At 46.0% G+C, this 224,459-nt stretch carries 229 protein-coding genes, 9 tRNA genes, 1 rRNA gene, 7 pseudogenes and 3 riboswitches; of the genes and pseudogenes, 169 read left to right on the forward strand and 77 right to left on the reverse strand.

Annotated elements, in window-relative coordinates; all coding sequences use genetic code 11:
- The 4 genes from ACWJJ5_RS13155 to ACWJJ5_RS13170 all read left to right on the forward strand — a co-directional run.
- A partial coding sequence (locus ACWJJ5_RS13155) for a condensation domain-containing protein (protein WP_454022456.1) occupies positions 1–2,424 on the forward strand: 2,424 nt, incomplete at its 5' end.
- A gap of 34 nt (positions 2,425–2,458) precedes the next feature.
- Positions 2,459–6,295: a surfactin non-ribosomal peptide synthetase SrfAC gene (srfAC, locus tag ACWJJ5_RS13160; protein ID WP_454022457.1), complete on the forward strand. Its 3,837-nt coding sequence runs from the start codon at positions 2,459–2,461 to the stop codon at positions 6,293–6,295.
- Positions 6,296–6,314: 19 nt separating this feature from the next.
- The gene (srfAD, locus tag ACWJJ5_RS13165) at positions 6,315–7,046 is read left to right on the forward strand and encodes a surfactin biosynthesis thioesterase SrfAD (RefSeq protein ID WP_058906554.1); all 732 of its coding nucleotides are present in this window, start codon (positions 6,315–6,317) and stop codon (positions 7,044–7,046) included.
- Between the two features lie 121 nt (positions 7,047–7,167).
- Positions 7,168–8,478: an aminotransferase class I/II-fold pyridoxal phosphate-dependent enzyme gene (locus ACWJJ5_RS13170; RefSeq protein WP_058906555.1), complete on the forward strand. Its 1,311-nt coding sequence runs from the start codon at positions 7,168–7,170 to the stop codon at positions 8,476–8,478.
- Positions 8,479–8,514: 36 nt separating this feature from the next.
- Here ACWJJ5_RS13170 and ACWJJ5_RS13175 read toward each other — a convergent pair whose 3' ends face one another.
- The 6 genes from ACWJJ5_RS13175 to ACWJJ5_RS13200 form a co-directional block, all read right to left on the reverse strand.
- Positions 8,515–9,189 carry a 4'-phosphopantetheinyl transferase family protein gene (locus ACWJJ5_RS13175; protein WP_146276099.1) on the reverse strand — a complete coding sequence of 225 codons (675 nt, stop codon included), beginning with the start codon at positions 9,187–9,189 and terminating at the stop codon, positions 8,515–8,517.
- 98 nt (positions 9,190–9,287) lie between these two features.
- A complete protein-coding gene (locus tag ACWJJ5_RS13180; protein ID WP_440100094.1) occupies positions 9,288–9,899 on the reverse strand; it encodes a YczE/YyaS/YitT family protein in 612 nt (203 codons plus the stop codon).
- 117 nt (positions 9,900–10,016) lie between these two features.
- The gene (tcyC, locus tag ACWJJ5_RS13185) at positions 10,017–10,760 is read right to left on the reverse strand and encodes a cystine ABC transporter ATP-binding protein TcyC (RefSeq protein WP_129092000.1); all 744 of its coding nucleotides are present in this window, start codon (positions 10,758–10,760) and stop codon (positions 10,017–10,019) included.
- A 12-nt stretch (positions 10,761–10,772) separates the two neighbouring features.
- On the reverse strand, positions 10,773–11,477 hold the full coding sequence (locus tag ACWJJ5_RS13190) for an amino acid ABC transporter permease (RefSeq protein ID WP_003156375.1): 705 nt from the start codon (positions 11,475–11,477) through the stop codon (positions 10,773–10,775).
- A complete protein-coding gene (gene tcyA, locus ACWJJ5_RS13195) occupies positions 11,464–12,261 on the reverse strand; it encodes a cystine ABC transporter substrate-binding lipoprotein TcyA (RefSeq protein ID WP_003156373.1) in 798 nt (265 codons plus the stop codon). The genes ACWJJ5_RS13190 and tcyA overlap by 14 nt, the downstream gene beginning before the upstream one ends.
- A gap of 128 nt (positions 12,262–12,389) precedes the next feature.
- Positions 12,390–13,262, reverse strand: a complete 873-nt coding sequence (locus tag ACWJJ5_RS13200; protein WP_070081351.1) for a LysR family transcriptional regulator — start codon at positions 13,260–13,262, stop codon at positions 12,390–12,392.
- Between the two features lie 91 nt (positions 13,263–13,353).
- Here ACWJJ5_RS13200 and ACWJJ5_RS13205 point away from each other — a divergent pair, with 91 nt between their 5' ends.
- Genes ACWJJ5_RS13205 through ACWJJ5_RS13220 form a run of 4 tightly spaced genes read left to right on the forward strand, consistent with a single transcriptional unit; the run spans position 13,354 to position 16,098 of the window.
- Positions 13,354–13,968, forward strand: a complete 615-nt coding sequence (locus ACWJJ5_RS13205) for a non-oxidative hydroxyarylic acid decarboxylases subunit B (RefSeq protein ID WP_109567357.1) — start codon at positions 13,354–13,356, stop codon at positions 13,966–13,968.
- A 2-nt stretch (positions 13,969–13,970) separates the two neighbouring features.
- Positions 13,971–15,392, forward strand: a complete 1,422-nt coding sequence (gene bsdC, locus ACWJJ5_RS13210; protein WP_012116784.1) for a phenolic acid decarboxylase BsdC — start codon at positions 13,971–13,973, stop codon at positions 15,390–15,392.
- 17 nt (positions 15,393–15,409) lie between these two features.
- Positions 15,410–15,637: a non-oxidative hydroxyarylic acid decarboxylases subunit D gene (locus ACWJJ5_RS13215; RefSeq protein ID WP_172614441.1), complete on the forward strand. Its 228-nt coding sequence runs from the start codon at positions 15,410–15,412 to the stop codon at positions 15,635–15,637.
- Positions 15,637–16,098, forward strand: coding sequence for a hypothetical protein (locus tag ACWJJ5_RS13220; RefSeq protein WP_014304330.1), 462 nt, complete (start codon positions 15,637–15,639; stop codon positions 16,096–16,098). The genes ACWJJ5_RS13215 and ACWJJ5_RS13220 overlap by 1 nt, the downstream gene beginning before the upstream one ends.
- Positions 16,099–16,139: 41 nt before the next feature.
- On the opposite strand, the gene ACWJJ5_RS13225 is transcribed toward ACWJJ5_RS13220, so the two are convergent.
- Positions 16,140–17,618 carry a peptide MFS transporter gene (locus tag ACWJJ5_RS13225; RefSeq protein ID WP_003156366.1) on the reverse strand — a complete coding sequence of 493 codons (1,479 nt, stop codon included), beginning with the start codon at positions 17,616–17,618 and terminating at the stop codon, positions 16,140–16,142.
- A gap of 278 nt (positions 17,619–17,896) precedes the next feature.
- On the opposite strand from ACWJJ5_RS13225, the gene ACWJJ5_RS13230 reads away from it, so the two are divergent.
- Positions 17,897–19,642, forward strand: coding sequence for a right-handed parallel beta-helix repeat-containing protein (locus ACWJJ5_RS13230; RefSeq protein WP_454022458.1), 1,746 nt, complete (start codon positions 17,897–17,899; stop codon positions 19,640–19,642).
- A gap of 92 nt (positions 19,643–19,734) precedes the next feature.
- On the opposite strand, the gene ACWJJ5_RS13235 is transcribed toward ACWJJ5_RS13230, so the two are convergent.
- Entirely contained in the window at positions 19,735–19,956 is a 222-nt protein-coding gene (locus ACWJJ5_RS13235; protein ID WP_454022459.1) for a hypothetical protein, read from the reverse strand.
- A gap of 121 nt (positions 19,957–20,077) precedes the next feature.
- Between ACWJJ5_RS13235 and gerKA the strand changes: the two genes are divergently transcribed.
- The 10 genes from gerKA (at position 20,078) to ACWJJ5_RS13285 (ending at position 30,864) form a co-directional block, all read left to right on the forward strand.
- A complete protein-coding gene (gene gerKA, locus ACWJJ5_RS13240; protein WP_003156360.1) occupies positions 20,078–21,718 on the forward strand; it encodes a spore germination protein GerKA in 1,641 nt (546 codons plus the stop codon).
- The gene (locus ACWJJ5_RS13245; protein ID WP_003156359.1) at positions 21,705–22,931 is read left to right on the forward strand and encodes a Ger(x)C family spore germination protein; all 1,227 of its coding nucleotides are present in this window, start codon (positions 21,705–21,707) and stop codon (positions 22,929–22,931) included. The genes gerKA and ACWJJ5_RS13245 overlap by 14 nt, the downstream gene beginning before the upstream one ends.
- A gap of 24 nt (positions 22,932–22,955) precedes the next feature.
- Positions 22,956–24,074 carry a GerAB/ArcD/ProY family transporter gene (locus tag ACWJJ5_RS13250; RefSeq protein WP_025853768.1) on the forward strand — a complete coding sequence of 373 codons (1,119 nt, stop codon included), beginning with the start codon at positions 22,956–22,958 and terminating at the stop codon, positions 24,072–24,074.
- A 168-nt stretch (positions 24,075–24,242) separates the two neighbouring features.
- Positions 24,243–25,568: an LLM class flavin-dependent oxidoreductase gene (locus ACWJJ5_RS13255; protein WP_102422332.1), complete on the forward strand. Its 1,326-nt coding sequence runs from the start codon at positions 24,243–24,245 to the stop codon at positions 25,566–25,568.
- A 12-nt stretch (positions 25,569–25,580) separates the two neighbouring features.
- Positions 25,581–26,072: a GNAT family N-acetyltransferase gene (locus tag ACWJJ5_RS13260; RefSeq protein WP_454022460.1), complete on the forward strand. Its 492-nt coding sequence runs from the start codon at positions 25,581–25,583 to the stop codon at positions 26,070–26,072.
- A gap of 28 nt (positions 26,073–26,100) precedes the next feature.
- The gene (locus tag ACWJJ5_RS13265; protein WP_003156351.1) at positions 26,101–26,892 is read left to right on the forward strand and encodes an amino acid ABC transporter substrate-binding protein; all 792 of its coding nucleotides are present in this window, start codon (positions 26,101–26,103) and stop codon (positions 26,890–26,892) included.
- A 22-nt stretch (positions 26,893–26,914) separates the two neighbouring features.
- Complete coding sequence (locus tag ACWJJ5_RS13270; protein ID WP_003156350.1) at positions 26,915–27,589, forward strand: amino acid ABC transporter permease; 675 nt, start codon at positions 26,915–26,917, stop codon at positions 27,587–27,589.
- Positions 27,590–27,602: 13 nt separating this feature from the next.
- On the forward strand, positions 27,603–28,352 hold the full coding sequence (locus ACWJJ5_RS13275) for an amino acid ABC transporter ATP-binding protein (RefSeq protein ID WP_003156349.1): 750 nt from the start codon (positions 27,603–27,605) through the stop codon (positions 28,350–28,352).
- 17 nt (positions 28,353–28,369) lie between these two features.
- Complete coding sequence (locus tag ACWJJ5_RS13280) at positions 28,370–29,521, forward strand: M20 peptidase aminoacylase family protein (RefSeq protein WP_172614446.1); 1,152 nt, start codon at positions 28,370–28,372, stop codon at positions 29,519–29,521.
- Entirely contained in the window at positions 29,518–30,864 is a 1,347-nt protein-coding gene (locus tag ACWJJ5_RS13285; RefSeq protein WP_070081356.1) for an MmgE/PrpD family protein, read from the forward strand. Before ACWJJ5_RS13280 ends, ACWJJ5_RS13285 begins: the two co-directional genes overlap by 4 nt.
- A 103-nt stretch (positions 30,865–30,967) precedes the next feature.
- Here the strand turns inward: ACWJJ5_RS13285 and ACWJJ5_RS13290 are convergent, their stop codons facing one another.
- Positions 30,968–31,651 carry an ABC transporter ATP-binding protein gene (locus ACWJJ5_RS13290; RefSeq protein WP_454022461.1) on the reverse strand — a complete coding sequence of 228 codons (684 nt, stop codon included), beginning with the start codon at positions 31,649–31,651 and terminating at the stop codon, positions 30,968–30,970.
- A gap of 14 nt (positions 31,652–31,665) precedes the next feature.
- Positions 31,666–33,102 (reverse strand): ABC transporter permease, encoded by a 1,437-nt coding sequence (locus ACWJJ5_RS13295; RefSeq protein ID WP_076851411.1) that lies wholly within the window; start codon positions 33,100–33,102, stop codon positions 31,666–31,668.
- A gap of 212 nt (positions 33,103–33,314) precedes the next feature.
- Between ACWJJ5_RS13295 and ACWJJ5_RS13300 the strand changes: the two genes are divergently transcribed.
- The 4 genes from ACWJJ5_RS13300 (at position 33,315) to ACWJJ5_RS13315 (ending at position 36,822) form a co-directional block, all read left to right on the forward strand.
- On the forward strand, positions 33,315–33,998 hold the full coding sequence (locus ACWJJ5_RS13300; RefSeq protein WP_014416901.1) for a response regulator transcription factor: 684 nt from the start codon (positions 33,315–33,317) through the stop codon (positions 33,996–33,998).
- Complete coding sequence (locus ACWJJ5_RS13305) at positions 33,985–35,418, forward strand: ATP-binding protein (RefSeq protein ID WP_454022462.1); 1,434 nt, start codon at positions 33,985–33,987, stop codon at positions 35,416–35,418. The genes ACWJJ5_RS13300 and ACWJJ5_RS13305 overlap by 14 nt, the downstream gene beginning before the upstream one ends.
- A gap of 152 nt (positions 35,419–35,570) precedes the next feature.
- The gene (locus ACWJJ5_RS13310; RefSeq protein ID WP_003156336.1) at positions 35,571–36,719 is read left to right on the forward strand and encodes a Rap family tetratricopeptide repeat protein; all 1,149 of its coding nucleotides are present in this window, start codon (positions 35,571–35,573) and stop codon (positions 36,717–36,719) included.
- A complete protein-coding gene (locus ACWJJ5_RS13315) occupies positions 36,703–36,822 on the forward strand; it encodes a PhrC/PhrF family phosphatase-inhibitory pheromone (protein ID WP_003156334.1) in 120 nt (39 codons plus the stop codon). The genes ACWJJ5_RS13310 and ACWJJ5_RS13315 overlap by 17 nt, the downstream gene beginning before the upstream one ends.
- 148 nt (positions 36,823–36,970) lie before the next feature.
- Here ACWJJ5_RS13315 and ACWJJ5_RS13320 read toward each other — a convergent pair whose 3' ends face one another.
- A complete protein-coding gene (locus tag ACWJJ5_RS13320) occupies positions 36,971–37,081 on the reverse strand; it encodes a YjcZ family sporulation protein (protein WP_369719092.1) in 111 nt (36 codons plus the stop codon).
- Positions 37,082–37,160: 79 nt separating this feature from the next.
- On the reverse strand, positions 37,161–38,525 hold the full coding sequence (locus tag ACWJJ5_RS13325) for an aspartate kinase (RefSeq protein ID WP_025649998.1): 1,365 nt from the start codon (positions 38,523–38,525) through the stop codon (positions 37,161–37,163).
- 414 nt (positions 38,526–38,939) lie between these two features.
- Between ACWJJ5_RS13325 and ACWJJ5_RS13330 the strand changes: the two genes are divergently transcribed.
- The 4 genes from ACWJJ5_RS13330 to ACWJJ5_RS13345 are packed head-to-tail and all read left to right on the forward strand — an operon-like array spanning position 38,940 to position 42,548.
- A complete protein-coding gene (locus ACWJJ5_RS13330; protein ID WP_003156332.1) occupies positions 38,940–39,893 on the forward strand; it encodes an ABC transporter permease in 954 nt (317 codons plus the stop codon).
- On the forward strand, positions 39,883–40,830 hold the full coding sequence (locus tag ACWJJ5_RS13335) for an iron chelate uptake ABC transporter family permease subunit (RefSeq protein WP_014416905.1): 948 nt from the start codon (positions 39,883–39,885) through the stop codon (positions 40,828–40,830). Before ACWJJ5_RS13330 ends, ACWJJ5_RS13335 begins: the two co-directional genes overlap by 11 nt.
- Positions 40,824–41,582: an iron ABC transporter ATP-binding protein gene (locus ACWJJ5_RS13340; protein WP_022552588.1), complete on the forward strand. Its 759-nt coding sequence runs from the start codon at positions 40,824–40,826 to the stop codon at positions 41,580–41,582. The genes ACWJJ5_RS13335 and ACWJJ5_RS13340 overlap by 7 nt, the downstream gene beginning before the upstream one ends.
- Positions 41,583–41,603: 21 nt before the next feature.
- Positions 41,604–42,548, forward strand: coding sequence for a siderophore ABC transporter substrate-binding protein (locus ACWJJ5_RS13345; protein ID WP_003156329.1), 945 nt, complete (start codon positions 41,604–41,606; stop codon positions 42,546–42,548).
- A gap of 41 nt (positions 42,549–42,589) precedes the next feature.
- Here ACWJJ5_RS13345 and ACWJJ5_RS13350 read toward each other — a convergent pair whose 3' ends face one another.
- From ACWJJ5_RS13350 to ACWJJ5_RS13365, 4 genes are all read right to left on the reverse strand, one after another.
- The gene (locus ACWJJ5_RS13350; protein WP_063636989.1) at positions 42,590–44,014 is read right to left on the reverse strand and encodes an MDR family MFS transporter; all 1,425 of its coding nucleotides are present in this window, start codon (positions 44,012–44,014) and stop codon (positions 42,590–42,592) included.
- A 17-nt stretch (positions 44,015–44,031) separates the two neighbouring features.
- Positions 44,032–44,907, reverse strand: coding sequence for a TetR/AcrR family transcriptional regulator (locus ACWJJ5_RS13355; RefSeq protein ID WP_070081363.1), 876 nt, complete (start codon positions 44,905–44,907; stop codon positions 44,032–44,034).
- Between the two features lie 160 nt (positions 44,908–45,067).
- Positions 45,068–45,814: an oxygen-insensitive NADPH nitroreductase gene (gene nfsA, locus ACWJJ5_RS13360; protein WP_436335394.1), complete on the reverse strand. Its 747-nt coding sequence runs from the start codon at positions 45,812–45,814 to the stop codon at positions 45,068–45,070.
- A gap of 16 nt (positions 45,815–45,830) precedes the next feature.
- Positions 45,831–46,118, reverse strand: coding sequence for a putative quinol monooxygenase (locus ACWJJ5_RS13365; RefSeq protein ID WP_003156323.1), 288 nt, complete (start codon positions 46,116–46,118; stop codon positions 45,831–45,833).
- A gap of 141 nt (positions 46,119–46,259) precedes the next feature.
- On the opposite strand from ACWJJ5_RS13365, the gene ACWJJ5_RS13370 reads away from it, so the two are divergent.
- Positions 46,260–46,574, forward strand: a complete 315-nt coding sequence (locus tag ACWJJ5_RS13370; RefSeq protein ID WP_003156322.1) for an ArsR/SmtB family transcription factor — start codon at positions 46,260–46,262, stop codon at positions 46,572–46,574.
- 27 nt (positions 46,575–46,601) lie between these two features.
- Here the strand turns inward: ACWJJ5_RS13370 and gabR are convergent, their stop codons facing one another.
- Positions 46,602–48,011 (reverse strand): MocR-like transcriptional regulator GabR, encoded by a 1,410-nt coding sequence (gabR, locus tag ACWJJ5_RS13375; RefSeq protein WP_077721799.1) that lies wholly within the window; start codon positions 48,009–48,011, stop codon positions 46,602–46,604.
- 107 nt (positions 48,012–48,118) lie between these two features.
- Between gabR and gabT the strand changes: the two genes are divergently transcribed.
- The 4 genes from gabT to gdh all read left to right on the forward strand — a co-directional run bounded on the left by gabT (position 48,119) and on the right by gdh (position 52,744).
- Positions 48,119–49,426, forward strand: coding sequence for a 4-aminobutyrate--2-oxoglutarate transaminase (gabT, locus tag ACWJJ5_RS13380; protein ID WP_102422336.1), 1,308 nt, complete (start codon positions 48,119–48,121; stop codon positions 49,424–49,426).
- 105 nt (positions 49,427–49,531) lie between these two features.
- Complete coding sequence (gene gabD / locus ACWJJ5_RS13385; protein ID WP_003156319.1) at positions 49,532–50,920, forward strand: succinate-semialdehyde dehydrogenase; 1,389 nt, start codon at positions 49,532–49,534, stop codon at positions 50,918–50,920.
- A 154-nt stretch (positions 50,921–51,074) separates the two neighbouring features.
- The gene (locus ACWJJ5_RS13390; RefSeq protein ID WP_063174364.1) at positions 51,075–51,938 is read left to right on the forward strand and encodes a RhaT/GlcU family sugar-proton symporter; all 864 of its coding nucleotides are present in this window, start codon (positions 51,075–51,077) and stop codon (positions 51,936–51,938) included.
- A 20-nt stretch (positions 51,939–51,958) separates the two neighbouring features.
- Positions 51,959–52,744, forward strand: coding sequence for a glucose 1-dehydrogenase (gene gdh, locus ACWJJ5_RS13395; RefSeq protein ID WP_070081367.1), 786 nt, complete (start codon positions 51,959–51,961; stop codon positions 52,742–52,744).
- 44 nt (positions 52,745–52,788) lie between these two features.
- Here gdh and ACWJJ5_RS13400 read toward each other — a convergent pair whose 3' ends face one another.
- From ACWJJ5_RS13400 to ACWJJ5_RS13410, 3 genes are read right to left on the reverse strand one after another with little or no spacing between them, the layout of a single operon-like run.
- Positions 52,789–53,400: a YcnI family copper-binding membrane protein gene (locus ACWJJ5_RS13400; RefSeq protein ID WP_454022463.1), complete on the reverse strand. Its 612-nt coding sequence runs from the start codon at positions 53,398–53,400 to the stop codon at positions 52,789–52,791.
- A 12-nt stretch (positions 53,401–53,412) separates the two neighbouring features.
- Positions 53,413–55,041, reverse strand: a complete 1,629-nt coding sequence (locus tag ACWJJ5_RS13405) for a copper resistance CopC/CopD family protein (RefSeq protein WP_454022464.1) — start codon at positions 55,039–55,041, stop codon at positions 53,413–53,415.
- Between the two features lie 32 nt (positions 55,042–55,073).
- Positions 55,074–55,646 (reverse strand): DeoR family transcriptional regulator, encoded by a 573-nt coding sequence (locus tag ACWJJ5_RS13410; protein ID WP_070081369.1) that lies wholly within the window; start codon positions 55,644–55,646, stop codon positions 55,074–55,076.
- 176 nt (positions 55,647–55,822) lie between these two features.
- Here ACWJJ5_RS13410 and ACWJJ5_RS13415 point away from each other — a divergent pair, with 176 nt between their 5' ends.
- From ACWJJ5_RS13415 to ACWJJ5_RS13435, 5 genes are all read left to right on the forward strand, one after another.
- Complete coding sequence (locus ACWJJ5_RS13415; RefSeq protein ID WP_003156306.1) at positions 55,823–56,164, forward strand: hypothetical protein; 342 nt, start codon at positions 55,823–55,825, stop codon at positions 56,162–56,164.
- Positions 56,165–56,340: 176 nt separating this feature from the next.
- Positions 56,341–57,780, forward strand: a complete 1,440-nt coding sequence (locus tag ACWJJ5_RS13420; RefSeq protein ID WP_014720723.1) for a PTS mannitol transporter subunit IICB — start codon at positions 56,341–56,343, stop codon at positions 57,778–57,780.
- Positions 57,781–57,805: 25 nt separating this feature from the next.
- Positions 57,806–58,237 (forward strand): PTS sugar transporter subunit IIA, encoded by a 432-nt coding sequence (locus ACWJJ5_RS13425; protein WP_012116817.1) that lies wholly within the window; start codon positions 57,806–57,808, stop codon positions 58,235–58,237.
- Between the two features lies 1 nt (position 58,238).
- A complete protein-coding gene (locus ACWJJ5_RS13430) occupies positions 58,239–59,360 on the forward strand; it encodes a mannitol-1-phosphate 5-dehydrogenase (protein ID WP_176283119.1) in 1,122 nt (373 codons plus the stop codon).
- Positions 59,361–59,429: 69 nt separating this feature from the next.
- Positions 59,430–59,825 (forward strand): 3-hydroxyacyl-ACP dehydratase FabZ family protein, encoded by a 396-nt coding sequence (locus tag ACWJJ5_RS13435; RefSeq protein ID WP_176283120.1) that lies wholly within the window; start codon positions 59,430–59,432, stop codon positions 59,823–59,825.
- Positions 59,826–59,863: 38 nt separating this feature from the next.
- On the opposite strand, the gene ACWJJ5_RS13440 is transcribed toward ACWJJ5_RS13435, so the two are convergent.
- Positions 59,864–60,028 (reverse strand): hypothetical protein, encoded by a 165-nt coding sequence (locus ACWJJ5_RS13440; RefSeq protein WP_003156294.1) that lies wholly within the window; start codon positions 60,026–60,028, stop codon positions 59,864–59,866.
- Between the two features lie 127 nt (positions 60,029–60,155).
- Between ACWJJ5_RS13440 and ACWJJ5_RS13445 the strand changes: the two genes are divergently transcribed.
- The 9 genes from ACWJJ5_RS13445 (at position 60,156) to ACWJJ5_RS13485 (ending at position 67,566) form a co-directional block, all read left to right on the forward strand.
- The gene (locus tag ACWJJ5_RS13445; RefSeq protein ID WP_003156292.1) at positions 60,156–60,905 is read left to right on the forward strand and encodes a Cof-type HAD-IIB family hydrolase; all 750 of its coding nucleotides are present in this window, start codon (positions 60,156–60,158) and stop codon (positions 60,903–60,905) included.
- Between the two features lie 205 nt (positions 60,906–61,110).
- Positions 61,111–61,875 carry a 5-oxoprolinase subunit PxpA gene (locus tag ACWJJ5_RS13450; protein ID WP_063174369.1) on the forward strand — a complete coding sequence of 255 codons (765 nt, stop codon included), beginning with the start codon at positions 61,111–61,113 and terminating at the stop codon, positions 61,873–61,875.
- A 22-nt stretch (positions 61,876–61,897) separates the two neighbouring features.
- Positions 61,898–63,112, forward strand: coding sequence for an NRAMP family divalent metal transporter (locus ACWJJ5_RS13455; protein WP_044053272.1), 1,215 nt, complete (start codon positions 61,898–61,900; stop codon positions 63,110–63,112).
- A 4-nt stretch (positions 63,113–63,116) separates the two neighbouring features.
- Positions 63,117–63,914 carry a putative hydro-lyase gene (locus ACWJJ5_RS13460; protein WP_454022465.1) on the forward strand — a complete coding sequence of 266 codons (798 nt, stop codon included), beginning with the start codon at positions 63,117–63,119 and terminating at the stop codon, positions 63,912–63,914.
- A gap of 25 nt (positions 63,915–63,939) precedes the next feature.
- A complete protein-coding gene (pxpB, locus tag ACWJJ5_RS13465) occupies positions 63,940–64,671 on the forward strand; it encodes a 5-oxoprolinase subunit PxpB (protein ID WP_094247233.1) in 732 nt (243 codons plus the stop codon).
- 2 nt (positions 64,672–64,673) lie between these two features.
- Entirely contained in the window at positions 64,674–65,681 is a 1,008-nt protein-coding gene (locus ACWJJ5_RS13470; RefSeq protein ID WP_094247900.1) for a 5-oxoprolinase subunit C family protein, read from the forward strand.
- Between the two features lie 17 nt (positions 65,682–65,698).
- A complete protein-coding gene (locus tag ACWJJ5_RS13475; protein WP_317461700.1) occupies positions 65,699–66,448 on the forward strand; it encodes an IclR family transcriptional regulator in 750 nt (249 codons plus the stop codon).
- Between the two features lie 64 nt (positions 66,449–66,512).
- Positions 66,513–67,154, forward strand: a complete 642-nt coding sequence (locus ACWJJ5_RS13480) for a GDSL-type esterase/lipase family protein (protein ID WP_102422340.1) — start codon at positions 66,513–66,515, stop codon at positions 67,152–67,154.
- A 196-nt stretch (positions 67,155–67,350) separates the two neighbouring features.
- A complete protein-coding gene (locus ACWJJ5_RS13485) occupies positions 67,351–67,566 on the forward strand; it encodes a YczI family protein (protein ID WP_369719110.1) in 216 nt (71 codons plus the stop codon).
- Here ACWJJ5_RS13485 and ACWJJ5_RS13490 read toward each other — a convergent pair.
- Positions 67,537–67,857 carry an antibiotic biosynthesis monooxygenase family protein gene (locus ACWJJ5_RS13490; protein WP_003156282.1) on the reverse strand — a complete coding sequence of 107 codons (321 nt, stop codon included), beginning with the start codon at positions 67,855–67,857 and terminating at the stop codon, positions 67,537–67,539. The two genes, ACWJJ5_RS13485 and ACWJJ5_RS13490, sit on opposite strands and share 30 nt — an antisense overlap.
- A gap of 156 nt (positions 67,858–68,013) precedes the next feature.
- On the opposite strand from ACWJJ5_RS13490, the gene ACWJJ5_RS13495 reads away from it, so the two are divergent.
- From ACWJJ5_RS13495 to ACWJJ5_RS13535, 9 genes are all read left to right on the forward strand, one after another.
- A complete protein-coding gene (locus ACWJJ5_RS13495; protein WP_278071574.1) occupies positions 68,014–70,017 on the forward strand; it encodes a penicillin-binding transpeptidase domain-containing protein in 2,004 nt (667 codons plus the stop codon).
- A 113-nt stretch (positions 70,018–70,130) separates the two neighbouring features.
- Positions 70,131–71,033, forward strand: coding sequence for an aldo/keto reductase (locus ACWJJ5_RS13500; RefSeq protein ID WP_167859891.1), 903 nt, complete (start codon positions 70,131–70,133; stop codon positions 71,031–71,033).
- A gap of 299 nt (positions 71,034–71,332) precedes the next feature.
- The gene (locus ACWJJ5_RS13505) at positions 71,333–73,417 is read left to right on the forward strand and encodes a BglG family transcription antiterminator (protein ID WP_454022466.1); all 2,085 of its coding nucleotides are present in this window, start codon (positions 71,333–71,335) and stop codon (positions 73,415–73,417) included.
- Positions 73,418–73,638: 221 nt separating this feature from the next.
- Positions 73,639–75,153: a class I adenylate-forming enzyme family protein gene (locus ACWJJ5_RS13510; RefSeq protein ID WP_024084895.1), complete on the forward strand. Its 1,515-nt coding sequence runs from the start codon at positions 73,639–73,641 to the stop codon at positions 75,151–75,153.
- A 158-nt stretch (positions 75,154–75,311) separates the two neighbouring features.
- Positions 75,312–76,172 (forward strand): SDR family oxidoreductase, encoded by an 861-nt coding sequence (locus ACWJJ5_RS13515; protein ID WP_070081377.1) that lies wholly within the window; start codon positions 75,312–75,314, stop codon positions 76,170–76,172.
- 12 nt (positions 76,173–76,184) lie between these two features.
- On the forward strand, positions 76,185–76,688 hold the full coding sequence (locus tag ACWJJ5_RS13520) for a D-lyxose/D-mannose family sugar isomerase (RefSeq protein WP_014304360.1): 504 nt from the start codon (positions 76,185–76,187) through the stop codon (positions 76,686–76,688).
- 86 nt (positions 76,689–76,774) lie between these two features.
- Positions 76,775–77,398, forward strand: a complete 624-nt coding sequence (locus ACWJJ5_RS13525; protein WP_014304361.1) for a GNAT family N-acetyltransferase — start codon at positions 76,775–76,777, stop codon at positions 77,396–77,398.
- A 6-nt stretch (positions 77,399–77,404) separates the two neighbouring features.
- Complete coding sequence (locus ACWJJ5_RS13530) at positions 77,405–77,827, forward strand: pyridoxamine 5'-phosphate oxidase family protein (RefSeq protein WP_003156270.1); 423 nt, start codon at positions 77,405–77,407, stop codon at positions 77,825–77,827.
- Positions 77,828–78,325: 498 nt separating this feature from the next.
- A complete protein-coding gene (locus ACWJJ5_RS13535) occupies positions 78,326–79,135 on the forward strand; it encodes a lipid II flippase Amj family protein (RefSeq protein ID WP_014304362.1) in 810 nt (269 codons plus the stop codon).
- A gap of 37 nt (positions 79,136–79,172) precedes the next feature.
- Here the strand turns inward: ACWJJ5_RS13535 and ACWJJ5_RS13540 are convergent, their stop codons facing one another.
- Positions 79,173–79,463: a DUF3817 domain-containing protein gene (locus ACWJJ5_RS13540; protein WP_003156265.1), complete on the reverse strand. Its 291-nt coding sequence runs from the start codon at positions 79,461–79,463 to the stop codon at positions 79,173–79,175.
- Positions 79,464–79,639: 176 nt separating this feature from the next.
- Between ACWJJ5_RS13540 and ACWJJ5_RS13545 the strand changes: the two genes are divergently transcribed.
- The 10 genes from ACWJJ5_RS13545 (at position 79,640) to ACWJJ5_RS13590 (ending at position 94,099) form a co-directional block, all read left to right on the forward strand.
- Entirely contained in the window at positions 79,640–80,074 is a 435-nt protein-coding gene (locus ACWJJ5_RS13545; protein ID WP_003156263.1) for an Lrp/AsnC family transcriptional regulator, read from the forward strand.
- Positions 80,075–80,137: 63 nt separating this feature from the next.
- Positions 80,138–82,324, forward strand: coding sequence for a DNA topoisomerase III (locus ACWJJ5_RS13550; RefSeq protein WP_029575269.1), 2,187 nt, complete (start codon positions 80,138–80,140; stop codon positions 82,322–82,324).
- 231 nt (positions 82,325–82,555) lie between these two features.
- On the forward strand, positions 82,556–83,650 hold the full coding sequence (locus ACWJJ5_RS13555) for a lipoprotein YdaJ (RefSeq protein WP_278071575.1): 1,095 nt from the start codon (positions 82,556–82,558) through the stop codon (positions 83,648–83,650).
- On the forward strand, positions 83,631–84,479 hold the full coding sequence (locus tag ACWJJ5_RS13560; RefSeq protein WP_063174378.1) for a diguanylate cyclase domain-containing protein: 849 nt from the start codon (positions 83,631–83,633) through the stop codon (positions 84,477–84,479). The genes ACWJJ5_RS13555 and ACWJJ5_RS13560 overlap by 20 nt, the downstream gene beginning before the upstream one ends.
- On the forward strand, positions 84,469–86,196 hold the full coding sequence (locus ACWJJ5_RS13565) for a DUF2334 domain-containing protein (RefSeq protein WP_063174379.1): 1,728 nt from the start codon (positions 84,469–84,471) through the stop codon (positions 86,194–86,196). Before ACWJJ5_RS13560 ends, ACWJJ5_RS13565 begins: the two co-directional genes overlap by 11 nt.
- The gene (locus ACWJJ5_RS13570) at positions 86,189–87,451 is read left to right on the forward strand and encodes a glycosyltransferase family 2 protein (RefSeq protein ID WP_454022467.1); all 1,263 of its coding nucleotides are present in this window, start codon (positions 86,189–86,191) and stop codon (positions 87,449–87,451) included. Before ACWJJ5_RS13565 ends, ACWJJ5_RS13570 begins: the two co-directional genes overlap by 8 nt.
- 5 nt (positions 87,452–87,456) lie before the next feature.
- Positions 87,457–89,562, forward strand: coding sequence for a cellulose biosynthesis cyclic di-GMP-binding regulatory protein BcsB (locus ACWJJ5_RS13575; RefSeq protein ID WP_102422346.1), 2,106 nt, complete (start codon positions 87,457–87,459; stop codon positions 89,560–89,562).
- A 134-nt stretch (positions 89,563–89,696) separates the two neighbouring features.
- Positions 89,697–89,843: riboswitch (cyclic di-AMP (ydaO/yuaA leader) on the forward strand.
- Positions 89,844–89,999: 156 nt separating this feature from the next.
- On the forward strand, positions 90,000–91,820 hold the full coding sequence (locus ACWJJ5_RS13580; RefSeq protein WP_003156252.1) for an APC family permease: 1,821 nt from the start codon (positions 90,000–90,002) through the stop codon (positions 91,818–91,820).
- 53 nt (positions 91,821–91,873) lie between these two features.
- On the forward strand, positions 91,874–92,320 hold the full coding sequence (locus ACWJJ5_RS13585) for an NUDIX hydrolase (RefSeq protein WP_454022468.1): 447 nt from the start codon (positions 91,874–91,876) through the stop codon (positions 92,318–92,320).
- Between the two features lie 57 nt (positions 92,321–92,377).
- On the forward strand, positions 92,378–94,099 hold the full coding sequence (locus ACWJJ5_RS13590) for a pyruvate oxidase (protein WP_014416943.1): 1,722 nt from the start codon (positions 92,378–92,380) through the stop codon (positions 94,097–94,099).
- A 262-nt stretch (positions 94,100–94,361) separates the two neighbouring features.
- Here ACWJJ5_RS13590 and ACWJJ5_RS13595 read toward each other — a convergent pair whose 3' ends face one another.
- The 5 genes and pseudogenes from ACWJJ5_RS13595 to ACWJJ5_RS13615 form a co-directional block, all read right to left on the reverse strand.
- Positions 94,362–94,592, reverse strand: a complete 231-nt coding sequence (locus ACWJJ5_RS13595; RefSeq protein WP_101562719.1) for a hypothetical protein — start codon at positions 94,590–94,592, stop codon at positions 94,362–94,364.
- Positions 94,593–94,975: 383 nt separating this feature from the next.
- Positions 94,976–95,532 (reverse strand): annotated as a pseudogene (locus ACWJJ5_RS13600) (hypothetical protein).
- Positions 95,533–95,627: 95 nt separating this feature from the next.
- Entirely contained in the window at positions 95,628–96,335 is a 708-nt protein-coding gene (locus ACWJJ5_RS13605; RefSeq protein WP_454022469.1) for a hypothetical protein, read from the reverse strand.
- An 88-nt stretch (positions 96,336–96,423) separates the two neighbouring features.
- Entirely contained in the window at positions 96,424–96,690 is a 267-nt protein-coding gene (locus ACWJJ5_RS13610; RefSeq protein ID WP_015416855.1) for a hypothetical protein, read from the reverse strand.
- A 105-nt stretch (positions 96,691–96,795) separates the two neighbouring features.
- Positions 96,796–98,073, reverse strand: a complete 1,278-nt coding sequence (locus ACWJJ5_RS13615) for an Nramp family divalent metal transporter (protein ID WP_088005335.1) — start codon at positions 98,071–98,073, stop codon at positions 96,796–96,798.
- A gap of 657 nt (positions 98,074–98,730) precedes the next feature.
- Here ACWJJ5_RS13615 and ACWJJ5_RS13620 point away from each other — a divergent pair.
- Entirely contained in the window at positions 98,731–99,084 is a 354-nt protein-coding gene (locus tag ACWJJ5_RS13620) for a hypothetical protein (protein WP_007410203.1), read from the forward strand.
- Between the two features lie 58 nt (positions 99,085–99,142).
- On the opposite strand, the pseudogene ACWJJ5_RS13625 reads toward ACWJJ5_RS13620, so the two are convergent.
- From ACWJJ5_RS13625 to ACWJJ5_RS13635, 3 genes and pseudogenes are all read right to left on the reverse strand, one after another.
- Positions 99,143–99,358 (reverse strand): annotated as a pseudogene (locus ACWJJ5_RS13625) (DUF2188 domain-containing protein); the annotation flags it as partial.
- A gap of 57 nt (positions 99,359–99,415) precedes the next feature.
- Positions 99,416–99,823, reverse strand: a complete 408-nt coding sequence (locus ACWJJ5_RS13630; protein WP_025853738.1) for a DUF5360 family protein — start codon at positions 99,821–99,823, stop codon at positions 99,416–99,418.
- Entirely contained in the window at positions 99,820–100,185 is a 366-nt protein-coding gene (locus ACWJJ5_RS13635; RefSeq protein WP_007609539.1) for a DMT family transporter, read from the reverse strand. The genes ACWJJ5_RS13630 and ACWJJ5_RS13635 overlap by 4 nt, the downstream gene beginning before the upstream one ends.
- 166 nt (positions 100,186–100,351) lie before the next feature.
- Between ACWJJ5_RS13635 and ACWJJ5_RS13640 the strand changes: the two genes are divergently transcribed.
- From ACWJJ5_RS13640 to ACWJJ5_RS13655, 4 genes are all read left to right on the forward strand, one after another.
- Positions 100,352–101,158 (forward strand): EcsC family protein, encoded by an 807-nt coding sequence (locus ACWJJ5_RS13640; protein ID WP_173613247.1) that lies wholly within the window; start codon positions 100,352–100,354, stop codon positions 101,156–101,158.
- 100 nt (positions 101,159–101,258) lie between these two features.
- Complete coding sequence (gsiB, locus tag ACWJJ5_RS13645; RefSeq protein WP_012116853.1) at positions 101,259–101,630, forward strand: glucose starvation-inducible protein GsiB; 372 nt, start codon at positions 101,259–101,261, stop codon at positions 101,628–101,630.
- Between the two features lie 134 nt (positions 101,631–101,764).
- Positions 101,765–102,106, forward strand: coding sequence for a cupin domain-containing protein (locus tag ACWJJ5_RS13650; protein ID WP_077721828.1), 342 nt, complete (start codon positions 101,765–101,767; stop codon positions 102,104–102,106).
- Positions 102,100–102,459 (forward strand): YdbC family protein, encoded by a 360-nt coding sequence (locus ACWJJ5_RS13655; protein ID WP_077721829.1) that lies wholly within the window; start codon positions 102,100–102,102, stop codon positions 102,457–102,459. Before ACWJJ5_RS13650 ends, ACWJJ5_RS13655 begins: the two co-directional genes overlap by 7 nt.
- Before the next feature lie 24 nt (positions 102,460–102,483).
- On the opposite strand, the gene ACWJJ5_RS13660 is transcribed toward ACWJJ5_RS13655, so the two are convergent.
- Entirely contained in the window at positions 102,484–103,305 is an 822-nt protein-coding gene (locus ACWJJ5_RS13660) for a manganese catalase family protein (protein ID WP_003156225.1), read from the reverse strand.
- 83 nt (positions 103,306–103,388) lie between these two features.
- Positions 103,389–104,441 carry a TRAP transporter substrate-binding protein gene (locus ACWJJ5_RS13665; RefSeq protein ID WP_182069752.1) on the reverse strand — a complete coding sequence of 351 codons (1,053 nt, stop codon included), beginning with the start codon at positions 104,439–104,441 and terminating at the stop codon, positions 103,389–103,391.
- Between the two features lie 80 nt (positions 104,442–104,521).
- Here ACWJJ5_RS13665 and ACWJJ5_RS13670 point away from each other — a divergent pair, with 80 nt between their 5' ends.
- The 8 genes from ACWJJ5_RS13670 (at position 104,522) to ACWJJ5_RS13705 (ending at position 112,867) form a co-directional block, all read left to right on the forward strand.
- Positions 104,522–106,144, forward strand: coding sequence for an ATP-binding protein (locus tag ACWJJ5_RS13670; RefSeq protein WP_454022470.1), 1,623 nt, complete (start codon positions 104,522–104,524; stop codon positions 106,142–106,144).
- The gene (locus tag ACWJJ5_RS13675; protein ID WP_003156219.1) at positions 106,119–106,790 is read left to right on the forward strand and encodes a response regulator; all 672 of its coding nucleotides are present in this window, start codon (positions 106,119–106,121) and stop codon (positions 106,788–106,790) included. Before ACWJJ5_RS13670 ends, ACWJJ5_RS13675 begins: the two co-directional genes overlap by 26 nt.
- A 109-nt stretch (positions 106,791–106,899) precedes the next feature.
- Positions 106,900–108,156 carry a C4-dicarboxylate transporter DctP gene (gene dctP / locus ACWJJ5_RS13680; RefSeq protein ID WP_058906576.1) on the forward strand — a complete coding sequence of 419 codons (1,257 nt, stop codon included), beginning with the start codon at positions 106,900–106,902 and terminating at the stop codon, positions 108,154–108,156.
- Between the two features lie 185 nt (positions 108,157–108,341).
- The gene (locus tag ACWJJ5_RS13685) at positions 108,342–109,391 is read left to right on the forward strand and encodes an AI-2E family transporter (protein WP_173613248.1); all 1,050 of its coding nucleotides are present in this window, start codon (positions 108,342–108,344) and stop codon (positions 109,389–109,391) included.
- 101 nt (positions 109,392–109,492) lie between these two features.
- Positions 109,493–110,419 (forward strand): ABC transporter ATP-binding protein, encoded by a 927-nt coding sequence (locus ACWJJ5_RS13690; protein ID WP_069013422.1) that lies wholly within the window; start codon positions 109,493–109,495, stop codon positions 110,417–110,419.
- On the forward strand, positions 110,412–111,179 hold the full coding sequence (locus ACWJJ5_RS13695) for an ABC transporter permease (RefSeq protein WP_007410217.1): 768 nt from the start codon (positions 110,412–110,414) through the stop codon (positions 111,177–111,179). Before ACWJJ5_RS13690 ends, ACWJJ5_RS13695 begins: the two co-directional genes overlap by 8 nt.
- A 94-nt stretch (positions 111,180–111,273) precedes the next feature.
- The gene (locus ACWJJ5_RS13700) at positions 111,274–111,609 is read left to right on the forward strand and encodes a hypothetical protein (protein WP_003156210.1); all 336 of its coding nucleotides are present in this window, start codon (positions 111,274–111,276) and stop codon (positions 111,607–111,609) included.
- Between the two features lie 115 nt (positions 111,610–111,724).
- The gene (locus tag ACWJJ5_RS13705; protein WP_173613249.1) at positions 111,725–112,867 is read left to right on the forward strand and encodes an acyl-CoA dehydrogenase family protein; all 1,143 of its coding nucleotides are present in this window, start codon (positions 111,725–111,727) and stop codon (positions 112,865–112,867) included.
- Between the two features lie 28 nt (positions 112,868–112,895).
- On the opposite strand, the gene fbpB is transcribed toward ACWJJ5_RS13705, so the two are convergent.
- Both fbpB and ACWJJ5_RS13715 read right to left on the reverse strand, forming a co-directional pair.
- Positions 112,896–113,042, reverse strand: coding sequence for a Fur-regulated basic protein FbpB (gene fbpB, locus ACWJJ5_RS13710; protein ID WP_003156206.1), 147 nt, complete (start codon positions 113,040–113,042; stop codon positions 112,896–112,898).
- Entirely contained in the window at positions 113,029–113,208 is a 180-nt protein-coding gene (locus tag ACWJJ5_RS13715; protein WP_003156203.1) for a Fur-regulated basic protein FbpA, read from the reverse strand. Before ACWJJ5_RS13715 ends, fbpB begins: the two co-directional genes overlap by 14 nt.
- Before the next feature lie 212 nt (positions 113,209–113,420).
- Between ACWJJ5_RS13715 and ACWJJ5_RS13720 the strand changes: the two genes are divergently transcribed.
- Complete coding sequence (locus ACWJJ5_RS13720; RefSeq protein ID WP_007410221.1) at positions 113,421–114,314, forward strand: cation diffusion facilitator family transporter; 894 nt, start codon at positions 113,421–113,423, stop codon at positions 114,312–114,314.
- Here the strand turns inward: ACWJJ5_RS13720 and ACWJJ5_RS13725 are convergent.
- Positions 114,311–114,628, reverse strand: a complete 318-nt coding sequence (locus ACWJJ5_RS13725; RefSeq protein ID WP_003156200.1) for a thioredoxin family protein — start codon at positions 114,626–114,628, stop codon at positions 114,311–114,313. The genes ACWJJ5_RS13720 and ACWJJ5_RS13725 overlap by 4 nt on opposite strands.
- A 153-nt stretch (positions 114,629–114,781) precedes the next feature.
- Between ACWJJ5_RS13725 and ACWJJ5_RS13730 the strand changes: the two genes are divergently transcribed.
- From ACWJJ5_RS13730 to ACWJJ5_RS13750, 5 genes are all read left to right on the forward strand, one after another.
- Positions 114,782–115,867, forward strand: a complete 1,086-nt coding sequence (locus ACWJJ5_RS13730; protein WP_025853731.1) for a D-alanine--D-alanine ligase — start codon at positions 114,782–114,784, stop codon at positions 115,865–115,867.
- A 76-nt stretch (positions 115,868–115,943) separates the two neighbouring features.
- Positions 115,944–117,314 carry a UDP-N-acetylmuramoyl-tripeptide--D-alanyl-D-alanine ligase gene (locus ACWJJ5_RS13735; RefSeq protein WP_454022471.1) on the forward strand — a complete coding sequence of 457 codons (1,371 nt, stop codon included), beginning with the start codon at positions 115,944–115,946 and terminating at the stop codon, positions 117,312–117,314.
- Between the two features lie 330 nt (positions 117,315–117,644).
- Positions 117,645–119,129: a degradosome RNA helicase CshA gene (cshA, locus tag ACWJJ5_RS13740; protein ID WP_003156196.1), complete on the forward strand. Its 1,485-nt coding sequence runs from the start codon at positions 117,645–117,647 to the stop codon at positions 119,127–119,129.
- Positions 119,130–119,244: 115 nt separating this feature from the next.
- Positions 119,245–119,724 carry a PH domain-containing protein gene (locus ACWJJ5_RS13745; protein ID WP_003156195.1) on the forward strand — a complete coding sequence of 160 codons (480 nt, stop codon included), beginning with the start codon at positions 119,245–119,247 and terminating at the stop codon, positions 119,722–119,724.
- Positions 119,714–121,180 (forward strand): PH domain-containing protein, encoded by a 1,467-nt coding sequence (locus ACWJJ5_RS13750; RefSeq protein ID WP_077721835.1) that lies wholly within the window; start codon positions 119,714–119,716, stop codon positions 121,178–121,180. The genes ACWJJ5_RS13745 and ACWJJ5_RS13750 overlap by 11 nt, the downstream gene beginning before the upstream one ends.
- Here ACWJJ5_RS13750 and ACWJJ5_RS13755 read toward each other — a convergent pair.
- Complete coding sequence (locus ACWJJ5_RS13755) at positions 121,177–121,776, reverse strand: rhomboid family intramembrane serine protease (RefSeq protein WP_003156193.1); 600 nt, start codon at positions 121,774–121,776, stop codon at positions 121,177–121,179. The genes ACWJJ5_RS13750 and ACWJJ5_RS13755 overlap by 4 nt on opposite strands.
- Positions 121,777–121,868: 92 nt before the next feature.
- Here ACWJJ5_RS13755 and acpS point away from each other — a divergent pair, with 92 nt between their 5' ends.
- The 14 genes from acpS (at position 121,869) to ACWJJ5_RS13825 (ending at position 132,641) form a co-directional block, all read left to right on the forward strand.
- Positions 121,869–122,234: a holo-ACP synthase gene (gene acpS / locus ACWJJ5_RS13760; RefSeq protein WP_071392104.1), complete on the forward strand. Its 366-nt coding sequence runs from the start codon at positions 121,869–121,871 to the stop codon at positions 122,232–122,234.
- A 164-nt stretch (positions 122,235–122,398) separates the two neighbouring features.
- Entirely contained in the window at positions 122,399–123,406 is a 1,008-nt protein-coding gene (locus ACWJJ5_RS13765) for a LolA family protein (RefSeq protein ID WP_003156191.1), read from the forward strand.
- A gap of 116 nt (positions 123,407–123,522) precedes the next feature.
- Entirely contained in the window at positions 123,523–124,692 is a 1,170-nt protein-coding gene (alr, locus tag ACWJJ5_RS13770; protein WP_077721837.1) for an alanine racemase, read from the forward strand.
- A 119-nt stretch (positions 124,693–124,811) separates the two neighbouring features.
- Complete coding sequence (gene endB, locus ACWJJ5_RS13775) at positions 124,812–125,093, forward strand: type II toxin-antitoxin system antitoxin EndoAI (protein ID WP_003156188.1); 282 nt, start codon at positions 124,812–124,814, stop codon at positions 125,091–125,093.
- A gap of 5 nt (positions 125,094–125,098) precedes the next feature.
- Positions 125,099–125,449: a type II toxin-antitoxin system endoribonuclease NdoA gene (gene ndoA, locus ACWJJ5_RS13780; protein ID WP_003156187.1), complete on the forward strand. Its 351-nt coding sequence runs from the start codon at positions 125,099–125,101 to the stop codon at positions 125,447–125,449.
- 117 nt (positions 125,450–125,566) lie between these two features.
- Positions 125,567–126,388 carry an STAS domain-containing protein gene (locus ACWJJ5_RS13785; protein ID WP_003156182.1) on the forward strand — a complete coding sequence of 274 codons (822 nt, stop codon included), beginning with the start codon at positions 125,567–125,569 and terminating at the stop codon, positions 126,386–126,388.
- A 4-nt stretch (positions 126,389–126,392) separates the two neighbouring features.
- Positions 126,393–126,758, forward strand: a complete 366-nt coding sequence (gene rsbS, locus ACWJJ5_RS13790) for an RsbT antagonist protein RsbS (RefSeq protein WP_003156180.1) — start codon at positions 126,393–126,395, stop codon at positions 126,756–126,758.
- 2 nt (positions 126,759–126,760) lie between these two features.
- Positions 126,761–127,162, forward strand: a complete 402-nt coding sequence (locus ACWJJ5_RS13795) for an anti-sigma regulatory factor (protein WP_003156178.1) — start codon at positions 126,761–126,763, stop codon at positions 127,160–127,162.
- Positions 127,163–127,173: 11 nt separating this feature from the next.
- Positions 127,174–128,181 (forward strand): PP2C family protein-serine/threonine phosphatase, encoded by a 1,008-nt coding sequence (locus ACWJJ5_RS13800; RefSeq protein ID WP_003156177.1) that lies wholly within the window; start codon positions 127,174–127,176, stop codon positions 128,179–128,181.
- 63 nt (positions 128,182–128,244) lie between these two features.
- Positions 128,245–128,574 carry an anti-sigma factor antagonist RsbV gene (rsbV, locus tag ACWJJ5_RS13805; protein ID WP_003156176.1) on the forward strand — a complete coding sequence of 110 codons (330 nt, stop codon included), beginning with the start codon at positions 128,245–128,247 and terminating at the stop codon, positions 128,572–128,574.
- Complete coding sequence (gene rsbW / locus ACWJJ5_RS13810; protein ID WP_003156173.1) at positions 128,571–129,053, forward strand: anti-sigma B factor RsbW; 483 nt, start codon at positions 128,571–128,573, stop codon at positions 129,051–129,053. The genes rsbV and rsbW overlap by 4 nt, the downstream gene beginning before the upstream one ends.
- Complete coding sequence (sigB, locus tag ACWJJ5_RS13815; protein ID WP_003156171.1) at positions 129,019–129,807, forward strand: RNA polymerase sigma factor SigB; 789 nt, start codon at positions 129,019–129,021, stop codon at positions 129,805–129,807. Before rsbW ends, sigB begins: the two co-directional genes overlap by 35 nt.
- On the forward strand, positions 129,807–130,409 hold the full coding sequence (locus ACWJJ5_RS13820) for a PP2C family serine/threonine-protein phosphatase (protein ID WP_146276154.1): 603 nt from the start codon (positions 129,807–129,809) through the stop codon (positions 130,407–130,409). Before sigB ends, ACWJJ5_RS13820 begins: the two co-directional genes overlap by 1 nt.
- A 72-nt stretch (positions 130,410–130,481) precedes the next feature.
- Positions 130,482–132,641, forward strand: a complete 2,160-nt coding sequence (locus tag ACWJJ5_RS13825; protein ID WP_146276156.1) for a Tex family protein — start codon at positions 130,482–130,484, stop codon at positions 132,639–132,641.
- 9 nt (positions 132,642–132,650) lie between these two features.
- Here the strand turns inward: ACWJJ5_RS13825 and cmpA are convergent, their stop codons facing one another.
- Entirely contained in the window at positions 132,651–132,764 is a 114-nt protein-coding gene (gene cmpA, locus ACWJJ5_RS13830; protein WP_003156164.1) for a cortex morphogenetic protein CmpA, read from the reverse strand.
- Between the two features lie 99 nt (positions 132,765–132,863).
- Here cmpA and ACWJJ5_RS13835 point away from each other — a divergent pair, with 99 nt between their 5' ends.
- The 8 genes from ACWJJ5_RS13835 (at position 132,864) to ACWJJ5_RS13870 (ending at position 134,146) form a co-directional block, all read left to right on the forward strand.
- The gene (locus tag ACWJJ5_RS13835) at positions 132,864–133,313 is read left to right on the forward strand and encodes a SprT family protein (RefSeq protein WP_015416877.1); all 450 of its coding nucleotides are present in this window, start codon (positions 132,864–132,866) and stop codon (positions 133,311–133,313) included.
- A 135-nt stretch (positions 133,314–133,448) separates the two neighbouring features.
- Positions 133,449–133,523: transfer RNA gene (locus ACWJJ5_RS13840), tRNA-Asn, on the forward strand.
- Positions 133,524–133,527: 4 nt separating this feature from the next.
- Positions 133,528–133,618: transfer RNA gene (locus ACWJJ5_RS13845), tRNA-Ser, on the forward strand.
- Positions 133,619–133,637: 19 nt separating this feature from the next.
- Positions 133,638–133,712 (forward strand) — tRNA-Glu (locus ACWJJ5_RS13850).
- Between the two features lie 11 nt (positions 133,713–133,723).
- A tRNA-Gln gene (locus tag ACWJJ5_RS13855) sits at positions 133,724–133,798 on the forward strand.
- 33 nt (positions 133,799–133,831) lie between these two features.
- Positions 133,832–133,907, forward strand: a tRNA-Lys gene (locus ACWJJ5_RS13860).
- Between the two features lie 8 nt (positions 133,908–133,915).
- Positions 133,916–133,997: transfer RNA gene (locus tag ACWJJ5_RS13865), tRNA-Leu, on the forward strand.
- 65 nt (positions 133,998–134,062) lie between these two features.
- Positions 134,063–134,146: transfer RNA gene (locus ACWJJ5_RS13870), tRNA-Leu, on the forward strand.
- Between the two features lie 506 nt (positions 134,147–134,652).
- Here ACWJJ5_RS13870 and ACWJJ5_RS13875 read toward each other — a convergent pair.
- Positions 134,653–135,102, reverse strand: coding sequence for a hypothetical protein (locus tag ACWJJ5_RS13875; RefSeq protein ID WP_077721839.1), 450 nt, complete (start codon positions 135,100–135,102; stop codon positions 134,653–134,655).
- Between the two features lie 686 nt (positions 135,103–135,788).
- On the opposite strand from ACWJJ5_RS13875, the pseudogene ACWJJ5_RS13880 reads away from it, so the two are divergent.
- From ACWJJ5_RS13880 to ACWJJ5_RS13905, 6 genes and pseudogenes are all read left to right on the forward strand, one after another.
- Positions 135,789–135,944 (forward strand): annotated as a pseudogene (locus tag ACWJJ5_RS13880) (tetratricopeptide repeat protein); the annotation flags it as partial.
- Entirely contained in the window at positions 135,901–136,029 is a 129-nt protein-coding gene (locus ACWJJ5_RS13885; RefSeq protein WP_454022472.1) for a hypothetical protein, read from the forward strand. The pseudogene ACWJJ5_RS13880 and the gene ACWJJ5_RS13885, both read left to right, overlap by 44 nt.
- Positions 135,986–136,173: pseudogene (locus tag ACWJJ5_RS13890) on the forward strand (hypothetical protein); the annotation flags it as partial. The gene ACWJJ5_RS13885 and the pseudogene ACWJJ5_RS13890, both read left to right, overlap by 44 nt.
- 66 nt (positions 136,174–136,239) lie before the next feature.
- Positions 136,240–137,034, forward strand: coding sequence for an alpha/beta fold hydrolase (locus tag ACWJJ5_RS13895; RefSeq protein WP_454022473.1), 795 nt, complete (start codon positions 136,240–136,242; stop codon positions 137,032–137,034).
- Positions 137,035–137,670: 636 nt separating this feature from the next.
- Positions 137,671–138,037: pseudogene (locus tag ACWJJ5_RS13900) on the forward strand (BCCT family transporter); the annotation flags it as partial.
- 38 nt (positions 138,038–138,075) lie between these two features.
- Positions 138,076–139,479 (forward strand): MFS transporter, encoded by a 1,404-nt coding sequence (locus ACWJJ5_RS13905; RefSeq protein ID WP_146276160.1) that lies wholly within the window; start codon positions 138,076–138,078, stop codon positions 139,477–139,479.
- A 560-nt stretch (positions 139,480–140,039) separates the two neighbouring features.
- Here ACWJJ5_RS13905 and ACWJJ5_RS13910 read toward each other — a convergent pair.
- Complete coding sequence (locus ACWJJ5_RS13910) at positions 140,040–140,987, reverse strand: alpha/beta hydrolase (RefSeq protein ID WP_070081407.1); 948 nt, start codon at positions 140,985–140,987, stop codon at positions 140,040–140,042.
- Positions 140,988–141,078: 91 nt separating this feature from the next.
- Positions 141,079–141,498, reverse strand: a complete 420-nt coding sequence (locus ACWJJ5_RS13915; RefSeq protein WP_070081408.1) for an organic hydroperoxide resistance protein — start codon at positions 141,496–141,498, stop codon at positions 141,079–141,081.
- Positions 141,499–141,839: 341 nt separating this feature from the next.
- Here ACWJJ5_RS13915 and ACWJJ5_RS13920 point away from each other — a divergent pair, with 341 nt between their 5' ends.
- Both ACWJJ5_RS13920 and ACWJJ5_RS13925 read left to right on the forward strand, forming a co-directional pair.
- On the forward strand, positions 141,840–142,277 hold the full coding sequence (locus tag ACWJJ5_RS13920; protein WP_003156155.1) for a MarR family winged helix-turn-helix transcriptional regulator: 438 nt from the start codon (positions 141,840–141,842) through the stop codon (positions 142,275–142,277).
- Between the two features lie 200 nt (positions 142,278–142,477).
- Positions 142,478–142,606, forward strand: a complete 129-nt coding sequence (locus ACWJJ5_RS13925; protein WP_286674452.1) for a cystatin-like fold lipoprotein — start codon at positions 142,478–142,480, stop codon at positions 142,604–142,606.
- 161 nt (positions 142,607–142,767) lie between these two features.
- On the opposite strand, the gene ACWJJ5_RS13930 is transcribed toward ACWJJ5_RS13925, so the two are convergent.
- Complete coding sequence (locus ACWJJ5_RS13930; RefSeq protein WP_071181553.1) at positions 142,768–143,211, reverse strand: Rrf2 family transcriptional regulator; 444 nt, start codon at positions 143,209–143,211, stop codon at positions 142,768–142,770.
- 198 nt (positions 143,212–143,409) lie between these two features.
- On the opposite strand from ACWJJ5_RS13930, the gene ACWJJ5_RS13935 reads away from it, so the two are divergent.
- Together ACWJJ5_RS13935 and cspC are read left to right on the forward strand one after the other, a co-directional pair.
- Complete coding sequence (locus ACWJJ5_RS13935; protein ID WP_057080632.1) at positions 143,410–144,048, forward strand: NAD(P)-dependent oxidoreductase; 639 nt, start codon at positions 143,410–143,412, stop codon at positions 144,046–144,048.
- 558 nt (positions 144,049–144,606) lie between these two features.
- Positions 144,607–144,810: a cold shock protein CspC gene (cspC, locus tag ACWJJ5_RS13940; RefSeq protein WP_003156143.1), complete on the forward strand. Its 204-nt coding sequence runs from the start codon at positions 144,607–144,609 to the stop codon at positions 144,808–144,810.
- Between the two features lie 601 nt (positions 144,811–145,411).
- On the opposite strand, the gene ACWJJ5_RS13945 is transcribed toward cspC, so the two are convergent.
- On the reverse strand, positions 145,412–145,873 hold the full coding sequence (locus tag ACWJJ5_RS13945) for a CarD family transcriptional regulator (RefSeq protein WP_060563139.1): 462 nt from the start codon (positions 145,871–145,873) through the stop codon (positions 145,412–145,414).
- A gap of 541 nt (positions 145,874–146,414) precedes the next feature.
- On the opposite strand from ACWJJ5_RS13945, the gene ACWJJ5_RS13950 reads away from it, so the two are divergent.
- Positions 146,415–147,095: an aspartate/glutamate racemase family protein gene (locus ACWJJ5_RS13950; RefSeq protein WP_101562754.1), complete on the forward strand. Its 681-nt coding sequence runs from the start codon at positions 146,415–146,417 to the stop codon at positions 147,093–147,095.
- Positions 147,096–147,201: 106 nt separating this feature from the next.
- Here the strand turns inward: ACWJJ5_RS13950 and ACWJJ5_RS13955 are convergent, their stop codons facing one another.
- Both ACWJJ5_RS13955 and ACWJJ5_RS13960 read right to left on the reverse strand, forming a co-directional pair.
- Entirely contained in the window at positions 147,202–147,771 is a 570-nt protein-coding gene (locus ACWJJ5_RS13955; protein ID WP_369614651.1) for a DUF2812 domain-containing protein, read from the reverse strand.
- Complete coding sequence (locus tag ACWJJ5_RS13960; RefSeq protein ID WP_014304415.1) at positions 147,758–148,075, reverse strand: PadR family transcriptional regulator; 318 nt, start codon at positions 148,073–148,075, stop codon at positions 147,758–147,760. The genes ACWJJ5_RS13955 and ACWJJ5_RS13960 overlap by 14 nt, the downstream gene beginning before the upstream one ends.
- A 353-nt stretch (positions 148,076–148,428) precedes the next feature.
- Between ACWJJ5_RS13960 and ACWJJ5_RS13965 the strand changes: the two genes are divergently transcribed.
- Entirely contained in the window at positions 148,429–149,334 is a 906-nt protein-coding gene (locus tag ACWJJ5_RS13965) for a bifunctional helix-turn-helix transcriptional regulator/GNAT family N-acetyltransferase (protein ID WP_102422365.1), read from the forward strand.
- A gap of 20 nt (positions 149,335–149,354) precedes the next feature.
- Positions 149,355–150,644, forward strand: coding sequence for an MFS transporter (locus ACWJJ5_RS13970; RefSeq protein ID WP_454022474.1), 1,290 nt, complete (start codon positions 149,355–149,357; stop codon positions 150,642–150,644).
- A 91-nt stretch (positions 150,645–150,735) separates the two neighbouring features.
- Here ACWJJ5_RS13970 and cotR read toward each other — a convergent pair whose 3' ends face one another.
- Positions 150,736–151,704, reverse strand: a complete 969-nt coding sequence (cotR, locus tag ACWJJ5_RS13975; RefSeq protein WP_454022475.1) for a sporulation hydrolase CotR — start codon at positions 151,702–151,704, stop codon at positions 150,736–150,738.
- A 203-nt stretch (positions 151,705–151,907) separates the two neighbouring features.
- On the opposite strand from cotR, the gene ACWJJ5_RS13980 reads away from it, so the two are divergent.
- The 3 genes from ACWJJ5_RS13980 (at position 151,908) to ACWJJ5_RS13990 (ending at position 153,132) form a co-directional block, all read left to right on the forward strand.
- Entirely contained in the window at positions 151,908–152,384 is a 477-nt protein-coding gene (locus tag ACWJJ5_RS13980; RefSeq protein ID WP_070082684.1) for a DinB family protein, read from the forward strand.
- 35 nt (positions 152,385–152,419) lie between these two features.
- Positions 152,420–152,785, forward strand: coding sequence for a cupin domain-containing protein (locus ACWJJ5_RS13985; protein WP_454022476.1), 366 nt, complete (start codon positions 152,420–152,422; stop codon positions 152,783–152,785).
- A 161-nt stretch (positions 152,786–152,946) separates the two neighbouring features.
- Positions 152,947–153,132: a hypothetical protein gene (locus ACWJJ5_RS13990; protein WP_015388652.1), complete on the forward strand. Its 186-nt coding sequence runs from the start codon at positions 152,947–152,949 to the stop codon at positions 153,130–153,132.
- A 597-nt stretch (positions 153,133–153,729) separates the two neighbouring features.
- Here ACWJJ5_RS13990 and ACWJJ5_RS13995 read toward each other — a convergent pair.
- Positions 153,730–154,416, reverse strand: a complete 687-nt coding sequence (locus ACWJJ5_RS13995; RefSeq protein WP_049627955.1) for an NAD(P)H-binding protein — start codon at positions 154,414–154,416, stop codon at positions 153,730–153,732.
- Positions 154,417–154,815: 399 nt separating this feature from the next.
- Here ACWJJ5_RS13995 and ACWJJ5_RS14000 point away from each other — a divergent pair, with 399 nt between their 5' ends.
- The 5 genes from ACWJJ5_RS14000 (at position 154,816) to ACWJJ5_RS14020 (ending at position 157,868) form a co-directional block, all read left to right on the forward strand.
- Entirely contained in the window at positions 154,816–155,634 is an 819-nt protein-coding gene (locus tag ACWJJ5_RS14000) for an oxidoreductase (protein ID WP_049627956.1), read from the forward strand.
- A gap of 114 nt (positions 155,635–155,748) precedes the next feature.
- On the forward strand, positions 155,749–156,240 hold the full coding sequence (locus tag ACWJJ5_RS14005; RefSeq protein ID WP_049627957.1) for an alpha/beta fold hydrolase: 492 nt from the start codon (positions 155,749–155,751) through the stop codon (positions 156,238–156,240).
- A 44-nt stretch (positions 156,241–156,284) separates the two neighbouring features.
- Entirely contained in the window at positions 156,285–156,584 is a 300-nt protein-coding gene (locus tag ACWJJ5_RS14010) for an alpha/beta fold hydrolase (protein ID WP_156524396.1), read from the forward strand.
- A gap of 293 nt (positions 156,585–156,877) precedes the next feature.
- Positions 156,878–157,435, forward strand: a complete 558-nt coding sequence (locus ACWJJ5_RS14015) for an AraC family transcriptional regulator ligand-binding domain-containing protein (protein WP_454022477.1) — start codon at positions 156,878–156,880, stop codon at positions 157,433–157,435.
- Positions 157,398–157,868, forward strand: coding sequence for a helix-turn-helix domain-containing protein (locus tag ACWJJ5_RS14020; protein WP_454022478.1), 471 nt, complete (start codon positions 157,398–157,400; stop codon positions 157,866–157,868). The genes ACWJJ5_RS14015 and ACWJJ5_RS14020 overlap by 38 nt, the downstream gene beginning before the upstream one ends.
- A 572-nt stretch (positions 157,869–158,440) precedes the next feature.
- On the opposite strand, the gene ACWJJ5_RS14025 is transcribed toward ACWJJ5_RS14020, so the two are convergent.
- A complete protein-coding gene (locus ACWJJ5_RS14025; RefSeq protein WP_049627960.1) occupies positions 158,441–159,007 on the reverse strand; it encodes a TetR/AcrR family transcriptional regulator in 567 nt (188 codons plus the stop codon).
- A 187-nt stretch (positions 159,008–159,194) separates the two neighbouring features.
- Between ACWJJ5_RS14025 and ACWJJ5_RS14030 the strand changes: the two genes are divergently transcribed.
- The 6 genes from ACWJJ5_RS14030 (at position 159,195) to ACWJJ5_RS14055 (ending at position 165,511) form a co-directional block, all read left to right on the forward strand.
- A complete protein-coding gene (locus ACWJJ5_RS14030; protein ID WP_173613263.1) occupies positions 159,195–160,022 on the forward strand; it encodes an oxidoreductase in 828 nt (275 codons plus the stop codon).
- A 116-nt stretch (positions 160,023–160,138) separates the two neighbouring features.
- Entirely contained in the window at positions 160,139–161,338 is a 1,200-nt protein-coding gene (locus ACWJJ5_RS14035) for a cytochrome P450 (RefSeq protein ID WP_049628794.1), read from the forward strand.
- Positions 161,339–161,410: 72 nt separating this feature from the next.
- A complete protein-coding gene (locus ACWJJ5_RS14040) occupies positions 161,411–161,659 on the forward strand; it encodes a ferredoxin (RefSeq protein ID WP_049627962.1) in 249 nt (82 codons plus the stop codon).
- Between the two features lie 134 nt (positions 161,660–161,793).
- Entirely contained in the window at positions 161,794–162,927 is a 1,134-nt protein-coding gene (locus ACWJJ5_RS14045) for a diflavin oxidoreductase (protein WP_454022479.1), read from the forward strand.
- 519 nt (positions 162,928–163,446) lie between these two features.
- Positions 163,447–163,767: a hypothetical protein gene (locus ACWJJ5_RS14050; protein WP_070081414.1), complete on the forward strand. Its 321-nt coding sequence runs from the start codon at positions 163,447–163,449 to the stop codon at positions 163,765–163,767.
- 397 nt (positions 163,768–164,164) lie between these two features.
- Positions 164,165–165,511, forward strand: coding sequence for an FAD-binding oxidoreductase (locus ACWJJ5_RS14055; protein WP_070081415.1), 1,347 nt, complete (start codon positions 164,165–164,167; stop codon positions 165,509–165,511).
- Between the two features lie 77 nt (positions 165,512–165,588).
- Here ACWJJ5_RS14055 and ACWJJ5_RS14060 read toward each other — a convergent pair.
- A pseudogene (locus tag ACWJJ5_RS14060) lies at positions 165,589–165,887 on the reverse strand (VOC family protein).
- Positions 165,888–166,081: 194 nt separating this feature from the next.
- Between ACWJJ5_RS14060 and ACWJJ5_RS14065 the strand changes: the two are divergent.
- The 10 genes from ACWJJ5_RS14065 to ACWJJ5_RS14110 all read left to right on the forward strand — a co-directional run bounded on the left by ACWJJ5_RS14065 (position 166,082) and on the right by ACWJJ5_RS14110 (position 175,574).
- Positions 166,082–167,023 (forward strand): cation diffusion facilitator family transporter, encoded by a 942-nt coding sequence (locus tag ACWJJ5_RS14065; RefSeq protein WP_146276178.1) that lies wholly within the window; start codon positions 166,082–166,084, stop codon positions 167,021–167,023.
- Positions 167,024–167,086: 63 nt separating this feature from the next.
- The gene (locus tag ACWJJ5_RS14070) at positions 167,087–168,124 is read left to right on the forward strand and encodes a flavin-containing monooxygenase (RefSeq protein WP_070081416.1); all 1,038 of its coding nucleotides are present in this window, start codon (positions 167,087–167,089) and stop codon (positions 168,122–168,124) included.
- A gap of 348 nt (positions 168,125–168,472) precedes the next feature.
- Positions 168,473–169,006, forward strand: coding sequence for a cupin domain-containing protein (locus ACWJJ5_RS14075; protein WP_070081417.1), 534 nt, complete (start codon positions 168,473–168,475; stop codon positions 169,004–169,006).
- 434 nt (positions 169,007–169,440) lie between these two features.
- Positions 169,441–169,821, forward strand: a complete 381-nt coding sequence (locus tag ACWJJ5_RS14080; RefSeq protein ID WP_070081418.1) for a hypothetical protein — start codon at positions 169,441–169,443, stop codon at positions 169,819–169,821.
- A 114-nt stretch (positions 169,822–169,935) separates the two neighbouring features.
- Positions 169,936–170,039, forward strand: a riboswitch (TPP riboswitch).
- Positions 170,040–170,116: 77 nt separating this feature from the next.
- Entirely contained in the window at positions 170,117–170,581 is a 465-nt protein-coding gene (locus ACWJJ5_RS14085; RefSeq protein WP_014417011.1) for a TIR domain-containing protein, read from the forward strand.
- Positions 170,578–171,588, forward strand: a complete 1,011-nt coding sequence (locus ACWJJ5_RS14090) for a thymidylate synthase (protein WP_102422376.1) — start codon at positions 170,578–170,580, stop codon at positions 171,586–171,588. The genes ACWJJ5_RS14085 and ACWJJ5_RS14090 overlap by 4 nt, the downstream gene beginning before the upstream one ends.
- Entirely contained in the window at positions 171,585–172,343 is a 759-nt protein-coding gene (locus ACWJJ5_RS14095; RefSeq protein WP_060675335.1) for a class I SAM-dependent methyltransferase, read from the forward strand. Before ACWJJ5_RS14090 ends, ACWJJ5_RS14095 begins: the two co-directional genes overlap by 4 nt.
- 14 nt (positions 172,344–172,357) lie before the next feature.
- Positions 172,358–173,176 (forward strand): bifunctional hydroxymethylpyrimidine kinase/phosphomethylpyrimidine kinase, encoded by an 819-nt coding sequence (gene thiD / locus ACWJJ5_RS14100; RefSeq protein WP_454022480.1) that lies wholly within the window; start codon positions 172,358–172,360, stop codon positions 173,174–173,176.
- A gap of 11 nt (positions 173,177–173,187) precedes the next feature.
- The gene (locus ACWJJ5_RS14105) at positions 173,188–174,423 is read left to right on the forward strand and encodes an HAD-IIA family hydrolase (protein ID WP_070081421.1); all 1,236 of its coding nucleotides are present in this window, start codon (positions 173,188–173,190) and stop codon (positions 174,421–174,423) included.
- Positions 174,424–174,611: 188 nt separating this feature from the next.
- Positions 174,612–175,574, forward strand: a complete 963-nt coding sequence (locus ACWJJ5_RS14110) for an arsenic resistance protein (RefSeq protein WP_367069566.1) — start codon at positions 174,612–174,614, stop codon at positions 175,572–175,574.
- Between the two features lie 58 nt (positions 175,575–175,632).
- On the opposite strand, the gene ACWJJ5_RS14115 is transcribed toward ACWJJ5_RS14110, so the two are convergent.
- Positions 175,633–176,682, reverse strand: a complete 1,050-nt coding sequence (locus ACWJJ5_RS14115) for an NAD(P)-dependent alcohol dehydrogenase (RefSeq protein WP_070081423.1) — start codon at positions 176,680–176,682, stop codon at positions 175,633–175,635.
- Between the two features lie 158 nt (positions 176,683–176,840).
- Between ACWJJ5_RS14115 and ACWJJ5_RS14120 the strand changes: the two genes are divergently transcribed.
- Both ACWJJ5_RS14120 and ACWJJ5_RS14125 read left to right on the forward strand, forming a co-directional pair.
- Complete coding sequence (locus ACWJJ5_RS14120; RefSeq protein WP_007409338.1) at positions 176,841–177,245, forward strand: MerR family transcriptional regulator; 405 nt, start codon at positions 176,841–176,843, stop codon at positions 177,243–177,245.
- A gap of 223 nt (positions 177,246–177,468) precedes the next feature.
- Positions 177,469–178,758, forward strand: a complete 1,290-nt coding sequence (locus tag ACWJJ5_RS14125) for a Na+/H+ antiporter NhaC family protein (RefSeq protein WP_070081424.1) — start codon at positions 177,469–177,471, stop codon at positions 178,756–178,758.
- A gap of 37 nt (positions 178,759–178,795) precedes the next feature.
- Here ACWJJ5_RS14125 and pdxR read toward each other — a convergent pair whose 3' ends face one another.
- The gene (gene pdxR / locus ACWJJ5_RS14130) at positions 178,796–180,178 is read right to left on the reverse strand and encodes a MocR-like pyridoxine biosynthesis transcription factor PdxR (protein ID WP_070081425.1); all 1,383 of its coding nucleotides are present in this window, start codon (positions 180,176–180,178) and stop codon (positions 178,796–178,798) included.
- A 118-nt stretch (positions 180,179–180,296) separates the two neighbouring features.
- On the opposite strand from pdxR, the gene ACWJJ5_RS14135 reads away from it, so the two are divergent.
- On the forward strand, positions 180,297–180,917 hold the full coding sequence (locus ACWJJ5_RS14135; protein WP_060675340.1) for an FMN-binding negative transcriptional regulator: 621 nt from the start codon (positions 180,297–180,299) through the stop codon (positions 180,915–180,917).
- Positions 180,918–180,965: 48 nt separating this feature from the next.
- Here the strand turns inward: ACWJJ5_RS14135 and ACWJJ5_RS14140 are convergent, their stop codons facing one another.
- Together ACWJJ5_RS14140 and ACWJJ5_RS14145 are read right to left on the reverse strand one after the other, a co-directional pair.
- A complete protein-coding gene (locus tag ACWJJ5_RS14140; RefSeq protein WP_070081426.1) occupies positions 180,966–181,325 on the reverse strand; it encodes a hypothetical protein in 360 nt (119 codons plus the stop codon).
- Between the two features lie 216 nt (positions 181,326–181,541).
- Positions 181,542–182,732 (reverse strand): MFS transporter, encoded by a 1,191-nt coding sequence (locus ACWJJ5_RS14145; RefSeq protein ID WP_070081427.1) that lies wholly within the window; start codon positions 182,730–182,732, stop codon positions 181,542–181,544.
- A 245-nt stretch (positions 182,733–182,977) separates the two neighbouring features.
- On the opposite strand from ACWJJ5_RS14145, the gene ACWJJ5_RS14150 reads away from it, so the two are divergent.
- Positions 182,978–183,556, forward strand: coding sequence for a TetR/AcrR family transcriptional regulator (locus ACWJJ5_RS14150; protein WP_102422381.1), 579 nt, complete (start codon positions 182,978–182,980; stop codon positions 183,554–183,556).
- Between the two features lie 71 nt (positions 183,557–183,627).
- Here the strand turns inward: ACWJJ5_RS14150 and ACWJJ5_RS14155 are convergent.
- The 6 genes and pseudogenes from ACWJJ5_RS14155 to ACWJJ5_RS14180 all read right to left on the reverse strand — a co-directional run.
- Positions 183,628–183,705 (reverse strand): annotated as a pseudogene (locus tag ACWJJ5_RS14155) (hypothetical protein); the annotation flags it as partial.
- A gap of 51 nt (positions 183,706–183,756) precedes the next feature.
- Positions 183,757–184,056, reverse strand: coding sequence for a spore coat protein (locus ACWJJ5_RS14160; RefSeq protein WP_016937108.1), 300 nt, complete (start codon positions 184,054–184,056; stop codon positions 183,757–183,759).
- 14 nt (positions 184,057–184,070) lie between these two features.
- Positions 184,071–184,268, reverse strand: a complete 198-nt coding sequence (locus ACWJJ5_RS14165; protein ID WP_003156073.1) for a hypothetical protein — start codon at positions 184,266–184,268, stop codon at positions 184,071–184,073.
- 18 nt (positions 184,269–184,286) lie between these two features.
- Positions 184,287–185,423, reverse strand: coding sequence for a zinc-dependent alcohol dehydrogenase (locus tag ACWJJ5_RS14170; RefSeq protein WP_003156072.1), 1,137 nt, complete (start codon positions 185,421–185,423; stop codon positions 184,287–184,289).
- 18 nt (positions 185,424–185,441) lie between these two features.
- Positions 185,442–185,810 carry a spore coat protein gene (locus tag ACWJJ5_RS14175; RefSeq protein WP_070081429.1) on the reverse strand — a complete coding sequence of 123 codons (369 nt, stop codon included), beginning with the start codon at positions 185,808–185,810 and terminating at the stop codon, positions 185,442–185,444.
- A 17-nt stretch (positions 185,811–185,827) separates the two neighbouring features.
- Positions 185,828–186,073, reverse strand: coding sequence for a spore gernimation protein GerQ (locus ACWJJ5_RS14180; RefSeq protein WP_070081430.1), 246 nt, complete (start codon positions 186,071–186,073; stop codon positions 185,828–185,830).
- Between the two features lie 466 nt (positions 186,074–186,539).
- Between ACWJJ5_RS14180 and ACWJJ5_RS14185 the strand changes: the two genes are divergently transcribed.
- The 3 genes from ACWJJ5_RS14185 (at position 186,540) to ACWJJ5_RS14195 (ending at position 190,580) form a co-directional block, all read left to right on the forward strand.
- A complete protein-coding gene (locus tag ACWJJ5_RS14185; protein ID WP_454022485.1) occupies positions 186,540–187,700 on the forward strand; it encodes a sensor histidine kinase in 1,161 nt (386 codons plus the stop codon).
- The gene (locus ACWJJ5_RS14190; protein ID WP_003156063.1) at positions 187,693–188,328 is read left to right on the forward strand and encodes a response regulator transcription factor; all 636 of its coding nucleotides are present in this window, start codon (positions 187,693–187,695) and stop codon (positions 188,326–188,328) included. The genes ACWJJ5_RS14185 and ACWJJ5_RS14190 overlap by 8 nt, the downstream gene beginning before the upstream one ends.
- A gap of 98 nt (positions 188,329–188,426) precedes the next feature.
- Positions 188,427–190,580 carry an MMPL family transporter gene (locus ACWJJ5_RS14195; RefSeq protein ID WP_454022481.1) on the forward strand — a complete coding sequence of 718 codons (2,154 nt, stop codon included), beginning with the start codon at positions 188,427–188,429 and terminating at the stop codon, positions 190,578–190,580.
- 33 nt (positions 190,581–190,613) lie between these two features.
- Here the strand turns inward: ACWJJ5_RS14195 and ACWJJ5_RS14200 are convergent, their stop codons facing one another.
- The 4 genes from ACWJJ5_RS14200 to ACWJJ5_RS14215 all read right to left on the reverse strand — a co-directional run bounded on the left by ACWJJ5_RS14200 (position 190,614) and on the right by ACWJJ5_RS14215 (position 194,882).
- Complete coding sequence (locus ACWJJ5_RS14200; RefSeq protein WP_173613274.1) at positions 190,614–191,336, reverse strand: gamma-glutamyl-gamma-aminobutyrate hydrolase family protein; 723 nt, start codon at positions 191,334–191,336, stop codon at positions 190,614–190,616.
- 135 nt (positions 191,337–191,471) lie between these two features.
- Positions 191,472–193,100, reverse strand: coding sequence for a ribosomal protection-like ABC-F family protein (gene abc-f, locus ACWJJ5_RS14205; RefSeq protein WP_173613275.1), 1,629 nt, complete (start codon positions 193,098–193,100; stop codon positions 191,472–191,474).
- Between the two features lie 278 nt (positions 193,101–193,378).
- Positions 193,379–193,906: a GNAT family N-acetyltransferase gene (locus ACWJJ5_RS14210; RefSeq protein ID WP_070082686.1), complete on the reverse strand. Its 528-nt coding sequence runs from the start codon at positions 193,904–193,906 to the stop codon at positions 193,379–193,381.
- 118 nt (positions 193,907–194,024) lie between these two features.
- Positions 194,025–194,882: a YitT family protein gene (locus ACWJJ5_RS14215; protein ID WP_454022482.1), complete on the reverse strand. Its 858-nt coding sequence runs from the start codon at positions 194,880–194,882 to the stop codon at positions 194,025–194,027.
- A gap of 282 nt (positions 194,883–195,164) precedes the next feature.
- Here ACWJJ5_RS14215 and ACWJJ5_RS14220 point away from each other — a divergent pair, with 282 nt between their 5' ends.
- Together ACWJJ5_RS14220 and ACWJJ5_RS14225 are read left to right on the forward strand one after the other, a co-directional pair.
- Entirely contained in the window at positions 195,165–196,298 is a 1,134-nt protein-coding gene (locus ACWJJ5_RS14220; protein WP_014304447.1) for a glycerol dehydrogenase, read from the forward strand.
- 146 nt (positions 196,299–196,444) lie between these two features.
- On the forward strand, positions 196,445–197,656 hold the full coding sequence (locus tag ACWJJ5_RS14225) for a Bcr/CflA family efflux MFS transporter (protein ID WP_017419177.1): 1,212 nt from the start codon (positions 196,445–196,447) through the stop codon (positions 197,654–197,656).
- Between the two features lie 28 nt (positions 197,657–197,684).
- Here the strand turns inward: ACWJJ5_RS14225 and fabF are convergent, their stop codons facing one another.
- Positions 197,685–198,920, reverse strand: coding sequence for a beta-ketoacyl-ACP synthase II (fabF, locus tag ACWJJ5_RS14230; RefSeq protein WP_003156054.1), 1,236 nt, complete (start codon positions 198,918–198,920; stop codon positions 197,685–197,687).
- 108 nt (positions 198,921–199,028) lie between these two features.
- Between fabF and ACWJJ5_RS14235 the strand changes: the two genes are divergently transcribed.
- Positions 199,029–199,868 (forward strand): helix-turn-helix transcriptional regulator, encoded by an 840-nt coding sequence (locus ACWJJ5_RS14235; RefSeq protein WP_003156053.1) that lies wholly within the window; start codon positions 199,029–199,031, stop codon positions 199,866–199,868.
- Between the two features lie 40 nt (positions 199,869–199,908).
- Here the strand turns inward: ACWJJ5_RS14235 and ACWJJ5_RS14240 are convergent, their stop codons facing one another.
- On the reverse strand, positions 199,909–200,652 hold the full coding sequence (locus tag ACWJJ5_RS14240; protein WP_146283780.1) for a sulfite exporter TauE/SafE family protein: 744 nt from the start codon (positions 200,650–200,652) through the stop codon (positions 199,909–199,911).
- Between the two features lie 158 nt (positions 200,653–200,810).
- Positions 200,811–201,269 carry an N-acetyltransferase family protein gene (locus tag ACWJJ5_RS14245; protein ID WP_454022483.1) on the reverse strand — a complete coding sequence of 153 codons (459 nt, stop codon included), beginning with the start codon at positions 201,267–201,269 and terminating at the stop codon, positions 200,811–200,813.
- A 132-nt stretch (positions 201,270–201,401) separates the two neighbouring features.
- On the opposite strand from ACWJJ5_RS14245, the gene ACWJJ5_RS14250 reads away from it, so the two are divergent.
- The 3 genes from ACWJJ5_RS14250 to ACWJJ5_RS14260 all read left to right on the forward strand — a co-directional run bounded on the left by ACWJJ5_RS14250 (position 201,402) and on the right by ACWJJ5_RS14260 (position 204,092).
- The gene (locus tag ACWJJ5_RS14250) at positions 201,402–202,223 is read left to right on the forward strand and encodes a MerR family transcriptional regulator (protein WP_146283778.1); all 822 of its coding nucleotides are present in this window, start codon (positions 201,402–201,404) and stop codon (positions 202,221–202,223) included.
- Positions 202,224–202,438: 215 nt separating this feature from the next.
- The gene (locus ACWJJ5_RS14255; RefSeq protein WP_454022484.1) at positions 202,439–203,311 is read left to right on the forward strand and encodes a DMT family transporter; all 873 of its coding nucleotides are present in this window, start codon (positions 202,439–202,441) and stop codon (positions 203,309–203,311) included.
- A gap of 163 nt (positions 203,312–203,474) precedes the next feature.
- Positions 203,475–204,092: an NUDIX hydrolase gene (locus tag ACWJJ5_RS14260; RefSeq protein WP_326359230.1), complete on the forward strand. Its 618-nt coding sequence runs from the start codon at positions 203,475–203,477 to the stop codon at positions 204,090–204,092.
- A gap of 130 nt (positions 204,093–204,222) precedes the next feature.
- Here ACWJJ5_RS14260 and ACWJJ5_RS14265 read toward each other — a convergent pair whose 3' ends face one another.
- Both ACWJJ5_RS14265 and ACWJJ5_RS14270 read right to left on the reverse strand, forming a co-directional pair.
- Complete coding sequence (locus ACWJJ5_RS14265) at positions 204,223–205,128, reverse strand: alpha/beta fold hydrolase (protein ID WP_077721873.1); 906 nt, start codon at positions 205,126–205,128, stop codon at positions 204,223–204,225.
- Positions 205,129–205,149: 21 nt separating this feature from the next.
- Entirely contained in the window at positions 205,150–206,190 is a 1,041-nt protein-coding gene (locus ACWJJ5_RS14270; RefSeq protein WP_454022486.1) for a tartrate dehydrogenase, read from the reverse strand.
- A 197-nt stretch (positions 206,191–206,387) separates the two neighbouring features.
- Between ACWJJ5_RS14270 and ACWJJ5_RS14275 the strand changes: the two genes are divergently transcribed.
- Entirely contained in the window at positions 206,388–207,074 is a 687-nt protein-coding gene (locus ACWJJ5_RS14275; RefSeq protein WP_060386780.1) for a GntR family transcriptional regulator, read from the forward strand.
- A gap of 141 nt (positions 207,075–207,215) precedes the next feature.
- Entirely contained in the window at positions 207,216–208,409 is a 1,194-nt protein-coding gene (locus tag ACWJJ5_RS14280; protein WP_053573708.1) for a macrolide family glycosyltransferase, read from the forward strand.
- A 57-nt stretch (positions 208,410–208,466) separates the two neighbouring features.
- Here the strand turns inward: ACWJJ5_RS14280 and ACWJJ5_RS14285 are convergent, their stop codons facing one another.
- Positions 208,467–208,721 (reverse strand): hypothetical protein, encoded by a 255-nt coding sequence (locus ACWJJ5_RS14285; RefSeq protein WP_015416933.1) that lies wholly within the window; start codon positions 208,719–208,721, stop codon positions 208,467–208,469.
- A 233-nt stretch (positions 208,722–208,954) separates the two neighbouring features.
- Here ACWJJ5_RS14285 and ACWJJ5_RS14290 point away from each other — a divergent pair, with 233 nt between their 5' ends.
- Both ACWJJ5_RS14290 and ACWJJ5_RS14295 read left to right on the forward strand, forming a co-directional pair.
- Positions 208,955–209,224, forward strand: coding sequence for a hypothetical protein (locus tag ACWJJ5_RS14290; protein WP_015416934.1), 270 nt, complete (start codon positions 208,955–208,957; stop codon positions 209,222–209,224).
- Between the two features lie 136 nt (positions 209,225–209,360).
- On the forward strand, positions 209,361–210,719 hold the full coding sequence (locus ACWJJ5_RS14295; protein WP_265210290.1) for a beta-lactamase family protein: 1,359 nt from the start codon (positions 209,361–209,363) through the stop codon (positions 210,717–210,719).
- A gap of 52 nt (positions 210,720–210,771) precedes the next feature.
- Here the strand turns inward: ACWJJ5_RS14295 and ACWJJ5_RS14300 are convergent, their stop codons facing one another.
- Positions 210,772–210,945 carry a hypothetical protein gene (locus ACWJJ5_RS14300; protein ID WP_003156030.1) on the reverse strand — a complete coding sequence of 58 codons (174 nt, stop codon included), beginning with the start codon at positions 210,943–210,945 and terminating at the stop codon, positions 210,772–210,774.
- Positions 210,946–211,141: 196 nt separating this feature from the next.
- Between ACWJJ5_RS14300 and ACWJJ5_RS14305 the strand changes: the two genes are divergently transcribed.
- The gene (locus ACWJJ5_RS14305; RefSeq protein ID WP_070082687.1) at positions 211,142–211,708 is read left to right on the forward strand and encodes a YdhK family protein; all 567 of its coding nucleotides are present in this window, start codon (positions 211,142–211,144) and stop codon (positions 211,706–211,708) included.
- A 51-nt stretch (positions 211,709–211,759) separates the two neighbouring features.
- Here the strand turns inward: ACWJJ5_RS14305 and ACWJJ5_RS14310 are convergent, their stop codons facing one another.
- Entirely contained in the window at positions 211,760–212,920 is a 1,161-nt protein-coding gene (locus ACWJJ5_RS14310) for an MFS transporter (RefSeq protein WP_007409299.1), read from the reverse strand.
- A 54-nt stretch (positions 212,921–212,974) separates the two neighbouring features.
- A riboswitch (purine riboswitch) is annotated at positions 212,975–213,074 on the reverse strand.
- 177 nt (positions 213,075–213,251) lie between these two features.
- Here ACWJJ5_RS14310 and ACWJJ5_RS14315 point away from each other — a divergent pair.
- The 3 genes from ACWJJ5_RS14315 (at position 213,252) to ACWJJ5_RS14325 (ending at position 215,980) form a co-directional block, all read left to right on the forward strand.
- Entirely contained in the window at positions 213,252–213,968 is a 717-nt protein-coding gene (locus tag ACWJJ5_RS14315) for a GntR family transcriptional regulator (protein ID WP_007409298.1), read from the forward strand.
- Between the two features lie 121 nt (positions 213,969–214,089).
- A complete protein-coding gene (locus tag ACWJJ5_RS14320) occupies positions 214,090–214,776 on the forward strand; it encodes a FadR/GntR family transcriptional regulator (RefSeq protein WP_003156026.1) in 687 nt (228 codons plus the stop codon).
- Positions 214,766–215,980 carry a CynX/NimT family MFS transporter gene (locus ACWJJ5_RS14325; protein WP_015416938.1) on the forward strand — a complete coding sequence of 405 codons (1,215 nt, stop codon included), beginning with the start codon at positions 214,766–214,768 and terminating at the stop codon, positions 215,978–215,980. Before ACWJJ5_RS14320 ends, ACWJJ5_RS14325 begins: the two co-directional genes overlap by 11 nt.
- Before the next feature lie 59 nt (positions 215,981–216,039).
- Here ACWJJ5_RS14325 and ACWJJ5_RS14330 read toward each other — a convergent pair whose 3' ends face one another.
- From ACWJJ5_RS14330 to ACWJJ5_RS14355, 6 genes are all read right to left on the reverse strand, one after another.
- On the reverse strand, positions 216,040–216,354 hold the full coding sequence (locus tag ACWJJ5_RS14330; protein WP_102422394.1) for a DMT family transporter: 315 nt from the start codon (positions 216,352–216,354) through the stop codon (positions 216,040–216,042).
- Entirely contained in the window at positions 216,354–216,683 is a 330-nt protein-coding gene (locus ACWJJ5_RS14335) for a DMT family transporter (protein WP_003156023.1), read from the reverse strand. The genes ACWJJ5_RS14330 and ACWJJ5_RS14335 overlap by 1 nt, the downstream gene beginning before the upstream one ends.
- A 72-nt stretch (positions 216,684–216,755) precedes the next feature.
- Positions 216,756–217,337, reverse strand: a complete 582-nt coding sequence (locus ACWJJ5_RS14340; RefSeq protein ID WP_014304461.1) for a TetR family transcriptional regulator — start codon at positions 217,335–217,337, stop codon at positions 216,756–216,758.
- A gap of 115 nt (positions 217,338–217,452) precedes the next feature.
- Complete coding sequence (locus ACWJJ5_RS14345; RefSeq protein WP_003156021.1) at positions 217,453–219,015, reverse strand: APC family permease; 1,563 nt, start codon at positions 219,013–219,015, stop codon at positions 217,453–217,455.
- 237 nt (positions 219,016–219,252) lie between these two features.
- Positions 219,253–220,107: a manganese catalase family protein gene (locus ACWJJ5_RS14350; RefSeq protein ID WP_102422395.1), complete on the reverse strand. Its 855-nt coding sequence runs from the start codon at positions 220,105–220,107 to the stop codon at positions 219,253–219,255.
- Between the two features lie 111 nt (positions 220,108–220,218).
- On the reverse strand, positions 220,219–220,683 hold the full coding sequence (locus ACWJJ5_RS14355) for an SRPBCC family protein (protein ID WP_003156017.1): 465 nt from the start codon (positions 220,681–220,683) through the stop codon (positions 220,219–220,221).
- A gap of 127 nt (positions 220,684–220,810) precedes the next feature.
- On the opposite strand from ACWJJ5_RS14355, the gene ACWJJ5_RS14360 reads away from it, so the two are divergent.
- From ACWJJ5_RS14360 to ACWJJ5_RS14380, 5 genes are all read left to right on the forward strand, one after another.
- Positions 220,811–221,812 (forward strand): NADPH:quinone oxidoreductase family protein, encoded by a 1,002-nt coding sequence (locus tag ACWJJ5_RS14360; RefSeq protein ID WP_039062714.1) that lies wholly within the window; start codon positions 220,811–220,813, stop codon positions 221,810–221,812.
- A 428-nt stretch (positions 221,813–222,240) separates the two neighbouring features.
- Positions 222,241–223,659, forward strand: a complete 1,419-nt coding sequence (locus tag ACWJJ5_RS14365; protein WP_172614489.1) for a sugar porter family MFS transporter — start codon at positions 222,241–222,243, stop codon at positions 223,657–223,659.
- Between the two features lie 303 nt (positions 223,660–223,962).
- Positions 223,963–224,039, forward strand: a tRNA-Arg gene (locus ACWJJ5_RS14370).
- An 8-nt stretch (positions 224,040–224,047) separates the two neighbouring features.
- Positions 224,048–224,121, forward strand: a tRNA-Gly gene (locus tag ACWJJ5_RS14375).
- A 162-nt stretch (positions 224,122–224,283) separates the two neighbouring features.
- Positions 224,284–224,459, forward strand: a 16S ribosomal RNA gene (locus tag ACWJJ5_RS14380); the annotation flags it as partial.

Genomic DNA, 224,459 nt, shown 5'->3' on the forward strand with positions numbered 1-224,459 from the left:
GTGACCATCACCTTCCTGCCGACGCAGCTGGCCGAACAATTTATGGAGCTGGAAAATACCTCTCTCCGCATGCTTCTCGTCGGCGGCGACAAGCTGAAGCGGGCGGTGAAAAAGCCGTACACGATCGTCAACAACTACGGCCCGACGGAAAACACCGTCGTCGCGACAAGCGGCGTCATCAATCCTGAGGAAGGATCGCTTTCGATCGGACGGGCGATTGCCAATACGAGAGCTTATATTCTCGGCGACGGAGATCAGGTACAGCCGGAAGGCATTGCCGGTGAATTGTGCGTGGCCGGCCGCGGTCTGGCACGCGGATACCTGAACCGTGAAGAAGAAACGGCGAAGCGGTTTACCGCAGATCCGTTCGTGCCCGGCGAGCGCATGTACCGGACCGGCGACCTCGTCAAATGGAACGCGCAGAGCGGCATCGAATACATCGGCCGTATCGACCAGCAGGTCAAAGTGCGGGGCTACCGGATCGAGCTTTCAGAAATCGAAGTCCGTCTCGCCCAGCTTGCGGACGTTCATGACGCAGCGGTGACGGCTGTGGAAGACAAAGCGGGCAATACCGCGCTTTGCGCCTATGTCGCGCCTCAGCAGAACGATATTGAAGCGCTCAAAGCCGCGCTGAAAGACACGCTGCCTGACTACATGGTGCCGGCGTTCTGGGTGGAGCTGGCCGAGCTTCCGGTCACCGCAAACGGAAAGATTGACAAAAAAGCCCTGCCGGAACCGGACATTGAAGCGGGAAGCGCCGCGTATAAAGCACCGGAAACGGAAATGGAGACGCTGCTTTCTGACATTTGGCAGGAAGTGCTCGGTCTTGATCAGATCGGCGTAAGCGATAATTTCTTCACGCTCGGCGGTGACTCGATCAAAGGCATCCAAATGGCGAGCCGCCTGAACCAGCACGGCTACAAGCTGGAGATGAAAGATCTCTTCCAGCACCCGACCATCGAAGAGCTCGTCTCTTATGTGGAGCGGACGGAAGGCAAGCAGGCCGACCAGGGACCTGTCGAAGGCGAAGCGGACTTAACGCCGATCCAGCGCTGGTTCTTTGAGAAAAACTTTACCGACAAACACCACTGGAACCAATCCGTCATGCTTCATGCGAAAGACGGCTTTGATCCGGACCTGGTGGAAAAAACCCTGCAAGCATTGATTGAACACCATGATACGCTCCGCATGGTTTACCGTGAAGAAAGGGAAGGCATCATTCAGACATACCTCCCTGTCACAGAATGCAAGGCAAGCTTTGAAATCGTTGATCTGTACGGAACTGACGAGGATATGCTGAAAAGCCAGATTCAGCGGCTTGCCGATCATCTTCAGGGAAATTTTGATCTGGAGAACGGCCCGCTGTTAAAAGCCGAGCAATACCGGACAGAACAAGGCGATCATCTGTTAATCGCGGTTCACCATCTCGTCGTGGACGGGGTTTCATGGAGAATTCTGCTTGAGGATTTCGCTTCAGGTTATAAACAGGCGCAGCAGCAAAACAGCATCGTCCTCCCGCAAAAAACCCACTCCTTTAAAGATTGGGCGGAGGCGCTGAACACGTTTGCGCAATCAGAAGAGCTGAAAAAGCAGGCGGCTTATTGGGCGCAGGCAGATGCGGAAGAACTCCGGCCGCTGCCGAAAGACCATGAGCCGACAAAACGGCTCGTCAAACATACGGCGGCCGTGAAATGTGAATTGACTGAGGAAGAAACGGCACAGCTGCTGACAGATGTTCATCATCCGTACGGAACGGAAATCAACGACATTCTGCTCAGCGCGCTCGGCTTAACGATCGGTGAATGGACGGAAAACGGCAAAGTCGGCATCAACTTAGAAGGACACGGCCGGGAAGAAATCATACCGAACGTCAATATTTCACGGACGGTCGGCTGGTTTACGGCCCAATATCCGTTGATTCTGCAGATCAGCAAGGAAGACGGCGTCTCTTCCATCATTAAAACGGTAAAAGAGACAGTGCGGCGCGTTCCTGATAAAGGTGTAGGATACGGGATTCTCCGGTATCTGTCATCCGATGAAACAGAAAAAGGCGTCACGCCTGAAATCAGTTTTAACTACTTGGGGCAGTTTGACAATGAAGTGAAAACGGAATGGTTTGAGCCGTCTCCATATGATATGGGACGTCAAGTCAGCGAAGAGTCAGAGGCGTTATACGCACTGAGCTTCAGCGGGATGGTTACAGGCGGCCGCTTCGTCATTTCCTGCTCATACAACCAGGAAGAATATGAAAGAAGCACCGTCGAAACACAGATGCAGCGGTTTAAAGACAATCTTTTAATGATCATCCGCCATTGCACGGCCAAAGAGGAGAAAGAATTTACGCCGAGCGATTTCAGCGCGCAGGATCTTGAGATGGATGAAATGGGAGACATCTTTGACATGCTTGAGGAGAATTTAACGTGACAAAAACAGTTAACAGAAGGGGGGAGCGGAGCAGATGAGCCAGTTCAAAAAAGATCAAGTTCAGGACATGTATTATTTGTCGCCGATGCAGGAGGGAATGCTGTTTCATACTCTCCTGAATCCCGGCCAAAGCTTTTACATCGAACAAATGACAATGAAAGTAAAAGGCAGCTTGAATATCAAATGCCTTGAAGAAAGCATGAATGTGATCATGGACCGGTACGATGTATTTCGTACCGTGTTCATTCACGAAAAAGTAAAAAGGCCGGTCCAAGTCGTATTGAAAAAACGGCAGTTTCAGATAGAAGAAATCGATCTGACACACTTAACGGGCAGCGAGCAAGCATCCAAAATTAATGAATACAAAGAACAGGATAAGATCAAGGGCTTTGATTTGACGCGGGATATTCCGATGCGGGCAGCTATATTCAAAAAAGCGGAAGAAAGCTTTGAATGGGTCTGGAGCTACCACCACATCATTTTGGACGGCTGGTGCTTCGGCATCGTCGTGCAGGATCTGTTTAAGGTATACAATGCCCTGCGCGAACAAAAGCCGTACAGCCTGCCGCCGGTCAAACCGTATAAAGACTATATCAAGTGGCTTGAAAAGCAGGATAAACAAGCATCACTGCATTACTGGCGCGGGTACTTAGAAGATTTTGAAGGACAAACGACGTTTGCGGAGCAAAGAAAGAAACAAAAGGACGGCTATGAGCCGAAAGAGCTGCTCTTCTCACTGCCGGAGGCGGAAACAAAAGCATTTACCGAGCTTGCAAAATCGCAGCATACCACTTTGAGTACGGCGCTGCAGGCGGTTTGGAGTGTATTAATCAGCCGCTACCAGCAGTCCGGCGATTTGATCTTCGGCACAGTCGTTTCCGGGCGTCCCGCAGAAATCAAAGGCGTTGAACATATGGTCGGGCTGTTTATCAATGCTGTCCCGAGGCGGGTGAAGCTGTCTGAGGATACCACATTTAACGGCTTGCTCAAGCAGCTGCAGGAGCAATCGCTGGAGTCTGAGCCTCATCAATATGTGCCGCTCTATGACATCCAAAGCCAGGCCGATCAGCCAAAGCTGATTGACCACATCATTGTGTTTGAAAATTATCCGCTTCAGGATGCAAAAAATGAAGAAAACAGTGAAAATGGCTTTGATATGGAGGACGTCCATGTTTTTGAGAAATCGAATTATGATCTTAACCTGATGGCTTCTCCAAGTGATGAGATGCTGATTAAGCTTGCCTATAACGGGAATGTGTTTGATGAGGCGTTTATCCTGCGCTTAAAATCTCAGCTTCTCACAGCGATTCAGCAGCTCATCCAGAAGCCAGATCACCCTGTCAATACGATCAGACTTGTTGATGAAAAGGAAAGAGAGCTTCTGCTTACCGGCTTAAACCCGCCGGCTCAGACTCATCAGGCGAAGCCTCTGACGGATTGGTTTAAGGAAGCGGTGAATGTAAATCCTGATGCACCGGCGCTTACGTATTCCGGCCAGACTCTTTCCTATCGCGAATTAGATGAGGAAGCGAACCGTCTTGCGCACCGTTTGCAAAAGCAAGGTGCGGGTAAAGACACCGTTGTCGCGTTGTACACGAAGCGCTCGCTTGAACTGGTGATCGGCATTCTCGGCGTATTAAAAGCGGGAGCGGCTTATCTGCCGGTTGATCCGAAGCTGCCGGAGGACCGAATCTCGTATATGCTGACTGACAGTGCGGCAGCCTGTCTGCTGACACATCAGGAGATGGAAGAAAAAGCGGCTCAGCTGCCGTATACAGGAACAACACTTATCATCGATGATCAAGCACGGTTTGAGGAACAGGCAAGCGATCCTGCAGCCGCAATTGATCCTGATGATCCGGCGTATATTATGTATACGTCCGGCACAACCGGAAAGCCGAAGGGCAATATCACCACTCATGCCAATATACAAGGATTGGTCAAGCATGTAGATTACATGGCATTTTCTGAACAAGATACGTTCTTATCTGTTTCCAATTACGCCTTTGACGCATTTACCTTTGATTTCTACGCATCAATCCTGAATGCGGCACGGCTCATTATCGCAGATGAACATACACTGCTTGATACAGAACGGCTCACTGATCTGATCCGGCAGGAGAATGTCAATGTCATGTTTGCGACAACCGCACTTTTTAATCTTCTCACCGATGCGGGAGAGGAGTGGCTGAAGGGGCTCCGCTGTGTGTTATTCGGGGGTGAGCGCGCGTCTGTGCCTCACGTCAGAAAGGCGCTTGAGATCATGGGGCCTGGCAAGCTGATTAATTGCTACGGGCCGACTGAGGGAACGGTGTTTGCGACAGCTCACGTCGTGCATGATATACCGGATTCCATTTCCTCATTGCCGATCGGAAAGCCGATCAGCAATGCAAGTATTTATATTCTTAACAGGCAAAACCAGCTTCAGCCGTTCGGAGCTGTCGGTGAACTGTGCATCAGCGGAATGGGTGTATCAAAAGGGTATCTGAACCGTCACGACCTGACGAAGCAAACGTTTATCCCAAATCCGTTCAAGCCGGGAGAAACCCTTTACCGCACAGGGGATTTAGCACGATGGCTGCCGGATGGAACGATTGAATACGCCGGGCGTATTGACGACCAGGTCAAAATACGCGGACACCGGATTGAACTTGAAGAAATCGAAAAGCAGCTGCAGGAATACCCGGGTGTGAAAGATGCGGTCGTTGTTGCAGACCGCCATGAGTCCGGAGATGCATCAATCAACGCCTATCTCGTGAACCGGACGCCGCTTTCAGCTGAAGACGTAAAGAGGCACTTGAAAAAACAGCTTCCTGCTTACATGGTGCCGCAAACCTTTACTTTCTTAGAGGAGCTTCCTTTAACGACAAACGGGAAGGTCAATAAACGGCAGCTGCCGAAACCGGATCAGGCTCAGGCGGCGAAAGAATGGATCGGGCCTCGAAACGAGACGGAAGAAACGATTGCACACATCTGGTCCGAGATTCTCGGCAGACAGCAGATCGGGATTCATGATGATTTCTTCGCGCTCGGAGGCCATTCCTTAAAAGCGATGACGGCAGCGTCACGCATTAAAAAAGAGCTCGGTACGGACATCCCGGTGCAGCTGTTATTCGAAGCGACGACAATCGCAGACATTGCCGGTTATCTGCTTCACGGTGAAGAAAAAGGAATGAAAGATCTCACCATCATGAATAAAAATCAGTCTGACACACTGTTTGCGTTCCCGCCGGTTCTCGGTTACGGGCTGATGTACCAGCCGCTGGCAAAACAGCTGTCCGGCTATAGAATCTGTGCGTTTGATTTTATCGAGGAAGACAACCGCATCGAACGCTACACAGAGCTGATCAATCAGCTCCAGCCGGAAGGACCGGTCAAGCTGTTCGGATACTCGGCTGGCTGCACGCTCGCCTTTGAAACGGCCAAACGGCTTGAATCCGAAGGACGTAAAGTGGAGCGGCTGATCATGGTTGATTCCTATAAAAAACAAGGCGTCAGCGACTTGGAAGGCCGCACCGTAGAAAGCGATGTCCAGGCGCTGATGAAGGTAAACCGGGACAATGAAGCGCTGAATGACGAAGCCGTCAAAGAAGGTCTCGCCAAAAAAACAAACGCGTTTTATTCTTATTTCGTGCATACCATCAGCACCGGCACGGTCAAAGCGGATATAGATCTATTAACGTCAGAACCGGACTTTGCGATGCCGCCGTGGCTCGCTTCGTGGGAGGAAGCCACGACAGGTGAATACCGTGTGAAAAAAGGCTGCGGCAGTCACGCAGAAATGCTTCAGGGAGAATGTCTCGAAAGGAATGCTGCATATTTGCTCGAATTCCTAAGGAAGGAACATCCGAAGCTGACAGCTTCACGATAGAAAAGGAGGAAGCCCGCTAATGGTCCAGCTCTTTAAATCGTTCGATACCACAGAAAAAACGCAGCTCATCTGTTTTCCGTTCGCAGGAGGCTATTCCGCATCATTCCGCCCGCTCCACACCTATCTTCAAGGTGAGTGTGAGATGCTTGCCGCGGAACCGCCGGGACACGGAACAAATCAAATGTCCGCCGTTGAAGATTTTGAACAGCTTGTCAGCTTGTACAAGCAGGAGTTGAATCTCCGTCATGACCGCCCGTTTGTGCTGTTCGGCCACAGTATGGGAGGCATGGTCGCTTTCAGGCTGGCGCAAAAGCTGGAGCGGGAGGGGATTTACCCGCAGGCCGTGATCATCTCAGCCATTCAGCCGCCGCATGTTGAAAGGAAAAAAGTGTCTCATCTTGATGATGAAAAATTTCTCGCCCATATTATCGAGCTGGGCGGAATGCCGCAGGAGTTAGTGGAGAATAAGGAGGTCATGTCATTTTTCCTGCCTTCTTTCAGATCCGACTACCGCGCGCTTGAAAGCTTCCGTCCGTCTGATTCTCACATGATTCAATCACCCGTCCATATTTTTAACGGGCGGAAGGATAAAAAATGTATCAAAGATGCGGACGGATGGAAAAAATGGGCCGACAATCCCGTATTTCATGAGTTTTCGGACGGCCACATGTTCATATTAAGTGAAACTGAAAAAGTGGCGGAACGAATATATGAGATTATTAACAGGAGCACTGCAGGCCAATTGTTATAGGAGATGACAGACAGCATTCGCTGTCTGTTTTTTGTAACAAAATCTGCCCGTGAGTTTTCTCATTTATCAAAAATTTTATGTTATGATTTGATGGAATATAATTTTGAAGGGATTGTCGTACATGAATGATGCAGCAAAAGAGCTGAACAGAACATTATCTGAAGAAAACCCGCACGTGCTTCATATGCTTTCTGATTTGGGCAGAGAGTTGTTTTATCCGAAAGGGGTGCTGACACAATCGGCGGAAGCGAAAGCCAAGGCCGGAAAGTATAATGCCACGATCGGGATTGCCACCTCACAAGGCGAGTCTATGCACTTTTCCCATATTCAAGAGACACTGTCCGCCTATAACCCCGATGATATCTACGATTATGCTCCGCCGCAGGGAAAAGAGCCGCTCAGACAGGAATGGCTGAAAAAAATGCGTCTCGAAAATCCTTCATTAGCCGGCAAAGACATCAGCACGCCGATCGTGACAAACGCTTTAACACACGGGCTGAGCATTGCCGCCGACTTGTTCGTCAATGAAGGGGATGCGCTGCTTCTGCCTGATAAATATTGGGGAAATTACAATTTCATTTTCGGTGTCCGGCGCAAGGCATCCATTGAGACATACCCGCTTTTTCAGCAGGATGGGCGTTTTAATGCGGCGGGGCTGTCCGAGCTGCTGAAAAAGCAGGAAGAAAAGGCGATTGTCGTGCTGAATTTCCCGAATAATCCGACAGGCTATACGCCGGGAGAAGAGGAAGCGGCAGAAATCGTCAGCGTGATCCTGGAGGCGGCGGAGGCCGGCAAAGAGATTGTCGTGCTCGTAGATGATGCGTATTACAATCTGTTTTACGATGAAACAGCCATTCAGGAATCCATCTTCAGCAAACTCGCCCAAGTGCACGACCGGGTGCTTTGCGTGAAAATAGACGGCGCGACGAAGGAAAATTACGCGTGGGGCTTCCGCGTCGGTTTTATTACGTACAGCACAAAAAGCGAAAAAGCGCTGCGCGTGCTCGAGGAAAAAACAAAAGGGATTATCAGGGGAACGATTTCAAGCGCCCCGCATCCGTCCCAAACGTTTATGCTGCGGGCGATGCAGTCACCGGAATACGAGAAAGAAAAATCGCTGAAATATAACATCATGAAAAAACGGGCTGACAAAGTGAAAGCCGTTCTTGCAGAAAACAAGCACTATGAAGACGTATGGACGCCTTATCCGTTTAACTCGGGTTATTTCATGTGTGTCCGGCTGAAAGACATAAACGCCGGCGAATTGAGAGTATCATTGCTTGAAAAGAGAGGAATCGGGACGATATCCATTAATGAAACCGATTTGCGAATCGCATTTTCATGTGTTGAAGAAGAACACATCGCGGATCTGTTCGAAGAAATTTATCAAGAAGCAAAGCAGCTGCAGAAACAGGCGGAAATATCAGGCTGACAAAAAAAGGAGGGGGATACCCTCCTTTTTCTATGCTTACAGCAGCTCTTCATACGTTTTCATCGCAATCCCGTCACAAAAATCGGGATGCGCCGCACAAACGGCCAGCTTATATTCCTCGTCCGCATCATATGTGCGGATGAAACATGGTTCATGTCCGTCCGGGAGCTCAATGGACACATGGCCGTCGTCTTTGAGGCGGACGCTGAATGAATCAAGCGGCAGGGAAAGCCCTTTTCCGGCCTGCTTGATAAAGCTTTCTTTCATCGACCACAGGTGGTAAAAATAATCGGTCTGCTGATCGGGGTGTTTCGCTTGCAGATCACTGTATTCCGTCGGCGAAAAAAAACGTTTGGCGATATCAATCGTGCCGGGCTTCATTTTTTCAATATCAATGCCGATCGGTTTTGAATCAACGGCACACACGATCCAGCGCCCGGAGTGGGAAATATTAAAGTGCATGTCCGGAAGCGCGGGGATGTACGGCTTTCCGTATTCCTGGACGCTGAATGAAATCGCGGCCGGATCAAGTCCGTAAGCTTTCGCCGCAGCGGTGCGGATCAGCATGTCGCCGATCAAGGTGCGGTGAGCATCCTCCTTATGGTAAAAGCGCCGGCATTTTTCCCGCTTTTCAGCGGACACGGCCGTCATCATCCGATCCTCTTCCCCTGCAGAAAGCGGGCGGTCCATATATACTCCGTAAATCTTCATGTCCAGATCCTCCGTCTGAAAATATTGTCAAAACCATCCTATCATATCAAACGAAAGCTGTCCGAAAATAAAAAAACAAAACCGTTTCGGCTTTGTTTTTAATGCACGGACGTTGCCCGCCCGGAGATCGCGTATGTTAACAGTTTAGAGGACTGCGGCAAAGAAAAACGCAGAATCAGCCCCGTCAAAACAGCCGTAATAATGGTTCCGGCGCCGATCGGTCCGCCCATCACCCAGGCTGCGGCAAGAATCGTCAGCTCAATGCCGTTCCGCACCCATTGCACGTTCCAGCCCGTTTTTTCAGATATCAGCATCATCAGAGAGTCCCGGGGGCCCGCGCCGAGCCCAGCCGATACGTAAATACCGACGCCGCAGCCGATCAGCAGCAATCCGATAGAAAAAAACACGGCCGCTAAGGAAAAAGCGTGCGCCTCAGGAAGCAGAAACGAGAAGAAATCAATAAACATTCCCATCAGCACCATGTTTAAGATAGCGCCGATTTTCGGGAGTGTCCTCGTGAACAGGCAGGTTAAAGCCACGATGACCGCGCCGACCAAGATGGACCATTGGCCGACAGATAGCCCGAAATGCTGAAAAAGCCCATAATGAAAGGCATCCCAAGGGCTGATGCCGAGAGCTTTTCCTTTAATGGTTAACGATACCCCGAAAGACAAAATCAACAGACCGGCAAAATAAAACGTCCAGCGCATCAAGAATTCCCGCTTCAAAGAGGTCCCTTCTTTCATAAAATTTCATTAATTGTCATTGTAGCATAACCGCCAAAAAAAAGAAGAAGCGAAATCAGTGTTTCGCTTCTTCTCCGGCTCCTACAAAGGATTCAGTATACGGTTTAAAAACCGCTGCGTGCGTTCTTCTTTCGGCGCGGAAAAAATCTGGGCCGGCGGTCCTTGTTCCACAATGACGCCGCCGTCAATGAAGATGACTTCATCAGCCACTTCCTGCGCGAATTTGATTTCATGGGTGACGACGACCATCGTCCAGCCTTCGTTCGCCAAATCCTTAATCACTTTGAGCACCTCGCCGACCAGCTCCGGATCAAGTGCTGACGTCGGTTCGTCAAACAGCATCAGCTCGGGCTGAATCGCAAGCGCGCGGGCGATGCCGACCCGCTGCTGCTGACCGCCGGAAAGCTGGAACGGATATAAATCCATTTTGTCTTTCAGTCCGACTTTTTCCAGAAGCTCCATCGCTTCTTTTCTGACTTGCTCCTTGTCGCGCTTTTGCACTTGAACGGGTCCTTCCATGACGTTTTCAAGCGCCGTGCGGTGAGGAAACAGATGATACGCCTGGAAGACCATGCCTGATTTGCGGCGGAGGCGGAGAATATCAGCCTGCTTCACTTTTTTGGAGAAATCTATTGAAAAATCGGAGAATGCCAGCTCGCCGCGATTGGGGATCTCAAGCGCGTTCAGACAGCGCAGAAGCGTCGTTTTTCCTGAACCGGACGGTCCCAGAATGGCGATGACTTTCCCTTTTTCTATCTCCATATCTATCTTTTTTAAAATTTCATTCTGTCCGAATGATTTATTTAATCCTTTGACGGAAAGCATATCGAAACCTCCTTATTTGGCCACATAACGGTCGAGACGCCGTTCGATCACATGCTGTACGATTGACAGCAAGAAGCAGATGATCCAATAAATAAAGGCGGCTTCAATATAGATGACCAAGATTTGATCAAGGTTTTGCGCGCCGATTTCCTGCGCTTTTCTGAACAGCTCCGCGACGAGAATCTGTGACGCGAGAGATGTATCCTTGATCAGGCTGATAAATGTATTTGATAATGGCGGAATGGACACGCGAAACGCCTGCGGCAGGATCACGCGGAACAATGTCTTGCGATAGGTCATGCCGATCGTATAACCGGCTTCCCATTGCCCTTTCGGCACGGATGAAATAGATGCCCGGATGATTTCAGAAGCATAGGCGCCCACGTTTAATGAAAACGCGATGACTGCACTTGGGAAAGGGTCCAGCGTAATATTAAATGTCGGGAACAGATAAAAAATGATGAACAATTGAACGAGAAGAGGAGTGCCGCGCACCGCTGATACGTATACGCTGAACACCCATCTCAATGGTTTCATATTTGACATTCTGGCGAGCGCCGTAATCAGCGCGATGATCATTCCGAAAATAAAGGAAAGAATGGTAAGGGGAATCGAGTAATAGATTCCCCCGGAAAGAATCGGCCAGAATGACTGCTGCACCAGATCCCATGGAATGGCTGTTGCAATCACGGGCTCCGGCATGTTACTTAGAAACATCTTCGCCGAACCATTTTTTCGCTATTTTAGAAAGAGTCCCGTCCTCTTTCATTTCTTTTAACGCTTTGTTGACGTGAGTCACAAGTTCGCCGCTTCCTTTTCGGAATGCGAAATACGTCTGCTGCGGCTGGCCTGCTTCAAACGCGATTTTCACGTTTTTATTGCCGGACGTTTTTAAGTAGTTCAGTACGGCAAGCTTATCGTTGTAAGTCAGATCAGCGCGGCCCTGCTGAATGAGCTGAAGGGATTGCGCCATGCCTTCAACGCCTTCAATTTTCGCGCCGGCTTCTTTCGCTAATTTATTGTAATTGCTTGTTAATGACTGAGCCGCTGTTTTTCCTTTGACATCAGCCTCTTTCGCAATCGTGCTGTCTTTTTTCGTCACGACGACTGCATTTGACGTTGTGTATTTATCAGAAAAATCATATTGGTTCTCACGGCCTGTTTTGCCGACTTGGTTGGCGACGACGTCAAACCGTTTCGCGTTTAAACCGGCAAACATGCTGTCCCATTGTGTTTCTTTAAAGTCAGCTTTCAGACCGAGGCGTTTCGCGACTTCTTGAATCACTTCAACATCATATCCGGTCAGTTTGTCAGTCTTTTTATCATGGAAGGTAAACGGTTCGTACGTTCCTTCTGTACCGACGGTCAGTACGCCTTTTTTCTTGACAGAAGCCCAAAGATCGCCGTCTTTTGACTTAGATCCGCTGTCCTGTGAGTTTCCGCAGGCTGCAAGCATTGCGATGCTGACCATCATGAACAAAGCGAATAATGCTTTTTTCATCTTCTTTATTCCCCACTTTTCTGAGTAGTTTTATTGAGAAAAAATAGCTCCCAATTGTAAAGGATAACTTTTTTTTAGTATGAGTCAAGTAATTGGTTTTCATAAGCGGGAATTCATCGTGTTCCGGATCAAAATAATTCCAAGAACTGTCTGACAGGCTTCGGCAGGTAGCTGTCTTTTCTCCAGATGACGGCCGGTGTCATGACAAACGGGTTGTCTTCGATGATAACCGTTTTGACATGCGAGCGCATATGGACGGGAATCATCGTCAAAGGCAGAATTGTGGCGCCGAATCCTGATGATACGAGGCTTAAGAGCGTCGCGGAGTCATGGCATTCACAGACAACCTGGAGGTCGAGACTGTACTGTTCACAAACTTGGAGGACTTGGTCATACACACCTCTTCCATTGACGGTGCGCAAAAGGATCAGAGGCAAAGAGGCGATGTCATTCAGTTTAATCGTTTCTCCGCACAGTCGTTTTGAATGCTCGGACAGCACCAATACACACGGAATGTCTTCGAGCTCCTTCGATTCAATGCCGTCGTTTTTAATCAGGGTGGTGGTGACGGCGGCATCAATCTGCCGGGTTTCCAGAAGCTCCAGCAGTGAGACGGGCTCATCTTCCCAAATGTTAAAGGTGAGATGCGGAAACCGCTCTTTCATCTGTGACACTTTCTCAAGCATGAGCGCTGCGCAGTAAATGGTTGACCCGACGGCAAGTGTCCCGGCCACCTCCTCCTTCAGCTCTTGTACCTCGATTATAGCGTCCTCAAACTTATGAAGAATCTCTTTCGCTCTTTTCAAAAAGACATTTCCTTCATATGTGAGGGTCATTTGTTTCTTTTTATTGCGGTCAAACAGAATGACGCCCAATTCTTCTTCGAGCTGTTTCAGCTGTCTGCTTAAAGGCGGCTGTGCCATATGAAGCTTTTTGGCGGCCGTCGTGATTTTCTGCTCTTGGGCAATGGTGATGAAATAACGCAATTGCCGGATATCCATGAGAACGCGCTCCTTTCTATTATACCTTTAAGGTATGATACATAGATTTAACGAATATTTTTCATATGGATATATCAGGAGTATGATGGATTTGACACCACATTTCAAGCGTAAAGGAGGGGGCAATATGAAGCTCGTCATCGGAATGACCGGGGCAACGGGGGCCATATTCGGGATCAGGCTTTTAGAATATTTACAAGCCGCGGAGATCGAAACCCATCTTGTCGTTTCTCCTTGGGCAAATGTCACCATAACACATGAAACCGATTATACGTTAAAAGATGTCGAGAAACTCGCATCCTATTCGTATTCTCACAAAGACCAGGCAGCGGCGATTTCAAGCGGCTCGTTTGAAACGGACGGGATGATCATCGCTCCGTGCAGCATGAAATCACTGGCAAGCATCCGCACCGGAATGGCTGACAATCTGCTGACAAGGGCGGCTGACGTCATCCTGAAGGAGCGGAAAAAACTTGTGCTGCTGACAAGAGAAACGCCGCTCAGCCAAATTCATTTAGAAAATATGCTAGCGCTTACAAAAATGGGTTCCGTCATTCTTCCGCCGATGCCGGCATTCTATAACAAGCCGGCTGACATGGATGAATTGATAGACCATATTGTGTTCCGGACGCTTGATCAGTTCGGCATCCGTCTGCCGGAAGCGAAACGGTGGTACGGAATTGAAAAACAAAAAGGAGGAATCTGATAATGGCCTATCAGGATTTTAGGGAATTTCTCGCCGCTCTTGAAAAAGAAGGGCAGCTCTTAACCGTCAACGAAGAGGTAAAACCGGAGCCGGACCTGGGCGCCGCCGCGCGTGCAGCCAGCAATCTCGGGGATAAAACCCCTGCGCTTTTGTTTAACAATATTTACGGACATCACCATGCGCAGGTGGCTCTGAATGTCATCGGCTCGTGGCCGAATCACGCAATGATGCTCGGCATGCCGAAAGATACGCCTGTAAAAGAACAATTCTTTGAGTTTGCCAAACGGTACGATGCATTTCCGGTGCCGGTCAAACGGGAAGAAACCGCGCCGTTTCATGAAAATGAAATAACGGAAGATATCAATCTTTTTGACATCCTTCCGCTATTCAGAATCAACCAGGGGGACGGCGGCTACTATTTGGATAAAGCGTGCGTCATTTCCCGCGATCTTGAAGATCCGGACAATTTCGGCAAGCAGAATGTCGGCATTTACAGAATGCAGGTAAAGGGAAAAGACCGCCTCGGCATTCAGCCCGTGCCTCAGCATGATATTGCGATTCATCTTCGCCAAGCTGAAGAACGCGGCGTGAATCTTCCCGTTACGATCGCGCTCGGCTGTGAGCCGGTGATTACGACGGCTGCATCAACTCCGCTGTTATACGATCAATCCGAGTATGAAATGGCCGGCGCGATTCAAGGGGAGCCCTACAGAATCGTTAAATCTAAATTGTCTGATTTAGACATCCCTTGGGGCGCGGAAGTCGTTCTGGAAGGAGAGATCCTTGCGGGAGAACGGGAATACGAAGGACCTTTCGGTGAGTTCACGGGCCATTATTCAGGCGGCCGCAGCATGCCGGTCATCAAAATCAAACGGGTATATCATAGAAACAATCCGATTTTTGAACATTTATACTTAGGCATGCCGTGGACGGAGTGCGACTATATGATCGGCATTAATACGTGCGTGCCGCTTTACCAGCAGCTGAAGGAAGCCTACCCGAACGAAATCGTCGCCGTGAATGCGATGTATACGCACGGGCTGATCGCCATTATTTCTACGAAAACACGCTACGGCGGATTTGCCAAGGCAGTCGGCATGCGCGCCCTGACGACGCCGCACGGACTCGGCTACTGCAAAATGGTCATTGTCGTGGATGAGGATGTCGATCCGTTTAACCTGCCGCAAGTCATGTGGGCGCTCTCAACGAAAATGCATCCGAAACACGATGCAGTCATCATTCCTGATCTGTCCGTCCTTCCGCTTGACCCGGGGTCTGATCCGGCAGGGATGACACACAAAATGATTCTTGACGCCACGACGCCTGTCGCGCCGGAAACAAGAGGCCATTATTCGCAGCCGCTTGATTCCCCGCTGACAACGAAAGAGTGGGAACAAAAACTGATGGACTTAATGAATCAATAAGAAAGGATGAGGTTGCTATGAAAACATGCCCGCGCTGTGAATCGCAAAAAGGAGAAACCGTCAGCCAATCGCCGGTCAAAGGCGCTTGGGAAATATACCAATGCCAAACCTGCTTTTTCACATGGAGATCCTGTGAACCGGAAAGCATCACGAATCCGGCGACATTCAACCCGGCATTTAAAATCGATCCGAAAGAAACGGAGACGGCCACACATGTTCCCGCTGTCCCGGAAAGAAAAGCGTAATGCTGACGGAGCACTTGCCGGAGGCGCTTTACACGCTTTTAGACGGAACGGAGCTTGAAAAAAAGCAGCACGACGCCTTTGTGCTCCAATCCGTGACAAAAGAAGGCCGTCCGCACGCGGCCATGATCAGCGCCGGTGAAATCGCGGCCGTGAGCAGAACAAATCTCCGACTCGCCTTATGGAAAAACACGACGACCGTAAAAAGCCTGCTGCATTCGGGACAAGCTCTTTTCATCGCCTGGCACGGAGGAGCCGCATATTACGTCACATTGGAATGTAAGGCGCTTCCGCCGCTGAAAGAGGCGAAACACGAGCGGGAACGGTTCAGCTGCCGCGTGATCACCGTCAAGGAAGATCGGGCGAAATACGCGGATCTGACATCCGGACCGGCCATCCAGCTCCACGAACCGGAAGATGTCCTGAAGAGATGGAGAGAAACACTTGAGGAGTTAAAACGATAGACGCAAAAAAAAGCCTGCGGACGATTCCGCAGGCTTTTCTTTTATTGTACGCCTTTCATCGCCCGTTTAATGACGGGAGACAGAAGAATTAAAATAATACCGAGAATGATCGAAACAAGACCGATTGAGCCGAAGTAGGCCGCTTCAGAAATCTTATCAAACAAACCGACTACTTTTGCGTTCAGGGCTTGACCGCAGGCGTTTGTTAAAAACCACATACTCATCGTCTGCGCTGAGAAAGCTGCAGGCGCAAGTTTCGTTGTGACGGATAAACCGACCGGTGAAAGGCAAAGCTCACCAAGCACAACCAAAAGGAAGCTGAGCACAAGCCAAAGCGGGCTCACAAGCTCGCCGCTTCCGCCCATAACCGGAAGCACCATGACTAAAAATGATAATCCGGCAAGGATAATGCCGATCGCGAATTTAATCGGTGTTGAAGGCTGGCGTTTGCCGAGCTTCATCCAGATCCATGCGAACACCGGCGCGAAAATAACGATGAATAACGGGTTCAGAGACTGGAACCATGAAGACTCAAGATGCATGCCCGCAAAGGAAAGTCTCGTGCGCTGATCCGCATATAAAGCAAGAATCGTCGCGCCCTGCTCCTGAATCGCCCAGAACATTGCCGCTGCAATAAACAGCGGAACATAAGCCGCAAGCCGTGATTTTTCCGTTTTCGTCGCTTTTTTGCTTGTGAACATCACGATAAAGTAAATAACCGGAATGACAATGCCGAGGATACTGACGGTGTCAATCACACGCTGGATCGTCAGCCAGCCGGTTTGAATCAGAACGATAATAACGGCTGCTGCGATGACCACTCCGATTCCCGTGCCGATCACTGATGATTTAGAAATCGGATTCGGTACATTGGAGCCTGCTTTGCCGAGGTATTTCTTTCTCGTAAGAGCGAAAACAATCAGTCCGAGGAACATACCGGCCGCGGCGCATCCGAAGCCTAAGTGGTAGTTGTACTTCTGTCCGAGTGTTCCGACAATTAGCGGCGCAAGCAATCCGCCGAGGTTGATCCCCATGTAAAAGATGCTGAAACCTGAGTCGCGGCGCTCGTCTTCCTTCGTATATAAATCTCCGACAACGCTGGATACGTTTGGTTTAAGCAGGCCGGTTCCGATAATGATCAGAGCCATGCTGGTAAAAAACGCCGCCGTGCTGCCGGGGAAGGCAAGAGCGATGTGCCCGAACATAATTAAAATTCCGCCGTAAAATACGGTGTTTGCCGTGCCGAATACCCGGTCGGCCAGCCATCCGCCGATGACGCTCGACATGTATACGAGAGACCCGTATATGGACATGATGGCAACTGCGGTCGTTTTATCAAAGCCGAGACCGCCATGAGCGACTTCCGTGTATAAATAGTAAAGCAATATGGCTCTCATACCATAGTAGGAGAAACGCTCCCAAAATTCGGTGAAAAACAGTGTGAACAAGCCGCGGGGATGACCGAAAAAGCCTCGTTGCGGCACAGTTTCTGTTATAGATTCCTTATCAATAGATGCCACCTGAGCCAACCCTTTCTTAAAAAAGTGTATTACAAAAATCATATTCTTATATAATACTTGTGTCAATATAATTTATACTGAATTCAAAAAATTCCAGAATGAAAAGATATTAAAACGTTTAATATAGACGAATTTTCCTGATTCCAATGACTTATTTTGTTATATTATCTGACTAAACTATCTTTATAAACTTTTTTAATAAAATTTAAAGTATGTACAGGCGGAGCGGGATATGGCGGAATAAGATGACAATAAGAGAGGAAGGAGGAGATTATCACTTGCCGAATCGTATATTGGATATTACGGATTGCGGTGTGGCGGCAGACGGAAAAACCGATGTGACGGGCGCCATCAACCAATGCTTGGCCAGGGCCGTCAGCGAAGGCTGTCATACGGTGTTTTTTCCGCCCGGAACGTATAAAATCAACGGCACGCTTGGCGGGGACAGAAGCCAGCCGTTTCGGAACGCCGGGATTAACGTGCCGAGCCATCTCACCATCGTTTTAGATCCGGAATGCACGATTAAAGTGGCGCCGAACAGCTCCTGGGGCTACTCGGCTTTCTATATAGGCAGGCGTGAAAATGTCACCATCACCGGCGGCCGGATCATCGGGGAACGGGATGAACACACGTATACCAATGTCCCTTTGCGGTCGACCCATGAATGGGGGTTTGGAATCTGTATTGAAGGCAGCAGTAATGTGCTGATCGAAAATGTGAAGATTTCGGATTTTACGGGAGACGGCATAATTGTCAGCCCGCTCGGGTTAAAAACAAACAGTGATTACGAAACTTCAGAACAGGTGACCATCCGCCGCTGTGAGATCAGGCAGTCAAGGCGGAACAACATTTCAATCACCGGCTGCAATACCGTTACGGTGGAAGAATGCGTGATTGAAGACGCCGGGCAAGGGAACGGAACGGCTCCGAAATTCGGAATCGATATTGAATCGTACGGAGAAGGCGATATTGATTATGAAGAAGCTCTTCATATTACGGTCCGCAACAACTTCTTTTCCGGAAACGCCGCAAGCTCAGTCACCAATTTTAACGGATATAATGTGTTAATTGAAGGAAATCATTCCGATAACACAATCAGCTACGGGTACGGGGCACATACCGTCATTTCGGGGAATGTCTTCTTTCGGTCAGACGGCGGCTCAAGGACCGCAGTCGCCGGACAAGGTGTGTCACAAGGACAGGACAGCAGCAATGCCGTCATTTCCAACAATCTGATTACCGGGTTTTCCACCGGAATAGATGTAAGGGGAAAAAGCGTCCTCGTCACCCACAACAAAATCAATCAATTTGAAAATACGGGCATTTCCGTCTATCAGGCAGAAGATGTGACCGTTGACGGCAATGTCATTGAAAACGGACGTTCCGAAACGAGACGAAGCACGGGGATGCGGGCGACGCTGTCGGAAAACGCCGTCTTTACGAATAACACTCTGAATCAGGTGACAGACGGAATCACCATGTCGGCCGGCAGTAACATTGTAAAACAAAATGTGCTGAAATCGTTCAGCCGGGGCATATGGGTCACAGGCGGAAATGCCGTTATTGAAGGAAATACGCTCCTTCCGAATGCGTATCAGGGCGCCGCGGAGTCCTATGCCGTATCTGTGACAAATGACGCCAGGGCTGTCATCAAAGGCAATCTCTTTAAGAACTATAAAAACTATCCCGTATTCAGTTCAACATCCTCGGGAACCTCTGTCATCAGCAACCGCTTTGAATCATCACCGCTTATCGTTACCGTGTATCTGAACTCAGGCACGCATGAAGTCATAGACAATACGCTCACGATCAACCGAACAGCGGGCAGCCCGATCGGCATCTATCTGAACGGAGCCTCCAATTCCCTCGTTTCGGGCAATACCATCAACAACCTTTCCGCCGCTTCTGCTTCCGCCATCCAAACCAGCTCCTCCGCAAGTACTAAAATCATCGGCAACCGCATTATCAAAGGCGTCATTGTGAAGCACGCGACAGATACGGAAAGCGGAAATATCGTCATCTGAGAACAGTCTGCGCCGGAAAAATAAAAAGAACACATGAACTCCGAGAGAAGGAGGGATGTGTTCTTTTTTGACACAATACAGCCGTGCGCCTGTCAGGCACCTTTTTTACCTGATTTATATAAAGCGATCATTTCTCTGATTAAAAAGAGGGCGAATAAAAACAGCATCAGCCATTCTGAGAAGGTGGTCAATTTAAAAGCGGACAGGTTGTTTTGGACCGCTCCATAGAAACTGAAACCTTGCAGCATATCCATCGTTACTGAAATGATCAGACAGGCAGTCAGCAAAAAAAATGAAACCCCCAATATTTTCATGCGCATCACTCTCCCTTTTTATACTTTTCGATTACGCAGAACTTATGCAGACTTTCCGCCGTGCATAATCTTTTGCCGTACAGGAAGAATATGAAAAAAACGAGGAAAGGTTTTTTGCGATATGCCGCCATTTTTTAAGCAGAGGAAACAAAAAAAAGCCGATCAAAACGACCGTGACAATGAAGGCAGAAAAGAAGCGGACAGCCAGCCGGACAAAGAGCGGGATGAGCCGATCTCCCTCAGCTTAAAGCAAAATATGAAGAAGCTGTCTGAGAGGTTCGGCAACAGTGCCGATGTCGTCATCCGCCGGCTGAAAATCGGAAAAGAAGAGCTTCCGGCCGCAATTGTGTATATCGCCGGTTTGGTAGACGAACAGCTTGTCAGCCAATCCCTTCTGGAGGATTTAATCGACATCCCGTCCGTTCAGCCGGAACAAGCGGTCTGCCTGATATACGATAAAACGCTTGCGATCGGCGGGGTGAAAGAGGAAGAAAAATGGAAAAGCCTTTATGCCGGGCTGGTGGCGGGCAGCACGCTCATTTTTGTCGACGGTGCTGACAAGGCGCTGATCGCCAGCACGGAAGGGGGCGAGCACCGGTCCATTCAAGAGCCGAGCACTCAGGTCTCTTTCCGCGGCCCGCGGCAGGGATTCACTGAATCTCTGCAAACCAATATTTCCATGATCCGCAGGTATGTAAAAACGCCTGATGTATGGGTTGAAAAAATGGAGATCGGACACGAAACGAATACGGATGTCGCGCTGATGTATATTAACGGAATTTGCGATAAAAAGCTGATTAAGGAAGTCCGCAAGCGGCTGAAGCACATTGACATCGACAGCATTCTGGAATCCGGCTACATTGAACAGCTCATTGAAGACGCGCCGTTTTCTGTGTTCCCCACCGTATATCATACGGAGCGGCCGGACGTCGTGGCGGGGAATCTGCTGGAAGGACGATTTGCGATTATCGTGGACGGAACGCCGTTCGTTCTCATCGCGCCGGCCTTATTTATTCAATTTTTTCAATCCGTTGAGGATTATTATTCACGATTTGATATCGCCACAAGCATCAGGGTGCTGCGGGTTTTGATTTTCTTCATTTCACTGGTGGCGCCGGGGATTTATGTGGCGGCGACGACCTTTCACCAGGAAATGATTCCGACGCAGCTGCTGATTGTCATCGCGGCTCAGCGGGAGACGGTGCCGTTCCCGGCCGTGATTGAAGCGCTGACGATGGAAGTGGCTTTTGAGATTCTCAGGGAGGCGGGTGTCCGGCTTCCGAGAGTTGTCGGCTCCGCCGTTTCCATAGTCGGAGCGCTTGTCATCGGCCAGGCCGCCGTACAGGCCGGCATCGTCTCCCCGGCCATGGTTATCGTCGTCGCGCTGACGGCGATTGCCAGCTTTGCGACCCCGGCTTTTGACATGGCGATATCCGCGCGGCTGATCCGGTTTCTCTTTATTCTGTCAGCGGCGGTCATGGGATTTTACGGGCTGATTCTGGGCATTATCATGATGTTCGTCCATCTGTGCGGCCTGCGTTCATTCGGTTTTCCGTATATGTCCCCGCTCGCTCCTTTGACCCCGGGCGGGCTGAAGGATTCCATCCTCCGCGCTCCGTTATGGGCGGATGAAAAAAGGCCGGAACTGCTCGTGCAGGAAAACAACAGGCGCCAAGGGGAACATCAAAGACCGAAACCGGAGACATCCAGAGGAATGGTTAATAAAGATGTAGAAGAGGGCGACGGTAATGAAAAGACGTAAATGGATACTTATCCTTTGTACGATGGTTTCCCTTATGTTTGTATCCGGATGCTGGGATAAAAGGGAGCTGACTGATTTGGCTGTGATCTCCGCCATCGGTATTGACCGGACCGAAACGGGAAAATACGTCCTTCACTTGCAAATTATCAATCCGGGAAACGTGGCCGGCGGTCTGCAGGGCGGCGGAGCGGGAGACCGGCCTCCGGTTTCCGTCTATTCGGTGTCCGGAGACAATATGACGGAAGCTTTGAGAAAAGGCTCGATGAAAGTGTCCAGAAGGCTCTATTTTGCGCATACGAATCTCGTGGTGTTCAGTGAAAAGCTGGCGAAAGAGGAAGGGCTCAGTTTTATTCTGGACAATCTTGACCGCGACACCGAATTCAGGACGACCGCAACCGCGGTTATCGCGCATAATTGCAAGGCTGAAGACATTATTAAAGTGCTGACGCCGATTGATAAAATCCCTTCCAATAAAGTGAACAAGACGCTCAGCTTCACGCAGGAACAATACGGCAGAGTCATTAAAACCAGCCTTCAGGACGTTCTGATTGATCTCGCTTCTCCGGCCGGGTCGCCGTTTATTCCGGGTTATGAAATGCACGGAGACGATAAAGCCGGTCCTACGATGGAAAATACGCAGACGACTGAACCGAAAGCAGTGCTGTCAGCGGACGGACTGGCGGTGTTCAAAAAGGATGGGAGGCTGGATTACTGGATTGAGGATGACGACAGTGTGGGGGCTGTATGGCTGCTCAATAGGATCAAGCATACGTTCATCAATGCGGATTGGAAGAATGTGAAGCACGCAATCAGTCTGCAGGTCACCCGCCAGAATACAAAGGTGACGGCCACTTTTCCGAACGGAAAACCGCATATTCACGTGCATGCTCAGGTCGAGGGGCTGGTGGACGCTGTCAGATACCCTTTCCATCTGTCTGATCCGCAAGTGCTGATGACGATGCAAAAGGCGCTCAGCGTGCAGCTTGACAAAGATATCACCAAATCAATTGAAGATATAAAAGCCCGTAAGAATGACTTCGTCGGCTTCGGAGACCTGATCTATCGGAAGCATCCGGACAAATGGAAAAAGTTCAAAGGGAAGTGGGATGAAGAATATTTCCCCAATCTCCCCGTAGATGTCAAAACGGAAGTCATTATCAGAAGAACGGGCTTGCGGAATAATCCTCTCTCAGACAAGCTTGAGCATGATTGATGTGAGGGGAAAGGAGCGAAGCGTATGGAAAATGCGAAAATCGGCACGCGTCAGCTGTTTATTATGATCATTTTGTTTGAATTGGGCAGTTCGTTATTGATCCCTCCGGGCACGATGGCCGGGCGGGATGCGTGGCTGTCCGTGCTTCTCGGGTGCGTTACCGGTCTCGGACTTTTCTACGTTTATCAGGCCCTGTATCAATTTTTTCCTGAGTCTTCACCGAGAGATTACATGAACGAACTGATCGGCAGACATCTGAGCTGGGCGGTCTCGCTTCTTTATATTCTCTATTTTTCTTATATCGCGGCCCGCGTATTGCGGGATTTTGGCGAAATGCTTGTCACCTTCGCCTACCAGGACACGCCGCTTTTAATTGTGAATGCCATGCTGATGATCGCCGCGATATTTGCGGTCAGAAAGGGTATTGAAGTGATAGCGAGAGCCGGCGAGCTGCTGTTTGGCATTATGTATTTTCTGACAGCCGTCGGGCTGATCCTCATTATCAGCTCAGGCACGATCAACCTCAGATTTCTCCAGCCGGTTTTAGCGGAGGGTGCAGGAACGGTCATTTATTCTGTGTTTAAACAGACGATGTTCATCCCATTCGGTGAATTAATCGTGTTTGTCATGATTTTCCCTTATTTAAAAGATCGGAAAAAGGTGAAGAAAACCGGATTTCTGGCGATTATCATCAGCGGGCTGTTTTTGGCGATGTCAGTGGCGATTAATATTTGTGTGCTGGACGTCAACTTAATGCTCCGCTCTCAATTTCCGCTGCTGAGCACCATACAGACAATTAAAGTGGAGGAGTTTTTAGACCGGCTGGATGTCTTTTTCATGCTCGTGCTCGTCATCGGCGGTTTTTTCAAAGTCAGCCTTTTTACATATGCGGTTGTCGTGGGCGTGTCCACGCTGTTTAAAGAAAAAAACCCGTCCCAGCTGGCCTTTCCGGTCGGATTGGGGGTGCTGATTCTCTCCATCAGCATCGCAAGCAATTTTTCGGAACACATGAATGAAGGCTTAAACATTGTGCCGATCTATATTCATCTTCCGTTTCAAGTGCTGTTCCCCGTTTTGCTGCTTATCATTGCTGTTATTAAGAAAAAGGTCAAAGGGACCGTCTATACAGTTTCGAAGAAATAACCCGGCCGGTGCGCCGGGTTATTTTAAAAATCATGATTTTTGTCTTAATGCATTGACAAACTTGCGTGACAATTGTACATTTTGATTTATTCTTATAAAATTACTAGGAAATATAGGTTTAGTGGTGTTAATATTTTCTGAACCGTATTTCAGAATAGAAGGAGATCCATCATGACAAAGAAAAAAGAAATCAAACTCGGTGTGTTTCTCGCGGGCACCGGCCATCATGTCGCTTCTTGGAGACATCCTCAGGCACCGGCGGACGCGAGCATGAATTTGGATTATTTCAAAGAACTGGCGAAAACGGCTGAGCGTGGGAAATTGGACATGCTGTTTTTGGCGGACAGTTTATCAATAGACGGCAAATCACATCCGAATGTGCTGACGCGCTTTGAGCCGTTTACGCTGCTGTCGGCGCTCGCTCAGGTCACATCCCGCATCGGTCTGGCGGCGACCGCGTCTACCACATACAGCGAACCGTTCCATATCGCGAGACAATTTGCATCGCTTGATCATCTTTCCAACGGCCGCGCGGGCTGGAATGTCGTCACATCTTCGATTGAATCGACCGCGCTTAATTTCAGCGGCGAAAAGCATCTTGAGCACCATCTCAGATATCAGCGCGCGGAAGAATTCGTGGAAGTCGTCAAAGGATTATGGGATTCGTGGGAGGAAGACGCCTTTATCCGTGACAAAGAGTCAGGAGCATTTTTCGATAAAGACAAAATGCATGAATTGAACCATAAAGGAACATATTTCTCCGTGAGAGGGCCGTTAAATGTCGCCCGCACACCTCAAGGGCGCCCGGTCATTATTCAGGCCGGATCATCAGGAGACGGAAAAGCGCTGGCCGCCAAAACGGCGGAGGTCATTTTCACCGCGCAAAATCATTTGGAGTCCGCGCAGGAATTCTATCAATCTATTAAAGAACAAGCGGCTTCTTTCGGCCGTGATCCTGAAAAAATTGCGATCATGCCGGGGATCTTTCCCGTTATCGCCGATACCGAAGAAGAAGCGCAGGCAAAATATGAAGAGCTCCAAGACCTCATCATTCCGTCTGTCGGACTGAACATTCTGCAAAACTATCTGGGCGGCGTCGACCTTTCCGCCTGCCCGCTTGACGGCCCGCTGCCTGAATTGGATGCGGATGCGTCGAATGCCGTTAAAAGCCGGTTCAAGCTCGTTCAGGAGATGGCCAAACGCGATAACATGACCATCCGCGAGCTGTACAAATATGTGGCGGGTTCAAGAGGCCATCATATCTTTGTCGGAACGCCAGAACAGCTTGCCGATAAGATGGAAGAATGGGTCGGAAAACAAGCTTGTGACGGCTTCAACATCATGCCGCCGCTTTTGCCTGAAGGTCTCACTCTTTTTGTAGACAAAGTGATTCCGATTTTACAAGAACGGGGCGTGTTCAGAAAAGAGTATGAAGGAACGACGCTCAGAGAACATTTCGGACTGGAAAAACCGGCAAACCGATATGCCGACTAAAGGAGGGTCATCATGTCAAGACAATACCGGCTCGCAACGGAGGCAGACGCTGATGAGCTGCTTTCACTGACACTGAAGGCGTATGAACCGATCCGCAAGCTCGGCATCAATTTTGCCGCTGCCACGGCGGATAAAGAACTCGTATTAACTAACATACAGAAAAACGCCTGTTACGTTTTGGAGGAAGACGGACGGATTCTGGCGACGATTTCTCTGCGGATGCCGTGGGGGCCGAATCCCGGGCCGTACGGTGTCCCTCATATTTGGTGGTTCGCCGTCGATCCTGAAACCGGAAAAAAAGGGACGGGCTCAGACATGCTGGCGTGGCTGGAGAACACAGTGCTCCGCGATACATTAAAAGCGCCTTTCGTGTCACTGGGCACAGCGGACAAGCATCCGTGGCTGATCGGTATGTACGAGCGGAAAGGCTACGTCCGCGCAGGCGAAAAGGATTTAGGAAAAGGCCACATCACCATCTATTTAAAAAAACAATTGCAGGATTAACATTTTAATAGGAAAAGGCGGGATTTCAATGAAGAAGAAAACATGGGCTTTGCTGCTGTCTGCCGCGCTTTTGGCGGTCTTAACAGCATGCGGAAACGGAAAAGAAAGCGAAGGCGGCGATAACGTGCTGCATGTCGGCGCCACGGGACAAAGCTATCCGTTCGCATATAAAGAAAACGGCAAGCTGACAGGCTTTGACGTGGATGTCATGGAAGCCGTAGCGAAAAAAATCAACATGAAACTGGACTGGAAGCTGCTTGAATTCAGCGGACTGATGGGCGAGCTCCAGACCGGCAAACTCGACACCATTTCAAACCAGGTCGCTGTCACGGACGAACGCAAGAAAACGTATAACTTCACAGAACCGTATTCGTATGCGGGCACTCAAGTCGTCGTCAAAAACGATAACAAAGACATCAAATCAGTCAATGATCTGAAAGGAAAAACAGTGGCGGCCGTTCTGGGCTCAAACCACGCGAAAAACCTTGAGAGCAAGGACCCGGATAAAAAAATCAACATAAAAACATATGAAACACAAGAAGGCACGCTGAAAGACGTGGCTTACGGACGGGTTGACGCCTATGTAAACAGCCGCAGCGTCCTGATCGCCCAGATTAAAAAGACCGGTCTGCCTCTGAAATTAGCAGGAGACCCGATTGTCTATGAAAAAGTCGCTTTCCCGTTTGCGAAAGATGCGGCTCACGATAAAATCCGCAAAAAAGTAAACAAAGCCATTGAAGACCTGCGGAAAGACGGCACGCTGAAAAAGCTGTCTGAAAAGTACTTTAACGAAGATATCACAAAGGAAGCAAAGCATTAAGAAACGGCGGTGAAAATCGAGAATGAACAGCATTGATTGGGGATTTATGTTTTCAGCTTTTCCCGCGTTAATCGAAGCCTTGCCGATCACATTACTAATGGCCGTCGCGGCCATGGTATTTGCCGTGATCGGCGGCCTTATATTAGCGCTTATCACAAAAAATCGTATTCCTGTGCTTCACCAGCTGTCAAAGGTGTATATTTCATTTTTCCGGGGCGTGCCGACGCTCGTGCAGCTTTTCTTAATTTATTACGGCCTGCCTCAGCTCTTTCCCGGAATGAGCAAGATGACGGCGTTAACTGCGGCGATTATCGGGTTAAGCCTGAAAAATGCCGCCTACCTGGCTGAAATCTTCCGCGCGGCGCTCAACTCAGTCGATGAGGGGCAGCTTGAAGCCTGTCTGTCTGTCGGAATGACAAAATCCCAGGCGTACAGACGGATCATTTTCCCGCAAGCCGTCAGAAACGCGCTTCCCGCGACGGGAAATACATTTATCGGCCTGTTAAAAGAAACATCGCTCGCTTTTACATTAGGAGTGATGGAGATGTTCGCCCAAGGAAAAATGTACGCATCAGGCAACCTCAAATATTTTGAGACGTATTTAGCCGTCGCGGTCATGTACTGGATTCTTACGATTATTTACAGTGTGCTGCAGGATCTGCTCGAACGGGCGATCAGCAAGCCTTATCGCACATAGGAGGAGGCTCAGGATGATACAAGTCAGACATATTCGAAAAGCATTTAAAGACCTTACCGTACTTGACGGGATCGATCTTGAGATCAAAAGCGGCGAAGTCACGGCCATCATCGGCCCGTCAGGCTCGGGAAAATCAACGCTCCTCCGCTGTCTGAATCTGCTGGAGCGCCCGGATGACGGCATCATTGAAATCGGCGATGCAAAGCTGAATGCAGCGTCCTATTCGCGCAAAGACGTACACAAGCTTCGCCAGCAGACGGCGATGGTGTTTCAGAATTACAACCTGTTCAAAAACAAAACCGCCCTGCAAAATGTGACAGAGGCGCTGATCACCGCGCAAAAGAAACCGAAAAAAGAAGCGGAACAGATCGGTATGGACCTGCTGCGGCAAGTCGGTTTAGAACACAAAGCGGACAGCTACCCGATTACGATGTCAGGCGGGCAGCAGCAGCGGATCGGGATTGCGAGAGCCTTGGCCGTTGATCCTCACGCGATTTTACTGGATGAACCGACTTCAGCCCTTGACCCTGAGCTTGTAGCCGGGGTGCTCCAAGTCATCAAATCAATCGCCGAAAAACAGACAACCATGATCATCGTCACGCATGAGATGGCTTTTGCGCGTGAAGTAGCCGACAAAGTTATTTTTATGGCGGACGGACGCATCATCGAACAGGGAACGCCGGAGGAGCTGTTTGACAATCCGCAGAACGAACGGACGAAAAAATTCATTAAGCAAGTGGGAGAGCCTGCCGAACTTGTCTAAGAAGGGAAGAAGAAGAAATGGCAAATGAAACGTATGAATCATTAAACAAACGTTTAATCAATATCCGCCGCGACCTTCATGAACACCCTGAGCTGTCAGGCGAGGAATTCGAAACGACGAATAAAATCCGCCGCTGGCTGGAGGAAGAAGGAATCACGGTTCTTGATGTGCCGAAACTTCAAACCGGAGTGATCGCTGAAATCAAAGGAGACAAAAGCGGCCCCGTCATCGCCGTCAGAGCGGACATCGACGCACTGCCGATCGAAGAGAAAACAAACCTTCCGTTTGCTTCGCGAAACAGCGGCGTGATGCACGCATGCGGCCATGATTTCCATACGGCATCTATTCTCGGCACGGCTTTCTTATTAAATGAGAGAAAGCATGAGCTGAAAGGAACGGTGCGGTTTATTTTTCAGCCCGCGGAAGAAATCGCCGCCGGAGCAAGACAGGTCATTGAAGCCGGCGCGCTTGACGGTGTATCGGCGATATTCGGCATGCATAACAAACCTGACCTCCCCGTCGGCACGGTCGGTCTGAAAGAAGGCCCGCTGATGGCGAGTGTCGACCGCTTTGAAATCACCGTGAAAGGAAAAGGCGGCCACGCCGGAATCCCCGACAACAGCATTGACCCGATTCAGGCGGCAGGACAGATCATCGGCGGCCTGCAATCGGTTGTCAGCAGAAACATCAGCTCGCTTCACAATGCCGTCGTCAGCATCACAAGAGTTCAGGGGGGCAGTTCTTGGAATGTCATTCCGGACCATGTTGAAATGGAAGGAACCGTCCGGACGTTTCAAAAAGAAGCGCGGGAGGCTGTTCCGAAACATATGAAGCGGGTTGCCGAAGGAATCGCGGCCGGATTCGGGGCAGAGGCTGACTTCCGCTGGTTTCCTTACCTTCCGTCAGTGATGAACGATGCCCGTTTCATCCAGGCGGCGGAACAAACGGCTGAAGATCTCGGGCTTCAAACCGTTCGGGCAGAACAGTCGCCCGGCGGTGAAGACTTCGCGTTATATCAAGAAAAAATCCCCGGCTTCTTTGTCTGGATGGGAACAAACGGAACAGAAGAATGGCACCATCCAGCCTTTACACTCGACGAAAAAGCGCTCCCAAAAGCGGCTGAGTTTTTCGCCCGGCTTGCCGTCAATGTATTGGAGCAGACGGAATGAATACGGAAAATCTGACGGCCGGACTTGCTCAGGCCGTCATGTCGTCTGTACCGGAAACATCCGCCGAAGCGATGAAAGAAGCGCGCAAAGGACTGCTTGATTTTACAGCGGCGGCTTTTGCGGGGAGACGGGATAAAGGAGTTGAAAAGCTGGTAAAACTGGCCGAAGAAGAAGGCGGGGTGCCGATAGCGCCGCTTATCGGCAGAAATCAAAAAACCACGCCGTCCCAATCCGCGCTCATTAACGGATTCATCGCACATGCGCTTGATTTTGACGATGTTCATTCTGATGTAAGAGGACATCCGAGCGCGGTCATCCTTCCGGCTTTGATTGCAGCCGCATCAGCCGGCCGGATAGACAAGAGCCGTTTTCTCGGCGCTTATGTGACGGGAATCGAAGTGATGGCGCGGCTCGGCGAGTCAGCTGGAAGGCATCATTACGAGAAAGGCTGGCACAATACAGGAACGTTAGGTGCCATTGCGGCCGCATGCGCCGTCGGATTTGCGGAGAATCTGAATCAAACCCAATTGCAGAAAGCAATCGGGTTTGCGGCTGCCCGTTCCGGAGGCATGAGAATGCAATTCGGGACAGAAATGAAGCCGCTCCACGCCGGCCTGGCCGCTCAAGCCGGGGTGTTCGCCGTAAAGCTTGCAAAGGCCGGTTTCGGCGGCTCAGCTCATGCGCTCGACGGAGAGAAAGGTTTTTTCGGACTGTACGGCGATCTTGAACGGGCAGAAACCCTGCTTGTAAACGGGTGGGGAAACCCTTGGCGGATTGTGAGCCCGGGACTTTGGTTTAAGGTTTATCCGTTTTGCTCGGCGGCCCATCATGCGGCGGACGCCATTCTCAAGCTGAAGGCCGAACATGGTCTCACTTTCGGCCAAACGGAACGGATCGACGTGATTTATCCGCCGGGAGGGGACGCCGCATTGACAGAACGGCGTCCGAAAACAGGCGAAGCGGGAAGATTCAGCGTGGAATATGTGATCACCTTAGCTTTGCACGGTAAGGATTTTTCAGTTGAACATTTCACATCCGAGCCGATCCCGGAATCCCTTCAAAAAGGATTTGAGCGGATTCACCGCAGCTGCGATGACCAAATTCAGCCGGCTGACAACGCCGTTCCGAAGGGCCGTTTTACAATTGTACGGGTCACGGCTTCCGGCGGTCATGTCTATGAAGCACGTATCGACTGTCCGAGGGGAGCGCCGGGAAACGGTCTTTCTGAAAAAGACATTCAAGACAAGCTCCGGCTCGCTTTGCCGGGAGAAGAGAAAAAGGCGGAAGAATTGATCAAAGCAGCCGGACAATCAAATATGGACCGTTATTTACAGCTGATATAAATAAAAAGAGCGAGGGGATGCAGCCCTCGCTCTTTTTACGTTCACTTCTATTGAATAGGGGGATATAGGGTGCGCCCCCGTCTGCGCTGGCAGGGGCGCGGTATCAGGAAACGGCCGTGCCGTTTTCTTTGGCCGTGAAACTTCCTCTTGATAAGCGGATGTTGATATCAGACACTTTGGCAATTTGTTCGTCGTGCGTAACCATGATGACGCATTTGCCGTCTTTATGCGCCAGATCCTGAAAGAGCCGGACGATTTCCTTTGACGTATCCTCGTCGAGATTTTCCGTCGGCTCGTCCGCGCAAATCAAATCCGTGTCACAGCAGAAAGCCCGCGCAATTGAAACGCGCTGCTGCTGTCCGCCGCTTAATGTCAGCACCCGCTGACGGGCCTGCTGTTCGGTGATGCCGACTTTATCCAGCATGCTGAGCGCGGACGCATCTTTGTTGTTCTCCTTAGATCCGGTAATCTCCATCGCGGTTGTGACGTTCTGGAGCGCCGTCATATACGGGATCAGATGATAAGATTGAAAGACGATAGAGACATATTGATTTCTGAATTTGGTTAATCCGATTTTGGAGATGTCTTCTCCGTTATAAAGGATGCTTCCCTCTTTAGGTGTGTCAAGGCCGCCCGCCAGAGACAGAAACGTGGTTTTTCCCGTCCCGGAGGCGCCGGCAATTGTATAAAACTTCCCTTTTTCAAAGCTGATCGTTATATCCTGAAACAGCGGCTGTGATTTATCTTGGTACCAGTAGCCGGTCTGTTGAAAGGTTAATAGGCTCATTATGCTGCCTCCTCTTATTCCTGCTTGGTCAGGATCGTTTTAGGGTGAAGCCGCATGACTGATACAGACGGCAGTAATGTGGCGATGACGGCAATTGCGACGCCGATCCCGCCGAGAATCAGAAGGTCATTCAGCGAAACGTTTACCTGCATTGTACTGATGACATCTGCACCGGATGAATGCTGACCGAACATGCCGCCTCCCCGCGGCATTTCTCCTCCGCCCCAGCCGCTTGTTTGCTGCTGTGAATCATCGGCTGAGCTGACCTGCTGGGAAAGAAGCTGATTTCCGAGCTGATTCGCCACAAGGCTGCCCGTGACGGATGCGATCCCGATGGCGATAACCGCGACAATCAGAATTTCCGTTAAGAATTGTCCGATGAGCTTCCAGCGCTTTTCGCCGATCGCCATTAAGACACCCATTTCATACTTGCGTTCCCTGATCGACATCATCACGATCAACCCGAGAATGACCGCCCCCGCGATGGATACAAGGTACACCACGTTTTTAGAAAATGACGCGACATTTTCAATCGGGCCGACCATTTGCTGATACACCTGATCATTTGTCGTCAGCGTGTAGGTTTTATCATCTATAGATGTTTTTTTCGCAGCCGCAACGAATGAGTCAATATATTTTGCATCATCCATATAATAAACGGCTGAGCTGATTTTGTTTTTGTTATCAGACCCTTTTAACGCCGCCGCGGCGGTGTAAGGCGTATAGATTTTATTGTCAGGATTTAAGAATGAAAAATGCTCTGCCTGATCGTCTCCTGATGATGTTGTTTTATAAATTCCCACAATTTTAAGCTTTGTACTCACAGAATCATCCGCTGCTGAGGAAACCGTAATGGAGCCGCCGACCTTCAGCTTGTTTTGATCTGCCAGCGTTTCATTGATCACTGCGACTTTTGCGTCCGCATCTGTTTTTGTGATGGCGCGGCCGTCAGTGATTTTTGAGCTCCCGCCTGTGAAATCATCAAGCAGCGCCGTAGAGAGCACGCCTTCGACCGAAATGTCCGCTGAAATCATCTGTCTTCCGCCGCCTTGAAAACGGCTTCCGCCGGAACTGTTATCGGCTGATTCGCCTGAGCTTTTTATCGCGTCAAAGCTTTCTGCGTTTGCTGACGCTGCCGTGAGGAAGTTGTAATTTTTAACGTGCTGTAAAGATGTAAGTTTCTTGGCATCCGAGACGGAAATCGGCGCTGATTCAAACGTCCTCTTTTCACCGTCTTTTTGCTGCTGCGACATTTGCTTTTGGCGGTCAGCCTGGAGTGTGACGCTCCCGCCGAGCTGCTGCCTTGCCAGTTCGCTTGATTTCTTTGCCGCTGACTGGATCGTAAGACCGGACAGGACAAAAATGCAAATCACTGAAAACACAACCAGCTGCAAAAACGTTTTTCCCTTTTTTGCCTTCATGCTCCAAAAGGCTCTTTTTATAAAGTTCATGTCTGTTCCTCCGTGTGGGTGTCAGATCTTGTAAAACCGACCTTCTTTAGAACCGGTTATCCGATATGTATATAGTAGGAGAAATGTGTGAAAAAAATATGAACAAACTATTTCCGGGTGATGAAATAAAAACTAACAATTGTGAAACCCGAAAATATCCGGGTAAAATGGTGCTATTATAAGTAAAAGCGTCAAGATAAGCGGAGGAACCAATGAAGATATTAATGATAGAAGACAATATAAGCGTATGCACCATGACGGAAATGTTCTTTTTTAAAGAAGGATTTGAAGCCGAATTTGTCCATGACGGAGTGGAAGGCTATCAGCGGTTCACGGAAGAGGACTGGGATTTGGTCATTCTGGATATTATGCTTCCATCTATGGACGGAGTGACGATCTGCCGGAAAATAAGAGAGACGAGCAGTGTGCCGATTATTATGCTGACCGCAAAGGACACGGAGTCTGATCAGGTGATCGGGTTTGAAATGGGAGCCGACGACTATGTCACCAAGCCGTTCAGCCCGCTGACGCTAGTAGCGCGGATTAAAGCGGTGATCAGAAGATACCGGGCGACGGGGCAGGCCGTAAAAAGCGACGACTTGATCGAAACGGCGTGTTTTTCAATCAATAAGAAGACGCGGGAAGTGTTTCTGCACGGAAAGCCTGTCGAGAATCTGACGCCGAAGGAATTCGATCTGCTCTTTTATCTCGCACAAAATCCGCGCCAGGTCTTTTCGAGAGAGCAGCTGCTTGAGCAGGTGTGGGGGTATCAATTTTACGGCGATGAACGTACGGTTGATGTTCATATTAAACGGCTGCGCAAAAAACTGTCCAGTGACGAAAAACCGTTTTTATACACGGTGTGGGGGGTAGGATACAAATTTGATGAGGATTAAATACTTATATCAGCTGCTGTTAAGCCATGTCAGCATTTTGATTTTGGCCTTTTTCATCATCATTTCCCTGTTTTCGCATTTTGTTAAAGATTTTGCGTATCAAAATAAAGTGGATGAGCTGTCTTCTTACGCCCAGCAGATCACAAGTGAGCTGAACGGACGCGATCTTGATCTGCGCCGCCTGTATCCGTATCAGGACATGTTAAAAACGCGCGAGACCAGGTTTATTATTTTTGATGAACATCAGCGGCCGTACTTTTTTCCTGACGATATGCCGCCGCGCGAGAAGCTGAAAAGTAAAGAGTGGCACTTGCTGAAGCAAGGGAAAACCGTTCAGATCAGAGCGGAGATGAACCGTTTTAATACGGAAGGCTTGGAAGTATCGCTTGTCGCAAAACCGCTGTTTATCAACGATCAATTTAAAGGCGCGGTGCTGCTCGTGTCTCCCGTCAGAGGGGTCGAGGAGATGATCAGCCAGGTCAACCGCTATATGATTTACGCGATCATCAGCACCCTTATCATCACGATTCTGCTGAGCTGGCTTTTATCTAAATTTCACGTCAAGCGGATTCAGACATTGCGGGATGCGACCGGAAAAGTGGCGTCCGGTGATTACGATATTTCGCTCAAGAACAGCGGCGGCGATGAAATCGGCATGCTGGCGTCCGACTTCAACATCATGGCCAAAAATCTGAAGCAATCGAGAGAGCAGATTGACCGCCTGGAAAAACGGAGGCGCCAATTTATCGCCGATGTCTCCCATGAGCTGAGAACGCCTTTGACGACCATTAACGGACTTGTGGAGGGGCTTAACAGCAACACCATCCCGGAAAAAGATAAAGAGAAATGCTTCTCGCTGATCAGTGAAGAAACGAAGCGGATGCTCAGGCTCGTGAAAGAAAACCTGGATTATGAAAAAATCAGATCCCAGCAAATCAAACTGGACAAGCTCAGTCTGCCGCTCATCGAGGTGTTTGAAATTATTAAAGAGCATCTCAATCAGCAGGCGGAGGAAAAACAAAATCAGCTGCGGATTCAGGCGGAGGACGGCGTCAAAGTGTTCGCCGATTATGACAGGCTGATCCAGATTCTCGTCAACATCACGAAAAACAGCATTCAATTTACGCAAAACGGAGACATCACGCTGCGCGGGTATGAAGGCTATAAAGAAACGGTGATTGAGATCGAAGACACCGGAATCGGCATCTCCAAAGAGGAAATTGAGCATATATGGGAGCGGTTTTATAAGGCGGACGTGTCCCGGACGAATACGGCATACGGCGAATACGGACTCGGCCTGTCCATCGTCAGGCAGCTCGTCGAAATGCACAAGGGCACGATAGATATTGACAGCGAAAAAGGAAAAGGCACGACCTTTACAATCCGCCTTCCGCTGAATACGAAACATGAATCATCTTGAAACCGGCAGTCCTGTCTGGCTGCCGGCTGTTTTATCTTCACTCGGAAAATTGCGCTCTGCCGAAACAAAGTTTGCGTGTTTTTCGGGATGGAAAGACACGGAAACGTGATAAAATAACTGGTAAACAGGTCTTGGATGGGGAGGGTGAAGGAATGAAGAGCGGGTTAATTCCTTCTTCAGCAGTCGGGCAGAAAATTAACGAGTGGTATCGATACATCAGAACATTCAGCGTGCCGGATGCGGAGATCTTGAAGGCCGAGATCAAACAAGAGCTTGACCGTATGGAGCCTGATTCAAACTTAGTGCTTTATTATTCCCTCATGGAATTTCGCCATCAGCTGATGCTGGACTACTTGGAGCCGCTGGAAAAACTGAAGATAGAAGACCAGCCGACCCTGTCGGAAATTCTTGATAACATTGATAACAGCCAGGCCGGCCTCAAAGGGCTTCTCGATTATTACGTCAACTTTTTCAAAGGCATGTTTGAATTTGATAAAAGAGAATTTATCTCAGCGATTACGTATTATAAACAAGCTGAGAAAAAACTGGCCTTCGTATCGGACCACGTGGAACGGGCGGAGTTTTATTTTAAAGTGGCCGAAGCTTATTATCATATGAAACAAACGTATTTTTCTTTGATACATATAAAAAACGCTTATGAAATTTACGTAGAGCAAGACACATATAACGTCCGGATCATTCAATGCCATTTTGTATTCGGCGTCAATTTAATGGATGAAAGGCGCTTTGAACAGGCGGCCAAACATTTTCAGCACGCTCTGCAAATGGCCGAAAAAGAACAAAAAGCGCAGCTTGTCGGGAGGGCGCTGTATAACCTCGGACTGTGCTACTACAATCAGGACCGCATCGGCGAAGCGATTCCGTACTTTGAACGGGCGGTTGATACATTTGAATCACAAAGAATCGTCAATTCTCTTCCTCAAGCATATTTCCTAATCACACTCATTTACTTTAAACTCGGAAAAAAAGAAAAAGCGTCGGAATATCACAAGCGGGGATATGAATATGCTAAAGAAACAGACGATCCCGTTTACACGGTAAAATTCGAATGGCTGCAGGCTCTGTATCAGGCGAAACCGGATGAGGAAAAAATCAGCGCATGTTTCCGTTACCTGGAAGATAAAAATTTATACGCCGATATAGAGGATTTAGCACTAGAAGCAGCTAAATATTACTATGAACAAAATTGCTTTAAGATTTCTTCTGACTATTTTCTGAAAGTCGAAGAGGCAAGGAAACAAATACAAAGGAGTGAGGGTTTGTATGAAATTGAAATCTAAATGGTTTGTTATTTGTTTAGCAGCCGCCGCGATTTTTACAGTGACAGGTGCAGGCCAGACAGATCAGGCTGAATTCCATGTAGCTGAAAGAGGAATGACGTGAGAAGAAAATAACCTGAACAAAGGAAAAGACTGCCCGGGAATGTTCCCGGCAGTCTTTTTTTGCGCGGCCGGACTTGGACAGCGGCGCAAAACAAAAGAAAACGCCGCAGGTCAAAACCCGCAGCGTCCTCATATAGACGGAGTGATGCTTAGAAACCGCCAACATAGGCAGTACCTACAATAACCAACAGGATAAATAAAACAACGATCAAAGCGAAAGAGCTGATTCCAGAATATCCTGACATGAGCTTCACCTCCATATTGTCTATACCATACAATATGTAAAAGAAGCTGCTTTGTAAGGGATATTAGTGGACAAGAGAAAAAAGAGGCGGTGTCCTATGAGAGTAAGACTCCGGCGAAAAACTCGTCATACAGCGCCCGCACCGCGTGTTTTTCCTGTTCTTCTTTCACCCCGAACATCATGCTGACTTCCGATGACCCCTGATTGATCATCTCGATGTTGACGCCGGCTTCGGACAGTGCTTTGGATGCCCTGGCGGTTGTGCCGACATTATGACGCATCGCTTCCCCGACGACCATAATCAGCGCCAGATTGTGCCTGACTGTGACTTCATCTGCTTGAAGTTCCTGCTTCAGACGGGTGACGAGCCTGTGTTCCAGTTCTGAGTCCATCTGATTGTGCCGAAGGATGATCGTGATGTCGTCAATGCCGGATGGAACGTGTTCATACGTCAATCCTTCTTCCTCCAAAATGTGAAGGGCTTTGCGGCCGAAACCGATTTCCCGGTTCATTAAATATTTGCTTATGTAAATGCTGCAAAAGCCCGTGTCGCTTGCGATGCCGATGACTGGCCCGTTCGTATTGTCACGGCTGCTGACGACGCGCGTTCCTTTCGCATCCGGATTATTCGTATTCTTAATCTGAACGGGGATGCCGGCCCGAAATGCGGGAATCAGCGCTTCATCATGAAAAACGGAAAATCCGGCATAGGAGAGCTCACGCATTTCCCGATACGTCAGTTCGTTAATTTCTTTCGGATGCCGCACGATTGACGGGTTGACGGAATAGACGGCGTCCACATCAGTAAAGTTTTCGTACAGGTCGGCTTTTAAGCCGTTGGCGAGAATGGAGCCGGTAATATCTGAGCCGCTCCGGGAAAACGTCACAATCTCATGCTCCTTCGTGTAACCGAAAAATCCCGGAAAAATGATCAAGCCTTCACGGTTTCTCAGACGGTACAAATGATCATAAGATTCAGGGAGCACCTGCGCGCTTCCGGGTTCATTCGTCACAAACAGCCCCGCTTCTTTCGGACTTACGTATTCCGCTTTCACGCCCTGCCGTTGGAAGTAGGCTGCGATCAGCTTCGCGTTGTTGTCCTCGCCGCTCGCTTTCACCGCATCCATATATTGTTCGGGATTGGCTTTGCTGTTGTTTAAGAGAGCGAATAGGTCACTGCGGATTCTTTCTATAATAGAGAAATCCAGGTTCAGCTCACGCGCGATGGCAGCGTACCGTTCAATGACCGGTTCGGCAAGCTCAGGCGCTGCACCTTTTTGCAAATAATGCTCCGCACAGCTGATTAACAGATCCGTCACCTTTGTATCGTCCGAGAAGCGTTTTCCCGGCGCCGATACGACGACGGCTTTCCGCGAGGGGTCAGCCGTCACGATTTGAAACACTTTCTCAAGCTGGGCTCCTGACGCAAGAGAGCTGCCTCCGAATTTTACAACTTTCATGATTTACATCCCCTAATATTTAAATTTTCTCACAAATTTAATTTTTATTATCTCTCTTTCAAACATGTAAATCAAGGATTTTTTCTACGTAGGGAGAACATTTGTATTTTCCTGGAGGAATTTTGCCGCTGTTTGTCAGATTTTTTTCCCTCAAGCGTGTCATCATGTGCAAAAAATGATAAGCAGCCAAATGAAGGTTATAGAAAATCCTGCAAATTCTTGATAGACTGATTGTAAAACAATTTAGTGTACGGCCCGCGGATGACCCCTTTTGAAAGCAAAACTGTATTGACTGCGCTTGGAAAGATGATAAGATTATAGTTGTCGTTGATAATGATAATCATTACGAGTGGGGATATATGGGAGTTGTTTGGCTATCAGTCATTCCGTTTGTGATGGGTGCAGGGAGGCAGCATGAAGCTACGTTACTTACTTTTGCTACTGGCGGTTTTGGCGTGTACTTCTATATTTATCGGTGTAGAAGATTTGTCGCCGCTGGATATTTTTCATTTAAATAAAGAACAGGCAGGTACATTGTTTGACAGCCGGCTGCCGCGTTTGGTGAGCATTATCATCGCCGGCATGAGCCTGAGCATCTGCGGATTAATCATGCAGCAGATCAGCCGGAATAAATTTGTATCGCCGACGACTGCGGGAACGATGGACTGGGCAAGGCTCGGAATTTTGATTTCATTAATGCTTTTTACGTCAGCGAGTCCGCTTGTGAAAATGTCTATCGCTTTTATTTTCGCGTTGGCGGGAAATTTCCTTTTCATGAAAATCCTCGAGAGAATCAAGTTCAATGATGCGATTTTTATTCCTCTCGTCGGTTTAATGCTTGGGAATATCGTCAGCTCAATCGCCACGTTTATCGCATATAAATACGACCTGATCCAAAACCTGTCATCTTGGCTGCAGGGAGATTTCTCACTGGTCGTTAAAGGCCGGTATGAGCTTTTATATCTGAGTATCCCGCTGGTGATCATCGCTTATGTCTATGCGGATAAATTTACGGTGGCGGGAATGGGAGAGAGCTTTTCCGTCAATCTCGGCCTGAAATACAAACGCGTCGTCAATATCGGTCTGATTATCGTGTCGCTCATCGCTTCACTGGTGATCCTGACCGTCGGGATGCTGCCGTTTCTCGGTTTGATCATTCCCAATATGGTGTCGATTTACAAAGGGGACAACCTGAGGAGCAGCCTGCCTCACACAGCTCTCTTGGGCGCTGTTTTTGTGCTGTTTTGCGACATTTTGGGGAGGGTGATCATCTTCCCGTACGAAATTTCCATCGGCCTGATGGTCGGTGTTATCGGCAGCGGCATCTTCCTGTATATGCTGTTAAGGAGAAAAGCATATGAGTCATAATAAAAAAATTACGCTGCTGGCGGCGCTCGCCATGATATGTATCGGATTCTTTCTGTTCTACGGACTGGGCAATTGGGAATACTCCCTGCCGAGACGATGCTTCAAAGTGCTTGCCATGATGCTCACCGGAGGAGCGATCGCGTTTTCAACGGTCATCTTCCAGACGATTACAAATAACCGCATACTGACACCGGGCATTTTAGGCCTTGATTCCCTGTATATGCTCATTCAGACCGTCATCGTGTTCCTGTTCGGTTCAATGAATATCGTCATGATGAACAAAAATCTTAATTTCGTCATCTCCGTCGGGCTGATGGTGCTCTTGTCACTCGTTTTGTATCAGCTCATGTTTAAAGGCGAGGGGCGGAACGTGTTTTTCCTTCTGCTTGTCGGCGTCGTGTTCGGCACGCTGTTCAACAGTCTGTCATCCTTTATGCAGATGCTGATTGATCCGAATGAGTTCCAGGTTGTTCAGGACAAAATGTTTGCCAGCTTTAACAATATCAACACCGATCTTTTATGGTTTGCCGGTGCTGTCTTTCTTCTGACAGGCATTTATGTCTGGCGGTTCACGCGGTTTTTTGACGTGCTGTCGCTCGGCAGGGAGCACGCCGTCAACCTTGGGATTGATTACGATAAGCTTGTGAAACAGATGCTCATCGTCGTTGCCATTCTTGTGTCTGTCTCTACAGCTCTTGTCGGGCCGATTATGTTTTTAGGACTGCTTGTCGTCAATCTGGCGAGAGAGTTTTTAAAAACCTACAGGCACACGTATTTAATCGCGGGTTCCGTCCTGATCAGCATCGTCGCGCTTGTCGGGGGTCAGTTCGTCGTGGAGAAAGTGTTCACGTTTTCCACGACGCTGAGCGTCATCATTAATTTTGCCGGCGGGATTTATTTTATCTATCTGCTGTTAAAGGAGAATAAATCATGGTAGAGGTCAAAAATGTAAGCAAACAATACGGAGGGAAAGTCGTCCTTGAGAAAACGTCTCTATCCATTCAAAAGGGCAGGCTCACCTCGTTTATCGGTCCGAACGGCGCGGGAAAAAGCACGCTGCTGTCTATCATGAGCCGGCTGATTAAGACGGATTCCGGAGAAATCACGGTCGACGGGCAAGAGATCGGGGCCTGTAAAAGCAACGATCTGGCGAAAAAAATCAGCATCCTGAAGCAGACGAACCAAATTAATATCAGGCTGACGATTAAAGACCTGGTCAGCTTCGGCAGATTTCCGTATTCCCAGGGGAAACTGACGGATGAAGATTGGGTGCATATCAATCAGGCCCTCAGTTATATGAAGCTGGATGACTTAAAGGATAAATACCTCGATCAGCTCAGCGGAGGCCAGTGTCAGAGGGCGTTTATCGCGATGATCATCGCTCAGGATACGGACTATATTTTTCTCGATGAGCCGCTGAACAATTTAGATATGAAGCATTCCGTTGAAATGATGAAGCTGTTGAAGCGGCTTGTGGAAGACTTCGGAAAAACGGTCGTCGTAGTGATTCACGATATCAACTTCGCATCCGTATATTCAGACCATATCGTCGCACTGAAAAACGGCCGGATCGTCAAAGAAGGGCCGGCGGAGGAGATCATTGAAACCTCCGTGCTTGAAGATATTTATGATATGACCATCCCGATTCAAGAGATTGACAGTCAGCGGATCGGTGTGTACTTTTCTTAAAAACCAGATGAGGTGAAAGTCATGAAAAAATTCGCATTGCTATTCATTGCGCTAGTTACGATTTTTGTTGTTTCTGCATGCGGAAACGGGGACAAAACATCAGGCAAATCAAAAGAAACAATCACAATCAAAGATGATCTGAACAAAGAAGGAGTCAAAGTGCCGAAGAATCCGAAAAAAGTCGTCGTATTCAACTTCGGAATGCTGGACACGATGGATGAACTCGGTTTACAGGATCACGTGGCGGGACTTCCGAAACAAAACCTTCCAAAATACTTATCTTCATATAATAGTGATAAATACGCCAATACCGGCGGTTTAAAAGAACCGGATTTTGAAAAAGTCGCGGATATTGATCCGGATTTAATCATTATCGCCCACAGACAATCTGATTCTTATAAAGAGTTCTCAAAAATCGCGCCGACGATTTATCTTGATGATGACTATACAAACTACGTTGACAGATTCAAGCAAAACACTGAAGTGATCGGCAAAATCTTTAACAAAGAAAATGAAGTGAAAGATAAGCTTGCGAAAATCGACAAATCCATTGCCGATCTGAAGAAAAAGACAAGCAGCACGGATAAAAACGGGTTAGTGGTGATGGCGAACGACGGCAAAATCAGCGCGTTCGGATCTAAATCAAGATACGGCTTCATTCATGATGTGTTCGGCGTCAAACCGGCTGACAAAAACATCGAAGCCTCACTGCACGGACAAAGCATTTCCTATGAATATATCGCCAAAACAAACCCTGATTACATGTTTGTCGTTGACCGCGGAACAGCGATCGGCACAAAATCTTCAACAAAACAAGTGGTTGAAAATGATTATGTAAAATCGGTGAAAGCCGTGAAAAACAACCATGTTGTCTACCTTGATTCAGCTACATGGTATTTATCAGGAGGCGGCCTGGAATCCATGGCGCAAATGGTGAAAGAAGTAAAAGACGGAATCGAGAAGTAAAAAAAGAACCCGGTCACATACGTGATCGGGTTCTTTTTGGTTTACCGCGTCACGGCCTGCTGCTGCTCGGGCTGACGCGGTTTTTTCTTCAATGTAAAAGATAGGAGGAAGCCGGCCAGCGCGATGCAGGCGGCTACGACAAATGCCGCATTCATGCCGTGCAGGGCAGCGTTTGCCGGAGTTGACGCATTGGCGTGCGCGGCCTGGCTGCTCATCACGGAAACCAGCAGCGCCGTACCGATAGAACCGCCGACTTGGCGGACGGTATTGTTCATAGCTGTGCCGTGCGGAATTAAGTGGCGCGGCAGGGCATTGATTCCCGCGGTCGTCACCGGCATCATAATCATGGCTGTTCCCAAAAGCCGCGCGGTATAAACGACGACAATCCAAATGAGAGACGTCGAGTCCGTCAGATTCATAAACGGCAGGGACGTGAGCAGGATGATGAAGAATCCGGTCATCGCAAGGCCTTTTCCTCCGATTCTGTCAAACACCCGGCCGATAAACGGAGACATCATCCCCATCACAATCGCGCCCGGCAAAAGCATTAATCCGGTATCAAACGCGGATACGCCCCGGACCTTTTGCGTGTAAAGCGGGAGAATGGTTTCCGTTCCGATCAGCAGCGCGAAAACAAGCGTTCCGAGCAGGGTGGTCAGGCTGAAAATCCCGAAAGAAAACACACGGAATTCCAGCATCGGTTTTTTGAGCTTCATCTGTCTTGCGATAAAGAAAATCAGCGCGGCCGCTCCGACAAGCAGCGAAGTCAGCACTTCAGTACTGGTCCATCCTGAGGAACCGGCGCTTGAGAAGCCGTAAAGCAGCCCGCCGAATCCGAGGGTCGATAAGATCACGGATAAAATATCAATCTGTGTTTCTCGTAATGTCGTGACGTTTTTCATCAGAATAATCGCTAAAAGCAAATCGATGACTGCGATCGGGAAGATGATGTAAAACAAAGACCGCCAAGAGAATGCTTCGACCGCCCATCCGGAAAGCGTCGGGCCGATCGCCGGCGCGAACGAAATAACCAAGCCGACCATACCCATGGCGCGGCCGCGCTTTTCCATCGGGAAAATCGTGAGAAATACCGTCTGCATGAGCGGCAGCATAATTCCGGCGCCGGCCGCCTGAATAATCCGGGCCGTTAAGAGCACCGGAAAGTTCGGGGCGAATGCGCCGACAATGGTGCCCGCCGTGAAAATACTCATAGCGGAAATCAGGAGGGTGCGGCTCGTAAATTTCTCTATTAAAAATGCGGTAATCGGGATTAAAATCCCGTTCGTCAGCATAAACGATGTTGTCAGCCATTGCGCTTTGTTGGCGTCTATATTGAAGTCATTCATAATGTGCGGCAGCGCCGTGATAAGCAGTGTCTGGTTCAAAATGGCGACGAACGCTCCCGCCAAAAGAATCCCGACAATGACAGAGCGGTTGTATGGTGCAGTTTCAATACTCTTATTCAAGCTGATTCCTTCTTTCTTTATAGTTTGAGCAATGTTTTAACGGCTGCAAGCGGCTGGTGCAGCGGTCCGGCCTGCTCCAAATAACCGATGAGCGCTTTTATAAGAAAATCCCGCGGCTGTTTGTCCGCTGATTCTTTCTCCAGCATAACCGCCGCGGAAGTGAGTCCTGCGGCATCATATTTTTCCTCCGGAAGGGCTGAGACAGCTTCTTTCAGTTCCTTCAGGCTTTCAGCCAGCAATACGGTTTTGTCTTTCGGCTCAAATGAGGAAGCGGAGGCGGTATAAAGGTCAATCATCTCCTGAGGCAAAGCCGTTTCGGTTTTCCTGTTTTCGACGATGAGATTGAGATGGCGGATGATAAAGTCCGTGAGCGGCTCCAGAGCGAGCGGTTCTTTTTCCAGCTTAATCAGCGTGATGCATTCTCTCAGGAGCCCCTGCAGGACGATCACCAGCTCCCATACATAAGGAATAATGTCTTCGCCGTACGTCTGAATCAGTGAATCGCGATGCCAGCAGATAAAGGTGGAGCGGGCCCTGTGAATATGCCGTTTTACCCGCTCATTAATGGAAGAGGGGCTTCCGTACATCAGCATATTAAAAAACTGCTGATTGCGCCTGAAGCCTTCAAGCTCAGCCATCAGTTTTTTGGCAAACCGTTCCTCAGGGGAGAGGCTCGTTTCTTCATTCAATAATGAAGCGGCCGCTACCATCTGTTTCTGGTTAAAATCGAGCAGCTCCAGGAGCAGGTCTTCCTTTGATTCAAACAGCTTATATAAAGATGCTTTGGAGACTTTGCACTCCTCTGCGATCGCCTGCATCGAAACCGACGAAAAGCTTTTCCCGGAAAAAAGCTTCCTTGCCGCCAGCAGAATATCCGTTTTCTTATCATTCATAAGCCCAGATTCCTTCTTTCGTCACAATAGAAAACCCATCGGTTCACAGAAAACCAATGAGTATATGATGAAAATATTAACAAAAATTTTCACATAGTGTCAACGCTTTTGTTTGAGAAATAGAAAAAACCTGCCGGAGTGTTCCGGCAGGCTGATACGTTTATTTATCCGTCTTAAATCCTTGTTTTTCAAGCATTTCACGAATGTGAGGATAATAAACCTGCTTATAGTAGGAAGTGATGCTTTGTGACCAGTTTCTTGTTTCCTGTCCGTCGGTGCGTTTTTTCATGTATTCGGACATCTGCTTGTCATAGGCCTCGATATGGGTTCTTAAATCTTCTTCTTGATACGTTTCATGATGCAGAACGGCTGCTTGCGGCAGACGCGGTTTTTTCGCGGAGCGGTCTGCCGGATGGCCGATGACGAGACCGGAAACCGGGAAAACGTATTTCGGAAGTTTCAGCAATTCAATGAGTTCGTCAGGCTTGCCGCGCACGGCGCCGATCGGCACAGTGCCGAGTCCCATTGATTCAGCCGCAGCCGTTGCCGTACCCAGCGCAATCCCGACATCTACGGCTCCGACTAGAACGGACTCTAAACCGTTCGTGATCTCAAGCGGTGTATCATTATATTCTTCAAGCGCAATTTTGGCGCGGTTAAAATCAGCGCAGAATAAAAGGAAAACAGGCGCTTGGTCAATCCACGGCTGGCCGCCGGCCAATTCGGATATTTTTTTCTTCCGCTCCTTATCTTTCACCGCAATAACGGTAAATTGCTGGCCGTTAATGGAAGTCGGCGCTGCCTGAGTTGCTTGGATGATAAGATCCAGCTGATCATCCGATACGGGTTCATCTGTGTAGCTGCGGATGGAACGGTGGTCTGTTAATATTTGAAGGACTTCGTTCATGTCATTCATCCTTTCGTTACTCTGACAGTTCTGTGCGGACGACGTCAAGCGGCGCACTCAGCACTTCTTTTGCTTTTGCCACGAATCCTTGGAAATGGTCAGTTGCGTTGTGGAATTTCATCGCTTCTTCATCTTTCCATTGCTCAAGCATAACGAATGTATTTTCCTCACCGACTTTTTCGAAAAGGTCGTATTGCACATTTCCTTCTTCCGCGCGTGAATGCTGAACAAGTGATTGCGCTTCTCCTAAAAATTCCTCGCGTTTATCCGCTTTTACTTTCATGTAAGCCTGTAAGACGATCATTGTTATTCCTCCTGATTGGGTTTATTTGTTATAGTTCGAATATTATCGAACTAACTGTAACATGTTTCGCAGTGAATGGTAAAGGAAAAACCCTCACCGCCTAAATTGTCACCCGCCGCTTTTATGTGTTACATTTGACTCATGAACATTCCAAACCATCCTGAAACCGACCGCTTACAGCTGACAAAGGTTCTTCATGCTCTGAGTGATCCGCTCCGCTTAGAGCTGGTCAAACAATTGGCGGAAACAACAGAAAAAACGTGCGGTACCTGCGCTGATGTCCGGGTCGCCAAATCAACGCTGTCCCATCACTTCAAAGTGCTGCGGGAAGCGGGGATCGCCCAAGTGCGCATAGACGGGAAGCACCGTTATTATTCCCTGCGCAAAGATGATTTACAAGCGGCGTTTCCCGGCCTGCTGGAGGCGATTTTGCAGACAGAACCGGACCGCTGGTAAATAAGTCCCCGAATTCCGGGGGTTTTTTTATGCGCCGAAAACCGCCCGGTAAAGCCTGAGGACGCCTTCTTGAATATCGCTCTCCTTCAGGCGGGCGAACCCCAGAATGAGCTGGGGCTTATTTGAATCGCCTCCCGTTTTCAGACGGAACCGGCTCATCGCAAACAGATCGAGCTGTTCTGCATCAGCCCGTGCCAATATCTCTTTTTCTGAACGGGCGCAGTCAAACTCAGTGACAAAATGAAGCCCCGCATTGGCGCCCTTTACACTGATTCTTTCTCCGAATGTTTCTTCCAAAGCCGAAATGAGGCGTTCCCGCATGTTCTTATAATGCTGCTTCATCTTTTTAATATGTTTCTGATATTCACCTGAGTCGATAAATTCTTTCAGCGCGAGCTGGGCAAGCGTGCTGCACGTATGCAGGTCATACGTTCTCTCTTTGAACGTCCGCAAAAGCCCGGGCGGCAGAACCATATAGCTGATGCGCAGACCTGGGAAAAGGGATTTTGAAAAGGTCCCCATGTAGATGACATTTTGAAACCGGTCAAGGCTTTGAAGCGCCGGTATCGTATCGGCGTCATATTTAAATTCACTGTCATAATCATCTTCAATGATGAAGCGGCCGTTCTGTTCGGCGGCCCAGTTTAAAAGCTGAATCCGCCGGGAAGCGGGCATGATCACGCCTGAGGGGAATTGATGGGAAGGCGTGGTGATCAATACACAGGGCCGGCGTTTTTCGATTTCGGCCATGGACATGCCTTTTTCATCAAGGCTGATCGTCGCAACCTTTTTCCCGAGGTTTTGCAGCAGCCGGTACATCCTCATATATCCCGGGTTCTCCATGGCGTACAGCGCGTCTTTTGGCAGCAGTTCCGTCAGCAGCTGCATCAGCATTTGCGTGCCCGCCCCGAGCACGATTTGTTCCGGGCGGCATGTAACGCCCCTTGTCAGGGAAATAAGCCGCGAAATGGTTTCACGGACTTCATATAAGCCTTGCGGATGGACGAGGTCTCCGAGTGTATGAAATGAACGGGCGGCTGCTTTATGCTCACAGCGGAACCAGCTTTTCAGGGGAAAATGCGCCGTATCCACGCTCATATGAGAAAACGAAATCCAGCCGCTCTTATCCGGCTCCCGCTCTTTTAAATCTTCAGGCAATGAGAGCGAAGGCGTTTCTTCATGATAAACCGTATCAATTTCCTCCACGAAAAAGCCTTTTCTTTCGACTGCATATAAATAACCTTCCGAAAGCAGCTGCTGATAAGCTGAATTCACTGAATTCACGCTGACCTTCAGCGTCTCGGCAAGCTCCCGTTTAGACGGCACCTTTGTATGAGGCATCAGGCTGCGTTTCAAAACGGCCGCTTTTATGTGCTGATAGATCTGCTGATAGATATAATCCGCCGTTTCCGAATGATCAATGGAAATCGTCAGCATCCAGACCCTGCTCCTTTCTGATACCATAGAAAAATTGATTTTGGTACTTTTCATCATACCAAAAAGAAGTCAGAATGATAAGAAAACAATGCAGGGGGATGGAATCTATGAGTCGAACAGCATCATCGGAAGTGACAACAGCCCAGTGGCAGCAAAAACGGGATCAATTCGTTTCCAAGGGGGTCGGCAACGGAAACCGCAGCATGGCGGTAAAAGGGGAAGGGGCGCTTTTGTACGATTTGGACGGCAGACGATTCATTGATTTTGCCGGAGCGATCGGAACGCTGAATGTCGGCCATTCCCATCCGAAAGTGGTGGAGGCCGTGAAGAAACAGGCGGAGGATCTGATTCACCCGGGATTTAACGTCATGATGTATCCGTCTTATATTGAGCTGGCCGAAAAACTTTGCGGCATTGCGCCGGGAGATCATGCGAAAAAAGCGATTTTTCTCAATTCGGGGGCGGAAGCGGTGGAAAACGCCGTGAAAATCGCCAGAAAATATACGAAGCGCCAGGCTGTCGTGTCATTTACAAGAGGGTTCCACGGCCGCACGAACATGACGATGAGCATGACGAGCAAGGTGAAGCCTTATAAATTCGGTTTCGGCCCGTTTGCCTCAGAGGTGTATCAGGCGCCGTTTCCTTACTATTATCAAAAGCCGGCCGGCATGAGCGACGAGCAGTATGACGACTTTATCATCAGCGCTTTTGAGGATTTCTTTATCGCCGCAGTTGCACCGGAAACCGTCGCCTGTGTCGTAATGGAGCCGGTTCAGGGAGAAGGCGGCTTCATCATTCCTTCAAAACGTTTCGTGCAGCACGTCGCCGCTTTTTGTAAAAAACACGGTATCGTTTTTGTAGCGGATGAGATTCAGACCGGTTTTGCCAGAACGGGAACGTATTTTGCGATTGAACATTTCGGAGCCGTCCCTGATTTGATCACCGTATCCAAATCACTTGCAGCCGGATTGCCGCTGAGCGGAGTCATCGGCCGGGCGGAAATGCTTGATGCCGCCGCGCCGGGGGAACTCGGGGGCACATATGCGGGAAGCCCGCTCGGCTGTGCGGCTGCGCTCGCCGTCCTGGATATTATAGAAGAAGAAGGGCTGAATCAGCGTTCCGAAGAGATCGGCCGCATCATCGAGCATCAAGCGCTCGAGTGGAAAAAAGAGCATGCCTGCATCGGAGAAGTGCGCAGACTCGGCGCGATGGCGGCCATCGAAATTGTCAAAGATCCGCACACGCGGGAACCGGACAAAGCAAAAGCCGCGGCGATCGCTAAAACGGCGAACGAGAACGGACTGCTGCTGCTGACGGCCGGCATTAACGGCAACATTATCAGATTCCTGACGCCGCTTGTCGTGACGGATGAGCAGCTCAAAGAAGGCCTTTCCATTATCGAAGCAGCTCTGTGAGTTCAATTATTGGAATGCCGCCGGATGTGTCTGCTATCATGAAAGTGTGAGATACATCAACAAGCATTCAATGGTTTTACTATAGGAAAGAAAGGAATGTTCAATATGCCAGAACAATTAACAGTGTACAACCCGGCAACGGGAGAGGCGATCGAAAGCATCCCCCAGCAGACGGCCGAAGATGTTGAAAAAGCGATTGAACGTTCACATCAAGCGTTTCAATCATGGTCCAAAACATCAGCGGGAGAACGTGCCTCACTTTTGAGAAAATGGTATGAGCTGATTGTTGAAAATAAAGAAGAACTTGCGGAATTAATTACGAAAGAAAACGGCAAACCGTACGAAGAAGCGGTCGGAGAAGTTTTATACGGCGCCGGCTATATTGAATGGTTCGCTGAAGAAGCAAAACGGATTTACGGCAGAACCGTACCTGCGCCGACAACGGGCAAACGGATTGTCGTCACCCGTCAGGCGGTCGGCCCGGTAGCCGCGATTACGCCGTGGAATTTCCCGAATGCGATGATTACAAGAAAAGCCGCGCCCGCTTTGGCGGCAGGCTGTACGTTCATCATCAAACCGGCGGAGGATACGCCGCTTTCCGCTTACGCCCTTGCGCGTCTCGCATATGAAGCGGGAATTCCGAAGGACGTGCTGCAAGTGGTGATCGGTGACGGAGCCGAAATCGGAAACGTCTTCACCAGCAGCCCGAAAATCCGCAAAATTACCTTTACCGGCTCAACGCCTGTCGGCAAAATTCTGATGAAAAACAGCGCCGACACCGTAAAACATATGTCAATGGAGCTTGGCGGACATGCGCCGCTGATCGTGGATGAAGACGCTGATCTTGATCTGGCGGTAGCCCAAACAATGGCCTCTAAATTCAGAAATGCCGGCCAAACCTGCGTCTGTGCGAACCGTCTGATCGTACACGAATCCGTGAAAGACGAGTTTGCGAAAAAACTGAGTGAAGAAGCTGCGAAACTCAAAGTCGGAAACGGTCTTGAAAAAGGCGTAAATGTCGGCCCTGTCATCAACAAAAAAGGCTTCGATAAAATCGTCGGCCAAATTAATGACGCCGTGGAAAAAGGCGCAGAAGTGCTGACGGGCGGAACGTATGACCAAAACGATGAAAAAGGATGCTATTTCGTGACGCCGACCGTGCTTTCAAATGTAGACACATCCATGAACATCATGCATGAAGAAACTTTCGGCCCGGTTGCGCCGATCGTTACGTTCTCAGATATTGATGAAGCGATCAAGCTTGCGAACGATACGCCGTTCGGGCTTGCGGCTTATTTCTTCACAGAAAACTACCGCCGCGGCATCTATATTTCTGAACAGCTTGAATACGGCATCATCGGCTGGAATGACGGCGGTCCGTCCGCGGTTCAAGCGCCGTTCGGAGGAATGAAAGAAAGCGGCATCGGCCGTGAAGGCGGTACGGAAGGCATTGAACCGTACCTGGAAACCAAATACATGTCTATCGGACTTTAATGAGCCGAAAAGAAAGCCCCGCTTCTAAGCGGGGCTGTTTTTATTGAGCGGTCTGCCGGTGAATATCGCCGGCAGGCTTTTTTGATCTTGCGGGAATAATCGGTTCGATTCCAGACAAAATAACAGCAAATACGATTGAAAGAAGGTCGCCATCATGGATATATTACTGGCTCTTCTCCCGGCTTTATTTTGGGGGAGCATCGTGTTATTTAACGTCAAATTAGGCGGCGGGCCTTACAGCCAGACGCTGGGAACGACAATCGGGGCGCTCATCGTTTCGTTTGTGCTGTATCTGTTTGTCCACCCGGTCCTGTCCGGGCGCATTTTTATTGTCGGCATCATCTCGGGGCTGTTTTGGTCGCTCGGCCAAAGCAATCAGCTTAAAAGCATACAGCTGATGGGCGTTTCAAAAACGATGCCGATATCAACGGGAATGCAGCTCGTCTCGACTTCTTTGTTCGGTGTGATCGTATTCAAAGAATGGTCAACCCCGATCGCGATTACGCTGGGTATTCTCGCCCTTATTTTTATCATCATCGGGATTGTGCTCACATCTTTAGAAGATAAAAAGGGGCGGGCGGACGGAGAACCGGGAAACTTAAAAAAAGGCATTGTTATCCTGCTGATCTCCACGCTCGGCTATTTGGTCTATGTCGTCGTCGCCCGGCTGTTCGGTGTATCCGGATGGTCAGCGCTTCTGCCGCAGGCGATCGGGATGGTCATCGGCGGACTGCTCCTGACGTACAAGCATAAACCGTTTAATAAGTACGCCATCAAGAACATTCTGCCGGGAATCATCTGGGCGCTCGGGAACATGTTTCTGTTCATCTCACAGCCGCGCGTCGGAGTTGCGACAAGTTTTTCCCTCTCTCAAATGGGGATCGTCATCAGCACGCTCGGCGGAATCTTCATTCTTCGTGAGAGCAAAACGAAGCGTCAGCTGGTCGCCATTGCCATCGGGATTATCCTGATCATTGTAGCCGCGGTATTCTTAGGCGTTGCGAAATCAAATTCATAACATATGCAGGAGGTTTGAACATGTACACGGATTTAAAAGGAAAAGTCGTTGCCATTACGGGAGCTTCATCAGGATTAGGAAAAGCGATGGCGATCCGTTTCGGACAGGAGCAGGCGAAAGTCGTCATTAACTACTATAGTAATGAAAAAGACGCCCAAACCGTTAAAGAAGAGATTCAAAAAGCGGGAGGCGAAGCGGTCATCGTTCAAGGAGACGTCACAAAAGAAGAAGATGTCAAAAACATCGTGCAGACTGCGGTGAAGGAATTCGGCACATTGGATGTCATGATCAATAACGCCGGCATGGAAAATCCGGTTCAGTCGCATGAAATGCCGCTCAAAGACTGGAACAAAGTCATCAATACGAATCTGACCGGCGCTTTCTTAGGAAGCCGCGAAGCCATTAAATATTACGTAGAGAATGATATTCAAGGAAACGTCATTAACATGTCAAGCGTACATGAAATGATTCCGTGGCCGCTGTTTGTTCACTACGCGGCGAGTAAAGGCGGTATCAAATTGATGACGGAAACGCTGGCGCTTGAGTACGCGCCGAAGCGCATCCGTGTTAACAATATCGGACCGGGAGCCATCAATACGCCGATCAACGCGGAAAAATTTGCGGATCCCGTTCAGAGAAAAGATGTGGAAAGCATGATTCCGATGGGATATATCGGTGAGCCGGAAGAAATCGCGGCTGTCGCCGTCTGGCTTGCTTCAAAGGAATCAAGCTATGTGACCGGCATTACGCTGTTTGCTGACGGGGGAATGACCAAATATCCGTCTTTCCAGGCAGGCCGCGGATAAGAAAAAAGCGATCGCAGGCTCTTTAGAGCCGGATCGCTTTTTGCTTACGCGCGTTTTTTCTTTACAAGCGCCGCGATGGAAAGGATAATTGCCGCAGCTGACAGAACGATGGCTGCAATATCAAGCGCTGATACGCCGGATTTGCTTTCTTCGTTTGACTGTTCAGCTCCGTGCGCATCCGTCACGCTGGCCGATTTCTTGATTTTCGTAATCGAGTGAGGCGTGTCGGCTTTCTCATCACCCGTCCATTCTACAATGCTGCCGTCTTTGTAATATTGGTAAGCGTCCCAAGCGGCATCTCCGCTCTTTTCAGGATTTTTCGCAACGAATGTGAACTGCTGGAATTGGCCGGGCTGAATGCCGCCGTCCTTTGCTTCCCAAGTGACGGAGACCGCTTTGTCATCATGTTTGGATACGGATGTTTTCCAGCCCGGAATCGGCTGATACTGCTGAAATTCAACGCCGGCGGGCATTTTCAGCACGACTTTCGTTGTCGGCTCATTCTTTTCCACAGGCACTTTCATCGTGTATGTTTCCCAAGAACCGGCCGCGGATTCCGCGGGTTTGACTGAGACGTGGGCGCTTGCTGCCGCCGTAAAACCGACGAGTGACAGGGTCACGGCGGATATGAATATTAAAGCCTTTTTTTTCAACATGAGATACACTCCTTAGTTTGTCGTTGAGAATATTTGGTTGATTTCATTAAAATCGTTTGTCAGCCCGTGGACTTTGATCTTCCAGTTTCCCTTTTCGGTGATGGACAGGTTGGCGGCTTCGAATGTGCCTTCCTTCGTTTTCTTCAAATCAAAGGTGCTTTCATGCTGTTTGCCGCTGAAGCCCGTCTGGTAAACAGTGACCGTAAATTGCTGAATGTCTTTTACTAAGCTGCCGTTATGATCGGTGACAATGACTTGAAATTCATTTTTACCCGGCTGGTTCGGCGTAATGTGCAAGGATAGGGTCTCCCCGTTTCCGATCGTTTCTGAGCCGTTAAAAGGCAATGGCGCAGGCGGCGGCGGGCTGGGCAGGCTTGTGAAGACGGCGGTTGTGAATAACACCGCAATACCAAGTGCCCATTCGGCCTTTATCGTTGCGCTGATGCTCCTTTTTCTGCTGAACTTCGTCATCCATACGTGAACGGCGCCGAGCGCAAGCATGATGACAAACAGTCCGATTTTCAAAAGGAGCGTCTTGCCGTAAGCGGTGTGAAAGAGTGAATCAAACGAGCGGATAATGAAAAATCCGTTCAGCACACCTGAAAATAACAGCACGCCCACAGAGGCGAATGCCCAAGGAGAAAACCGTCTGACCGTTTCCCAAGCGATGGTTTTATCGGTTTTTCTCCACTCTGATGAAAGAAGCAGCACAAGAGCGGCTATACCGCCCATCCATACAGACGCGGCCGATAAATGGAGAAAGTCCATCGCGATGCCGACCGCTTTTTCGTCGATAACGGCTGCATGCCCGGCGAATGCTTTTGCCAAAAGCGAAGCGAAGAAGAATAACAGCGGCGCCGTCCAGTACGCAAATGACCGGAATGCTTTCTTCTTCAGCATCGGGATCATGGACAGGGCGAGCAGGATAAATAAGCTGATCTGGATCATCCAGACGTACCCGCCTGCCGTTTTCAGAAGCGTTTCTTTTACATAGTCCGGCTGAAACGCGGCGCTCCAAGCGCCGCCCGCGTTTTCTTTCGTCTGGATCGGGAGCTGGCACACGAGCGCGAGCCCCGTTAAACATAAAGAAATCACGAGCAGCTTTACAGTTCGTTTTGCTTTTGATGAATCTTTATTATTTCTGTACCAAAACAGATGGAAAAAAGCCGTGCCGATAAACAGGGAGATAGCGGTGTACAAAATACCGCGGTCGATGGCCGCTTCGGGATGAAGCGCCGCTTGCGATGATGTCTGCTCCTGAAGTTGACCGCCGGCTTTTCCGATACTGAAAGGGATGACGCCGGATACCGGATGTCCGTCGGCTGATACCGCGTTCCATTCCGCTCTGTAAATATCATGCGGCAGATTTTTTTTCAATGCCGCGGTCATGATGCGGGCATTATTTTTTTGAATCACCGTTTTGCCCGCGTCAACCCGTTCACCGGATGAATTATAGACCTTAATGGAGTGGAAGCCTTCTTCAATCTGTTCATTAAACTCAATTTCAATCTGCTTCGGCGCTTGTTTTAATTCGCTGTTCTCACCCGGATTTGAGTTTGTGATGTAGGCGTGGGCGAAGCTTGTTTTCGGAATCAAAACAAGGAACAGCAAAAAGATGAGCCAGCGTTTGTTCTGTCTCATGGATGATGACACCGCCTTCCGGTTGGTTGTTGTTATGTCTTGCTGCAGGTGCATCCCTTCTGCCTGTCGTGTAAGATGATGTCCGCCGCCTCGTCAAAGGTGCAAATGACCCCGCCGAATCCTTTTTGAAACCGTTCTGCGTAATCAAGCGTTGAGAAGGGAATCGCCTGAGGCCGGCAGCAGTGAAGGTCAATATCGGCATGGACTAAAAAGTATGCGGAAGCGGCCGTCAGTGTCGTCTGGAGAAGAAAATCCTTACAAATGACGTGGGACACTTCTTCCTTTTTATCCTCATACCGCAAAATCGCGCAATGAATGCAGCACATCTGCTCAACGGCTTGTGAAACGGTAATAAGCTGAACAGAATACGAATGCTGAATCGGCCGCAGGCAATAGCCGCATTGATTGGCGCTTTGTTCTGAAGCGGGAGGGAGCGTAATGCCGCCGGGTGTCCGGATAATCCGGTTTGCATCCGCCAGCTGATTGACGTCTCTGTACACGGTCATCTCGGAGACGCCGAATCTCTCGCTTATGTCAGAGATTTTCAGCGCGCCCTCTTCTTTCAGCCATTCAAGCAAGGTTTGCTGTCTGTGAATCGGAAGCAATTCTGCATCCTCCTTTTTATGCGAATGAGTGATGAACCTCCCTCTAAGAGTAGATGTTTTCACAAATGCACACAAGAGCCTGATGATAAAATATGTGAAAAAATGTTGAACAATCACAAATGTAAAACACGCAGTCGGACTCTGTTATAATAGAAGAGTTGAATGGAGGAATAAACATGAAAGAAACGACCTGCCCGAACTGCGGCAAGCCGATTACAGGCGACATGGTCAGATCATCCATGATCCCGTGCCAGTTTCAGTGCGGGCATTGCCATGTGAAATTGCGTGAATATAAAGTATCAGCTCCGATTATGGCTGCGGCCATTGCGATCACGGTGCTTTTGATTTATCTTGTGCAGATGGCCAGAACCGCCGTCATGCCGATGTTTCCGGCAGCGCGGTATGTGCCGGCCGCCATTTTCGCGCTCGTATGTGCGTATCCGGTGTTTATTGTCAGTGAGCGGCTCATTGCCAAGCTCGTCGTCACAAAAGGACACATTATATACAGAAAGCGGTAAGACACCTTTGATGAGGTGTCTTTTTTTTTGTTAAGGATTTGTCACAGTCTCTATGCCAAACTCCTCTTTACTTTTCATTGAATGGGGATTGTAAGCGTTTTATGATGAAGACACAGGGGAGAGAGAAACCCCGTGTCTTATTTATTTTCATCTGAAGGCAGGCAAACAGGGAGGGAATGAACATGCAGCAAGAACAGCAAGCTGGCATGAAAGTGAAGATACAGCGGTTCGGCAGTTATTTAAGCGGTATGATCATGCCGAATATCGGCGCATTTATCGCATGGGGAATTATCACCGCGCTGTTTATTCCGGCGGGATGGTTTCCCAATCCGCAGCTGAATACATTGGTAAGCCCGATGATTACGTATCTTCTGCCGCTTTTAATCGCATATACGGGCGGAAAAATGATCTATGATCACCGCGGGGGAGTCGTCGGAGCGACGGCCGCCATCGGAGTCATTGTCGGAGCGGACATTCCGATGTTCTTAGGGGCAATGATTATGGGGCCTTTGGGCGGTTATCTCATTAAACAATTAGATCGTGTGTTTAAAGATAAAGTCAGACAGGGTTTTGAAATGCTGATCAACAACTTCACGGCGGGAATTATCGGCGCAGTGCTGACGATTATCGCGTTTTATGCGATCGGCCCGGTCGTCCTGTCTCTTAACAAATTGCTGGCGGCGGGTGTGGAAGTCATTGTCCACGCGAATTTGCTGCCGATTGCAAGCGTTTTCGTAGAACCGGCGAAAGTCCTGTTCCTGAATAACGCGATCAACCACGGCATTTTAAGTCCGATCGGAATCGAGCAGGCCGCCAAAGCGGGTAAATCCATTCTGTTCTTAGTGGAAGCGAACCCCGGACCGGGACTCGGTATTTTACTGGCCTATATGTTCTTTGGGAAAGGCTCTTCAAGATCAACAGCTCCCGGAGCGGCGATCATTCATTTCTTCGGGGGGATTCATGAAATCTATTTCCCTTACATTTTAATGAAACCGATGCTGATCCTCGCGGCGATCGCCGGGGGAGCGAGCGGACTGCTTACATTCTCGATCTTTAACGCGGGTCTTGTCGCCGCATCATCTCCGGGAAGCATCATCGCCATTTTGGCGCTGACGCCGAAAGGAAGCTATCTCGGCGTGCTGGCGGGCGTCATCGTTGCCGCGGCCGTATCGTTTATCGTCTCGGCGCTTATTCTGAAATCGTCTAAAGCGGGCGAAGAAGATTTGACAGCCGCGGCGGAAAAAATGCAGGAAATGAAAGGCAGGAAAAGTGAAGCGGCGGCCGCATTGGCAGACAAAGAGGAAGAGCCGGAAAACAGCGCCGCTGATATTTCCGCTGACCAAGTCAGCCGCATTATCTTCGCATGTGACGCGGGTATGGGATCGAGCGCAATGGGCGCCTCCATTTTAAGAAACAAAGTGAAAAAAGCAGACCTGGATATTGATGTGACAAATACGTCGATCAATAATCTTCCGAATGACGCGGATATCGTCATTACGCATAAGGACCTGACTGACCGCGCGAAAGCGAAGCTGCCGCAGGCGGTGCACATTTCGGTTGATAATTTCTTAAACAGCCCGAAATACGATGAACTGATTGAAAAGCTTAAAAACTAATCAAACAGAAAGAGGGATCTTCATCATGGAAGTATTGGCTAAAGCGAACATCAAACTGAACCAGACAGTGAACTCAAAAGAGGATGCCATCCGCCTGGCGGGACAGACGTTGATTGATAACGGTTACGTGAAGAACGGCTATGTGGAAAAAATGTTCGAACGTGAAGAAACATCATCCACGTTTATGGGGAATTTCATTGCGATCCCGCACGGAACGGAAGATGCGAAGGATGAGGTGCTTCATTCAGGCATTTCCGTCATCCAGATTCCGGACGGTGTGGAATACGGTGAAGGCAATACGGCAAAGGTCGTTTTCGGTATCGCCGGAAAAAACAATGAACACTTAGACATCCTGTCAAACATCGCCATCATCTGCTCAGAGGAAGAAAACATTGAACGGCTGATCAGTGCAAAGACGGAAGAAGAACTGGCCGCTATTTTCAGCGAGGTGAACTGACATGATTGCCCTTCATTTCGGAGCGGGAAACATCGGGCGGGGCTTTATCGGCGCCCTGCTCCATCATTCCGGCTATGACGTAGTTTTCGCTGATGTGAATGAAACGATGGTCAGCCTTCTCAATGAAAAGAAGGAATATACCGTGGAGCTTGCCGACGGCGGCAGGCAGACAGAAATCATCGGCCCCGTTTCAGCCATCAACAGCGCGGTGCAAGAACAAGAGCTGTACGGGCTGATCAATGAAGCGGCGATCATTACGACGGCGGTGGGCCCGAACGTTCTCAGACTCATCGCTCCGTCCATCGCGGAAGGTCTGAAGCGCAGAACGTCCTCTGAGCCTCTCAATATCATTGCCTGTGAAAATATGATCGGCGGCAGCAGTTTTCTGAAAAAAGAAGTTTTCGGACATTTGACGGAAGCGGAGCGGGAACTCGTGAACCGGACAGTCGGCTTCCCGGATTCTGCGGTAGATCGGATCGTGCCGATTCAGCACCATGAAGATCCGCTGAAAGTATCCGTAGAACCGTTTTTTGAATGGGTCATAGACAGAACCGGCTTTGCCGGCGATCAGCCGGTACTTAAAGGCGCGTTGTTTACGGATAATCTTACACCTTTCATTGAGAGAAAGCTGTTTACCGTCAATACCGGGCATGCCGTCACGGCGTATGTCGGCTATCAGCGCGGATTAAAAACCGTCAAAGAGGCCATCGGCCATCCGGAAATCCGGCGTGTCGTGTACGATGCACTTTCAGAAACGGGCGAGTACTTGGTGAAAGCGTACGGCTTTAAGCAAGCCGAACACGAGCAGTACATGAAAAAAATCATCAGCCGCTTTGATAATGAATACATCACGGATGATGTGACAAGAGTCGCCAGATCACCGCTCAGAAAACTCGGAGCGAATGACAGATTAGTAGGGCCGGCCAAAAAAATAAAAGAACCGAATGCGCTGGCGGAAGGTATCGCCGCCGCCCTGCGCTTTGACTATCAGGATGATCCGGAAGCGGTTGAGCTGCAAAAGCTTATCACGGAAAAAGGCACGAGCGGCGTTCTTCAAGACATTTGCGGTATTCAGCCGCATGAACCGCTGCACGGCATCGTGCTCAAAAAGCTCAATCAATAAAAATGAACCCGCGTCGGGGGGACGCGGGTTTTTTCTTGCGTTATAATGAGAGGGAAGGGAGGCTGCGTGATGAATCAGACGCTATTGCCCCATCGTTTTCCGTTTCTTTTGATTGACGGCACGACGAACAGTGAAGCCGGAAAATGGGCGGCTGCTTACAAAAACATCAGTGAAAATGACTGGTTTATAACTGAATCCCAAAGAGAGATGCCATTTTCGCTCGTCGTTGAAGCAATGGCCCAAACGGCGGCTTGCGCGGGAATTACCGGCGGTGACGGCCTCGGTCTCTTATCCGCGGTGAAGAAAGCGGAAAGGTTAGGTGCCGCTTTGCCGGGAGACCGTCTGGATCTTTTTTTTGAGGTCACACGAATCAGACGCGGTTTTGTGTTCGGCCGGGCGAAAGCGTCCGTTGCGGGAAAGCCTGTGGCGGATGCCGAGCTCAGCATATTTATCCAGCCATCGTAAAAAAAGCCGCCTCCATCGGCGGCTTTCGGACAAGCGTGTTATTTTGTATCATAATCTCTTTCACTTTGTGAATTGTCCCTTTGGTCATGTTTGTGTTTTTCGTCATTGGCGTTTTCCTTCAGCTCTTCCAGCGGAATCGGATCGGTTAAATCATGATGTTCAGGATTTTCATTCGGTTTATTCTTTTGTTTTCTTTCTTTCATCCTCCATCACCTCAATATTTATTTTCCTCAACGCTCGCCCTGCCAAACGCAGGAAGCGGTTTTTTGTTCCTGTGGGTCATATGTATTAAAATAGAGACGACTACAATATAAAAAGTGAGGTACATATATGCCGATACAAAGAGAAGACGCAGATATTAAACTGATCGCGATTGATATGGACGGAACCCTGCTCAATGACGAGCAGCTCATCCCGGAGGAAAACCGGCGGGCGATCAAGGAAGCGGAGGCGAAAGGAATTCACGTCGTCATCAGCACAGGACGCACGCTGATGACCTGCCGCGAACTGGCTGAGTCTCTCGAGCTGTCATCCTTTTTAATCACGGCAAACGGCAGCGAAATCTGGGATTCCAACTTTGAGCTGGTTGAGCGCAAGCTTCTTCATACCGATCATATTCAAAAATTATGGGATCTGAGGAATAAGCACAACACGAATTTCTGGGCTTCCACCGTCGATAGAGTGTGGAGAGGGGAATTCCCGGAAACGATTACGGATCATCAGTGGCTCAAGTTCGGGTTCGAAATCGAGGATGACGAAGTGCGGAATGAGGTGCTGAAAGAGCTCAAAGAATACAAGGAGCTCGAAATCACAAACTCAAGTCCGATCAACATCGAAGTCAATGCCCTCGGTATCAACAAAGCGGCTGCGCTGGCGAAGGTATCGGAAAAACTCGGCTTCACGATGGAAAATGTGATGGCCATGGGTGACAGTCTGAATGACATTGCCATGATTGAAAAAGCGGGTGTCGGCGTCGCCATGGGGAACGCGCAGGACATCGTGAAAGAAACAGCTGACTGGGTGACTGATGTCAACACGGAAAACGGGGTCGCCAAAGCGATCCGCCACTGGGTGTTATAATAGAAAAAAGAGAGAGTCTCAGCATGAGGCTCTCTTTTTTTGTTTTGTCAGATTTGTGACTAGGTCTATGGTAGGTTTTCTGACAAAAGGATGTTCAAACCTGTCAGAATTAAATATAATGAAGAGAAATTCAACAATTCGGAATAATCGTTCCGAATATCGGAATGATAATAAAATAAAACGTTTACAATACAGGAGGGAGCTTATGTTTCAGATTGACATCAATTGTGATTTAGGAGAGAGTTTCGGTGCTTATAAAATCGGACTGGATGAAGAGATTTTGGATTATGTGACATCTGCAAACATCGCCTGCGGCTTTCATGCGGGTGATCCCAGCGTGATGCGCAAAACGGTTGCGCTTGCGGCGGAAAAAGGCGTGAAAATCGGCGCTCATCCGGGACTGTTTGATCTGCAGGGATTCGGGCGGAGGCAGATCGCGATTACGCCCGAGGAAGCGTATGATCTGACGCTGTATCAAATCGGCGCGCTGTCAGGGTTTTTAAAAGCGGAAGGTGTCGAGATGCAGCATGTGAAGCCGCACGGCGCTTTATATAATATGGCCGCCGTCAATCCCGGCCTGTCAGAAGCCATCGCTCAGGCGGTCTTTCATTTTGATCCCGGACTTATTCTTTTCGGGCTTTCCGGAAGCGAGCTGATTAAAGCGGGAGATCGACTCGGACTGAGGACGGCAAGCGAAGTGTTTGCGGACCGCACCTATCAGGAAGACGGCACGCTGACGCCGCGTTCGGAGCCGGATGCGCTGATTCAGGACGACAAAAAAGCGGTCGGGCAAGTGATTCAAATGGTGAAAGACAGCACGGTGACATCACGTAAGGGACAAGCTGTAAACCTGAAAGCGGACACGGTCTGCATTCACGGAGACGGCGCCCACGCCCTCACATTCGCAAAAACAATCAAAAAAGAATTAAAAGCGGCAGACATTCAAATCAGCGCGCTTGCAAAAGACTGAGCAGCAGAGGGAGGAAGACAGCATGGAGCAAAAGAAAAAAACAGCCGGAAAGGCTTCCGGCAAATGGTCGCTTCTTTTAGGCGCGACATTTTTGATGGCGACATCATCAATCGGGCCCGGCTTTCTGACGCAAACGGCCACGTTTACCAATACATTGGCGGCAAGCTTCGGCTTTATCATTTTAATCTCTATTATTTTGGACATCTTCGCGCAAACCAATGTATGGCGGATTATCGCGGTTTCCGGAAAGCGCGGCCAAGAGATTGCCAATATGGTGCTTCCGGGCGCCGGTTATGCCATTGCTTTTCTGGTCGTGCTCGGCGGACTTGCGTTTAATATCGGAAACATCGGCGGCGCGGGTCTCGGTCTTCAAGTATTATTCGGAATCAAACCGGAGATCGGCGCTTTAATCAGCGCTGCGATTGCGGTTCTGATTTTCGTCATAAAGGAAGCCGGAAAAGTCATGGACCGTTTTATGCAGATCGCCGGAATCGTCATGATCGTATTGACGGTGTATGTTGCCGTAACGACGGCTCCGCCGGTCGGACACGCCGTTGTGAAAACTTTTATGCCTGATCATATCAGTGTGCTGGCAATCGTGACGCTTGTCGGCGGCACGGTCGGCGGATACATTACATTTGCCGGCGGCCACCGCTTGCTTGATTCAGGCATCCAAGGGAAGGAAGTCATTCCTCAGGTGACGAAAAGCTCCATCACGGGCGTCTTGATTACATCTATTATGCGGATTGCCCTGTTTCTCGCCGTGCTCGGCGTCGTTTCAAAGGGCCTGCGCATCGATCCTGATAATCCCGCGGCTTCTGTGTTCAAGCTTGCGGCGGGAAATGTCGGCTATAAAATTTTCGGCGTCATCATGTGGTCTGCCGCTATCACGTCTGTCATCGGCGCCGCCTATACATCGGTGTCATTCTTCAAATCGTTTTCGGCAAAAATCGAAAAGCACTCACATGGCGTAATTATCGGTTTTATCATTGTATCCACTCTTATTTTTGTCACGATCGGCCAGCCTGCCAAAATTCTGGTCGCGGTCGGTTCGCTTAACGGCTTAATTCTGCCGCTTGCATTAGCGATGATTCTGTTGGGCGCTTATAAGAAAAAAATCGTCGGCGATTACAAGCATCCGATCTGGCTCACGATTGCAGGGGCGATCGTAGTGGTTGTCATGGCGGTTATGGGCATCTATACATTATTCTCGCAAATGCCGCAGCTATGGAGCTGATGATATGAAAAACCATATGAGAGATACGAGTCCCGAAGAAGTCAGACAGCTTATCAGGAAAGGGCAGATGACCGGGCCGACGGCGGGGTTGGCCGCTTCTTACGCACAAGCCAATCTCGTTGTTTTGCAAAAGGATCTTGCCTTTGATTTTCTTTTATTCTGCCAGCGTAATCAAAAGCCTTGTCCGGTGCTTGATGTGACGGATGCGGGTTCACCTGTTCCGGCAATAGCGGCGCCGGGAGCTGATATCCGGACGGACTTTCCGAAATACAGGATTTATCGGCATGGCGTGCTTACTGAAGAGGTAACGGATATTACGCCGTATTGGAAGGATGATTATGTCGGGTTTTTGATCGGCTGCAGTTTTTCATTCGAGCAGGCCCTTATCAATCAGCACATTCCAATCAGGCACATCGATGAAGGCGTGAACGTTCCCATGTATAAAACAAATATTGACTGTGTTCCGGCGGGCCCGTTTTCAGGAAAGATGGTCGTCAGTATGAGACCGATTCCGGAAAGGCTTGCAGTCCGCGCGGCGCAGGTCACGTCACGTTTTCCCGCCGTGCACGGCGCCCCCGTCCGCATCGGAAATCCGCAAAGCATCGGCATCAGCGATTTGCATCAGCCGGATTTCGGAGATGCCGTAACGGTGCGGGAAGGTGAAGTTCCCGTATTCTGGGCCTGCGGCGTTACACCCCAGGCGGTGATCATGGAAGCAAAGCCTGATATCGTAATAACACATTCACCGGGGCATATGCTGATCACCGATATACGAAATGATCGCTTGCTGTCCTGTAAGTGAGAAAGAATACAACGAGGTGATGACAATGATGCAGTATAGCGGAAATACAGCGCTTGATATACAGCCGTACGGTGATTCCGCCGTTATCATCCGCTTTGGCGGGCACATCAGCGAAGAGGTCAACAGCCGGGTGCATGCGGCGGCAGCCTGTATGGAAGAACGGCCGTTTCCGGGCTTTGTTGAATGTATTCCGGCATTCACAAGCTTAACGATCTTTTATGACGTGTATGCCGTCTCAAACATAAAAAAAGGCATCTCTCCTTTTGCCCTGGTCAAGAAAGAAGTGACAGAACGTCTCAGTCATATAATGACCGGCCGCAAAGAAGAGCGCCGGGTGATGGAAATCCCCGTTTGCTACGGCGGTGATTTCGGTCCCGATTTAGAAGAGGTCGCTGAGATGAACGATCTGACCCCGGAAGACGTCATCCGCATTCATACTGAAGGCGAATATCTCGTTTATATGCTCGGATTTGCGCCGGGATTTCCGTTTTTAGGAGGAATGTCTGAGCGGATCAGAGCACCGAGAAAGGCGTCGCCAAGGCCGTCCATCCCGGCCGGTTCAGTAGGAATCGCGGGAATGCAGACCGGTGTGTATCCGATATCCACTCCCGGCGGCTGGCAGCTGATCGGCAGCACCCCGCTCCGGCTTTTCAGGCCGGAAGAACATCCGCCGAGTCTTTTGAGAGCGGGCGATACGGTGAAATTCGTCCGGATCACAGCAGAGGAGTACAGCCGCATCAAGGAGGGAGCCGAATGAGTATGAAAGTGGTAAAACCCGGTCTCTTGACGACGGTTCAGGACACGGGACGGACGGGATATCAGAAATACGGTGTATTGGGAAGCGGCGCAATGGATACGATCTCTCTGCGCATCGCCAATCTTCTTGCCGGAAATCAAGAAAAAGAGGCGGGGCTTGAAGTTACGCTTATGGGGCCCGGGCCTTCCTTTGAGTTCTCAGAACCCGCGGTTATTGCCGTCACGGGGGCGGATTTCGCCTTTCATATTAATGGGGAGCCCGCCCCTCTGTGGAAACCGGTTTTGATAAAGGAAAACAGCGTCGTCTCATTCGGGCCGTGCAAGATGGGGAGCCGCGCATATCTCGCCGTCGCGGGGGGATTTGACGTGCCCGCCGTCATGGAAAGCAAAAGCACGTATGTCAGAGCGGGGATCGGCGGCTTTTGCGGAAGAGCGCTGCAAAAAGATGATGAGCTGCCGCTCGGCCGTATGACGCCATGTTCGGAATCAATCGCGTACCGTCTGAGCGATTCTTTCGGACAGCATGGTTTCTCAGCGCCTGATTGGTCTGTCAGCAGCAGAGGATTTCTGCCGCTGAAAAAAAATCCGGTCATACGAGTGCTTGAAGGCGCTCAATTTCACGCTTTTACAGAAGAAGCAAAATTACGTTTTTATCAAGAGTCATATACGGTCACGCCTCAATCCGACCGAATGGGCTACCGGCTGAAGGGCGCTCCGCTTGAATTGCGGGAGCCGCTGGAAATGGTATCTGAGGCCGTGACGTTCGGAACGGTGCAGGTGCCGCCGGACGGCAATCCGATTATTCTGCTGGCTGACAGACAGACGACGGGGGGCTATCCGCGGATGGCGCATATCATATCCGCCGATCTTCCTCTCGTCGCCCAAACGATGCCGGGGGAACACATTACGTTCCGGGCCGTTTCGCTGGAGGAAGCGGAAATGCTGCTTTTGGAGAAGGAACAGCAGCTGAAGGAGCTGAAAGCAAGGCTCAAAATGGAATGGGTGATCTGACAAAGGGGCTAAAGACCATGGAAAACAAAAACAAGACCGTCATCAAATCAATGGAACTGCTTCATTTGTTTCTGACTGAACCGAGCCTGAGCCTAAATGAGCTGGTTTCTCTATCGGAAATGCCGAAGACCTCGGTTCACCGGATGGCAAGCTCACTGGAGGAAACGGGGTTTCTCACCCGGGCAGCGGACGGCCGTTATCAGCTTGGCCTGATCTTTTTACAATTCGGCCAGCTCGTCTCTGAACGTCTGGATATCAGGAAAATAGCCAAACCGATTATGGAAGAGCTGTGCGGCGAAGTGGATGAGGCCGTTCAGCTGATCATGAGGGACGGGGATGAAGCCATTTACGTCGAAAAAATTGAAGGCACCCAAACCGTCCGCCTGTATACGGCAATCGGCCGCCGGTCGCCGCTGTACGCGGGAGCGTGCGCCAGAAGCATTTTATCGTTTCTGCCGGAAGAGGAGATTGACACATACATTCAGAAGACAAAGCTTGCCGCAATCGCCTCAGGCACGATGACGGATCGGGCTGAACTGCTTCACTCCATTGAAAGATCCTTGCAATCAGGTTATACGATCAGCTATTCGGAATTAGAAGATTATACGGCGGCGATCGGGGCGCCGATTTTCAATCACGAAGGTAAGGTGGCTTCCGGAATCAGCATCGCCGGCTTCGAAGCCCGGTTTTCAGAGGACAGGCTGCCGTATTTAACCGAAAAGGTCAAAAACGCCGCACAGCATATTTCTGAGAAATTAGGTTATTGACCGAGCCAATTTTTCTTCACTCGCGTACATTACAATATCGATAGTAACGAGTGGAGGAAAGTAAATGGGACTTGTTTATACGGCGCTGGGGGATTCTTTGACGACGGGGAGGGGATCCGGACCGTTTTCCGCCGGTTTTGTCCAGCGGTTCGGGCGCATGATGGCAGAAGATTTACAGACAAAAACCGACGTATCCATCTTTGCCAAATCAGGCCTTGAGACGGGAGAAATTCTCGGGCTTATGTCCTTCCCGTACATTCAGAGGCGGATTCAGGCTGCTGATATGATTACGATTACAGGCTGCGGCAACGATTTGATCGATTCGGTTCAGGCATATCAGCAAACATCGGACGCTTCGGTATTCACCAGCGTGTCCAGTCACTGCCATGAGAACTTTGAAAAGATGATAGCCAAGATTGCTGCCTTAAAAGGGCCGCACCCGTCTCCTTATGAGATCCGCGTCTTCAATTTATACAATCCTTTCCCGGGCATCTCCATTGCAGAAAAATGGATATCCTCTTATAATGCGCACCTCAGCACGCTCGCATCGGCGCCGCACGTCAAAATTGCCGACGTCCACAGCGCTTTCAAAGGAAAAATGAATGAATATCTTTCTCATGACCGCGTACACCCCAACAGCAAGGGGTATGAAGTCATGGCATGCGTCCTGCGGGGGCTCGGATACGGAAGCCTCGCCCGCTCATAAACCGCGCGCTCCTTTTCATGGGGAGCGCGCTTTTCGTGCTCCTTAAAACAAACTTAAAATTGTCCGACTTTCGTTCTATCCGCGCAAAAAGTACGCTAGAATAATGGGGGATAAAGACAGAAATAGAATTGTGTTCAAAAAATGATAACAGAAAGGATGGATTGCTTTGCTGCGCGCCTTAAAACTGTCACTCGCGATGCTGATTATTATACTTGCGGCCGCCGCATTTACGTATGCGGAACATACCTCTGTCATACAGCCGGTTATGCTCGTGTTTCTCGGTGCGGTCATGTTCATTCAGGGGCTGGAGGAAAAACGGAAAGAAAACGACGGCTCCGGGAAATTCAATATCTATACCGCCGTTTTTGTATGGTCGATCTCCTTAATCGGTTTTACGCTTCACGCGATCTGAGTCTGATAGATCCTGAAAATGCTCCACAACGGGAAATGGTGAATAAAAACGGTGCAGTAAGGCTTTCCATTCCTGATATTCCGGCGATCCGCGAAAGCCTTTTGTATGATCTTCTAAAGTCTCCCATTCCACAAGCAGCAAATATTTATGCGTCTTTTCCATACATTTGGACAAGGAATGGGACAGATAACCTTTCATGCCCGCGATAATCGGCTCCGCCCGGCGGAATGCCTCTTCGAATTCCCCCTCAAGGCCTTCTTTTACATACAGCATGGCTGCTTCTCTGATCATCTGAAATTCCTCCTTTTTTTAATAGATACATTGTATAAGAATATGGCCCGTGACGGCCGAAAAAACAAAAAAATTTTAAACGCTCTGAGAAAAAAATCCTTGCCAGCCTGATTTGGTTTAGGAGAAAATAACAGTTGGAAGGCAGGGGAATAGACAGTGAAAAAAGGGTTATACCTATTACTTTTACTCGCAGGAATCATAGGTTTGATCGGCTGCTCGAAAACGGAATCGGCCGAAGACAGAATGAAAGATTTCGTAAAAGACTGGAACGGCGGTCATTACGATAAGATGTACCAAAGCCTCACCCAGGATGAAAAGAAAAAACAATCCAAAAAGGATTTTGTAAAACGATATGAAACCATTTATGAACAAGCAGGGGTCAAAAATCTGAAAGTCACTGCCGAAAAACAGGACGAAGACGATAAGAAAAAAGATGACCTCCAGCACATCGATTATAAAGTCAGCATGGATACAAAAGCAGGGAAGGTCGCTTTTGAAAACACGGCCGTCCTGAAAAAAGAGAAAACAGACGATGGAGAATCATGGAACATTGACTGGAATCCTTCTTTTATTTTCAAACAGCTTTCCGATGACAAAACCGTGCAGATCGCAAATGAGGAACCGAAGCGCGGACAAATTTACGACAAAGACGGAAAAGGTCTCGCCGTGAATACCGAGGTGCCGGAAATCGGCATTATTCCTGGAAAACTCGGCAAGGATAAAGACAGCGTGATCAAAAAACTGTCTGAAAAACTGGACCTTTCTGAAGACGATATCAAAAGCAAACTGAACCAGGGCTGGGTAAAAGACGACTCCTATGTCCCGATTCAAAAAATCAGACCGGATGATGAAAGCAAGGTCAAAAGCCTGCTCGCACTAGACGGCGTGACGAAAACGAAAGTCAGCTCCCGCTACTATCCGTACGGCGAAAAAGCGGCCCATCTGACCGGCTATATTAAAACCATCACAGCGGAGCAGCTGAAAAAAGCGAAAGACGGCCAATACAGCGATACTTCCAAAATCGGCATCGCCGGCCTTGAGAATGTATATGAAGACAAGCTGCGCGGCACGACCGGCTGGAAAATTTACGTCCCGCAAACAGGTGAGGTCATTGCTGAAAAGAAAGCCGAAAGCGGGCGGGATATTCATGTAACGATTGACATGAAAACGCAGACGAAGCTGTATGATTCTATGAAAGACGACAGCGGAGCGGCAGTCGCCCTCGAACCGCAAACGGGAGAGACCCTCGCGCTCGTCAGCGCACCGTCTTATGACCCGAACGGCTTTCTTTTCGGCTGGAGCGGAAAAGAGTGGAAAAAGCTGAATGAAGATAAAAACAATCCGTTTTCAGCGAAATTCAACAAACTTTATGCGCCGGGATCAACGATTAAACCGATTGCCGCGGCAGTCGGCCTGACAAACGGCACATTGAAAGCGTCGGAAAAGAAAAAAATCACCGGTAAAGAGTGGCAGAAAGATTCGAGCTGGGGCGGTTACCATGTCACACGCGTATCAGAGCGCCTGAATGAAGTGGATCTCGAAAACGCGCTGATCACATCGGACAACATCTACTTTGCGCAAAATGCCATAGATGCCGGAGCGGACGCGTTTACAAAAGGATTAAAAACATTTGGCTTTGATGAAGAGATTCCGTACCAATTTCCGATTGAAAAGTCCTCAATCGCTAACGGCAAGCTTGATTCCGAGATTCTTCTCGGAGATACGGGCTACGGCCAGGGGCAGATGCTGATGTCTCCGCTGCACTTAGCGGCTGACTATACCGCATTTGTAACAGACGGAAATCTCGTCAAACCGACATTGATCAAAGACGGAGAAAAAACACCGCAAATCTGGCATAAGCAAGTGGTGTCAAAAGCCAATGCCGAAGAAATCACAAAAGGGCTGAGAGGCGTCGTTGAAGATCCGCGCGGCTCTGCATATCAGCCGGCCGTAAGCGGCATTACCGTAGCCGGAAAAACCGGCACAGCCGAGCTGAAAACGTCTAAAGAAGATAAAGACGGCAAAGAAAACGGCTGGTTTGTCGGTTACGATTATAAAAAGAAAGACCTCTTGATCGCGATGATGATTCAAGACGTCAAAAAACGCGGCGGAAGCCATTACGTCGTTGAAAAAGCGAAAAAGCAGTTTCAGAATCATTAAATGACGATTTTTGCGGGCTGAAAGGAAAATCGGCCGCCGAAGCAGAATGAAACAGCATGGGCAATTCCTGAAAACAGAGATACAAGAGGCTCTAAGAAAAAGGGGGATTTCACATGCAGCGCATTCAATTGGCTGAAGACCTGGAATTTTCAAGAGTGATACACGGGCTTTGGCGTCTGAACGAATGGAATGTTTCAGACGGAGAGCTGCTGAATCTGATTGAATGGTGTATCAGCCAAGGCATCACCACCTTCGACCATGCCGATATATACGGCGGTTATACGTGTGAAAAGCTGTTCGGCGGCGCTTTGTCCCTTTCGCCTTCAATAAGGGAGCGAATCGAAATCGTCACAAAATGCGGGATTGTCATTGAATCACCGGAGCGGCCCGGAAACAAGTCGCATCATTATAATACGTCGAAGTCTCACATCTTAGCGTCGGCGGAGCAGTCGCTTTTGAATCTGAATACGGATTATCTGGATGTGCTGCTCATTCACAGACCGGACCCGCTTATGGACCCGGAGGCTGTGGCTGAAGCGTTTCACGCGCTGAAAAGCTCGGGCAAGGTCAGATATTTCGGGGTATCGAACTTTAAAGCGCACCAGTACAGCATGCTCGAATCCTATTTGGATGATCCGCTCATCACAAACCAAATTGAAATATCGGCGTACGAGCTGCAAAATATTCATGACGGCACGCTGGATTTCTGTCAGGAAAAACGCATTCCGCCGATGGCGTGGTCACCGCTTGCGGGCGGGAGCGTCTTTACAGGACAATCAGATAAGGACCTCCGAATCCGTGCCGCGCTTCGTTCCGTACAGGAAGAAATCGGCGCCGCTTCCATTGACGAAGTCATGTACGCATGGCTGTTCACCCACCCGGCAGACATCATGCCGATTGTCGGCAGCGGAAAAGAGAACCGCATTTCCGCCGCGGTGCGTGCATCCGCGTACAAACTCAGCCATGATCAGTGGTTCCGGATTTATACCGGTGTCCAAGGCTGCGATATTCCATAAACAGAACAAACGCCCGGAAGGTATCTTCCGGGCGTTTGTTTATGTGGTGTGCAATGTCTAAAAACAAGTAAGGTCACTTTGAAGTATAGCCGTGCGGATCAAGAGTAACAAGCGTCATGGCATATTATCTGACACATTTTTCTTTTTCAATACTGTCACACGACCCAGTGCCAAATTGCCATTTGAAAATGGTTGAATAATCATTGAAAGCGTTTTATATTATAATTTACACCACTTTCCCCGGCAGCACTCCCCATATGCCATACTTCTCACAACTAGAAAATCTGGAGGCGCGTTTCATGTATATGACAGCGAGAGAACAAAAATTAATGAAACATCTATTACTGCAGAACCGTTACGAGACAGTGCATGAACTGGCAGAAGCTTTACAAGTCAGCACAAGAACCGTTCACCGCGAGTTAAAAACAATCAAACCGATGATGGAATCATTCGGTCTGGCACTTGATAAACAGCCCGGCAAAGGACTGAAAGCGGTAGGAAACCCGGAGGACAAACAAAAACTCCTGTCAGACCTGTCCTATGAACAGCATGAATACAGCGCTGAGGAGCGGAAACTTTTAATTCTATGTTCACTATTAGAGTCGCAAGAGCCGATCAAGCTCTACAGTCTGGCGAACGAACTGCAAGTGACAAACGCGACAATCAGTTATGATCTGGATGAGCTGGAGACCTGGATCGCGCCCTTCGGCTTGACGCTGATCCGAAAAAGGGGCTTCGGCATTCAGCTGACGGGGCCGGAAAATGCGAAACGGAAAATCGTCGGCAATCTCATCGTCAACCGGCTTGATATTCAGAGCTTTTTGGAAGCGGTTGAATTCAATATTAAAGGAAAACCTGACGATGCTGAAAAAATGTTCGGCGTCGTAAATAAAGCGGAACTTTTGAAAATGGACCGGCTCTTGATTCAGCTCAAGGAAAAAATCGCGATCGCCTTATCTGACAGCTCATACATGGCGCTTGCGGTTCATTTAACCTTTTCAATGGACCGGATCAGACTCGGAGAAACCATCACGATGGAGGCTTCGGAACTAAAAGCGCTGCAGCAGACGAAGGAGTACGGCTCTGCGCTGGAAATGGCAAAAGAGCTTGAAAAAGCGTTCGGCGTTTCAATTCCGGAAGCTGAGATCGGTTATATCACCATTCATTTGCGGAGCGCCAACCGCCAATACAAAACGGAATTCAAACCGGAAAACATTGAAGTTGAAACGGCCTTGCAAACGAAGCAGCTGATCGGCTTCATTTCTGAAAAAATCAAAATTGATCTGACGGAAAACGGTTCTTTATACGACGGTTTAATCGCCCATCTGGAGCCTGCGATCAACCGGGTGAAAGAAAATATCGACATGTACAACCCGATGACCGAGCAAATTAAACGCGACTACTTTCTGCTGTACATGGCCGTAGAAGAAGGAATGGAAAAATTCTTTCCGGGGCTTCTTTTCTCTGATGATGAGATCGCTTTCATCGTTCTTCACTTCGGCTCCGCTCTGGAAATCAAACGGGAAGAAGCGAAGATCAGGGCGCTGATCGTCTGTTCCAGCGGCATCGGGTCGTCCAAAATGCTCGCATCCAGACTGAAAAAGGAGCTTCCGGAAATCCGTTCCTTTGATATGTCTTCCCTCATCGAACTGAAGGACCGAGACATCACCGCGTATGACATGATCGTATCCACCGTTCCGATCCCGTATGGAAACATTGATTACGTCATGGTCAGTCCGCTTTTAAACGAAGAAGACGCTGATCAGGTGAAGCAGTACATCAAAAGAAAAATTCCGCTGATTCTTGACAAAAAAAGAAACGGTAAAAGAGAAGAGAAGCAGCCGGAGACGCCTGATATGCTGGAAGCGGCCGGCCGTATGGCACATTATGCGGCGGTTATCCAAAGCGTGCTGCGGAACTTTTCGGTCAAATCCATTGAGTCAAACACGGCGTACGAACTGTTTTTGAATCGTTTGTTTGCTATGCTTGAGCAAGAAGGATTTGTCCGTAATGCCAAACAAACCGCACAGCGCCTTGCAGAGCGTGAACGACAGGGCGGACTCGGCATTCCGGGAACGGCGATGGCGCTGTACCATCTCAAAAATGAAGAAATTGTCACGCCTTTTTTCAAAATTTATGATTTGACGGCTCCATGCAGTGTCAAAGGCATGGACGGAAATTCCCTGACCGTCGGCCGCGCTTTGGTGATGATGGCGCCGGCTGATATGCCCGCTGAAGGGTCGGAAATACTAAGTGCGGTCAGCTCCGCCATCATCGATTCCGAAGACAGTATAAAAGCCTTCCAGACGGAGGATGAAGCCGATTTATACAAACGTTTAAACAAGCTGTTTTATCATTTCATTCAGGAGAAAGGACAGCGGTAAACAGAAAGCGCACACCTCATATGGGGTGTGTTTTTTTCTGCATGTATGAGGGTAAGGGGAAGGGAAGAAACTAAAAACATGGGACTATTGTATCATTCACGAATGGAATAGTTCTAAAACAAAATTGTTTTACAAGTTATATTTTTTGGTTTAAAATGGGTTGCGTGAGGAAGAAAATCTGACAGAGTTTTTTGTGATTTATGATTATGGGAGATGAAAATATGGAGACATTACAGCATATGATTCTGCATGACATTTCAAATAGCGAAGAGATCGAAGCTGTAAAAAGCGGTGCGCATACCCTGACCTACGCGGAATATCGAAAACGAATCAACCAGCTTGCACAAGCGCTTCTTGATAAAGGAATAAAAAAAGGCGACAGAGTGGCGATGCTTTGCAAAAACGGCCACGCGTCATCCATTGTCATGTTTGCGGCACTCGAAATCGGCGCGGTTGTTGTGCCGGTCAGCTGGCAATTAACACCTTACGAAATGAAAGGCATTTTAGCAGCCTGTGAACCGAAAGCTGTCTTTTTCGGCACTGAATTTAAAGAGATTATGGAAGAAGTTCTTCCTGCGCTGGTATCTTCTCTTAAACTGAAGGTCGAGACAGGAACAGCTGCGGAGACAACGCCTGAGTTTGACGCTTTATTGACAGGCTCCGGTGATACACCGGATGTCGAAACGGTGTCTGAAAACGATACGGCATTGCTGATGTTTACCTCAGGTACAACCGGCAATCCGAAACGCTGCATGATCACTCACGGCGGCATATACAACTACGTAAACGCGACATTGGCTTACACGGGGAGAATGCAGCATGTCCGCTTCTTAGCATGCCATCCGAATTACCATACGAGCGCGATTATCTGCCAGATGGTCGGTACGATGAGCGGAACGACATTCATTATGACAGACAATCAGGACCCTGTGGAAAACTTGAAGCTCATCGAAAAAGAAAAAATTCAAACCATCATGGCGCTGCCAGTCTATTTCACATACCTGCTGAAAGCATGGGAAACGCACCAGACTGACATGTCTTCTATCGTTTATATGATGACGGGAGGCACAAAGGTGCCAAGCAGCCTGATCCAGCAGTATCTCGACATCGGCATCCCGCTCATGCACGGATACGGAAGCACGGAAGCGTGGGGCATCAGCTCTTGGAATCCGCAAATGGGAATGGATAAAGCCGCTTCCGCGGGTAAACCGATGGAAGAAGTGGACGTCCGCGTTGTAGATCCGGAAACAGGTGAAGTCCTTCCGCAAGGCTCAATCGGAGAAGTCGTTGTGACAAGTCCGTTTTTATTCAAAGGCTACGAAGGTAATGAAGAAGCGACACGAAAAGTGCTGAAAGACGGCTGGTTCCATACCGGCGATTCCGGCTATGTGGATGAAGACGGATTTATTTTTATCACCGGACGTTATAAAGATGTCATCATCTACGGCGGCGATAATATTTATCCCGACCAGATTGAAGAAGTCATTCAGCAAGTGCCGGGCATTCTCGAAACGGCGGTTGTCGGTATCCCTGATCCGCTTTACGGCGAAAAGCCGAAAGCGTTCATCGTGACAAACGGCAGAGAAGACCTGACAGAAGAAGAAGTGACCCGATTCCTGCAAGAACGTCTTGCTGCCTTTAAAATTCCGGACATTGAGTTCGTCAGCGAACTTCCGAAAAACAACCTTGGAAAAGTGAGAAAAGACGTGCTCCGCAAACAAGCGGTACGTTCATAATAGAAAACAAAAACCCGGCTGCCAGCCGGGTTTTTTTCTTGCGTTCCATGTGAAACATTTTTCTCCGAAAACGTTTTGAACTGTCTCAATCATGTTTATCCGGAGGACAGCCGAGGTAGACAAGAAATATGACAACGAACCAGAAGGAGGAACTTGACATGGAAAACTATCCGAAGGAATTCCCGGCGGAATCACAAAACCGCCAGCCGGGCATTGAAAGCGAAATGAATCCGACGCCTGTTTACGAATACAAAGAATATAAAGGCGCTGACAAATTAAAAGGGAAAACCGCGCTCATCACAGGGGGCGACAGCGGTATCGGACGCGCCGTTGCGGTTGCTTACGCGAAGGAAGGCGCAAATGTCGCGATCGTCTATTTTGATGAACACGGTGATGCGGAAGATACAAAAAAACGAGTGGAAGAAGAAGGCGTAAAATGTCTGTTAATCCCCGGCGATGTCGGTGAGGAAGACTTTTGCAATGAAGCCGTTGAAAAAACGGTTGAAGAATTCGGGCGTCTTGATATTCTCGTGAATAACGCCGCGGAACAGCATCCGAAAGAAAGCATTAAAGACATCACAAGCGAGCAGCTTCACAGAACCTTTAAGACAAACTTTTACTCACAATTTTATTTGACTAAAAAAGCAATTGATTACATGAAGCCGGGCAGCGCGATCATCAATACGACATCCATTAATCCTTACACAGGCAATCCGCAGCTGATTGACTACACGGCTACGAAAGGCGCGATTAACGGTTTTACGAGATCCATGGCGCAAGCGCTCGTCAACGATGGTATCCGTGTCAACGCCGTGGCGCCGGGGCCGATCTGGACACCGCTTATTCCGGCGACATTCTCAGAAGAAACAGTCGCTTCCTTCGGTCAGGATACGCCGATGGGCCGGGCAGGCCAGCCTGTTGAGCATGTCGGATGCTATGTGCTCTTGGCCTCAGACGAATCCTCTTATATGACCGGACAGACGCTGCATGTCAACGGCGGCAGATTTGTGACCACATAAGGAGGCAGACCCATGACGATATCGAAGCATGACGTGAATGCATACTATCAAAAAGCGGGAATCGTTCTGACTGATGATGAAGTCGAAGACATTCAAATCATGGATTACGGTTTAGGCAAGCTTGAGGAAACCGGGCTTCAGCTGTTTATTTACGTGAATACCGACCGCTACTGTTCGAAAGAATTGGTGCTCTTCCCGCGCCAGACGTGTCCGGAACACCGCCATCCGCCGGTCGGCGGCGAGAAGGGAAAACAAGAGACATTCCGCTGCCGCTGGGGGAAGGTGTATCTCTACGTGGAAGGCGAAAAGACAGAGAACCCAAGCGTCCTCCCGCCGGAAGAAGACAAGGAATACTACACCGTCTGGCATGAGATTGTGCTTGAGCCAGGCGGACAATACACCATTCCGCCGGATACGAAGCATTGGTTTCAAGCGGGAGAAGAAGGGGCGGTCGTTACGGAAATGTCATCGACAAGCACGGATGATCACGATGTTTTCACCGACCCGCGCATTTAAGGATGAGGCTGCACGCCTCATCTTTTTTGTATGGAAAAAAATAAATTTACCTGTATAATGGCTAATAAAGGAAAGAAGGTGCGGTCGTGTTTTCCTGTCAAATCCGGGAACATCTGACGATCAGATTGCTTGCCAAAGAAGATACGGACGAATTGTATTCTGTTATGAAGCGAAATCAAAACCATCTCAGCGAATGGCTCAGCTGGGCGGAAGAACTGGCTGACATCGATACGTACCGCGATGTGATCATCCCCGAATGGCGCTATAAATACGCGGAAGAGAATGGGTTTGACGCCGGAATTTTTGTGAAAGGCCGGTTTTGCGGCATGATCAGCATCCATAATGTCGATACAGTCAATCAAAAAGCAGAGATCGGCTACTGGCTGGATCGAGAGCATGAAGGATTCGGCATTATCACCGCAAGCTGCCGGGCGGTCATCACCCATGCATTTCAGGACCTCGGGCTGAACCGCATCATGATCAGCGCGGCTGAAAAAAACACGAAAAGCAGGGCGGTGGCGGAACGGCTCGGATTTCAGAAAGAAGGACTGACGAGAGAAGGCATTTTCGTACAGGGCGCCTATCATGACACGGTGAACTACAGCATGCTGAAGCGGGAATGGAGCGAAGATCGGCAGAAGAGCACATTTCTTGGTTTAAATGTCTCCCCAATGTGGAAAAGTAACAGCGGAGACGTTAAAAAGGAGTGATTCTTCATGAATCAAAATGAAATCAAAGAAAAAGTGCTTGAAGTACTGGATCATCATAAAGTCGGTTCGCTTGCGACGGTAGAACAAGGCAAACCGCATTCACGCTACATGACATTTTTCCATGACGGCTTAACGATTTACACGCCGACGAGCAAAGACACTCATAAAGCGGAAGAAATTGAAAACAATCCGAATGTTCATATTCTGTTAGGGTATGACTGTGAAGGATTCGGTGACGCTTATGTGGAAGTGGCCGGAACCGCCAAACTGAACAACTCAGCAGATTTAAAAGAAAAGCTGTGGGATCCGAAACTGGAACGCTGGTTTGACGGAAAAGACGATCCGAACCTGGTGATTCTCGAAATTGAACCGAAGCAGATCAAGCTCATGAACGCGGGTGAAAAAACGCCGGCCGAGCTGGAACTTTAATAAATCATTTGATTATTAAGGGGCAATCTGTTATACTTAACTGCTAAGTGACAACATGCAAATAAAAAAGAAAGTAAACTTCTTTTTTCTGTTTTGATATAGAAGCTTCAGGCTTCAACGGACAGCTTGAAAAAAAGCTGAGCTTATTCTTTTCCTTCTGATATTCGCCCCTAACGAAGAGATGGAAAAAAGACTTTTTGTTTTACAATTCACACCGGCGCGGCTTCGGAGCCGCAGTGACGATTGAGAGGTAGGGCTTTCGTTGTCTTGTGTTCAAGAACTTCCATGGTGTTTACTTTCGAAGAATGATTCTGTCGGAACTGTTAATACGAATCACCCGCGGGCTAAGGCGGGCAACCATATATTATTTATTTGCGTAAGAAAAGAATAAGACAAAACCGCGCCGGACATCCGGGCGGTTTTTTTATGTAAACGGCCGAAACCTCGCCGCAGTCTGCAGAGTCTAATCAGTATGAAAAGATTTGGAGGAATCATACATTGCACGTTATTACTTCACAAGTACTGTTTATCTTCTGTTTTCTGCTGCTGATACATTCGATTGAAACGCTTGCCTATGCAACACGGCTTTCCGGCGCGAGAGTCGGATTTATCGCGTCCGCGCTGTCATTATTTAATGTCATGGTTATCGTGTCGCGCATGTCAAACATGGTTCAGCAGCCGTTTACCGGACATCTGATTGATGCCGCCGGATCAAACGCTCTGTCTGTTGTGGGCGCTCAGTTTCGATTTTTAATCTTCGGCTCCACGGTCGGAACGATGCTCGGCATCTGTCTTTTGCCGACATTCGTCGCGTTATTCTCCAGGGCGATTATACACTTGGCGGACGGAGGAGGCTCCGTCATGCAGGTATTTAAAAAAGGATTTTCACTGAACGGGCTTAAGCATGCGCGTTCTTATATCAGACTGCCGTCAGTCTCCTATTTAAAGGGGCTTCAATTCCGAATGATCCCGAAACGCTTGTTTGTCATTAATATGGTCATTACGTCGATTTACACGATCGGCGTTCTGTCCGCTCTGTACGCCGGCCTTCTGGCGCCTGAGCACAGCACGACGGCCGTGATGGCATCAGGCTTAATCAACGGAGTTGCGACTATGCTGCTGGCCGTGTTTGTTGACCCGAAAGTCTCCGTACTGGCAGACGATGTGGCGAAGGGCAAGCGCAGCTACGTCTCCTTAAAATGGACATCATTGACGATGGTCACATCAAGGGTCGCGGGCACGCTTCTCGCCCAGCTCGTATTCATCCCCGGCGCTTATTATATCGCCTGGGTGACGAAATGGATGTAACGCATGAAAAAAGCTCCTCTGCAGAAGAGGAGCTTTTTTATTGATAATTTCTCAGGCCGCGATCATAAATAAAATTACCGAACGGAATAAAGGCCGCGATAAAACCGGCGGCTGACCATTTCACATGCCATTTGACAGTAAACGCCGCATACGCCAGCACCGCCAGATAAATGATAAACAAACCGCCGTGAATGGAACCGGCAATGGTGACGGCGAGCGGATGATGAGCCCAATACTTCAGCGGCATCGCGATAAACAGCAGCACCAAAAGCGACATTCCTTCAATAAACCCCATCGTGCGAAGTCTGCCGATCGGCGTGTGTAACATACAGCTCCCTCCTGTCGGACATCTTTTTTCCTCTATACTATAAGCAAAGGGCAGTCCTAATATGACCATTTCGCGTCTGTTCCTGAAAAAACCTTCATGATTTCAGCCTGTTGTTCTTGTCATTTTTCGGATTTCTCTTGATAATATAGCCAAAAGGGTAAGGAAGGACTACAGTCATGAAACTAGATAATGTGGATCTGAGCATCATTAAAGAGCTGCAGCGGGACAGCCGCCTGTCCATGCGGGAGCTGGGCAGAAAAATCAAATTGTCAGCCCCGTCCGTCACAGAGCGTGTCAGACAGCTTGAATCCTTCGGCGTTATTAAGCGCTATACATTGGACATTGATCAAAAAAAGATCGGGCTCCCCGTCTCCTGCATTGTCGAAGCGACGGTGAAAAACGGAAAATACGATCAATTCAAAACCTACATTCAATCCATTCCCAACATTGAATTTTGTTTTCGGGTCGCCGGGGCGGCGTGTTATATGCTGAAGATTAACGCGGACAGTCTGGAAACGATCGAACATTTCATCAATCGCACCTCTCCGTATGCCCAAACCGTGACCCACGTCATTTTCTCAGAAATTGACACAAAAAACGTCCTCGATTAGAGAGAGCGTGAGGAAGTCTGTTATAATAACAGGATGAGTGTGAAAGAAAGAGAAGTGAAAAGCATGTCAAAAACAGTTGTATTAGCTGAAAAACCTTCAGTCGGCCGGGACTTGGCCCGCGTTCTGAAATGTCATAAAAAAGGAAACGGATATCTTGAAGGCGACCGCTACATCGTCACATGGGCGCTCGGGCATCTGGTAACGCTCGCTGACCCTGAAGGATACGGCAAAGAATTTCAATCATGGCGGCTTGAGGATCTTCCGATTATTCCGGAGCCTTTAAAGCTCGTCGTCATTAAAAAAACAGGAAAACAGTTCAATGCGGTCAAAGCTCAGCTTGTCCGGAAAGACGTCAGCCAGATCGTAATCGCTACAGACGCAGGACGGGAAGGGGAACTTGTGGCCCGCTGGATTATCGAAAAGGCAAACGTCCGCAAACCGATTAAGCGGCTGTGGATTTCCTCTGTGACAGATAAGGCGATTAAAGAAGGATTTCAAAAGCTCCGCAGCGGCAAAGAGTACGAAAACCTGTATCATTCCGCTGTTGCCAGAGCGGAAGCGGATTGGATCGTCGGCATCAACGCGACCCGCGCCCTGACCACGAAATTTAACGCGCAGCTGTCATGCGGACGCGTTCAGACTCCGACACTGGCGATGATCGCCAAACGCGAAGCGGATATTCAGGCGTTCAAACCCGTTCCTTATTACGGTCTCCGCGCGGCGGCTGATCAGATGACGCTGACATGGCAGGATAAAAAAACAAAGCAGACAAGAACGTTCGATCAGACGGTGACCGGCCGTTTGGCAAAAGACCTGCAAGGAAAGCCGGCAGTCATTTCAGAATTGAAAAAAACGGCGAAGAAAAGCTTCGCTCCCGGTCTTTACGACTTGACGGAATTGCAGCGGGACGCTCATAAGCGCTTCGGTTTCTCCGCAAAAGAGACGCTGTCCGTGCTTCAAAAGCTGTATGAACAGCATAAGCTTGTCACTTACCCGCGGACGGATTCCAGATTCCTTTCCGCAGACATCGTGCCGACTTTAAAAGACCGTTTAAACGGTATGGAAGTTAAGCCGTACGCCCAGTACGTCAATCAAATACTGAAGCGGGGCGTCAAAGCGCATAAAGGATTCGTCAATGATGCGAAAGTATCGGATCACCATGCCATCATTCCGACAGAGGAGCCGCTGATCCTTTCAAGCCTCAGCGACAAAGAACGAAAGCTTTACGATCTGATTGCCAAACGTTTTCTCGCCGTGTTAATGCCGGCGTTCGAATACGAAGAAACAAAGGTCACAGCCGATATCGGCGGCGAAACATTTACCGCAAAAGGGAAAACGGTTCAATCGCCTGGCTGGAAAGCCGTGTATGATATGTACGAGGATGACGACGATCATGAGGAAGACAAAGACCAGACGCTCCCGGATCTTCAGCAGGGGCAGCGCCTCACTGTCTCATCATTGAAAGAAACGAGCGGTCAGACGAAACCGCCGGCGCGCTTTAATGAAGGCACGCTGTTATCCGCGATGGAGAACCCAAGCGCCTTTATGCAGGGAGAAGAGAAGAACCTTGTGAAAACATTGGGTGAAACCGGCGGACTCGGAACAGTCGCCACCCGCGCTGATATCATTGAAAAACTGTTCAACAGTTTCTTGATCGAGAAAAAAGAAAAAGATATTTTCATTACGTCAAAAGGGAAGCAGCTCTTACAGCTCGTCCCGGAAGATTTAAAATCGCCGGCCTTAACCGCTGATTGGGAGCAAAAGCTCTCCGCCATCGCAGCGGGCAAACTGAAATCCGCCGTGTTCATTAAAGACATGAAAACATATGCGGGCAAAACGGTGAAGGAAATCAAAAACAGCAGCCAGACTTTCAGACATGACAACATTTCAGGCACCGCCTGCCCTGATTGCGGCAAAATGATGCTTAAAGTCAACGGCAAACGCGGCACGATGCTCGTATGTCAGGATCGTGAGTGCGGCAGCCGGAAAACGCTGGCAAGAAAAACAAACGCCCGCTGTCCGAACTGTCATAAGAAAATGGAGCTTCGCGGCCAGGGCGAAGGCCAAACCTTCGCATGTGTATGCGGCCACCGGGAGAAACTGTCCGTCTTTGAAAAGCGCAAGGCGAAAGATAAATCCGGACGCGCATCCAAGCGGGACATCAACTCTTATATGAAAAGCCAAAACAAAGAGGAGCCGATGAACAACGCGCTGGCAGAACAGCTGAAAAAACTCGGCCTGGATAAATAGATCAGAAAAAGGCAGCATTTGTTAAGAAATGCTGCCTTTTGTTGTGTTTTTACTGTAATGGGAATACGATCCATGTGAAGAGGGAAAAGGTGAGAGGCGGCGCTTTCATTTAAAATTTTCCAATGTGAAAAAATGCTAGTATTCTTTTATCGTTTCCTTTATAGTGAAAATACTTTGTGAAAAAATAAGATATGGGTCTAAAAAAGGGTTTATAAAATAGGAGGATGGACTGTGAAGCAAATCGTTTTTCGTCTGATGCTCCTTTTGATTTCGATCGTTCTGACGGCGGGGTGCGCGGTGGCCGGCACTGAAAAACAGGCGGCAGCCGAACCGTCCGGACCGTCCGGACCGCTTCAGCCCGCAGAGCATTTTATTTATCATAAATTGATGAACGGGCGGGGGATGATCCGGACGAACATATCCGGTGAGCCGGAATATTTATCAGAGTCTCTCGGACTATGGATGGCATTTTTGCTGAACAGGAAAGATGAACGGCAGTTTCAATCGCAATATCAGCTTCTCACCGATTCGTTTCTGACGAAAAACGGGCTCGTGTCGTGGAAGATTGACGGGAATAAAGCGAGCGGCACCAATGCCTTAATTGACGATTTCAGAATCATGAACTGTCTGAATGAGGCCGGAACCCTGTGGGGAAACAGTGAATACGGGAAAACAGCGGTGCAGATCGGGAAGGCGCTGGAAAAATACAATACGAATGACGGGTATTTTACGGATTATTATGATGCCGCTTCAAATGCCGCATCAAAGACCGTGACGTTGTCCTATGTTGACCCCGGCGCCTTACAGATGCTCAGAGAAAAGGGGATTATCGATGAGAAAACGGAAAACCGGAACCTTGATGTTCTCAATCTTGCGCCCCTGAAAAATGGTTTTCTGCCGAAATCATTCAATACCGAAACAAAGGAATACAAATATGACAGCGAAGTGAATGTCATCGACCAGCTGTACGCCGCCGTGAATCTGAAGCGGGGCGATGACAAGGCCGCCGCGCTGTCAAAATGGATCACAGAAGAATGGAAGTCGCGCGGACAGCTGTACGGACGATACAGCGCAGACACGAAGGAGCCGGCGGTTCAGTACGAATCACCGTCCGTTTACGCCCTGGCCGTTCTTTTTTTAGCAGAACAAAAAGCTGATCCGGCTGTCATCAAGCCGCTTTATGAAAGAATGACTTCATTTGAAACACTGGACACGCTGAAACCCGATTACGGCGGCTATATGAGCGGGAGCGATACACATTCTTTCGATAACCTGCTGCCGCTTCTGGCTGAAAGGAAATTGTTTAATGAAAATATCATTCAATGAATCACAAAAACTGTGCAGCTACACAGCAGTTATGCTGGTGCTGCTGTCTTTTTTTATTTACTATGCGTCTCAGCAATCCGCAGGGCTTCTGATAACCTGCATCACATTGCTTGTTGCGGGAGCCGGCATATGGTTCGGGGCAATCTACGCGCTCGTCATCACCTTACTCGTCTTATTTGTTCTCGGCAGCCTGCTCCTGTGGTTTCAGACCGGGAGTTTTATGGCGTCTGCCGGTGCCGAAAGTCTGCAGGTGCTGGTCATTTGGGGGATTGCGCTGCTGCTCTTTTCTTACATAGCGGGAAGGATTCACGAGTTGGCGAAGGGGCTTGAGCGCTCAGTGAAACAGCTGCGTGAAGAGATTACGAGCTTTGTCGCCGTCGACAGGGTGACCGGCTTTGACAACCATCTGCGGATGAAGCTGGAGCTTTCCGAGGAGATCAAGCGGGCGGAACGCTACGGCAATTCCTTCGTCTTTTTGCTGCTGCACATGCATTATTTCAAGGAATTCAAATCCCTGTACGGAGAAAAAGAGACCGATCGGCTGCTGGCGTTTATCAGCCGCCAAATCCGGTCAAGCGTTCGGGAAACAGACAAAAAATTCAGGCCGTCCGCCGAACGGTTCGGCATCGTGCTGACCCATACGCCTGAAGAAAACATGCCGGCCGTTCTGACGAAGCTGAAAAAGGAATTGGATACGTACCAGCTGCAAAACGGTAAATACGTCTCCATCACCTTCCGTGTATGTTACTTGGCGTACCGAAAAGATTTACAAACGGCCGAGCAATTTTTAAACGAACTGGAAAACGAGATGATGATGAATGAACTCTAAATGGATACGTCTCTTACTCTCGGCGCTCTTCATGATTTCGGCGGTTTATGTTCCCCGTCCGGCGGAAGCAAAAGACAAAAAGGACGGCATTCTCATTATTTATACAAGCACGGACGGCAAAGAAACCGCTGAAGTCAAAATGCTTGATCTGACCGCGGGCCATTTCTCATCCGCCGTGACCGTGAAAAGCGACGGAGACATCACAGCCGCGGACCTCAAAAAGAATCGGCGCGTCATCTATTACGGTGTCACGAAAAAAAAGCTCAGCACATCATTTGTGTCACTGATCAGCAGCATGCCGCAGCAGCTTATCAGCATCGGCTATAACGCCGGACAGTTCCGCCAATTTGCGGGGTTGTCCCTGACAGAAAAAGAAACGGTATACCGCATTTACAGCAAGAAAGAAAAAACAGACATGCCGCTTGAAAAAGGGATGTCCGTGCTCGGCGTATCGGGAGTAAAAGGAAAGTCCCTTTATACATACCGGTCCGGTGACGGCAGCACCCGCCCTTTTATGTGGAAAACGGCGCGCTCTGACTATTATTTCGGTGTGACGAGCCTGTTAAATGATTCGTTTCTGACGGCGAAAGCGATGCGCAACGCATTCGGAGAATCAGAGGGCGGCACCCTCCTTTATTTGCGGCTTGAAGACATCAGTCCGATGTCAGATGAAACATTGCTTTACGAAGCGGGCGCTTACCTGCATAAAAGACACATTCCGTTTATTCTGGCGGTCATTCCGGTCTATCTCAATCCGGAAAACGGAGAAAAAGTATACCTGGCGGACAAGCCGAAAATGGTCAGCGTCCTGAAAAAACTTCAGCAAATGGGCGGCAGCATCATTATTCACGGCTACACGCACGCATACCGATACAGCGAAACGGGAGAAGGCTTTGAATTTTGGGATGCCAAAGCGGATCAGCCGATTACGTCAGAAAATGCGGATGATACTCCGGTCAAGCTTGAAAAGGAACAGGATTTTCCGAATGAAAAAGCGTACCGGGCGTATGTGAAGCCTTTTCGTGAAAAAGAAAACATCTACACGAGAACGAAGCTGGAGCAGGCGATTGACGATCTGACAGAGCTCGGCCTTTACCCGCTGTCATTCGAAGCGCCGCACTACACGATGTCTGAAGAAGGCTACAAAATCGCATCTTCTTATTTCTCCAGCATTTTCGGACAAGTGCAGCTCAGCGGCACGACGTGGAAAACCTCGGGCGCCCCTCCGTTCGTCTCAAAGCCTGCTATGCTGGACGGGATGACGCTGTACCCTGAAACAATCGGTTATGCCGATAACTCAAAGGAAAATCCGCTCGGAGATATGGAAAATCATATTTCGCAGATGATTGATTTCGGCGGCGGAACGGCGGGCGGTTTCTACCATCCGTATCTCGGCATGAAATACCTCCCCGAGCTCGTCAATCAGATGGAGCGGATTCCCGGCGGCGAGTGGCTCGATCTGAAGAAAACGAAGCAAACGGTAACGTCGGACAGCGTCAGGATCAAAACGGACGGAGACGGAACCATTCATGTGGAAAACAAGATTCATCCGGTAACGGCCTTTTTCAATCATCATCAGCAGACGCCTCTGGAAAAAGCGCTTTGGATTCTCTCCGGCGTGGTGTTATTGTTTATCATCATGTTCGCCTGCTACGTCCTTTATTTGCGCGCCACATTAAAAAAACGAATCTTTAAGGAGAGAAGAAGCCTTGAGTAACATTCTGTTTTTTATCTCATTAAGTTTAATATGGGTGATGCTTCTCTATCACATGTTTCTGATGCAGGGCGGATTCAGGCATTATATGACCTTCGAACGGAACATTCCGAAATGGCGCGCAAAGATGGGGGAGCTCCCGAAGGTCAGCGTGCTCATTCCCGCGCATAACGAGGAGGTCGTCATCAGGCAGACGCTGAAGGCGATGGTGAATCTGTATTATCCGAAAGACAGGCTTGAGATCATTGTCGTTAATGATAATTCCTCCGACCGGACGGGAGATATCGTCAATGAATTTTCCCGTCAGTATGACTTCATTAAAATGGTTATCACAAAGCCCCCTAACGCCGGAAAAGGAAAATCTTCGGCGCTGAACTCAGGGTTCGCGGAATCGAACGGAGACGTGATCTGCGTGTATGATGCGGACAATACGCCGGAAAAAATGGCGGTGTACTACCTGGTTCTCGGTCTGATGAATGATGAGAAAGCGGGAGCGGTTGTCGGGAAATTCCGTGTTATCAATGCGGCCAAAACGATCCTGACGAAGTTTATCAATATTGAAACCATCTGTTTTCAGTGGATGGCGCAGGGCGGCAGATGGAGATGGTTCAAAATCGCCACCATCCCGGGAACGAACTTCGCGATCAGGCGGAGCATTATCGAACAGCTCGGCGGCTGGGATGATAAGGCGCTGGCGGAGGATACCGAGCTGACCATCCGCGTGTATAATCTTGGCTATCATATCCGCTTTTTCCCGGCGGCTGTGACATGGGAGCAGGAGCCTGAGACATGGAAGGTCTGGTGGCGTCAGCGGACAAGATGGGCGCGCGGCAACCAGTACGTCGTTCTTAAGTTTTTATCCCAATTTTTCAAGCTGAAACGCAAGCGGATCATCTTCGATCTGTTTTATTTCTTTTTTACGTATTTTTTGTTTTTCTTCGGTGTGATCATGTCAAACACGATTTTTATCATCAATCTTTTTTACGACCTGCATCTGGCAGTCGGGTTTTTGGCGATGATTTTGTGGATACTGGCCTTTTTCCTGTTTATGACTGAGGTCATGATTACTTTGAGCATTGAAAAAACAGAAATGAACAAACAAAACTTCTTTATCGTATTTCTGATGTACTTTACATACTCCCAGGCTTGGATCGTGCTCGTCATCTGGTCATTATTCACAGAGATCAAGCACCGCTTGTTCAAGCAGGAAGTCAAGTGGTACAAAACGGAGCGATACAATCAAAATAAAAGCGGGTGACCTTTTTGAAAAAAGCGATCATATTGATAACCGGCCTTTTGCTATTGATGTATAACGGGCAGGCGGCCGCGGCCCGGGAGCTGAAAACGGACGGTTCCGCCCTCGGGACAAGCGCCGGCGCAAAAGAGCAGCAGGCGCTGACTGGCGATCTGATGACACTGTACGGGGCGAAAGACAGCTCAGAGCTGACCTATCAGATTCCTGCGGGAGCTTCGAATGCCGATCAGTCGCTTCTGATTGATTACGAGGCGTCAAACTTATTAATTGCCCCGTCTTCTTTAACCATCGCCATTGATGATGAACCCGTCAAATCCATAAAGCTTGACGGCAGCTCCAAGCGGAAAACGGTGAAGCTCAATCTCAGCAAAAGCCAATCCGCCCAAGGCTATCACAATGTATCATTACGGTTTTACGGCGTATTAAAAGAGGGCGTCTGCGTCAGGCAGGATACGTCAGGCAACTGGATAAAAATTTATCCGGACAGCCGCCTTGTGCTTTCAGAAGCAAGCAAGTCAAAGGGAGCGGATCTCGGCCATTTCCCGTATCCGTTTGCCCAATCAGGCAATACGGGTGAAGAAACCGATATTATCCTTCCTGACAAACCGACCTCGGCGGAAGCTGAAGCCGCAGTCAAAACAGAAGGATTTCTGAAAACGGCAGACAGCAGGCTGAAGGTATCCTATGTAAAAGAATCCGATGCCGGCAAAATCAGCAATCCGTCAATTGTCATCGGCGCTGATCAGCATTGGGACGGGAAAATAAAAGAGCTTTTCGATCGCGGGAACCTCAAAGCGGAAGACAACAAACTCCTTCTCGCTGAACGGGTTCTGACATCAGGGGACAAACGGCAGCCCGTCCTGTTTGTCACGGCGCACTCAGACAAAACGCTGGCGGATAAAATCCGCGTCATCACAGACAGCGCTTATTCAAGCCAGCTGGGCGGAGATACTTTGACAATCGGCCGCCTTCAGCCCGCTGCGGAAAAAACAGGCAATAAACTGACATTAGAGGACTTCGGCGCGGGAAATGTAACGGTCGGATCAAACAAAACGGCGTCAGAGCACTTCTTTTACCCTGCGGCGGCCGCTGTTGATAAAGACGGTAAGGTTAAGCTTTCACTTACATTAAAAACGTCGGAATCGATCCGGACGAAGGCGGATTCAGCTAATGACGCCGAGAGAGCGGAGCTGAACGTCATGGTCAACGGACAGCCGAATGCGGTGCGTCTTGATGATCTCGGCAATCAAGATAAAGACGGCTTTTACCACGTCTCAATCCCGATTGATCCGAAGCTTTTGCGAAGCAGCAGGTACATTGATCTGCAATTTGTCACATCAGGTTTGAAACATAACAACCCGTGTATCGACCGTGACGAAAATAAATGGGTCTATATTGATAAAAGCAGCATGCTGACGTATCCGGTAAGTGATGCGGCGCAGAAAGCGGATTTCGGGCAATGGCCGCTCCCGTTTGCGGGCGGCGTGAAAGAGAAAACAGTGATCGTCATCCCGGATGACGTAAACATACAGACACTGAAAGAACTTTCTCTGGTGGCGGATTCATTCGGAAACGGCTTTACCGTAAAGACGGCATCAGACATGAAGGAAGCGGATGCCAAAGGCCGGAATGTTGTGTTTATCGGAGGCCTGCCGCAAATTCCGCTTTTGAAATCAAACGCCTCTAAGCTTCTCGTGCCGTCAGACCGCAGCGGCGCGTACGATGTTTCTTCGTTTCAAATGCTGAATGAGACAACGAAACAAGTCGCGTTTACCCAGGAATCACCTTGGGACTCCGGCCGGAGCATCGCTGTTTTTGCTCCGTTATCAGGCAGCGGCGCGTCTGTCACAAAAGAGCTGATCCGCTTTTTAGACAGCACAAGCGATGCCGCAACCGTCATTAACGAAACGGCCGGCCGGCAGCTGTTTTCAAACCATCAGCAAATCAAATCCGACGACAGCAGTCCATCGCCTGATACGAAAAGCCGTTCCGCAGCACTGAACGTCACGTATATCGCTGTTTTCGCTGCGCTTATAATTATTGCGGCCGGTCTGATCTGGCTGACGGCAAGAAGGAAAAAAAGAAAAGCGGACAATGAAAAAAGTGAAGAGTAATGAAGGAAAAAGAGGCCGTTAACAGGCCTCTTTTTTTGTATTTTTATTTCCATTTTTGGCGGTGATTTTTTTATTTTTGAAACAGCATAAAAGCCCCTTTACAACTGAACGGGACGGGAGTATGATCTCTTTTATAATCTATATCGCTTAATCTGTAATCAGAGCGGGGGAACCAATTTGCGGCGCGTCATGCCGCTTGGGGTGAATCCTTTTTCAGGTAGGGCCAACTCTCATCAGCCCGAATCCGACAGCTAACCTCGTAAGCGTTCATGAGAGGAGATGAATGAAACCTGTGCACGATTATGGCGCAGGGGCATCCGTTTGCCTCTGTGTCTTTTTGCTGTGCTGAAATATGGCATGCAATCGTTATTCGGAGACATCATAGCAGTAAGGGTTTGTAAATCAAACGGAAAATGAAAAAAAGGGGAAGACAAAAAATGTACCATTCAATCAAAAGATTTTTGATTGGGAAACCGCTGAAATCACAGGCGGCCGGAGAGCAGAAACTCACGAAACTCAAGGCGCTCGCCATGCTTTCTTCAGACGCGCTGTCATCAGTTGCTTACGGAACGGAACAGATTCTGATCATTTTGGCTGCGGTAAGCGCGGCCGCGTTTTGGTATTCCATTCCGATCGCAGCGGGTGTTCTCATTTTGCTGCTTGCTTTGATTCTGTCCTACAGACAGATTATTTACGCTTATCCGCAAGGCGGGGGCGCTTATATGGTGTCAAAAGAAAACCTTGGTGAGAAGCCGGGCCTGATTGCGGGCGGCTCATTGCTTGTTGATTATATTCTGACGGTGGCGGTAAGCATTTCTGCCGGAACTGATGCGATTACATCGGCATTTCCGGCTTTGCACCCGTATCATTTGCTCATTGCTGTTTTGCTTGTGATTCTGATTATGATTTTAAATTTGAGAGGACTGTCAGAGTCGGCGTCCATTTTGGCGTATCCCGTCTATCTGTTTGTGGCGGCGCTTGTCCTTTTGATCGTCGTCGGACTGTTTAAGCTCATGACGGGGCAGGTTCATCCGGCCGAGCATACACCGATCGGCACGCCCGTAGCGGGCATCACGCTGTTTTTGCTGCTGAAGGCCTTTTCATCCGGCTGCTCGGCACTGACCGGTGTTGAAGCCATTTCAAACGCGATCCCGGCCTTTAAAAATCCTCCGGCGAAAAACGCGGCCCGCACTTTGGCCATGATGGGGATTCTGCTGGCGATCTTATTTACGGGGATTACGGTGCTGGCGTACGGCTACGGCACGGGTCCGAAGCCTAACGAGACCGTTATTTCACAAATCGCAGCGGAAACTTTCGGACGGCATACGGTGTACTATTTCATTCAAGGCGTGACATCCCTGATTCTCGTGCTTGCGGCAAATACGGGCTTTTCCGCTTTTCCGCAGCTGGCGTTTAATTTAGCGCGTGATCAGTATATGCCGAGAATGTTTACAGTCCGAGGCGACCGATTAGGATTTTCAAACGGAATCATCTTTCTCGGTATCGCGTCCATCTTGCTCATTCTTTTATTCGGCGGCCGCACGGAACATTTAATTCCGCTTTATGCCGTCGGCGTGTTCATTCCGTTTACGCTGTCGCAGACGGGAATGTGCATCAAGTGGATCAGGCAGAAGCCGAAGGGCTGGGCGGTAAAAATGCTGATCAACTCATGCGGCGCCGCCATTTCATTTATGGTGCTGTGTATTTTATTCGCGACGAAGTTCAATCTTGTCTGGCCGGTGCTGTTATTCATGCCTGCTGTCGTCATGCTGTTTTTCGTCATTAAAAATCACTACACCGCGGTCGGCGAACAGCTGCGGGTCGTTGATCAGCAGCCTGAGGAAATCAAGGGAACCGTTGTCATCGTGCCTGTCGCCGGTGTCACCACCGTCGTCCAAAAATCGATTCAGTATGCGAAATCATTATCGGATCAGGTCATTGCGGTTCATGTTTCCTTTGACAGAGAACACGAAAAAAAGGTGGAAAAGCGCTGGGAAGAGCTTCATAACGGCGTCCGCCTCGTCACCCTGCATTCCTCATACCGCAGTCTGGTTCACCCGTTTGATAAGTTTTTAGAAACGGTCGAACAAAAAGCGAAAAAAGAACAGTTCTCCGTGATGGTGCTGTTTCCGCAATTTATTACGAAAAAACGCTGGCAGACCATCCTTCACAACCAATCAGCCTTCTTGCTCCGCGTCCGGCTGTTTTGGAAGAAGGACATCATTGTCGCCACCCTGCCGTATCATTTTAAAAAGTAACGGCAAAGACCGCAGGCTAAAATGCCGCGGTCTTTTTTGTAAAGGAGGACGACATGGCACAAGGCGCGTTTGTCATCATACAAAATGAGGAGCGGGACATATTGCTCGTAAAACGAAAAGACATTCCCTTATGGGATTTGCCCGGGGGCAGGATCGCAGAAGGTGAAATACCTGAAGCCGCAGCCGTCAGAGAGTCCTTCGAAGAAACCGGTTATAACGTGACCATCCTGCATAAAGCCGGTGAGTATGAAAGGCCGGCATTTGAAGATACACAGCATGTATTCATCGGAGCCATTACCGGAGGAACACCGCTGATGAACGGGCCGGAAACCGCCGCATTACGCTGGTTTCCCCCAAACCGGCTGCCGCTGTTCATGGTGCCGAACAGAAAACGGCAAGTAAAAGACGGACTCAATGGGGCGGCAAATCGTAAGGCAGTCCTTAAAGACCGAAATTTGTTATCCATCCTTGATCGGCTGAGAAAAAAGCTGAGAGTATAGCCCGTGTTTCAACCCGTATGAAAAAGGGGATGAATACAGGTAAAAGGAGGATGCAGTATGCCAAGTAAAACAGCAGGACACGTAATGACGGAGCTGCTTGAACAATGGGGAGTCGGTCATATATACGGCATTCCCGGAGACAGCATTAATGAATTTATCGAAGAACTGAGACATGAACGAAATAACCTGACATTCATCCAAACCCGGCACGAGGAAGTCGCCGCCCTGGCTGCCGCCGCTGAGGCAAAACTGACCGGACAGATCGGTGTCTGCCTTTCAATCGCAGGACCGGGGGCCGTTCATCTGCTGAACGGTTTATACGACGCCAAAGCGGACGGCGTTCCGGTGCTGGCGATTGCGGGACAGGTGGCTTCCGATGAAATCGGCCGTGACAGCTTTCAGGAAATCAAATTAGAGCAAATGTTTGAGGACGTGGCGGTATTCAACCAGCAAGTACATACGGCGGAAGCGCTGCCCGATCTTCTGAATCAGGCGATCCGCACGGCTTACAGCAAAAAAGGCGTTGCCGTTTTAACCGTTTCTGATGATTTATTCGCGCAAAAAATCAAACGGGAGCCGGTTTACACATCGCCGATATACCTCAAAGCCGATATAGAGCCGAAAAAAGAACATCTCGTCACATGCGCGCAATATATTAACAACGCAAAAAAACCGGTCATTCTCGCCGGCCAAGGGTTAAAATCGGCAAAAGAGGAGCTGCTCGCATTCGCCGATAAAGCGGCCGCCCCGATTGTTATTACCCTTCCGGCAAAAGGCGTCGTGCCTGACAGCCATCCACACTTTCTCGGGAATCTCGGGCAAATCGGCACAAAGCCCGCCTACGAAGCCATGGAGGAATGCGATCTGCTGATCATGCTCGGCACATCGTTCCCATACAGGGATTATCTCCCGGACGATACGCCTGCCATTCAGCTTGATTCGGATCCGGCGAAAATCGGCAAGCGCTATCCCGTCAATGCGGGAATCGTCAGTGATGCGGCTCTGGGGCTGAAAGAGCTGACGGAATACATTGAATATAAAGAAGACAGAAGATTTTTAGACGCCTGCACCGAGCACATGAAGCATTGGTGGAAGGAAATCGAGAAGGATGAAACCGAAGCGACTCATCCGCTCAAGCCGCAGCAGGTCATTGCCCGGCTTCAGGATGCCGCCGCAGAGGACGCCGTCCTGTCAGTGGATGTCGGAACGGTTACGGTGTGGATGGCCCGCCATTTTAAAATGAAGAAGCAGGACTTTATCGTCTCAAGCTGGCTCGCCACAATGGGATGCGGGCTTCCGGGAGCGATTGCCGCAAGCCTTGCCGAACCTGAGCGGCAGTCCATCGCCATTTGCGGAGACGGCGGATTTTCAATGGTGATGCAGGATCTGCCGACGGCTGTTAAATATAAACTGCCGATTACGGTTGTCATATTAAACAACGAAAATTTAGGCATGATTGAATATGAACAGCGGGTCAAAGGCAACATTGACTATGTCACCCAGCTGCAAAATATGGATTACGCCGCTTTTGCAGAAAGCTGCGGAGCAAAAGGCATCAAAGTGACGAAACACGAGGAATTGGCTCCCGCTTTTCATGAAGCGCTCAACTCAAATGAGCCGGTCGTCATCGACGCCGTCATCGGCGACGAGCCGCCGCTTCCGGGAAAAATCACTTACGGCCAAGCGAAGGGCTTCAGCAAATACATGCTGAAAAACTTCTTTGAAAACCAAAAAATCGAAATGCCGTCACTCAAGAAAAGCTTAAAACGGCTGTTTTAAGAAGCCGGCGCTTATAATAAAAATAAACAGGCAGCAAGCCTGTTTATTTTTTTAGGCTTTCTTATTGATGATTATTTCTTTAATGACCTCTTCCATGGTAAGGAAGAGGTCAGCGGTTCGAGCCCGCTTAGAAGCTTAGAGGACGGGGACCGCAATCGAAAGTGTATCGTATTAAAATCTGGCGAAACGGTAAAGGAGATCGTAAAATTCGCAGCTGGCGATCGATGGCTGATCAAAAAACTCGTGATGGATCAGCGCGGTTTCATCTTAAGAACAGCCAGAGAGCGGTCACAACAGCGATCATAAAGTAATCTCCATCATTCAGTGTAGTTCCATTTTTGACAAACACACGTGCCGTCCGGTTTGTCTTTGTCCCTTCCGGGGTTTTAAGCGCAATGTTCTTCCCTATATTGTAATAAACAACTTTAAACAAATAATATGCCAGCGAACAGAATAAAAAGAGCAACATGAACTTGCCAATAAACAATATCATGTTTCATTACTCCCTTTTGCCGTTTTTTCATTTGAATATATGACGGAGAAGTCAGGATGTTATATAAAAGGAGAAGTATTTTACAGAGGCCGGTGTTAAACATTAATGAACGGTTCGCCGCAACATCCCCAAATCCGGAACAATTTCAAAATGAAAGAGAAGCCCTAGGATTATAAAAAAACAGACCCTAATTTGTCCGCTTTTTTTTGAAAATTTGATCCAAGATGAACATAAAGAGAGTGAATAAAAAGGACACCGTAATCATATCTATCAGAGATAGATTAGAGGTTTCTTTTATTAGTAGCAGCCATACCACCTGCAAAACTAAAGAAATAGAAAAATAGGATATATATTTAATGCTCTTCATACCCATTGCCCCCTTATTAGCCTAATTTCTCTTTTGAAATCTTATCCAAATTAGTAAAAAGGAAATCCAATCCCGAAAATAAGAAAGTGATGAACAATGAAAGAAGCACTTCTCCGCCTTGAAATATAGATATGTTCTCAATGATATGATTGGAAACGTATTGAACTGAGAAGTAAACAGCAGCCCATGCAAAAATGAATTCAAGGATATAGGCTGACCAAGCAGGCAATGTCAAAACATGAGTCATTCCTTTAACAATTGCCGTAAGGATAAGCATATAAACTAAAGCTAAGATACTGACGACGACAGAAAATATGTATAAGTCTGAAAGAGAATCATATATGATGTAATCTCCGAAAAAATGATGTATTGTTACAGCTGCAAAACAAATAATCAGGCTGGGTACAGTTATAGCGAAGAACAGGGAGAATCCAATAAGCCCTATGAATGCTGTATGAGCTAAGCGGTTTGGCGGTGTATCCACGATCTCTTTTTTAATAGAATCATAAAAATAAGAGATGAAATCACAAGGCAGCATAAGAAAGTGAGCAAAACAGTAAAAAAGACAGTCATGTGACATCTCCAATGAAAAAGTGCTATTAGAGTGAATCTAACAGCACTTTGCATTACTTCATACGTATTTTCCTGCTGATCATTGATGAATGAGTTTAAAATGCTTTCATTGCTAAAGTTGTCAAATGAGCGAGGTTTTTAGCCTGGCTGTCAGAAAGTCCGGACTTTTTAAGTGAGAGATAAAGATTCTTTTCCACATCAGTCCAGCTTAAGGCGACATACTCGTTCAGCATTTTCTTTAAAACCGGTTCTATATGTTGATTGAAAACGGATTCGAGTTCATTTCTTATTTTCTTTCCCGCTAATTTTTCAACAAGATTGAATAATTTTGTTTTATTTTTCAGCACCTCTCTGATTGCATCTTTGACTGGTTTTGACACAGATGCATCGCTTTGTGCTTTAAGTCCGTAGGAAAATTGCGTATCAGTCTGATAAAAAAATGATTTTGTCGTTCCAGTGGCGTTGGCAGTATTATTATGATTTTCTTTAGCTAAGGATGCGGGGACAAAAGCAGTAGTTACAAGGGCTAAAGATGCGGCAAACAGAATGCCTTTAGCTGCGTGTTTAATGGGAAATCCTCCTTTAGAAATGTAGTGTAGAGAGAAATGAAAGACTATGTATTTAGGCGGGACCTGTATGATCCGCTTTGAACATTTTTCCCTCTCAGATACCATTCTATCAATAGGTATTTTTTGGGTAAATAGGATTTTAATACGATATTTTTCTCGCAATTCAAAATCTTCTTTAGCAGGATTTATTTTAGCTGCAGTTTTGTGAAATAGAACATGGGCTGGAGCCTGCATGTACAGGCTGTTTGAGGCGGAATCACATTATCGGAGCAGTTTTTATAATGCAGGCTTAGGTAAAAAAATAAACAGGCAGCATGCCTGTTTATTTTCGTTTGCGTGAAAGAGCGAAGAAAAACGGGAAGGCGGAACCGGCCAATAACGTACCGAATAAAAACATGCCTCCGATGAACACATGATAGTTCACCCCGCCGATCCAAAGCCCCGTGATTAAGGAAACGATACTTAATGCGATCATCACAAAGCCGGGAATCAGACGTTTCTTACCCGTTGTCCGATAAGCAAAAAGAGAACAGAAGATACCGATGACAATCGGCACAATCCACAGATAAAAAAGGATAAATACTGACATAAGCAAAACTCCGATTTTTCTTCTATCATACCAAAAACGCCCGGAAAAAGATACGAACGGCACCCGGTGCCAAAAGAAAAACCGGCCGCTATGGCCGGTTTTTTTCTAACGGAATGAATCGTAGATCACAAACAGATTAAGCGCGATCACCAAAACCGCAATCAGCCAGGCGAGAGCCGTCACCCATTTTCGGTTCGTCAGGGCGCCCATCAGGCGTTTGTTGCTTGTAAACATAATCAGCGGCACGAGTGCAAAGGAGATGCCGAATGAAAGAACGACCTGGCTCCATACGAGCGCTTCTGTGGCGTTGACCCCCGAGATAATGATGATCATCGGCGGAATGATGGTAATGAAACGCCGCAAATAAAGCGGGATACGGTAACGGATGAAGCCCTGCATGATAATATCGCCTGACAATGTGCCGACAGAAGAGCTTGAAAGCCCTGCGGCCAGCAGCCCGATCCCGAAGAGAATGGCTGAAGCCGGTCCGATATAGTGGCCGAATTGCTGATAAGCCACGTCTAAATCTTCTACATACAGCCCGTTCTTGAAGAAAAGCGCGGCAGCGACGATGAGCATGCTTGCGTTAATCGCCCCGGCGATCACCATCGCGATGAGAATGTCAATCGTCTCAAATCTAAAAATCTTTTTCCGCTCACTATCCGTTTTTCCGACGACACGGCGCTGTGTCAGTGCGGAATGTAAGTAAATGGCATGCGGCATCACGGTTGCGCCGAGTATACCGGTTGCCAAGAGCACACTGTCCATTCCGTCAATTTTCGGGATAAACAGCCCTTCGAGAACGGAGGCGGCGTCAGGTTTGGCAAAGAAGGTTTGCAGAGCGAAGGCGATCACCACGACAAACAGAAGTCCGGCGATGCCCGCTTCCAGCGCCCTGTAACCCCGGCGCTGCAGCTCTAAAATCGCGAATGATCCGATTGCCGCGATAATGGCCGCTTCAACCATCGGTATGCCGAACAGCAGGTTGAGCCCGAGCGCCGCCCCGATAAATTCTGCCAGGTCAGTTGCCATAATCACCAGTTCACCCTGTATCCACAGCCCGGCGGATACCCATTTCGGATACCGGTCTCTGGCGATTTCCGGAAGGTTTTTACCCGTGGCAATGCCGAGCTTCGCGGAAAGAACTTGGATTAAAAAAGCCATCAAGTTTGAAAAGAGGATGACCCACAGCAGCATATACCCAAATTTCGAACCAGCTGAGATATTCGTAGCGAAGTTTCCCGGATCAATGTAGGCAATCGCCGCGATAAAGGCTGGGCCTAAGAAAGGCAGAAGCCGCTTGAATCCCTTGCTTTTGCCGTCAAGTGCATCCTGCACGGCTTTTGCTTGCAGTGATTGTGCTGAGATGTCTTTGCTCATTATGTCTCACCTAAATTCTGATAGATTTTTAGCTAAATAACAAAAAGTTTCCTAGATGCAAATTATTTTATCTACATCATAAATCCGCTATTATGAGATGTCAAGTTCTTTATGTTCAATAAACCGGTACATTGATGCCCTGTTTTATCTATGGTATGTATCCCGCCGAAGAAAGGTCCGAAAATGAAAACGGCATCGTTCCGGGAAAGAAGCGATGCCGTTCGCAAAGCGTGTTTCCGCGTCCGATCATGCGCGGATGCGTTGAGCGTTCTTTTAAAAAGGTGAAAAGAGGACACTTGCTCATATCACTTCACAACTTTCTGTCCGGTGCAACTGATCCTGAGAAAAAGACGCAGTATTTCCTCCGTTTTCCCGGGTAAATAGAATAATAATGTTTCTTTCCATTGGAAGATAAAACCTTTCTGTACCATTCAAATGACCTCCGTAAAAACTCCGGCTGCTCTGAATAAACGTTTGAATCAACGATATATCAGTGATTCCAGTCCAATAAACGGCTGTTATTTATCAAATAAAGAATCGGCATGGTCACTTGCGAAGAAAAGAAGTTGGAGCATTAGACTTATTTCAGTCTCCCGGGCAAAAAAGTATAATAACGTCAGGAAAGCTTTCCAGCCATATGATAAAAGAGGGGGAATTTTCTTGGTACGTCGTTTGTCGATCATTTCTTTAGCCATGATTTTTGCTGTTTCTTTATTCGCTTTTGGCGGCTCTGCATCAGCAGCAGCTTTCAAACCTAAAGCTGAACCGGACGTTTCCATTTTAGCCAGCGGGGGTACAGTCGGTATTTACGGTGCTAATATGCGCTCATGCTCTAAGGTCAGCTGTTCAACGATCACAACATTCTCAAGCGGTAAAAAAATTACAGGTTCTTGGGTCACCGGAGAATATGTTCAAGGCCACTACACCAATTCTAATAAATGGCTGAAAGTCACGTATGCAGGAGCGACAGGCTACGTTTCAGTCACCACATTATCTTATTATTACGGTTTATAAGCAGAAAAACCTCGTTCTCTTGAGAGCGGGGTTTTTCCTTTATTCCGATTCAATTTCCGCGTTTCGTTTCATCATCGTGTTTCATCAGCTGATCGATTTCTTCCTTAGAAGCGCTTTTTTTCCACTCTTTCGCCTGACTTGTCGCAATGGGAATAGCCCGTCCTTCTTCATAACCCTCATCTACCATCGCATTCGCGATTTCGATCGCTTTTTTCTTCACAGGTTCCTCGAGATTCTTCCATGATTGCGGATAATCCTTCATAGACCAAGGCATGTCTATCACTCCTTTATGAAAAGTGTTTCCCGCCTGAAGAAAAAGAAAACCGCCTCATCAAAAAGAATGACAGCTATTTTTACGAGAGACCAGCAATTTCCGAATAAAATATAAAGGATAAAGAAGCAAGTACAAATTGAATGCCCACCACATCAGATCAAAATCACCGATAAATACCCAAAAGGCAATCGCTTGCAGGCCTGAACAAAAGGTCAGCACAAGTGATATTAATGCGAAAGGGCGCCATAATGCATGTTTCCGTTTATAAAGAAACAAGCTGTACAGCCCGGTCAATGAAATGAAAATATCTAGGGGAAAGAATGACCAGTTCCAGGCCATTATCATGGCGTTATCATAATCTTTAAACGCCATGTTTTTTGGAATCCACTCAAAAAAAGTAACAATCCAATAAATGATAAATCCAATATCTGTAATGAGGAAGAGAACCTTTAACCCTTTCATCATCTATTTCTGTCCGTATGAACGCTGATGCCGTTTGATGACGTTTCACTTTCAGAAATAAAGTTTAAGGAAACGACACCGATGATGATCAGAAGAACAGAGACAGCTTTTATAACAGAGAACTGTTCATGAAAGAAAAAAATTCCGATCGCGGAAATCAGCACGATCCCCATTCCCGACCAGACCGCATACGCGATGGAGACACTTATATATTTCAAAGTCAAAGTAAGAAAACAAAGGCTGCCGATATAAAACAATAACAATAAAATACTTGGAACAAGTTTTGTAAATCCATTTGATAATTTCATGCTGACCGTACCCAATACTTCAAAAATGATCGCTAAACTTAAATAAATCCATTGCATTCAACATTCTCCTTCAATCGTATTATTCAAAATTATACAATATATAGAATTTGAAGAAAATTAATCAATGGAATGTTTTCCGGATAAAAAGTCCGGCCGGGTGTAAAAAGAAAACGCCATAAAGGTATACTATGTAGAAAGAAATCAGAAAGGACGTGCAGGACGGGTGACAGAAGAACGGACAGACCTGGAAAGACAACTGAGAGACATTCAAAAATGGGAAAAGGCGCAGCAGAGGGCGATGTTCTGGCAAACATTCACCCGCTTGCCGTTTCAGCTTTTGGACAAGCTGACACCGCAATTTATTCAGAGGAAAATCGGACTCATTCTCGATGAAACGGGAACGTTTATTCAGTCAGGCGGACAGTACCTTACATCAGAAAAGCGCATCATGAAAAAGTTTCAAAAACGGCTGCCGCACGGTACATGTCAAACGCTTCACGACATCCGCAATGCGCCGCTTGCCGTCATGGACGAAATCGCAGAAGCCATAGCGCGTACAAGCGTAAAGGCCGCGACGGTGCAGGGAGCCGCAACGGGAGTCGGCGGCGTGTTTACGCTTGCGGCAGACATTCCGGCGATGCTCGGCCTGTCCTTAAAGACGCTGCAAGACATCGCGGTTGCTTACGGCTTTGATCCGAAAGACAAAAAAGAACGCGTGTTTATCGTCAAATTGCTTCAGCTTGCATCCAGTGACGTCATCGGAAAAAAAGCGATCCTGCAAGATTTACGGCAATATGATCAAAACGACCAAACCTATCAGCGCGTCGCCTCGCAAATCCAAGGCTGGCGGGAAGTCGTTTACAGCTACCGCGATACGTTCGCCGCGAAAAAACTGCTGCAAATGGTTCCGGCCGCAGGCATCATCTTCGGCGCGTCCGCCAACCGTTCAGCTTTAGAAAGCATCGCGGAAACAGGCATCATGCTTTATAAGAAACGCCGGATTCTAAAACGCATGAAGGATACAGAATGATAAAAAACCACCCGAAAACACATTCAATGTGTTTTCTTTGTTTATCAGTTCTGAAATCGGGAAACCAACAACCAACACCAATTAAAGGAGGAATTCAAAAATGGCACAAGATAATAACAAAATGAGCAGAGAAGAAGCAGGTAAAAAAGGCGGAGAAGCTACAAGCAATAACCATGACAAAGAATTCTATCAGGAAATTGGTCAAAAAGGCGGAGAAGCCACAAGCAAAAATCACGACAAAGAATTCTATCAGGAAATCGGTGAAAAAGGCGGAGAAGCCACAAGCAAAAATCACGACAAAGAATTCTATCAGGAAATCGGTGAAAAAGGCGGAGAAGCCACAAGCAATAACCATGACAAGGAATTCTATCAAGAAATCGGCCAAAAAGGCGGAGAAGCTACAAGCAAAAATCATGACAAAGATTTTTATAAGGAAATCGGCCAAAAAGGCGGAAACAGACGAAGCAGCTAATAAAAGCATAAAAGGCAGACAACCTGCAGATCAAAAGCGATCCGGCACATCAGCTGGATCGCTTTTTATTTTGGGAAAATCTTGATCTGAGTCGCCGTTACGATACAATAAAATGAAAAAGGGGTTTTTCACTCGTGTCTGACATGCTGAATTTGCTCGCTATCGCCAATAAAGTCAAAGAAAAACACGCCAATTTTTCAATCGCGGAGATCAATGACCACTGTGTGCGCCTCGCAGTGTTTACGGGAGAATATGACTGGCACCATCACCCTGACTCAGATGAATGGTTCATCGTTCTGGAAGGTGAGCTGCTGATCGATTTTAAGGACAAAGAAACCGCAGTGCTCAAAGCAAATGACAGCCTGCTCATCCCGAAAGGCACGATTCACCGCACCCGCTCTTACGTCAGAACCGTGAATCTCTGTGTCGAGCATACGCATGCGAAAACAGTCATCACAGAGGAACTGTCATGCTGATCAAAAAGATTGTATGTGAAACAGACGCTGCAAACGCTGAAGCATTTGGGCAAGCACAGTCAAGGTGGGGAGCATTATCCTGTGTAAATGGCTTCGTCAAACAGGCCGGCGGCTGGCGGAAAAACGCAGACGGCCTGTTCATCGCAGAGATCATCAGCGTTTGGGAGAACAGACAGGCCTATGATGATTTTATGGAGAACGAACATGACCGCATATACGAAGAAAACGAGCAGAAGGCTGCGATTCTTTCAATAGAAGTGATGCTGTACGAGGGGGATGAACCTGTCATTCACGAGCTGTTACATCACCCGGACATCCGATACGAACCGGATTGGACAGTTGTGCGCACATAAAAAAAAGCCCCTTTAGAGGCTTTTTTATTTTCGTCCGGGAAGCGTGTTGTGGACATACGGCGGGACGGGGTCCAGCTTAGCTATTTCGCCGTGCGCTTTCGGTTCCTTTTCGTATTCAAAAGGTTCTCCGTCCGGCGCTGTTTCCTTCAGCCAATTTTGTTCAGCGCTTTCTGCTCCATCTGAGAAATGAATAAGCTTATGGGAGAATGACTGTTTTTCCAGCGCCTTCGGGAATGTGGAAGGAACGATCGGACCTTCCTGTTCTTCTAATTCTTTAATGGCCGCAAGCCATTGGTTTTGATGCATGGTATCGCGGGCCAATAAAAAGCTGAGCATATCTTTCACGCCTTTATCATCGGTCATTTCATACAGGCGTGCGACTTGAAGCCTTCCTTGTGATTCGGCGTTCAGATTGGCGCGGAAGTCTGCCAGAAGGTTTCCGCTTGCGACGATATAGCCTGCGCTCCACGGAACGCCCGTGCTGCTCTCCGGCATTGCGCCGAGTCCTGAGACAATGGCATGATGCGGGTTCATCCCGCCTAAAATGGACCCGATGACCGGATCATCAGCCGCTTTTTCCTGCTCTGCCAGCGGGGCGTCTTCTAACAGTCTCGCAATCATCGTCGCGATCATTTCGACATGGCCGATTTCTTCCGTCGCGGTATCCATCAGAAGATCCTTATATTTTTCATTGCCCCGTGTATTCCATCCTTGGAACAAATATTGCATGGCGACGGATATTTCCCCGTATTGTCCCCCTAAAATTTCCTGCATCTTTTTTGCGAACAGCGGGTCAGGACGATCCGGTTTAGCCGGATGCTGCAGTTTTTTCGTATGTGTAAACATGTCTCCATCTCCTTTTTTGCTCTGTCCCTATTTACTTCCCCGGCGGGAAAAGGGATGAAACGGAGATGGGCGTATTGGTCCTGCTAAGGCTCGCGGCGCAAGGATAACAAATCCTGCACAAGCCTGCGGCCGATCACCTGTTCATATTGTCCGTAAATCGGGTCGAGGCGTTTCATCCATGTGTTCTTTTCCGCTTTGCTCAGCACATGAATATGAATGGATGAATTCTTCTTTATCTCTTCAAGCTGGTCTTTATTCATTTTCTCAGCGGAGGCTTCGTTCCATTCCGTCGTTTCTCTCATCGCCTCCGTTAAGATGGTTCTCGTTTTTTCTGTCTGTGAATTCCAGAAATGCTCGTCGGTCATCACGGCATAACCGAGGTACCCGTGATTGCTGATTGTCAAATAATCTTGAACATTATAAAATTTTTTAGAATAGATATTTGAAATCGTATTTTCCTCTCCGTCTACGAGATTGCTTTCCAAGAGCTGAAACGTGGAATTAAAGGAATCCTGCCGCGGGTGCGCGCCGAGCAGGCGGTACTGGTCTTCGATCACGCTGCTCGGCATGATCCTGAGCGCCTGCCCTTTCAAATCGTCCGGAGTGAAGATCGGCCCTTTATTTGACGTGAGCTGCTTAAACCCGTTCGTCCAGTACGCCAGTCCTTTCAAATGATGCTTTTCTAAAGAAGCGAACAGGCGCGTGCCGATTTTGCCGTTGAGGCCTTCTTGCACGGCTTTATAGTTTGTAAACGCGTACGGCAGATCCAAAACACCCCATTCGGGAGACAGTGATCCGAGCTTTGAGGTGGAGGGAGCGATGAATTGCACGTCCCCGTTTTGGAGGGCGTTTATTTCTTCATTATCTGAATAGAGACTCCCGTTTGGAAATACCTCTACTTTAATGGTGCCGCCGGACTTTTGATAGACCAGGTCGGCAAATTTATTCGCCGCCCGCCCTTTAGGCGTGTTTTCAGCCACGACATGGCTGAATTTGAAAACCATTTGATCTTTCAGGCCTTCCTGTTCGTCATCATAATACGGTTCTTCCGTTGAGAAACGATCATGAAAGCCGATGAATAAAGCGGTTCCGATACCGAGTACCATCAGGCTGAGACAAGTCAGCAAGCTTTTCATCGAAAACCCCCTCCGCCATTTTCTATAACAAGCATAATCGGGCGGGCCGTTTTCGTAAAGAGACGGAAAGGAAGAGGCCAATGACGAAAAAAAAGCTCACCATCCGCTGGAAAATCACCATACTTTCGTATATCGTCGTGCTTTTTACCTTTTTGATCGTCGGCATCGTGCTGATCGGCAATATCCAGCATACAGAGGAGCGTGAGCTGAAAAAACGGCTGATGAATACCGCGCGGACGGTATCTGAGATGACCGATGTCAAACGCGCCCTGGAGCAGAAAAAACAAAGGGAAGACGTGCGCCATGCGGTCGAAGAAATAAGGATCATCAATGAAGCGGACTACATCGTCGTCATGGATATGGATCATATCCGCTATTCACATCCCGTCAGCACAATGATCGGAAAGCGTTCAAGGGGTGAGGACGAAGCCGCGGCGTTCGCCGAGCACATTTATTTTTCCGAAGCAAAGGGAGAGATCGGCACCGCCGTCCGCGCTTTTTATCCCATCAAAGACCGGGATTTGAATCAGATCGGTGTCGTTCTGGCCGGTAAAACGCTGCCCGGATTCGGTGAAATTCTTCTTCAGCTGAAACATGAAATACTGTTTATCGTTCTGCTGGCGCTCGGGTTCGGACTGGCCGGCTCCTTTTTGCTGGCCCGCCACATCAAAAAACAAATGTTTTGGCTGGAGCCCCATGAGATCGTGAGAATGTATGAGGAACGGACCGCAACGTTTCATTCAATGAATGAGGGCGTCATTGCGATCGATAATCAGCATCACATCACCATTTTTAATGAAAAAGCGAAGCAGATATTCAATGTCAGACAAGAGACCGACGGCAGGCTGATCTGGGACGTGTTAAAAGATTCGCGGCTCCCTGAAATCGTCGAGCGGAACCGAGCCGTATATAATGAAGAAATCCAAGTCAGCGGAAAGGTGATCATGAGCAGCAGAATTCCGATCGTCATGAAAAAGAAGGTCATCGGAGCCGTTGCCATTTTTCAGGACAGGACGGAAGCGGCGAAAATGGCGGAAGAACTGACAGGTGTGAAAAATTTTGTCGATGCGCTCAGAGTCCAAAATCATGAACATATGAACAAGCTTCACACCATCGCGGGGCTGATTCAGCTCGGAAAATCAGAAAAAGCGCTTCAGCTTGCTTTTAAGGAATCATCAGAACAAGAAAGCGTCACTGATTTTCTTCATCAGGCCATTCAGAATGACGCTGCGGCGGGGCTGCTGTTAAGCAAAATCAAAAGAGGAAAAGAGCTTGGCATTTCTGTGAAAATTGATGAAAACAGCAGTTTCGCGGCATTTCCGGAGCATGTCGACCAGCATGACATCGTCGTCCTGCTCGGCAATTTAATTGAAAATGCGTTCGGCGCATTCGAAACAGCGGACACGGAGGACAAACATATTGACATCAGTATCGAGCAAAATGATGAAGTGCTTGCTATATTAATAGAAGACAACGGAAGCGGGATTTCCGATCAGCACATCCCGCGCCTTTATGACAAAGGGTTTACCGTCAATAAAACGGGGGGAACGGGATACGGCTTGTACCTCGTCAAACAAATCGTCGACAAAGGGATGGGCGTGATTGAAGTCGACACACGGCAGGGACAGGGAACGGCATTTTCTATATTATTTCCGATGAAGGGGGAGGAATCATTCGATGGACATCAAGGTGCTGCTTATTGAAGATGATCCGATGGTGCAGGAGGTGAATAAAGAATTTATCACCGGTGTTTCGGGGTTCAGCGTCATCGCCACGGCCGCTGACGGAGACGAGGGAATCAGGCTTATAAAAGATCTGCGGCCCGGGCTCGTGGTATTAGACGTATACATGCCGAAAAAAGACGGAATTAAAACGCTCCAGGAAATCAGAAAACAAAAGCTCGAAGTGGACGTCATCATCGTCTCGGCCGCAAAAGACAAAGAAACAATCCAGCTTATGCTGCAAAACGGTGCGGCCGACTATATTTTGAAGCCGTTTAAGCTGGAGCGGATGAGGCAGGCGCTCGAAAACTATAAACAATATAAACGGAAAATTGAAGAGCATGACACCATGTCGCAAGAGCAGCTTGACATGCTGCTTAAAATTCCGCAAAATCCGTCCCGGGATCTGCCGAAGGGGTTAAATCATTTTACGATGAATGAAATTTTGACCTATATGAAACAGCAGACGGAGCCGCTTTCAGCTGAAGAAGCCGCCAAAGCGCTCGGAATTGCAAGGGTGACGGCGCGGCGTTATCTTGATTTTCTTGAGAAGGACGGCCAGATTAAGCTCGACATTCAATACGGGGGAGTGGGACGGCCGGTTAACCGCTACAAATTCGTCCGCTAGCCGAGACCAAAAAGACCAATATGTCCGTTATGATCATAAGCTTCCCCTCTTTGTATGAAAACGCTATCATTTTTTGTATAGACGCAGCGAGAGGCAAGGGGGAGTAGGGATGAAAATTTTCAAAAATCTTACGGTGCAGGTCATCACGGCGGTGATCATCGGCGTCATTGTCGGACTCGTATGGCCTGATGCCGGGAAGCAGATGAAGCCGCTCGGCGATACATTTATCAATGCGGTAAAAATGATTATCGCACCGATCATATTCCTGACGATCGTGCTTGGCATCGCCAAGATGGGAGACATGAAAAAAGTCGGCAAAGTCGGGGGAAAAGCATTTATTTATTTTGAAGTCGTGACCACCATCGCCCTTATTATCGGACTTCTGGTCGTCAATATCATGAAACCCGGTGAGGGCCTTGATTACAGCAAGCTTGAAAAAGGGGATGTCTCTCAGTACACCCAAAACGGGGGACAGGGGATTGACTGGATTGAATTTATCACTCACATCGTTCCGTCAAATATGGTTGACGCTTTCGCAAAAGGCGACATTCTTCAGGTCTTATTCTTTTCTGTTTTATTCGGTGTCGGCCTGGCGGCGCTCGGTGAAAGAGGCAAAAGCATTATTGATTTCTTCGATAAACTGTCGCACGTTTTTTTCAAAATCATCGGCTACATCATGCGCGCGGCGCCGATCGGCGCATTCGGGGCCATGGCCTATACGATCGGTCACTTCGGCCTTGATTCCATCAAGCCGCTGGCGAGTCTGATGCTGTCTGTATACGTTACGATGTTCCTGTTTGTATTTGTCGCTTTGAATATCATTTGCAAACTATTCGGTTTCAGCTTGTGGAACTATCTCCGTTTTATTAAAGATGAACTGCTCATCGTTCTCGGCACAAGCTCTTCTGAGTCCGTCCTTCCGCGGATGATGGATAAAATGGAGCGTTACGGCTGTTCCAAATCGGTTGTCGGCCTTGTCATCCCGACAGGATATTCTTTTAACCTGGACGGCACCTCGATCTATCTGTCCATGGCGACGGTTTTTCTGGCGCAGGTGTTCGGCGTTGACCTTACCATCGGCCAGCAGGTTACGATCATTCTCGTGCTGATGCTGACATCAAAAGGCGCGGCGGGCGTAACCGGAAGCGGATTTATCGTGCTCGCCTCCACTTTATCGGCACTTCAGGTTATTCCGCTGGAGGGACTGGCGCTGCTCCTCGGCGTTGACCGCTTTATGAGTGAAGGAAGGGCGATCGTCAACCTGATCGGAAACGGAATCGCCACCATCATCGTAGCCAAGAGCGAAAATGAGTTTGACGAAGCGAAAAGCACACAGGCCGTAAAAGAAATGAAAACGGCGGTATAAAAGGAAAGGAACGGCATGCATAGGGCATGCCGTTCTTTTTTTCGGCCGCCATGAGTAAAAAAGATAAATTTGTTTAAATTTATTAGGAGGTGGACAAAGACCTTAGCGTCATTTTGTTATATAATTTACAATTAGAGAGTGAAAGATGAAATCTAAGGGCTTTTTGTCCTAGCAGGAGTGTATAAATGGCGGCTATTTTTAAATTTTTTCAGCATCCGGGTGTCAGACGTTTTTCCGTTTTTCTTGTTTTGACTGGGGTGTTAGTTGTATTCCGAAGTATGATTAATTTGATTTTGCTTACGTTTATTTTTACTTTTCTGATGGATCGGCTGGAGACTGTCATCCGGCATGTGTTGAACCATTTTTTCCGGATCAGCCAGAGGGTGGTCATCACCATTTTATATATTGCGCTGGCTGTCGGGGCGACTGTCGGAGGCTTTGTCTTTTACCCGATTGTTGCCAAGCAGATTGAACAGCTGATTAAGCAGATCAAGCACATCGCGTATCATCCCGATGTCATTCCGTTTTATGATGAGATATCGAGCGTGTTCGGCGATATCAATATCGGTTCCTATGTAAAAGAAGGTTTTAATGTACTGTATACATACTTGGCCGATATCAGCACTTTCGGTTTGCAGGTCGTGATGTCACTGATTCTCAGCATGTTTTTCCTGTTCGAGAAAAAGCGGCTCACGGAGTTTATGAAAAAATTTCAGCACAGCAAGCTGTCTGTTTTTTACTACGAACTTGCTTATTTCGGCAGCAAATTTGCGAGAACATTCGGCAAAGTGCTTGAAGCCCAATTTATTATCGCGCTGGTGAACTGTATCCTCACCTTGATCGCATTGGCGATTCTGCATTTTCCGCAGCTGTTCGGCCTGTCCATCATGGTCTTTTTCCTCGGGCTCATTCCCGTTGCGGGTGTGGTGATTTCGCTCATTCCGCTCAGCATCATCGCGTATACGACGGGCGGCGCAGCGTATGTCATCTATATCGTGCTGGTCATTTTCGTCATCCATGCGATTGAGACGTACTTCCTTAATCCGAAACTGATGTCAGCGAAAACGGAACTGCCGATCTTTTTTACCTTTACGGTTCTGATTTTCTCAGAACATTTCTTGGGCATTTGGGGCTTGATTATCGGAATTCCGATTTTTGTATTCCTGCTTGATATTCTGGATGTCGTCAATAATGAGGAGAAGGAAAAAAACGGACCGGCTCCTGATAAGACATAACGTCGGCTCCGGCTCTTCACGAATATATGACTAATGTTATAATGCAGACAGTGCCTATGTACGGGCACTGTTTATTTTTTGTGAAAAAGGAGGAAGGCTGTATGACTGAGCCGATTTTACATATTGAAGGCCTTGACAAAACAATAGGCAAAAAGCACATTTTAAAAAACATCAGCATGGATGTCAGGCAGGGCGAGATCATCGGTTTGCTCGGTCCGAACGGGTCGGGAAAAACCACACTTATCCGAATCATCGTCGGCCTTTTAAAGAAAAACAGCGGCACGATTACAATTAACGGCTTTCAGCACGATGCTGATTTCGAAAAAGCGCTTGAATCCGTCGGAGCGATCGTGGAAAATCCTGAATTCTACCCGTACCTGACGGGGTGGGAAAATCTGAAGCACTTTGCCAACATGCACAAAAACATCAAAGAGGACAGGCTTCAGGAAGTCATCGAGCGGGTCGGGCTCACAAATGCCGTTCATGACAAAGTTAAAACGTATTCCCTTGGCATGCGTCAGCGTCTCGGGATTGCACAGGCCATTCTTCACCGTCCGAATCTGCTCATTTTAGATGAACCGACAAACGGGCTTGATCCCGGCGGAATGAAGGATTTCCGCGATCACTTAAAGGAACTCGCGGAGCTTGAAGGGACGAGCATCCTTTTTGCGACGCATTTATTGCGTGAAGTGGAGGACCTTTGCGACCGTGTCATCATCATTCAAAAAGGTGAGATCAAAACAGAGGTTGTTCTGCGCGGCGCTGCGGAAAAAGAAGAAAAAGCCATCCTCGACATTCAGCCGGCTGACGAAGCATTCGAATGGCTGTCCCAGCAGCAATTCGTTCCGGAGAAAAACGGCGGGAGCATTACCGTCACCGTAGCGAAGAAGGACATCCCGGCATTAAACCGTGCGCTCGTCGGACAAGACTTTCTCGTGTATTCCATCATGCCGTATGCGGAATCGCTGGAGGATGAATTCATGAAAGTGACGACGGCGCTTCAAGAGGAGGGGGAGACGAATGTTTAAATTGACAGCGAATGAGCATATGAAACTCTTTAACCGAAAAGTCTCATTAGTGGCGCTGATTCTGATGGCTGTTCTCCAATTTATTATGGCGCTTGTCATTAAACGGCTTGTCATCAGTTCCGGAACGGATGAGAATTTCATCGGCTATATGGCGTACGCCCCCGGGCTGAATATTCTGCTTGAGGCATTAACAATCGTGATCGCGGCAACGATCATTTCCGCTGAATTTGATAAGAAAACGATCAAATTTTTGTTAATCCGTCCGGTAAAGCGGGAGCGGATTTTTGTATCTAAACTCATTACCGTATTTTTGGTCAGCTTGTACCTGTACGCGGCGTACTATATTCTGTCTCTGCTGTTCGGCATGGCTTTCTTCGGAGTGTCGGTGACATCTGAATCAGGGACGCTTCTGATGAACACCCTGAAAGTAATCGGCACGAACTGGGTCGAGGCGTTTGCGATGGCATGCTTTGGCTTGTTGTGTTCTTCTGTATTCCGAAACAGCGCAACGGCCGTCATTTTGTCATTTATCGTGCTGTACGGCGCAAAATCACTCGTGACGATTATGTCGCTCTTCCAAAACAAATGGGGAAGTTTTCTGCTGTTCGCAAATACTGACCTGACGCAATATATGAGCGGGGCGAAACCGCTGTTTGCGGGAATGACGCCGTTATTTTCCGCAGGCATTATCATTATCCATATCGTATTCTTTTTAGCCGTCGCTTGGTGGAGCTTTTGCAAACGAGATGTTCGGGTATAAAGTAAAGGAATGACATTTTTGTGAAAAAGATCACGATAAATCAATAATTTATGCTATTTTGATTTATAATAAAGGTAATGACGGAGGTGCTCACTTGAGAAATTTTATTACCGCATTACCGATTGTGTTATTGCTTGGTTTTTCCTTTGTGTCATTCATGTTTCAATTCGAACATCTTGTTTATTTCAGGCTTGCGCTGGGTTTGTTTTCTACAGTGGGTCTGTTTCTCTTATATAAAATGAAGACGGGATTCCGTTATTTCATCATCTACCTGTATGCAAGCTGGATCGTGCTTGCGGCGGTTACCGCGTTTGAAGAGCCGATTTTTTCAAGCTTTTTCTTTGGCGGGCTTGTGATGACGATGGGTTATCTCACATATATGCTGATTTATCTCGGGCTCAAGCAGGACCGCGGCCCGGAAGCAGTCTGAACGCGCTATTCCATGGAATAGCGTGTTTTTTTTGTACAGCCTCACAGTTGCGAAACGAGACTTGAATCTCTATAATACTTATTAACTTTATCGGAATTATAATGGGGGGATTCCAGTGTCTTTATGGATACAGAATGAACGGCAGCGGGAATGGATGGAAAAAATCGGCCTGCTTGCAGACGAATTTCAAAAAACAGCCGCGCTTGATGATGAGGCGGGCCGTTTTCCTGCGGAGAAAATTCAAAGACTGCGCGACGCGGGATATACGGCGTTAACGGTACCTGAGGCATTCGGCGGTGCAGGCATTTCTGTTTATGATATGGTGCTGTTTCAGGAACGGCTGGCACGGGGAGACGCGGCCGTTGCTCTCGGAATCGGCTGGCATTTATCCGTCATGGGTGAGCTCGGAGAAGGAAACAGCTGGGATGAAGATGTCTTTTCATTTATCACAGAAGAGGTGAAAAAGGGAGCCGTCCTGAACAGGGCAGCGACGGAACGGCAGACCGGCAGTCCGACGAGGGGAGGAAGACCCGGCACCTCCGCTGTCAAAAAAGACGGAAAATGGGTGCTGAACGGCCGAAAAACCTTTACAACCCTTTCGCTGACTTTGGATTATATGCTTGTGACGGCATGGATTGAAGAAAAACAAACGACCGGTGTTTTTCTCATTCATAAAGATCAGGCAGGCGTTTCAGTCGAAGAAACATGGGATATGATTGCCATGAAGGCGACCGGAAGCCATGATCTCCTTTTAGATCATGTCACGGTCAGTGACGAGCGGCTTGTGGAGCTTACCAGCGGGCCGAGAGCGGCGAAAGTCAATGGCTGGCTGCTTCACATTCCCGCTGCTTATCTGGGCATCGCTCAAGCGGCAAGGGACTATGCCGTCCGGTTTGCATCCGAATATTCGCCGAACAGCCTGAACGGACCGATTAAAGACGTGCCGGCCGTTCAGCAGCGTGTCGGGGAAATGGAGCTTGAATTGTTAAAAGCGAGACAGTTTCTCTTTACGGCGGCCCAAATGTATGATGACCCGAAACGCCGCCCTTTCATCAAAAGCGAGCTCGGTGCGGCAAAACATATTGTGACAAATGCCGTCCTTTCTGTTGTTGACAAAGCAATGAGAATCACCGGCGCAAAAAGCCTGGAGCGAAATAATCCGCTTCAGCGGTATTATCGGGATGCCCGGGCCGGCCTTCACAATCCGCCGATGGACGATGCGGTCATCGGCAAATTAGCGGCGGAAGCCTTTGAGTAATAAAAAAAGAGCCTGAAAAAGGCTCTTTTTATGTATGGCTGTTGTGCCGGAGCAGTTTTTGATGCTTGCGGTCAATTCTGTCATAGATCACATTCATCAGCTTCTGATTATTCATAATGGCCGCCTTGTTTTCTTTTATCAGCTGTTCGTATGTTTTTATTTTACGTTTCGCCATGAGCCCGCACCTTCCTTACATATTTGTATTCGCTTTCTAATTCTCCGAGCGATAATTCATATAAATGCCGTTCCGACTTTTTGTATATTCCGTTATTGATCAGCAAATGGATCAGATGTTTTTTTCGTCCTTCAACGGATGATCTGAGCTGAGGAGAAGACCTCATGATTACCCTCCTAATCAAATGATATTGAGAATCATTATCAGTTAATGAAAGTATACAATGGACATATTCATATGTAAAGGAAAAATACCGCCAATTTTTCGACAAAAGTTTCCCGGGGAATAATGCTGTCGAATATTGCATTTGGTCAGATCAAAGCTGCTATTTTTCCGCTTTTCCATCCATACTATGAATGAGAATGGAGGAGTCCTTGCATGAATGATCAAACGGCAAACTTAAAACGGGGCGAAAAAGGCGCGATTCTTAATATCGCCGCGTACCTCATCCTTGCCGCCGTCAAACTGGTGATCGGTCTTATTTATCATTCCGAAGCGCTCAGAGCGGACGGGTTAAATAATGCCACGGATATTGTCGCATCACTGGCTGTGCTGATCGGGCTCCGGATTTCCCAGCGCCCCGCGGACAGTGATCATGCCTACGGACATTATCGGGCTGAAACAATTTCTTCATTAATTGCGTCTTTTATTATGATGGCGGTCGGTATTGAAGTGCTGATCGGAGGAGCAAAGGCGATTGTCAGCGGAACGGAGGCCGAGCCGAGCTTCATTGCGGCATGGACGGCGCTCGGAAGCGCGATTGTCATGTACGGCATGTATGTATATAACAGCCGTCTGGCGGATCGGGTTAAAAGTTCTGCGCTTCATGCGGCGGCGAAAGACAGCCGTTCTGACGCCTATGTCAGTATTGGGGCGTTTATAGGCGTCTTAACGGCCCGGCTTCATCTGCCGTGGATTGATCCGGTCATTGCCTTTCTGATCGGAATTATCATCTGTAAGACGGCATGGGACATCTTCAAAGATGCTTCCCACTCATTAACGGACGGGTTTGATCTGAAAGATTTGGAGCCGTATAAACACACAGTGAAAGAAATAAAAGAGGTCAGCAGGCTGAAGGATGTGAAAGCAAGGTATTTGGGGAGCACGGTTCATGTGGAAATGGTCATTACGGTAGATCCGGGACTGTCTGTGAAAGAAGGCCATGAAGTAGCCGATGAAGTCGAATATGCAATAAAACATGAACATGATGTGACTCATGTCCATGTTCATGTAGAGCCTGAAGTCATAAACAAAGATCGTGAAACGAATTAAATATGCTGTGATAAAAACTCTGTGACTTCTTCGGGCGTTTTCGCGTTTGCGCTGTGAAGATGCGCTTTCTTTTCGCCGTTTTTAAAGATCAGAAGGCTCGGTATGCCCATTACCTGATATTTGTCGGCAAGCTCAGGGAGCTCGTCTCTGTTCAGCTCATACCAATCATTTTGATTATATTCTTCCAAAATATCGCCGATGAACATATTCATGCGCGTGCAGTCAGGGCACCAGTCAGCGAAAAATTTCACGATGATTTCCTTGTCGGATTGAATAAGTTCATTAAATTGTTCTGTTGTACTGATTTTTTTCATATGACACATCTCCTTTTCCATGCCATTTTAATATAAAATAAAAAGGAATTACATACAAATGCTTTCATATTCAGAATGCCCAAAAATAATTAGATCATTTTCTGAGGAAAGTGATAAGATAGTAAAGATGAATTGTTGTGGGGGGAATATCCATTGAAAACAAGTCTAGGATTGGTGTACGGCGGAAAGTCAGCCGAACACAATGTATCGCTGCAGACAGCATTAGCTGTAACAAAAGCGCTTAATACTGAGAAGTTTGATATACATCCGATTTACATCACTGAAAAAGGAGAATGGCAAAGAGGCCCGCTGCTGACTGAGCCGGTTTCCAACGTGAAAATGCTTCAGCTGGAACAAAACGGTGAAAGTTTCGCTCTATCAGCATTGAACCGGGAAATGTTTCCAGAAGCGTCGCCTGACGAAAAGGCGCCGATCGATGTTGTATTTCCGCTTCTCCACGGACCGAACGGTGAAGACGGCACGATTCAGGGTCTGCTGGAATTGCTGAACGTTCCTTATGTCGGCAACGGCGTGCTTGCATCATCAGCCGGCATGGATAAAGTCATCATGAAGCATTTGTTTGCTCAAGCGGGGCTTCCGCAGGCGAAGTACGCCGCTTTTTTAAAAAAGGACTGGAAACAGACGCCGGACAGCTGCTTACAGCAGGTTGAAGAGGAGCTGGGATATCCGTGCTTCGTCAAACCGGCGAACCTCGGGTCAAGCGTCGGAATCAGCAAATGCCGAAACCGTGAAGAGCTTGAAAAAGCCTTCGAACTGGCTTTTGAGTATGACCGGAAAATTGTGGTGGAAGAAGGAATCGCCGGCAGAGAAATCGAAATCGGCGTGCTCGGAAATGACGAACCGAAATGTTCCGCCGTCGGTGAAATCGCACCGAAAACCGACTTTTACGATTACAAAGCGAAATATGAAGACGGCGACACGGATTTAATGATTCCCGCGCAAGTGACGAATGAACAATATGCGGTAATCAGCGAGATGGCGATTAAAGCCTTCAAAGCGATTGATGGATCAGGCCTTGTCCGCGCCGATTTCTTCCTGACCAATGACGGTCAAGTGCTCATTAACGAAGTGAACACAATGCCGGGCTTTACGCCATTCAGCATGTTCCCGCTGCTTTGGAAAGAAGCAGGCGTAGATTACAGTGATCTGATCGAACAGCTGGTTGAGCTGGCAAAAGAACGCCATGCCGAAAAACAGCTGATTAAACATACATTTTAATGAAGACGGACACTGCCTGAAGGGGCAGTGTCTTTTCCCGTAACAGACAACATTTTCAGAAAGCGAGGTGCCACCTTTGATAAAGCGAACTGTAAAACGAATCGCCGACATGGTCAAAGGCACACTGACAAATCCTGTATTTGAACAAACAATGATTGAGGGCGCCGCAACCGATACGCGGACTTTGGAAAAAAATCAGCTGTTCATTCCTTTAAAAGGCGAGCATTTTAACGGCCACACTTTTGTGCCTCAAGCATTCGAAAAAGGCGTTTCCGCGGTGTTGTGGGACCGCTCTGAGCCGAATCCGCCGGAAGAGCGTGCTGTCATCCTTGTCGATGACACGCTGGAGGCGCTGCAGACATTGGCGAAAGCTTATTTGAAAGAACTCGGCACACGGGTCATCGGGGTGACCGGGAGCAACGGAAAAACGACAACGAAAGACATGCTTCACGCCGTTCTCAGCACCCAGTACCGCGTTCACAAAACCGCCGGCAATTTCAACAACCATATCGGCCTGCCGCTGACCGTGCTTGCCATGCCTGAAGATACAGAAATCGCCGTTTTAGAAATGGGAATGAGCGCGAGAGGCGAAATTGATTTTCTGAGCCGTCTTGCTGAACCGGAAGCTGCCGTCATTACCAATATCGGCGAATCCCACATGCAGGATTTAGGCTCAAGAGAAGGAATTGCGGAGGCGAAACTTGAAATTATAAACGGACTTCGGGAAGACGGCGTTCTGTTTTATTTCGGGGATGAGCCGCTGCTCCGCGAAAAGGCGTACACTTGCCGGACAACGACATACGGCGCAGGCGCTGACAATGATCTCCGTCTGAAAGAAATAAAACAGGCGGAAGAAGGCACGTACTTCAATATCGACGGGATCGAACGTTCTTTCTTTATTCCGGTTCTCGGCAGACATAATGTGATGAATGCCATGGCCGCATACGCCGCCGGCATCTATTTCGGCATTACGCCGGAAAATGCCGCTCTGGGACTGAGCCGCCTGAAGGTGACGGGGATGAGATTGGAACTGGTTAAAACGGACAACGGCATCTCGATCGTAAACGACGCGTATAATGCGAGCCCGACGTCAATGAAAGCGGCGGTCGAATTAATCGAAACGATGAAAGGCTATCGGAAGAAAATGCTCGTGCTCGGTGATATGCTTGAACTCGGTGATGAAGAAAAAGCATTCCACGAAGAATGCGGAGCTGCGATCAATCCGGCGGAAATCGACCATGTATTTACTTACGGCACACTCGGCGCATTCATCGCTGACGGAGCGCGCCGGCATTTTGAAGAAGGGCGCGTCAGCCATTATCTTGACAAAAAAGAACTGCTTTGCGCCATACAGGAAAAGACCGCTTCCGGCGATCTCCTTCTGTTTAAAGCATCAAGAGGTATGAAGCTCGAAGAAATCGTTAAAGATTTATTAGAGAAGAAATGAAAAAATACCGATCAGCATTATAAAAATATACAAAAATGAAGAAACTAATTCAGGGTGAAATAATTCTGTCCGTATGAAAAAGAAAGGCCGCCGGCTGGGAAATCCCGTCCGGCGCGGGGTCCGGCCTCGTTCGCGGGAAGAATCCGGTCAGGCCGCTTCCGGCCGCCTGACCATCTCGCCTTATTGAAAAACACATAGTGTAATGGTAAGATTAAACGTAAAGTAATTCGGGCTTTGTATACGTATGATCCTGTCCTTTGGATGAAAGGGCAGTTTTTAGTGGTAAATCACGACATTACTGAAACAGCAATCAGAAGGAGTTTGAATAATTTGACTATAACGTTTCAAGATTTCCAATTAAGTTCTGATCTCATGAAATCAATCAATCGTATGGGATTTGAAGAAGCAACACCGATTCAGGCACAAACGATTCCGCTCGGACTTTTAAATAAAGATGTCATCGGACAAGCGCAAACAGGTACAGGTAAAACAGCTGCGTTCGGTATACCCCTTGTTGAAAAAATGAACCCCGAGTCTCCTAATATTCAAGCAATCGTAATCGCGCCAACCCGTGAATTAGCCATTCAAGTATCTGAAGAGTTATATAAAATCGGACAAGATAAGCGTGCGAAAGTGCTGCCTATTTACGGCGGTCAGGATATCGGACGTCAGATCCGCGCATTGAAGAAAAACCCGCATATCATCGTAGGTACGCCGGGGCGTCTTCTTGACCATATCAACCGCCGCACGATCCGTTTAAACAACGTGAACACGGTTGTCATGGACGAGGCTGATGAAATGCTGAACATGGGATTCATTGATGATATTGAATCCATTCTCTCAAACGTGCCGAGCGACCACCAAACGCTCTTATTCTCAGCAACAATGCCTGCGCCGATCAAACGGATCGCAGAGCGTTTCATGACTGAGCCGGAACACGTAAAAGTAAAAGCGAAAGAAATGACTGTGTCCAACATTCAGCAGTTCTACTTGGAAGTGCAGGAGCGCAAAAAATTCGATACGCTGACTCGTCTTCTTGACATTCAGTCTCCGGAACTTGCGATCGTATTCGGCCGTACAAAACGCCGTGTTGACGAATTGACGGAAGCGCTGAACCTTCGCGGATATGCGGCTGAAGGAATTCACGGCGACTTAACGCAGGCGAAGCGTATGGTAGCGCTCCGCAAGTTTAAAGAAGGTGCAATCGAAGTGCTTGTAGCGACTGACGTTGCTGCCCGCGGACTTGATATCTCAGGTGTTACCCACGTTTACAACTTTGACGTGCCTCAAGATCCTGAAAGTTACGTTCACCGTATCGGAAGAACGGGACGCGCAGGAAAAACGGGTATGGCGATGACGTTTATCACACCGCGTGAGAAAAACATGCTTCGCGCGATCGAACAAACGACAAAACGCAAAATGGACCGCATGAAAGAGCCGACGCTTGACGAAGCATTAGAAGGTCAGCAGCAGGTGACGGTTGACCGTCTGCGCACGGCGATCAGCGAAAACAACCTGAACTTCTACATGACGGCAGCTGCGGAATTGTTAGAAGATCATGATGCAGTGACAGTTGTGGCTGCAGCCATTAAAATGGCGACAAAAGAGCCGGACAGCACGCCTGTACGCCTCACTGATGAAGCGCCGATGGTCAGCAAACGCTATAAAAACCAGCGTACTTCTAAGCGCAGAGACGGCCAAGGCGGCGGCTACCGCGGCGGCAAAGGGAAAAACAACAACCGTTCTTCCTACGATAAAAAACGCTCAAGCGACCGCCGTTCTTCAGGTGACAGACGCCAGAAAAAATCATACTAAAACACAGGAAGCGGACCCTTTTACGGGGTCCGCTTTTTTTGATATGCCGGAAAGTGAATCTTTTTTGCAAATCAGCCGTATTTGTATGTATGATAAAAAATGGGAGGTAGGTATGTTGAGAGCACAGCCAAAAAATCGAATCAGTCCAAGCGGCTTAAAAGTCTGGCGTCTTCAGGAAATCATCCTGTCCGCCTTCTGTCTTCTGGCCGTTATAGCAGCAGCTGTTTTAAGCCATTTCTTCCATTGGCCGTATTGGATCACCGGAGTCCTCGGTATCATTTGGGTCATCGGTTCAGTGATATCCGTCTATGCCATACCGAAAATCAGGCACAGGATCTGGCGCTATGAGGTCCATGAAAATGAAATTGATATTCAATCCGGCATTTTTATAGTCAAACGGGTCATTGTGCCGATGGTGAGGGTGCAGCACGTAGATACTTCACAAGGCCCGCTCCTCAGAAGGTACCGTCTGGCCTCAGTCAAAATCTCCACGGCGGCAACCGTTCATTCCATTCCGGCGCTTGATATGGAGGAAGCTGACCGGCTGAGGGATTCCATTTCCCGTCTGGCAAGGGTGACGGAAGATGATGTCTGAGCCGAAACGTCTGCACCCGGCGGCCGTGATTTTGAACTTATTCCATATTATTATCGAAACCATTAAAAACATTATTCTGCCATTTTTTCTCGTCTATATTGTTAATTCCAACCACTTCATCCGCTTTTACGGAGGCATTGCGCTCGCCGTCCTGCTTATCTGGCTGATTACGGCAAGTGTGATCGAGTGGAGAAAATTTACATACCGGATTGAGGACGGAGAATTCAGAATTGAAGAAGGCTTGTTTTTTACGAAAAAGAGATACATCTCCATTGACCGGATTCAATCAATGAATACGAGTGCCGGCATCATTCAGCAGCTGTTTAAGCTTGTTAAGCTTCAAATCGAAACGGCCGGCGACGGGAAAGACGCCGAGGCTGTCTTATCCGCCATTACGGTGGAAGAGGCGGAACGGATCAGAGCGGCTGTTTTTCAGCAAAAAGCGGAGCAAGAAGAACGAGGGGAGACCGCAGCGGAGCAGGAGCCGATGCGCGGGGAAGATGTGCAATCCGTTTACCGCCTGTCTGTGGGTGAGCTGCTTATGGCCGCCTCAACATCCGGGGGGATCGGTGTCATCATCTCAGCGGTATTCGCCCTCTTTTCTCAGATTGATGAAGTACTTCCGATGGACTGGCTCTATGACAGGTTTTCCTTTCTCAAGCATGCGAGCATCGGCATATACGCCGTGATCATTTTCATAGGATTGTTCATCGCCTGGCTGTTAAGCATCGCCGGTATGATGATCAAGCATGCCAACTTTAAGATAGAAAAAAAGGAACACGAATTGGTCATTACGAGAGGAATTATTGAAAAACATCAAGTGACGATCCCGCTCCGTAAAATCCAAGCCATTAAAATTAAAGAAAATGTGATCAGGCAGTTATTCGGATACGCGACGGTTGCGATTGTCAGCGCCGGAAGTGCGGGGAATGAGAAAGAAGGAGCTCAGACGATTCTGTTTCCGATCATCCGCAAATCAAAGCTCGGTGTGATGCTGAACGGTTTCACACCGGATTACGTACTGGAAGAAAACAGGAATCATTTGCCGAAAAGGGCGCTGCGCCGGTATTTATTCCGCTCCGTTATCTTCTCGGTTTTCGTGATCATTCCGCTTTGTATTCTGTTTAAACCGTGGGGATATGCATCGCTCCTTGTGCTTCCCGTCGAACTGGTGCTGGGCTACGCCTCATTTAAGAGCGCGTCATGGTGCTTAAACGGCGGCCGGCTGCAGCTCACCACACGGCTGATCGGGAAGACGACCACGATTATGCTGAGAAGAAGAATGCAGATGTTTGAAGTCAGCCGCTCCTTTCTGCAAAAAAGAAGGCGGCTCGCATCTGTGGCTACCGCAGTGAAATCAGCTCACCACATGGAGCATGTCATGCTGAAGGATGTCAGCGAGGAAGATGCCGAACGCATCGGGCGCTGGTATTCATATGAAAAAGCGGACGGTTAATACCGCCGCTTTTTTTGCTGCACGCATAAAAAGGAAAGCAAAAATCCGCCTGCCAATCCGAACAAATGCGCCATAATGTTAATATTAGAATTGATAAACGTCGACAGTACCGCGATGATAAGCAGGGTCATAATCATTTTCGACTGATCCCGGCCGATCAGCTCCTTGCGGAAAACAGTCAGAAACACATACACGCCGAAAAGTCCGAAGATCGCGCCGGATGCGCCGACATGCACATAATCAAGCGGTTCGGCAAGATACGTGCCGATATTGCCGATAATGCCCGATGCGATGTACACAATCAAAAAACGGACTTTTCCGAGCATCTGCTCCAGCGGGGGCGCGAATAAAAAGAGAGACATGGAGTTAAACAAAAGGTGAGTGAAATTCGCATGTAAAAACATCGGTGTCACCAGCCGCCACCATTCTCCCGAGGAAACGCCGTAATTATAGCCGGTCACTGCATCTGACCACATCATGACGGAATGAAGCGGCATACTGAAAAACAGCCACAAGAACGCCTGCAGCGCCAAGATACAGCTGACGGCCGGATAACGTCTGATAAAAGTCTGGAAATTTTCCGTACGTATAAACATCGCAAGCCCCTTTGCATCTGATTTGTTACATATATAGTAACACGTTTATGACATAAACCGTTTTTTAGTACGGACTTTTAGGAGGAATTCACATGATTTTCGGAATCGGAATCGACATCGTTGAACTGCACAGAATTGAAAACATGATGAGCCGGCAGGCGAGGTTTCCGCAAAGAATATTGACGGAGGCTGAATACGCCCGTTTTACATTGCTGTCGGATAAAAGGAAAATTGAATTTCTCGCGGGAAGATTTGCGGCAAAAGAAGCCTTTTCGAAAGCATACGGCACAGGTATCGGCAAAGAGCTCAGCTTTCAGGATATTGAAACCGGAAACGACACGGCGGGCAAGCCGGTGCTGACCTGCGCCAAGCTGGACGGCGCGGCGGTTCACGTCTCCATTACCCATACAAAAGAATACGCCGCGGCACAGGTCGTGATTGAAAGGTTGTCACGCTAGTCTGCATATTAGCCGAAACCCCTTCATATATTTGATAGTGCATTAAGGGAGACAAGTTGTTTGAGGCTTTTATGGTACGCGTCCGTCCGTTCAGGGCGTACCGTTAAAGTCAAACAAGCGATTTCTTCCCTTTACATCAATTGAGAAGAAGGGGTTGAAAAAAGGTGAGAAAAAGCTTTGTTTTGCTTTTAACGGGACTGCTTGCCGTCCTTATTCTTTCGGCCTGCGGCCAAAAATCACAGGAAGATATCGTGAACGGTTTAGATAAGAAGGCGAAAGAATACACCTCGTACAAAGCGAAAGCCAAAATGACCATTCAGACGGGGAGTGATCCGCAAGTATACAATGTGGAAATCTGGCATAAAAAACCTTCCCTGTACCGGGTCTATCTGGAAAATCCGAAAAAAGACCAAAACCAAGTCATTTTACGGAACGCCAACGGAGTCTTTGTCCTTACGCCGTCTTTAAATAAGAGCTTCAGGTTCCAAAGCGATTGGCCGAATAACAGCAGCCAAGTATATTTGTTTGAGTCACTTGTAAAGGACGTGCAGCATGACAAAGACGCCGTCTATTCCGCCAAAGATAAAAAGTACACGTTTGAAACAAAAACAAACTATCAGCACAACAAAATGCTGCCGACTCAGGAAATCACTTTCAACAAAAAGGACATGAGCCCGTCGCTCGTCAAAGTGATGGATACAGACCGGAAAGTGATGGTAAAAGTCGAATTCAAAAGCTTTGAATTCAACAAGCCGTTTGATAAAGACTCTTTTGACGAGAAGAAAAATATGACGCTTTCCCAGATGGACGTCGCCACAAGCGCCAAGCCGTCTGATTCATTTGCGGTCAAAACACCGCTTCAAGTGCCGGCCGGCGTCAAAAAGCTTGAAGAGAAAGATATTTCAACGGCGGACGGCAAACGGATCGTCATGACTTACGGCGGAGAAAAATCCTTCACCCTTATTCAAGAAAAAGCCCATATCGCAAAAGCCGCCTCTGCCGTCACGCTGAAAGGCGAACCAGTTAATCTCGGCTTCACGGTGGCCGCATTATCTGATACGTCTTTAACGTGGACATATGACGGAGTCGATTATCTTCTGTCATCACAGGATCTGACAAAAGATGAAATGGTGGCCGCCGCTAAAAGCATGCAGGGACAGTCGTCAAAATAATGTCAAAAAAGAGGCCGCCGCTGTCGGTCTCTTTTTTGATTCCATTTCACTTTGCAGAATAATTTTAGTATGATAATAACAATATGAATTGAAAATAATGCTAGGAAGTGTATCGAATGAACACAGCATCCTTTTACAGAGAAACGTGGGCGGAAATCAACCTGTCCGCGATTAAAGAAAATGTCACGCATATGAAAAAACACATCGGGCAAAACGTCCATCTCATGGCGGTTGTAAAGGCGAACGCTTACGGCCACGGAGATTTGGAAGTTGGGAAAGCCGCGCTTGAAGCGGGTGCCTCTTGTCTTGCCGTAGCCATACTGGATGAAGCGATTTCATTGAGAAAACGGGGCATTACAGCGCCGATTCTCGTGCTTGGCGCCGTGCCGCCCGAATATGTACAAGCAGCTGCCGAGTATGACGTAACACTCACGGGGTATTCTGTTGAATGGCTTCAGGAAGCTGCGCGCCACCTCGGAGGTGCCACATTGCCGTTTCATCTGAAAGTCGACACCGGCATGAACAGACTCGGAGTCAAAACGGAGGAAGAAATCCAAAGCGTGTTAAAAATCCTCAGCCAAAATCCCGGTTTAGTCTGTAAAGGCGTATTCACCCATTTTGCTACCGCGGATGAGAAAAACAGAGATTATTTCCTCTTCCAGTTTGACCGCTTTAAAACATTGATCGCTCCGCTCCCTTTAAAAGAATTGATGGTGCACTGCGCGAACAGCGCCGCCGGACTTCGCCTTAAAAAAGGCTTCTTTAACGCGGTTCGTTTCGGCATCAGTATGTACGGGCTTCGTCCTTCTGCTGACATCCAAAGCGAAATTCCGTTTCAATTAAAGCCGGCTTTTGCGCTGCACTCTGTGTTATCCCATGTGAAAAAGATCCGCAAAGGGGAAAGCGTCAGCTACGGCGCAACATATACGGCAGAGAAGGATCAATGGATTGGAACGGTTCCCATCGGCTATGCAGACGGGTGGCTCCGCAAGCTGAGCGGCACGTCTGTGCTGATCGGCGGCAAACGGATGAACATCGCGGGAAGAATCTGCATGGATCAATTGATGGTCGAATTAGATCACTCTTATCCGCCGGGCACCAAAGTCACCCTGATCGGCAGCCAGAAGGAAGAAACGATCACGATGGATGAAATCGCAGGGCGGCTTGAGACGATTAATTACGAGGTCCCTTGTACCATTAGTTCCCGCGTTCCCCGTATGTTTTTGGAAAATGAGAGTATAATGGAAGTAAGAAATCCTTTACTGCAAGATAATACAAACAAGTAGCCGTCATCCGGAAAAAGAGAATTTATAAAACAGCTTTGCTTGACGTTTGAATAATGGTATCATTATGTCTGGATGGATGAATTGGTCGTATCCGTAAGTTTGGTGGAGGTGTATGTTTTTTGTCTGAATCCAGCGCAAGAACCGAAATGAAAATCAGCTTGCCCGAAAACTTAGTAGCTGAATTGGATGGTGTAGCGATGCGGGAGAAACGAAGCAGAAACGAACTGATATCACAAGCAGTGAGAGCGTATGTCAGCGAACGGACGACTCGCCATAACCGTGATTTGATGAGACGCGGGTATATGGAAATGGCGAAAATCAACTTGAATATCTCTTCTGAGGCTCACTATGCTGAGTGCGAAGCAGAAACGACCGTTGAGCGCTTAGTCAGCGGAGGATAATCATTTTGATTGTAAAGCGCGGCGATGTTTATTTTGCTGATTTATCTCCTGTTGTTGGCTCAGAGCAAGGCGGCGTACGCCCGGTTTTAGTGATCCAGAATGATATCGGAAATCGCTTTAGCCCGACTGCTATTGTTGCAGCCATAACAGCCCAAATACAGAAAGCGAAATTACCAACCCACGTCGAAATTGATGCAAAACGCTACGGTTTTGAAAGAGATTCCGTTATTTTGCTGGAGCAAATTCGGACGATTGACAAGCAAAGATTAACGGATAAAATAACTCATCTGGATGATGAAATGATGGATAAGGTTGATGAAGCCCTGCAAATCAGTTTGGCACTCATTGATTTTTAGTCATATTTTGGTTGCTCATATAGAGCAACTTTTTTTGTTTTCGAAAAACATAAGCGCTATAATAAAGAGATAATCAAACAAAATTTGTTGTTTTGTGTCGGGAGGTCAGTGAAACCCATGTCGAATCAGAAAGTGTATCAGTTCATTATTGATCAGCATGATGAACTGCTTGATACTTGGACAGCCAAACTAAAAGAAGTAGGCAATCAGGAAGACTATCAGCTTACGAATCACATATGTGAAAATATTTGTAAAGACTATATAGACATTCTTTTATTATCGACAAAAAATGACGAGGCTACGGAAGAGCAGATCAGTGAACTCGCACTGCGCGCCGTTCAGCTCGGCCTGTCGCTGAAACTTCTTTCAGCCACCCTGTCAGAGTTTTGGAAACTGCTTTACGAAACGATGGTCGACCTTAATATGGCCGATCAGGACAGAGCAGATTTGATTTTGGAAATAGACAGCTTTTTCAATCCGATCAACACGGAAATCTTAAATCAGTATTCTATCTCCTGGGAAAAAACGGTTACTTTGCAAAAAATCGCGCTTCAGGAATTGTCGGCTCCGCTGATCCCGGTATTTGAGCATGTAACGGTCATGCCGCTTGTCGGGACGATTGATACGGAGCGTGCAAAGCATATTATGGAAAATCTGTTAAACGGCGTCGTAAAGCACCGTTCACAGGTTGTATTAATTGATATTACGGGCGTGCCGGTCGTTGATACGATGGTGGCGCACCATATTATTCAGGCATCAGAAGCGGTGCGGCTTGTCGGCGCGAAATGTCTGCTCGTCGGAATCCGTCCGGAAATCGCGCAGACGATCGTTAATCTGGGAATTGATTTGTCGCAGGTTATTACGAAGAATACCCTTCAAAAAGGAATTCAAACAGCGCTTGAAATGACAAATCGAAAAATCGTTTCATTGGGGGAATAACATTGTGAGACATCCAAAAATCCCGATCCTGAAACTGTATAACTGCTTATTGGTATCCATCCAATGGGAGCTTGACGACCAGACAGCTTTGCATTTTCAAGAAGATCTGCTGAACAAAATCTATGAAACCGGCGCAAACGGGGTCGTCATTGACCTGACATCCGTTGACATGATCGATTCATTTATCGCGAAAGTGCTCGGCGATGTCATCACCATGTCTAAATTGATGGGTGCAAAGGTCGTATTGACGGGAATTCAGCCGGCTGTGGCGGTCACATTGATTGAACTCGGAATCTCACTTGAGGAAATCGAAACGGCGCTCGATTTAGAGCAAGGGCTTGAGACATTGAAGCGGGAATTGGGGGAATAGCGATGAACGACCAATCCTGTGTGAAAATCATGACAGAATGGGATATCGTGGCCGCCAGACAGCTTGGCCGCAACGTTGCGAAGGAATTAGGCTTCGGCACGGTGGACCAGGCCAGAATCACGACGGCTATCTCAGAATTGGCCAGAAACATTTACTTATATGCAGGCAAGGGCCAGGTCAGCATAGAACAAGTAAACGACAGAGGGAAAAAAGGCCTTAAAATTATAGCAGAAGACAAAGGACCCGGAATCCCCGACATCCGTAAAGTGATGGAAGACGGCTTTTCAACGTCAGGCGGACTGGGAGCGGGACTTCCGGGCGTCAAAAGGCTGATGGACGAATTCAGCCTGCAATCTGTTGCAGAGGAAGGAACAGAGATTCAAGCCGTAAAATGGCTTCGGTAGGAGGTTAGAACGTGGATTTCAGGGAGGTTATAGAGCAGCGGTATCATCAGCTGCTTAGCCGATATATAGCCGAATTAACAGAAACATCTTTATATCAAGCCCAAAAATTCAGCCGAAAAACGATTGAACATCAGGTTCCTCCGGAGGAGATCATCAGCATCCACCGAAAAGTGGTAAAGGAACTGTATCCGGATCTGCCGGAAGATGTTTTTCATTCGCTGGATTTTTTAATAGAAGTCATGATTGGCTACGGGATGGCTTATCAGGAACACCAAAGTCTGCGAGATATCCAGCAGGAGCTTCGTTCAGAAATTGAAATTGCCGCAAATGTTCAGCAGACGCTGCTGGGCACAAAAATTCCTGAAGAAGAAGAACTGGATATCGGGGCGATCAGCGTCCCCGCCAAGCAAATGAGCGGGGACTATTATCACTTTGTCAAAGACAAGGAATCGATTAACATCGCGATAGCCGATGTCATCGGAAAAGGAATACCCGCCGCATTGTGCATGTCGATGATCAAGTATGCCATGGACTCTCTTCCGGAGATCGGCATTCACCCCTCCCAAGTGCTGAAAAATCTTAACCGCGTTGTAGAACAGAACGTGGACTCAAGCATGTTTATCACCATGTTTTACGCAAACTACAATACGAAAAATCACCAATTTACATATGCTTCTGCGGGGCATGAACCGGGCTTCTACTACTCTGAAAAAGAAAAAAAGTTTTATGATCTGGAGGCAAAAGGATTGGTGCTGGGAATTTCCCAGGATTTTGATTACAGCCAATATGAACAGCACATGGACGAAGGAGACATGATCGTTCTTTTTTCTGACGGCGTCACCGAATGCCGCACCGAAAACGGTTTCTTAGAACGCAGCGACATTCAGCGCATGCTGGAAGAACATATGGATTGCTCCGCGCAGGATATGGTCAAAAATATTTACGACAGCCTGCTGAGACTTCAGGACTTTCAGCTTCATGACGATTTTACGTTAATTGTTTTGAAAAGAAAGGTTTAAAAAAACAGCAGCACGGGTAAAAAGCCATTAGCACGAGTAAGGATAACTTTCAGAGGTGATACGATGAATTTAACGGTAGATATGAAGGAGAATCTTTCAGATATACAAATCAATATCGCTGGAGAAATCGATGTATACTCAGCTCCGGTGGTTCGTGAAAAGCTGATGCCCCTGGCAAACGAGGGGAAGGACATGAGAATCTGCTTAAAAGATGTAAATTATATGGACAGTACGGGTTTAGGCGTTTTTGTAGGCGTGTTTAAAACGGTGAGCAAGGAAGGCGGCTCTCTGAAGCTTGAGAATCTTTCCGACCGGCTCGTCCGTCTGTTTGAAATTACGGGGCTTAAGGACATCATCGACATTTCGGCAAAGTCAGAAGGTGGCGTGCAATGAGTACATCAGTTGATTATATAGAGATGAAAATTCCGGCCGAACCGGAATATGTAGGAATCGTCAGGCTTACGTTATCAGGAGTCGCCAGCAGAATGGGCTATACCTATGATGACATTGAAGATTTGAAAATCGCTGTCAGCGAAGCTTGTACAAACGCTGTCCAGCATGCATACAAAGATGAAAATAAGGGAGAAGTATCCGTGCGGTTCGGTGTGTTTGAGGATCGGCTGGAGGTCATTGTCGCCGATCAGGGAGACAGCTTTGATTTTGATCAGAAGCAGCAGGATCTCGGGCCGTACACACCTTCGCACACAGTCGATCAATTGTCAGAAGGAGGGCTCGGTCTGTATTTAATGGAAACGCTCATGGATGAAGTCAAAGTTCAAAGCAACTCTGGCGTAACCGTGGCGATGACAAAGTATTTAAATGGGGAGCGAGTTGATCATGGCACAACCATCAAAAACTACGAAACTAACTAAAGATGAAGTTGATCGGCTCATACGCGACTTTCAAACACATGATAATAAAGAAGCCCAGGAAACACTCGTCGAGGTGTATACCAATCTCGTCGAAATGCTGGCAAAGAAATATTCAAAAGGAAAAAGCTTTCACGAAGACCTCCGCCAGGTCGGGATGATCGGACTTCTCGGAGCCATTAAACGGTATGATCCCGAGGTCGGCAAATCCTTTGAAGCATTTGCGATTCCGACCATCATCGGCGAGATCAAACGCTTCCTCAGGGATAAAACATGGAGCGTACACGTCCCGAGACGGATTAAAGAACTCGGGCCGCGCATTAAAATGGCGGTGGATCAGCTGACGACAGAGACGCAGCGGTCGCCGAAAGTCGAAGAAATCGCAGCCTTTCTCGATGTGTCAGAAGAGGAAGTGCTTGAAACGATGGAGATGGGAAAAAGCTATCAGGCGCTTTCTGTCGATCACAGCATCGAAGCGGATGCGGACGGAAGCACCGTCACGATTTTAGATATCGTCGGGTCGCAGGAGGAAGGATACGAACGCGTCAACCAGCAGATGATGATCAAAAGCGTGCTTCATGTGCTGTCCGACCGCGAAAAACAGATTATCGATCTAACATTTGTGCAAAATAAAAGCCAAAAAGAAACAGGGGACATTCTCGGAATATCTCAAATGCACGTCTCGCGCCTGCAGCGGAAAGCGGTGAAAAAACTGAGAGAGGCCTTGATTGGAGATCCCTCCATGGAGCTAATGTAATGATTCAGGTTGAAGAAAATGAACATGTTCAAACTCTCGTATACCAATTAAATAAAGAAGGCAAGTCCATATGCGGCGACAGCTTTTTTATGAAGGCGAATGAAGAAGAATTAGTTTGCGCGGTAGCGGACGGTCTCGGCAGCGGATCTCTTGCCAACGAATCCTCGTCAGCCATTAAAGACATCGTGGAAACGTATGCGAATGAGGATGTGGAAAGCATCATTGAGCGCTGCAATCAAGCGATGAAAAACAAAAGAGGGGCGACTGCCTCCATCTTAAAAATCAATTTCATCAAAAGGGAATTGACATACTGCTCGATCGGCAACGTCCGTTTCTTCCTGCACTCCCCATCAGGCGAAGTCTTTCATCCGCTGCCGATTTCGGGTTACCTCTCAGGCAAACCGCAAAGATACAAAACGTATACGTCATCATACGAAAAAGGGGCGACATTCATCATCTACACGGATGGGCTTGAGGTTCCGCATATCCGCACCTGCTTAAAGCAGGGACACTCAATAGAAGAAATATCAAAATCACTTCATCCGTACACAACATCCAGACGTGATGATTTGACCTATATTCTCGGGCAGCTTTTATCGTAAGGCTGCTTTTTTTATGTTCCGCCGTTTTTTGATACACTAGAGAAAGAAAGAAGAGATGGAGGCTTTTGTGATATGGAAACGTTAGCCCTTTTGAAAAAACAAATTGCTGAAGAAACAGCGTTATCCCAAAAACATGTCGAAAGTGTCATCCGCCTGCTGGAAGACGGCAATACCGTCCCGTTTATTGCGCGGTACCGAAAAGAGCAGACCGGCTCAATGGACGAGGTGCAGATTCAGGCAATCTCCGAGCGGTGGCAATACATACAAAACCTGACGCAGCGGAAAGAGGAAGTCATCAGATTGATCTCTGAGCAGGACAAGCTGACGGACGGGCTGAAGCAAAAAATCGAGCAAGCGGTGAAGCTTCAGGAAGTCGAGGATTTATACCGCCCCTTCAAACAAAAACGGAAAACAAAAGCCACCGTCGCCAAAAGCAAAGGCCTTGAACCGCTTGCGGACTATATTCTTTCTCTCCCGAAAGAAGACCGCCTTCACGACGTCGCTGATCAATATATCAGTGCAGAAAAAGAAGTCGCTTCAAGAGAGGAAGCCATTGAAGGCGCGAAGCACATCATAGCCGAACAAATCTCGGATGATCCTCATTTCAGAAAGTGGATCCGCCAGGAAACGTATAAAAAAGGAATTCTCACTTCCGCGGCAGGCAAGTCAGCCGCAGATGACGAGAAAAACGTCTATGAAATGTACTACGAGTACGAAGAGCCGATCCAAAAGGTCGTTCCTCACAGAGTGCTTGCGATGAACCGCGGTGAAAAAGAAGGCATTTTAAAGATTGCGATCGAACCGCCCGCCGATCAGATAAAAGCTTATTTAGAAAAGCAAATCATCAAACACCGTGAAACACCTGTGAAAGAAACGCTGAAAGAAGCCATTGAGGACAGTTACAAGCGCCTGATCCAGCCGGCTATTGAGCGTGACATCCGCAAAGAGCTGTCAGAAAAAGCAGACGCCCAGGCGATCCATATTTTCGCTGAAAACCTGCGTAAGCTCCTGCTGCAGCCGCCGATGAAGGGAAAAGTCGTGCTCGGCGTCGATCCGGCCTTCCGTACGGGGTGCAAACTGGCAGTCGTTGATGAGACGGGAAAAGTGCTGAAAATCGACGTCATTTACCCGCACGCTCCCGTAAAAAAGACAGCGGAAGCCCGGAAAAAAATCAAAGAATTGCTGGACCGGTACGAAGTCGAGGTTGTGGCGATCGGAAACGGCACGGCATCACGGGAGACAGAGCAATTCGTCGTTGATGTGCTGAAAGAAACAGAGCGGGACATTTATTATGTCATCGTCAATGAGGCCGGAGCAAGCGTGTATTCCGCATCAGAAATCGCCCGTGAGGAATTTCCGGATTTTCAGGTCGAAGAGCGCAGCGCCGTCTCCATCGCGCGGAGATTGCAGGACCCGCTGGCCGAGCTTGTGAAAATTGATCCTAAATCCGTCGGTGTCGGGCAATACCAGCATGATGTCAGCCAAAAGCATTTAAACGAATCTCTCCGTTTTGTCGTAGAGACCGTCGTCAACCAAGTCGGGGTGAATGTCAATACAGCATCAGCCGCGCTGCTTCAATATGTAGCCGGGTTATCCAAAACCGTTGCCGGCAATATCGTTAAAAAAAGGGAAGAGCTCGGAAAATTTACAAACCGCAAAGAGCTGAAAGAAATCCCGCGTCTCGGCGCAAAAACATATGAACAGTGCATCGGCTTTTTGAGAGTGCCCGGAGGACGGGAGCCGCTCGACCGCACCGGAATACACCCGGAAAGCTATAAAGAGACAAAGGCGCTGCTCAAAAAACTGCAGCTCACTGCGGATCAGATCGGAAGCGCGGACGCAAAAGAGAAAATAAGCGCATTGCCGCTTTCTGAAACGGCTGAAGAGCTCGGTATAGGGGAGATTACGCTTGCGGATATTTGCGGGCAGCTGACAAGGCCGGAGCGAGATCCCCGTGACGAAGTGCCGAAGCCTTTGCTGAAAAAAGACGTTCTGCAGCTTGAGGATTTAAAGGAAGGAATGGAATTGCAGGGCACCGTCCGCAACGTTGTGGACTTCGGCGCTTTCGTTGATATCGGCGTCAAGCAGGACGGGCTTGTGCACATCTCAAAACTGAGTAATCAATTCGTCAAACATCCTCTCGACGTCGTATCGGTCGGAGACATCGTCACCGTATGGGTCGAAGGGGTGGACGTGCAAAAAGGCAGAGTGTCGCTGTCTATGGTAAAATAAAAGCACTGCTTACGAGCAGTGTTTTTTTCTGTAGAAATACCAGCACTGGTTCAGCAGTTTGATTTGGTAATTGTCCTTTTCTAAAAACGCTTTTTGCATTTGTTTCATCAGCCAATTCGGCATGGCTCATTCCTCCTCAGCTTTTAGTTAGAGGTCGGTTTTAACACATTGTATGCGAACGGTGAATTGTCCCGTTCAATGTTTTTAAAGCGGGGTGCACATATGGATAACGAACAACTTCAAAAGCTGACGGAAGACATCTCTGCACAGGATTTCGGAAAGCCGTTCCGTCACCGGGCCTTTTTCAATGACCGGCTGAAAACGACAGGCGGCCGCTACATGCTGTCTTCCCATAACATCGAATTAAACCGCAAATATCTTCTCGAACACGGGCGGAGCGAGCTGATAGGCATCATCAAGCACGAGCTGTGCCATTACCATCTTCATCTTGAGGGAAAAGGGTACAAGCACAGAGACAAAGACTTCAGAGACCTGCTTCAGAAAGTCGGAGCGCCAAGATTCTGCACGCCGCTGCAAACCAAAAAGACACAAAAGAAAACATATATGTATAGATGCGAGGCTTGCGGCCAACAGTATATAAAGAAGCGGGCAATGAACCCGGAAAGATATGCCTGCGGAAAATGCAGAGGAAAAATCAAAAGAATTTTTTGAAAAGGCTTGACTCATCTCAATGATCTGTGTTAAATTATAAAAGTCGTTGAGAGACAACGATACTTTCTCAAAAAAATAAATGTTGCTTATTGACACAATATGTCGCATCATTTATAATGAAGAAAGTCTGATTATTCCACAGTAGCTCAGTGGTAGAGCTATCGGCTGTTAACCGATCGGTCGCAGGTTCGAATCCTGCCTGTGGAGCCATTATGGAGAAGTACTCAAGTGGCTGAAGAGGCGCCCCTGCTAAGGGTGTAGGTCGCGTAAGCGGCGCGAGGGTTCAAATCCCTCCTTCTCCGCCAGATAAGTTCTCAACCAGACGGCCCGTTGGTCAAGCGGTTAAGACACCGCCCTTTCACGGCGGTAACACGGGTTCGAATCCCGTACGGGTCACCATTTACCTTCGTTGGGCTATAGCCAAGCGGTAAGGCAACGGACTTTGACTCCGTCATGCGTTGGTTCGAATCCAGCTAGCCCAGCCATTTTATTTAAAATTTTTGAATCACTTTTAGAGCGAGCCATTAGCTCAGTTGGTAGAGCATCTGACTTTTAATCAGAGGGTCGAAGGTTCGAGTCCTTCATGGCTCACCACTTGTCACGCGGGTGTGGCGGAATTGGCAGACGCGCTAGACTTAGGATCTAGTGTCTTACGACGTGGGGGTTCGAGTCCCTTCACCCGCACTTTCTTTTCAAAGTGCTGATCATCACTAGCTTATATGCTTAGTGGAAAGACAGCTTCATAGCACGCGGTCGTGGCGGAATGGCAGACGCGCTAGGTTGAGGGCCTAGTGGGTGAATAACCCGTGGAGGTTCAAGTCCTCTCGGCCGCATCTCAATGATACCAAGGGTTTAACTACCTTTGGTATTTTTTTGTTTATAGAAATTTGTCTGTTACTGCCCACTTACTGCCCAGTTACTTATAGTAAGTCGTCTAGTTTGATGCCCTTCGTTTTTTATTTTACTTATCTTGGTGAGTGGTCAAGGTTTCTTTACTCCCATTTACTGTCCAGAAAATATGAAAAAACATCAAAAAAGGTGTAAATAATGATAATGAGCGCTGTATAACCCTTAAATATAGGACATGATAATATTTCATAAGGCTGAGGGGAAAAGAGCAAGAAAAGCAGGAGCAGAAAATTGGAGAAAAGTAATTACTAATCGGTTTGATTTGCATCATATAGGATTTAATACAAAAACCTTTTATTTTCAGAAAAAGAGAAGATGAAAAACCTGGAGTGAATTTATCTCCAAAGTATAGAAAGTAAGGAATCTTTTAAAAAACTAAAAAATGATGAAATTACGGAAAGGTAATGAGTGATTACCTTTCCGTAATTCGTTAATTATTTCTTTGGGCAATTTTATATTTCATCTTAACACTGCCACCTTGAGCCGTTGGTGAAGCTGTAAATGTGTAATTGTATGTCCAACCAAACCAACCATTTTTAACCTCGGCAGAAATGTTGCCTTGCTTGCCTGGTGCGATGGTTCTTGAGACTTTTCCATCAATTGATATTTTTATGTCATTACTTCCGTTATTTGAAATCCAGAAGTTTACTTGTGCTCCGTCATTCTCATCTAATTCGAACTCCCGACTCCAGCTTGATTGATCAACAGAGCCCTCTGAAACCTCCTTGTCTAGAGCTTTGAATACCCCACTTGTAACTGCATAATTTTTCGGCGATACACTTGTAGTCGACTCCGCAAAAGCAGGTATAGTACAAGTTCCAACAATTACACCAGCTATCAGAGTCGATGTTACTCCTTTGAAAATGGATTTAAGATTCACGATCAAGCACTCCTTTTAATTTCATTTATTACACATACATATTCGCATGCACAATACAAATAATACCATGTAAAATAATTACAGTAAACGTTCTTTTGGATAATAATGTTTGTAACTCAACTTTTGTACCCCAAACATCCCAAATCAGACAAGTAAACCTTGATATAGCTAGGTAAGTGGAAATTGCGATCTTCTTATTGAGGCACTGCTACTAGCAAAGATTTTCCGATACCCGCAAAACGCAAAAACTATCGCACCTAGTGGGCGAGACTGCATTACTTCTCTTGTTAGTGGTTTCTTAGGTCTTAGCTGAAATTACAAATTTAAAGGTAATATTTTCAGTGATTTTTGAAAATAGGTGGAAATGAAGATAAAGAATGCTTTATTTATAAGGTTTATGTAATACTTGATACGTTTTCATTAGGTTGAGGGCCCAGCGGGTGAATAACCCGTGAAGGTTCAAGTCCTCTCGGCCGCATCTCAATAATACCAAGGGTAATAGAGAGATCCTTGGTATTTTTTTGCGCTTATTTTTAAATGATCTACTGCCCACTTACCTAAAGTAAGTCATCTGCAGTAGACATCGCACAAATATTTTCATCATTTATAGTTAGCTACTAATGCCTCAAACTCCAATTTACAAAAGTAGAGAAAGTGCTGCTAAGCATGGGAAGAAAACCAAGACTTCGGGGAGAATGTTTGCTGATGTTGAAGGTTTTTCGATTGAAGTCGCTGATTATTTTCATGAACGAGGAAATTTAATGTTCTCTACGAAAATTAAAAAAGGGGAGATGATTGATGAAAATCAGCCGGGTTCTATTGGCTGCAGTGATTTTAGATAGTGTATTTTCAATCACTTATTTGCAAAGTGATCAAAATACTCAAAGTATCTGGACAATACTTTGCTTGGTTCTTATTTGTCGATAGTCGCAGTAACGAAAGCACTAAACAACACATTAAAGAGATTCTTTTGATATGACGGACACATATGACAGTTTGCGATTGTCAAAATTCAATGTATTACCCTTGTTCAACTTACCAAGTTCAGTTAAAAGTTTGTTAAAATTGTGATAAATGCATGAAAGGATTAAATGTTCATATCGAAACATTAGGATTACAGGGAAGGGGAACAAATACATGTCGATTTACCATAAAGTAATTGGAAATGGATATCCGATCGTTATGTTGCATGGTTGGACACTTGACCATCAGGTGATGTTACATGCAATGGAACCGTTATTCGAGAAACGAAGCGGTTGGAAGAGAATATACATAGACTTACCAGGTATGGGACATTCTAAGCCACAACCGTCTATTCAGAACTCTGATGATGTTTTAGAAGCGATATTGCGTCTTTTGGACGAGATTATTCCTGATCAACAGTTTATTGTTTGTGGTAATTCATATGGAGGGTACATTGCCAGAGGCATCGTTCGTTCACGTCAGGAAACAGTTCGTGGATTACTGCTGATGGCACCATTAACTATACCCGAATTCGATGAAAGGGTAGTACCGCAGAAGACTGTTCTAAAAAGAGACAGCGACTTGATATCACATTTGTCTTCGGAGGAGGCGGATGAATTTTGCTCTATGGGGATTGTGCAAGGTAAAACTGAATGGGAGAGGTTCCGGGATGAAATTTTATTTCCATCTAAACAAACAAATTATGAATTCGTAAACAACATTCGTCAAAATGGATATGGGTTTACCTTTGATATTTCATCTAAACTTGAGTATCCCACGCTAATTATCACAGGGCGTCAGGACAATGTAGTCGGATACCATGATGCGTGGCGATTAATAGAAGATTACCCAAGGGCAACTTTTGCAGTGCTTGATATGGCTGGTCACAACCTGCAAATCGAACAAACCGATGTATTTAATTCATTGGTTCACAACTGGTTAAACAGACTTGAGTCGGAAAATTTTTGATTGGTATAACTTTCTATAAGTGTGAGTTTTACTGTTACAATCCCAATTAATTAAACAATAATTAAGATAAGGAATATTGGGGTTTCCTATAATGTTTAGTAATTATTAGTATTTACTGTCATTGAGGGTAATTTAATCATTGATTAAAAATAAAACCATTATTTCATACCCGGTGCTACTTATTTCTGTTGTAGTCTGCATACTGATTAATAGGTAAGAAAAGTCGAAAAGGTATACGAAATTCGTCATACAAATTAAAGTTTTGAATGAAAGAGCAGGATTACTCCTGCTCTTTTTCTTTCTAATTGGGCTAGATTAAACGCAGACGGTTATTCCTTGGGAAAAACAAAAAAAATTTCTTCTATCCATTGACTAGCTTAGCTTTAGCCGGGTTTCTATCACCCTGTTGGGCTTGTCAGATTTTAAAAAGGTATGCTACGTTTATAGTGTTTTGTTTCACCTGATTGTGGGGTAATAAAGATAGAATCAGTAAATAATTCTTAGGAACGACCTCAATCTTATAATAAACATATTGGAAGACGTAATGGAAGATCTAAAATAAAGGTTTAGGATACTTTGAAGAAATAAAAGTTTTTTTTCGATTGTGATCATATTCACAATAGAGCTGTATGAAGGGGAATCATTTCTCCAAATAGTCTGCAGAAAATACCAACCGCAGCCCGAGGATATGTCACTAACCGTTTTGGCTGGTATTATCTGTTGGCTGTTTCTCTTTTTGTTGCTTCTTGTATTATTTTTAGTCCAATCGGCAAAAATAAGTTAAGGAAACCAGCGAAAACACTGAATTTCAGCCTTCTTTCCTGGTTTACAATGTTATTTGGCGCTGATATGGATATTAGTCTAGTCTTTTAAGGTACAGTTGAACCAATCAGCCAATATGCCGTTAGCTCTCCATCAGGTGAAACAGAAACCCCCAGACTTTTAGAGAAGCATTACGCTATACATTCTGGGACTGCATGCTCGGACCGTTTACGCGCTTGTATAATGTGGATTTGATAATTAAGGAGTCGATATTATTAAATGAAGTTTAACAAGAAAAAAATTAACGTTGTAGACATTCAAAAAGCGAAGAAAAGCGTGTTTGCTACAGGGATAGGAAACGCGATGGAATGGTTTGATTTTGCTTTATATTCTTATTTGGCAGTTATTATTAGTAAAAACTTTTTCAGTCCAGTTCAAAACGATGAATTAAAGTTAATATTTACTTTTGCTACATTTGCAATTGCCTTCTTACTTAGACCGGTAGGCGGAATTATTTTTGGTAAAATGGGTGATAAATTTGGTCGGAAAATAGTATTAACAATTACTATTTTAATGATGGCTTTATCTACTTTAATAATTGGTGTGCTTCCTACCTATGATCAGATTGGTGTATGGGCCCCTATATTATTACTCTTAGCTCGTATTCTGCAAGGTTTTTCTGTGGGTGGAGAGTACGCTGGGGCAATGGTATATATCGCAGAATCTTCTCCAGATAATAAACGTATAAGGTTAGGCAGCGGTTTAGAAATCGGCACATTATCTGGTTATATAGTAGCTTCTGTTTTAGTTACAGTACTTTTCTGGACTTTATCTGATGTTCAAATGAATAGTTGGGGATGGAGAATTCCTTTCTTCTTAAGTATTCCAATAGGATTATTTGGTTTATATTTGAGAAGTCATTTAGATGAATCACCAATCTTTGAAAATGACCTCTCTGAAAACCAAGAACAACAACCAGGTTTATTAGAAGTCATTAAAACATATAAAAAAGATATCTTTTTATGTATCGTATTTGTGGCATTTTTCAATATAACCAATTACCTATTGTTAGGGTATATGCCTTCTTATTTAGATGAGAACCTTGGTATAAGTGATAATATAAGTACACCGGTTACAGCAATTGTATTGATTATTATGGTACCGTTCGCTTTAACTTTTGGTAAACTGGGAGATAAATTAGGAAATAAAAAAGTTATAGCAATTGGATTAGTATTAGGAATTGTATTTTCGATTATCTCTTTCCAATTTCTTAATATGGGGAATATAACTTTCTTATTTATAGGACTTTTAATGTTAGGTATTGTATTATCTGTATACGAAGGTACTATGCCAGGATCTTTACCTACGTTGTTCCATACTGACATTAGATATCGTACATTATCCTGGACATTCAACTTATCAGTTTCTATTTTTGGCGGAACAACACCTTTAGTTGCTTCTTGGTTAACCCATGTGACAAGAAACAATTTGGCGCCGGGTTTCTATTTATTGGCAGTCAGTTTAATTGGCTTAATAGTTGTGTTAACCTTATTTAAAGATACTTCAGGTAAATCTTTAAAAGGTTCTTACCCAACAGTTGCTTCTAAAGCTGAATTTCAAGAAGCTGTTGAAAATCCAAAAGATTCCCTGTGGTGGAAAATGGAACAAACAGAAAAGGAATGAAAAAAACATCCATTTAATTGAACGACTACTCGAAATACAGACTCAGAATAAGCTGGGATTATCCGAGCAGCAATGACTGCAGCTCTTTTATATTCTGGAGGGCTCACTGCTTTGCAAAAGCAGCGTTGCTATTCTCGATCGTCATTATTTTATTGGTTGTGTCCTAATAATAAAACATTGACGCAAGAACGAAGAGAAATTAAAAGGTCCGGGCAATACAGCAAAATAAGAAGCTTTGTTATGCCAGTTCTTCTCCCGAAGGAGAGCTGGCTTTTTATTTTCTATATGGGGTCCAAAGCAGAAAACGAGAACTTGTACGCTAACTAATCAACAAAGGTTTTTTGGATATGAAGAGGGTGAAGTGGTGAAAAAATGGAGTTTGTTGTGGAGTTAGCTTTTCAATTAGGGGGACATCTCAACAACAAAATAATAACCAGCCCGATTAAAAAGCTCATCAAAAGTTCCATTATTCCAATATACGATCCACTCAATTATTTGAGTGGATCTGTTTGTTTTTTATTTATTTGCAGCAGTCTCTATGTGACGAAACAATAGATGGATTAAAACCCTTTACGCAGCCAGGTTGCGGCAAGATCAATTGCTCCGCGCGCAGCTTCAGTTTTAGCTAAGGCGTTGAGCATCACGAAATCGTGAATGATACCTTGGAAACGTACGGCAGTGACCGGAACACCAGCTTCACGAAGTTTATTGGCATATGCTTCTCCCTCGTCACGAAGTACATCAGCTTCAGCTGTGATAATCAATGCAGGTGGAAGCCCTTGAAGCTGCTCAGCAGTTGCACGCAGAGGTGATGCTGTAATTTCAGCACGCTCGTTCGAATTGGTTGTGTACTGATCCCAAAACCACATCATCGCGTCCTTGCGTAAAAAGTATCCTGCAGCAAACTGTTGATAGGATTCTGTATCGAAAGAAGCGTCTGTTACCGGATAGAAAAGTAATTGTTGCCGGATATTCAAGTCACCTCGTGCTTTGGCCATTAGCGTGACAGCAGCAGCCATATTGCCTCCAACACTATCACCTGCAATTGTTAGACTCTCGGGAATCATGCCGTTCTCACGGCCATTTTCAGACGCCCACTTCACTACTGCATAGATTTCTTCAATGGCTGTCGGATATTTTGCTTCTGGAGATAAGGTGTAATTTGGAAAGACAATAGCAGCTTGTGCTCCGACTGCTAGCTCACGGATGAGCCGATCATGTGTATGCTCATTACCAAATACCCAGCCGGCCCCATGAATGTACACGATGACAGGAAGGTGCGCAGGCGCATTCTGCGGGCGCATTATTCTTACTGATACCTGTCCGCTCGGTCCTCCTGAAATCATAACATCTTCAATATCAACTGGCAGTTTATCAATTGGGGCAGATTGAACCTCATCTACAGCTTCTCGTCCTTTCTCAGGTCCAAGGTCGAATAGATAGGGTGGGTTCGCGGTTGCTTCTGCAAATTCTTGAGCTGCTTTTTCTAATTGTACTTTCTTTAACATCAATCTCACTCCTTATTTGAAGGTTGGTCACCTATATGTTTTAATCAAAATTTTTTTATTCCATTACCTATTGATCTTGGCAACTTTCGTCTTATATTGCTGTTGTAATGATTTGTACATCAATATTTCCGCGAGTAGCTTTAGAATATGGACATACTTGATGAGCTGCATGTGTTAATTCTTCCGCTTGCTCTTGAGATACCCCTTGAATTTCCACCTCCAGAACAACTCCGATTTTATAACCATTATCACTTTCATCTTTTAATAAACTTACTTTACCGGTAACAGCTGATTCGATTTTTAATCGTTGTCTCTGGGCTGCTAAATGAAGAGCACTGTCATAACAAGCTGAATAGCCTGCCGCAAATAATTGTTCTGGATTTGTAGCCGTGGATACTTGATTTCGTTTTGGCATAGCTAAATCCAAATCAATAATAAGATCATTAGATGTTACATGACCTTCTCTTCCGCCTTTTGTTGTAGCTTCTGCTGTAAAATATACTGTCATCATCAAACACTCCTATAAATTAAATTTAACACAATTGAATTTTAATCAATATAATCAGCGTTGTCAATTAAATTTTTGAAAATTAAATTGTTATCAATTGAAATTTGCAATTAAAATCCTCTAAATGATTGATTAGACTAAAATAAAGAACAGTTTTCGGCAGTTTAAAGTTAGTGTACATAATAACCATATTGAGAAAATAGGAGATCATATTATTGGTGATAGATTCTTTCTGATTTTGCATAAGTTATGATTAATTAAATTGTTAGTCATTCAATTTTACTTAATTTAATTCTTATGCTATTATGGGTAGTAATGAATATAAATATTGTGAGGGATTTAACATGAAGAATGATAAATTACTGTTAAGTAATCATCTATGTTTTGCGATTTATGCAGCTTCCCGTGAAATGATAAAGTTATACCATCCTCTCTTAAAAGAATTAGGAATTACGTATCCACAGTATTTGGTTCTTCTTGTTTTATGGGAGAAGGAAAAAATATCTGTTAAAGGTTTAGGCGAAGAATTATATCTGGACTCCGGAACATTAACTCCAGTTTTAAAACGACTTGAGGAGCGAGGTCTTATTATAAGAGAGCGTTCAAAAGAGGATGAACGAAGTGTAATTATTACGTTAACAACTGAAGGGAATGAGTTTAAAGAAAAAGTCACAATGATCCCTAATGCAGTATTTGATAAAACCGGTTGTAATGAAGAAGAAATTAAAAGTTATAACAAGGAAATTCGTAATTTACTTCACATGCTGACAACTGAGCAATAGTTTTATGAATATAGATCGTGGGCCAAGCGGGTGAATAACCTGCGGAGGTTCAAGTCCTCTCGGCCGATCCCTATGATACCAAGGGTTTTGACACCTTTGATATTTTTTGTTTATAGACTTACTATAGTAGGTCGTATGATTTGTCAGTCACCTTCATCCTTCTGCTGACTGCGGGCAGCGGTAGTAAATAGGATAATGCAATTAATGAAGTGATTAAGCAGGAGAAGAAAGTCAGAAAAGAAATGCGAGCAGATTCTGATGAGTACAAGAGAGATAACGCCATAATTCGTGTATATGATGACGGGCAGTATATTCAGCTTGCGTTTTAGCAGCCGGAAGAAAGTTCTCGCAAGCTTACTGCTTAAAAATCCATTTTTTTTTAATCAAGAAATCAATATCAATTCGGGGCTGGATTCAATATGATCCAGTCCCTTTTTGTTTTATTGATTTTTCTTATCCCCAGTCTGATAAAAGATTTTCTGTGAATCATTTAACAATTATTGGCCGATTTTTCTTTTTCGATAATATCCTTTACCACATCCTCAATTGTTATATGTCCAAGAGCTTTTTCCAAGGCAGATTGGGCGAGTTCAAATATTGGACCAATTGTACTTTGAATGTTCCGGCCTACAGGACATTGAGGATTGGGATTTTCATGTATACTAAACAATTCTTTATCTTGAACAACATTTACTGCTCTATAAACATCAAGTAAGGTGATTTCAGTTAAATCCTTCGCTAATTCAGCTCCTGCAATACCTGGCCGTACATTTACTAAACCTGCTTTTTTCAGCATCCCCATAATTTTTCTTATTAAGGCGGGATTTGTATTTACACTTCCAGCTAAAAATTCAGAAGTGCTAATTCCGTCTTCATTTATTTCAATAAGAGCCAATATATGAATTCCTACAGCAAAACGGCTGCTAATAGACATGATTTCTTCACCATCCTAATTACTTTACACTCTTTATAGTACACTTGTAACTGAATGTATTACAAGTTTATTTCACTCTAATATGCTCAATTAACAAGATGATAAAAGTATTGACAAATAAACAAGGTGTAACTAAAATTATTACATGTAATCAATTTGGTTACATTTAAAATTTTGAATGATTAGGAGGACTTTAAATTGAAAATTGGAATCATTGGTGCAACCGGAAAAGCTGGAAGTCTTATCTTGAAAGAAGCGGTAAGCAGGGGACATGAAGTAACTGCAATTGTAAGAGATGCTGCAAAACTTAAAGAGGAAAAGATCTCAATCATTGAAAAAAATATAATTGATCTGACATCGGATGATCTAAAAAAGTTAGATGTAGTAGTAAATGCCTTCGGAGCTCCATTAGGAGAAGAACAGGCACATGTAGATGCTGGCCGGGCATTAATTAGGGCATTAAAAGGAATGGGGACAAGAGCCGTAATTGTAGGCGGAGCAGGGAGTCTTTATGTAGACGAAAATAAAACTGTCAGTGTAATGGATACACCAGATTTCCCGGAAATTTTTATTCCAACAGCTAAAGGGCAAGGTCGTAACTTGCAAGAGCTAAAGGAAACTTCTGATATGAACTGGACATTTATCAGTCCTTCAGCGGTATTTGACCCAGACGGGAAAAGAACTGGGTTTTATCAGTCAGGAAAAGATCATCTTCTTGTGAATTCGAAAGGCGAAAGTTATATCAGCTATGCAGACTATGCAATTGCAGTATTGGATGAAATAGAAAATCCAAAACATATAAATGAACGCTTTACAGTTGTGGGAGAAGCTGAATAAGTTACTGAGTAGAAACAAAGGGTGCCATTAGCGTCATTGCTAATGGCATTTTCCTTTTAAGAATGTACGGAGACATTGAAAACTTTGCAATCAGAGTAGCTGATTATTTTTATGAAAAAGGGGGTTTATCATGTTCCAATGAATATTATCGAGCTGATGACAGAGCAGGTGCTTAGTGAGTTGGATCAAAAAAATACGTATAAATAGCTCTGACTAAAACCTTTGCGGGTTAGTTAGAGCTTTTGTAAACCCACTCGTTTTCATGAGTGGGCTTTTTAAAAATACACCTCTCAACATGATATTTATTAAGTACGGTAAGGGGTCCGTCAAAACTTCTAAATTACAAATGAAGGTTCTCACTAAAAAACCTGCCGCACGTTTAACAAATAAAACATGAATGAACATATTATTAATTTGCAGTTATTTCCGTTTCGTGCTATGATAAAGGAGAATTATTTTTGTTCGTGTAAAGGATAGTATGAATATCGACTTTTCGTCTTGATGATACTTTGGGCAAGGATAGTAATACAATGTGTAATACACTAGGAGGCAACAAAAATGGAACAAGGTACAGTTAAATGGTTTAATGCAGAAAAAGGTTTTGGATTTATCGAACGTGAAAATGGAGACGATGTATTCGTACACTTTTCTGCAATCCAAAGTGACGGATTCAAATCTTTAGACGAAGGTCAAAAAGTAACGTTTGACGTTGAGCAAGGTGCTCGTGGAGCTCAAGCTGCTAACGTTCAAAAAACTGCTTAATCTTCAATCGTTTATACAAACAGGCTCTTTATATAGGGCCTGTTTTTTTATGTTCTCTGTATCATACTGAATAAAAAACCCTACTCAACGTTCGAGTAGGGACAGATGCTACAAGGTAAGAAAAAGGTTTAAAACCTCAAAGGATTGTTTACAGTATAACATAACGGATTGACGATATGTGGAATATATATAAATGATTTGTTTTTATGTTCTCAAGGTAACTGTATGTTATTCTTTGTTACAATTCGCATATCTCTTTTATGAAAAGAAGATAAACAACTGCTATTCACTGTCGCAAGAGATGTAAGAAATTCTTAAAGATAAAGAGGGGAGTGGTTGTTTTTTCTTCCGGAAATAATCACTTAGACCTAAAACAATGAAAGCCCTGCCTCTCTTCCATCCTTACGGCTCCTTGTCCGTGCCAGTGTGAATCAGGATTACAAAAATCAAGTGACTATTTCATCGAGAATTCAAGTGTTCGTTGAAGAAAAAATAAAACAGATTAGATTGAGGAGTAATAAAAGCGGTTAATGTTTAAAAAGTAAGTTGAAGAGGTTGAACGTCTAATCGTAATATTCTGAAAAATTATCTGTCATTAACCTTAACAGAAACTTTTTATTTGTTTTTCAGTGATTCCTTTAATGACTTCCAGTTCACTAATCAAAAATTCATATGCATTATCCAACATTTTTTTTTCGCTTGAATTAAGTGCTTTTTCTTTCTTCATTCGCATTAAATCACGTACAACTTCAGCACCTTCTTGTATTTCACCCGTTTTTATTTTGTTCGTGTTTACTATATACCTTTGCTTCCACGGCAGTAACCTATCTGATTCTCCATGCTGAAAAATGTGTATAATGTGTTTTAATGCACGTATATCAGTAACTGGCCGTATATTTGAACTCGATATTTTACGCGTTGGAATCATAACTGTCATATTACTGATTGACATTCTTATGACATAATACTGTTGTTTTTCCTCTAAGAATTGTTTTTCTTCTATGGCTTCAATCGTACCTGCTCCGTGCATTGGATAAACAATGTTATCGCCAATTTGAAACATATAATCCACCTCCATATATGGGAACTTAACTTAAGGTTACCATATATGGAGTGAGATATCAAATTTTTAATAATAACATGATCGTTTATTTGTGTCAATAACTTTTTTTTAAAAAAACAACATCAAAACAAGAGGGAACCTGTGGGATTCCTAAAAAAGGAAAGGTCAATTGGTCGGGGTATATCTTGGAATCTCGACTAATTAACAGAGATCAGTTTTTCGTTGAAAATGAGTTATTAAATATCCTTTAGGAGTTCATGCCTTGACATCAATGACACGTTTACTAATCTATATGGGCACAATTTAATCACCGATTTTTAACCATCATTCATGAAAACATAGTAATGAAAACAAGCTTTCATAACCTTAGTGTATCTGCCATTCTTCTGCGTGCGGCGGAATTAGATATGATAATTCGATTAATGAAATGATAAAATAGGAGAAGAAAGCCAGAAAAGAAATGAGTGCAGATTCAGATGAGAAACACAATAATAATTCATCATGATCGTATTCGTACACATTTTTACAGAGGAGGACAATTATGATTGGAATACTGGCAGGTATGGGGCCAAAATCTACTGGGCCATTTGTAGATAAAGTCGTAGACGAGTGCCAAAAAATATATGGAGCAATACATGACATGGATTTTCCTCATATGATGATTTATTCCTGTCCGACACCTTTCTACATGAATAAACCTCTCAATCATACGGACATGGAAAATGCAATTATTGAGGGCGCTGTAAAGCTTGAAAAAACGGGTGTTGATTTTATTGCCATCCCATGTAACACCGCACATCTCTATTTTAATCAAATAAAAAAATCGATTTCAGTCCCTTTACTAAACATGATTGATGAAACCATAAAAAAAATACCTAAAGGCTCAAAAAAAGCAGCTCTTTTAGCCACCGTTCCTACGGTTCAATCCGGAATATTTCAAGAAGCGTTAAACAGAGAAGGTTATGATTTTTTACATCAAGATAGTTGGCAAATCTATGTCAATCAAATAATAGAAAAGATTAAACAAGGTCAAATCGATGAGGCTAGTACACTATATGATGAATTACACCGTGAATTAGCAGAAAAGGTTGATACGGTTATCATTGCATGTACGGATTTAAATATGGTTACGGATCAAAAAAGAAGCGGGCTTACCTTTGTTGATTCATCAGCCTGTCTCGCTCAAGCCATTGTAAATAAGTATGTATCATTAACAAAATAAGTCATCTGATTTATCAGCAAATTCAGGGCGCTTTTTTTCCTTTAAAGCGCCCGGATTCGGCAGATACATGATCCTCAATTACTTCTTTGAATGTAACTTCCCCGCGTTATTGTTCTTTTAACATTGAATACTTTCGATAAGCTTTATAGAAACTGCAGCCAAATAGAACAGCCATAAGGGCGGGAAGCGACCTCAAAAGGGCAAATGGAGTTTCAAATAAAAATGCCTTCCAAAACATTGCGCCTTCCATACTCCACAGACCTTCAGCTAAATACAAACCTGAATTCGTGTAAATCATATTACAATAAAACAAGCACAGTAACCCAAAACAAGATGAAAAACTCATTAGTCTTTTATAATAATTACTCTTTGACTGGCGATCCGAGAAGATTTCATTTTGATCATCATCTTCTTTTTGCCAATATCGAGTTCCAAGCCCCCAAGGGCCATTTATATAACTCCAGCCGAAGTCTTCATAGATCTCTTTGTAATCTTTAAATTTTTTCTTTGATAAATAATCTTGATAATCCAGTCTCATCACATATTTTTTGTCGGTTTTTTCGAAAGTGTATATTCCTAATCCGCTGATATTTGTACAGCGATAGCCTTTTTGTAATTGCTCGTTCAGCCATTGCTCCTCTTTTTCAATATCAAAAAACATCTTAAATTTCTTCATTCGATTCACTTCCTTCGTGCAGGGATAAAATATGCAGTAACCTGTTTTGTTCCATCTTCAAAATGGCGCTTCCTTCCGCAGTTATCTTATAGACTTTTCTCCGGCCTGATTCTCCAACAGGCTCAATCCAGCCATGCTTATTCAAGTTTTCAATCGCGCCGTATAATGTGCCGGCCGCTAAAATAACAGTTCCGTTACTCATCTTTTCGATCTTCTGCATGGCGGCATAGCCATGAAGCGGCTCACGCAGAGCTAATAAAATATAATGCATGGTTTCAGACAGCGGTAATAATTTATGTTTCATATCCTCATCCTCTATTCAGTTCGACTATATAGTTAAACTTAATACAGTACAACTGAATAGTCAATGGTCTTTTCAAAATTTGTAAAAGGAACTTGAAAATCAAATCTAAAAAGTCGCTTTATTTACGTAATGGGAAGCGACTTTTTGTATGTCCATATTAACGTCAAAAGAATGTATCCCGGTACGTAATTGTTTTCCGATGTAACAGTGTCGTTTATTTTCAATGTGTTTTTTTACGGTAAGAAAATCATCAAATTGAAAGGGGATGAAAATTAATAGTTGACTCAAGCAACTGTTTCGATTACGATGGAAAAAGTTGCTTAAGTCAATCTTTTGGAGGAGGTTCATCCAATTTGGAAACAAAACGTGTTTTGGCATTCAGACAATTTAATAGATTTTATACAGATGTTTTGGGTTTTCTAAATGAACATATTTATGACAGTCCATTCTCTTTAACGGAAACCAGGATTTTATACGAAATTTATAATACGCCCGATTGTACAGCAAAAATCATTCAAGAAAGGTTAGACCTGGACAGAGGATATGTAAGCAGAATTATCAGAAAATTTGAAGAAGAAGGCTTCATATACAAGCAAAAATGCAGAGAAGACGGACGCAACCATTTCCTTTATGTCACCGAGTCAGGGAAAAGTATTTATAAAAGCCTGGAGAAAAAAGCTAATCAGCAAGTTGAATATATCCTTGAACGCATAGACAAAGAGGAACAAGAAAAACTTGTACATTCAATGGAAATCATTCAAAACATTTTGCAGCATTCTTTTTATGATAAAGAATCTCCGATTTCAATAAGAGACTATTATACTTCAGAGGATGTCAAAAACATAATTGAGAAACAGCGGTTATTTTATGCCGAATCCCATGGCTGGGATGAAACATTTTTATCCTATCTTCACGATACGTTTAAAGCGGATATTGAAAAAATATGGGTGGCAGAAAGCGGGAATCAATTTGCGGGTTGTATCGGCTTAGTGAATGACGATGAAAAAACAGGTCAGTTAAGGTGGTTCTTAGTCGATCCGTCATTTCAAAGAAAAGGTGTCGGCAGCCGTCTGATTAAGGCACTTGTTCAATATTGTAAAGAAAATGGATACGAGCGTATATTTCTTTGGACGGTAAGAGACATGTCAACAGCCCGGCCATTGTATAAAAAGAATGGATTCGAAATTACAGAAATTCATGAAGAAAAACCTTTATGGGGATCAAATTTAATAGAAGAGCGCTGGGATTTGGAATTATAAATAAAAGTGGGGGGAGATAGATGAGAGTAAAATATCACTATGCATGGATCATTGTGTTTGTCACTTTTTTTACCTTTTTAGCAGTTCAAGGCGCGCGTCTTTCATTTGGAGCTTTTGTTGAACCATGGGAAAAAGATTTTTCTATGAATAGAGGAACAATCTCACTTATTTCCACTCTGAGTTTTATCATATATGGCATATCTCAGCCCATAATAGGGAGGCTGGTTGATAAATTAGGTCCCCGAATGATTTTGTCAGTCAGCACTTTCGTAGTCGGGATTAGCTTTATATTGACTTCTTTTGTAAATCATCCATGGCAATTATTTATCCTTTACGGAATTGTTATCTCAGTCGGTGTCGGAGGGGCATCCAATGTAGCCGCAACAGTTGTTGTTACAAATTGGTTTAATGAAAAACGCGGACTTGCTTTTGGAATTATGGAGGCAGGGTTTGGCGCTGGTCAGATGCTTCTTGTTCCCGGCTCTCTTATTTTGATTCAATGGTTTAACTGGAAGTTAACTGTAGTGATTTTGGGTCTGCTTTTAATGGTTATTGTGTTTCCTGTCATACTGTTATTTTTACGGAATCATCCCGGCGAGATGGGGTTATCTCCTATGGGCGGTTTTATGAAAGCAGGAGCTGAAAGTGAACAGCATACGGCCCGCTTTTCTGTTTGGGCTGTGTTTTGCAAGAAACAATTCTGGTTTTTAATATTACCTTTTGCTATATGCGGTTTTACAACTACAGGGCTGATGGATACTCACCTTATCCCTTTTTCTCATGACCATGGATTTTCAACAAGTGTAACCAGTGCCGCAGTTAGTGTATTGGCGGGATTTAATATATTGGGGATAATCATTTCAGGAATTGCGGCAGACCGTTGGAGCAGTAAAAAGATGCTTATTCTTTTATATGCCATACGCGCATTATCAATTTGTATCCTGTTATATAGTCATCATCCGGTCATATTACTTATTTTTGCCACCCTGTTTGGACTAGTTGATTTTGCAACTGTAGCCCCTACTCAAATGTTAGCCACGCAATATTTTAAACAATATTCAGTTGGTTTTATTTTAGGCTGGTTATTCCTGAGCCATCAGATAGGATCAGCGCTGGGAGCTTATGTACCGGGTTTTCTCTATAGTGAAATGGGTAACTATGATCTTTCTTTTTATTTCTCAATTATTATTTTGTTGGGAGCGGCAATATTTACTTTCTTACTGCCTGAAACGGTGAAAATAAAAAAAGAGCAAAAACCGACCGATTCAGCTTCAAATGAAACAGTATCCCAGCGTGTGAATACCCCGTGAAGGTCCAAATCCTCTCAGCCGCATTAAAAATACCAAGGGTTTGAGTCCCTTGGTATTTTTTGTTCATTGTATGATGATGTAAACTTCTTGCTTATTTAGCGCTGTCGTTCCAGTTTTTCTCTATAAATGTATTCGCAGGCTGTAAGTTGGTTTTGTTCGCAATTTCAATGACAGCGGGAACCACGGAAGGGTCTGTTTTGGAGAAGTTAGGAATCCGCGGATCTAACCGGAAAAAGCGATCTCCCAGCAGATTCGCGCTGACCATGGATTCATAGTAGCCATTTCCGCCGGAGATCATCTGAAGAAATGGCAGTAAAGGTTCATTAGGCGACCTGTCCAAAAGGACTCCCCAATTTGGAGGAAGGTTCTTCAGATTTTCGGGACGTATGTTATCCGCACTTACCATTCCCCATCCCCTCGTATCTCTTCTTAACCGAGTCGGGGCTTCACCTGTCCCGATGGATAGCGCCGCAATTTGATCCAATGGCACGTTGGCTTTACCAACCGCAAACGCGATACTGGCCGTACTGGGGTTCGTTGCCACTACATATCCGTCCACGTAGTTTTGATAGGCGCGCTGTGTCGCGGGAGCACCGCTGCTCCGCAGTATGACATCACTCACTTTCTCATTTAAATAGGGAGAGCCGGGAAAGTTGTGAAATAATACGGGCGTCCAACGATCCAGTGCCGGGGAGTATAATTTGAATGAAGGGACAACAATTCGTTTTCTTACATCTTTAAGACGAAGGCCTGGCGGGAAAAAGTTTCGTACCGCTTTAATAAAACCGGAATATGGTAATTGCTGATTGAAAACAGGTCCGCCCGGCCGGGAAGTGCTGAATGTGGGCAGGATTTCATCCTCAAAATACTGAAGTGTTTCCCTCGGAGATCTTCCGCTTGCTAGTGCCAGGGCAGTAAATGAACCGATTGAATTTCCCGCAAATACATGGGTTCGGCTTATTAATGCCGGATTTTCTTCAGCCAGTCTGTTCAATAGTTGTAAACTTAAAGCACCTAATGTACCGCCCCCGTCAAAGGTCATGATCCGATATTTTGCCAAAGCTGATTTCTCCTTTCTGATGAAAACTATCATTCAGTATATGTTCAGCCAGAGTCTATTGTATGGATGAATGAATATCTTCTTATCTTAAAAATGGTTTGATTATCAATCCAGCGAGTCGGGAAAGGATATGTTTTTTATTTGAAGAGGTTTTTTCCGTGAAGAAGGAGAATTATTATTTAAAAATAAAAGGGGGAAAATACTTGAATACAATTGACCTTATTGTTTTACATTTTGAAGAGGTAAGACGGCGAAGCATCAAGTTATGGACAGCTGTACCTGAGGAAAAAATGGACTGGCGCCCGGATTCCGAAGCAATGTCGTGCAAGGAAATGATAAGACATGTATTAGAAGCGGAATTTCTTTATCATCACATTTTACTAAAACAAATGAATGAGTCTTCAGAGGAATCCGAAAACCCGTATGAATCAAAAACGTTTACCACAGTAACCGAAGAATTAGAATTCGCAAAACCGTATCGGGCCGAGTTTTTGTCATTCATCAAATCGTTAAACGAAACAGATTTAACAAATATAAAGATTGACAGGTCTGATGTTGGATATATTCGCGAACTGGGAGACATGTTATTAAGAATCGCTTACCATGAGTCTGTACATACGGGTCAGCTTTTAGACTACCTCAGAACTGCTGAGGTTGACAGGCCTTTAATTTGGGACTAGTAAAATGATTGAGTTTTACACGGGAAGGGGAAAGAATGGAATATAAACCGATTAATTTCCAAGAGAAATTAGCTGCGTTCCAAGATCAATGGTCTCCAAAAGTAATCGCTGAAATGAATGATTATCAATTTAAACTTGTTAAAGTACAAGGGGATTTTGTTTGGCATAAGCATGACGAAACAGATGAAGTCTTTATTGTTATTAAGGGACATTTAATCATTGAATTTCGTGATGGAGAAGTAAAATTAAATGAAGGTGAAATGTTTGTCATTCCGAAAAATGTTGAACATAAACCTTATGCAGAATCAGAGTGTAACATTTTGCTTGTAGAACCTAAAGGTGTTGTGAATACCGGGCAGGAAATAACTGATCAAACAGCTGAAAATGATGTCTGGGTCTAGCCTGTAACAAAAAACGATCAAAACTCCGAAAGACCGAATGACATTAGAGACAATGATCAGGAAAACCAATTAAGAATGATTTAAGGTTAAATATTGAAAAATTTTGTTGATATTATAATACATTGTTTGGAAATGTAATCATTTTATAAGGAGTTTTCTAATTGCGTTGGAGTAAATGGTTCAATATTTTTTGCATAGCAGCATTGGGATCAATATATGGCTATAAATTGTTTACTAACCAAGAAGTCAGTACGGCTCGTGTAATCATAGCTGCTGCAATTATCTTGTGGAACATTGTCGGACTTTTTAGCAAAGAACCAGTAAAACAAACACAGCAAGCAAACTAAAAGCCAAAAAATACTTTCCAATCGTTCAATAAAAAGTTGGTACAGAAGGATGCTGCAGCGTGCAGCATCCTTTTTATCATTCCTGGAAAGCGCAATGAAAATAAACGTCCATAACAAGTGATATGATTATAATGTTTAAGACCCAGTGGAGGAATACCCGTGAAGCACAAGTCCTCCCGGCCGCATCTCAATAATACCAAGGGTTTAACGGCCTTTGGTATTATTTTTTGTGTAGAAAATACGGCTATGGAAGTCTTGCTCACTATAACTCATCAGTTACTTAAAATAAGCGGTCGGCAGTTTCCGTCGGTTTATTAGGAAAAAGATGTTCTTAAGTATTCATTGTAAAGAAACGGAACTATGTCCTAAGCGTTTCTCATCACATTCCATAACGTGTTGTTGGATTGGAACATTTAACAACAAGCTGTATCCGTTTTGGATCAGAAAGCGTTAATGTTTTCTCTTCCTCGTCGAAGACGGCTTTTGGGCATCACCAAAAGACTTTCACCATTTGAGGAACAATAGCGTAAACATAAACAAGTTTCATACATAGCAACTTGAGAAACGACTAACCTTGACATTCAGTTATGTTTATATTTAATTAACTCTTTGTGAGAGATAATTGTTATCAATCTGTATCATGTCACGAGATTCATAAATCATTAAAGGCTCCTTATCTCTAAGAGCGGATTGATTCATTGCATGTGCAACCACACTTGGTTTTATGCCCATTTTAGCTTGAATGGATAGAGGAAAAGCCCATGAAGTATATTTAACTAATTTTACAGCAATAAGTTCACCTAATCTGAATTCTTCTCGATCAGCGATTAATAATGAAGGTCTAAATACGGAAAGCTTAGGTAGGTTTAAAGATAAGAGTTTGTCCTCCAGTTCGCCCTTTATTCGAGTGTAAAACATGTTCGATTTAGGATTTGCCCCCATAGCACTCACCAATAAAAAATGACTTAAGCCATTCTTTTTTGCCAGTGTCGCTATCTGGTATGGATATTCGACATCAACTTTATACATCTGGTCCTTTGATTTCGCTTTTTTTATTGTTGTACCCAAACAACAAAATACATCTGTTACCTCTTCGGCTGGATACTCATCTTCTAAATGATCAAAATTAATTTTAAGTACTTTGAGTTTTTCATGCTCTATCTCAAGTGGTTTTCTAGCCAATACAATAATTTCACTATATGACTCGTTTTTCAGGAGGATTTCGATTAGTTTAGTACCAACTAAACCAGTTGCTCCAACGACTAAAGCTTTTTTGTCACTCAATATGATCACTTCCAATTCGGTTTAAGTCTTCAAAACTAATCGCTTTCGTGTTCGCCTTTCTCACTCCTCTTAACGACAGTCAGCTCGGCTTATGCTCTCCAAACGGCTTTGCTATTGTCTTCTCATATCTGCTTCAGATGTAAAACAAATCCAATTTATTCTTTGAGTATTATATTCTCGTTCTCCTAGGCTTTATTGTATCCATTTTTTATTTTATTACAAACTGGTTTGATTCTAATAGCCATTAGAAGCCGTGCTTTTCTATTTTTATTTCTAAACCCTTACAGTTCTGTAACTTCAGATGGCGCGTATTATCAAAAAACTGACGCCTTTAGCTATATAGTTATTCATGATAGGAATGTATGATTACACTATAAATTCAATGGGGGGAAGATAGATATGAATAAAAAAGTTATTTTGATTACTGGAGCAAGCAGCGGAATTGGCTATCATACAGCGGAAGTGTTGGCAAAACAAGGACATAAAGTATACGGAGCTGCTAGACGGGCAGAAAAAATCCAGCCATTATCTGCGGTGGGTGTAGTTGCAGTAAAATTAGACGTAACAAATGAAGAATCTATGCAAAAAGCCATTCAAACAATCATCAAAGCTGAAGGTAAAATCGATGTATTAATCAACAATGCCGGTTATGGCTCTTATGGTGCTGTAGAGGATGTTAAGATCGAAGAAGCAAAAAACCAATTTGAGGTAAATCTCTTTGGTCTTGCCCGGCTGACACAGATTGTTTTACCGCATATGCGACAACAACAATCAGGTCGAATCATCAATACTTCTTCAATGGGTGGACGTCTGACAAGTTTCATGGGCGCATGGTATCATGCGACGAAATATGCGCTGGAAGGATTCAGTGATGCTTTACGAATGGAAGTTAAACAATTTGGCATTGATGTTGTGTTGATTGAACCAGGCGGAATAAAAACAGACTGGGGATTTATCGCCGCTGATCACTTAGAAGAATCAGCAAATGGGGGAGCCTATGAAGCAGCCGCAAAGAAAGCTGCTGCGGGTATGAGAAAACAATACTCATCTAATATGCTTTCAAATCCGTCGGTCATTTCAAATGCTATTTCAAAAGCGATAAATAAGAGAAGACCTAAAACTCGCTATTTAGTAGGTTTTGGTGCAAAACCATTAGTGTTCATGCACACTATTTTGCCGGACAGAGTATTTGATTTTATTATGAAGAATGCCAGCTGACTGACTTGGGATGGCACCATTATTAATGACCGAAATCCGTATTTTTCAAAGTGAAAAAATAGATCAGTGAAAGTAAAGCAATCAACAAAATCATTAGAATTGGAGCAAATAGATTTGAATAACGTAAAAAGAATAAATTTCTTTAAACGTGATGGATTGACTTTTAATGTTATTGATAAAGGCCCAATAGATGGAGAAGTTGCAGTCCTTTTACATGGCTTTCCACAAAGGGCTTCATCTTGGTCAAACGTAATGAAAGAATTAAACAAAGCTGGATATCGTACAATTGCTCCGGATCAACGAGGATATTCCCCAGAGGCCAGACCAAAAGGACGTTATGCTTATAGAGTGTCAGAATTAGCAATGGATGTTGTTGAACTAATCAAACAGCTTATTACAGGACCCGTTCATTTAGTAGGTCATGATTGGGGTTCTTTCGTTGGGTGGACTGTTGCTGGTAAATATCCCAAGTTTATTAAGACGTGGACTTCTGTATCTTTACCGCATCCTAAAGCATTTGTTCGTTCCCTGTTTTTAAGTAAACAGTCTTTCCATTCTTGGTATATGCTTTTTTTCAGTTACCTCTTATACCTGAATTCCTATTAACCAACATGCGCTCTTTGAGAAATACAATGCTTAAAAATGGGGGGATGGATGACGAACTTGTAAATAGGTATGAACAAGAAATGATTAAAGAGAGAGCGTTAAAAGGGGGGATAAATTGGTACAGAGCAATGCCTTTCTTCGGAAAAGCACTTAACATAAATGTTCCAACCACTCATATATGGGGAGACAAAGATGTTTCATTAGAAAGAAAGGGTGCGGAATTGGCAGGGAACTATGTAAACAGCTCATATAATTTTGAAATCATTGAAGACGGAACTCATTGGCTTCCTGACCAATCCCCTAAACAGCTTGCTAAGTTATTAATTAAATCGTTTGAAAGGTAATAAATGAGTTGTTGCTATACTATTGGTGATTATTAATAACTACAGCATTAAAAGAACTACCCATAGCAGCCGATAAAGGCAGATGCTGCGGATATAAGAAATCAATGCTCTTCTAGTATGCTATAAAACTGCCGGTCATTTCAATTGCTGTTTCACAAGAGAAAACTAAAAATTCATTATTCAGTTGGCCCTTGTATAAAACTAACAGTGTTTATGTACACTGTTTTATCAGTTAGAGCCTTAAATTTATGATGAAGAACGTAAGCTAATCAATTTAGAAAGAAGTTTTTAAAATGAAGTTAACAATTACTACTCAATTTCAAGAATTTATTTTGAGCTTAGGACTTTCTATGGAGGATTTATTGCGCCGTGCGGGGATTCCAAACTTACTTTGGAAAGAGGAACTTGTCGTTACTGATCAAGAATACTATCGTTTATTACATGAATTTGATCTTTTAGTAACGGACGAGCAACTTTTAGCTTTTAGCGAAGTTAAAAACATTAACATGTTTATGCCGCCTATTTTTGCAGCGCTGTCTGCCCAAAATGGTATAGAAGCACTGCACCGGTTTGCCACCTACAAGCAGCTGATTGGTCCTGTTTCAATTCGTGTACAAGCGCTCGAAGAGGTGGTTAGTGTTCACTTTTCGTTTATTTATCCTGAGCAGAAACTTCCGCGCTTTGCGCTATTAAATGAACAGCTGCTCTTGATTAGTCTGTTAAGGACAGGAAGCGGTGCGGACATTAACCCGCTCACGATCAGCGGCCCATTTGAATATGGCGGACAGATTGAAGGGTATGTAGGAGGGAGCTGTGCCAGAAGTAGGGGAAGAGAATCAGCTGGTGTTTAAAGTGGAAGATTTAAATCGGCCATTTTTAACCCAAAATAATAGCATGTGGCAATATTTAGAGCCGGCACTAAAAAATAAACTCGCAGAGCTCTCAGCTCAAAGGTCATTTTCAAGTACTGTTCAGACAGCCTTATTTCAAGCAATACCTAGCGGTAACTTCTCATTAGAAGAGATTGCACATTCATTAGGAGTCAGTCCTAGAACGCTTCAGCGCAATTTAAGTGCTGAGGGTACTGCCTTTAATCAACAATTACAAGCAACACAAAAAATGCTTGCGCTGAATTATGTGCAAAATGATAGCTTAAACATGAATGAGATCACGTATCTTGTAGGATACGCAGACCCTAGTTCATTTTCCAGAGCTTTTAAAAAATGGACAGGCAAGACAATCTCTCATTATAAAAAGGAGAACACTGAGAAGAGAGAGGGATAATGATGGAACAGCATTTTAAAGCGGTCGGAATTTTTGCTGATGATATACCGGCCGATGGCAATCAGGATCGCTTAGGCTTAACACCGGATTATGGGAAAGAAACGAAGTAAGAGGAGTAGACTATGATGTGTTTACTCCTCTTTTTCTGTCTATGAACCTTTTGTTGTAATTGATGTAAATTTGCGCTGACTGCTCTGGTGTTTCTTTTCTCTCCGTATCGATCCACTGTTCAAGTATGTCAAATTCCGCAGAATCGAATTCATAATAATACTTCAAAATCCTTCATTAAGTCAGCTTTGAATTTCTAAAATACCGCAGGGGCGTATTCCTCTAAATGTTTCACATTCTTTTTCAGCCTCTAATATTCAAATCGTACTATTCAGCAGCAAGTAATTTGTAACGCTTTTCTTCCGTCGAATTCTTTATAAGATATTTTAGCTAAGGATTATAGAATGTTGATTACTTGCAAATCATTAAAAAACAGCTGTCTTTTTTTTAGACAACTGTCCCTTGACCTTCACCTCATTATAAAGATATAAGGAAAACTTTGTGAATCGGCGTATGACAGTTAATCAGCTCTTCAAATGAGGGTTATTTAATGCAATATCAGAGTAAATTTGAGCTAATTGCTTTGGGGTTTCCTGGGTGCCGCTGGCAATCCATTTTTCAAGCATGTGCCAAATGCCTGCGGAATGGAAGTCATTATAATACTTTAAAAACGTATCATCAAAATCTTTCATTACATGAGCTTTAAATTTTTCAAATACAGTAGGTGCATATATTCTCAAGTGCTTGAGAATCATAATAAAAAGATTATTTTTATAAATAAGCTTTAAAAAATCGACATGTTCATACCAAAACTCGAAGTAGGCATAAGACATGGAGTAAGGCGTGAGTGATTCTAAAGATTCAAATGCTTTTTCAGTCTCCTTCATTAACCCTGAAATATATTCGTAAAGCACATCTTCTTTAGAGTCAAAATTACGATAAAAAGTTTTTCGTACCAGTCCGGCTCTATCTGAAATTTCCTTAATCGAAATCTTATCATAAGGCTTTTCTTCCATTAGTTTTAACAATGCTTCAATAATCCATTTCCTTGAACGGATAGAAATAGGATTATTACTTTTTTCGTTATTCATTCATCATGATCTCCTTATCAAAACAAATGTCTCATATTCTCAAATATGTATCACTTGTTCTCAATATATTGACTTGAACTTCTCCTATTCATTATAATTCACCTTAACGAGTGATACAAGTGTGTATCTTGATACATGTGTTACATTTTATCGGTCGAACAAATCTCTTCCTGGAGGAATGGACGGTATGACTCAGAATAAAAAAGGCGTGGTCTTAATTACGGGGGCATCCGCAGGGATGGGGAAGGCGACTGCGGAGCTCTTGCTAGAACGAGGGTATATTGTTTATGGAGCGGCAAGACGTGTAGACAAGATGAAAGACTTAGAAGTAAAAGGTGCAGAGATTTTAGCTATGGATGTGACAGACGAACAGTCTATGATCGATGGTGTAAACCGAATCATTCAGGAACAAGGAAGAATCGATGTGTTATTTAATAATGCAGGCTATGGCTCTTATGGGGCTGTAGAAGATGTTCCGCTAGATGAAGCGAAAAGACAGTTTGAAGTAAACCTTTTCGGACTAAGCCGTTTAACCCAATTAGTATTACCCCATATGAGAGAGCAAAGATCAGGTAAGATCATTAATAACTCCTCAATGGGCGGAAAAGTTTATACTCCATTAGGTGCATGGTATCATGCGACAAAGCATGCATTGGAAGGCTACTCTGATTGTCTTCGTTTTGAAGTTGCTCAATTTGGGATAGATGTAGTGATTATTGAGCCAGGATCAATTGAGAGTGAATGGAACGATATTACTTTAGAGAACGTTCAAAAAACTTCTGGTCATACAGCATATGCAAAGATGACAAAAGCCTTCGTAGATATGTCAAAAAGGTCACCAAAATCGACTTCTCCAAAAGTCATCGCAGAAATTGTCTTACGAGCGATTGAATCAAAAAAGCCAAGGACTCGATATGTAGCCGGACAGTTTGCAAAACCTCTGATCACACTGAGAAAACTAGTATCTGACCGCATGTTTGATGGCATTCTTTATAGAATGTTTAAGCTGAAGTAAAAGATACTTTTGAATTTGATGAAATGGTTCTTTATTAAGATAGACAAGAACTAAAAAACATAGAATCGCACAACCTGCGGGTATTAATCAAAGGAGTGTTAACATTGAAAAAAGAAATGAAAGGTCAACAATTTTTACCGATAAACGACATTAAAGGAGGAGCGGACAAAGTTGATGCATATAATCCCTTTTCTTGGTATGAAAAGATGAGAAAAGAGTCTCCTGTTTACTATGATCAAAATACAGGAATATGGAGTGTCTTTCTTTACGAGGATATAAAAAGAGTGCTCAGTGAAAAAGAAACCTTTTCAAGTCACTTTTCAACAAATAAAGGTTCCATCGGCAAAACATTGATTAATCAAGATCCGCCTAAACATACTCAAATAAGATCGATTGTTAACCGAAGCTTTACCCCGCGCGTAATGAAGGAGTGGGAGCCGCGCATTCAAGCGATTACGGATGAACTCATCCAGCGTATGGATGGAAAAGAAAAAATCGATATTTATAAAGACTTTGCCCATCCTCTTCCGATTATAGTGATTTCTGAGTTGTTAGGCGTACCTTCTGAATATATGGATCAATTTAAACAATGGTCTGATGTCTTAGTCAGTTCACCAAAAAGCAGTAAAGAGGAAGACATGAAAGAATTTTTAACTGCCCGAGAAACAGCAGAAAGAGAATTAGAAGAATTCTTTCAAACGATTATCGCGGAAAAACGAAAAAATTTAAGCAACGATCTTATTTCAATCCTTATACGGGCAGAAGAAGAAACTCTTAAAATATCGGAGAAAGAATTGATTCCTTTCTGTAACCTTTTATTAGTAGCCGGAAACGAGACGACAACTAATCTCCTAACAAATGCTGTTTTTAGTATATTGGAAAATGAAGGAGTTTACGATGAACTAAGAAATGATTTGTCTCTTATTCCTTCGATGGTTGAAGAATCTTTACGCTATCGTTCACCTGCACAGGTTCTCAGACGTAAGGTGATACGGGATACAGAGATAGGCGGTCAACAGTTGCGAAAAGGTGAAACGGTTATTGTATGGATTGGCTCAGCGAATCGTGATGAAAATAAGTTTAAAGATGCATCGACGTTTGATATTCATCGTAAACCAAATCCTCATATCGCTTTTGGGCACGGAATTCACTTTTGTTTAGGAGCGCCTTTAGCACGTATGGAAGCAAATATTGCGATGACGGCATTAATTAAAAAATATTCTTCTATCTCTCTTCCAGAAGGGTTTACTCTGGATCCAATCGAGAGCAGTGCCGTATATGGACTAAGAAGTTTTCCTGTACTTGTAAAACAATAATCCATCAACATGCAGGACGCAGAAATCCAATAGAGGGCAGGATATACAAAAGGAGACGGAGGTGAGCCGAAGTTGGCTAAGTACACGATTGTAGATAAAGAAACTTGCATTGCATGCGGAGCTTGCGGAGCCGCAGCACCGGATATTTATGATTATGATGAGGAAGGGCTTTCCTTTGTTATTCCGGATCATAATCAAGGGACAGCCGAGGTGCCGGATGTACTGGAGGACGATCTGATGGAAGCCTTCGAAGGCTGCCCAACAGAAGCGATTAAAGTGGCAGATGAACCATTCGATGGAGATCCTCTTAAATTTGAGTAAAGCCTTCATAAGTACAGGGATGAAAACCTAAGAAAAGCTATAGTAAGTGAACCATCAACGCACCCATTGAAAGTGTTAAACTTAGAGTTGAGGTTTATACAATCTACTATATATCGAATAAAGGAAGATGAAAGATGCCAGAGTATTCAAGAAACAACCCCTTTCCAGCAAAGGTGCTCAAAAATATTAATTTAAACCATGAGGGCTCTAATAAAGAAACAAGACATATTGAATTATCCTTAGAAGGTTCAGGGTTTTCTTACGTTCCAGGTGATGCTCTGGGTATCGTACCAGAAAATGATCCAGAATTAGTAGCTGAACTTCTGGCAGAAATGCAGTGGGACGGAGAACAGGTTATAACGATTAATAAGAAAGGCGATACGCTTCCGCTGAAGGAAGCCTTAACAACCTATTTCGAAATTACGTTACTAACGAAGAAAATTTTACAACAAGCAGCAGAATTCACAGAAAGTGAAGAGCTAAAAGTACTTGTGACTTCTGAAGATGCAAGTCAAATAAAGGAATATATGTATGGACGCGATTTACTGGATTTGTTACGTGAATTTGGTCCGTGGAAAGCTTCTGCTCAAGACATCACAGCTCTTTTAAGAAAAACCCCGCCGCGTCTTTACTCGATTGCCAGCAGTTTAGCTGCACATCCGAATGAAGTACATGTAACAATAGGCGTTGTACGTTATAACTCTTACGATAGGGATCGAAAAGGAGTTTGTTCGGTTCAATGTGCAGAACGTGCAGCAGAAGGGGATACGCTTCCCATCTTCATCCAACCCAATAAGCACTTCCATCTGCCGGAATCGGAAGAAACAGATATTATTATGGTTGGTCCAGGAACAGGGATTGCGCCATTCCGTTCCTTTATTGAGGAACGTGCAGTAAATAAAGTAAGCGGGAAAACATGGTTATTCTTTGGAGATCAGTATTCAGCAACCGATTTCCTTTATCAAGACGAGTTAGAGAAGTATCAAGAAGAGGGCGTACTTACAAAGGTAGATAAAGCGTTCTCTCGTGATACAGAACAAAAAGTATATGTACAACATAAAATGCTCGAAAACAGCAAGGAAGTGTATCAATGGTTACAAGACGGAGCTTATTTCTACATTTGCGGAGATAAGGAGTATATGGCAAAAGACGTTCATGAAACATTGATATCCATTATTGAAGAAGAAGGAAACATGAGCCGTGAGGAAGCTGAAGAACAGCTGGCAGCCATGAAAAAAGAAAAACGTTATCAACGTGATGTATATTAATAGTGATTAGTTAGAGAGAGCAGCTCCATTTCACAATGTGATGGAGTTGTCTTTTTTTATGAAGTTTTCACTCCATAATAATCTTCCATACTTTGTAAACGAAATGGCCGGTTTCAAAATTGCAGAAGATCAAGCTAGGGACTAAAAGGAAGAACAGAACTTTCCTTTTTTACTCGGACAGTTTGAAAACTAATTTATCGTTAAGTCCCGGCCGCATTAAGAAGACCAAGGGTTTTAGTCCCTTGGTCTTTTTTGTGTCCGTTACTCTTACGTCTAGTAGAACTTGCAGTCTTTGATGGGAGCAGTAATCTTGTATTCACTTTTAATGATAGAAAGTGCCTTAAAAACATGTTTTTCTTTTCTTATACGGTCAATATCAGTCAAGCATCCAGAATCTGTTGCAATGATAAATGAAAATTGCCCTAAAAATGTGCCGGTTCATCAAAATACCAGTCCAAGCTGCAGTTCTTTCTTTACATAGTATGTAGAGATTAAAAAATGAGAGAAGGAGTGGCGGTAATGTATTATAACGAAGGTGAAGATCAACAGTACGTTCCGAAGAAAAAGCCATACAATGAAGCCTGTGACCTTGGTCATGATTTTGATATGGCGGACGACGCAGCAAGAGCGGAAGCGGCAAGAGAAGCAGAAGCGAGAGCCAGAGCGGAAGAAGCCATAGCAAGGGCGGAAGAAGCAAGAGCCAGAGCGGCAGAAGCAGCAAAAGCAGCAGCAGAAGCAAAGGTAGAAGCGGCAAAATTAGCAGCCAAAGCGAAATGTAAAAAACGTCATAAGAAAGAGAAAAAACATGATTGCAAACGTAAGCACAAGAAGAAAAAATAAGAGCTTTTCATCATGTAAAAGATAAATTTCAATGTGTATTGATTTTATCCGTACAGGGGTGCAAAAACGATAAAGAAAAAGATTCTTGTCGGGGGATCAAACAGAAAGATTGCTCAGCCGGTGTCTCAGCAGAACTACGCATGGCAGGGCAAACATAATGTTCTATGGACTTCCATAGTCAGGTCGGGATATCATGCCGATAAATGTAAATGCCTATCATGATAAAAAGGCAGGAGAGACAAGGGTTTCGGCAGGTTGCCGCTCTTGTCTTTTTTTGTTTTTTCTCATCTTCGCGTATATGTATCTATTTTTAAGTTTGCAGAACACCTGTCTAAGAATTTGTCCAATTCCTGCATATACTGGTATCGGAATCAAATGCTTATTGGGAGTGAAATAGATGGGATCAGCACAGTTAACGGGACGTGTCATCTTCAAAGGGGACCCCGGCTATACACAGGCGGTTAAGAATTGGAACCCTTATGTTGATGTCTGTCCGCTTGTCTTTGTTTTTGCACAAAATTCATACGATGTAAGTAATGCTATTAAATGGGCTCGTGAGAAGAATGTGCCTTTGCGTGTCAGAAGCGGCCGCCATGCTCTGGATAAAAATCTTTCCACGGTAAGTGATGGGATTGTTATTGATGTGAGTGACATGAATAAAGTTTTCTTAGATGAAAAAAACGCGGTAGCAACCGTTCAAACCGGCATTCACGTCGGCCCGCTTGTAAAAGGTTTAGCTCGGGAAGGTTTTATGGCCCCGTTCGGAGACAGTCCAACCGTCGGAATCGGAGGAATCACGATGGGAGGCGGATTTGGAGTGCTTTCACGATCGATCGGCCTGATAAGTGATAACCTTCTCGCACTGAAAATGGTAGATGCCAAAGGCAGGATCATTCAAGCAAATCATTCCCGCAATGAAGATTTACTGTGGGCTTCCAGAGGCGGCGGGGGAGGCAATTTCGGATATAACACCCAATATACATTCAAAGTTCACCGTGCCCCTAAAACCGCAACCGTCTTTAATATCATTTGGCCGTGGGAACAGTTAGAAACGGTATTTAAAGCGTGGCAAAAATGGGCGCCGTTTACAGACGAACGATTAGGATGCTACCTTGAGATTTACAGCAAAGTAAATGGTTTGTGCCATGCGGAAGGGTTGTTCCTCGGTTCAAAACCGGAGCTGATTCAATTATTAAAACCTTTATTAAATGCCGGAACGCCGGCACAAACAGTAATCAAAACACTATACTATCCGGATTGTATAGATTTTTTAGATCCTGACGAACCGATTCCCGGCAGGTCTGATCAGAGTGTTAAATTCTCATCGGCGTGGGCGCTCAATCTTTGGCCGGAAGAACCTATTGCAGTAATGAGACAATTTTTAGAAAAAGCGACTGGGACAGAAACCAATTTCTTTTTTATCAATTGGGGCGGCGCGATAAGCAGAGTTCCAAGCAGTGAAACAGCCTTCTATTGGCGCCGTCCATTATTTTATACGGAATGGACGGCCAGTTGGGAAAATAAATCACAAGAAGCTTCGAATCTTGCATCAGTTGAAAGAGTGCGTCAGCTGATGAAACCATATGTAACAGGTTCATATGTGAATGTTCCGGATCAAAATATCGAGAACTTCGGAAAAGCATATTATGGCTCAAACTTTGCAAGGCTTCAAAGAATAAAGGCGAAATATGATCCCGAAAATGTCTTCCGTTTTCCGCAAAGCATCCCGCCATCGTATAAATAGGTTGATCGTTGTGGGAAACAAAATAAAAAACACACCAGAACATTCAGGTGTGTTTTTATTGTTGCTGTAAAATTTGGTTATTCACTTGCATCCCAGTGCGAATTCCAAACGATTTCCCACAAGTGCCCGTCGGGGTCTTGGAAGTGAACGGCGTATCCGCCACAAAAAGTATCATGAGCGGGATCAGTTATCGTAACGTTTGATTCATGTGCGGTGTTTTTGGGTCCCAAAGGGCAAGTTTCCGTCCCGTTTGCAAGTCGTTCAAATCTGTACCGGCTGTTCCTTCTGTAGGCAGACCCAAGCCATCCCGATAGAAGTGCAGCGATTTTTCTAAATTGTCTGCGCCTAAAGTAATTGCTGTAATCCGCGGCTTCATAGCAATGCAACCTCCCAAGCTAAGCTAATGATAAGAAACATTTTCATTGAAAATATTTTGACATTTCAGTAAAGAACCTATATATTCATATATGAGCACATAATCATATAATGTTATTTTTGTGTCCGTGTTAGAATGCTTCATAGCAGAAAAGAAATAATAAATACAGTGTATTAGATAAGGAGGAGATTTTTATGGGTCACAATCACAATCACGCTGGCGGATCCAATAAGAAGGTTTTATTGATCTCTTTTATCATGATTACAGGTTATATGATAATAGAAGCGATAGGCGGATTTTTAACCAATAGTTTAGCGCTTTTGTCAGATGCAGGCCATATGCTGAGTGATTCAATCTCATTAATGGTGGCTCTGATTGCTTTTAAATTGGCCGAAAAAAAGGCAAGTCATCATAAGACATTCGGCTACAAACGATTTGAGATTCTTGCAGCTGTGATCAACGGTGTTGCATTAATATTGATTTCCCTTTATATCATTTATGAAGCAATCAAACGTTTCTCTCATCCGCCGGAGGTAGCAACAACCGGCATGCTGACGATTAGTATCATCGGGTTAGCTGTGAATATATTGGTCGCTTGGATTATGCTGAACGGCGGAGATACAAAGAATAACCTGAACATTAGAGGAGCTTACTTACATGTGATAAGTGACATGCTCGGATCTGTAGGTGCCATACTGGCTGCGATCCTTATCATCTTCTTCGGGTGGAGCTGGGCAGATCCAGCGGCCAGTGTCATTGTGGCTATTCTTGTTCTGAAAAGCGGTTACCATGTGACGAAAGACTCCATTCACGTATTAATGGAAGGAACTCCGGAAAATATCAATGTCACTGACATCATTCATACAATTGAAGAGACAGAAGGAATTCAAAGTATTCATGATTTGCACATATGGTCTATCACAAGCGGATTGAATGCTCTTTCCTGCCACGCTGTTGTTAACGATCAGCTGACCATTTCTGAAAGTGAAAGTATTTTACGCAAAATTGAACATGAACTTGGAGATAAAGGCATTACACATGTAACCATTCAAATGGAAACAGCTGCGCATAATCACGACAATACGATTCTTTGTCAGGCCCAAACTGAGAATCCGCGTGACCATCATCATCATTAAAGGAGGAGATAGGGACTCACTTTGTCTGCTGACAATTAAGATAAAACCGGAGGGGGGATTCATATGTACGACACGATAGTAATCGGAGCCGGTCAGGCAGGAATCTCAGTAGGATATTATCTAAAGAAGTCGGAACAAAAGTTTATCATTTTGGATAAAAGTCATGAAGTGGGGGAAAGCTGGAAAAACCGGTATGACTCATTGGTTTTATTTACTTCTCGAATGTACAGCTCTTTGCCGGGAATGCATCTTGAAGGAGACAAGCATGGACTCCCTTCAAAAAATGAAATTGCTGCTTATCTGAAAAAATATGTTGAAAGATTTGAAATCCCGATCCAATTACGGACAGAAGTAATAAGTGTCCAAAAATTAAACAACTATTTCTTAATAAAAACAAACCGGGAAGAATATCAAACGAAGAATCTTGTGATGGCCGCAGGTCCTTTTCATACCCCTAACATCCCATCAATATCAAAGGATGTAGCCGGTCATATTCATCAATTACATTCTTCACAATATAAACATTCAAAACAACTGGCGCCTGGGAATGTACTAGTAGTCGGCGGCGGGAATAGCGGGGCTCAGATAGCTGTTGAATTATCCAAAGAAAGAGTTACATATTTGGCTTGCAGTAATAAACCGGTTTATTTCCCTTTATGGATTGGAAAAAGAAGCATTTTTTGGTGGTTTGATAAATTAGGAGTTTTACATGCAAGTCATACATCAATATTAGGCAAGTTCATTCAAAAGAAAGGCGACCCCATATTTGGGTATGAATTAAAACATGCAATAAGACAGAAGAAGATCATCTTAAAACAAAGAGTCATAGCCGGAAAGCAGAATGAAATCATTTTTAAAGACTCATCTTCAATAGAAGTAAACAATGTTATTTGGGCAACTGGTTTTAAGAATCCGCTTTGGTGGATGAAAATAGAAGGTGTTTTGGATAAGGAAGGCCGAATTATACATCACCGGGGTGTTTCAGCTGCGGAGGGATTGTACTTTATTGGTTTGCCTTGGCAGCATAGGCGAGGTTCAGCGCTGCTTCAAGGTGTAGGAAATGATGCTGAATACATTGTAAAACAAATGAACGGTGGATAGACTGAGGAGAGCAGTAACTTACGGGTTTACTGCTCTTTTTTGTGTTGAATACGTCCAGTTATGTGACTGTGGCTGTTTTAATCGGCTTGTGGAACAGAAAACACAATATCTCTTGGTTGTCGGACTGGTGAGTGCATACCCCGGGCAGGTTCAAGTTTCTCGGCTGCAACAGTATTACCCAAGAGTTACAGGCCTTTGGTATTTTTTATGCAAACGGGTTTTGTGGCCAAAACGATTCTGCTAACTTCAGTCTTTTAGGCTGAACAAGGGAATTCCTTAGTGTGGCACACTCTCATTACAAAACGCATAGGATAATATCACAAAAATTTAAAATTGCGGGGATGAAAAATGTATTATATACCTTTTTCGCATCAATGTTATTATTGTGTGAATGTGCCGATGTATAGCGATGGAAGATCTGTTTATTGGACTGTTCCAAATAACTATGATCCTTCATACGAAGATAGAAACCTTCTCTTGAAAGATTATGGACCAAAACCATTTGTCGTGAATATCAATAAAGCCGCAAAACAAAACAATACGTTCCGTACGGCCCTATGGACAGGAAAGCATTTTCAAATTACTTTGATGAGTCTTGGCATTGGAGAAGATATCGGTTTGGAGATCCATCCTAACGTAGATCAATTCTTACGGATTGAGCAAGGCCGAGGGCTAGTTAAAATGGGCAAGAGTAAAGATCATTTAAGTTTCCGAAGAAATGTCTATGATGATTATGCCATTGTTGTCCCTGCCGGCACGTGGCACAATGTGATTAATACGGGTAATACGCCGTTAAAACTATATTCAATTTACGCTCCTCCCAACCATCCGTTTGGTACAGTTCATGTGACAAAGGCCGATGCAGCGGCTGCGGAAGATTAGTATAGGATTCCAGAGGACTTTGCTGCTGCAAAGACTATAAAAAAATCGTATTGGGACAGCATGATCAAATATAGCGATTGAATGGCTGAAACACAAAATATTAACGTTTCAGCTTGTCATAGTGCAGTTGATGCGATGCTTTATTCCACAACTACTCAACAGCAAATGTGGTTTTTTGTCTGACCATTTTAATTGATTGGCAGTCAGTGAAAATGAATTTGTAATAAATTTATCCTTGCTCCTCCTATAAGCGGCTTTAACAGCCAGGTTTCTGTTTCTCTTCAAACCATTTGCTGATACGGCTTCACGGAAGAAAATGACACGCTTTATTATGATTCATTCATCAATTGACTTCATATTATTTCATTTGATAACATAAAATGGTTATTGTCATTAAAAAAGGATACCCGTTTTTATAAGAAGGAGTCATAACGTTGCTGAAAAGGTTTTTTCTTGTTTTTCTTACGCTGATGATGTCTATATTTGCTGTATTCGCGGCTGCTGAAGAGTCTCCCGGCGATCATGTCATTTCTTTTGACGAGCCTATGATTTTATTGATCTCACTCGGAATCATTTTATGTTTGTTCATTCCGCCATTCGTCATGTCCTTTTTTAGCAGCTTGGTTGTAAGAATCATATCCGGCGTCTATCAATGTTTTATCGTTCTCACGTTTGCGGGCCTCATTCCGATTGGATTTCTGATTCCCCATGGCTTTTTGACAATTCTTGCTGCCGTTCTGGGGACTTTGGTCAGTTCAGCGAGTGTTGCCGTGACCTTATTCGTTGGCAGGAAAAAAGAGGCCGGAAGGTTTTAAAACTAGTGGGTAAGCTGCAAGGAAGGGAAATCCCAGAGATATCCGCAGCGCTTTTTGCCGGTCATTGTTTGACTATTTATATGGAATAGCATAGAATTAAAGTAAATATTTATAAAAAGTCACTAGGGGAGCTTTAATAGCTGAGAAGAGACAATACGTCCTGACCCTTTGAACCTGATTTGGTTAATACCAGCGTAGGGAAGTGAAAAATTAGAGAGATTCTTTATCTTATCTATATTTAAGCCACTTTCCATAGAGGAAAGTGGCTTTATTTATTTTGAAAGGGTGATATGAAGTGGCGACGAAAAAAGTTTTTCTGGCAGGGCCTTTTAAAAGTTTAGTAGATGAGAAAACTGGATTGATGAGTACGTATGAGAGGGGAAAGCTGGAATCATTAATTTCCTTTTTTGAGAATGAAGGATGGCTGGTTCATAATGCTCACAAGCGGGAAGGGTGGGGGAAAGATTTCATGACACCCCTTCAATGCACTAAAATTGATTTTGATGAAATAAGCACTTGCGACCTTTTTGCAGCATTCCCCGGATCACCCGCTTCTCCCGGAACACATATAGAAATTGGATGGGCTTCTGCCTTGAAAAAAAAGATCGTGCTATTTCTAGAAAAGGACAAGGATTATGCTTTCTTAATTCAAGGGTTAAATGCAGTGGCGGATGTTGAGTACATCAGCTATAAAGATACAGATGATTTATTAGAGAACATTAAAAATATCTTTGCAGCATATAAGGCGGAATCTCAATGAGAAAGAGAACTTTTCATGAAGCATATATGGAAACGCTGTATGACATCTATCACAACCCTGAATTTTTCAATTCACCGCGCGGACAAAAAAGCAGAGAACAATTGAACTACCATCTGACTCTGGAAAATCCAATAGAACGTGTCACTTATTTATCCTCAAGAAAAACCAATATCGTGTTTAATTTTGCTGAAGTGTTATGGTATTTATCGGGGAGTAACGACTTAGATTTTATCAGTTATTACAATAAAAAAATGCCTTCATATTCAATGAATAAAAAAACATTAACAGGCACTGCGTATGGGCCTAAAATATTTGAATTCGGAAATGCAAAACTAAATCAATGGAATAGAATAAAAAATCTTTTGACACAAGAAGATATTGATTCAAAAAGGGCATTTATTCAAATATTCGATGCTTCGGAACTCTTCGTTTCAGAAAATATAGATGTTTCCTGCACAATCGGTTTGCAGTTTTTTGTGAGGGAAGGCGAATTATACATGTCTTCTGTCATGCGTGCAAATGATGCTTTTCGCGGGATGATCAGTGATCTTTTCTCATTTACCTTCATGCAGGAATTAATGGCCAGAGAACTGCGTTTAGAAGTCGGAGAATATTTTCATAATGCGGGATCAATCCATATTTATGATTCAGATCATGAATGGGCGAAAACGGTGCTTGAAGAAGCTGAAAATCACCATGATATTCCGGAATTTGAATTTCCGAAAATGCCTGAGGGAAATAACTGGCCGTCCATTGAAACAGTCTTAAAGTATGAAGAATTACTTAGGAAAGATCAAATTTCTATGACTAAAAACGATATTGAAATGCTCGATTTACCTGATTACTGGAAACAGATTCTTTTCCTTTTCAGTATATACCAGCATATTGCATATAAACGGGATATGGGTCATTCTCTATTTCAAAGTTTACTTCCTATATATCAATTTTTCGTCAGGAATAAGTGGTCTCATTATTTCTCAATTGAGCAAAAGGAGGAAATTCAATGAAAACTTCATGGAAAGAAGACAGTGTTGCTGGTAAATTCGATGCTTATAATGACGTTTTAGAACAAACGTTAGGTTTTGAGTTTGTTTTTCGTACTTTTGATAAAGCGGAGATTAAAAAGGTGCTGGATTTCGGATGCGGTCCGGGAAAGGTAGCTTATAGGCTGGCTGACAGAATAGGCTGCAATGTGATCGCAGTCGATGAATCAAGGAAGATGTTAGATATAGCAAAGGCAAAAAGACAACATCCTCATGTGGACTATCATTTAATTGAACACGATAATCTTTCCTTCTTACCAGATCACTCGGTTGATGCTGCAATGGCCTGTTATGTTTTTATTAATACGGATAGTGACCAGCGTATCAAAGGTATCATAAATGAAATTTTTCGTGTGTTAAAACCAGGAGCTTCATTTGTCATACTCGATACGAATCCTGATTCAACCGGAATTGAATTTTCAACCTTCCGCAATGGAATACCGGGGAAAGAATATTCTTACGGAGAAGAAAGAAATGAATGGCTCCATGTTCCGGGACAAGCAGATTTAATTTTAAATGATTTTCATTGGCCGAAGTCAATGTATTATAAACTATTAACTCATGCAGGTTTTGATAATGTAACTTTATCAGAACCAACGTTAAACGATATTGACCAAGAGCATGTAAAAGCCATAGAGAAAGAGTTTCAATTTAATAATTGGAAATGTGAAAAGGAATATCCGCCTTTTGTCATTTTTAAAGCAGTGAAACCTGCCTGAAGGAGGAGTGTAAGTTGACGGATATTTATAAAGCGCTTTCGATTGCTGGGACTGATCCTTCCGGAGGGGCGGGAATTCATGCGGATTTAAAAACATTTCAGGAACAAAAGGTATATGGAATGGCTGTTATTACATCAGTTGTTGCACAAAACACACTTGGTGTGAAAAGTTTTGAGGAGATGTCTCTACAGAATATATCTCAGCAAATAGACTGTGTCATGGATGATATAAAACCGGATGCTGTCAAAACCGGTATGCTTGCAAGTATAGAAATTATTGAATTGCTGGCAGAAAAGTTAAAAGACGCAAATATTCAATCGTATGTGATGGATCCGGTTATGATTGCTAAAAGCGGACATCATCTGCTCCATAAGGACGCCATTGATCATTTGAAGAAATTATTAATACCCCAAACAACTGTTATTACACCGAACATTCCGGAAGCGGAAGTAATCATCGGCAAATCAATCGAGACTGTACAGCAGATGCGTGATGCGGCGAAAGAAATAGTGGAGGTATACGGGGCGAAAAGTGCTGTCGTAAAAGGGGGGCACCTGAACGGAGAAGCCCGTGATATTTTGTACTTTGACGAGGACTTCGAGGAATTTGTTTCTCCCCGCTTTGATACAAAGCATACTCATGGAACAGGATGTACATTTTCAGCTGTGATAACTGCAGAGCTTGCAAAGCAGCACAGCATACCGGAATCAGTGGCAACTGGAAAGGAATTCATTTCAGCAGCCATTAAACATCCCTTAGGAATCGGGAAAGGACAAGGCCCTACAAATCATTTTGCGTATCGCTCAACTATTAACCAAGAGACAACCGCTTAAGGAGTGTTACGATGATTTCCAAGAATTATGATGTATTTTTATTTGATTTAGACGGAGTGATATATATAGGAGATAAAGCTTTACCAGGAGCTGTGGCCTCTTTAAAACGACTCCGTGAAGAAAAGAAAGCCATTCGCTTTTTAACGAATGATCCTTGTGTTACAAGAGAAACGATTGTGAAACGCCTTCATAAACTGGGGATTTCAGCAAGTATTGGTGAAGTGTTTACTGCGGGGTGGGCAACAGCTGATTACCTTGTCAGTGAAGGAATAAAGAAGGCATATATATTGGGAAATGACCAACTTAAAAGTGAAATTCAAAAGGCCGGTATTGATCTTACGGAAGATCAGGCGGAGGCTGTTGTCATTGGATGGGATCAGAATATTACATTTCAGGATGTGCATAAGGCAGTAAACCTCATCCGCTGCGGAGCTTCATTTATCGCTGCAAACGGGGATAAAACATTTCCTGCCGCTAACGGACCAGCTCCCGCGACAGGCGCTATAGTCGCGGCTGTTAAAACAGCAGCTGCTAAAGAGCCGATGATAATTGGAAAACCGGCGTCTTCAATATTTGAAAAAGTACTCGAGCCTTTTGAGGATAAAGAGAGATGCGTTATGATCGGGGATACGCCTGAAACAGATATTGTCGGAGCAAACCAAATAGGCATAACTTCCGTATTAGTTTCTGATCAACATACTTTATTTCCTGCAAAACATGATTTTAGAAATCCGGATGTTGTGATCCGCGATCTGAAGGACTTGTTCGATAATGAAATAAAGGCAGAAGTACGGAAAAAACCGGATTTCCAATGGACAGAACAAGTGAAAGCCGGAGTCGCTGGAATTATAATTAAAGAATCAAGTTCCGTTTTATTAATGAAGCGTGCTGATAATGGTTTATGGGGCATTCCTTCAGGCCATGTGGAACCTGGTGAAACAGTAGAACAAGCAATTATAAGAGAAATAGAAGAGGAAACTGGATTAGTGGTGAAAGTCTCTAAAATGATAGGCGTTTATTCTGATCCGAGTTCACAAACCTTTATATACCCTGACGGCAGAGTCAGCCATTTTATTACCAATTGTTTTCAATGTGACGTCATCGGCGGCACTTTGAAAAAGTCCACAGAGGAAGCCATGGAAATCAGATATTTTAATATCCATGAATTACCTGAACATCTTTTGCCGATGCACCCGAGATGGCTGGATGATGCTTTGGAAATGAAAGAGAATGCTTTTATTCGATAAGGAACAGTACGCCAAAAATACTTTTTGGGGGTTATTTACAAGAATTAACGGTTCTCAACCCGTATCTCTCGGCCGCGTTCCAAAAACACCAAGTGTCACAGACCCTTGGTGTTTTTTAATTCCGGCAGGACCTTAATGCAAGAGCGGCAGAAAAGAAGGTATAATGGGCGGAGAAGAGGTGTCAGCCAATGAAAATAACCAGAGAGACATTAGAAAAACAGCAAATTTGGATATATGGTGTGACTCTTGTGATCGGCGGAATAGCGGGGATCGCCGGGAAAGATTCAGGACTTCGCTGGGGATGGACGATATCACCGCTTATCGCTGTTCTCATGTATGCCATGTTTGCCCAAATCCCATTCTTGAAGCTGAGGGAAGCCATGTCAAATCTTAAGTTTATGGCGGCTTTACTGATCGGTAATTTCTTAGCTGTACCTGTCGTTGTATGGGTGTTAACCGCTATTTTTCCTCAATCTCCTCCTATATTATCAGGGGTTTGTTTGGTATTGCTTACACCTTGTATTGATTACGTCATCGTCTTTACTCAGCTCGGCAAAGGAAATGAGAGATTAATACTGGCTTCCACGCCGGTTTTGTTCGCCGTTCAGATGGTATTGCTTCCGTTATACCTATGGCTGTTTATCGGGAAAGAAGTGACAGGGGCTGTTCATGCGGGACCGTTTCTGGAGGCATTCTTATTGTTAATAGCGGTGCCGCTGCTGGCGGCGGTGATGACTCAACTATGGGCTGATAAGAAGCCGGCGGGAGAAAAGGTGTTGGAATGGACGGCGTGGCTGCCTGTTCCTTTTATGGCTCTGGTCTTATTGGCGGTCGTCGCCACACAAATCGGCAAGGTCATCAATGATGCTGACATCATTATACGTGTGATTCCGATCTATCTGTTATTCCTGCTCATTATGCCGTTTGTCTCCCGTTTTATCGCATATGCGTTCCGTCTGGATACAGGTGAAGGAAGAGCATTGATCTTCAGCACGGGCACAAGGAATTCTCTCGCAGTCCTTCCGTTAGCGCTGGCTCTGCCGGATGCTTGGGCCTCATTAGCCGCTGCTGTTATCGTCACACAGACGATTGTTGAGCTGATCGGCGAATTGGTTTATATCAAAGCGGTGCCCGGATGGCTGCTCAAATAAAAAATAATCTGCGCTGAAAAAAACATACCAATAGATATTGGTATGTTTTTTATGAGAATTATAAAGTTGCAATATCAATAACGAAACGGTAGCGGACATCGCTTTGGAGAACCCGTTCGTACGCTTCGTTAACTTGATCGGCCGGTATCACTTCAATTTTAGGAGCAATGCCGTGCTCGGCGGCGAAATCAAGCATCTCCTGAGTCTGCGGAATACCGCCGACGAGTGAACCCGCAATGCTGCGGCGGCCCGTGATTAAGGAGAACACACTGTATGAGTCCGGCTTAGCGGGCGCTCCCACATTTACCAATGTACCGTCAATGCGAAGCAGGGATAAGTAGGCATCTACGTCAAGGTTCGCGGATACTGTATTTAAAATAAGATCAAATCGTCCGGCCAGCTCAGTGAATGTATTCGGATCGCTTGTCGCAAAGTAGTGATCGGCTCCAAATTCAAGCGCTTCGTCTTTTTTGTTCATTGAGCGGCTGAGGACGGTGACCTCTGCGCCTAAAGCGTGCGCGAATTGAACGGCTAAATGTCCGAGCCCGCCCATTCCGACAATCGCCACTTTTTTGCCGGGACCGGCATTCCAGTGTTTCAGCGGAGAATAGGTGGTAATGCCCGCGCACAATAGCGGACTGGCAGCATCCAAATTCAGCTGATCGGGAATCCGGACAACGAATCTGTCAGTGACAACTATTTTCTGGCTGTAGCCGCCGTATGTAGGATTTCCGTCGTAGTCCAGGTTATTATAAGTCTGAACAACGCCTTTTGTGCAATATTGTTCGTCTCCGTTCAGGCAGTATTCACATTCCCCGCAGGAGTCTACAAAACAGCCGACACCCACACGGTCGCCGGCGGCAAATGTGGTGACTTCTTCACCCACGGCTTCCACAACTCCGGCAATTTCGTGTCCGGGAACCATCGGAAAGATTCCGCCGCCCCATTCATCGAATGCGCTGTGGATGTCTGAGTGACAAATCCCGCTGTACTTAATATCAATCAGGATATCGTGCGGCCGTAATGCTCTTCTCTCAATCGTCGTCCGCTCAAATTTAGCTTTTGCATGCGGAGCGCTTAATACACGAGTCGGATGATTATTGCACATGGTTATCTTCCTTTCCAAGATAAAGTGATGAATCCTCTGTTCGGTTTTACTTTAAATGTTAAAGCGGACTTTAAGTCAAGGGGTTTGGTTTATTTTTCTATGAAATGATATTCTATAATGGACGCTTATGAAAGGTATGAAGGATGGGTGGTAAGAATATGAAGATTGCGCAGGCTGCAAAGCAGGTTGAGTTATCAGCCGCGACGCTTAGGTATTATGAAAGTATAGGACTGATTCCTCCGGTAAAACGCGATGAAAGCGGCATCCGCGATTATGACGAAGATGATGTGAATTGGATTCAATTTATAAAATGCATGAGAAGTGCCGGGCTGTCGATTGAGGCGCTGATTGAATATACCGCTTTATTTATTGAAGGAGCCGATCATACGATCGAACCCCGAAAAAACATCCTGATAAATGAAAGGAAAAGGCTGACGGAGAAACAGAGGGAAATTGATGAAACCATAAAACGATTAAACAGGAAGATTGAGGATTACGAAGATATCCTTGAAAATGAAGCGAAACTTAAAAACAGATTGAAAGCTGAATGTATTTCTGAATGAAGAGAAGGTGTCCCGGGCGCCGGGCCGCATGAAATGTACCAAGGGAAACGAGCCTTGGTTTTTTTATTTTCTAAAGAGAGGAAACAAAACAGCTTTTTCTATCTTATCAATCATTACTTATCCTTTTTTCAGCTTGACTTTTTTACTGCAGACTTTTAAAGTGTGAAATGTTGCTTAGACTGTGATTAGCGACTTTAATGCTGAAAAGAGGTGGTTTACCCAGATGAACAATCATAAGAATCCTTGGGCGTTATTGCCTTTAGTCTTATTCGTAGGGCTTTTTGTCGGCTCTGGTCTGGTGACCGGAGATTTTTATAAATTGCCGATCTTGATTGCCGCGATCATTGCGTCAGCTTTTGCGCTGTTATTTAACCGGAAGAAATCGCTCAATCAAAAAATAGAATGGTTCGCTTCCGGTGCGGGACATCCTGATATTATCATTATGGTTATGATTTTTATATTGGCAGGTGCCTTTGCTTCAGCGGCTGAGGCGATGGGAGCGGTGCATTCAACTGTCAATCTTGCTTTGAGCATAATTCCGCAGCAGTTTTTGCTGCCGGGGCTGTTTATCATTGCTTGTTTTATTTCTATATCGATGGGAACATCAATGGGCACGATTGCGGCGGTTGCGCCGATCAGCGCGGGTCTGAGCGGAGAGCTTGGCATCTCCGGCGCGATTACAATGGCAGCTGTGGTCGGCGGAGCTATGTTCGGAGATAATCTTTCTTTTATTTCCGATACGACCATTGCGTCAGTCCGGACGCAAAAAACACAAATGATGGATAAATTCAAAACGAACTTCCTGATTGTTTTGCCCGCTGCTATTTTAACGGTTATTATCTTATTTTTTATTCCGGCAGGCCACGCGGGCCATGCGGGCGCTGCATCTTACAGCTGGATTAAGGTGCTTCCTTATGTCGCCGTGTTAGTTTTTGCGTTAATCGGTTTTAATGTGATGGCTGTCATATTCGGCGGATTGGTTTTGACGGGGATCATCGGATTGGCGGGCGGCAGCCTGACGTTTGACTCTTATTTTAAGGCAATTACGGATGGAATCGCCGGAATGAGCGATCTGATCATCCTGTCCATGCTGATCGGCGGGATGGTCGGCGTAATGAAACAAAACGGCGGGATCGACTTTTTACTGGAATTTATCACGAAACGAATCCGTTCAAAAAAAGGCGCCGAAGCCGGCATTGCCGGACTGGTCAGCGTGACGAATCTGGCTGCGGCCAATAATACGATCTCCATTATCGCAGCCGGGCCGATTGCAAAGAATATCGCTGATAAATTCAGCATCGACAACAGAAAATCGGCAAGTATTCTGGATATCTTTTCGTGTATGATACAAGGATTGATTCCTTACGGCGCGCAGCTGTTATCAGCCGGGAAATTCGGGAATATTTCACCCGTCAGCATCCTGCCATACTCTTTCTATCCCGTTTTAATCGGAATCTGCGGCATCGCCGCCATTATATTTGGACTGCCGAAATTCACAAGAAATACGAAATAAAAGATAAAAAAAGGCGCCGTTCGGCGCCTTTTTTCTTTCATGACAGCCAAGCTTTTCTCAAAAGCTGTACGCCCTGTGTGATCTGATCCGTATCGAGATGGGCGAAACCTAACTTTATGATCGGCGGTTCGGGCTTTCCGGCAACGAAATAAACAGCGGTAGGATATACCTTCACTCCGTACTGAAAAGCGCGTTCGATTAATGTTTCTTCTGTATAGTTCAGGTGAACTCTCACCAATATATACAATCCCGACTGCTCGCCGATGATCGTCACCTGATCGCCGAACTGCTGCTTGATATGTGAAGTCAAGTGCTGCATCTTACGCTTGTAGACAGTGCGCATGCGCTTAATATGGCGGGTCCATTCACCGGCCTTCATCAATTCAGCCATGGTCAGCTGGTTAAGCGAAGAAGCGGTGCTTTCGAAATGAATAAACCGTTTTTTATACCGGTGCAAAAGGCGCTGCGGCAAAACCATATAGCTTATGCGGATGCCCGGTAGAAAGGATTTTGAGAAATTCCCTAAATAAATCACCCGGTCTGATTGAATGGAAGCAAGAGCGGGAAACGGCTGCTGTGTATAACGGAATTCACTGTCATAATCATCTTCAAGAATATAACCCTCTCTATGATTCACCCAATTGATCAGTGTTTGGCGCTGCTGAATGGACATGCTTACGCCGTAAGGGCTGTGATGGGATGGGGTCACATAGATTAATTTTTCTTTCATTGCATGTAATTGAGAAAAATCAGCTCCGTTTTCATAGACAGGCATCGTTTCCATAGATAGCCCGTGAAATTGAAATGCCGCTCTGGCACCGTCAAACCCAGGGTCTTCAACGATAATTCCCGAAAAATCCTCTTTCAGAATCCGGCTGAGATAAATCAGCATCTGCTGGGTGCTGCTGCCGATGATAATGGAATCCGCATCTGTTTTCACCCCGCGGGATTCCAAGAGATAAGCGGCAATTTGCTCACGCAGGTCTCTCTCGCCGAACGGTTCACCGTACAGGAAGCTTTTCTCTGATGTCAAAACTTGATTGTATAATTTTCTCCATGTTTTCAGAGGAAAATGCTTTTGATCGACGGCTCCGGCGCGAAAATCAATCAGGGCCGGCTGAGTTGATTCGGTTTGCTCAGCGTAAACAACATCGTTTTCTTTTTGAAATAAAGAAGGTTCTACTTCATTTGCAAAATAACCTTTGCGCGTTTCCCCGCGAATGTATCCCTCCGCTAAAAGAAGATCATAAGCCATCAGCGTTGTATTGCGGCTTACCCGCAGGGAATCCGCCAGCTCCCGAATCGAAGGCAGCCGCTCATCTGCCTGAATATTTCCCTGCTCAATCAATGTTTTAAATTGCTCGTAAATTTGTTTGTATTTCGGGGTGCCGCTTCTGAAAGCGAAAATCAAATTTTTCATCAGATGTTCTCCTCTGACATGTGTATTTATTTGAAACTGTATCTTTTTAAATGTCAGTTGATATTTTATTATAGCGGAAAGCGCTTTATCAATCCATGTTCAGAGAGGAGAGTTTTGTATGTATATTCCGGCTCCATTTCAGCTGAGTGAAGCTGAAGCGTGCGATGTAATCAAAGAGTATGGTTTCGCAGCATTGTTTTCAACGGCGGGGGGCATGCCGTATGCAACCCATCTGCCATTGATGATGAGTAAGGATAACGAATGCTTATACGGTCATTTTGCATTGCCGAACCCCCAATGGAAAGAGATTGATGGCCAAAACGTGTTAGCCGTTTTTCAAGGGCCTCATTGTTATATCTCGCCTAAATGGTATGAGACGAATCAGGCTGTTCCCACATGGAATTATGTGGCGGTTCATGTTTACGGAGAGGCGGAGCTTTTGGATGAGGAAGAAACCGTGCAATCGATGAGTGATCTCGTATTGAAATATGAAAGCCCCGACAGCCCGTACAAATTAGAGGATGTCGATGCGAAATTGCTGGCAGGCATGAACAAAGGGGTAAAAGGTTTTAAAATCAAAATCAGCAAAATAGAGGGGCAAGCAAAGCTGAGTCAAAATCATTCAGCTGCAAGACAAGGGCTGGTCGTACAACAGCTCAAACAGATTCCTCATACAAACGAACAGCTCATTTCCGGCTTGATGGAAGAAAACATCAAACGAATCACCGCGGACAACTGACAAGCATGTTAAAAACATATCGGCAGCAAGCGGTATGTTTTTTTCTGATTATGAAGCTTTTCTCAGGATGAATAACGACTCAAACAGCACATAAATCAACGGCGCCATTAAAATGAAGAAACAATGAAAAATAGCATACGGTATGAGTAAGTAAACGATAAGTTTTAATAGAATGGAAGACGTTTTATTCAATGTCCAGCGATTCTTCAAGATATCAGTCATACAAGCTGAAACAAGGCCGACCGTCAAATATCCGGCTGCTATGTACAGATAAATAAAAAGGTAAAACCGGTCAGACAACGGCGGTGTGTCTTCTTGTGTCACTTTTAAACTCACATAAAAGACCAATAAAAAGCAAACGGATGAAATCAGAGCTAACAAAAGGTGTTTATATAAATACTTCTTCATGTGTTTCACCTGCCTATGGCGCAATTATTTCTTAACATATTATGACATGGTTTTACCGCTGCTGAAAGAATTGGAAGTCCGGCTATATGAGCGGGGCGTAAAGAATCAATATCATCTTTTCATGAATCCGGATTTTTTGTTCGGATGGATGTAAAGAAGAATACACCAAAAAAAAGCTGTCAGCTTGGTCCTGACGGCTTATTTTTGGGGAAAGAGTTATTTCTCCGTGGTGAAATAAAGCAATGCTATGACCGGAAAAGCGATTCCAATCCATAATGTGATACTCCACCCGCCTGAGGCGTATGCCCATCCTCCGATTGATGATCCTATAGCACCGCCCAGAAAGAAGATTGCCATAAATAATCCGTTTAATCGGCTGCGAAATTCAGGTGCCAACGAAAAAATGGCACGCTGACTGAGTACGAGATTGGCAGATACCCCCATATCCAACAGGATAGCTGCGGCCACCAGAACTGCTATTCCGACGGGGGAGCTGCTCTGAATCATGAGCGGGAGTAATAAAGAAACGATGACAACACCGAGAGCGATTCCGGTGGCAAGCCGGGTCAAGCCGCGATCAGCCAGACGGCCGCCTATCGGTGCAGCCGCTGCACCCGCAATGCCCGCTAATGCATACAGCGCGATTGCCTTTTGAGAAAAATGAAAAGCAGGACCGGACAATAATAAAGGTACAGTCGTCCAGAATAAGCTGAAAGCTCCAAATACAAACGCATGATAAATGGCACGGCGGCGTAAGACCGGAGTCGTGCGCAGCAGCTTCCACATTGAACCGAGTAAGACGGTGTAGCTTGTGTTTGCTGTTGGTTTTCTGGCAGGAAGCACTTTTGATAAGACGATTGCCAGGACAACACTTAACGCGGCGGATAAAGCAAATATGGCATTCCACCCCCATATATCAGCGACCAGACTGGATATCGGACGGGAAAGCATAATACCGAGAAGCAGGCCGCTCATCACATTGCCGACAACCCGGCCTCGTGCGGCATCTGGTGCAAGGTATGATGCGAACGGAACTAGCACTTGGGCTGCGATGGATCCCAGTCCGATGAAAAACGCAGCGGCTAAAAACAGTGTTCCATGCTTCACACATGCTGTCAGAGTTAGAGCGGCTGCGCTTAGTAGGAGCGATACCACGACAAGTTTTCTGTTTTCGATAATATCTCCCAAAGGGACGAGAAACAGTAGGCCGGCAACGTATCCGATTTGAGTCAGCGTGACAATCAATCCGGCACTGCTTGGAGAAAGCCCGATTGCCGCACTGATGAATCCTGCCAAGGGCTGTGCATAATAAAGATTAGCGACAATGATACCGCATGCCGTTGCGAGAAGAAGGGTTAAACCAGTTGAGATTCTCTGATCTGCTTTTTGTTTGTTTAACGTAGCCATGTGAATGAACTCCTTTTTAATGATTTTATGAGGTTTGATAAATATTTTGCTGATTCATCTCCTCTCCATAGATTTTTAGTGCTAAGGTTTTGCGGAGTGTTGAGCATTTACTAAACTGTACGTTTAGTTTTTATAAGTAAATAATATACTGAACGTTCAGTTTTGTAAATAGGCTTCTGTTTTATTTTTTTATCATGTTAAGTATACTGAACGTATCGTTTATAATTCGGGAAGGAATGATTCATGTGCAGAGTAAACGAGGACGGCCGCGTGATGAAGGAACACATAAGGCGATTCTTTCTGCTGCCTATGACCTATTGTTGGAAAATGGCTTTGACGCGGTGACAGTCGATAAAATTGCAGAGCGTGCCAAAGTGAGTAAGGCAACGATTTATAAATGGTGGTCAAACAAGGCTGCCGTTATCATGGACAGCTTTCTTTCGACCGCTACGGACAGACTGCCTGTGCCCGATACAGGATCAACAGTGCAAGATATATTGATCCACGCCGCGAATTTAGCAAAGTTTTTGACAAGCCGGGAAGGAACCGTTATTAAGGAATTAATCGGTGCGGGACAGCTGGATGCAAAATTGGCGGAAGAATATCGCACGCGATTTTTCCAGCCCCGCCGCCTCCAAGCGAAAGGCCTTCTGGAAAAGGGAATTCAGAAAGGTGAATTAAGAGAGAATCTTGATATTGAAGTAAGCATCGATCTCATTTACGGACCGATTTTCTATCGCCTGTTGATCACAGGTGATGAGGTGAATGATTCCTATGTGCATGATCTTGTGATGAGTGCGTTTAAGGGAGTTCAAGCTACGTGAATAATCGCTCGAATGGGGCAGATAATGAAAAGGCAGAACAAATTGTTCTGCCTTCTCTGCTCTATTTGCGAACGTCCGGCAGCTGCCACGCACGCATTCACCGCTGCAAGCCCCAATAACAGCCCGAAGAAAGGCTGGAGAAGCTGCAGAGCTGTTTCGTTGAAGCTTGAGCCAGAGGTGCTGTCTCAGCAGCAAAACATTTATAGGACGGGCAGGCGGAGCGCCGTATCAATATTTTGTAAATTAAACCGGACTTGTTCATCTGTGTTCCACGGATGATACCAGCCTTTTTCCATCATATAGCGTGAGATTTGCTCGTGCATGTCGATGGCTTCTTCTAAGTGACGGGTGAGGATCGCTTTCACTTCAGGCGTTCCGGCTTCCGTCGCCGCCATCGCATAGTTTCTGACTCCGCTTTTTGCCGAATTCAATAAATCCATAGCGACAATTTGGTCTGTCAGTGCATCCATCCCCGTCAAGTATTCCATAATCGGATTCATTCGTTATTCATCTCCTATTCGTGCTTTGCATCAGATAAAATCGAGGCAAATTCCTGCAATTGCCTTGTTGATGTATCCGCATCCTGCTGCATGATTTCTTTCAGCTGCGGATCGGATACGAGCGCTTTCATGGTTTTGGATTTCGTCAGACAAAGTGACTTAAAAGAAGCCATCTCCTGAATTTCGAGTAATTCATGTAAGGCGCTGGCCATTTCTGTAGCCTCCGTTCTCTAAGGTTTGAGTACAACTTTAATACAATCATCTGTTTTCGTGTCAAACATCTCATAGCCGTGCTTCGCTTCACTAAGCGGAATGACATGGCTTACAACATCGCCCGGATCAATTTTGCCGGTTGACACCAGTTCAAACATATACGGCATATAATGGATAACCGGAGCTTGTCCTGATCGGATATTGACGTTCCGCTGCATGATATCGCCAAGGGGAAACCCGTTGTATCTGCCGCCGTACACACCCGTAATCTGAATCGTTCCGCCTTTTCGCACCGCTTGGGACGCGATGACCAATGCGCTCATGGCCCCGCCTTGAAGTTTTAATCCGCTGGCGAGGAACTCCAGATCTGTCATTTTTCCGTCCATGCCGACGGCGTCAATGACAACGTCGGCGCCGCCTTTGGTGATTTCCTTCAGGTAGCTGCCCGTATTTTCGTGGTCTTCGAAGTTCACGATTTCCACTTTATTCGTCCGTTTCGCATGCTGGAGACGGTAGTTGACATAGTCTACGGCTATGACGCGTTTCGCTCCCTTTAACCAGCAGAATTTTTGAGCGAAAAGGCCCACGGGCCCGCAGCCGAGAACGATGACCGTATCGCCTGCTTTTACGCCGGCATTGTCAACGCTCCAAAAACCGGTTGTCATCGCATCGGCAATAACACTCAATTTCTCATCCGGTTCTTCGCATGTTTCGGGGACTTTAAAATGGGTGAAGTTCGCAAAAGGGACGCGTAAATATTCGGCCTGGCCGCCCGGATAGCCGCCGGTACTCCCTGAATAGCCGAAATAAGCGCCCATATCGCCGTTTTCATTTGATTGATCACATTGGCTTTCCAGGTGATTTTTACAATAAGTGCATTCTCCGCAGGCGATATTAAAAGGAATAATGACGCGGTCGCCTTTTTTGACTTTCGTCACGCCGGGACCGGTTTCTTCCACAATGCCCATCGGTTCATGCCCGATAATATAGTCTTCCTGCAAGTTCGGAATGAGTCCGTGGATTAAATGTAAATCTGATCCGCAAATTGCCGTACTTGTGACTTTTATAATCATGTCATCGTGTTTTTCAATCTTCGGATCAGGCACGTCTTTGACTACGACGTTTTTCACTCCTTGATACGTTACGGCCTTCATGCTGTAATACCTCCAGTGTTAGTGTTCATCAGGTGTGCGGTCAAACATCCCTTTTCTGTTCGTTTCAACGGGAAACAGATTCATGTTTCCGACCATGAGGGTATTTTTCGCAGAGAGCTGGTCCAGTTTATACTGTTCGCTCAGATCATGCGGGTGAAACCACTTTTTGCTGACCATCAAGTCGGTAATTTCCTGATGCATCGCGATTCCCTGCATGAGCTGTTTGCGCAGCAAAGCTCTTACATCAGGTGAAGCGGTTTCTGTTAAAGCGACGGCGGTATTTCTGACGCCTTCTTTTGCCCGTAAAAGAAAATCCATTGCGAATGTCATATCTGCGAGTTCAGGGACGTGTAATGAATTGATTGGATCTAAATAGTCATGATTCAATGATGCTTACCTTCCTTTCAATTAATGATCGAAGTCGGCCGGTTTTGAGGAACAGGAGCCTGAAAAGATGCCCGTTCATAAACCGCCTGCAGATCAGCAAGGTTTTGCGAGGCTTGCTGAACGTCTTTTTCCATTAACGTTTTCAGATCCTGATCAAACACAAGCCCTTGCATGAGCTTGGATTTCGCTACACAAAGCGTCTTGAAGTTAATGATTTCATGTAAGTCCAGCGACTCGTGAGCCGCTAATTCACGCTTTTCCATAATCGTTTTTTAAACCTCCTCTTCTCAATTACATAATTAATTTCCCCTGAGAAAAGAGCTCTAGTCTTACAAATTTTGTTTATAAAAAAAGAGAGAAGAAATCTGACGGTACATTAAAAAAGAGGAAGCACAATCGCTTCCTCTTGTTCACATGGAATGGCTGTCGGTGTCCTGAACGTTTTTCTGATGCGCGGGCGGTTTTGCCGCGCGGGAGACAGACCGCTGAAACCCGGGAAAGGTCATAAAAAAGATATGAACAAAAGCAGCCCGCGAACAATCCCGCAGGCTGTTTTTTCTTTCACCCGTCATGCAGGACAGAAGGGGAAGGTGAGAAGAAGGCACTTATGGTATGATGACAAATAGAATAAAACATCGTGAGGCCGGTCGGCTAAAAGGAAGTGGACAGAGATTGTTTGGTACAAAACATCAAGAAGACTATGTCTCCCGTGACAGACGCTCATTGCATATGCTTGCGCTTCGGGTGCCCGGTCTGGCGTTTATTTTTATGGTATATGCCGCATCAGTCTCTTTGCAGTACATTTATGAAAGCTGGACGGTTTTATTGCTGCTGTTATTCACGATATTGATCGTCATTTTTGCCGTGCTGCACTGGCATTCCTATCGCTGGGTCAAGAAAAAAACGTTTCTTTATTTCATCATACAGGGATTTATTATATATACATCGGCTAACTTGATGACCGGCGGCTATATCGCGGCGGTCATCGGACTCTATGCCTTTTTAATCGGGCAGATTATCGGAATGGCGGATAAGGGCAAAACGCTGCTCATACTCTATCTTGTCATTTTAATGTCCATAGCAGCCCTGCACCAGGAGCATCCGCATCATCTGCTTCGTTTCATCGTTGTCGCCGCTCCCATCATGATCGTGATTATCACGTATGCGGCAACATTTTTCGCACAAGTTGATGAAAAAATAAAAACACAGATGACGCTTGAAAAATTAGAGCTCGCTCACCGGCAAGTGAAACAGCTGACGCTTCAAAACGAGAGGCAGCGGATGGCGAGAGACTTGCACGATACACTTGCGCAAGGGCTGGTCAGTTTGCATATGCAGCTTGAAGCGGTGCATGTTCATCTTTCAAAGGGTAACACTGACAGAGCGAAAGACATCATCAGCCAGTCAATGGGCAGAGTGAAGGGCACATTGGCTGATGCGCGCTCGGCCATTGACAACCTTCGCAGCAAATCAGAAGAGATCGGGTTCTTAAAAGAATGCATCACTGAACAAATCAACCATTTTACAGAAGCCTCCGGGCTGTCTTGTTTTTTAGATTACAGCGTGTATCATGTGCTTGACGTTCATACGGCGGAGAATTGCCATTACATGATCGGCGAAGGCCTGACAAACGCCGCCAAGCATGCAGAAGCCAAGAATGTCTGGGTGTCCGTACAGGAAGAAGAGGGACAGATCCGCATAACCGTCAAAGATGACGGGAAAGGCTTTGATGCCGGAACAGAAATGAGAAAAAGCGGACATTACGGGTTGCTTGGGATACAAGAACGCGTCAATATGATGAATGGCACTTTCCGTATAACAAGCGCCAGATCAGCGGGAACTCAAATTGAGATCATCATACCAATTCAAGGAGAAGCGGAACATGTATAAAGTGTTAATAGCAGATGACCATCTTGTCGTCAGAGAAGGTCTGAAGCTTTTGATAGAAACAAATGACCATTACACCATAACGGGAGAGGCGGAAAACGGGAAAACCGCCGTCCGCCTTGCAGCGGAACTAAAGCCCGATGTCATTCTCATGGACCTGTACATGCCGGAAATGAGCGGGCTGGAAGCCATTAAACAGATAAAAGAGCATTCTGATGTGCCGATCATTATTTTGACGACCTATAATGAAGATCATCTGATGATAGAAGGCATCGAATCAGGCGCGAACGGTTATCTGCTGAAGGACACAAGCTCAGAAACCTTATTTCATACGATGGATGCGGCGGTGAGGGGAGAAGTGCTTCTGCAGCCGGACATCTTGCGGCGTTTCCGGGAAATGAAAATGGAACGGGCAAATGCCAATGAAACACAGCTGACGGACAAGGAAATCATAGTTCTGCAAGCCGTTGCGAAAGGACATAAAAGCAAAGCGATCGCCTTCGATTTAGGAATCTCAGAGCGGACGGTAAAAGCGAGATTAACATCGATTTATAACAAATTAGGCGCTGATTCGCGGACGGAAGCCGTCACCATTGCCATGCAAAAAGGCATTCTGAAACTGAATATATAATGAAAAACTGCCCAAACGTACATGCCCCTATGTACGTTTTTTTTATGTGAATGTGAACTACAATTAGGCAGAAAGTAATGATTGGAGAGGAGTATTCGATGTCTGGTTTTTTATATAAATTAGGGGGATGGTCTGCCCGCAACCGATTCAAAATGATCATTGCGTGGCTCGTGATATTGATCGCTTCGATTGTGATCGCCATCTCGTTAAAACCTGCTTTTTCTGAGGATATGTCAATTCCCGACACACCTTCTGAAAAGGCGATGGATATCATTCAAAAAGAATTTTCAAAGGGGCCCGATAAAGGAAGCATACGGGTTATTTTCGGAGCTGAAGACGGGAAGAAATTGACGTCAAAACCGGAAAAACAAGCGATTGAAGAGACATTAAAGAAGATCAAAACAGATCATTCAGTCGCTTCGATTGCAAGTCCTTTTGAAACAGGAACCATTTCTAAAGACGGATCAGTGGCATATGCCGATATTACGTACAAAAAAGCGGCGGATGACATTACGGATGCGTCTGTTTCACATATTAAACACAGTCTGTCCGCCGCCGGAGACAAGGGCCTGCAGACGGAGCTCAGCGGCGATGTGCCGGGGGTCGGTGTTGAAGTCGGCGGTGTCTCTGAAATTGTCGGCGTTGTGCTGGCTTTCGTCGTTCTGGCCATTACGTTTGGTTCATTAGTTATAGCGGGGCTGCCGATTGTCACAGCCCTGATTGGGTTAGGCGTAAGCGTCGCGCTGACGTTAATCGGAACACAGGTCTTTACAATAGCCTCGGTCAGTCTCTCATTATCCGGAATGATCGGCCTGGCCGTCGGGATTGATTATGCGCTGTTTATCTTTACGAAGCATCGTCAGTTTTTGGGCGAAGGTGTACAAAAAAATGAATCGATCGCTAAGGCTGCGGGAACGGCTGGCAGCGCCGTCGTTTTTGCGGGACTGACCGTGATCGTCGCGCTTTGCGGATTGACCGTTGTCGGCATTCCGTTCATGTCTGCGATGGGATTGACTGCGGCGCTCAGTGTGCTGATGGCTGTATTGGCATCAGTAACGCTGGTGCCTGCGGTGTTATCAATCGCAGGAAAACGGATGATTCCGAAATCAAACAAGAAGAAAGAAAAGAAAAGCGCCGACACGAATGCCTGGGGGCGCTTCGTTACAAAGAAGCCTATTCTGTTAAGCATTTTCAGCATTATTCTTTTAGCCGTCATCAGTCTGCCGGCCATGCATTTAGAGCTGGGGCTGCCTGATGCGGGAATGAAAGCGAAAGACAGCCCGGACCGCCGCGCCTATGATCTGTTGTCTAAAGGATTCGGCGAAGGCTTTAACGGCAAGCTGACAATTGTTGCCGATGCAAAAGGGGTCAAGGGGAACAAAAGTGAAGCATTTCAAGAAGCCGTGAAAGAAATAAAGGACTTGCACAATGTGGCGAGCGTCACACCTGCCATGCCGAATCAAAAAGGGGATTATGCCATCATTACGGCAGTGCCTGAAACCGGGCCGAATGATAAGGCAACGAAAGAGTTAGTGCAGGATATACGGAAACGATCAGACAAAAACGGCATCCGCCTGCTCGTTACCGGGTCAACAGCGGTGAATATTGATATTTCAGACCGGTTAAATGATGCGATTCCGGAATTCGCCATTCTCATTGTCGGGTTTGCGTTTGTATTGCTGACCGTTGTTTTCCGCTCGCTTCTCGTGCCGCTTGCCGCCGTCGTCGGCTTTTTGCTGACGATGACCGCTACACTCGGATTATCGGTATTCGTTCTGCAGGATGGGAATTTCACCGGCTTGCTCAGCATTCCGGAAAAAGGTCCGATTCTCGCCTTCCTGCCTATTTTAGCCATCGGTATTCTTTTCGGGCTGGCGATGGACTATCAAGTATTCCTTGTCAGCAGAATGAGAGAAGAATATGTCAAAACAAAAAATCCGGTACAAGCCATCCATGCCGGATTGAAACATAGCGGACCTGTCGTAACAGCGGCGGGACTGATCATGATTTTCGTCTTTGCGGGATTCATCTTCGCGGGGGACTCTACGATCAAATCCATGGGATTGGCAATGACCTTCGGTGTTCTTTTCGATGCGTTCATTGTAAGAATGACCATCATTCCGAGTGTCATGAAGCTGATGGGACATGCGGCCTGGTACTTGCCGAAGTGGCTGGATAAAATCATTCCGAACGTGGATATCGAAGGCCATAAGCTGACACAAGGCAAAACACCGGAGAAACCGGAAGAATAAAATGAAAAAGCAGATCGTTATGATCTGCTTTTTTTATGTGCTGACCGCATTCATGAACAGAGAAAAAAGCTTTTTCATGTCTTCGTGCTTTTTTGTCAGCATTTCGGGATGCCATTGCACGCCGACGACAAATAATTCACCCGTCCGTTCAATCGCTTCAATGGCCCCGTCTTTCGCATAAGCCGCGGCTTTAAACGAAGGCGCCGTCTCTTTTATGATCTGGTGATGGAATGAATTCACCCGCGCTGAATCGCCAAACAAGGAATGGAGACGTGTCCCTTTTTCAAAAGAAACATGATGGGTTTTTAACGGCGGATCTTTTTCTTGATCGTGCTTAATGTCAGCAAACGAAGCGTGTGTCAGGTCTTGGTATAAAGTTCCCCCGTAAGTGACGTTTAACATATGCATCCCCCGGCAGATGGCCAGAATCGGCTTTTCTAAAGCAATCGCCGTGAGAATCAGCTCCTTCTCGTAGGCATCCCGATCAGGAAAGGTCTTTCTTAAAGCCTGTAAAGGTTCTTCGCCGTAAAACAGCGGGTCTATATCCTGGCCGCCGGACAGAATGATGCCGTCAACATGAGAGACCTGTTCCTTTAAAAGCGCCGTCTCTTGAATCACCGGCAATATAAACGGCACACCGCCGGCCTCAGAAACAGACTGAATATAATCATTATTGACATATGCCCGATTATAACCCGGGAAAGGGCCGGATTGATCAGCCATAATGTTTCCCGTAATTCCGATGCGTTTGGCCATCCTGCGTTCACCTGAACCTTTCTTTCTGAACCTTCTCGTATAAATCTGAACGTAGGTTGTACAAATCAGTGTGAAATTATTCTTCATGATACGTGAACTTTCCAAAAAAACCCGTGACAATCACGGGTTTTACATTCATTTCAATTTCTTGATTTCTTCCGTCAGCTCTTTGAATTTTTGATCAAGCTCACGATATTGTTTATCAGCCGGAGTCATGAAGCTGAGTTTTCCGAGGACTTCCTGCCGTTCGGTTTCAAGCTTTAATCGCAGTTCTTCAGCATCATCCCTGACGGAGGGAGATTCTTTCCATTGTTTTCGGACGCTGCCGTTTGAGATATCAAGCCGGATGTCCGTCGTCTTTTCGACAAAGTAGCGATCATGCGATACGATGATGAGCGTTCCGTCGTATCGGGCCAAAGTGTCTTCAAGCTGCTCGCGTGACGGCAGATCAAGGTGGTTTGTCGGCTCATCCAGAATCAGCACATCTTTCTCCTCCAGAATAAACGCCATCAGCTTGCATTTGACCCGCTCTCCCATGCTCATCTTGCCGATGGGTTCCGTCCATTGCGCTGCGGTAAATCCTAAATGCTTCATGAGGGATTGAACATTTCCCCTTGCTTCGAACGTTTCTTTGTAAAAAAGCTGTTCGGGGGTTTTATCAAGCGGAAGGTCGAATACTTCCTGGGTTAAATATCCGACGTTTGCAGACGGAGAAATCCATATGCCGCCCTGCGCTTTTTCCTGACCGAGGATGACCTTCAATAATGTTGTTTTCCCGCTGCCGTTCGGGCCTGTAATCGCGATCTTTTCACCGTGCATCACAGTGAAATTCACGTTTTTAAAAAGCGTTCGGCCGTCATATGACTTTGTGACATCACTTACTTCTAAAAAACGCTTTCCCGCTTTTTTGCGGTGCTCAATGGAAAAACGGACTTCATACTCCGCTTCAACCGGTTCTGCTTTCGCTTTTTCAAGCTCTTTTTCAAGACGCTTCTGCTTTGATTTAATCTGGGCGTCCGTGCGTTTTGCTTTTACGCGGTGGTATTCTTTAAAGCCTTCTATTTTCGTTGATTGGGCGTGGGCTTTTTTCGACCAGGCGCTCAGCTCGTTCATTTGAGCTTCAATCCGTCTGATCATATGCTGCTGATTCTCATATTCCCGCTGCTGTGTCAGCCTTCTCTGTTTGCGGACCTCCATATAGCTTGAATAATTCCCTTTATGTTCAATGAGTTTCTTTCCTTCGATGGCCCAGATTTTTGTCGCCGCTGCATCTATAAAAGCACGATCATGCGAAACGAAAATAATGGTGCCTTTGTAATTCTTGATCTGATTCAGCAGTATTTCTAAACTGTGCTGATCGAGGTGGTTCGTCGGCTCATCTAATAACAAAAGTCCGCTTGAGGAGGAGAAACCTTTGGCAAGACGGGCTTTCAATTTTTCTCCGCCGCTTAATTGCGAAAAGGCGCGTGCGGGCACGTTCCACTTTTCTAACAAGGCTGCCTCCGCAGGCTCCGTGTGGCCGGAATCATAAGCTTCCGTTTCTTGTTCCACCATATATATGTTCACATCTTGCATCATCTGGATCTGTCCTTGTGACGGCGCTTTTTGATTGCAGATCAATTGCAGCAATAAAGATTTGCCGGCGCCGTTTTTACCGATAACGCCGATGATGTCGCCTTGCTGAACACTCGCGCTGATCTGTTCAAAAAGGGGAACACTGTTGATTTCGTAACTGATGCCGCTTAACTTTAACATTTCTTTCATATGTCAATCCCTCGCTTTAAAGGGAGGACAAAAAAATCCTCCCAATTGATTTGGAAGGATTAGCCGTACCTGTGCATGATCAAATAAGCTATTTTTACATAGCTTTCTCGTATCGTATAGAAAATGGGCAGACTAATCCTATTTTTTCTGATTTGAAATATTTGATTTCAAACGGTCAAAATAAGATTAGTTAATCATTGTCCACCCATCATCCCTTCGTATTTGTTACGAACAGTGTAGCACACACTTATCTGTAAAAGCAAAGGGTATAAGCCTTTTTATTCCAGATTGGAGGCTTCCCACTCTTCTTCTAAAACGGCATAATAATATTCATCCCACCATTCATTATCATGGGGGATGCATTTTTTAAAAAAGCCTTCCCGCCTCATCCCGATCTTTTCCATCACCCGGTGCGAAGCCATGTTTTCCGGCTGACATGTCGCAATGATCCGGTGTAATTTCATCTTGTTAAACCCGAATGCCAGCACGGCGCGCGCCGCCTCTGAAGCATATCCTTTGCCCTGGTATTCCGGGTGAAACACCCAGCCGATTTCATACGTATGATCGCCAAAATACTGAAAAAAAGCAATGTGGCCAATGACCGTTTCCTCATCCTTCAATAAAACGGGAAACTTCCCGGCATGTTCACCGCTGTTTTCAGTAACGAATTTCCTGGCATCTTCTTCGGTAAAGACACCCTCTGGTATATATTTCATGACACTCGGATTTGAGGCGTACGCATAGACATCCTGCCAATCTTCCGGTTCAAAAGTCCGAATGACAAGCCTTTCAGTTTTGATATTCATTTTTTTATGTTCCTCCATCAAAAAAGGTTTCATTTACTACTTCGATTGTAAGATATAAAAAACCTTTGAGCGGGGAAGAGCCGGATAAAAAAAGCCTGCAGCTATACACTGCAGGCGGTTATTTTTCATTTGCGGCGGCGGGCAGGTTTGTAAACCCGAATTGCCCTCCGACAGCTTCTTTTACTTCATGAATAACGATAAATGATTTCGGATCAATTTTTTGAACATGTTTTTTGATTTTCAGCAATTCGTTCTTTTTAATGACAACATAGATAATGCGCTTGTCTTTGCTGCCGTAATACCCGTATCCGTAAAAAATCGTCGCCGCGTTGCCGTACTCGGAGGTGATGGCTTTGGCGATTTCTTCGTATTGGTCAGACATAATGGTGAGGGCTTTTTTATTATGGAAACCCTCAATGACAATATCGACGATTTTGGCGCACAGATAAACGAATATAAACGTATACAGCATATGATTGATTCCGATCGCTAAAACGGATGCGAAAATGATGACACAATCCATATAAAACATGCTTTTGGAGATGTTAAAGCCCTTTGTGTAATTCAATAAATACGCCAAAAGCGTGGTCCCGCCGGTAGATCCGTCAGCGATAAAGATCAATGCCAGCCCCGCTCCCATCAGCAGAGCGCCGAATACGATCCCGAGCACCATGTCGTGCACGCCGAATGGAATAAAGCTGACGATGCTGAGAAAAACAGAAGTCATTCCCGTACCGAGTATCGTGTATAAAATCGTTTTTTTCGTTAAAAATTTATAAGCCAACCCGATAAAAATCAAATTTACAATCAGAGTCGTAATACTTGCAGGTATATGGAAAAGATAATATAAAACGAGAGCGATTCCCACGGTGCTGCCGTCCCCTAAATGATTCGGGATGACGAAAAATTCCACGGACGCCGCGATAAGAAAGGCTCCGGCCATAATCATCAGTATATCCTTGCAAATGTTCTTCATATGCAAACCTCCTCCGCAGTCAAAAATATATAAAAAACAAAAACGCCTCAAAAATTATCCAGCAGAACTAAATAATTTTTAAGACGAATCATTCACAATCTCGTTTGTTCATTCAGTAAAGAATGATCAGCTTCAATATCGAAGATTATATAGACACCTTCACATCTTGTCAATGCCGTGAAAATTGATTTTTCAGCAGTGTATATGAGGTTTGAATCAAATCAAAACGAGGAATGATATCAGAAGAGTTTTCATTTCTGCTCTATCAATAAGAGAAATGTAATGAGAGACAACGAAGAAGGGATGATGACATTGGAACGAATTTTTATCAGTCCGGCCAAATACGTGCAGGGAAAAAATGCCATTGAAACAATCGGCGGACATCTGGAGGGCGTTGGTGAAAAAGCCGTCGTCATCGCGGACAAAACCGTGTGGGATATCGCAGGTCACAAGGTGACGGCTGAATTAAAGAAAAGCAATATCTCTTCTGAAGAGGCGGTTTTCAACGGCGAAGCCTCCCAGGAAGAAATGAAAAGAATTGCCGGCATCGCAGAAAAAGCAGGGGCGACTATTGTCATCGGAGTCGGCGGCGGTAAAACGCTTGATACGGCCAAAGCCGTATCAGATGAAATAAACGGCTACACCGTTATCGTGCCGACGGCCGCTTCAACGGATGCTCCGACAAGCGGGCTGTCTGTCGTGTATTCTGAACAAGGCGCGTTCGAAAACTATCGTTTTTATCATAAGAATCCTGACTTGGTTCTGGTCGATACGAAAATCGTCGCGGAAGCTCCGCCGCGCTTTTTAGCATCAGGGATTGCCGATGCGATGGCGACGTGGATAGAGGCGCGCAGTGTCATCGCCAATGGCGGTAAAACGATGGCAGGCGGAATTCCGACAATCGCCGGAGAGGCTATCGCGGAAAAATGTGAAGCGGTATTATTCAAATACGGCCGTCTCGCTTATGAGTCTGTGAAAGCGAAAGCCGTTACGCCTGCATTGGAAGCGGTGGTTGAAGCCAATACACTTCTGAGCGGACTGGGATTTGAAAGCGGCGGCTTAGCTGCGGCGCATGCCATTCATAACGGATTTACCGCGCTTGAAGGTGAAATCCATCACTTGACCCACGGTGAAAAAGTGGCATTCGGCACGCTCGTTCAATTGGCGCTGGAAAAACGTTCGCTTGAGGAAATTGAGCGGTATATCGCGTTTTATATCAGCTTGGGGCTGCCTGTCACACTTGAAGACATCAAATTGAAAGACGCATCTAAAGAGGACATTATGAAAGTGGCAGAAGCCGCGACGATTGAAGAAGAAACGATTCATGCCGCTTTTGACGTGACGGCTGACGACGTGGCGGATGCCATTATAGCGGCTGATCAATACGCAAAAGCATTTAAAGAAAAACACGCGTAAAACCTTTTACCGCGTGACCCGGAACCAAGGGCTGTTACAGCCCTTGGTTTTTTTTATGCCCTTTGAAAACTTTTAAAAATAAAGAAAAAATTATGATACAATATACAAATGTTTTGAGAGATTGACAAAGGAAAGGTGGGAACGATATGCTGCATAATCCGACCGGTAAGGAGCGGCTTGCGCTGGCTTTTCTACTCGGAATGCTTGCGATACTGGGGCCGCTCAATATAGATATGTATCTGCCGAGCTTCCCTGAAATCGCCGAAGATTTAAGCGCCCGCGCTTCGCTTGTCCAGCTCAGTTTAACCGCTTGTCTGATCGGACTGACAATCGGACAGGTTGTTGTCGGCCCGTTAAGTGACGCGAAGGGAAGAAGAAAACCGTTATTGCTATGTATTTTTTTATTTGCTTTGTTTTCTCTGTTTTGCGCGCTTGCACCGAACATTGCAACACTGGTGATTGCCCGTTTTCTTCAAGGATTCACCGCTTCGGCGGGACTCGTTTTATCCCGTGCAATCGTCAGAGATGTGTTTACGGGAAGAGAGCTTTCTAAATTTTTCTCGCTGCTGATGGTTATTACCGCCGTCGCGCCGATGGTGGCGCCGATGACGGGAGGCGCGATTTTATTGCTTCCGTTTGCATCATGGCATACGATTTTTCTGTTTTTAACCTTTATCGGGTTTTTACTTGTTCTCATCATTGCGCTCAAGCTGACAGAAACCCTGCCGCCGGAAAAGCGGATTCCGAGCTCCATCGGAAATTCCGTGCGGACAATGGGAAGCCTGCTGAAGGATCGGTCATTTATCGGCTATGCGCTGACGGTCGGTTTTATTCACGGCGGGAGCTTTGCGTATGTCTCCGGAACGCCTTTCGTGTATCAGGATATTTACGGAGTATCGCCTCAGGTATTCAGTGTTTTATTCGGCATAAACGGTCTGGCGATCATTACCGGAAGCTTTATCATCGGCCGTTTCGGCGGGATCATTCACGAAAAAAGCCTGCTGAGAATCGGCGTGATTACAGCGATGACGGCGACTGCCGTTCTGCTCGTCATGACGATCATTCACGGGCCGCTTGCGGCACTGGTGATTTCCATTTTTATTTATATGATTACGATCGGCATGACGCTGACAAGCACCTTTACATTGGCGATGGAAAAGCAGGGACACCGCGCGGGAAGCGCAAGCGCACTGCTCGGCATGCTTCCGCTTCTTCTCGGTTCCATCGTGTCGCCGCTTGTGGGGATGAATGAAGCGACGGCCGTGCCGATGGGGGCAATTATGTTCACGACATCCGTTATCGGTTCCATCGCTTTTTTCGCCTTAACAACAAAACCGGAGAAGGCAAAAAAGGAGTGAAATGATTCACTCCTTTTTTTGATGCCCGCTATTCATATTTCTTCAGCACGATCGCCGAATTATGTCCGCCAAAGCCGAATGAGTTGGAAAGGCCGATCGTTAACGATTGATGGCGGGGCCCGTCTGACACATAGTCCAAATCACATGCCGAATCAGGGTGCTGCAGATTGATCGTCGGCGGGATGATGCCGTGTCTCAGGCTTTCTGTCAGAGCGATGGCTTCAACGCCGCCTGCCGCGCCAAGCATGTGGCCGAGCATTGATTTGTTGGCCGTAACCGGAATGTCATACGCAAGCTCCCCGAATAATGTCTTGATGGCCAATGTTTCAGAAAGATCTCCGGCTTTTGTGCTTGTCGCATGGGCGCTTACGACATCAATGTCTTTCGCTGAAACATTCGCCTTTTTCAAAGCGTTTTTCATCGCCAGGTATGCGCCCGTCCCTTCCGGATGGGAGGCCACCATATGATACGCGTCAGAGCTTGCGCCGTAGCCGAGCACTTCACAAAGGATCGGGGCATTTCTGCCGATTGCGCTATCCAATGATTCCAATACTAAGATGCCTGCGCCTTCACTCATGACAAACCCATCGCGATCCGCGTCAAACGGCCGGCTTGCCGCGGCGGGGTCTTCGTTTCTCGCTGACAGCGCGTGGGCATTGCCGAAGCTGGCTAATGACAAATTCGTAATCGCCGCTTCCGCTCCCCCGGCAAACATGATATCTGCGTCATCATTCCGAATGGCGTTGAATGCTTCCCCGATCGACGTATTGCCGATGGAACACGCGGTGACGGGCGAAAGTGAGGGGCCGAGCGCGCCTAATCTGATGCTGATTTGAGCGGCGGCCGCGTTTGAGATCATCATGGGGACAAGGCTCGGGCTCACTTTTCGCGCTCCCCGTTCATTTAAAGTATGAACGTTATCAATCAAAGTCGTGATGCCGCCGATTCCCGAGCCGACGTACACGCCGAGGCGTTCACGGTCAATCTGATCGAGCTGAATCCCGGAGCTTTCAAGCGCCTGTTCCGCTGCCGCTAAAGCAAACTGGCTGAAACGGTCAAGCCGTCTCGCTTCTTTTCTGCCCCATCTTTCTTCTGCGTCAAAATCACGGACGGTGCCGGCTATTTTTGTCTTGGAGCCGGAGACATCAAACGAATCGATGAGAGAGATTCCCGATGTTCCTTCCGTCAGGTGTTTCCAAAATGTATGCACATCATTGCCGAGAGGTGAAATCACTCCCATTCCGGTGATCACAACTCTTTTCATGGTCATTCCTCCTTCGGTATGTATTTATTGTAACTCGCAATTATCCTATTACAAGTTGTTGATTATCCTAGTATAATAAATACCAGGGTAAGAGAGGAGAGATTCGGTATGATACCAGAAGGAAGATTGCAGGCGCTCTCAGAGTTTTTAAAAACGCAGCGGGCCAAAATTTCTCCGCAGATGGCCGGGCTGCCGATGGGCACACGGAGAAGAACGCCCGGGCTCCGAAGAGAAGAGGTCGCGCAATTAGCAGGCGTAAGCACCACGTGGTATACGTGGCTGGAGCAGGGCAGAGACATTAAAGTGTCCGCAGCCGTATTGGACGCGGTTTCCGATGCGCTGCAGCTCAACAAAGATGAGAGAAATTATTTATACGCGCTTGCCATTGAGGAGGGCGTGAAGCAGCCGTTTGCCGCAGAGGAAGAAGCGGTTATCAGCCCGTCGCTTTCAAAAATCCTGCATGAGCTCCGTTATTGTCCCACCATTATCTCGGACAGGCGCTGTCATATCGTGGGATGGAATCAGGCCGCGGCTCACGTGTTTTTAGATTTTGAACAAATTCCTCCTGAAAAACGGAATCTCATAGAGCTATTGTTTTCCAGAAAAGAATTAAGAAGTTTAGCCGTGAACTGGGAGCACTTTGTGAAAGGATTCATCGCCATTTTCAGAACGTATTACGGCCAGTATGTAGCTGATACGTGGTATTCTCAGTTTATAGAAGAAATGGAGAAAACGTATTCGGAATTTCATACGCTGTGGAATGAGAGCGAAGTCAGCTCGGCACCCGAAGTATTAATTGAGTTCCGCCACGCGAAGGCGGGAAAAATGGTCTTTAACCTGACTTCATTTCAGGTTCAGGGCAACAGTGATCTGCGCTGCAGTGTGTATACGCCGGTAGATCATACCGAAACGGAAGCAAAGCTGAAAAAGCTCTTCGAAAACAGGTGAAGAACAGAAAAAACGGGAGGCGGCCGCCTCCCGTTTCAGTTTAAAATAAAAGCATCAAACCGGCGATGGCCGGTGTTAAAAAGATGGCTGATTTCAGAATGACTTTCGGCACGAGGTTGGTGAATTTTGCTCCGACATATGCGCCGCACATCGTTCCGATCAGCACTTTGACCAACAGCATATAATCGACAAATCCTTCCGTCACATAACCGAGTCCTCCGCCGACCGCAAGCGGGATAATGACAAGCATGGTGGTGCCGACCGACTGGCGGATGGATAAGCGCAAAAGAATCATTAAGCCGATTTGGATAAAAGGAGCAGAGCCGATACCGAACGTTCCGGACAAGATTCCTGCGATGATACCGAGTACAACGGCTTTCACCCATATGTTCAGGTTGCTTTGCCGTCCGGAATCTTCTTGTGTTTCTTTTACAATAAATAACCGGACTAAAATAAGCAGAGCAGATAAAAACAGCATGCCCGCCGTCAAGTAATGCAGCAAATCTGCGGGGATAAGGGAAGTAAGCTTTGCCCCGAAAAACGAACCGAATGCCGCAAAAACGCCGACGATGAGGCCGATCTTCATCTGAATATTGCCTTCACGGTAGTGGCTGAAAGCCCCCGATAAACTTGTGAAAGCCATTCCGGCGAGGGAGGTGCCCAAAGCCGTATGAATCGGTACGTGAAACAGTATAGTTAAAAGTGCAATGACAAAACCGGCTCCCCCCGCGCCGATAAACCCGAGAATAATCCCGAGAAGAAACATAACGAGTATAATAAGCACAATCTTCTCCTCCATTTAGATACCTGATCACCATGTTCAGATCCGCTTTATCAGGTTTTTAACAATCGACCGTAGTCCGTCGACCGTCGTCCAATATCTTTATGTTACCTCAAATTTAAGGGATTGGCAAGAAGACGAATCGCTTTTATACAGAGGGTTTACAGCTCTTTCACCATCACTTTTTCCCCTTTTGAGTCCAGCTCTCCATTGAATAAGAAGCCGAATTTTTGATAAAGCCGCAATGCGTGCACGTTATCTTCAAACAGGCTTAAATAAATCCGTCTGCAATCATATATTCGAACGAGATGGCGGATAAGGGCATCAAGCAACAGCCTGCCCAATCCACGTCCCTGATAATGTTCATCAATAAAAAAACGGTCAAGCCACACTCTGCCGTTTTCATTTTCCTCATCATATTCCGGAAACCATCCGTACATGGCAAAGCCGACCAATACCTCGTTAACATAAAGACCGGCCGGCTGATAATGCCGGCAATCCTCAGCATCTTGTAAGCACTCTTCCGCGGTTTCAATAAATGAAGTCTGGCTTTCCCTTACATGAAGCGCCAGTATATCGGCACGGTTCTCTTCCGTGACTGCTCTGATTTCAATCGTCATACTTGATACTCCTCTTCCGCTTTTTTCTGAGACGGTAAAGCTTTCATTTCGTAAGCCATTTGTGAATCAGCCTTCTCTCGGATACAATGATCATCATAAAGGATATGGTTACCGTATAGTCAAGGAGGCATTATGAGCGAAGACGTCAGAAAATACTTCACAACGGGTGAATTTGCAAAACTGTGCCACGTAAAAAAACAAACCCTGTTCCATTATGACGAGATCGGCCTGCTTTCTCCGGAAATCAAAAAAGCGAACGGATACAGATACTATTCCTATCATCAATTCGAACTGTTCCAGGTCATCGGTCTGTTTAAGGAGGTCGGGGTGTCCTTGAAGCAGATCAAACCGCTCTTAACAGACAAAACCCCCGAAGGTATCATCACGCTTTTAAAAGAGAAATCTTCAGAAATCGAAAGCAAAATCAAAAAGCTGGAGCACCTGCAAAGAATGATTCAGACAAAGGTGAAGCTGACCGAACAAGCTTTGGAGACAGACTTCTCCTCCGTCTCATTGCAGCGATTAGATGAAGAGACACTTATGATAGGACGACCCGTACTCCATTTGCCAGAACGGCAATACACTGCCGCCATTTCCGAATTGATCCGCTATATGCGGGTACATGAACTCGATCAGGGACATCCGGTCGGCGGACTGTTTGCGCGGGAGCAGATTCTGAAAAAAGAATTCTACAACTACACCCATTTTTATATGAAGACAGAAGGAGGCATAGAGAATAGAGACCTCCATATCAAGCCGAAAGGGCTTTATGCCGTCGGGTACCAAATAGGGGATGAAGCGGAAGCGGCTTACCGCAGCATCATGCAGTTTATTGAAGAGTATGGGCTGGAAATGGGCGATTATGCATATGAAGAATATATGCTTGATGAGGTTGTGGCGGACGGGTTTGACAATCAGATCACAAGAATCCAGCTGGAAGTCCGCAATCGATAAAGCCGATGCCGCCGTTCATTTACGTCTTCTGACAAACCTTGTATAATGAGAAAAATCAGATTGCAATTGAGGTGAAAATCGATATGTTTCTAGCGCCCTTATTTGAACATGATGTACCGGCAGCACTTCTCCGCCCTTAATGGAGGAAAGTGACTGCGCTTCTCTCCGTTAGGGCATATGACGTGACCTAATATGATAACGGAGGGTGCATCAAATTGAAAAATACATTGTTCGGTTCGATTTATTTGGCATTGGCCGCAAGTATCTGGGGCGGTATGTATGTCGTCGTAAAAGTAGTGGTAGCGGTCATTCCGCCGCTTGAACTGGTATGGCTGAGATATGCGGTGGCGCTTCTTTCGCTTTTGATTCTCAGTTTATTTTCACGCCAATCCTGGAAAGTTCATAAACGTGATTTATTACTGATCGCTGCGATCGGATTGATCGGCAACACGGTTTCGATCGTCACGCAGGAAATCGGCACGAAATTATCAACCGCGCAGATGGGTGCGATTATTACGGCATCCACTCCCGCATTTATGGTTGTATTTGCCCGGCTGATGCTGAAAGAACGGTTAACGCTGAAAAAAGGAATATCGACAGGGCTGGCGACGATCGGAGTATTGCTCATTGTGGGGAACGGAGATCTCGATATGTCGAGCCAGCTCGGCGGTCTCTCGCTTCTGGCTGCGGCGCTGACATGGGCTTTGATGTCCGTGCTGATGAAACGGGTTCCCGGCCATTACTCACCGCTTGTCGTCACAACGTATTCCATTTGCGTCGCATTTGTCATCCTGACCCCGTTTACAGCGGGCCCGCTTCGGGAGATTCCTTTGTCTCAGCTTGCCCGGCCTGAGATATGGGGCGGACTTTTATATCTGGGTGTGATCTCAACCGCCTGCGCGTTCATGCTTTGGAATCGCGGATTGCAATTGCTGAATGCGGCAAGCGGCGGTCTGTTTTTCTTCTTTCAGCCGCTTTCCGGGACATTGCTCGGCTGGCTGCTGCTGGGAGAGACGATCGGAGGAACCTTCTGGATCGGGGCGGCCCTTATTGTTTCAGGCGTCGTTCTCGTCATGAAAGAAAAATAGAAAATGAAAAAAAGCCATTCAGCAAATGAATGGCTTTTTTCTGATTTCCCGGCAGGATTCGCTCCGCCATAAACAGAAAACAAGGAGCAGAAACGGATCATGGGCACCGGTACTCTCAAGGTGCAATTCGGGGTTTCGTCAATTAACATAAGGCGGTGAAAAAATGGAGCCAAAATGGCTTGAATGGGCAAAACAGCTTCAATCCGCGGCGCAAGCGGGGCTGGCTTATTCCAAAGACATATATGATATTGAGAGATTTGAAGAAATAAGAAAAATAAGCGTGGATATCATGGCGCATCATACCGGCATCGAGAAAAGGATCATCAAAGACGTATTCGCCGGTGACACGGGCTATCCCACTCCGAAAGTTGATATCAGAGCGGCAGTTTTTAAAGATCAGAGCATATTAATGGTAAGAGAGAAAAGCGACGGCAGATGGGCGCTGCCGGGCGGATGGGCTGATATCGGGATTTCACCGGGCGAGACCGCTGTCAAAGAAGTAAAAGAGGAGTCGGGAATCGACGTAAAGCCCGTTAAACTGTTAGCTGTAATGGATAAGAAATGCCATTCCCATCCGCCGTCCGCCGCCCACGTTTACAAAGTGTTTATCAAATGCGAGATCATCGGCGGCCGGCTCAGGGAGGGAACGGAAACAAGCGCGGCCGGCTTTTTTGCGGAAACGGAGCTGCCGCCGCTATCTGAAGCCCGCAATACGGAAAGTCAGATTGAAAAGATGTTTGCATATCTCAAACATCCGGACGAACCCGTTTATTTTGATTAAGGCAGCAAGCAGGAAAAAGAGAGGAACTGGTTCAGCACCATTTTACTTATGAATGATCCGGCCTGTGATAGAGAAGGTAAATCATCAGGCCGGGTTTTAAGAGTCTGCCTGTTTCGGTGTGGTGCGCCCCTTAAAAAACCGTTTTTGAAAAATCGATAATCCTGCGGGCAGCTTCTGTCGGTTTTTCCTCGGGAACATAATGGCCGCAGCCTTTTACCTCATATCCGCTGACTTCACGAATTGATTCTCTCCATGTGTCAAGCACGGGAAGGCCGGCTAAGTTCCCTTTTTCTCCCCACAGCAAAAGCGTGGGAACATCCAGTTTTTTCTGTGATTCCTTTTCTGAACGATATCTCGGCAAATCAATTTGATAAGCGGCTCTGTAGTCATTAAGCGCAGCTTGAACAGCGCCGGGCTGCTTCCAGGCGGCTAAGTACCGGTCCCAGGCGCCGTCTGATGCCAGCAGGTCAAAAAGCCCGTCACCTCTGCTTAATAAAAATCTAAGATATTCCTCTTCTTTTCCTTTTATTAATTCTTCCGGCAGATGGGGAACGACCTGAAATGTCCAGTGCCAGTATTTTTTTGCCGCTTCAGCTGCCGTCAAAGAATCATAGACGTATTCAGTCGGCATAATGTCAATGAGCACAAGGCCTGCCGCCAGCTCCGGCGCATCTAAAGCGAGCCGCCTTGCTACTCTTGCGCCTCTGTCATGCCCGGCAATTAACGCTTTTTGTATATGCAGGCGGCGCATCAGACCTTGTATATCGCCTGCCATCGTTTTGTTATCATAGCCGTTTATGCCGCTCGGCTTTTCAGAATCGCCGTAGCCCCTCAGATCAACTGCGATGACTCTATGAGAAGCGGCAAGCGTCGGAATCACATAACGCCACGTCACCCAGCTTTGCGGAAAGCCGTGCAGGAGAATGACGGGGGGAGCATCCTCCTTTCCCGTAAAGACGTAATGAAGGCGGATGCCATTTACCTTAATTGAATCATGGGTCACATGCTTTTCAAATTGTTCACGAAAAGAATCCATTTTCTCTCTCCTCATAAAATGTTATTTGTTTATTTGAGAAATAATAGCGGAAGTGACATCTTCCGTTGAATGTTTTCCGCCGGCATCAGGAGTCAGAATGCCGCTGTTTGTGACCGTTTCAATAGATTGTAAGAGGAGATGGCCCAGTTCCTCTTCTCCGAATGAATCGAGCATTAATTTCGCCGTCCATATTTGGCCGATAGGATTGGCTATTCCTTTTCCGACAATATCCGGGGCGGAGCCGTGAACAGGCTCAAACATGGAAGGATATTTGCCGTTTACATTGATGTTGGCTGCGGGAGCGATTCCGACGCTTCCCATAATCGCCGCGCCGATATCTGTCAGCACATCTCCGAACAGATTCGAAGCGACAATGACATCAAAGCGTTCGGGCTGCGTGACAAAGAAGGCCGCCAGTGCATCGATGTGCTGGGAATCTGTCTCGATCCCGACGTACTCCCGGCTGACCTCTTTAAAGATGTCATCCCAGAACGGCATCGAGTGAACAATACCGTTTGATTTCGTCGCGCTTGTGACGTGTTTCCGCCGACTTGCCGCCAGTTCGAAAGCATACCGCATCACTCTTTCTGTACCCCGTCGGGAAAAGACCGCGTTTTGTATGGCGATTTCGTCCTCGCCCTGATAGATTCTGCCGCCGACAGAGCTGTACTCGCCCTCACTGTTTTCGCGGACGACTATCAGATCAAAATCCTTCGGGTTAACGAGGGGGGAAGTGATTCCCGGCAGGAGCTTCGCCGGCCGCACATTAATCACCTGTTCAAATTCCCGGCGTATCTTGATGAGCAGCCCCCACAGCGAAACATGATCGGGGACGAGTTTTTGATTCCCCACCGCTCCCAAAAACAAAGCATCAAAGTGCTGTAACGTTTCTAGTCCATCATCCGGCATCATAGTCCCGTGCTCCAAATAATACTCGCAGCTCCACGGAAAAGAAGTGAAATCAAAGGCAATGCCTCCATGTAATTCGGCGATCGCGTTCAACACCCGTTCCGCTTGCGGAACTGTTTCTTTCCCCACACCGTCCCCCGGTATGCTGACAATCTAGTATGTCTTCATGTTTCCGTCACCTCCGAATGAATTGTTTTCGGTTTACGGCAGACCGTCGACCGTTGTTCGCTATAATTCCATATTACGGCACATCCGATATGCTGGCAAGCTCGGGAATGTTGCTTCCATAGATAAACTGTTATATGATCTTGGTAACAATAAGGCCTAAATTGTATGAAGAGGTAGGAAAGATGGATAATTTTAAATTAGATAAGCCAATCCCGTATTATCTGCAATTTTATTCCCAATTGAAAAAAATGATATTTGACGGGATTTTTAAACCGGGTGAACGGCTGAATGAGACTCAGCTGGCTAAGGATTTCGGAGTCAGCCGGTCGCCGGTCAGAGAAGCCATGCGGCTCCTTGAAAAGGACGGGCTTCTGACAGCAGACGATCGAAACGGCTTTGTCATTTATTCTTTGTCCGTTAAGGATGTTGAAGAGATTTATCAAATCAGAATGTCACTTGAATCACTGGCGGTCGAACTGGTTATTGATGAAGCGGCTGAGAGTGAAATTGACCTCATTGAAAAACAGCTGCGGGAGACGGAAGAAGCCATCAATAAAGGCGTCAAAGAGACTGAGATTATTTCCTTAAACGAGTCGTTTCATCGGCTTCTTGTGGATTTCAGCCGCAACAGCCGGCTGGCCATGCTGCTTGAGCATGTCAATGTGCTGATTCATTTTTGCAGAGTTCTTAATTTTAAAGGAGATGACCGTGCGGAGGTTATCCTGCATGAGCACCGGAAAGTCTTTGAAGAAATAAAAAAGGGCGATAAAACAAAAGCCGTGCAATATATGACGGAGCATCTCAAGCATGATGAAGAACATCTGAAAGGCGTGCTCAAAGCGGGAGAAACAGACGAATCATCACGATAGACAAGGTGAAAAGCCTTGTCTTTTTTTTGCCGATGTCATCGAACCGTCATAAAGACCTGACGGATGTTCCTTGCATGATTTTTTCCGCGTCATTTATGATGGATATGGAAGAGACGCAAAAAAGGCAAAGGAGTTTGAAAAATGGCGAAACATATTCTGATGATCAATTTTCCCGCAGAAGGACACGTAAACCCGACTTTGGGTATGACAAAGGCCTTCAGCGAACGGGGCGATCACGTTCATTATATCTCAACGGAAAAATACAAAAGCAGACTGGAAGGAGTAGGAGCGAAAGTTCATCTTCACAGCGATCTGCTCAGAATGACACCCATTGATCCCGGCAGTCCGTCCGGCATACTTGCATTTTTAAAGGTTCATATCAAAACGTCACTGGAGATTTTACATATTGTGCAGCGGCTGGCAGAGGACATTCAATTCGACGCCGTCTATTATGATAAATTCGGTGCGGGAGAGCTGGTGCGGGATTATCTCAACATTCCCGGCATCTCTTCTTCAGCATCCTTCCTGTTCAATGAAGACCGTCTGAAAATACTGCCGCTCCATCCGGAATCGGGCGTGCCGTTTCAGCCGGACAGGGAATGTGAAGAGCTGTTGGCCGAGATGAAAGACAAATACGGTGTCGCCCCTGACAGCATGGTTCAATTTATGAACAACACAGGTGAATTGAACGTCGTCTATACAAGCAGATATTTTCAGCCCGAAAGTGAGACATTCGGAGATGAGTATTTATTTATCGGTCCGAGTTTTCCGAAGAGAAAAGGGCGCGTCGACTTCCCGATTGACTCATTAAAGAATGAAAAAGTCATTTATATCTCAATGGGAACGGTGCTCGGGGACACGGAAGCGTTTTTCAATCTGTGCATAGACGCGTTCTCAGATTTTGAAGGAAAAGTAGTCATTGCCGCCGGGGAAAAAGCCGATCTGTCGAAAATCAAACAGGCGCCCGAAAACTTTATCATCGCCCCGTACGTGCCGCAGCTTGAAGTGCTGGAGCAGGCCGACGTGTTTGTCACGCATGGCGGAATGAACAGTGTAAATGAAGGCATTCATTATCAAGTGCCGCTGGTCGTTATTCCGCATGATAAAGACCAGCCGATGGTTGCGCGCCGCCTGACTGAATTGGATGCAGGCTATACAGTGCAAAAAGATGAAGTGAGCGCTGAAAAGGTAAAGCTTGCCGCGGAAGAAGTGCTGCATAACGGAAAATACAAACAAGGCATTCAAGCCATTAATGAAAGCTTTAAAGAATGTATGGACATGAAGGATGTTCTGGCCCGGATCGACCGGTTTATTGAACAAAAACATGCTCAATAATACATGGAAAAAGCCTGTTTCCTCTGCCAAAGGGAAACAGGCTTTTTATAATGGCTTTTAGATGATGTGATGTTCTTCATTTGCAAGTTTCACAAGAGTCAGAAGAGATTCTGCCTCACGTGCGTCGAGTGTTTTTGCCAGACGGTCTTTTTCAAAGATCTGCTGGCCGAAGACATTCACTGACGCCTGGTCAACCGCCGTGTGCCAGTTCTTTTGTGAATGATTCTCAGAAAAAGAGAAAACAAACACGGCAAAGACCGCTATAAGCATCGCCATGACCCAAAATTTTTGCCGATTTCCTGCTGCTGACATAGGCCGCCTCCTAACGTTCATTTTACTGGTATTAGATCATATATGAGCTGTTTTTCATAGAGTAAAGAAGTCATTATTTCAGGTAGTCCAAATGAAACGGAGCACAGCCGAAAGCCCGCCGGTCAGGCCGATGAGCCAATTCATATTTTGTTCATATTTTATTAAAAGTTTATCCAAGCCTGTCCTTTACAGTGGATATAACCACAAAACGCTGCTGAAAGGGGCCTTGAAAAATGCATATTCATATGATCAACAAAAACCAGTTTGAGAGTGACTTGGAGGCGGCCGGCTTCATCCGTCAGGCAGATGATATTATCGGCAAAATGAAAGAATACGTAACGGAATACGCCGCTTCTTCCGAACGGTTTCTGATTGAAATTCAAACCGTCATGAACGAATACAAAGCCGTCGTCTGTGCGATGTTTTCGACTATGGAAATTGCCGGTGCAAAAAAAGACGAGAAGCATGTTGAGTTCGAAGCCTGCACAGTATGGTGCGAATAAAAGACCTTCATCAAACCCCCGCGGCTGCCTGAACGGCAGTATACTGACTGGTGTTCAGGAAAGGGGAAATATTGAAACTTCTAAAGCGGCCGTTCGTATAAAAGAGTAAATCAGCTTGTATATGGAGGTTCGTGAAATGAACGATAAGAAAAAACAAGCTTTTGAACAGCTTTTCAGCACTTTAGACGAAAGACAAGAAATAAACGGAGCTGTATTGGCAGCGGAAAACGGCCGCATCTTATATCAGGGTTCATTCGGCGCTGCAGAACTGAAAACAAAGAGGATGCTGAATGACCAATCTGTCTTTGAATTAGCCTCAGTATCGAAGCCGTTTACAGCTTTAGGCGTTATCATTTTAGAGCAGCAAGGGAAGCTGCGTTATGACGATATGATAGAGCGGTGGCTTCCTGATTTTCCTTATCCGGGCATTACCATTCGGCATTTACTCCATCATACGTCAGGATTGCCGGACTATATGGAGTTATTTTTAACACATTGGGACCGGGACAGAATTGCCGTTAATCAAGATGTGATCGATATGCTTAAGCAGCATAAACCGGATGCTTATTTCCCGCCGGGCAAGGATTGGCTTTACAGTAATACGGGGTATGCGGTGTTAGCGGTTATTATAGAAATTGTATCAGGCATGAGTTTTGCTGAATTTATGAAACAAGCCGTATTTCATCCGCTTCGTATGCATGATACGCGGATTTATAACAGAAGGCTGAGTAAAGAAAACATTCCGAACTATGCATATGGCTATGTGTATGATGTTCATTCCGGAGAATATGTGCTGCCGGATGAACTTGAGGAAACCGATTATGTCGTCTTTCTTGACGGGATTCAAGGTGACGGAACCGTTAACTCCACTATTAGAGATTTATATCTGTTTGATCAGGCTCTTTATACGGAAGAAATCATCGGCAAAGAGTCTAAAGATCAAGCGTTTACGCCGGGCTATTGGAATGAAGAAGAGCAATTCGGATACGGATTTGGCTGGATGATTCAAAACAGCCGCCAAAAAGGGAAGGTTATCAGTCACGACGGAGGCTGGCCGGGCTATTCAACTCTGATGATCCGGTATATTGACCAGAACAAAACACTGATTTATCTCAGCAATATGGAACAATCGTATCAATTTGAACAAGCTGTGATTGCCGCGGCCGTAAACATCTTATTTGATCAGCCATACGTGATTCCGAAACGTCCGGCGGATCAGAAAAAAGCAGATATCGATCCTGCGATTTACAGCAGATTTACCGGCAATTACTCATTTCAGGATGACACACATGCATCGGTGACGGTAAAAGAAAACCGATTGTATCTTACAATAGACGGGCAGACACCATTCGAATTATTCCCAATGACGGAAACCCGTTATTTTGTCAGGGCGCTGCCGCTTGAAATTGAATTTGCAGGTGATAAAGCACAAACAGCCCCGCATTTCGTTTTATATCAGGACGGCACAGAAGAAACGGCTTTGCGGATAGACTGAGTGACATGCAAAACAAAACCGCCGTCCTGAGAAGACGGCGGTAATAGAGAAGTCAAACCCCTTTGATGACGCGAAATTTTCTTTTCGGCTCTGACATAAATATAGAAGAAAAAATCATAGCTCCGACCATTGTGATGTATTCCATATAAAGCGAAACTTCTGCCAAAACCAACCCCGCAATCATTAAAACAGCGCCCAATACCACCGCAAAAACCTTCGTTTTCATGATGAGTTCCCCCTATTATCTGATAATTGAATTATACTGCATCTCTATTAATGTGTACATTTTGTGAACAATTTCACCTGATAAAAGGCAATAAAGAGAGAGTTGAAGAATTAGGAGAAATGACAGGCCATCTTTTTGTTTTACCGAAGAAACGAAAGGGAAAATGAAAAATCAAAAAGGCAAAGGAGTTCTTGAAATGAAAGCGAGACTATTTTTATTCAGCATGTTTCTCCTGATCCCCGTTCTGGCGCTTGCCGGATGCAACAGCCAATCTTCAGGAGGAAGCGAAAAAGCGAAAGACAAAGAAACGCACTCTCACGAAGACATGAATCACTCAGGTTCATCCGAGGTGCCGAAAGGTTTAAAGAAGGCCGAAAATCCGACTTATAAAGTCGGCAGTGACGTCATGATTTTAGCTTCTCATATGAAAGGCATGAAAAATGCGCAAGGAACCGTAAAAGGTGCTTATGATACAACGGTTTACAGTGTATCTTACACTCCGGAAACGGGAGGAAAGCGCGTCGAAGATCACAAATGGGTCATTCAGGAAGAGCTGAAGGGCGCCGGTGATCAAACGTTAAAACCGGGTGACAAGGCCGTGATCGAGGCATCCCATATGAAAGGCATGAAGGGCGCCGAAGCCGTTATTGATTCAGCCAAAAAGACAACCGTTTATATGGTCGACTATACACCGACTGACGGCGGCCAAAAAGTAACCAATCATAAATGGGTGACAGAAGACGAGCTTGCTGCCGCAAAATAAAAAGACCGCCAAAGCCGAAGGAACTCCTTTGGCTTTTTTGCGGTCTCACATTTATGCGGATTTTCTTTTCAAGGCAGGTCTCGTTAAAGAGAATACAGCTAACGCGACAGCGATAATGACAATCAAACCGCCGCACCAGGCTGTTGCTGTGACAGAACCGGTTTGTCCGATCACGCCGCCGCCGATGGCTGACCCGAGCGCGATGCCGATCTGCAAAGCGGACGTGTTGAAGCTTTGCTGAATATCGGAAGACTCAGGCGCAATTTTGATTAAATAGCTTTGCTGCGCCGGCGCAAGGCTCCAGCTGAGCAATCCCCAGATCACCATCGCAGGCAGGAAAATGATTAAAGAAACCGTTGTCAGCGGAAGAATAAACAGGATCAGAGCGAAAGAAACGGTCACAAGCATGATGCTTTTAAATGCTCCTAAACGGTCATACAGCCAGCCTCCGAACGGGCCGCCGCATACCGCTGACAGACCGAACAAAAAGTAGCATACACTGACCCAAACGGAACTCAAATGAAGCGTTCTTTCCAAAAAAGGCGCAAAGTAGGCATAGAGTGTGTAATGCCCCGCCAATGTAAACAAGGTGACAAGATGTGCGCTGGCAATTTTGGCGGTCCCGATCGTCTTGATCTGCTCACGAAACGGAATCATTTTTTCAGCAGGTATTTTTTCAAAAAAGACGCTGATAATCAGCATGGAAACGAGAGATAATACGCCGATTCCCAAGAACAGAACACGCCATCCGAAGGCATTGCTGATGATAATACCGACAGGCACGCCTAAAGCGATTGCGGAGCTGAACCCCATGAAAATGATGCCGATCGCCCGCGCTCTGTATTCAGGCGCCACGATTTTAGGAGCAATCGTTAAAGAAAGGACGACAATCAGCCCTGTGCTCATGGAAGCGAGCACCCGTGACACCATAAGTACGGCGAAATTGGGACTGAAATAAGCGACCAGATTACTTAGGAAGAAAATAAACAGTGCGATTAAATAAAGCCGCTTTCGTTCAGCCTTTGCCGTCACTGCCAAAAGCAGCGGGCCGGATACCGCGTAACCGAGCGCAAACACGCTGATCAGCTGCCCCGCGCTGACGATGGATATATCTAAGTCGGAAGCGATTTGCGGAAGAATACCGCCCACAATTAATTCAACCAATCCGACTGCGATGGTAGATGCTGCAAGCAGAAATACTTTGAAATTCATGTACAGATACTCCTTTTTTTATTTTTTAGAAAATAAAAAATCCTGATTACAAAAAGTGTACGGGACAATTTTTGTAATCAGGATTTTACGGTTCCTGGTAGACACCCTCAAACCATATCATTGAGGTTATACAATGTATGCAATATTCGGCTGTGTCCGTTTCTGCAAAAAATTCTACCATAATAGTGAGGGAGATTCCATAGAAAATTCGAGGAAATCCTTTCAATTTCAATATCGGCGGCTGTAACGTCATTGATGAAGCAGGGAAAAAAATTTATGATAACCGTAAGGAGTCTATACAGATCAAACATTATACAGCCGGAGGAAACCGATGAATAAGTACGAAAAAATCGCCAACGAAATGAGAAAGAGGATTAAAAGCAGTGTATATGACATAGATCAGCCGATCCCGGATGAAAAGACGCTCGCTGCGGAGTTCGGGTGCAGCCGGATGACGATGAAGCGGGCGCTTGATACACTTGCGGCCGAAGGGATGCTTTTCAGAAAAAGAGGGCACGGCACATTTATCATTCAATCAGCCATGCAGGATGAGCACGTTCACGTAGTCAGCAACGAAATTCTCGGCTTGAGCAATTTGTTAAAAGGCAAAAATATCAAGAGCAAGGTCATCCGGTTTGAAGTGCAGTTTCCGTCTCAAGATGTCGCCGCACATTTGGCCATCGATGAAAAGACTCCCGTCTATTATGTAGTGAGGCTCAGAATTGTTGAAGGCGAACCGTACGTTCTTGAAAAAACATACATGCCGGCGAGCCTTATACCCGGCATTAATGACGAGGTGCTCAACCATTCCATCTACGATCATATTACGCGGGAACTGCAGCTCAAAATCGCAGGCTCACACAGAAAAATCAGAGCGTGCAAGTCGGATGACATGGATCAGCAATATCTCGGCTGCCGGCCGGATGACCCGATACTTGAAGTCGAGCATGTAGGCTTTTTGGACAACGGCACTCCCTTTGAATATTCATTTTCCCGCCACCGTCATGACAAGTTTGTCGTGACCTCAGTCAATATAAAACGTTCATAAAAGCGCCGAAGAGTGAGAGAAAAACTCACTCTTTTTTTGTTGCCGCTGATTTACATCGTAGCTTCTTTTATGTTATATTACCCAATGATAGAATCATCCTACAAATTTCAGAGGTGTTTTGATGGAGATATCCAAAACAAGCAGACTGTCGCTCGTAGAACAAGTGGTGGCGCAAATTGAATCGTTAATTCAATCGGATAAATGGCCGGTCGGGACGCGCATTCCCCCTGAGCTGGATTTAATGAAGCAATTTGATGTGAGCCGAAACACGTTGCGTGAGGCCATTCGGGCGCTCGTACATGCCGGCCTGCTGCAGACAAGGCAGGGGAGCGGTACGTATGTCAGCTCATCCAGTGTTCTCGGCGCGGCATTTTACCGCCATATTAAAAAATCAAATTTGCTTGAAACATTAGAAGTCAGATACGCACTCGAAAGAGAAGCTGCACGATTGGCGGCGGAAAGGCGTAATGACGAAGACCTGAAAGCACTGAAGGCATGCTTGGATGAATGTGAAGCGGCCTTGCAAAATGAAGATCGAAAACGGTATGCCGAAGCCGACATTAAGCTGCACAAAACAATTGTACAGGCGGCCCATAACAACATGCTTTCTGATCTATACGAGCATATGACGGAGGCGCTTTGTGCGTCAGTCCATAACCTGTTGGAAATCACCCCTGCTATCCGGATCCACACCCAGCTTGCCGCCGCGATTATCGGACAGAAACCGGATCAGGCCATGGAGGCCGTCAACCAATACATCACAGTATTTAAAGATACAATACACATGGAGGATGAACATGAAAATTGAAGACGAACATCAAATTCTGCAAGCAAGTCATCGTAAAAAACTGATATTGCTGGTCATCGGAGTCATATTGATAGGGGCCAACCTCAGAGCGCCTCTGACATCGGTCGGGCCGCTCGTTTCCTCAATTCGGGACAGCCTCGGCATGACCAATGCGGCTGCCGGCACCATTACGACAGTGCCGCTTTTGGCCTTTGCATGTCTGTCGCCGTTTGTTCCATTATTGTCCCGGCGCTTCGGGACCGAGATTGTCTTACTGTCATCATTAATTGTCCTGACAGCCGGAACTCTGCTGCGCTCCATCGCCGGAATCGGCACTCTCTTTTTCGGAACGATCCTGTTGGGATTGTCGATCGCCGTATGCAACGTCCTGCTGCCGAGTCTCATTAAACATAAGTTTCCCGGAAATTTAGGCATCATGACCGGCGTCTACTCGGTTTCTATGAATCTGTGCGGCGCGATTGCATCCGGCATCAGCGTGCCGATCGCCTCTTCAGCGGGGTTAGGCTGGAAAGGCGCGCTCGGCTGCTGGGCTATCCTTTCTTTTATTGCGTTCGTCATGTGGATTCCGCAAATGCGAGGACGCGAACTGCCCGTCCGTACGACTGGGACAAACGGAGAGAAGAAAAACAGTCTGATGCGGTCTCCGCTGGCTTGGAAGGTGACGATGTTCATGGGGCTGCAATCCCTTATTTTTTACACCGTCATCGCCTGGCTGCCGGAAATTCTTCAGCAGAATGGACTCAGCTCAAGTAAGGCGGGATGGATGCTTTCATTAATGCAATTCTCAGTCCTGCCGATTACTTTTATCGTGCCGATCGCTGCCGCTAAAATGAAAAATCAGCGCGCACTCGCCGGACTGACGGCTTTATTTTTCCTTATCGGCATTGCCGGCGTTCTTTTCGGAAGCCCGGCTCTCACTCCGCTATGGGTCATTTTGATCGGAATTGCGGGAGGCTGTGCGTTCAGTCTGGCGATGATGTTCTTCAGCCTGCGGACCCGGCATGTTCATGAAGCCGCGGCGCTTTCCGGCATGGCCCAGTCATTCGGATACCTGCTTGCCGCGTTCGGGCCGCTTGTATTCGGTTTGCTGCATGACATCACGCACGGCTGGACGGTTCCGTTATTCATGCTGATCGCAGTCTCCGTTCTGATCTTCATTTTCGGAGTCGGAGCGGGAAAAGCGGAACAGATCAAAACAGCATAAAAAAACAAAGGGCCCGTTTAGGGTCCTTTGTTTTTTGTTTAAAAAGCTGTCTCAGGCCGTCACGCTGTCAGTTTTAAGCCGATGACACCGATGAGGATAAGCCCCAGAGACACCAATTGTGACAGATTGAATTTTTCTTTAAACCAAAGTATGCCCACGGCAGAAACGCCGATGCTTCCCATGCCGGTCCAAGCCGCATACGCGACACCTGTGGGAAGAACCTGCATCGCTCCGGAAAGGCAAAAGAATGAAATCATAAAGCCTGTTACCATGACAATCAGCGGCCACTTTTTTTTAAAACCGTCAATATGTTTCATGGCAACGGCCGCTACAACTTCCTCCGCTCCGGCAATAAATAACAGCAGCCATGCCATTAATGTTCACCCCTTGTTTCAGTTTCTTTCGTAAATACCTTCATTCCTAAAATGCCGGACAACAGCAAAGCCAAAAAGAATATTTGCCCGATTGAAAACGATTCGCCTAAAATGACGCCCGTTACATATGTGCCGACGGTGCCTATTCCGACAAAAACGGTATATGCGGCAGCCATCGGAATTTTTTTATAAGAGCGGATCAGCATCAGAAAGCTGACGGCAATCAAAAGGAAAATACCAATCCAATCAAAGAGCGAATCCGCATGCTTCAGGGCGGACGCCCAAACTACTTCTAACAGTCCGGCTATCAATACAAGCAGCCAATACATGATACAGTCACCTCAGTTATGAATGAATGTCAGTCATTTTTACGGCGGTCAAAAATGATCGGTCTCCGCCAATCATTTCTGCAAGCTTCTTTTGAGAAAGCTGAATATTTCTTTTTTATATACTTCGAGATCGACATCCTGTTCACAGCCGATATAAAACCGTTCAGCTGCGTTCTCGACAACGTTGATAATCGTTCTGGCCGTCCATCTGACATGAATGCCGCTGATGACCTCACCCTGTTCAATGGCCGTATTGATCACGCCTTCCAGCCAGGAATAATAAGGCTGATAAATGGCTTCCCATTTCTCCATTGAATGATCGATGGCAAGACCGGAATAACAGAGAACGATAATATCTTTATGAAGCCGGGTGATGTGAAATGTCTCATCTACCAAAATGTCCAGCAACGTCCAAAAATCTTCAGAACCGTCCGTTTTCCCTTTTATTCTGTCCAGCGTAGTGTCGAGCAGGTTTTCTGCAATCGCGGATATCAGTGCGTTTTTAGAAGAAAAATATAAATAAAACGTACCTTGGGCCGTTCCGGCTTTTTTGACGATTTCTGAAATGGATGCTTTGTCTAATCCTTTTTCAGAAATGACTTCAATCGCGGCTTGCAGGATCTTTTCGTATTTTCCCGAGCTTTGTTTTGCCAATAGAGGGGTCCTCCTTTTATGAATGACTGTCATTCATTTTATCGCATATTCGCTTTTTTGTCACCCCTTAACATAAAAATACCGGAAAGAAGACCATACTTCTTTCCGGCATTCGTCATTTATCACTGTCGATCATAGCCTTCGGCAGACCTGTATATTTTGCCCAGTAATAAATACCGAGCGAACCGATGGCGATCAGAATCAGGTCAAGCGGATTGCTGATAATGCCCAATCCGTGGCCGAACGAGCCGAGATAGGAGAAAATCAGCATCATGACATAAAAGCCGACGATCCACCATGCTGATTTCAGCTGCTGGCGTATGCTGACATCATCTTTGGGAGCATATTTACTGAAACAGAGATAGATCAGAAACATGACAATTTGAGAACCGAGAAGCCAGGATACGGTGCGCCATCCGGACCAATATACAATATAAGAGGTAAAAATAAACGACAGCGGCCCGATGATGCTCATCCCTTTTAAATAAAACGGTCTGTTAATGTTCTTCGCGTTGACTCTCAGCGCCGCAGAAGAAATCGGCGCAATCGCATAAGACAGAATCAATGCGACGGAGCATACGTTAACAAGAGCGTTCCAAGAAGGGAACGGAAGCGTCCAAAAAACAGCCAGGCCGAACGAAAGCCAAAGGGAGGCACGCGGTGTCCCGGTTTCTTTATTGACTTTAGAAAAAATGCTGAATAATGTTCCGTTTCTGGCCCAGGCATAGACGAGACGTGAAGTCGTATTCATAAAGATATTTCCGTTACCGCCCGGTGATAAAATCGCATCTAAAATAACCAATGTCGCCAGCCACCCCAAACCGAGCAAGACGGCGATATCTTTGAACGGAAGGGAGAATTCAGTCCCGATAGCCGGCCATCCGTGCTTCAGGGTATCCCCCGGGATCGCCCCGATAAAAGTGAGCTGCAGTACGGTGTAAATAATAGTAGAAACGATAATACAAACAATCAATGCGATCGGAATGTTCCGCTTCGGATTCTGCACTTCACTCGCGACAGCCACAATCGGATGCAGCCCAAGGTATGCAAACATGACGCCGCCTGTGGAAATCGCGGCCTGAATTCCGGTGAAACCAAAAGGCGCGAATCCGTGAACGGTCATATTGCCCGGGTGAAAATGAAAAATCAGTACAACAATTACCGTAATCGGTACGACATATTTAAAAATCGAAATAATGAAGTTTGCTTTCGCAAAGGTTTTGACACTCCAGTAATTGAGGAGGAAGAACAGGCAGAGCAGCGCAAATTGCAATATCCATCCGGCAATTGTCGGCGAATCAGAGCCTTTTACGGTCAAACCGGGAAACCAATACGCTACGTATTGGCGGACTGCCGTGACTTCTATTGAAATAAGACTCGTGTATGCCACAATGGTGACAAAGGAAATTAAATATCCGACCAGGTGTCCGTGTGAATATACGGGATACCGGATAATCCCCCCGGTCCGCGGCAGCGCGGCGCCCAGTTCCGCATAAACCAAGCCGATCAATAAGATGATTCCCCCGCCGATCAGCCAGGAAAAAACGCCTGACGGGCCCGCTTTAGAGGCGACGTTACTGACGGCAAACAGCCATGCCGAACCGAATATGGCTCCCATGCCGATTAAAATAAGATCAAAAAGTGACATAGTTTTCTGGAAGTTTCCTTGCTTAGACATTCGCTGCCTCCTTAAAAAAGACATTGTTCTCTTTACATAATTCCCATTATCATTCAAACATACCCAGCCGGCCGGCTGGAAAATTAGGACAACTTTCGAAACGAAGTATGTACAGAAATGTGCTCACATCAAAATAACGGCCGTATGGCAAGATCTCCCGGCTTATATTCCCCGTTTTGAACACATTCAAACCTCATATTCAGAAAAACAAAAAACGCCCGAAACAGGCGTTTTTTGTTACAAGTTCATATCTTTCAGTCCGGGGCTGTGCTCATTCGGAAGCTCGGGAAGTTCCGGCACAGGGAAACCTTTAGGAGGCTCGGACACACTTAATTCGCCGCCGTTTCGGCTCGGTGTCGTTCCCTGCAGAATTTCTCCGATCTGTGTCGGATCCAGTCTGAAATTAAATTGGGTATTATGATAACCCATCTCAACGAATTTCCGGCATTCCGGGTATTTTTCAATATCATAATTCGGCACGGGAAATAATTTGCCCCATTCGACACCCAGTGTTTCCAGCGCTTTTGTAAATGCATTTTGATGGGCGTTGTCACGGACGATCAGGAAACCGAGTGTTTCTCTGAACGTCTGGTTAGAACTCATTTCATAAATGCGCGTTTTTTGCAGCACGCCGGTTGATTCCAGCACGACATTGTCCAATAAGTCAGCAATCAGATTCCCGTGGTTGTATACCCAAGACCCGTTCCATGGATTGCCGCCGGCGTCTACAGGAAGAGAACTTTGCGCCCCGATGATAAAATGGTGCGGATTGGCGTGTTTAACTGCTTCGTCAAGCGGCGCCTGATCTGCTGCCTGATTTCCGGCGCCCTCAGCGCCGCTTTCATCGAGCAGCGCATTAATCGTATGCTGGACGAGCTCAACGTGTGCGATCTCTTCTAAAAATACACCGCGAAGCAGGTCACGGAACTGTTTTTCTTTTCCTCTGAAATTAGAGCTTTGGAAAAAGTATTGCATCATCGTCCGCATTTCCCCGTAATGCCCGCCTAAAATTTCCTGAAGCACCTTGGCCGCGGCCGGGTCCGGCTTGTCCGGTTTAATGATATTGATCAGCTCTTCTTTGTAATAATACATAAACAGCGCCCCCTGAAAGAAGTTTTCGGTTCTTCTGTTAGTGTCTTTGCAAATTCAGTTTTTATGTATCGGCATCAAAAAAAGGACGGAAAGCGTGTCCGTCCTTTTGTGTTAAGCCTCAACCGCCCCGCGAAGTTTCGTGTTGACAAGCCCGTTCCATCCTTGATCCATCGTACTGTGAATCTCGGAGCTTTTCCGATTGACTTTATTGATGACGGCTTCCGGCTCTTTCCATCCGCCGTGAATGAGAGTGAATTCCGTATCCCCGCTTTCCGTTTCCTTTAAGACAAAAGAAACGATCCAGCCTTCCGTATCCCATGAAAAAGAAAGGCGGTACGGCGCTTCAATATCCAGCAGCTTGCACGGAGACGGACCGAACGGAGATTCCAGCTGAAACTCACTGTCTTCTTGAGGTGTGAAATCATTCGGCATAAACCAGAGAGACAGGCCGTCCGCCGTAGAGACCGTATCCCAGACAACTTGTATCGGCGCCTTGAAAACGGCGGTATGAATAATGTCCGGTAATGGCTGATTGCTGTTGTTGTTTTTGTTATCTTTGTTTTGTTTATCAGACATGATGCGTAACCACTCTTTCGCTGTTTTTACTTTTGATCATACTACACAGGGCAGGACATTTGAAAACAAATCAAACTTATTTTATGCTTTTCCAAAGCCATTCAATTCATTTTAAGGAGACGTAGTGATGACAGATCAATTTAAAGCGTTAGTAGTCGATCAACATGAAGACCGGTTTTCAGTCAGCGTACGGGAGCTGGCGGTTCAGGACCTTCCCGAGGGTGAAGTGCTGATTAAGGTTTGCTACTCAGGGGTGAATTATAAAGACAGCTTGGCTGCCATTCCTGACGGCAAGATCGTAACCTCGTATCCTTTCGTGCCGGGAATTGATTTAGCGGGAATCGTCGTTTCTTCAGATGACGCCCGTTTTAAAGAAGGGGACAAAGTCATTGCGACAAGCTACGGCATAGGCGTTTCCCATTTTGGCGGCTATAGCGGGATGGCCCGCATTCCGGCAGATTGGATCGTGCCGCTGCCTGAAGGTCTGACACTTAAAGAAGCCATGACGATCGGAACCGCCGGCTTCACTGCCGCATTGTCCGTCCAGCGTCTTGAAGAAAACCATGCCGCTCCTGAAAAAGGGAAGGTGCTGGTGACGGGAGCGACAGGCGGCGTCGGAAGCTTTGCCGTCTCCATTCTTTCAACCTTAGGTTATGAGGTCGAGGCCAGTACGGGAAAAGAAGAAGAAAGCGGGTATTTGAAGAGCCTCGGAGCAAAGACGGTCATTCACCGTGACGAAGTGTATAACGGCACGTTAAAACCGATGCAAAAACAAAAATGGGCAGCGGCCGTCGATCCGGTCGGAGGTGAGCCGCTTGCTTCAGTTCTCAGTCAGATTCAGTACGGCGGATCAGTTGCTGTGAGCGGACTGACAGCGGGAACGAAACTCCCGGCTACAGTCTTTCCGTTTATATTGCGCGGCGTCAGTCTCTTGGGAATTGATTCCGTATTCTGTCCGATGGAGACAAGAAAGAAAATATGGCAGCGTTTAGCTGATGACTTCAAGCCTGCAGATCTGGAGGCCTTTATTCAAAAGGAAATTACACTTGAAGAGCTGCCGGATACGCTTCCTGCCCTTTTAAAAGGAGAAGCGAGAGGGAGAACGATTGTTACAATAAACGAAGAATAAAACAAAAACCCCCAACTAGCAGTTGGGGGTTTTCAATATGTAATCAATTATTGATTATAATAGGGGTAATTCATTGATCATGTTATGAAAATGAATTGATGTAAAATATAAATTGATTATATATAGGTAATATAAAGGTAAGTTATAAAATTTTCTGAAATATTTATTGACTGAAAGCGCTTTTAAAATTATGATAATAACATAAGTACCAATAATATCATTATAACTTCACTACAAAGTAACTATAAAATAACAATTTGGCGAGAGGGGAGAGCGAATAATCACTATAAATGATAACGCTTTCGGAACATTTTCTTCTTATATAACTGTTTTGGACGTCAGAACTTGTATGCAGACGTTAGAGGTGTAAATATTGATAACTGAATATTCGGATATTATCTCTGTGTAAAAACTAGGAGGATTTGAAGATGAATAAAAATAGCAGCCAGCATTCATTTTTGAGAACCATCATTTTAGTATCGACATTCGGGGGACTTCTTTTCGGCTACGATACCGGTGTGATTAATGGGGCGCTGCCGTTTATGGCGGAAGCTGACCAGCTTAATCTTACCGCTTTGACTGAAGGGATGGTGGCGAGCTCCCTGCTCTTGGGGGCTGCGATCGGCGCGGTTTTCGGAGGGAGATTGTCGGACTATAACGGCAGACGTAAAAATATCCTTATCCTTGCCGTTTTGTTCTTTGCAGCGACGCTTGGATGTACACTGGCGCCTAACGTGTCGGTTATGATCATCTCCCGTTTTCTGCTGGGGCTTGCCGTCGGGGGAGCATCTGTAACCGTTCCGGCATATTTGGCTGAAATGTCGCCGGCGGAAAGCCGAGGGAGAATGGTTACCCAAAATGAATTGATGATTGTAACGGGCCAGCTGCTTGCCTTCACGTGTAATGCTATCATCGGCAATGTGCTTGGTGATACCTCTCACGCTTGGCGTTATATGCTCGTTATCGCGGCCCTTCCGGCGGTATTCTTGTTTTTTGGTATGCTGAAAGTTCCTGAAAGTCCGCGCTGGCTGGTTTCTAAAGGAAGAAAAGAAGATGCTCTGCACGTTCTCCGGCGAATAAGGAATGAAGAGAAAGCGAAGTCTGAGCTCGCTGAGATTGAATCTGCCTTTCATAAGGAAGCTCAGATGGAGCAGGCGACCTTTAAGGATCTTGCCGTTCCGTGGGTGCGCCGCATTGTGTTTATCGGGATCGGAATTGCGGTAGTGCAGCAGCTCACCGGCGTGAATTCAATTATGTATTATGGAACTCAAATTTTAAAAGATGCCGGTTTCGAGACAAAAGCCGCATTAATCGGCAATATCGCTAACGGTGTGATTTCAGTGCTCGCGACTTTTGTGGGAATATGGCTTCTCGGCAAAGTCGGCCGCCGCCCGATGCTGATGACGGGGCTCATCGGAACGACTGCGGTGCTGCTTTTGATCGGAGTTCTGTCTGTCGTGCTGAAAGGATCGCCTGCTCTTCCTTATGTGGTTCTTTCATTAACAGTCACTTTCCTTGCGTTTCAGCAGGGGGCTGTCTCTCCGGTGACCTGGCTGATGCTGTCGGAGATATTCCCGCTGCGTTTGCGGGGGCTTGGTATGGGGGTCACTGTCTTCTGTCTCTGGATCGTGAACTTCATTGTTGGTTTAACTTTTCCGATCCTGCTCGCAAACATCGGATTGTCTGCAACCTTCTTCATTTTTGTCCTGTTAGGGATAGCGTCCGTTATATTTGTGAAAAGGTTCCTTCCGGAAACGAAAGGTCTGTCGCTCGAACAGCTTGAACAAAACTTCCGTGCCTATGAAAAAACAGATCGTAATAGCGCAGAAGCCGAGGTGAGCGGGTAATCTGAATAGACGCGGGGTTCCTGGGGATCCCGCTTTTTACTTATTATATAGAAGGGAATAATAAGCGGGAAAAAAGTTTCGTAAAAGTGTTGACCTAATTTAAAGTGCATGGTATATTATTAAACGTCGCTGATGAACAAAGCGATAACGACAAATGAGAAAATGATCTTTTGAAAAAAAGACTTTACAAATTCTCAAAAGCGTGTATAATAAATGAGGTCGAGAAAAAAGACTTCGAAAATTAATAAAAAAATACTTGACATCATAACTGATTGGTAGTATGATAGTTAAGTCGCCTGATAAGCGCCCGTAGCTCAATTGGATAGAGCGTTTGACTACGGATCAAAAGGTTAGGGGTTCGACTCCTCTCGGGCGCGCCAATTCAAATGCGGGTGTAGTTTAGTGGTAAAACCTCAGCCTTCCAAGCTGATGTCGTGAGTTCGATTCTCATCACCCGCTCCATTATAATGATCTTTGAAAACTAAACAAGACAAAACGTACCTGTTAATTCAAAGTTTTAAATAAATCGCACAGCAATGTGCGTAGTCAGTCAAACTAAGGTCTGCATGATGCAGATCACACAGACGTTACTGCAGGATGCAGTGAATGTAGTCTGTGATCCATTTATCGGAGAGTTTGATCCTGGCTCAGGACGAACGCTGGCGGCGTGCCTAATACATGCAAGTCGAGCGGACAGATGGGAGCTTGCTCCCTGATGTTAGCGGCGGACGGGTGAGTAACACGTGGGTAACCTGCCTGTAAGACTGGGATAACTCCGGGAAACCGGGGCTAATACCGGA

This window comes from Bacillus sp. JK74 (assembly GCF_053663395.1).

Coding starts and splice junctions, on each gene's coding strand:
- srfAC (WP_454022457.1), top strand. CDS start 2,459: ATGAGCCAGTTCAAAAAAGATCAAGTTCAGGACATGTATTATTTGTCG.
- srfAD (WP_058906554.1), top strand. CDS start 6,315: ATGGTCCAGCTCTTTAAATCGTTCGATACCACAGAAAAAACGCAGCTC.
- ACWJJ5_RS13170 (WP_058906555.1), top strand. CDS start 7,168: ATGAATGATGCAGCAAAAGAGCTGAACAGAACATTATCTGAAGAAAAC.
- ACWJJ5_RS13175 (WP_146276099.1), bottom strand. CDS start 9,189: ATGAAGATTTACGGAGTATATATGGACCGCCCGCTTTCTGCAGGGGAA.
- ACWJJ5_RS13180 (WP_440100094.1), bottom strand. CDS start 9,899: ATGCGCTGGACGTTTTATTTTGCCGGTCTGTTGATTTTGTCTTTCGGG.
- tcyC (WP_129092000.1), bottom strand. CDS start 10,760: ATGCTTTCCGTCAAAGGATTAAATAAATCATTCGGACAGAATGAAATT.
- ACWJJ5_RS13190 (WP_003156375.1), bottom strand. CDS start 11,477: ATGTTTCTAAGTAACATGCCGGAGCCCGTGATTGCAACAGCCATTCCA.
- tcyA (WP_003156373.1), bottom strand. CDS start 12,261: ATGAAAAAAGCATTATTCGCTTTGTTCATGATGGTCAGCATCGCAATG.
- ACWJJ5_RS13200 (WP_070081351.1), bottom strand. CDS start 13,262: ATGGATATCCGGCAATTGCGTTATTTCATCACCATTGCCCAAGAGCAG.
- bsdC (WP_012116784.1), top strand. CDS start 13,971: ATGGCCTATCAGGATTTTAGGGAATTTCTCGCCGCTCTTGAAAAAGAA.
- ACWJJ5_RS13215 (WP_172614441.1), top strand. CDS start 15,410: ATGAAAACATGCCCGCGCTGTGAATCGCAAAAAGGAGAAACCGTCAGC.
- ACWJJ5_RS13220 (WP_014304330.1), top strand. CDS start 15,637: ATGCTGACGGAGCACTTGCCGGAGGCGCTTTACACGCTTTTAGACGGA.
- ACWJJ5_RS13235 (WP_454022459.1), bottom strand. CDS start 19,956: ATGAAAATATTGGGGGTTTCATTTTTTTTGCTGACTGCCTGTCTGATC.
- gerKA (WP_003156360.1), top strand. CDS start 20,078: ATGCCGCCATTTTTTAAGCAGAGGAAACAAAAAAAAGCCGATCAAAAC.
- ACWJJ5_RS13245 (WP_003156359.1), top strand. CDS start 21,705: ATGAAAAGACGTAAATGGATACTTATCCTTTGTACGATGGTTTCCCTT.
- ACWJJ5_RS13250 (WP_025853768.1), top strand. CDS start 22,956: ATGGAAAATGCGAAAATCGGCACGCGTCAGCTGTTTATTATGATCATT.
- ACWJJ5_RS13260 (WP_454022460.1), top strand. CDS start 25,581: ATGTCAAGACAATACCGGCTCGCAACGGAGGCAGACGCTGATGAGCTG.
- ACWJJ5_RS13265 (WP_003156351.1), top strand. CDS start 26,101: ATGAAGAAGAAAACATGGGCTTTGCTGCTGTCTGCCGCGCTTTTGGCG.
- ACWJJ5_RS13270 (WP_003156350.1), top strand. CDS start 26,915: ATGAACAGCATTGATTGGGGATTTATGTTTTCAGCTTTTCCCGCGTTA.
- ACWJJ5_RS13275 (WP_003156349.1), top strand. CDS start 27,603: ATGATACAAGTCAGACATATTCGAAAAGCATTTAAAGACCTTACCGTA.
- ACWJJ5_RS13280 (WP_172614446.1), top strand. CDS start 28,370: ATGGCAAATGAAACGTATGAATCATTAAACAAACGTTTAATCAATATC.
- ACWJJ5_RS13285 (WP_070081356.1), top strand. CDS start 29,518: ATGAATACGGAAAATCTGACGGCCGGACTTGCTCAGGCCGTCATGTCG.
- ACWJJ5_RS13290 (WP_454022461.1), bottom strand. CDS start 31,651: ATGAGCCTATTAACCTTTCAACAGACCGGCTACTGGTACCAAGATAAA.
- ACWJJ5_RS13295 (WP_076851411.1), bottom strand. CDS start 33,102: ATGAACTTTATAAAAAGAGCCTTTTGGAGCATGAAGGCAAAAAAGGGA.
- ACWJJ5_RS13300 (WP_014416901.1), top strand. CDS start 33,315: ATGAAGATATTAATGATAGAAGACAATATAAGCGTATGCACCATGACG.
- ACWJJ5_RS13310 (WP_003156336.1), top strand. CDS start 35,571: ATGAAGAGCGGGTTAATTCCTTCTTCAGCAGTCGGGCAGAAAATTAAC.
- ACWJJ5_RS13315 (WP_003156334.1), top strand. CDS start 36,703: ATGAAATTGAAATCTAAATGGTTTGTTATTTGTTTAGCAGCCGCCGCG.
- ACWJJ5_RS13320 (WP_369719092.1), bottom strand. CDS start 37,081: ATGGAGGTGAAGCTCATGTCAGGATATTCTGGAATCAGCTCTTTCGCT.
- ACWJJ5_RS13325 (WP_025649998.1), bottom strand. CDS start 38,525: ATGAAAGTTGTAAAATTCGGAGGCAGCTCTCTTGCGTCAGGAGCCCAG.
- ACWJJ5_RS13330 (WP_003156332.1), top strand. CDS start 38,940: ATGAAGCTACGTTACTTACTTTTGCTACTGGCGGTTTTGGCGTGTACT.
- ACWJJ5_RS13335 (WP_014416905.1), top strand. CDS start 39,883: ATGAGTCATAATAAAAAAATTACGCTGCTGGCGGCGCTCGCCATGATA.
- ACWJJ5_RS13340 (WP_022552588.1), top strand. CDS start 40,824: ATGGTAGAGGTCAAAAATGTAAGCAAACAATACGGAGGGAAAGTCGTC.
- ACWJJ5_RS13345 (WP_003156329.1), top strand. CDS start 41,604: ATGAAAAAATTCGCATTGCTATTCATTGCGCTAGTTACGATTTTTGTT.
- ACWJJ5_RS13355 (WP_070081363.1), bottom strand. CDS start 44,907: ATGAATGATAAGAAAACGGATATTCTGCTGGCGGCAAGGAAGCTTTTT.
- nfsA (WP_436335394.1), bottom strand. CDS start 45,814: ATGAACGAAGTCCTTCAAATATTAACAGACCACCGTTCCATCCGCAGC.
- ACWJJ5_RS13365 (WP_003156323.1), bottom strand. CDS start 46,118: ATGATCGTCTTACAGGCTTACATGAAAGTAAAAGCGGATAAACGCGAG.
- ACWJJ5_RS13370 (WP_003156322.1), top strand. CDS start 46,260: ATGAACATTCCAAACCATCCTGAAACCGACCGCTTACAGCTGACAAAG.
- gabR (WP_077721799.1), bottom strand. CDS start 48,011: ATGCTGACGATTTCCATTGATCATTCGGAAACGGCGGATTATATCTAT.
- gabT (WP_102422336.1), top strand. CDS start 48,119: ATGAGTCGAACAGCATCATCGGAAGTGACAACAGCCCAGTGGCAGCAA.
- gabD (WP_003156319.1), top strand. CDS start 49,532: ATGCCAGAACAATTAACAGTGTACAACCCGGCAACGGGAGAGGCGATC.
- ACWJJ5_RS13390 (WP_063174364.1), top strand. CDS start 51,075: ATGGATATATTACTGGCTCTTCTCCCGGCTTTATTTTGGGGGAGCATC.
- gdh (WP_070081367.1), top strand. CDS start 51,959: ATGTACACGGATTTAAAAGGAAAAGTCGTTGCCATTACGGGAGCTTCA.
- ACWJJ5_RS13400 (WP_454022463.1), bottom strand. CDS start 53,400: ATGTTGAAAAAAAAGGCTTTAATATTCATATCCGCCGTGACCCTGTCA.
- ACWJJ5_RS13405 (WP_454022464.1), bottom strand. CDS start 55,041: ATGAGACAGAACAAACGCTGGCTCATCTTTTTGCTGTTCCTTGTTTTG.
- ACWJJ5_RS13415 (WP_003156306.1), top strand. CDS start 55,823: ATGAAAGAAACGACCTGCCCGAACTGCGGCAAGCCGATTACAGGCGAC.
- ACWJJ5_RS13420 (WP_014720723.1), top strand. CDS start 56,341: ATGAACATGCAGCAAGAACAGCAAGCTGGCATGAAAGTGAAGATACAG.
- ACWJJ5_RS13425 (WP_012116817.1), top strand. CDS start 57,806: ATGGAAGTATTGGCTAAAGCGAACATCAAACTGAACCAGACAGTGAAC.
- ACWJJ5_RS13430 (WP_176283119.1), top strand. CDS start 58,239: ATGATTGCCCTTCATTTCGGAGCGGGAAACATCGGGCGGGGCTTTATC.
- ACWJJ5_RS13435 (WP_176283120.1), top strand. CDS start 59,430: ATGAATCAGACGCTATTGCCCCATCGTTTTCCGTTTCTTTTGATTGAC.
- ACWJJ5_RS13440 (WP_003156294.1), bottom strand. CDS start 60,028: ATGAAAGAAAGAAAACAAAAGAATAAACCGAATGAAAATCCTGAACAT.
- ACWJJ5_RS13445 (WP_003156292.1), top strand. CDS start 60,156: ATGCCGATACAAAGAGAAGACGCAGATATTAAACTGATCGCGATTGAT.
- ACWJJ5_RS13450 (WP_063174369.1), top strand. CDS start 61,111: ATGTTTCAGATTGACATCAATTGTGATTTAGGAGAGAGTTTCGGTGCT.
- ACWJJ5_RS13455 (WP_044053272.1), top strand. CDS start 61,898: ATGGAGCAAAAGAAAAAAACAGCCGGAAAGGCTTCCGGCAAATGGTCG.
- ACWJJ5_RS13460 (WP_454022465.1), top strand. CDS start 63,117: ATGAAAAACCATATGAGAGATACGAGTCCCGAAGAAGTCAGACAGCTT.
- pxpB (WP_094247233.1), top strand. CDS start 63,940: ATGATGCAGTATAGCGGAAATACAGCGCTTGATATACAGCCGTACGGT.
- ACWJJ5_RS13470 (WP_094247900.1), top strand. CDS start 64,674: ATGAAAGTGGTAAAACCCGGTCTCTTGACGACGGTTCAGGACACGGGA.
- ACWJJ5_RS13475 (WP_317461700.1), top strand. CDS start 65,699: ATGGAAAACAAAAACAAGACCGTCATCAAATCAATGGAACTGCTTCAT.
- ACWJJ5_RS13480 (WP_102422340.1), top strand. CDS start 66,513: ATGGGACTTGTTTATACGGCGCTGGGGGATTCTTTGACGACGGGGAGG.
- ACWJJ5_RS13485 (WP_369719110.1), top strand. CDS start 67,351: ATGCTGATTATTATACTTGCGGCCGCCGCATTTACGTATGCGGAACAT.
- ACWJJ5_RS13490 (WP_003156282.1), bottom strand. CDS start 67,857: ATGATCAGAGAAGCAGCCATGCTGTATGTAAAAGAAGGCCTTGAGGGG.
- ACWJJ5_RS13500 (WP_167859891.1), top strand. CDS start 70,131: ATGCAGCGCATTCAATTGGCTGAAGACCTGGAATTTTCAAGAGTGATA.
- ACWJJ5_RS13505 (WP_454022466.1), top strand. CDS start 71,333: ATGTATATGACAGCGAGAGAACAAAAATTAATGAAACATCTATTACTG.
- ACWJJ5_RS13510 (WP_024084895.1), top strand. CDS start 73,639: ATGGAGACATTACAGCATATGATTCTGCATGACATTTCAAATAGCGAA.
- ACWJJ5_RS13515 (WP_070081377.1), top strand. CDS start 75,312: ATGGAAAACTATCCGAAGGAATTCCCGGCGGAATCACAAAACCGCCAG.
- ACWJJ5_RS13520 (WP_014304360.1), top strand. CDS start 76,185: ATGACGATATCGAAGCATGACGTGAATGCATACTATCAAAAAGCGGGA.
- ACWJJ5_RS13530 (WP_003156270.1), top strand. CDS start 77,405: ATGAATCAAAATGAAATCAAAGAAAAAGTGCTTGAAGTACTGGATCAT.
- ACWJJ5_RS13540 (WP_003156265.1), bottom strand. CDS start 79,463: ATGTTACACACGCCGATCGGCAGACTTCGCACGATGGGGTTTATTGAA.
- ACWJJ5_RS13545 (WP_003156263.1), top strand. CDS start 79,640: ATGAAACTAGATAATGTGGATCTGAGCATCATTAAAGAGCTGCAGCGG.
- ACWJJ5_RS13550 (WP_029575269.1), top strand. CDS start 80,138: ATGTCAAAAACAGTTGTATTAGCTGAAAAACCTTCAGTCGGCCGGGAC.
- ACWJJ5_RS13560 (WP_063174378.1), top strand. CDS start 83,631: ATGAAAATATCATTCAATGAATCACAAAAACTGTGCAGCTACACAGCA.
- ACWJJ5_RS13565 (WP_063174379.1), top strand. CDS start 84,469: ATGAACTCTAAATGGATACGTCTCTTACTCTCGGCGCTCTTCATGATT.
- ACWJJ5_RS13580 (WP_003156252.1), top strand. CDS start 90,000: ATGTACCATTCAATCAAAAGATTTTTGATTGGGAAACCGCTGAAATCA.
- ACWJJ5_RS13585 (WP_454022468.1), top strand. CDS start 91,874: ATGGCACAAGGCGCGTTTGTCATCATACAAAATGAGGAGCGGGACATA.
- ACWJJ5_RS13590 (WP_014416943.1), top strand. CDS start 92,378: ATGCCAAGTAAAACAGCAGGACACGTAATGACGGAGCTGCTTGAACAA.
- ACWJJ5_RS13595 (WP_101562719.1), bottom strand. CDS start 94,592: ATGATATTGTTTATTGGCAAGTTCATGTTGCTCTTTTTATTCTGTTCG.
- ACWJJ5_RS13605 (WP_454022469.1), bottom strand. CDS start 96,335: ATGCAGGCTCCAGCCCATGTTCTATTTCACAAAACTGCAGCTAAAATA.
- ACWJJ5_RS13610 (WP_015416855.1), bottom strand. CDS start 96,690: ATGTCAGTATTTATCCTTTTTTATCTGTGGATTGTGCCGATTGTCATC.
- ACWJJ5_RS13630 (WP_025853738.1), bottom strand. CDS start 99,823: ATGATGAAAGGGTTAAAGGTTCTCTTCCTCATTACAGATATTGGATTT.
- ACWJJ5_RS13635 (WP_007609539.1), bottom strand. CDS start 100,185: ATGCAATGGATTTATTTAAGTTTAGCGATCATTTTTGAAGTATTGGGT.
- gsiB (WP_012116853.1), top strand. CDS start 101,259: ATGGCACAAGATAATAACAAAATGAGCAGAGAAGAAGCAGGTAAAAAA.
- ACWJJ5_RS13655 (WP_077721829.1), top strand. CDS start 102,100: ATGCTGATCAAAAAGATTGTATGTGAAACAGACGCTGCAAACGCTGAA.
- ACWJJ5_RS13660 (WP_003156225.1), bottom strand. CDS start 103,305: ATGTTTACACATACGAAAAAACTGCAGCATCCGGCTAAACCGGATCGT.
- ACWJJ5_RS13665 (WP_182069752.1), bottom strand. CDS start 104,441: ATGAAAAGCTTGCTGACTTGTCTCAGCCTGATGGTACTCGGTATCGGA.
- ACWJJ5_RS13670 (WP_454022470.1), top strand. CDS start 104,522: ATGACGAAAAAAAAGCTCACCATCCGCTGGAAAATCACCATACTTTCG.
- ACWJJ5_RS13675 (WP_003156219.1), top strand. CDS start 106,119: ATGGACATCAAGGTGCTGCTTATTGAAGATGATCCGATGGTGCAGGAG.
- dctP (WP_058906576.1), top strand. CDS start 106,900: ATGAAAATTTTCAAAAATCTTACGGTGCAGGTCATCACGGCGGTGATC.
- ACWJJ5_RS13685 (WP_173613248.1), top strand. CDS start 108,342: ATGGCGGCTATTTTTAAATTTTTTCAGCATCCGGGTGTCAGACGTTTT.
- ACWJJ5_RS13690 (WP_069013422.1), top strand. CDS start 109,493: ATGACTGAGCCGATTTTACATATTGAAGGCCTTGACAAAACAATAGGC.
- ACWJJ5_RS13695 (WP_007410217.1), top strand. CDS start 110,412: ATGTTTAAATTGACAGCGAATGAGCATATGAAACTCTTTAACCGAAAA.
- fbpB (WP_003156206.1), bottom strand. CDS start 113,042: ATGGCGAAACGTAAAATAAAAACATACGAACAGCTGATAAAAGAAAAC.
- ACWJJ5_RS13715 (WP_003156203.1), bottom strand. CDS start 113,208: ATGAGGTCTTCTCCTCAGCTCAGATCATCCGTTGAAGGACGAAAAAAA.
- ACWJJ5_RS13720 (WP_007410221.1), top strand. CDS start 113,421: ATGAATGATCAAACGGCAAACTTAAAACGGGGCGAAAAAGGCGCGATT.
- ACWJJ5_RS13725 (WP_003156200.1), bottom strand. CDS start 114,628: ATGAAAAAAATCAGTACAACAGAACAATTTAATGAACTTATTCAATCC.
- ACWJJ5_RS13750 (WP_077721835.1), top strand. CDS start 119,714: ATGATGTCTGAGCCGAAACGTCTGCACCCGGCGGCCGTGATTTTGAAC.
- ACWJJ5_RS13755 (WP_003156193.1), bottom strand. CDS start 121,776: ATGTTTATACGTACGGAAAATTTCCAGACTTTTATCAGACGTTATCCG.
- acpS (WP_071392104.1), top strand. CDS start 121,869: ATGATTTTCGGAATCGGAATCGACATCGTTGAACTGCACAGAATTGAA.
- alr (WP_077721837.1), top strand. CDS start 123,523: ATGAACACAGCATCCTTTTACAGAGAAACGTGGGCGGAAATCAACCTG.
- ACWJJ5_RS13785 (WP_003156182.1), top strand. CDS start 125,567: ATGTCGAATCAGAAAGTGTATCAGTTCATTATTGATCAGCATGATGAA.
- ACWJJ5_RS13795 (WP_003156178.1), top strand. CDS start 126,761: ATGAACGACCAATCCTGTGTGAAAATCATGACAGAATGGGATATCGTG.
- rsbV (WP_003156176.1), top strand. CDS start 128,245: ATGAATTTAACGGTAGATATGAAGGAGAATCTTTCAGATATACAAATC.
- rsbW (WP_003156173.1), top strand. CDS start 128,571: ATGAGTACATCAGTTGATTATATAGAGATGAAAATTCCGGCCGAACCG.
- sigB (WP_003156171.1), top strand. CDS start 129,019: ATGGCACAACCATCAAAAACTACGAAACTAACTAAAGATGAAGTTGAT.
- ACWJJ5_RS13820 (WP_146276154.1), top strand. CDS start 129,807: ATGATTCAGGTTGAAGAAAATGAACATGTTCAAACTCTCGTATACCAA.
- ACWJJ5_RS13825 (WP_146276156.1), top strand. CDS start 130,482: ATGGAAACGTTAGCCCTTTTGAAAAAACAAATTGCTGAAGAAACAGCG.
- cmpA (WP_003156164.1), bottom strand. CDS start 132,764: ATGCCGAATTGGCTGATGAAACAAATGCAAAAAGCGTTTTTAGAAAAG.
- ACWJJ5_RS13835 (WP_015416877.1), top strand. CDS start 132,864: ATGGATAACGAACAACTTCAAAAGCTGACGGAAGACATCTCTGCACAG.
- ACWJJ5_RS13885 (WP_454022472.1), top strand. CDS start 135,901: ATGAAAATCAGCCGGGTTCTATTGGCTGCAGTGATTTTAGATAGTGTA.
- ACWJJ5_RS13895 (WP_454022473.1), top strand. CDS start 136,240: ATGTCGATTTACCATAAAGTAATTGGAAATGGATATCCGATCGTTATG.
- ACWJJ5_RS13905 (WP_146276160.1), top strand. CDS start 138,076: ATGAAGTTTAACAAGAAAAAAATTAACGTTGTAGACATTCAAAAAGCG.
- ACWJJ5_RS13910 (WP_070081407.1), bottom strand. CDS start 140,987: ATGTTAAAGAAAGTACAATTAGAAAAAGCAGCTCAAGAATTTGCAGAA.
- ACWJJ5_RS13915 (WP_070081408.1), bottom strand. CDS start 141,498: ATGATGACAGTATATTTTACAGCAGAAGCTACAACAAAAGGCGGAAGA.
- ACWJJ5_RS13920 (WP_003156155.1), top strand. CDS start 141,840: ATGAAGAATGATAAATTACTGTTAAGTAATCATCTATGTTTTGCGATT.
- ACWJJ5_RS13930 (WP_071181553.1), bottom strand. CDS start 143,211: ATGTCTATTAGCAGCCGTTTTGCTGTAGGAATTCATATATTGGCTCTT.
- cspC (WP_003156143.1), top strand. CDS start 144,607: ATGGAACAAGGTACAGTTAAATGGTTTAATGCAGAAAAAGGTTTTGGA.
- ACWJJ5_RS13945 (WP_060563139.1), bottom strand. CDS start 145,873: ATGTTTCAAATTGGCGATAACATTGTTTATCCAATGCACGGAGCAGGT.
- ACWJJ5_RS13950 (WP_101562754.1), top strand. CDS start 146,415: ATGATTGGAATACTGGCAGGTATGGGGCCAAAATCTACTGGGCCATTT.
- ACWJJ5_RS13955 (WP_369614651.1), bottom strand. CDS start 147,771: ATGAAGAAATTTAAGATGTTTTTTGATATTGAAAAAGAGGAGCAATGG.
- ACWJJ5_RS13960 (WP_014304415.1), bottom strand. CDS start 148,075: ATGAAACATAAATTATTACCGCTGTCTGAAACCATGCATTATATTTTA.
- ACWJJ5_RS13970 (WP_454022474.1), top strand. CDS start 149,355: ATGAGAGTAAAATATCACTATGCATGGATCATTGTGTTTGTCACTTTT.
- ACWJJ5_RS13985 (WP_454022476.1), top strand. CDS start 152,420: ATGGAATATAAACCGATTAATTTCCAAGAGAAATTAGCTGCGTTCCAA.
- ACWJJ5_RS14000 (WP_049627956.1), top strand. CDS start 154,816: ATGAATAAAAAAGTTATTTTGATTACTGGAGCAAGCAGCGGAATTGGC.
- ACWJJ5_RS14010 (WP_156524396.1), top strand. CDS start 156,285: ATGGATGACGAACTTGTAAATAGGTATGAACAAGAAATGATTAAAGAG.
- ACWJJ5_RS14015 (WP_454022477.1), top strand. CDS start 156,878: ATGAAGTTAACAATTACTACTCAATTTCAAGAATTTATTTTGAGCTTA.
- ACWJJ5_RS14025 (WP_049627960.1), bottom strand. CDS start 159,007: ATGAATAACGAAAAAAGTAATAATCCTATTTCTATCCGTTCAAGGAAA.
- ACWJJ5_RS14030 (WP_173613263.1), top strand. CDS start 159,195: ATGACTCAGAATAAAAAAGGCGTGGTCTTAATTACGGGGGCATCCGCA.
- ACWJJ5_RS14035 (WP_049628794.1), top strand. CDS start 160,139: ATGAAAGGTCAACAATTTTTACCGATAAACGACATTAAAGGAGGAGCG.
- ACWJJ5_RS14045 (WP_454022479.1), top strand. CDS start 161,794: ATGCCAGAGTATTCAAGAAACAACCCCTTTCCAGCAAAGGTGCTCAAA.
- ACWJJ5_RS14050 (WP_070081414.1), top strand. CDS start 163,447: ATGTATTATAACGAAGGTGAAGATCAACAGTACGTTCCGAAGAAAAAG.
- ACWJJ5_RS14055 (WP_070081415.1), top strand. CDS start 164,165: ATGGGATCAGCACAGTTAACGGGACGTGTCATCTTCAAAGGGGACCCC.
- ACWJJ5_RS14065 (WP_146276178.1), top strand. CDS start 166,082: ATGGGTCACAATCACAATCACGCTGGCGGATCCAATAAGAAGGTTTTA.
- ACWJJ5_RS14070 (WP_070081416.1), top strand. CDS start 167,087: ATGTACGACACGATAGTAATCGGAGCCGGTCAGGCAGGAATCTCAGTA.
- ACWJJ5_RS14075 (WP_070081417.1), top strand. CDS start 168,473: ATGTATTATATACCTTTTTCGCATCAATGTTATTATTGTGTGAATGTG.
- ACWJJ5_RS14090 (WP_102422376.1), top strand. CDS start 170,578: ATGAGAAAGAGAACTTTTCATGAAGCATATATGGAAACGCTGTATGAC.
- ACWJJ5_RS14095 (WP_060675335.1), top strand. CDS start 171,585: ATGAAAACTTCATGGAAAGAAGACAGTGTTGCTGGTAAATTCGATGCT.
- ACWJJ5_RS14105 (WP_070081421.1), top strand. CDS start 173,188: ATGATTTCCAAGAATTATGATGTATTTTTATTTGATTTAGACGGAGTG.
- ACWJJ5_RS14110 (WP_367069566.1), top strand. CDS start 174,612: ATGAAAATAACCAGAGAGACATTAGAAAAACAGCAAATTTGGATATAT.
- ACWJJ5_RS14115 (WP_070081423.1), bottom strand. CDS start 176,682: ATGTGCAATAATCATCCGACTCGTGTATTAAGCGCTCCGCATGCAAAA.
- ACWJJ5_RS14120 (WP_007409338.1), top strand. CDS start 176,841: ATGAAGATTGCGCAGGCTGCAAAGCAGGTTGAGTTATCAGCCGCGACG.
- ACWJJ5_RS14125 (WP_070081424.1), top strand. CDS start 177,469: ATGAACAATCATAAGAATCCTTGGGCGTTATTGCCTTTAGTCTTATTC.
- pdxR (WP_070081425.1), bottom strand. CDS start 180,178: ATGAAAAATTTGATTTTCGCTTTCAGAAGCGGCACCCCGAAATACAAA.
- ACWJJ5_RS14135 (WP_060675340.1), top strand. CDS start 180,297: ATGTATATTCCGGCTCCATTTCAGCTGAGTGAAGCTGAAGCGTGCGAT.
- ACWJJ5_RS14140 (WP_070081426.1), bottom strand. CDS start 181,325: ATGAAGAAGTATTTATATAAACACCTTTTGTTAGCTCTGATTTCATCC.
- ACWJJ5_RS14145 (WP_070081427.1), bottom strand. CDS start 182,732: ATGGCTACGTTAAACAAACAAAAAGCAGATCAGAGAATCTCAACTGGT.
- ACWJJ5_RS14160 (WP_016937108.1), bottom strand. CDS start 184,056: ATGAATCCGATTATGGAATACTTGACGGGGATGGATGCACTGACAGAC.
- ACWJJ5_RS14165 (WP_003156073.1), bottom strand. CDS start 184,268: ATGGCCAGCGCCTTACATGAATTACTCGAAATTCAGGAGATGGCTTCT.
- ACWJJ5_RS14170 (WP_003156072.1), bottom strand. CDS start 185,423: ATGAAGGCCGTAACGTATCAAGGAGTGAAAAACGTCGTAGTCAAAGAC.
- ACWJJ5_RS14180 (WP_070081430.1), bottom strand. CDS start 186,073: ATGGAAAAGCGTGAATTAGCGGCTCACGAGTCGCTGGACTTACATGAA.
- ACWJJ5_RS14185 (WP_454022485.1), top strand. CDS start 186,540: ATGCTTGCGCTTCGGGTGCCCGGTCTGGCGTTTATTTTTATGGTATAT.
- ACWJJ5_RS14190 (WP_003156063.1), top strand. CDS start 187,693: ATGTATAAAGTGTTAATAGCAGATGACCATCTTGTCGTCAGAGAAGGT.
- ACWJJ5_RS14195 (WP_454022481.1), top strand. CDS start 188,427: ATGTCTGGTTTTTTATATAAATTAGGGGGATGGTCTGCCCGCAACCGA.
- ACWJJ5_RS14200 (WP_173613274.1), bottom strand. CDS start 191,336: ATGGCCAAACGCATCGGAATTACGGGAAACATTATGGCTGATCAATCC.
- abc-f (WP_173613275.1), bottom strand. CDS start 193,100: ATGAAAGAAATGTTAAAGTTAAGCGGCATCAGTTACGAAATCAACAGT.
- ACWJJ5_RS14210 (WP_070082686.1), bottom strand. CDS start 193,906: ATGAATATCAAAACTGAAAGGCTTGTCATTCGGACTTTTGAACCGGAA.
- ACWJJ5_RS14215 (WP_454022482.1), bottom strand. CDS start 194,882: ATGAAGAACATTTGCAAGGATATACTGATGATTATGGCCGGAGCCTTT.
- ACWJJ5_RS14220 (WP_014304447.1), top strand. CDS start 195,165: ATGAGAGACAACGAAGAAGGGATGATGACATTGGAACGAATTTTTATC.
- ACWJJ5_RS14225 (WP_017419177.1), top strand. CDS start 196,445: ATGCTGCATAATCCGACCGGTAAGGAGCGGCTTGCGCTGGCTTTTCTA.
- fabF (WP_003156054.1), bottom strand. CDS start 198,920: ATGAAAAGAGTTGTGATCACCGGAATGGGAGTGATTTCACCTCTCGGC.
- ACWJJ5_RS14235 (WP_003156053.1), top strand. CDS start 199,029: ATGATACCAGAAGGAAGATTGCAGGCGCTCTCAGAGTTTTTAAAAACG.
- ACWJJ5_RS14245 (WP_454022483.1), bottom strand. CDS start 201,269: ATGACGATTGAAATCAGAGCAGTCACGGAAGAGAACCGTGCCGATATA.
- ACWJJ5_RS14250 (WP_146283778.1), top strand. CDS start 201,402: ATGAGCGAAGACGTCAGAAAATACTTCACAACGGGTGAATTTGCAAAA.
- ACWJJ5_RS14260 (WP_326359230.1), top strand. CDS start 203,475: ATGGAGCCAAAATGGCTTGAATGGGCAAAACAGCTTCAATCCGCGGCG.
- ACWJJ5_RS14265 (WP_077721873.1), bottom strand. CDS start 205,128: ATGGATTCTTTTCGTGAACAATTTGAAAAGCATGTGACCCATGATTCA.
- ACWJJ5_RS14275 (WP_060386780.1), top strand. CDS start 206,388: ATGGATAATTTTAAATTAGATAAGCCAATCCCGTATTATCTGCAATTT.
- ACWJJ5_RS14280 (WP_053573708.1), top strand. CDS start 207,216: ATGGCGAAACATATTCTGATGATCAATTTTCCCGCAGAAGGACACGTA.
- ACWJJ5_RS14285 (WP_015416933.1), bottom strand. CDS start 208,721: ATGTCAGCAGCAGGAAATCGGCAAAAATTTTGGGTCATGGCGATGCTT.
- ACWJJ5_RS14290 (WP_015416934.1), top strand. CDS start 208,955: ATGCATATTCATATGATCAACAAAAACCAGTTTGAGAGTGACTTGGAG.
- ACWJJ5_RS14295 (WP_265210290.1), top strand. CDS start 209,361: ATGAACGATAAGAAAAAACAAGCTTTTGAACAGCTTTTCAGCACTTTA.
- ACWJJ5_RS14300 (WP_003156030.1), bottom strand. CDS start 210,945: ATGAAAACGAAGGTTTTTGCGGTGGTATTGGGCGCTGTTTTAATGATT.
- ACWJJ5_RS14305 (WP_070082687.1), top strand. CDS start 211,142: ATGAAAGCGAGACTATTTTTATTCAGCATGTTTCTCCTGATCCCCGTT.
- ACWJJ5_RS14310 (WP_007409299.1), bottom strand. CDS start 212,920: ATGAATTTCAAAGTATTTCTGCTTGCAGCATCTACCATCGCAGTCGGA.
- ACWJJ5_RS14315 (WP_007409298.1), top strand. CDS start 213,252: ATGAATAAGTACGAAAAAATCGCCAACGAAATGAGAAAGAGGATTAAA.
- ACWJJ5_RS14320 (WP_003156026.1), top strand. CDS start 214,090: ATGGAGATATCCAAAACAAGCAGACTGTCGCTCGTAGAACAAGTGGTG.
- ACWJJ5_RS14325 (WP_015416938.1), top strand. CDS start 214,766: ATGAAAATTGAAGACGAACATCAAATTCTGCAAGCAAGTCATCGTAAA.
- ACWJJ5_RS14330 (WP_102422394.1), bottom strand. CDS start 216,354: ATGGCATGGCTGCTGTTATTTATTGCCGGAGCGGAGGAAGTTGTAGCG.
- ACWJJ5_RS14335 (WP_003156023.1), bottom strand. CDS start 216,683: ATGTATTGGCTGCTTGTATTGATAGCCGGACTGTTAGAAGTAGTTTGG.
- ACWJJ5_RS14345 (WP_003156021.1), bottom strand. CDS start 219,015: ATGTCTAAGCAAGGAAACTTCCAGAAAACTATGTCACTTTTTGATCTT.
- ACWJJ5_RS14350 (WP_102422395.1), bottom strand. CDS start 220,107: ATGTATTATTACAAAGAAGAGCTGATCAATATCATTAAACCGGACAAG.
- ACWJJ5_RS14355 (WP_003156017.1), bottom strand. CDS start 220,683: ATGTCTGATAAACAAAACAAAGATAACAAAAACAACAACAGCAATCAG.
- ACWJJ5_RS14360 (WP_039062714.1), top strand. CDS start 220,811: ATGACAGATCAATTTAAAGCGTTAGTAGTCGATCAACATGAAGACCGG.
- ACWJJ5_RS14365 (WP_172614489.1), top strand. CDS start 222,241: ATGAATAAAAATAGCAGCCAGCATTCATTTTTGAGAACCATCATTTTA.